Origin of the sequence: Kribbella sp. NBC_00889, assembly GCF_045207705.1 — a bacterium.
In the GTDB taxonomy this organism is placed as follows: domain Bacteria; phylum Actinomycetota; class Actinomycetes; order Propionibacteriales; family Kribbellaceae; genus Kribbella.
The window spans coordinates 1,135,880-1,365,937 of the sequence record NZ_CP108783.1 but is presented as its reverse complement, the minus strand read 5'-3'; the positions used below and the strand labels follow the sequence as shown (position 1 = coordinate 1,365,937).

Below are 230,058 nucleotides of genomic sequence, written 5' to 3'. Positions count from 1 at the left end.
GCTGATCAGCCTCACCCGGCGGCCCTGGTTCAGCTACACCCCGGTGGTTTCCGACGATTCGTCGTACCCCGGGGAGCGTGGGCAGGTCGGCGCGGTCGCCGCTGCCCAGGGGCCGTGGACGGACCGCACCGCCCTGGTGTGCGGATCGCCCGCCATGGTCCGGCACACGGTCGCCGATCTCACCGAAGCCGGTGTGCCGACCACCGCCATCCACACCGAATCCTTGGGGATCACGACCTCGGCAGGGAGTCAGCAGTGACGCGCCAAGATCCGTTCGCCGGCCGACCGGCTCAATCGCCGTACACGATCCGGCACAAGACCTTCGGCACCCGCCGCAGGGGCCTGGACCAGAACGAAGTCACGGCGTACCTGAGCGACCTGGCGGACCAGATCGAGTACGCCGACGCGGACCGGGCGGAGCTGCGGGCAGAGGTCGAGCGGCTCCGCAGCAGTACGCCGGACTCGGACCAGCGCGCCCACATCACCGCCCACGCGGTCGGGCTGCTGAGCCAGGCGCAGCAGATCGCGGACAACCTGGTGGCCGAGGCGGAACAGTACGCGAAGGACCTGGTGGAGACGGCTCGCACCCAGCAGCGGGACGCACTGGCGCAGGCTCGCGACTCGGTGGAATCCGCTGTGAAGCACTTCCCGGCGAGCGATGCTCCGGTCGCCGACCTGGAGTACGTGCGGACGTTCACCCGGGTCGCACATGTGCAACTCCGGTCTGTCCTGGACGCGTTGGCCGAGCAGGTCGAGCGGCTGGGCCACCTACCGCAGGTGCCGGCTGACGCGACTCCCCCGGCCGGCGAGGTGTTGTGGTGGAACGACCTGTCCGCCGGTCCGGACGGAGGCAGTGTTCAGGAAACTCCGACGGTGGCCGGCCACCGTCGGCCTATCTGAGCGCGGCCGCCTTGGTCGTCAGGTAGTCGCGTTCGGGAAGGCTGGTCGTACCGAGGGCCGCCGCGCGGAAATGGTGCGCGGCGGTCTCGTGGTCACCCTTCATCTCGTACAGATGCCCGCGTACGGCGTCCAGCCGGTAGTGGCCAGGTAGTTCCTCGTCGAGTGGCTCGAGGAGCTTCAGACCTGCGTCAGGGCCATCCACCATCGCGGCGGCGATGGCCCGGTTGAGCTTCACCATCGGATTGCCGGACAGGTCCTCCAGCAGTCCGTACAGCGCGAGGATCTGCGGCCAGTCGGTGTCCTCCGCCCGGTCCACTTCGTCGTGCAGTGCTGCGATCGCGGCTTGTAGCTGGTACTCCCCGAGTGGCGGCGTGTCGAAGGCCTGCACGGCCAGTGCGACGCCTTCGGTGATGTGGTCCTTGTTCCAGAGCGTGCGGTCCTGGTCCGCGAGCGGGATGAGCTCTCCGGCACCGCCGGTGCGGGCGGGGCGGCGAGCGTCGCTGAGGAGCATCAGCGCGAGCAGTCCGGTGACCTGACCGTTCTCCGGCAGTAGCGCGTGCACGCTCCGCGTCAGACGGATCGCTTCCGCCGACAGATCGCTGCGCTGCAACTCCGGACCGCTGGTGCTGGTGTAGCCCTCGTTGAACATCAGGTACAGCACGTGCAGCACATTGCGGAGTCGCTCCTCACCGGTGTCCAACTCGAAGGCGACGCCCTTGAGCCGCTGCTTCGCCCGGCTGATCCGCTGTGCCATCGTTGCCTCAGGCACCAAGTAGGCGTGCGCGATCTCGGCGGTGGTGAGGCCGCCGACCGCCCGCAGCGTCAGCGCGATGGCCGACGCCGGCGTCAGCTTCGGGTGGCAGCACAGGAACAGCAGCCGCAGTGTGTCGTCCTGCTCCTCGACGTCCTCCGGCGGTACGTCGCGCAGCGCGGCACGCTCCTCCCGGCGTCGCCGGGCCTGCTCCTGCCGGACCTCGTCGATCAGCCGCCGCGACGCCGCCTGGATCAGCCACGCCTTCGGGTTGTCCGGCGTACCGTCGCGCGGCCAGGTCGTGGCAGCGGCCAGCAGCGCCTCTTGGACGGCGTCCTCCGCCGCCGCGAAGTCGCCGGACCACCGCACGACCGCACCGACGACCTGCGGCGTCAGCTCACGCAGCAGGTTCTCGAGGTGGTGGTCATTCGTAGAGGTCGGCATCCGACTCCATCAGACGGCGGACCTCGATCGGCTGCTCGACCGGGACACCGCCCGGGCCGGGTGCGGCGGACTGCTCGGCCGCGATCTCCAGTGCGCGTTCCTCCGACTCCACGTCGACCATCGTGTAACCGGCCAGCACCTCCTTGGACTCGGCGTACGGACCGTCCGTCAGCACCGGCGCACTCACGCTGGCAGCCCGGACGACCTTGGCGTGCTGGGGCCAGGTCAGGGCCTGCGCCTCCACCAGCTCACCGCTCTCCCGCAGCCGCTCCAGGTGGTCGGTCAGGTACTGCAGGTGCGCCTTCATGTCGGGCTCGTCCCACTCCAGCATCGGGGTGTCGACGTTGCCGCCGTCGTAGTGCATCAGCAGCAGGAACTTGGTCATCTCGTCTCCTCCTTCGGCCCACTTCGATGTGGGCGGACCCGCTCCGGACTCGCAGTCTCCAGCGGTACGTCGGCCGCGGGGATGACACCGAGCTGCGTGGTCTGCCGGTGCAGTGTCGCATCGAACAGCCATTCGGTCGCCGTACGGACGCGGTTCCCCGGCATGGACATCAGATGGTAGCCACGGGTCACCGCCTTCGCGGGGAGACCGGCCAGCGGGATCTGCAGCGGGTTGGCCGCCGCCTGCTTGCCGCCCAGGTCCACCACGAAGCCGAGGTCCTTGTGGATGTACGGCTTCCGCTCACCGGTGCCAAAGCTGGCGGCTACGTTCTTGGCAGCTCGCCGGCCTTGCCTCTCGGCATGTTGCGCAGTCATCGGTGTGACCTCGCCAGGCCGCGTCAGGTCCGGTACGGCGGCCGCGTCACCGCAGGCGAACACCTCGGGGTGGTCGGGCACGTTCAGGTACTCGTCGACCAGCAGACGCCCCTTCTGCGTCTTCAGACCGAGTGCCTCGACCACAGGGTCCGGACGGACGCCGACACACCAGATCAGTGAGTGGGTCGGTACGTCGGACTGGTCGGTGAGTCGGACACCGTCGTGCATGGCCTCTTCGACCGACGTACCCATCATGACCTCGACACCACGCTCGCGTAGCACTCTGTCCGCCGTACGCGACAGCCGCTCGTCCAGCTCGGGCAGGACGCGGTCGGCGATGTCCAGCAGCATCCAGCGCATCCGCTGGTGGCGCAGGCGCGGTCTGCGTTTCTTGAGCAGTTCGGTGTACAGGACGCCGTGCGCTGCCACCTCTGTGCCCGTGTAGCCCGCTCCGACGACAACGAACGTGCAGAGTGCGTCCCGCGCGGCCGCATCGTCGGTGGCGTTGGCGAGCTCGATCTGCTGCGTCAGGTGGTCACGCAGGAAGACCGCTTCGGGGATGCCACGGAAGCCGTGCGCGTACTCCGTCACGCCGGGGATGGGCAGCAGCTTGTTCACACTGCCGGCGGCGATGATGAGCCGGTCGTACTCGATCTCGTCGCGCCGGTCGAGCGGATCGGCGTACTGCACCGTCCGCCGGTCCAGGTCGAGTCCCTCGGCTTCTCCGAGCACCAGGCGGACGTCGGGCAGCGCGTCCGCGATGGACACTGTCAGCCGCCGGGGCTCGAGGATGCCGGTCGCGACCTCGGGCAGCAGCGGGGCGTACAGGAAGTAGTCGGTCGGATTGACCATGACGATGTCGGCCCGGCCCTTGGCCAGCCGGCACAGCGTCCTGGCCGCGTGGAACCCGGCGAACCCGGCACCGATGATCACGACTCTTGGCAGCGTCATGGCACCTGAGTACCAGATCCACCCGCCCGGCAGACAGCCTCGGTCCAGCGGCGCGTCCGCCCAGCGGCGTGTCCGTCCCGCAGGGCGTGTCAGTCCAGCAGGGCGTCCACGAACTGCTCGGCGTCGAACGGCGCCATGTCGTCGGCGCCCTCGCCCAGGCCGACCAGTTTGACCGGTACGCCGAGCTCACGCTGGACCGCGATCACGATGCCGCCCTTCGCCGTCCCGTCGAGCTTGGTCAGGACCAGTCCGGTGACGTCGATGACCTCGGCGAAGACGCGGGCCTGGGTGAGGCCGTTCTGGCCGGTGGTGGCGTCGATGACGAGCAGCACCTCGTCGACCTCGGCGGTCTTCTCGATCACCCGCTTCACCTTGCCCAGCTCGTCCATCAGGCCGGTCTTGGTGTGCAGCCGTCCGGCCGTGTCGACCAGGACGGCGTCCGCCTCCTCCTCGATGCCCTGCTTGACCGAGTCGAACGCGACGCTGGCCGGGTCGCCGCCCTCGGGGCCGCGCACGGTCCGGACCCCGACCCGGTCACCCCAGGTCTGCAGTTGGTCCGCGGCCGCGGCCCGGAACGTGTCGGCGGCGCCGAGCACGACGTGCTTGTCCTCGGCGACCAGGACCCGCGCCAGCTTGCCGACCGTGGTGGTCTTGCCGGTGCCGTTCACGCCGACGACCATCACGACCGCCGGCTGCGTCTCCTTGCGGCTCACCTTCAGCGTCCGGTCCAGCGACGGGTCGACCAGCGCGATCAGCTCCTCGCGCAGGATGTCGCGGGCCTGCGCGCCACCGACGCCCTCCACTCGCATCCGGGTCCGCAGCTTCTCGACCAGCTCCTGTGTCGGCGCGACACCGACGTCCGCAGTGATCAGCGTGGTCTCGATGTCCTCCCAAGCCTCCTCGTCCAGCTTGTCCCGCGACAGCAGTGCGAGCAGGCCCTTGCCCAGCGACCCCTGCGACCGCGCCAGCCGCGCGCGCAGCCGGACCAGCCGTCCCTGCGCGGACTCCGGCTTCTCGATCGTCGCGGCCGGGGCCTCCGCCGGCAGCTCGGTGTCCTCCAGCGTCCGGGTCGGCGTGTCCCTCGGCTCCTCGGCGTCCTCACCGACCGTCGGCTCAGCGGTGTCGAGCGGCGCCGGCTGAGTGGCCTGCGGCAGCTGGGACGACCGCCGCCGGGACACGACGAGTCCGGCGGTACCGGCGACCAGGACAGCCGCGACCACGACGATGATCGCAATCAGGGCCTGGTCCGAGAGCAGAGTGACAAGCTGTGGAGTCAACACGGTTCCCCATCTTGACAGACACCCGGCCCGCCCTCCGCATCCATCACGTCAGGCGCACCAGCTGTCGCGGTATGTGAGGCGGTACCAGCTCGGGCCGGTGCGTGAGCAACACCACGGTCCGGTGCCCGGCCGCGGCGAACAGGTCCTCCAGCAGCGCCCGTCCAGTCTCCTCGTCCAGGTGCTCGGTCGGCTCGTCCAGCACGAGTACGTCGCGGTCGGCCAGCAGCAGCCGGGCGAACGCGAGCCGCTGCCTCTCCCCACCCGACAGCCGGGCGCCGTGCTCGCCCACCATCGTGTCGAGTCCGTCCGGCAGCGTCTCGACGAAGACCCCGAGGCGAGCGCGGTAGAGCGCCTTCCAGAGCTCCAGGTCACTGACGCCAGGCTTGGCGAGCAGGAGGTTCTCCCGGATGCTCGTGTCGAACACGTGGCTCTCTTGGGTCAGCAGGCCGACCACGGACCGGACCTGGTCGCCCTCGAGCTTGGCCAGATCGACACCGTCCAGCAGCACCTCGCCGGCGCGCGGCTCCAGGAACCGCAGCAGGACCGCTGCGAGGGTGCTCTTTCCCGAGCCGCTCGGGCCGGTGATCACCACTCGGCTGCCGGCCGGCATGTCCAGGCTCAACCCGTTCAGTATGTCGGCGTGGTCGGCGTACCCGACTCGGAGGAGCTTCACCTGGAGGTCGCGTCCGTGCGGCAGGGGTAGCGGGGTCTCGGGTTCGGTGACTGGCTCTTGGGTGTCCAGGAGCTCTTGGACCCGGTCCAGCGATGCCCGGACGCGGATCGCTAGTTGTGCGGCGGCCGGGATCCCACCGAGGACGTCGGCGAGCGCGAGTGGGGTCAGGACTAGTACGGCGAACACTGCGGCGGTGATGTTCGCCGTACTGCCGAGCACCAGACCGGCCACGCTCGCACCGCCGACGCACAGCACGAGGAGCGCTGCCCCGAGTCCGGCGCTCCAGGCTGAGCGGCGCTCGGCTGCGGCGAGGCGGGAGTCGCTCGCACTGAAGGAGTCCAGCACGTTGTCGATCGCGTTGAACGCGACGATGTCGCCTGCCGTGAGCAGCGTCTCGGTGGCGGCGGCTGCTACCTCGCCGCGTGCACCTGAGAGCTTCCGCTCGGCCCGTCCAGCGGTCTTCGCGGTCAGCCACGGTACGACGGTGCACGCGATCAGGACCGCCAACGCGACGGCTACACCCGCAGCCGGCAGCAGCAGAGCTATGAGGACCACCGTGGCGGTGGCTGTCACCGCTGCGACCGCTACCGGCAGCAGCACGCGCAGCCACAGGTCCAGCACCGCGTCCACGTCCAGCACCAGCCTCGCCAGCAGGTCACCCTTCCGCTGCGAGCTCAGCCCACCCGGCGCCAGCTTCTCCAACCGCCCAGTGATCCGCGCCCGAGTCTCCCCCAGCACCCGGTACGCCGCGTCATGCCCGACCAACCGCTCGACGTACCGGAACACCCCGCGTCCCACCCCGAACGCCCGCACCGCCACGATCGCCACCATCAAGATCAACACCGGCGGCTGAGCCGCAGCAGTGGTAATCAACCAAGCCGAAGTAGCCAGCAACCCCACCGCAGACCCCGCAGCCGCCACCCCAGCCGCGAGCGCCACCCCCAACCGCCACCGCACGCCCCGCTCAGGCACCACCAGCCCAACCGGAAACCACCCCCGCCCCAACTCCGTCTCTCCCCACGCCCCCGTCTCTCCCCGCGGCCCCGTCCCTATCGCCGACCCCGTCGTCCCTCCCCGCGGCGTCGTCTCTCCCCCCGACCCCGTGTCTCCCGCGGTTCCCGCTTCCATCGGGATCCCGAGGGCTGGCTGGCTCGCTTCGGTGAGGTGCGCTCCGCCCCGCTCCGTCAGACGTCGCCGAGGACTGCTCGTGGCGGTCATGCGTTCACCAGCTCTCTCGCGCCGACGGTGACTGTTCGGTCTGCGGCAGCAATCAGGGCGGGCCTGTGAGCGACCATCAGGACTGTGCGGCCGCTGGCACGGAGGCCGGCGATGACTGTCGCCTCCGCGTCGGGGTCCAGGCCTGCTGTCGGCTCGTCCAGGAGGAGCACCGGGGCGTCGGTGATCAGCGCTCGGGCCAGTGCCACTCGGCGTTGCTGCCCACCGGACAGCAGCTGTCCTTGCTCACCGACTGCCTTGTCGAGCTCCAGTTCACCGGCGCCGGCCGCGATCAGCGCCAGCCGGACCTCGTCGTCGGAGGCATCCGGCCGGCCCAGCCGCACGTTGTCCGCGACCGTTCCCATCCGCAGCCCTGGCCGCTGTGGCACCCAGGCGAACTGCCGCCTCCACACCGTCGGCTCGAACTCGTCCGCCGCACTCCCGCCGGCAACGACCACACCCCGCTCCAGCTCCACAAACCCGAGCAACGCAGCCAGCACAGTCGACTTCCCGATCCCGCTCGGCCCGGTCAGCGCAACCACCTCCCCCGGACGCACGTCCAGGTCGAACCCGTCGAGCGCCGCGTCGTCGCGCCCCGGGTACCGCACCGTCACGTCGTACAGCTGCAGCGGGCTCACCCGCAGGTCCGGTACGTCGGTCCGATCGCCGCGCTCAGGCAATGGCGTCTCCAGGATCCGGAACACCTCTTCGCTCGCGGCGACCCCGTCCGCACTGGCGTGGAACTGCATGCCGACCTGACGCAACGGCAGGTACGCCTCAGGCGCCAGGATCAACACCATCAACGCTGTCTCGAGCCCTAGCTTGCCGTCGACCAGCCGCAGACCGACACCGACGGCGACCAGCGCCACCGAGATGCTCGCCAGCAGTTCCAGCGCGAACGATGACAGGAACGCCAACCGCAGACTGCTCATCGACGCCACCCGATGCTTGTCGGTCACCCGTCGTACGGCGGACTCCTGGGCCTTGGCGCGGCCGAACAGCTTCAGGGTGGGCAGACCGGAGACGACATCGGCGAAGTGGTGCGCGAGGACGGACAGTGCGTGCTGGCGGCGCCGGCTGTGGGCTTGGGTCGCCCAGCCGATCAGGGCCATGAAGATCGGGATCAGCGGGAGCGTGATCAGCACGGTCCCCGCCGCGATCAGGTCACCCGTCGCCATCCATCCGATCACGCCGGCCGGGACGGTCGCGGCTAGTACGAGCTGGGGCAGGTACCGAGCGAAGTACGGATCCAGGTCGTCCAGCCCCTTGGTCAGCAGGGTCGTCAGTGCGCTGCTGCGTTCACCACTCAGCCACACCGGCCCGAGCTTCAGTGAGCGCTCCAGCACCTGCCGACGCAGCGTCGACTTCACCGCAGCCGCCGCCCGCTGTGCCACCACCTCCTGCATCCACACCAAGAGCCCGCGCCCTACCACAACAACCCCCAGCCCGAGAGCCACAGCCGCCACCCCGCCGCCCCGCAAGCCATCGCCGAGCGAGCCGCCGAGCAACCCGCCGCCCAGCCCCCCGCCCAGCACGCCGCCACTGGCCCCGCCGCCGCCCGCGTCTCCCCGGAGCACCCCGGTGCCTCCGTCGGCGGTCGGCACCATGCCCGCGATGCCGCGCGCCAGCAACACAGCCTGGATCACGATCAGCAATCCGCTGGCGATCCCGATCAGCACCGACGCCGCGAGAAAGACCCGCGCACCCCGCGCTCTGCGCAGCAGCCGCGGGTCGACGGGCTTCATGACGCGGAGCCCGAGACAGCGACCGGCTCGACAGTGATGCGCTTGCGGAACACCCAGTACGTCCACCCCTGGTACAGCAGCACCAACGGCAGGAAGATCCCGGCAATGATCGTCAAGATCTTCAACGTGTACGGCGTTGACGCGGCATCAACTGTTGTCAATGTTGATTGCGGATCAAGTGTTGACGGCATCACGGCCGGGAACATCGCGGCGAACAACGACGCCACGGCCAGCCCGACGGCGAGCGCCGTACCGAGGAATGCCCAGCCCTCACGCCGGACCCGGTTCGCAACCAGACCACCGGCGAACGCGACCACCGCCAACGCCGCGACGATCACCGAGCCGGTGTCACCGCGGATCGCCTGAGCCCACGCGAGAAAGGCGATCACCAGCACCGCCGCCACCACCCCGGCACGCGAGGCCAACCGATTGGCCCGCGCCCGCAGATCATCCGTCGTCCGCAAGGCAAGGAAGATCGCGCCATGGGCAACGAACACCGCGGTGAACGCAACCGCGCCGAGCAGAGCGAACGGACTCAACAGGTCACCGAGATTGCCGACGTACTCGAACGAAGCATCAAGCGGCACCCCACGCACCAGGTTGGCGAACGTGAGACCCCACAGCAGCGCAGGCAGCACCGACCCGATCGTGATCATCGTGTCCATCCGGCCGCGCCAGACCAGGTCGTCGCGCTTACCGCGGTACTCCAACGCCACCCCGCGCACGATCAGCGACACCAGGATCGCGAACAGCGGTAGGTAGAACCCACTGAACAACGTCGCGTACCACTCCGGAAAGGCAGCGAACGTCGCGCCGCCGGCCACGATCAGCCACACCTCGTTGCCGTCCCAGACCGGCCCGATCGTGGTGATCACCGCCCGTCGCTCCGGCTCGTTCCGCCCGAGCACCCGCAGCAGCGTGCCGACGCCGAAGTCGAATCCCTCCAGGACGAAGTACCCGATCCACAACCCCGCGATGGCGAGGAACCAAACGGTGGTGAGTTCCATGGCCAGCCCCTCAGTAGGCGAACGACAACGGTTTGGCGGCGTCGTCCGGTGCGTCGTCCGGCGAATCGGGCGCCGGCCCGTCCGTCCCGGCCAGCCCACCGCGGATGGTGCGCACCATCAGCTTGACCTCGACCACAGCGAGTACGCCGTACAGGACGGTGAAGCCGGCCAGCGACGTGATCACCTCGCCGCTGGTAGTGCCCGGCGACACACCCGATGCCGTCGGCAACAATCCGAACACCAGCCAGGGCTGCCGCCCGGTCTCGGTGAAGATCCAGCCGTAGGTGTTCGCCAGCAGAGGAAGCAACGGCAGCGGAGCCGCGAGCCAGATCAGCCACCGGGCAGGCGCCCGGCCCCGCCGGGTCGTCCACAGCAACCACACCGCCAGCACTGCGGACGCCATCCCGACTCCGATCATCAACCGGAAGGTCCAGTAGGTCAGCGGGATGTTCGGCTTGTACGACCCCGGCCCGTACAACTGCTCGTACGCGGCCTGCAGCGAGTTGATCCCCTTCACCTCGCCGTTGAAGTTCCCGGTGGCCAGGAACGACAGCAGATGCGGCAGCTTGACGGAGAAGATCTCCCGCGACCCGTCCAGCGTCCCCACGGTGAAGACCGAGAACGACGCCGGCTTCTCCGTCTCGTACAGCGCCTCGGCCGCGGCCATCTTCATCGGCTGTACCTCGGTCATCACCTTGCCCTGCTGGTCACCGCTGATCGCGACCCCGGCACCGGCCGCGATCACGATCACGGCCCCGATTTTGAGCGCCGTACGGAACACCTCGCGGTCCACCGACGGCCGCCGGATCAGGTGCCAGAGCGCCACCCCGGCGACGAACGCACCGCCGACCATGAACGCGGCGAAGATCGTGTGCGGGTAGGTGACCAGGACGACCTTGTTCGTCAGCACCGCCCAGATATCGGTCAGCTCCGCGCGACCACGGGAAGCGTTGTAGCGGAAGCCGACCGGGTTCTGCATCCACGAGTTGGCCGCCAGGATGAAGTACGCCGACAACTGCGTCCCCAGCACCACCATCCAGATGCACCCGAGGTGGACCAGCCGGGGCAACCGCTCCCAGCCGAAGATCCACAGCCCGATGAACGTCGACTCCAGGAAGAACGCGAGCAGCCCCTCCAACGCCAGCGGTGCGCCGAACACGTCGCCGACGAACCGCGAGTAGTCGCTCCAGTTCATCCCGAACTGGAATTCCTGCACCAGTCCGGTGACCACGCCCATCGCGATGTTGATCAGGAACAGCTTCCCGTAGAACTTGGTCAGGCGCAGGTACTTCTCTTTGCCGGTCCGGTACCACGCGGTCTGCAGCCCGGCGGTGATCGCGACCAGCGAGATCGTCACCGGGACGAAGAAGAAGTGGTACACGGTGGTGATGGCGAACTGCCATCGAGCCAGATCCAGGGTGTCCACGCGCCGGCCTCCCCAGCCATCTACGACGTTACGTAGTAGATGCTAGCGCGGATCTACTACAACGCGTAGTTATACTGGTCACGTGGCGAGTGAGGAGAAGGCACCGCGCCCCCTGGGCGACCTGGAGCGGCTGGTCATGGAGCGGCTGTGGGCTGCGCCGGCGGCGCTGACGGTTCGCGAGGTGCACGAGCAGCTGGCGGACACCCGTGAGCTCGCCTACACGACCGTGATGACCGTGCTGGACCGGCTGGCCAAGAAGAAGCTGACCGAGCGGGAGCGCGACGGCAAGGCCTGGCGCTACCGGGCCGCCTCGCCACGCGAGGAGCTCGCGGCGGACCTGATGCGGGATGCCCTCGACCGTGCCGGTGATCGCCGCGAGGCTTTGGTCCGCTTCGTCGGACAGGTCAGCGACGAGGAAGCCGCACTGCTCCGCGAAGCCCTCGGCCGACTTGACGGCCACGCGGAGAGCGAGGAGCGAGCGGGGTGATCACCCCCGTCCTGCTCGCCGCACTCGCCCTGGTGCTGACGGGGCCGGCACCGGCGCTGCTGGCACGTTCCAGCTGGCCCTACCGGATCCCCCGCGCTGCCGTCGCACTCTGGCAGGCGATATCGCTCGCCGCCGTACTGGCCGCGCTAGGTGCCGGCATCGCGCTCTCCTACTCCACAGCGGGCGAACCCGGACGGCCACGCTTCGACCCGTCGTCCGCCCGAGACCTGCTGGCGGCAGTCATCCTCGCCATGACCGCACTGGTTCTGGTGAGACTTCTCTGGGCAGCCAGTCGAGTCGCAGTAGGCACCAGGGCCCGCCGCAAGCGGCACCGCGACCTGGTCGACGTACTGGCCACACCGGACGGCTTGATCCCGGGACTGCGTGTGCTCGCCGAGGAAACACCGCTGGCCTACTGCCTCCCAGCTCTCCGCGGCGCCCGCGTAGTCGTGTCGGTCGGAGCTCTGGACAGGCTCGACGGCAACGAGCTGCGCGCCGTGCTCGCCCACGAGCAAGCGCACCTGCGCGCCCGGCACGATCTTGTCCTCGAGGCGTTCACAGCACTGCACATGGCATTCCCGCGCTGGGTCCGCAGCGACGTAGCACTGGAGCAGGCACGCACGCTGGTCGAACTGCTGGCGGACGACGACGCCCGCCGCCGCAACGGCCCACGCCCACTCGCCCGAGCCCTGGTAGCGCTCACCGGCGCACCAGCTCCCGAAGCAGGACTGGCCGCTGCCAAGTCGGCGACCGTACTGCGGGTCCAGCGCCTCGCCGACCCCGAGCCGAGCAACGCCTGGCTCGCCGCCGGCACCTACGCCGTGGCGGCCGCCCTCCTGATCCTCCCGACGATCACCGTCGCCGCCCCACTCGTCAAAGCGATCGTCAGCGCGGTGAGTTAGCCGGCTGGTAGCGGACCAGTACGCCGCCCTTGGCCCACGGCCTGGCCTCGATCAGGTCGAGGTCGACCGGCTGGCCCCCGACCGGGAACGCGCTCTTGCCCGCGCCCAGCAGGATCGGGCAGATGCGTAACTGCACCTCGTCGACCAGACCGGCGTGCAGCAGCGAGTGGAACAGCGTGATGCTGCCCCACAGGATCAGGTCCTTGCCGTCCTGCTCGGCCTTGATCGCCCGCACCGCGTCGAGGTCGCGGACCACGATGCCGGGCTCGTACTGCCCCCACGGTGCGCTCTCGAGCGTCGTCGAGACGACCACCAGGCGCAACGCGTTGAGCTTCTCCGCGATCACCTCACCGGCAGAGGCGGCCGTCGGCCAGAACGCGGCGAACAACCGGTACGTCTCGGCGCCGAGCACCATCGTGTCGACGTTCTCGAGCAAGGCGAGATTGTCGGTGTCGGACTGCCCGGCGATCGTGTCGAAGAACTCCAGCCCACCGTCCGGTCCGGCGGCGTACCCGTCGAGGGTGACGTACTCCTGAAAGATCAGTCGCCTCATCCAGCGAGGCTACCCGAAATGCTTCCCCTCACCCCGGGCCACGGCCAGCAGCACGAGCCCCGACAGAACCAGCAGAACGACCATGGTGACGACGAATGTCAGCACTTCTCTCCCCGTATCCCCAACCCAACAATCACACTGACGACCTCAGTGCCGCAAAAGTTCCCCGAACGCCTTGGCGACTTCGTCGACCTGCCACTCCAGCGTGTCCGGACCAACCACCAACTCGATCCACGACCATCCCGGTACGTCGGCGGGCTGCCATCGGCCGCAGATCGCCTCGCGCGTCGTCTCCATCCGCTTGACCGCAGCGGTCTCGATCGTGTCGGCCGCCTGCGGCGCGTAGACCCGGAACGAGTTGGTGTGCGGCGGCTCCGGGAACACCCGGAAACCCTCGCCCTGCAAGGCCATCGAGAGCTCGACCGCCCGCTGGTACAGGTCTCCCATGAGCGGCAGGACGGTCCGCAGTCCCTCCCGCGCGGACACGGCGTATGGGAACAGCGTGTAGAGGTTGCCGCCCAGCCGACGCTGCCAGCGCCGTACCTCGGCGATCACGTCCTCCGGCCCGGCCAGCGCCGCGCCGCTCAAGCCACCAAGCACCTTGTAGAACGACACGTACACCGTCGAGGCCAGCGCCGCGATCTCCGCCAGGCTGTGGCCCAGGTACGGCGTGCTCTCCCACAAGCGAGCGCCATCCAGATGCAGCGGTACGCCGCGCTCCCGACAGGACTCGGCGAACACGACCAGCTCGTCCCACGTCGGCAGGACGAACCCGCCATCGCGCAGCGGCAGCTCCACCGTGACCGCGGCCAGCTTCCCCGGGATCGCGGCCAGCTCGTCCGGCCGGGGCTGCCGCGGCTCCGACGTCATCCGCTCGATCCGGAGCCGGTGCACCTCTTCCAGTGCGTTCAGCTCGTGCACTAGCAGGTGGGACAGCCCGTGCACCGCGACCCGATCGGTCCCGGCGCGGTCGGCGTACACGCGCAGGACGCTCTGCTGGGCCATGATCCCGGTCGGCATGAAGACCGCCGCCGGCTTCCCGAGGAGGTCGGCTACCTCCTGCTCGAGCGCGGCGACGTCTCCATCGTTGCCGTAGACGTCGGCCGAGTCCTCGCACGCGACCTCGGTGAGCTGCCGCAATCTGTCCGGCACAGGGACCCGTGGGTGTGACAGCCAGCGTTCACAGTTCTCGGCCGCGGTCTTCCAGCGGGCCCTGAGGTCGTCAGAGGTAGTAGCCACGCCCCTATCCTCTCGTGCCCCGCAATCGGTTTGGGCTCAGATCTTGGCAGTGACCACGTGCTCGCCCTCGAGCGTCCTGATCTCGACCGACCGCACCTGATTCAGCGGCACCAGCACACCGCCGCCGAACTTGCTGCCCTCCTGAGCGGCCTTCGCCGACACCACCCAACTGCCCGCGATCCAGGTCTTGCCCGACTTGTCGGTCACGACCATCTGGCACTCGGCACCGGCCTTCAGGCCGTTGATCTGCACCGTGACCCAGCTCCAGCCGGCCCGTGGCTCCACCGTCGTGGCCATCGTCGTGCCAGTCGCGACGTCCGCGGAGTTGACGTGCTTGGACCCGGCGACAGGAACCTCGGCCGGCTCGGCGGCCTGCCGTCCGATGGCCACGCCGCCACCGAGTGCACCGGCCACCACCAGCACTGCCGCGGCTGCCAGCAACCATGTGCGGGACCGCTTCCTGGCGGGCGGGGCCTGCACCGGCGCCGGCTCGGCGGCCGTCTGCCGCACCTCCCGCAGCGTGCGCTGCAGCAAGAGCTCGCCACCTTCGGGCGGACCGTCCAGGAACGCCTCCGGCGGCACCTCGCCCAGGAAGTACTTCATCTCCTCCAACTCGGCCACCTCGGTGCGGCACTCGGCACAGGTGGCCAGGTGCTCGTCGACCTCGCGGACCTCGTCGGGCTCGAGCGCGCCGAGGGCGTAGGCACCCAGCTGCGAGCGATCGTGCTCAGTCATCGGGCCACCTCCGCTTCTGTTCCGGCCATCACCGCGCGCAGAGCTCGGAGGGCGTAATACGATCTCGATTTCACGGTACCGGGCGGGACACCGAGTTCCTTGGCGGCCTCGGCGACCGACCGGCCCCGGTAGTACAACTGCACCAGCACCTCGCGATGTTCCGGCGACACCTGGTCGAGTGCGTCCATCACGATCATGGTGTTCACCACGGACTCGGAATGGTCACCCTCGACCGGGGGCCGGATCTCCACGTCGGCGACCTCGGCCGGTCGCGCCGCTCGGGCCCTGGCCCGGTCGGTGACGATGTTGCGTGCCACCGTCAGCAACCACCCGCGGACGGAACCCTTGCCCGAGGTCAGGTCGCCGGCGTGTTTCCACGCCCGCACCAGAGTCTCCTGTACGACGTCCTCCGCGGCCGCACGGTCGCCGGTCAGCCGGGTCGCATAAGCCAGCAGGCTGCGGCCGTGTTCGGCGTACAGCGATCGGATCAGCGTCTCGGCAGCCTCCGGCCCCGGGTAGTCACCCACCGTCCGTACGATAGGGGATTCACCGGCCACCGCAATGGCTGGGCTCGACCGCGGCCGGAACTCAGTAACCTGAGTTGCCATTACTTGACGGCTGAGTCGTGACCTTCTTACCGTCCGCGCCGACGACCCACCAGACTCCTTCGACCGCCTGGCCTTTGGCGTCGCCCGCCTTGGTGTCACTCGCGAACAGGTAGATCGGCAACCCGCCGACCGCCAGCTGCTTGCTGCCGTCGGACCGGGTCACTGTGCTGACCAGCGAGGCGTCGATGCCGTCGAGCTGCGGCGTACCGTCACCGGCGGCGACGACCGGCCACTTGGCCAGGCAGTCGCCCTCACAGTTCGACTTGCCGGACACGTCCTTGTCGAACACGTACACCGTTCGCCCGTTGCCGTCGACAATGACCTTGCCGAAGCTGCCGACGTCGGCGGTGGCGAGTTTCGAGCCGGCGGCGGCCGGTGCGCTCGAGCTGCTGCTGGATGTCCCACCGCTGGCGGAGTCGCCGTCGTCACCGCAGGCGGTCAAGCCGGCGAGACCGAGCGCGAACACACCGATCACGATTCCCATCCGCTTCATCAGGTCCTCCTCGGGTCACCGTTGAACACCTGCCATACGTCCGGAATCCGTGACCGGTTCAAACCGGAGAGATATCGTTTCGGGCATGGTTTCAGGCATGGAACAGATCCCCGCCGCGATCCAGCGTGCACTCACCGCGATCGACGCGCAGGACAACGACGCGTTCGTGGCGGCCTTCGCCGCCGACGGCTTCGTCGACGACTGGGGCCGCCAGTTCCGCGGACACGACCGGATCCGGTCCTGGAGCGACAACGAGCTGATCGGCAAGCGGGCGACCTTCACCGGCACCACGGTGTCCACCCCGGGCAACCCGCTGACGATCGTCACCCAGGTCGGCGGCGACGGCTTCAACGGACCGTCCCACTTCACCTTCGACGTCCAGGGCGATCAGCTCGCATCTATGACCATCACCGCCTGACCCCGCTTAGTTGCCGGGGGCAAGCACGCCGCAGCGGTCAAACGCTCGTCTGCCCCATCGGCCTCCTACAGTCCGGTCATGAGCGACCTCGGAGATTCCGCCGCCTCCGGCAACAACTGGTAGCCCAATGCCCTCAGACCGCGCGGACGGTCAGCACGTTGTCGAGTCCCTTGAAGTCCAAGGCGTTGCGTGTGTACAGCGGCAGGCCCCGGCTCGAGGCGATGGCCGCGATCATCAGGTCCATTCGCCGGGGCCGGGGATCACGGCCGGCCGAAATCACCAGCGCCACCAGCGTGCCGTAGCGGGCCGCCGCATCGCCGTCGAACGGCAGCGGATCGAAGTCGGACACGGCAGCTCCGAGCACCTCAGTCCGCGCGGCTCTCGTCGCCGCATCCTTCGCCATCGCTACACCCTGATGCAGTTCGGCGAGGGTGACGGCCGTGAGTTCGGGATACTCCGGCAGCGCATCTGCCTCGATCAGACCGAGATCGACGTACGTACAGGTGTCCAGAACGCCGGAAGCCGACGGATCACTCACCGCCGCGCTCCCAGGGGTCGTCCTCGCCGACCCTGTCCTCGGCGCCGAAGAACTCGTCCGCCTCCTGTCGCATCAGCGCGGCGTCCACGCGGGGCAACCGGCGGTGCCGTTGGACCAGCTCCTGCGCGCTCAGGCGTCGCCGCTTGTTCAGCGGGCGCAACTCGGCGACCTCGGTGCCGTTCCGGGTGATGTGGTAGGTCTCCCCAGCCTCGACGGCATCCATCACAGCCGCGGAGTGATTGCGGAACTCCCGCTGGGTGATGATCTTCATACCCCCAGCGTAGCTCCATGAGACACAGCTCGCTACACCTGCGAAAACTACACCGCTTCGGGCTCGCGGATTCGTTGGGAGATGACCGAGGAGACGCCGTCGCCGCGCATGGTGACGCCGTACAGGGCGTCGGCGACCTCCATGGTGCGCTTCTGGTGGGTGATGACGAGGAGCTGGCTGTTCTCGCGCAGCTCTTCGTAGAGTTCCAGCAGGCGGCCGAGGTTCGTGTCGTCCAGCGCCGCCTCGACCTCGTCGAGGATGTAGAACGGCGACGGCCGGGCCTTGAACAGCGCGACCAGGAACGCGACCGCGACGAGCGACCGCTCGCCACCGGACAGCAGCGACAGCCGCTTCACCTTCTTGCCCGGCGGGCGCGCCTCGACGTCGATCCCAGTGGACAGCATGTCGTCGGGGTCGGTCAGCACCAGCCGGCCCTCACCTCCCGGGAACAGCCGGGCGAACACGTGCTCGAAGGCGACCTCGACGTCGCGATAGGCCTGGGTGAAGACCTGCTCGACCCGCTCGTCGACCTCCTTGACGATGTCCATCAGGTCCCGGCGGGACTTCTTCAGGTCGTCGAGCTGCTCGGACAGGAACCGGTGCCGCTCCTCCATCGCATCGAACTCCTCCAGCGCGAGCGGATTGATCCGCCCCAGCTGGTTGAGCGCGCGCTCGGCCTGCTTCAGCCGCTTCCCGACCTTCACCCGGTCGAACGGTTCACCCTGGAGCTCGAGCGTGTTGTCGTCGCCGTCCTTGGGCAGCGGCGGCACCAGCTGGTCCGGCCCGTACTCCGAGACGAGCGCCTCGACCTCGACGCCGAGCTCGCCGAGCGACTTCTCGTACAGCTGCTCCAGCCGCATCTTCTGCTCGGCCCGGGCCAGCGCGTCGCGGTGCACAGTGTTGGTCAGCTGCTCCAGCTCGGAGCTCAGGCCCCGCGTCGCGGACCGCGACTGGGCCAGCGCCTGCTCGCGATCTGCGCGCTGCGCCTGGATCGCCGCCCGCTCGGACGCCGCCAGCTGCAACGAGGTCTCCAGCCGGGCCAACACGTGACCAGCAGCCAGATGCACCGCCTGCGCGGCCTCCGCCTGCCGGGCTCGGCGTGCCGCCCGAGCGATCGCCCGCGCCCGCGCCTCGCGCTCCTGCCGCGCCGCGCGCTCCAGCGAGTCCGCCCGGCCGGACAGCGCCCTGGCCCGCTCCTCGGTGGTGCGCAGCGCCAGCCGCGCCTCCATCTCGGCCGCCCGACCGCCCTTGGCCGCCTCGGCGAGCCGGTCGCGCTCGGCGGTATCCGGCTCGTCACCGTCGTCGTCGAATTGCTCGGCGTCGGTGAGGCGCTCCTCCAGCTCGGCCAGGCCGGACAGGTTCTTGTCGCGCTCTTCCTCGGCCGCAGCGATGGCCTCGGCCATCCGCTGCGCCTCGCCACGGGACGCCTTCGCGAGCGACCCGAAGTGCGCCAACTGCTCGGCCACGGCCGCCATCGCCGCGTCCGACTCGTGCAGCCGGGCCAGCGTGATCTCGACGGATTCCTTCTGCCGCGATCGCTCGTCCTCCAGCGCCGCCAACTCGAACCGCAGCCGCTCGCTCCGCGCCGTAGCCTCGGTCAGCTTCTCCGCCGCCTCGTCGACCGCGGACTGCACCTCGATCAGGCTAGGCGCCGCGTCCGAACCGCCGTACGCGAAATGCGCCCCGAGTACGTCGCCACCGCGCGTGGTGCACGTGACGTCGGGCAGATTCCGCACCAGCACCCGGGCAGCCGCCACGTCGTCCACCACGACGACCTTGCGCAGCAGCCGCCGCAGAGCGGGCCGCAGGGTCTCCGGGCATTCCACGACATCAACGGCGTACGACGCTCCGTACGGCAGCGACGGCCACGTGGCGTAGTCATCCGACGGTGCATCGCCCAGCAGCAGGCCGGCCCGACCCAGATCGTGCTGCTTGAGGTGGCCGACGGCGTGCAGAGCAGCGTCGGTGTGGGTGACCGCGACGGCGTCGGCAGCCTCGCCGAGGGCCGCTGCGATCGCAGTCTCGTACCCGGTCCGCACGCTCAGCAGGGCAGCCACGGAACCCATCAGGCCGTTCACCTGCTCGGAGGCGGCCAGCAGGGCTCCGGCACCGTCCTTGCGGTTCAGGCCGAGCTCCAGCGCCTCCTTGCGAGCCGACAGGCCGGTGCGCTCGCGCTCGGCGTCGCGCTCCTCGGCCCGGACCTTCGCCAGGCGCTCGTCCATCTCGTCGAGGACCGCCTGAGCTGCCTCGAACTGGTCGTCGAGACCCTTCTCACCGGCATCCAGCCCGGCGACCTGGGTCTCCAGCGCGGTGAAGTCGTGCTGCGCCTTGGCCGCACGTGCCTCGGCCTCGCGCATGTTGCTGGCGAGACGGCCGATCTCGGACTCGGCGGCGGAGGCGCGGCTCTTCAGCGCGTTCACCTGACCGGTCAGCCGGGCCAGGCCCTCGCGGCGGTCGGCGGCGGCCCGGATCAGCGCCGAGATCCGGCGCTCCTCCTCGGCCTCCTGGGACTCGAGCTGCTGGCGGCGTTCGACGGCTTCGGCGAGCAGCTCCGAGTGCGCCTCGACCTCGGCCTCGATCTGCGCCTCGGTCTCGCGGACCCGCGCGGCCTCCAGCTCCAGCTCGTCCGGGTCCCGCCCGGCTCGCGGCTCCTCGGCCTCGTCGTTCAGCGACCGGATCCGGTCCGCCGCGATCCGCGCCGTGCCCTTGATCTTCTCGCCGAAGCCGGACAGCTGGTACCACGTGTCCTGGGCGGCCTGCAGGGCGGGCGCATCCTCGCGCAGCGCGTCCTCGAGCTCGGCCTCCAGCTCACGGGCCTCGCGCAGCTTGGCCTCGGTCTCGGTCCGCCGCTGGGTCAGCGCGGCCTCGTCCCGCAGCTCCGCCTCGAGCGCGGACTGGGCCTGGACGATGTCGTCGGCGAGCAGCCGGGCGCGACCGTCCCGGACCTCCGCCTGGATCGTCACCGCCCGGCGCGCCACCTCCGCCTGGCGCCCGAGCGGCTTCAGCTGGCGGCGGATCTCGGTGATCAGGTCCCCGAGCCGGTTCAGGTTGCCCTCGGTGGCCTCCAGCTTCCGGATCGCCTTTTCCTTGCGCTTGCGGTGCTTCAGGACGCCGGCCGCCTCCTCGACGAACCCGCGCCGGCCTTCCGGTGTGGCGCGCAGGATCGAGTCGAGCTGGCCCTGGCCGACGATGACGTGCATCTCGCGGCCGATGCCGGAGTCGCTGAGCAGTTCCTGGACGTCCAGCAGCCGGCAGTTCTGCCCGTTGATCTGGTAGTCCGACCCACCGTTGCGGAACATCGTCCGGGAGATCGTCACCTCGGCGTACTCGATCGGCAGCGCGCCGTCGGTGTTGTCGATGGTGAGCACCACCTCGGCGCGGCCCAGCGGGGCGCGGCCGGAGGTGCCGGCGAAGATGACGTCCTCCATCTTGCCGCCACGCAGCGACTTGGCGCCCTGCTCGCCCATCACCCAGGCGAGAGCGTCGACCACATTGGACTTGCCGGAGCCGTTCGGGCCGACGATGCAGGTGATGCCCGGTTCGAAGTTCATCGTCGTGGCCGACGCGAACGACTTGAAGCCTCGGAGCGTCATGCTCTTCAGGTACAAAGCGATGCTCTCCAACCCGTGAAAGGACAGACGATACCGAAGGAACCGTCATAACTGCACGTAACGCTGCCGCTACCCGGGGGAAGTAGTTCCGCTTCGCAGTCTACAAACAGCTGCCGATGTTCCTGCGGAGGCCAGCCGATCAGAATGGCGGGCAAAGGATCTGGGAGCACAACATTCGATGAACAGACAACCGGCGGGGGCCCGGACGGGGGCCACCGCCGTGGGTAGTGCGGACGGTAGAGATGGAACTCTCGTTGTCGCGGCTCGGGTCCTCAGACCGAAGCGGGGGCGCGCAGAGCCTCGTCGACGGTAAGCAGTCGGCCCTCGTGGACCTGTGCGACGAGGTGGTCGTTCTCTGCCTGCAGGCGCATCACGTGCGCCTCCAGATCGGCGACACGCCGGTTGAGCAGACGAACCTGCTCGAGCATGCGCGGGTCAGTGCCTCCAAGGTGCCCTAGAAGAGCCTTGGCCATTGTGCTGTCCTCCGGAAGGGTTCTCGCCGGGTGCGCTCCTGGGATCACGACGTGGAGCGCTGAAAATGTGTGCCGTCTTTCAGGGTGACACCGGCGGGGCCGACGGTCAACCTGGGCCACGTTTATTAACGATACCTCGCTCACCAGCGGACATGGCGAGGGATCGGCTGACATTTCGGGCACCGATACGACGAACGGTTCATGAACGGCTCCCGACGGATCGGCCGCCCGTCGCGCGGACACGGCGAACCCTCTTGTCCGTAGACGTTCAGGCCACGCTCGAAGTAGCCGGATTCCCCGTTCACGTTGACATACAGGGCATCGAAGCTGGTCCCGCCGACGGTCAGTGCCTCCGCCATCACCTCATGGGCGTGGCGCAGGATCTCCCTTATTTGTAAGGGTTTCAGCGTTTCCGTCGCCCGGGCGTAGTGCATTTTTGACCGCCACAACGCTTCATCTGCGTAGATATTGCCCACTCCGCTGATGACGGTCTGGTCCAGCAAGGCCCGTTTGAGGCCGGTCTTGCGGCGCCGGACCGCGGCCACGAAGACGTCCGGATCGAACAGAGGATCGAACGGGTCGCGGGCGATGTGCGCGATTTCCGGCGGCAGGTCCGCACCACCCTCGGAATAGGACAGACCACCGAACATCCGCTGGTCCACAAATCGGACCTCTCCGCCGTCGTCGGCGAACCGGAACCGGACCCGCAGATGGGACTCGTCCGGCGCGCCGACCGGCTGCACCCGGAACTGCCCGCTCATCCCGAGATGGGTCAGCACCGCGTCCCCGGACTCCAGCGGCAGCCACAGGTACTTCCCGCGCCGGGCCGGCTCGGCGAACACCTGCCCCTTCAGCCGGGCGACGAAATCGTCCGGCCCGGCGGCGTGACGCCGTACCGGACGCGGATGCAGGACCTCGACCGCGTCGATGGTCCGGCCGGTGGTGAACTCCGCCAGACCCCGGCGTACGACCTCTACCTCAGGAAGCTCAGGCACAGGACACTAGGGCCGCTGGGAGGGGTCTGTGCTGTCGGGGTGGGCGGCCCGGAGCGCCTTCCACGCGGTCTCCGCGGCCTGCTGCTCGGCTTCCTTCTTGCTCCGGCCGATGCCGTGACCGTACGTGTCGGAACCGATCCGGACCCGAGCCTCGAACGTCTTGGCGTGGTCCGGGCCGGACTCGGCGATCACGTACTCCGGCACGCCGACGCCCAGCTGCGCGACCAGTTCCTGCAGCGAGGTCTTCCAGTCCAGGCCGGCGCCGAGCCGGGCCGAGGACTCCATCAGGTCGTCGAACAGCCTGTGCACGACGTGTCCGGCGGTCTCGAAGCCGCGGTCCAGGTAGACGGCACCGATCAGCGCCTCGACACAGTCGGCCAGGATCGACGACTTGTCCCGGCCGCCGGTGGCTTCCTCACCGCGACCGAGCCTCAGGTACTTGCCCAGCTTGAGATCGCGGGCGACCCCGGCGAGCGCGCGCATGTTCACCACCGCGGCGCGCAGCTTGGCCAGCCTGCCCTCGGACAGGTCCGGGTGATTGCGGAACAGCGACTCCGTGACGATGACGCCGAGCACGGAGTCCCCGAGGAACTCCAGCCGCTCGTTCGTCGGCAGCCCGCCGTTCTCGTACGCGTACGAGCGGTGGGTGAAGGCGTGCTCCAGTAGTTCGTCAGCCAGCGATACGCCGAGCCGCTGGTTCAGCTCGGCGTAGAGCCCCGTCTCGTTGACCGAATTCACTGGGTGAGGTGTCGCTTAGCTCTCGACGACCTGGCGGCGCTCGCCCTTGGCGCCGTACTGACCGCAGGTGGGGCAAACGGTGTGCTGCAGGTGCTTCGCGCGGCAGGCGGGGTTCACGCAGGTGACCAGCGACGGGGCAGTGGTCTTCCACTGGGCCCGGCGGTTGCGGGTGTTGCTGCGCGACATCTTCCGCTTCGGAACGGCCACGGTTATGACTCCTCGGTTCGGCCGGGGGCTTGTGGACCCGGCCGGCTGGCTGACGTGTATTCGGTATCTAGTTGTCGTGCTGGTCGTTCTGGAGCAATCCGCCGAGGGCTGCCCAGCGTGGGTCGGTACCGTCCTCGTGCTTGTGGCCGGGCTCGTCCGCCAGGCGTACCCCACACTCGGGGCACAGGCCCGGACAGTCGTCCGTACACAAGGGCTGGAACGGCAGTGCGAGCACCACCTGGTCCCTCAGCACCGGCTCGAGGTCGATCAGATCGCCCTCCATCCGGCTGGCCTCGTCCGGTCCGGCTTCGCTTTCCGGGTAGACGTACAGCTCCTGGACGTCAGCGAGGAACTCGTCCTCGATATCGACCAGGCACCGCGCGCACTCCCCGACCAGTCGGCCGCGGGCCGTCCCGGTGACGAGGACCCCTTCGACGACCGATTCCAGCCGTAGATCGAACTGGATCGGGTCGCCCTCGGGGACGCCGATCACGTCGATTCCGAGATCCGCCGGAGCCGGTGCCGTGAAGGTGACCTCGCGCTGGGACCCGGCGCGGCGTGTCAGCTCGTGCGTGTCGATCACGAGTGGGGACCGCGGGTCCAAGACGCTCAGGACATTCCTCTCAGGCGTGGGCAAGGCAAAATCTCGGTCTCGTCGAGACCGGTTGTCTAGGTTACCAACTCCGCGGCCAGTCGCCCAATTCGGGGTACATCTAGAACTTCGCCAGTAACCGGGAGTGAACAGCCGGGGTCACGAAGGAGCTCACGTCCCCGCCGAGGCGGGCGATCTCCTTGACCCAGCTGGAGGAGATGAAACCGTTCTCCGCCCGGGTCGGCATGAACAGCGTGTCGACCCCGGTCATCGCGCGGTTGAGCTGGGCCATCTGCAGTTCGTAGTCGTAGTCGGCCGCCGACCGCAGGCCCTTCACGATCACGCCGGCGCCCTCGGCCCGGCAGTAGTCGACCAGCAGCCCCTCGAAGGTCCCGATCCGCACGTTGCCGAACGGCGCGGCGAGCTCGGTCAGCATCTCAACCCGCTCGTCGGGGCTGAACAGCCGGTTCTTGGACTGGTTCACGCCGGCCGCGACGATCACCTCGTCGAAGGCGGCGGCCGCCCGGGTGACGATGTCCAGATGCCCGACCGTCGGCGGGTCGAAGGTGCCGGGGAAGACCGCCCTACTCATGGCGGTGACCGTACCAAAGCCGGGCCTCGCCGTACTTGCGGTCCCGCAGCGCGGCGAAACCTTCCGGCCACTCCCACGGCTCCCGCTTGCCGCGCTCGACCACGACGACCGCGTCGTCGGCCAGCCACCCGTTCGCGGCCAGGCCGGTCAGCACGTCCTGCAACTCCTCCGTCTCCAGCTTGTACGGCGGATCCGCGAACACCAGGTCGAAGACCGCGGGGCTCTCCCCCGCCGTCACCTTCTCCACCGGACGTGTCAGCACGGTCGCGCCGGGCAGGCCCACCGCCTGGATGTTGGCCGCGATCACCTCGGCCGCCCTCCGGTCCGACTCCACCAGGACCGCGCGCACCGCTCCCCGGGACAGCGCCTCGAGTCCGATCGCGCCCGATCCGGCGTACAGATCGAGCACAGCGAGCCCGTGGAGGCTGCCGAACTCGGACTCCAGCGATGAGAACAGCGCCTCCCGGACCCGATCCGCGGTCGGCCGCGTCCCGCTCCCCGGAGGTACGGCGATCCGCCGCCCGCCGGCCGCTCCCCCGACGATCCGGCTCACGTCTTCTCCAGGTACTCGGTCGTCTCCGACTCCAGAGCGCTCCGCACGAACGACCGGAGCGCCGGGTACTCGGCCAGTTCGGCGTCGACCGAGACGATCGAGTTCGCCACATGCCGGGCGGCGAAGATGATGTCCTCGTCCCGCAGCACGCTCAGCAGCTTCAGACTGCTCCGCCGACCTGACTGTGCGACTCCCAGCACGTCACCCTCACGCCGGGTCTCGAGGTCGATCCGCGACAGCTCGAACCCGTCCGTCGTCGATGCGACCGCGTCCAGGCGCCCGTACGACTTCGAGCCCGCCCACAGGTCCGTCACCAGCAGGCACAGCCCCGGCACCTTGCCCCGACCTACCCGGCCGCGGAGCTGGTGCAGCTGGGAGATGCCGAACCGGTCTGCGTCCATGATCACCATCGTCGACGCGTTCGGTACGTCGACGCCGACCTCGATCACCGTGGTCGCGATCAGTACGTCGACCTCACCAGCCGCGAACCGCGACATCACCGCGTCCTTCTCCTCGGCCGGCAGCCGGCCGTGCAGGATCTCGACCCGCAGGTCGTGCAGGATCTCGGCCAGAGCCTCGGCCACCTGCAGGACCGAGATCGGCGGCCGCGCCTGCTGCTTCTTCCCGCCGCCCTTGTCCTCCTCGCCGGCGACGAACTCACCTTCCTCGTCGGCCGCGTTCTTCACGTCGTCACCGATCCGCGGGCACACGACGTACGCCTGATGGCCCTTGCCGACCTCCTCGCGGACCCGGGCCCAGGCCCGCTGCAGCCAGTCGGGCTTCTCCTTCGCCGGGACCACGGACGACTGGATCGGCGAGCGTCCGGCCGGGAGCTCGGTCAGCGTCGACACGGACAGGTCGCCGAACACCGTCATCGCCACGGTCCGCGGGATGGGTGTCGCCGTCATCACCAGCACGTGCGGGGTGTTCTCGCCGGACTTCTGACTCAGCGCCGCCCGTTGCTCGACCCCGAACCGGTGCTGCTCGTCGACCACCACGAGCCCGAGATCCGCGAACTGCACCTTGTCCTCGAGCAGCGCGTGCGTCCCGACCACGATCCCCGCGGCCCCGCTGGCCGCGTCGAGCATCGCCGTACGACGGGCCGCCGCGCCCAGGGAGCCAGTCAGCAGCCCCACCCGGGTGGCCCGCTCCGCGCCGCCGAGCATGCCCTCCTCGGCCAGATCGCCGAGCATCTTGGTCAGCGTCTTGTGGTGCTGGGTGGCGAGCACCTCGGTCGGGGCCAGCAGCACCGCCTGACCGCCGGAGTCGACCACGGACAGCATCGCCCGCAGCGCGACCACGGTCTTGCCGGAGCCGACCTCGCCCTGCAACAGGCGGTGCATCGGGTGCGGCCGGGCCAGGTCGGCGAAGATCTCCTCGCCCACCTCAGCCTGTCCGGCGGTGAGCTCGAACGGCAGCCGCTGGTCGAACTCGTCCAGCATCCCGCCCTCGGTCCGCGGCCGCGGGATCGCGTTCAGCGCGTCGGTGACGGCCCGGCGCTGGGCCAGGATCGTCTGCATCACCAGGGCTTCCTCGAACCGGAACCGGTGCTGCGCGTCGCGGATGTCCTTCTCGGTGTCCGGCAGATGCACCTTCTGCAGGGCCTCGCGCAGGCTGAGCAGCTTCTCCTTGCGCAGGATCAGCTCCGGGATCGGGTCGTCGAGACCCTCGTCCAGGCTGTCCAGGACGATCTTCACGCTCCGCTCGATCGTTGCGGTCGGCAACTTCGCGGTGGCCGGGTAGAGCGGCCGGAACGGCCGGGCCCGGCGTTCGATCTCGGCCTCGGACAAGTCCTCCTCGTCGAGGATCTCGGTGCCCGGGCTCTTCAGCTGCATGATGTCGCGGAACATCGTCACCTCGCCCCAGAACAGGGCGGCCGTCCCCGGCGTCAGCTTGGTCGCCAGCCAGGGCTGGTTGAAGAAGGCCAGCTCCAGGTCGCGCCGGCCGTCGGTGACGACGACCTTGGTCAGAGTCTTGCGCCGGGCCCACTTCTGTACGTCGGTGAGCGGGATCTCGGCCTTGGTGTCCAGCGACCGCACGGTGACCTTCTTGACCCGGCCGTTGACGGTCGCCTGGTCGCCCACCTCAAGCTCGTCGAAGGGGGTCAGCTCACCCTTCTTCAGGTACCGGCGCGGGTAGTGCCGCAGCAGGTCGCCGACGGTCTCGATGGCGAGCACGTCCGCGAAGATCTTCGCCGTCCTGGCACCGAGGAAGTCGCGGACCTTCCTGTCCATATCCGTTGTCATTCCACCCCGATCAGCAGCGGGTACCTGTCCTGTCCTCCGTCGTACACCACGACGTCGACATCTTTGCGGTTCCGCCGCACGTGCCGCTCCAGAGCCGCGGCCAGGGCGGGGTCCGCGTCCCGGCCGGTGACGATGGTGAGCAACTCGCCTCCGCCGCCGAGCAGCCGGTCGACCACGCCGAACGCCGCCTCCTCAAGATCTTCGGTGATCAGCGTGAAATCGCCGTCGACCACGCCCAGCGCGTCGCCGACCCGGCACATGCCGGCCATCGTCCAGGCGTCCTTCACCGCGATCGTGACGGCGCCGTGGCGGGTTTGCCCGGCCGCCGCCGAGAGGTGTACGACGTCGTCGTCGAAGTTGCGCTCGGGGTCGTGGACAGCGATCGCCGCCAGACCCTGGACCTGGGCCCTGGTCGGGATCACGGCCACCCGGATCCCGTCCTGGCGGGCCGCGGTCGCGGCGGCCTCGGCGACCGCGAGCGAGTCGCTGTCGTTGGGCAGCAGCACGATCTCGGACGCCTTCGACTTCTCCATCGCGCGCAGCAGTTCCCCGGTCGAGCACCGCCGCCCCGGTCCGCCGATGATGACCTGCGCCCCGGCCTCGGTGAACAGGTCCGCCAGCCCGTCACCGGCGACGACCGCGATCACCGCGCGACCCGGCGGCGGCTCGTGCTGGGCCTGGTCGGCGAAGTGGGTGACCCGGATCCGGTGCGGCCGACCGATGTCGATGCCGTGCTCGATCGCGGCACCCACGTCGTCGGTGTGGACGTGGACGTTCCACAACCCGTCCCCGCCGACCACGACGACCGAGTCGCCGAGACCGGCCAGGATCTGCCGGAAGTCGGCGACCTTGTCGTCCGGTGCGTCCAACAGGTACATCACCTCGTACGCCGGCCCGTCCTGGCTCTCGGCGTTCTCACCCTGAGGCTCGACCCGGGCCGGCACCTCGACCCGCACGATCTGCCCGGTGAGCACGGACTCCATCGCGCCGAGGATCACCACGAGGCCCGCTCCCCCGGCATCCACGACGCCCGCGCGCCGCAGTACGTCGAGCTGCTCGGTCGTCCTGGTGAGCGCCTGCCGGGCGGATGCGACGGCGGCCAGGCACACGTCCGCCAGGCTCTTCCCGTCGTTCGCGGCCGTGATCGCGCCGGTCGCCGCAGCCCGGGCCACGGTCAGCATGGTCCCCTCGACCGGTTGCGCGACCGCACCGTAGGCGGCATCGGCGGCGTACTTCAGGGCATCCGCGAACGCGGCCGACTCGCTCATCCGAGGGTCGGCCAGTACGGCGTTGTCATCGGCAGCCTGGTCACGCGGGAGGTTCTCCGCGAGGCGGAGGCCACAGGCGCGGATCAGCTGGGAGGTGATGACGCCGGAGTTGCCGCGGGCGCCGAGCAACGCGCCGCGGCCGAACGCCTGGATGGCCTCGCTGAAGGTCAGCTCGCCCGCGGGCAAGGCGTCGCAGGCGGCTTCCCAGGTCAGGTAGAGGTTCGTGCCTGTATCACCGTCCGGCACCGGGTACACGTTCAGCTCGTCGATGTCGGTCCGCGCCCGCCCCAACTCGACCAGCGCCGTCCGAGCCCAGGCCCGCAACACCTCGACCGTCAATTCCTCCACGCCCAAACCCTAGCGACACAGCCCGCTGCGTACCGAAGGACAGGAGGTAGTCCCCCAAGCAAGGCTTCCGGCGCACCTCGTCAGGCGTGCGCGGGCATCTACGTACACGACTACGTCCTGTCGTTCGGTACGCAGAGAGCCGGGTCGCTAGGGTTCGGGGGTGAGCGTGTTGTTCTCGGTTGCTGCCGACAGTTACGAGTGGGCGGTGCGGGAGATCCGGAGCGAGTTCGGCCGCGGGCTGCGGATCGAGCGGGTCAGCGGTGACCTGGGGCGCATCGTCGACGGCCCGGCCGTGGGTGAGCTCGCGGCGGCATGCGACGCGGGGCGGATCGTGTTCGTCCGGCACCTGACTACCGAGATCGCCAGCTTCGACGAGCTGCCCCCGGACTACGAGCTGGCCGAGCTGGTGCTCAGTGCCCTGCCCGACTACCCGAAAGCGCTCGCGGTGCAGGCCTGGACCGACGGCGCAGGCACCGGCGGGTCGTACTACCGCCGGCTCGAGGGCGCCCTCACCGAGCGTGGGGTGAGTGTGACCCGCTCCGGGCAGGAGGTCGTCGTCTCGTGCTTCGTCGGCCGGCGAGCGGTCCTGCTCGGGCTGAACCGCCGCTCCGACAGCTTGTCGGACTGGCCGGGTGGGCGGATGCGGTTGGCTCGGGGTGAGGAGCGGGTGTCGCGGTCGGAGTTCAAGTTGGAGGAGGCGATCGCGACCTTCGGGCTGGAGCTTGCGCCGGGTGGGAAGGCGGTCGACCTGGGTGCGTCGCCGGGCGGGTGGACGCGGATCCTGCGGCAGCACGGGCAGGAGGTGTGGTCGGTGGACCCCGGCTCGCTGGACCAGCGGCTGAAGCGTGACCGTGGAATCCATCACGCGGCGACGACGGCCGGGAGGTTCTTCGCGGAGAACCGGGTGCGGTTCGACGTGGTGGTGAACGACATGCGGATGGATCAGGTGATGAGCGCCCGGATGATGGTCGACGCGGCGGCGCACGTGCGCCGCGGCGGACTCGCGATCGTCACGCTGAAGGGCGGCGGGAAGAACCCGCTCGACGGCGCCCGGCGCGGTATCGACGTGCTGCGCCGGCAGTACGACGTACTCCACGCCCGGCAACTGCACCACAACCGGAACGAGATCACCGTCGTGGCCCACAAGGTCTGAGAAGACGCGAAAGAGGCGCCCGGGTGATCCCGGGCGCCTGTTTCAGGCCCTACAACGGAGAGAGCTGGGGTCAGCCGACGACGCGCTGGACCTTGCCGGCCTTGATGCAGGACGTGCAGACCTTCAGGCGGGTCGGGGTGCCCTTGATGAGCGCCCGGACCGGCTGGATGTTGGGGTTGAACCGCCGCGGCGTACGAGCCTTGACCCGACGGATCATCGCGCCCTTACCCAGGCGGGCAACGTTGTTGCCGAACGTCGGCTGCTTGCCGCAGACATCGCACTTCTTAGACATGATTCTCCGTGTTCAGGGTCGTGACACCGACAGACCATGCTACATGCGGCCTGACGCACGACCAATTCGGTCCACACTCGCCGATCAGGCAGTGAGGTAGGCCACTTCCTCGTCCGTGAGAGTGACCGACAGCCCCGGTGTCGAGGTCCGGGTCTCGCTGACGTGCCGCGGCCCGATCAGCGGGAACACCGGGTACGGCTGGTGCAACAGCCAGGCCAACGCGATCGCCGTCGGCTCGACTCCCTTGGCGGCCGCCAGCTCCCGCGCCCGGTCAAGCCTACGGAAGTTCTCGTCGGAGTAGAAACAGCGCACCAGTTCCTCGTCCGACCGGTCCTCCGGTTTCGCCCGCCCGGTGAAGAACCCGCGCGCCTGGCTCGACCACGGGAACAGCGCGACCTGCCGCTCCCGCAGCCACGCCTGCGACTCGTCGTCGGAGACGTGCCGGCAGCCCTTCCACGGTACGTCGTACGCCCGCGCGAGGCTGAGGTGGTTGCTGAGCAGCGTGAACGGCTGCTTGCCGTTGGCCTCGGCGTACGCGTTGGCCTCGTCGAACCGCGACAGCGACCAGTTGGAGCCGCCGTACGCCTTGATCCGGCCGGCTTTGAAGTGTTCGTCGAGGACATCGACGAACTCCGCGACCGGGATCTCCTCGTTGTCGCGGTGCATCATGTAGAGGTCGACGTGATCGGTCTGCAGCCGCTCGAGGCTCTCGTGCAGCTGCCGCGTGATCGACTCCGGATCGCAGTGCGGCGTGTGCGCACCCTTGCCGATGACAACGATCTCGTCGCGGTTGCCGCGCGACGTGATCCACTGGCCGAGCAGCTTCTCGCCCCGGCCGCCGCCGTAGATGTAGGCGGTGTCGAACGTCGTTCCGCCGCGCTCGACGAAGTCGTCGAAGACCACCGCGGCGTGGGTGAGCGTCTGCTGGTTGTCGACGCCCATCACGAGCCGGGAGACGGGCTTGTCGAGCCCGGGCACCTTGCCGTAGATCATCGGGGCGTCGGCGCGCTTGGCCAGCGGGCGGCCGGTGGCGGTCGGGATCTTGGCGTCGTCCCGCTCGCTCGCGTACTGCTGCCCGATCGCGGCCCGCCACGCGTCCTGGACGGTCAGGTTGCCGAGGGTGTCGGCCCAGCTCATCTCCGGTGCCTGCCGTTGCTCGATCGCCCGCGCGACCGCCTCGGCCTCGGCCGCGTAGATGAGCGCCGGGTCCGCGGAGATGTCCCGCGGCTCCTCCCCCACCTTGTGCAGGGTGACGTGGGTCGGTCTGCCGTCGCCACCGAACCACGGGTCCTCGACCACCAGATAGCCCTTGCTGCCGAAGATGCGGACCTGGTTCTGGTCCCCGAGCCGCACGCCGGTGCTCACCTGTGCGGTCACGCCGCCCTCGAAGAACAGCGTCGCCACGGTCCATTCGTCGGCGCCGGTTTCGCCGACCGTGCCGACCGCGGTCACCGCGGCCGGGTCGGCGAACGGCTGCCCGGTCGCCGCGCCGGCAATCAGCCGGGCCATCGAGACCGGGTAGCCGCCGACGTCGAGAATGCCGCCACCGGCCAGCTCGTCGGCGAAGATCCGCGACTCCGGCCGGAACGACGACGCGAACGCGAACGTGGCCTGGATCTGGTGGACGGTGCCGAGCTCGCCGTCGCGGACCAGCTGGGCGATCAGCTTGGTCTGCGGCAGGCAGCGGTACATGTACGCCTCCATCAGGAAGACGTCGTTGCGGACCGCGGCCTCGATCATCGCCTCGGCCCAGGCCTTGTTGATCGCGAGCGGCTTCTCGCACAGCACGTGCTTGCCGGCCTCGGCGGCCTTGATCGCCCACTCGACGTGCATCGGGTGCGGCGTCGCGATGTAGACCGCATCCACGGTCTCGTCGGCGAGCAGGTCGTCGTACGACGCGTGCCGGTTGGCGATGTCCCACTTGTCGGCGAAGGCGTTGGCGGAGTCGATCGACCGGCTGCCGACGGCGACGACCGAGTTCGTCGGCGAGGTCGGCACCTGGCTGGCGAACCGGGACGCGATGTTCCCGGTGCCGAGGATGCCCCAGCGGAGCTTGGTGTCAGTCAAGAGGTGTCCCGTTTTCGTTGTCGGTGTGGATCAGAATTTCATGGCGCCGGCGGCCAGATCGGAGATGAAGTGCCGGCCGCCGATCAGGAAGACCCCGATCAACGGTATGACGCTCATCAGGGCGCCGGCCATGACCATGGAGTAGTCGGTGCCGTAGATGCCGTTGAGCTGGTCCAGGGCGACCTGCAGGGTGAGCCGGTTCGGGTCGGTCATCACGATCAGCGGCCAGAGGTAGTCGTTCCAGACGTTGATGAAGGTGAAGATACCGAGGAACGCGAGGCCGGGCCGCAGGACCGGCAGGCCGACGGTCAGGTACTGCCGGAAGAAGCCGGCCCCGTCGACCTTGGCGGCCGAGATCAGCTCGTCCGGGATCGCGCCGGCGGCGTACTGGCGCATCCAGAAGATGCCGAACGCGTTCGCCGCGCCCGGGATGATGAGTGCCTTCAGCGACCCGATCCAGCCGAACTCCGCGAGCGTGACGAACTGCGGCACCAGCGACAGCTGGGTCGGGATCATGAAGGTGGCCAGCAGCAACCCGAAGAGAAAGTTGCGGCCGGGGAACTCGTACTTCGCGAACGCGAACGCGGCCAGCGAGTCGAAGAACAGGATCAGGACGGTGACGCCGAGGGAGGCGATCAGGGTGAGCAGCATCGCTCCGAAGAAGTCGATGTTGTCGAGCACCTTGCCCATGTTCTCGAACAGGTGGGAGCCGATCACCAGCTTCGGCGGGTAGCTGAAGATGTCCGGTGTGGTGTTCGAGGCCATCACCAGCATCCAGTAGAACGGGAAGATCGAGACCACGACGCCGAGCATCAAGACGATGTGCCCGACCGTGGTGCGGATGCGCTCAATGGACATCGGCGGCCTCCTTCGTGGTCTCCTGCGCGTCCTCCTGCTGTGCTGTCTCCTGTGCGGCCTTCTGGGCGGCGATGTTGCGCTCGGCCCTGCGGGCGGCGCGACGGGCGATCCGCTCGTTGTCCCGGCCGCCGATCAACCGCCAGTTGATGATCGAGAACAGCACGATGAGGATGAACAGCGCCCAGCCGATCGCGGCGCCGTACCCGAACTGGTTGTTGATGAACGCGCTCTGGTAGAGGTACGACACGATCGTCATACCGGCGTTGCCGGGGCCGCCGATGTTGTTGGTGTCACCGAACAGAACCCGGGATTCGGTGAAGATCTGCAGTCCGCCGATGGTCGAGGTGACCGCGGTGAACAGGATCACCGGCCGCAGCATCGGCACTGTGATCCGCCAGAACACCTGCCGCGAACTGGCGCCGTCGACCTTGGCCGCCTCGTACACGTCGGCCGAGATCGCCTGCAGGCCGGCCAGGAAGATGATCGCGTTGTAGCCGACCCACCGCCAGGTGACGATGGTGGCGATCGCGATCTTGATCCCCCACGGCTGGGTCAGCCATTCGACCTTGCCCAGGCCGACCGACTGCAGGAACGCGTTCAGCAGGCCGAAGTTGTTGCTGAAGATCGATCCGAACACCAGGGTGACCGCGACCACCGAGGTGACGTTGGGGATGAAGTAGGCGATCCGGTAGAAGCTGCGGAACCGGGTGGCGTTGTGCAACGCGTTGGCGATCACGAGCGCGAGCAGCAACATCGGCACGGTCGACAGCACCCAGATGATCAGCGTGTTGCCGATCGCCTGCCAGAACTTCGGATCGCCGAGCAGGTAGCTGTACTGCTGCAGGCCGACCCAGGTCATCGACCCGATGCCGTCCCAGTCGTGGAACGAGATCCAGATCGAGAACAGCACCGGGAAGGCGCCGAAGATGGCGAACAGGATGAAGAACGGCGCGACGGCGGCGTACTGCGGGAACGCCTGGCGGTACTTGCCCGGCGGCTTCGCGGTAGTGGTGTCGGTGCTGCGGACGGTCGCGGGAAGTGTTTTGGTGGCAGTCATCTCAGATCGCCCCCGCCCGGGTGAGTTCACGTTCGACCTGGTGCTGTGCGTCGTTCCAGGCCTGGTCCGGTGACTTGCCGGCCACTTCGACGTTCACGAGTTCGGCGCTGATCGGCGCACCGATGATCGAGTCGTACGGCGAGAAGTAGGCGCCCGGGTACTTCGTCGCCGACTCCGCGAACACCTCGACGATCTTCTGACCGCCGAAGAACGGATCCGGCGCGGCGAGCCGGGAATCGGTGTAGCTGGCCGGCGTTGACGGGAACAGCACCGGGTCGAGGAACGCCTGGGCCTGGTTCTTCGCCGACTCCAGCCAGCTGATGAACGCGAAGGCCGCCTCGGGGTTCTTGCAGTACTTCGTGATGCCCAGGAAGGACCCGCCGCGGTTGCCGGCGCCACCAGGAGCCGCCGTCACCCGCCAGAGTCCCTTCGTCTTGGGCGCCGCGTTCTTCGGGCCGAGCTGGGCCCACCAGACCGCGGCGTTGAAGGCGACCAGCTTGCCGTTCGTCACGACCGCGTCCGCGTCGGTCGAACCGTCCTGCGCGTTGGCGGACAGCCCTTCCTTGACCACGCGGATGGCCAGGTCGAACGCCTCCCGGACGTGGTCCTGGTCGCCGATGTACTGCCCGTCCACGGTCATGTACCGCTTCGGCTGCTGCGCCATCCGGTAGGAGAAGATGCTGTTGATGTTGTCGGTGATCGACGCGCCGGGGACGGCCTGCTTCACTTTCTTTCCGAGCGCGATGTAGGTGTCCCAGTCCGGCGCGAGCCCGGCGACCGCGGCGGGGTCGATGTCGATGCCGGCCTTGCTGAAGACGTCGGTGCGGTAGAACAGCGCGGTCGGACCGGTGTCCATCGGGTAGGCCATCATCTTGTTGTCCGGCGTGACGCCGAGCTTCCATTTCCAGGGCAGGAACTCGCTCTCGCGCTCCTTGGCGCCGAGTTCGAACAGGTCGTGGAACTGGTCGGCGTTCGGGAAGTACGTCGCCACGTCGTCGTTGATCGCGACGATGTCGGGAACCAGCGACTTGCCGGCCAGCGAGGTCAGCACCTTGGTCTTGTAGTTGCTGCCGATCCGGGTCATCGACAGCCGCAGCCCGTCGTGCCCCGGGATCGCCTTCTCCGCTTGGCCGATCAGGTCGTCGTTCACCGATCCGACCCAGGTCCACATGCTCAGCTCGTCGGATCCGCCGAGCGAACTTCGGGAGCCACATCCGCTCAGACCGGTGCTCGCGGCCGTGGCGCCGGCACCGAACGCGAGGAACTTCCTTCTGCTCAGACTCATACGCCTCACCTGGCGCTTTCTGTTGTTTTTCGCCGGAAGGTGTCCAGATATGTTTACGTAGCCACAAGGTAAGCGCATACCGGCTGAACCGGTCAAGGCCCCGGGCTGACAGGATGGATTCATGCCGACGACCTCTGTCACCGCCGTCCTGTTCGACGCCGACGGCGTGTTCCAGCGCCCCACCCAGGACTGGTTCGCCCGCCTGAACTCCCTCGTCCCCGCCGACAGTGAGACCTTTCTGGCCGAACTGATGGCCGCGGAGAAGCCCAGCCTGGTCGGCAAGGTCGACTTCCGGGACGCACTCGCCGAGGTCCTGCAGCGCTGGAACTCCACCGCGACGGTGGAGGAGGCGCTCGAGCCGTGGCACTGGTTCGAGGCGGAGCCGGCCGTGGTGTCGTTGATCCAGGAGCTGCGCGCCGCCGGGATCGGCTGTCATCTCGCGACCAACCAGCAGGCGTACCGGCGGTCGCTCATGCACGACGAGCGCGGGTACGGCGAGTGGTTCGACCAGAGCTTCTACTCGTGCGATCTCGGGCTGGCCAAGCCTGATCCGGCGTACTTCCGGGCGATCCTGGCAGCGATCGACGTACCGGCGTCGTCGGTACTGTTCATCGACGACAACGAAGCCAATGTGGCGGGCGCTGCGAGCGTCGGGCTGCACGCTGAGGTGTACGACCTGTCGACCGGGGTGGACACGTTGGTAGGGCTGCTGCGCCGTTACGGGTTGCCGATTCCGGGCTGACCTCTTGTGAGGCGGTGACGGCTTGTGGCATGGTCTCGGGGCAGATGACAACGTAGGACAGTCCACCAGCCGCTCCCTGGAGGCACCGCATGTCCGATCGACGACGTCTCACCCGCCGGCACGCCCTCGGCCTGACCGCGGGGTTGGGCCTGGCGTCCCTTGCTCCGTCAATCGCTGTGCCTTCCCTCGCTTCCGCCTCCACTGCTGCGGCCTACCCCAAGGGGCAGCGGCCGCGGTTGCTGAACGTGCTGACCGAGGACTCGCTGAGCCCCGCTGAGCGGACGCTCGCGACCACGCTGCAAGGGCTGCTGGCCCGCCGCGGTGGCGAGTCGCTCTACCTGAACATCCCGTCGCTCGGCTACCAGATCTGGCTGGACGACCTCGCCTCCCGGTACGGCGTTCGCACGCGTCCCAGTGACCTGTGGACAACTGTCACCCGGTCCGGCATCGACGGATATGTTCTCTTCCGAACGGGCACCCCGTCGGTCAACGTCGCGACCACGCTCTCCGGACTGACCGGGGCGGTGGCCGTCGACGAGAGCCTGGAGGCGCTCGCCGTCCAGCACGGACTGCGCAAGGTGCTGGACGTGCGGGACAAGGACGACCGCTGGGTGCTGGACAACTACTGGCCACGGTTGCGGCACGACGTCGCGATCGAGCAGAAGGGAGACTGGCCGGAGCGACTGCGGGACTACGTGACGATGGCGGGGACGCTCGCCTTCTTCGACGGCAACTCGGACTTCCGCGCCGAGGTGGTCGACGCGCTCGACGACGACGCGACCGTGATCGGCTGGGGCGACGCATCGAACGGCGAGGACGCCTTCATCGGCGTGAACTCGGCAGCCGGCGTCAAAGCCCTGCCCGCCGACCACGCCCGCAACCTGTCGGTGCTGTCGGGCATCCGGGAAGACCGCTTGACGCAGAGCGGAGGGGGTGGGGGGAGGGCCCCCGAACCGGACCCGAATGCCCACTACGTCACCTTCCTGATCACCGATGGGGACAACATTCAGTGGATGCTCGGGGACTTCCCGACCGACCCGCGGTGGTTCGGGAGTCCTCGGCGCGGAGAGGTCGACCTGGGTTGGGGCATCTCGCCGTCGCTGATCGATCTCGCTCCCTCGGTGATGCGCTGGTACTACGACCAGTCGCACAAGGACCGCTGGGTCGTCGGACCGTCGGGCGGCGGCTACATGTACCCGAGCCGCTACCCCGCTGCCGCGCTGGACAAGCACACCGCGTCACTGGCCACGGCGATGGGCCGTGCAGACCTCTCCGTCGCACAGATCATCGACTTCGACGCGTTCGAGAACACCAGCCTGTGGTCGTCGTACCTCAAGCGCCGTGAGATCGACGGACTCATCTATCTCGAGTACTCCCGCTACGACGGCCTGAAGGGCAAGGTCGTCTGGTCCGAGGGCAAGCCGGTCATCTCCGCCCGCACGATGCTCTGGGACGGGCTCGACGGCGCCGACGAGGCCTCAGTGACAGCCGAACTCAACGCAGCCACGCGAAACCCGCACTCCACGGCCGGCTACTCGGTGGTCGTCTGGCACGCGTGGAGCAAGTCCGTCGACAACGTGCTGGCTGTTGTCGACGGACTCGACCCCCACGTGAAGGTCGTCCCGCCGGACACCTTGGTAAAGATGGTCGGGCAGTACGCGCGACCGTGAACACCTTCTGGTGACCGTGCACACGTCGTGCCATGTCCACGGTCCCCACATCCTCTCCGCAGCCCCGGCCCACCCTGGAGGCCCGGGACCTCGGAAGCGGGTGGGGCGCTGGCGCGACGTTGTGCACGGGTCGACCACGTGTCCGCGTGTCTGGTGGGTGATGGGTGCTCAGAGTCGTGGGAGCTACGGCGAGCGGGCCGCGCGGAGCAGTCAGCTGTCAGCAACGGCCCGGCCGGGTGCCCCTAGAGGGTGCGGTAGTAGACGGCGACCGGGAGTTTGATGCAGCCGAGGCTTTCGTAGAGGGCACGGGCTGGGGCGTGGAAGTCGTCTCCGCCCGTGCCGATCTCGACGACTTCCGCGCCCAGGCTTCGCATCCCGTCGAACGCGTGCTCACACAGCGCGGTGCCGAGGTTCTCCCGGCGGTGCTGAGCTGCGACGGCGAGGATGGTCACCTCGCCATGCCGCCGGTCGGGCTCGACGGCCCAGGCCACGTAGCCGGCGAGTACGCCGCTCTCCTCGGCGATCACGACGTACTTGTGCTGGTCCGGATCATGCAGCCCGGCGACCTGCTTGTGATAGTCGTCGCGCCAGTTGCCGTGCTGGATGCCGAAGATCGTCTCGCCGACCAGCGGACGGAACGAGCCCTCGTAGAACGGGCCGAACGTCTCGATGGTGAACTCGATCAGCCGGGGCAGGTCAGAGTGAACGTACGAACGAATGAACATGAAGTGTGCCTCTCGCACTGAAGGGAATCGGGCGCGCGTGACCCACCTCGCAGCTCGCGCTGCGACGGGTCGACCTTCAGCGGCGAGTACGTCCCGCGGCGAAACACTCCATGCACGTCATGCTACGTGACCCGACCGCAGCGTCGTCGCTGCGCGCTGGTGCCGAGAGCGCCTCGGCCCGCGGCTCAGGACGAAGAGGGTTGCGAGGAGCGGGAGGGTGACGAGGTACGCCGTACGAAGGTCGAGGACGCGAGCCAGTACGGCGAGGAGAGCCGGGGCGATCAGGATGGCGATGCCGGAGGCGAGGGCTCCGACGGCCGCGAGGCGGGCGGGGCTGAGGCCTGGTGTCGCGACCAGGGCGGCGAGGGTGACCGGGTAGAGCGGCGCTATGCCGAAGCCGGCCACTCCCAGTCCGAGCGCCACTGCCGCGGGCGAGTCGAGCAGACTGACGAGCAACGTGCCGGCGATCGCCAGGAGTCCACTGGGTACGACGGGGGACCATGCGCGCCAGTGGATTGGACCGATTGCCCGGCCGACCGCCATGCCGATCGGGAAGGCACTCCCCAGCAGGGCAGCTGTTGCCGTCGGCAACCCGGTGGAGACCAGGCGGGCCACCGCCCAGACCACGAAGCAGAACTCGACCGCGACGGCCAGCACGATCCGCAGCCAGCCGCGACCGACCTCCAGAACCACCGCCCTCCCCAGCCTGCGAGGCACGAGGCCCTTGAGACCACGTCCGGTCCGCCGCTCGAACCACCGCTTGCCGAGACCCACTGCCGGAGCCGAGTCGATGAGTACGGGTACGGGCGCCTCCCTGACCGGAGGCGATGGTGAGGCCGTGCGCCAGGTGAGAACGGCCAGGAGGAGCAGGGGTGGGACGGCGGCCAGGATGGCGAGGCGGCCAGTGGGGCCTAGTGAGTCGAGGGCGCCAATGGCGAGCGGGGCGAGGATGCCGGCGCCGCTGGCGACCGCATTGACCCGGCTGAGACGGGCAGCCGCTGTGGGACCGTTCAGCATCAGTGGGGCGACCAGGACGAGCAGTGCGCCGCCCAGCCCGATACACAGTCCGCCGGCGACCGCCACGGCGTACACCGGGGCCAGTGCGAGGAGCACTATGCCGGCGGAGCAGACAACCGACCCCAGCGCGAGGACGGTGCTGATCGGCCAGGTGCGGAGCAGTCGTGGACCGACCAGCGCGACGATCAGGAGGCCGATCGCGAAACCCGACGACAGCAGAGCCAACCGACTGGTTGGTTCGTCCAGATCGCGCGCCAGGATCGCGATGCAGGCTCCCAGTCCGGCCAGCACGAACCCCATCGACGAGAGCCCGATTCCGATCTGGACCTCATCACGGCGGATCCGCACTCCGGACATCTCGGGGATCTCGGCACTCATTCGACGTGTGCGGTGAACAAGGCGACGAGGCGGTGCAGGTCGGGCAGTTCGATGTCGGCGGTCGTCCCCTTCAGGCCGGCCGTGACCGCACCGGCCGCGTGGCCGGCGGCCAGCCCGACCTCGGTGTCCTCGACCACCAGACACTGCTCAGCAGGTACGCCGACCAGCTCGGCGGCCCGCAGATACCCCTCCGGATCCGGCTTGCCGCGGCTGACGTCGTCGACGGTGACCAGGATCGACGGAGAGATCCCGGTAGCTCCGAGGCGGACCTTCGCCAGCCGGGTGGACGCACTCGTGAAGACGGCCCACGGCAGACCGAGCCGCTCCAGCACCTCGATCAACTCATGCGCACCAGGTGCAGGCACGACGTCGGTAAGGTCCTCGCACTCGAGATCCAGCAGCCGCGCCGCGGCCGCGGACACCTCCGCCGGCGCGAGATCGGGCCGCAGCCGCGCGATCGTCGCCTCGGACGGACTGCCGTGAGCGATCGCCAGCGCGTCGGCCGGCCGTACGCCGTACTCCTCCGCCCAGAGCGTCCAGGTCCGGTCGACGGCACCGTCGGAGTCGACCAGGGTGCCGTCCATGTCGAACAGCACCGCGCGGATGTCGGGAAGCCCCATCACCCCTCCAATTAAACTCGTCCCACGAGCATAAGGTAGAAGGATGCTATGACTCCAGTGCGCCGGGGACAGTGGCAGACGGCTTCCGACGTACTGGTGCGGATGAGCCGTCAGCCTGGGATCACGCGTGCCGCGGTGGCGCGCGAGCTGCGGCTGAGCACGAGTTCGGCGACTGAGGTGACCGCTCGGCTACGCGACGTACGGCTGCTGACCGAGGCGCCGGCGCCCAGTCAGGGGCGGGGACGGCCGACGACAGTACTGCGGGCGCACCCTCAAGGGCCTGTGGCGCTCGCACTGGACCTGAGGCAGGGCAGTTGGCGCAGTGCTGTGGTCTCGCTCGACGGGTCGTTCCTGGAGCAGCAGTCCAGGCGGCACCGAAGCCGACGTTCCCAGGTCGTGCTCAGCAACCTGCAGAAGGAGGTAGAGCGGGCACACCGGCAGTACGGCGCTCGGTTGCGGGTCGTCAGCCTGGCGGCGCCGGGCACGATCCGGGACAACCGTTTGATGCAGGCGCCGACGCTGGACTGGGCCGAGCTTGACCTCGAGACCGTCACAGCTCGGACCGGCATACCTCTACTCGCCGGCAACGACGCGACCCTGAGCGGTGTGGCCGAAGCGCGCACGGGTGCTGCCGCGGGAGCCGGTACGGCGTTGCACCTCATCGTCGAGGTGGGTCTCGGCGGCACTCTGATCATCGACGGCGTACCAGCGCAGGGAGCGTCGGGCGCCGGCGGTGAGTACGGGCATGTCCCGTTCGGGGATCGCACTCGGTCGTGCCCATGCGGTGCGCGCGGCTGCTGGGACCTGGACATCGACGGGCGCGCACTGGCCAGGCATCTCAAGGAGACCGCACCGGACGATCCGTACGCCTATGCCGAGGCTGTGCTCCGCCGCACGGACCGTGCAGCGGCCCGGGCAGTCGCCAAGGTGGTTACGGCATTGGGCACCGGCATCGCCGGTCTGGTCAACGCACACGACCCCGACGTGGTCACGCTGGGCGGTCTGGCCATCCCACTCCGCACTGCCGCCGAGACGTCGTTCGAGCAGGCCTACCTAGCCGGTCTGATGACCTTCCACCGCAGCTCTCCCCCACCGGTCCTTTCTGCCACACACCAACCAGACGGCCCGCTCCGCGGTGCGGCAGCTCTGGCACTCGACCACCTCACCAGCGAGCCCTCCATAGCGACTTGGGCCGCTAGTCAGTAGTGGTCTCCTCCACTGCGGGAGGTGGCTCGGGCTTGGCCTTGGAGACGATCGGGGGTTCCACCTCCGCGAGGATGGTGATGAGGTCGAGCCGGTGGTGCTGGATCTCGTGGGCGGTGTGGCGGATGATCCAGCCGAGCGTGCGCGGCGCACGCACCGGGTAGTTGTAGAGGCCGAGCTTGCCGAGCTGCGGCGGGGTCAGCACCCGTGCGGCGGCACCGAACTCGCGGGCGAACCGCACCAGCGCGGCCGCCACCTCCATCGGGTCCTGGAGCTCGTACTTGAGCTGCTTCACCCGACCGGTCCGGTCCATCGGCGCGTACACCGGCCGGTCCTCCGCCAGGCATTGCGCGATCCGGTGCCGCTGCGTCTCGAGTACGTCGCGCACGTGGCAGGCGTACTCGATCGCCGACCACACGTCAGGCTCCGGCCGCAGCCGTACGACGTTCGGATCCGGACCGGCCGCGGCCTTGGTCAGAGCCATGCTGCAGTCCGCCGCCTGCCGGATGAGCAGGGTCACCGTGCCCTGCAGGTCACCCGTGTCGTAGTTGAAGCCGCACTGCTCGCAGTACCCGTCCACCGGGGGCTGCTGCTTCGTCAACTGCCACTCCCTCGAAATCTCCACGCGTGATCGACCGGACCGATTCCACCACCGAGCGCGAACCCGGCCGAGATCGCCCCGGTCACGTACTCCTTCGCAGCACCGACCGCACTCGGTACGTCGTACCCGCGCGCCAGGTACGACGCGATGGCGCTGGCCAAGGTGCATCCGGTGCCGTGGGTGTGCCGGTTGTCCGCCCGGACCGCGCTGTAGGACCGTCGTACCCCTGGACCGTGCAGCACGTCCACTGCCGCAGTACCGACGTCGTGGCCGCCCTTCACCAGGACCCACGTGGCTCCGGCGTCCATGAGCAGCTTCGCGGCGAGCTCACGGTCCTCGATGGTCTCCAACTCAATTCCGGCGACCGGTCCGAGCTCGGTCAGGTTCGGCGTCAGGACGGTTGCCAGCGGCACGATCTCGGTCCGTACGGCGTCCATCGCGTCGGCGGCCAGCAGCGCATCACCGTGCTTGGACACCGAGACCGGGTCGACCACCACCGGCACGGACGGCGGCAGCGTCCGTAGCAGGGACGCCACCACGCCGGCCATCCGCGCAGACGCCAGCATGCCGGTCTTCACCGCATCCACACCGATGTCGTCCACGACACTGTGGAACTGGGCGCGGACCTGCTCCTCCGGCAGCTCCCACGCACCCTGCACGCCGAGACTGTTCTGCGCCGTGATCGCGGTCAGCACGCTCATGCCATGAACCCCGTTGGCCAGCATGGACTTGAGGTCGGCCTGGATTCCCGCTCCGCCGCCGGAGTCCGAACCGGCGATCGTGAGCACCCTGGGCAATCGACTCATCTCAGCTCCTGAAGTGGGCGTGACCGGACTCCTCGGCGTACGCCGCGCCGTCGACGGTGACCGTCCCGGCCGGACGTTCCTCGTTGCCCTCAGCAACCGAACCGATGACGGTCCAGCCCTCGGGTACGTCCGCGGGCTCGAAGGTGCCGACCAGTGCGTGGTCCTCACCACCGGTCAGCACGAACTTCAGCGCGTCGACACCTGTCGCGGCCGCCACCGCCTGCAGCGGCTCCGGCACGGCCAGCGCGTGCGAGTGTACGTCGATGACCACCTGACTCCGGGTCGCGATGTGGCCGAGATCCGCGAGCAGTCCGTCGCTGACGTCACACAGGGACGACGCACCGGCCAGCGCGGCCCGCGGACCTTCGACGTACGGCGGCTGCGGGCGGCGGTGCGCTTCCACGACAGACCGGGGCGAGCGGAAGCCGCGGGTCAGGACCGTGTAGCCGGCCTCGGCCCAGCCCAGCCGGCCGATGTACGCGACCTCGTCACCTGGGCGCGCACCGGAGCGCAGCACCGGTGCGCGGCCGTCGAGCGACCCGAAGGCCGTCACCGAAACGACGATCTTGTCCGACTGCACGGTGTCGCCGCCGACGATGTGCACATCGACCAGTTCGCACTCGTCCGCCAGGCCCTGGTTGAGCTCCAGCGCCCAAGCCGTCGCCAGGTCGGCCGGTGCGCCGAAGCCGACCACCATGGAGGTCGGCCGCGCGCCCATCGCCACCACATCGGCCAGGTTCTGCGCGGCGGCCTTGCGGCCCACGTCGTACGCCGACGACCAGTCCCGGCGGAAGTGGCGGCCCTCCACCAGCAGGTCCGTCGTGATCACCATCCGCCCGTCCGGCACCGCCACCACGGCCGCGTCGTCACCAGGCCCGACCAGGACGTCCTCACTTGTGGACAGCCCCTTGGTGACGGCCTCGATCAGGCCGAACTCACCCGTGCTCCCCAACGTCTCTGTCACGTCAACAGACCTCCCATATCGCCAGTGGGAGTCTAGGCGGTACCGTGACCGGGCAACGAAGAGTACGCCCGGCCGCCGCCCAGTACCGCGGCCGGAGCCAGCTGAGGACGACTGAGTGGAGAACGACGTGGTGGTCCAGGCCTACATCCTGATCCAGACCGAGGTCGGCCGGGCGGCCGACGTCGCCGCACAGATCGCCGAGGTCCAGGGTGTCACCCTGGCCGAGGACGTCACCGGTCCGTACGACGTGATCGTCCGCGCGGAAGCCCGCAACGTCGACGAACTGGGCAAGCTGGTCGTTGCCCGGGTCCAGAACGTGCCCGGCATCACCCGCACCCTGACCTGTCCCGTCGTTCACATCTGAGCTGGTTGCCCGAGGTCCCGCCGTCCTTCAGCATGCCCAAAGTCCTGTTCGCCGCACTCGGTCTGGCCGGTCTGGTCGTTCTGGCCGCGTGCAGTCCGGGAGCCGTGCCCGTCGCCGTACCGTCTCCCGCGCCCGAGGTCGCTGCGGTCTGTGAGCCGCTGGTGGCGGCGCTGCCCGACCAGGTGCTGGACGCCGACCGCCGCAAGACCGAGCCGCCCAGCCCGCTGACCACCGCGTACGGCGATCCGCCGATCGAGATCACCTGCGGAGTCGCACCGCCGGCGGGGATGGCCGAGGCGCAGTCGCAGTGCTTCGAGGTGAACGGCGTCGGCTGGTTCGCCAAGGAGGCCGGCAACGGGGTCATCTTCACGACCATCGGCCGCGAGGTCTATGTCGAGGTCGCGGTCCCGGCGAAGTACGACCCCGAGGCGAACGCGCTGACCGACGTCGCCGACGCTGTCCACAGGTTCGACAAAGTCATCACTCCCTGTACCTGACGACGGCATACTCCCTGTCGAGAAGGAAATTCGTCCGCACTCGGTGTCCGGTTCGGTCCGGCGGGGGCGACGTATCGGCTGAGAGGCACCCGCGGTGGGTGCCCGGACGACGGGAGACTCCGATGAAGTACATGATCCTGACCTACGCGTCGCAGGAGGACTACGACGGGATGTCCGGCAAGGACACGGGCAAGCCGGCCTGGACGGGCGAGGACTTCGCCGCGATGGGGGCGTTCATGGAGAAGTTCAACGCGGACCTGGCCGAGTCCGGTGAGCTGGTCGAGACCCGCGCGCTGGCCGCGCCTGTGCTCACCCGGCGGCTCGGCTCGAAGGACGGAGCCTCGGTGGTGACGGACGGTCCGTACGCCGAGACCCAGGAGGTGCTCGCCGGGTACTGGATCGTCGAGTGCGAGTCCTTCGACCGCGCGACCGAGATCGCCTCCAGGCTCGCCGACACACCGGCGCCCGAGTTCGTTCGCGCGACCGCGTACGCCGACATCCGGCCCGTGGTCGAGGGCCGAGACGAAATGCTGGACTGATCGTCATGTCCGCAGCTCTCGAGGACCTGCTGCGCGAGCTGGCGCCGCAGGTGCTCGGGGCGCTCGTCCGGCGGTACGGGCACTTCGACACCGCGGAGGACGCGGTGCAGGAGGCACTGCTCGCGGCGGCGCAGCAGTGGCCGGAGGACGGCGTACCGGACAGTCCGCGCGGGTGGCTGATCACGGTGGCCTCGCGCCGGCTGACGGATCTGCTCCGCCGGGAGCAGGCTCGGCAGCGGCGCGAGGACCGGATGGCGCAGTGGGCGGCCAGTCCGAGCGAACCGATCGCGGACACCGACGACACGCTGATCCTGTTGTTCATGTGCTGCCACCCGTCGCTGTCGCCGGCGTCGCAGATCGCGTTGACGTTGCGGGCGGTCGGCGGTCTGACCACCGCGGAGATCGCCCGGGCGTTCCTGGTGCCGGAGGCAACGATGACGCGGCGGATCAGCCGGGCGAAGGCGAGCGTGAGCGACAGCGGTGCGCGGTTCGCCCTGCCGGCGGATCGGGACGAGCGGCTCGGCGCGGTGCTGAAGGTCGTGTACCTGATCTTCAACGAGGGCTACGCGAGTACGACGGGGCCGAGTCTGCAGCGGGTCGAGTTGTCGGCGGAGGGGATCCGGCTGGGACGGATGCTGCACCGGTTGCTGCCGGACGACAGCGAGGTGACGGGGTTGCTCGCGCTGATGCTGCTGACGGATGCGCGTCGGCCGGCGCGGACCGGTCCGCTGGGTGAGTTGGTCCCGATGGACGAGCAGGATCGGTCGCTGTGGATCCGGGAGTTGATCGAGGAAGGAGTGGGGTTGATCACCGTGGCGCTGCCGCGAGGTCCGGTGGGTCCGTATCAGCTGCAGGCGGCGATCGCCGCCGTACATGACGAGGCCGCATCGGCGGACGAGACCGACTGGCAGCAGATCCTTGCGCTGTACGAGGTCTTGCTCCAGCTGACCGACAACCCGATGGTCGCGCTCAACCACGTCGTCGCGGTCGCGATGGCGCGCGGACCGGACGAAGGTCTCAAGCAACTGAGCACCATCGAAGACGACGACCGCATCGCCAACGACCATCGCCTGGCAGCCGTCCGCGCGCATCTACTGGAAATGTCCGGCGACACCACAGCGGCCCGAGCCGCCTACGAGGATGCAGCAAGCAAAACCACCAGCGTCCCCCAACAGCGCTACCTCCACACCCGAGCCAACCGCCTGTGACAGCGGTGTGCGCCGACTGCCACCCGCCTACGACCGCGGCGCCGACCGACCGCCAACCGGCTGTGGGGCCGACCGCCACCGACTATGACTCCGGTGAGGAATCGACCGCCACGCTATGGCTGCGGTGTGGGGGTGATCACCTGGTAGCGGATGTGGGTTGCTAGTGGGGTGTCTACTACCCGGATGATCTGCAGCTCGATCTCGGTTGGGAGGATGTCGAACAGGCGGTGGCCTCGGCCGAGCAGGACCGGGACCTGGTGGACCTGGATCTCGTCCAGGACGCCGGCCTCCAGCGCGCTCTGACCCGCGTACCCACCACGGACCTGGACATCGCGCTCGCCGGCGGCTGCCTTGGCCTGCTTCATCGCGCTCACGATGCCGTCCGGCACGTACGTCACCAGCGGATACCCCCACCGCGCGGCGGGGCCGGGCGGCCGGTGACTCGGCACGAAAATCGGCCTTCCGTTGTGATCGCCACCCCAGTGATCCATCAGCTCGGCCGTACGACGCCCCGCGAGGACCGCCCCACAGCCGCTCCACTCGTCGAAGAACTCCGACTCGGGCCCAGGCGGCCGCTTCGCTTCGGCGTCCTCGGCGAACCAGTTGTGCAGCCGATGCCCGTCGGCTCCACCGAGGTAGTCGTCGAGATCCGCGATGTACCCGTCAACGGACACCGACATGTCGAGCACCGACTTGGACATGACCTGCTCCCCCCTGGCCCGGCGTGGGGTCGACCCACTTCCGCGACCGTAGGCCGACCGCCTTTCAGACCACTTTCAGCGTCTGAAAGGCGGGAAAGGCCGTCAGCGGAGGCCGGTGGGGCGGGTCAGGGCCAGGGTGAGGAGGCGGTTGACCAGGGTCGGGTAGTCGATGCCGGATTCGGCCCACAAGCGGGGGAACATGCTCGTAGGGGTGAAGCCGGGCATCGTGTTGATCTCGTTGATGACCACCCGGCCGTCAGCATCGAGGAAGAAGTCGACACGGGCCAGGCCCTCGGCCTCGATCGCGTCGAACGCCGTCAGAGCCTTCGCGCGGATGTCCGCGGCGACGTCGGCCGGGAGGTCGGCCGGCACCGAGAGCGCGAGGTACTCCTCACCCTCCGGCAGGTACTTCGTCTCGAAGTCGTAGAAGTCGTGGCCGCCACCGGAGACCGCGACCTCGCCGCACACGCTGACCTCGGCGGGCGCACCGTCCAGGCCGCCCAGGACGCCGACCTCGATCTCGCGCGGGTCGTTCGCCGACGCCTCGACGATCACCTTCGGGTCGTGGGCCCGGGCCTCGACGATCGCGTCGTCGAGCTCACCGCGGCTGTTCACCTTGCTGATGCCCAGGCTCGACCCGCCGCGGGCCGGCTTGACGAACACCGGGTAGCCGAGCTCGTCCACCGCCTTGCGGCAGGCCTCCGCGTCGCGCCTCCAGTCACGGTCGCGGATCACGACGTACGGCCCGACCTCGAGGCCGGCCGCCTGGAAGACGACCTTCATGTAGTGCTTGTCCATGCCGACCGCGCTGGACAGGACGCCGGAGCCGACGTACCGGATGTCGGACATCTCGAGGAGGCCCTGGATGGTGCCGTCCTCGCCCCACGGTCCGTGCAGGAGTGGGAACACCACGTCGACCTCGCCGAGCGTGCTCGGTACCGTCCCCGGTTCGCTCACCACGAGCTCGCGGTTCGCGCCGAACAGCACCGGCATCGCGGTGACGTCGACCTCCGGGAGCTTGCCGTCGGTGATCGACAGCCGCTCCGGATCACCGCTTTCCAGCACCCAGTGACCGCTGGTACTGATGCCGACCGGGACCACGTCGTAGACGTCGCGGTCGATCGCCTGCAGGACGTTGGCCGCGGTCACACAGGAGATGGCGTGCTCGCTCGACCGTCCGCCGAAGACCACGGCGACGCGGGGCTTGCGTTGTTCCCTCGAGTACTCACTCACCGGCTCGACTGTAGCGGCCCGGCGATCAGGTTCCGATCTGGGTTCGGTTAAGAGCTGTTCAGATTTCGGACGGTAGCGGAGTGTCCCAGGTGACCGGGAGCGCGGTCACGCCGTACACCAAGGTGTTGTCCTTGAACTCGAGTTCCTCGAACGGTACGGCGAGTCGCAGCGTCGGGATCCGCCGGTACAGACGGGTGAACACCTCCTGCAGTTCCACCCTGGCCAACTGTTGCCCAAGACACTGGTGTGGACCGAAACCGAACGCCACGTGACCGGATGCCTTGCGGTCAGATCGAGCCGATCGGGGTCCGGGAAGGCGCGCTCGTCGCGGTTGGCCGACGACAGCGCCGCGATCAGGAACCCACCCGCCTCGATCGTCTGCGGGCCGGCCGGAAGGTCGTCAACCTCCGGCCGAAGCGTGGCGGCTCGCCCAGGGTGCCTCGCTCGCGGGGTCGAACGGGCATCCGGACGGGCGGTTGACGGGGAACGTGTCGGTCATCGGCACCCTTTCGGCGGATTCTGGTAGTGACTACCATATGACTGAGACAGCCGACCGCGAACCATTACTGGCGAGTCGGCCAACCGGTACTCTGCCCGCGGAGGTGGAGATGGGACTGCGCGAACTCAAGCGGGAGCGGACCCGCCGGCTGATCGCGGACAAGGCGTTCGAGCTGTTCACCGACCACGGCTTCGGCCGGACCACGGTCGAACAGATCGCCGCCGCCGCGGAGGTTGGTCCGAGCACGCTGTACCGGTACTTCCCGACCAAGGAGACGCTCGTCCTCGAGTTCGTCGAGGACTGCCTGATGGACGCCGTCGGCTGGTTCCGCGGGCAGCCGGTGGTCATCGCCCTGCCCGACGGCCTGCAGTCGGTGATCGAGCGGGTGCTGGAGCGGCTGGAGAGCAACCCGGACCGGGTGCGTGCGGTGTTCGACCTGGCCGGTCAGACCGCGTCGGTCAGCGCCCACCTGAACGAGTTGATCTGGCGGTTCCGCAACGACCTCACCGACGAACTGGTCCGCCGACTCTCCGGTCCGGCCCGCCAACGGGTCGAGTCCGGCCAGGAGGCTCCGAACCCGCAGCAGGTCGAGTTCACGGCCGCGTTGTCGGCCGGGATCGCGATGAACATTATCGAGACGGTGGTACGGATCTGGGTCGAGAACCCGGACGACACCGAGGTCAAGGTGCTGGCCCGCCGCGCGATGAGTCTGCTCCGCGGCGGCGGCATCCCCCTGCCGGCGGCCGGTCCGCGACTGCCCGGCCCTCTCCCGTCATCCCCCGCCCGGAGCGCGGCGGACCGTGGACGGAACAATTCCCCGTATGGCCTCTGATCTCGATCCCTCCACCGTCGTCGTCCACGCCGGCCGCCCCGAGCGGGTACCGAACGCGCCGGTCGGCGACTCGCCGGTGTTCAGCTCGACGTACGTCGCGGGCGGCGACCGCGGCTACGGACGATTCGGCAACGACGCGTGGACCGCACTCGAGGAGACCCTCGGCGCGCTCGAAGGCGGTCGTGGACTGACCTTCGCCTCCGGGATGGCAGCGGTCGCCGCGGTCTGCGATCTCGTCCCCGTCGGTGGCCGGATCGTCGCACCACAGCACGCGTACTCCGGTGTGCTCGCGCTCCTCGACCAGCACGCGGCATCCGGCCGCCTGCGCGTGGACAAGGTGAACATCGCGGACACCGACGCCGTGATCCAAGCGGTCGCAGGCGCCGACATGCTGTGGATCGAGTCACCGACCAACCCGGCCATGGAGGTCGCGGACATCCCCGCGCTCGCAGCCGCTGGTCACGACGCCGGCGCAACCGTTGTCGTCGACAACACGTTTGCGACCCCGCTGCTGCAGCAGCCGCTCAAGCTCGGTGCTGACGTCGTGATGCACTCGGCAACCAAGTTCATCGCCGGCCACTCCGACGTCATCCTCGGCGCCGTCATCACCGCCGACGAGGAGCTGTGGGCCGCGATCGAGCTCCGCCGCCGCGGCAGCGGCGCGATCCCTGGCCCGATGGAGGCCTGGCTGGGCCTACGCGGCCTGCGGACCCTTGCACTGCGGCTCGAGCGTGCCCAGTCCAATGCCGCGTTCCTGGCCGAGCGTCTCCTTCAGCACCCACGCGTGAGCCGCGTGCGGTACCCGGGCCTACCGGATGACCCCGGCCACGCCCGCGCCGCCGCGCAGATGTCCGGCTTCGGCGCGATCCTGTCCATCGAACTCGGCGGCGATGGTGAGTACGCCCAGCGGGTCTGTGAGAGCACCGAACTGTGGGTTCACGCGACCAGCCTCGGCGGTGTCGAGTCGATGCTCGAGCGCCGTCGCCGCTGGGCGATGGAGGTCGAGACGATCCCGGTGGACCTGATCCGGCTGGCCGTCGGGATCGAGCATCGCGACGACCTCTGGGCCGACCTGGAGCACGCGCTCAAGACCGCGATTTGAGCACCGGCCCGCCGAGGAACGTCAGCACGCAGAGCACCAGCGGCAGGATGAACGCGATGTTCAGCGGCATCCAGTGCGCGAGCCCACCGATCAGCGCCGGGCCCGCGAGCAGACCGACGTACCCGAGTCCGACGACACGTGCCATCAGGGCGCCGGCGGCGCGGGGGTCGAGGTTGCCGGCGGCGGTGAAGAGTTGCGGTACGCCGCCGGCCAGGCCGAGGCCGAACAACGCCCAGCCGACGAGCGCGACGGGCACCCACGGTACGACGATCACGATGGTCAGGCCGACCGCGGCCATCGCGGCACCCCACCTCACGATCGCCGCCGGTCCGACCACCGCGGCGACCCGGTCGGTGAGGAACCGGCCGACGGTCATCGCCACCGCGAAGGCGCCGTACGCGTAGGCCGCCGTACTGACCGACGTACCGAGGATGTCGCGGAAGTGCAGCGCGGCCCAGTCGTTGGCCACACCCTCCGCGAGCATGAGGCCGAACGCGAGCCCGCCGAGCGCCCAGACCAGCTTGCCGGGCGGTTTTGCGCGCTCCTGCGCCGGCTCGTCGGCCTCGTCAGTGGTTGCCTCGATCAAGAACCGGCTGGCGGCGAGGGCGATGACGATGCACAGCGCGCCCGCCAGGCCGAGGGTGACCTCGGTCGGTACGCCGGCACGCAGCGTGGCGGCACCGATCAGCGCTGCGATGGCGCCGCCGATCGACCACATCGCGTGGAAGGCGGCCATGATCGGGCGCGGGTAGCCGCGTTCCACCACGACCGCCTGGGCGTTCATCCCGACGTCGATCGAGCCGTTGCCGAAGCCGATGAGAATCAGCGTCAGGCCCAGCGTCCACCAGTTCGTCGCCAGGCCGGGACCGGCGAGGGCGATGCCGAGCAGTACGCCGGCCGCGGGCACCAGCCGTCGCTGGCCGAGGCGGTCCACCAGCGGACCGGCCACCTGCATGCCGGTGAAGGCCGCGCCGCCGAGGACCAGCAGCAGAAGCCCGAGCGTGCTGTGCGAGATGCCGGTGGCGTGCTCGATGTTGGGGATGTGCACGACCCACATACCGACGGCGAACCCGTTCAGGCCGAAGTACAGCCAGGTGGCGACGCGGGCGGCTCTTGGCGGTGCGGTCTGCGAACGCAGAGCGGTGGCGGTCAAGAAGCGTCCTCCAAAGCGGCAACCTCGACCAGTACGCCGCGTTGGGCCAGCAGCGTGCGCTGGTCCTCGGGCGCGGTCGGGTCGGTGATGATCAGGTCTGGGTAGTCGGCCGGACAGACGTAGGCCAAGGCGGCGCGATCCCACTTCGCACCGTCGGCCAGCACCATCGACCGAGCGGCGACGGCCATCGCCTCCTGCTTGACCTCGGCGTCGCCCAGATCGAACGCAGTCAGTCCGGCGTCGAGGCTGAACGCGCAGGGGCTCAACACGGCCAGGTCGAAGCGCAACGCCCGCAGCGACGCGAGCGTCAGCGGACCAACCAGAGCAAGCTCGCCTCGACGCGCCTCTCCCCCGGGCATCAGCAGCCTGATCCGTGGCGCGTCCGCCAACTGGTGCGCGACGTGGAGCGAGAGCGGCATGACGGTCACCGCGCGATCGTGCAGAAGCTTGGCCACCTCGAGCGCCGTCGTACCGCTGTCGAGCACGATCGTCTCGCCATCGTGGATGTGCTCGACCGCGACGCGCGCGATCGCACGCTTGGCGGCGACGGCGGCCTGCGCCCGCAGCGAGTACGGCGGCTCGACACCCGAGCCCATGGCCGGGACGGCACCACCGTGGACGCGCTTGAGAACGCCCTGGGCGGCCAGGAAGTCGAGGTCGCGGCGGATCGTCATGTCCGACGACTCGGTGGCCTCGACCAGTTCCTGGACGGACACTCGGTCAACGCCCCGAAGTCGTTCTACGATCACTTGATGCCGTTCTGCACTCCTCACGCGCAGAAATCTACCATCCGTCTGATCGTTCAAACAGATAGTCTGTTCGCTTGTGACTGACGACACCAAGCTGGTCAGGCGGTCGCGGTACGCCGTGGCCGCGGTCTTCTGCGTGCACGGCTCGGTGACGGGCTCGTTCGCGACCCGCGTGCCCTGGATCCAGGAACACTCCGGCTTGTCTGCCGGACAGCTCGGCATCGCGCTCGCGTTCCCCGCACTGGGTGCGGCATTGATGATGCCGCTCGCAGCCCGGGTCACCCACCGCTTCGGGACACGGAGCGCCCTGCGCGGTCTGCTGGCGTTGTGGACGCTCTCGCTGATCCTGCCGTCGTTCGCTCCGAACCTGCTGATGCTGTGCGCCGCGCTCTTCGTGTACGGCGGGACGTCGGGCATGGCCGATGTGGCGATGAACGCCCTCGGGGTCGAGGTGGAGCATCGGCTGAACAAATCGATCATGTCCGGCCTGCACGGGATGTGGAGTCTCGGCGCGCTGTTCGGGGCCGCGGTCGGCACTGTCGCGGCGCATACGGAGCTCAGTGCCCAGGTCCATCATGTGGCTGCGGCCATCTTCCTGACGGTGGTCGGGGCTGTGGCGTGTCAGTTCGTGCTGAACATTCATCCGGACGAGGACGAGGAGCCGCCGGCGCGGTTCGCGCTGCCGCCGCGGTCGGCGTTGCTGATCGGTGCGGTCGGGTTCTGCGCGGTGTTCGCGGAGGGCGCGAGCCTGGACTGGTCGGCGGTCTACCTGCGCGACGTCCTCGACAGCACGGCCGGAGTCGCCGCGGGCGCGACGACGGGCTTCGCATTGACGATGGCGATCGCCCGGTTGACCGGTGACGCGGTGGTCGACCGTTTCGGCGCCGTACGGACGGTTCGCTGGAGTGGCGTGATCGCGACGGCGGGCGGCGTACTGGTCGTGGTCGCACCTCACGCGGCCGTCGCGATGCTGGGGTTCGGGCTGATCGGGATCGGGATCGCGGTCGTCGTACCGCTCGCATTCGCCGCGGCCGGCCGGACCGACGCCAACGCGAGTCAGGCGATCGCCGGGGTCGCCACCATCACGTATGCGTCCGGGCTCGTCGCGCCGTCGATCATCGGCGGCATCGCCCAGGCCAGCAACCTGACCGTCTCCTTCATGGTCGTCACCCTCCTGACCGTCGCCCTGGCCGTCTTCGCCCCGGTCCTCCGCACCAAACCCCGCGTCCGCGCCTAGCCTCGCGGACGCGCCTAGCTGAGCAACCGGTCGAGGACCTCCCCCGCTTCCTCATAGCCGGCGTCGCTGATCCGCTGCAGCTCCAGCAGATCCTTGGCGGCAGCCGCACGCCGCGTGAGGTGCTCTCCCGCCCGCTCGTTCCCCTCGTCCAGCAACCCGTTCAGAGCGTCCAGATCAGACCGCTCATCGGCCAGATCGGCGAGCCGGTCCATCGCCTTCTCGTTCCCCTCGTCGGCGAGCGCGCGCAGGGTGTCCCAGTCAGTCATGCGTCGATGATGCGACCTTGCCCCAAGGGCAAGGTCAACAATGGCCCTGTGCTCACGATCGGACAGCTGGCCAAGTACGTCGGGGTGTCGACCAAGACCGTCCGCGTCTACCACGCCAAGGGCCTGCTGCCCGAGCCCGAACGCGACGCCTCCGGCTACCGGCGGTACGGCGCGGAGGCGGTGGTCGACCTGATCCGGATCCGGACCCTCGCCGAGGCAGGTGTTCCGCTGGCAAGGATCCGCAACCTCGGTTCGGGGCAGGAGTTCGCCGCGGCTCTGCAACAGATCGACGACGATCTGACCGACCGGATTCGTGGCCTGCAAGCCACTCAGCAGCGCTTGCGCGAGCTTGCCTCGGGCGACGTACAGCTGCTCCCGGCCGAGGTCGACGTACATCTGCGGGGTCTGGCCGAGCTGGGCTTCAGTGAGCAGTGGGTGGCGATGGAGCGCGATCTGTGGATCATCGTGTTCGCCACCTACCCGGAGACCGGGAACGAGCTCTTCAGGGACCAGGCCGGCGCTCTGGCGGAGCCGGCGCTGCGAGAGCTCTACCTCGACTACGACCGCGCCCGCGAGCTGCAACCCGACGATCCGGTCCTGGTCGAGCTCGCCGGCCGGATCGCGGCGGCCAGCATCGAGCGCTACGGCACGGACCTGCCCGGCCAGGCGATCGACCCCAACCTCCCCCAGCTCCTCCAGAACACGGTCAACGCCTCGTCGCCCGCCTGGCAACGCCTCGACCAGCTGATCCGCCGCCGCCTGGGTTGAGACGCCCGGCCAGAAGCTTGGTACGGCCGATCAACCGGCTGTCACCAAGCTCCTGACCCTGTCTGTCCGAGCGGCTACTTGTCGGTGGCGAAAGCGGCGTCGAAGGCGGCCTCGGGCTTGTCGAAGGCGAGTTTGCGGATGACGTTGACCGCCTCGGCGGCGCCGACCTTGCGCTCCATGCCGGCGTCCTCCCACTCGACCGAGATCGGGCCGTCGTAGCCGATCGCGTTCAGGACCCGGAAGCAGTCCTCCCACTGCACGTCGCCGTGGCCGGTGGAGTAGAAGTCCCAGCCGCGGCGCGGGTCGCCCCACGGCAGGTGCGAACCGAGCCGGCCGTTGCGGCCGCCGCCGACCCGCATCCGGGTGTCCTTGCAGTCGACGTGGTAGATCCGGTCCTTGAAGTCCCACAGGAACGCGACCGGGTCGATGTCCTGCCACACCATGTGCGACGGATCCCAGTTCAGGCCGAACGCCTCACGGTGCCCGATCGCCTCGAGCGTCAGCGTGGTGGTCCAGTAGTCGTACGCGATCTCCGACGGGTGCACCTCGTGCGCGAACCGCACGCCCTCCTCGTCGAAGACGTCGAGGATCGGGTTCCACCGGTCCGCGAAGTCCTTGTAGCCGGCCTCGATCCGCTCGGCCGGCACCGGCGGGAACATCGCGACGTACTGCCAGATCGACGACCCGGTGAAGCCGATGACCGTCTTCACGCCGAGCTTGGCCGCCGCCCGCGCGGTGTTCTTCAGGTCCTCGGCGGCGCGCTGCCGGACGCCTTCGGCATCGCCGTCGCCCCAGATCCGCGACGGCACGATCGCCTGGTGCCGGAAGTCGATCGGGTTGTCGCAGACGGCCTGGCCGACCAGGTGGTTCGAGATCGCGAACACCTGCAGGTTGTACTTGGCCAGGATGTCCTTGCGGCCCTGGACGTACGAGTCGTCGTCGACGGCCTGCTGGACGTCGAAGTGGTCACCCGAGCAGGCGATCTCGACGCCGTCGTACCCGGCCTCGGAGGCGAACTGACAGACCTCCTCGAACGGCAGGTCGGCCCACTGACCGGTGAACAAGGTGATCGGACGTGGCATCTGACTGACTCCTCAGCGATTAAGAGTTCTCGACGGTGGTCCAGGCGCTGTCGTCCGCGGCCGACCTCAGTACGGCGTCGACCAGCCGGGCGGACCGCGCTCCGGCGGCGAAATCGGGCAGACCGTCCGGGCGATCACCCAGTACGGCGGCATAGCTGTCGGCAACGAACGAGTCGAACGCGTCCTGGTACCCCTGCGCATGCCCGGCCGGCAGCCGGTTCACGCGCACCGCGGGCGGACTGAGCGTCTCCGGATCCCGGGTCAGCAGCTGCGACGCTGCACGACGGCCGACCCAGAGGCGATCCGGGTCCTCCTGGTCGAAGCCGAAGCTCGACTCGGTCCCCGAGACCTCCAGGTACAGGCGGTTCTTCCGGCCGGCGGCGACCTGGCTGACGACGATGGTGCCGACCACTCCGGCCTCGGTGCGGAACTGCGCGGTCGCCAGATCCTCCGTGCGCACCTGCACGCCGCCACGCTCGCCGCGGACGGTCCGTAGCTGCGCGCTGATGGCCGCGATCCGGTCACCGGTGACGAACTCGGTCAGGTCACACCAGTGCGACCCGATGTCGGCGAACGTCCGCGACGGACCGCCGGTCTGCTCGTCCACCCGCCAGTTCTGGTCGTCCACACCGGCCAGCCAGTCCTGCAGGTACGACCCGTGCAGGCTGGTGATCACTCCGGCCTCGCCGGCAGCGATCCGGGTCCGGAGCTCGCGGACCATCGGGTGGTAGCGGTAGACGAACGGCACGGCTCCGACACGCTCGGCGTCGACCGCGGCGGCGTGCAGACCGGCCGCGTCCTGCGCCGAGGTCGCCAGCGGCTTCTCGCAGATCACGTGCTTACCGGCCTCGAGCGCCTGCAGCGTCACCGGGAGGTGGGTGTTGTTCGGCGTACAGACGTGGACGACATCGATATCGGCGGCAAGCAGTTCGTCCAGGGTCGCGAAGCCGCGCTCGGCGCCGGTCGCCTCGGCCGCCGCGTCCGCCCGATCGGGGCTGGAACCGATCGCACCGACCACCTGGGCTCCGGCCACCAGGGCCGACCTGCCGTGAACGCGGCCCATGAAGCCACCGCCGACGATCCCGACCCGGAGCTTGCGCGCACTGGTGGACACGTCGAAGGACGCTATGTGACACTTTTGAACCCTGTCAAGCAAAAGTCCATCGGTCCGACGACGGAAGTGCTGCGATGAGCGATCTGGGTACGGCGGGCACCGGTGCCGTGCTGCGGTTGCTCCTGGACGGGCAGCCCCGGACCCGCGCCGAACTCATCGACCTCAGCGGCCTGGCCCGGTCCACGGTGACCGGCCGGATCGAGGAGTTGCTCGCGGCCGGACTCGTCGTACCGTCCGGTGAGGCAGCGTCGACCGGTGGCCGGCCGCCGGCGCGCTTCCGGTTCAACCCGGCCGCGCGGCTGATCCTGGCCGCGGACGTCGGCGCGATGCATCTGTCCGTCGCCCTGACCGACCTCACCGGCGAGATCCTCGATCGGTCGACCACACCGCTCAATATCGCCGAAGGCCCTGAGGTGGTCCTGACCGCGATCGCGCAGACCGGGCGTTCGCTGCTGAAGGCCGCGCGGCGTTCGGTCAAGGACCTTGCCGGCACCGGAGTCGGACTGCCCGGCCCGGTCGAGCACAGCACCGGTCGTCCGAACCATCCGCCGATCATGCCGGGCTGGGACTCCTACGACGTGGTCGGCCGACTCGAACACGAGCTGAAGGCGCCGGTTCTGGTCGACAACGACGTGAACATCATGGCCCTCGGCGAACACGCGACCGAGTACGCCGACGTGGAGCACCTCCTGTTCGTCAAGGTCGCCACCGGCATCGGCGCCGGCGTGATCAGCGGCGGCCGCTTGCATCGTGGCGCACAGGGCGCGGCCGGCGACATCGGCCACGTCCGGGCACCAGGTCGCTCCGAGCTGTGCCGCTGTGGCAACACCGGCTGCCTGGAGGCGGTCGCGTCGGCCGCGGCCATCGCCGCCCAACTGAAGGTCGGTGGCAGTCACGACATCGTCGACCTCGTCCGCGCCGGCAACACCGCCGCAACCGCAGCGGTCCGCCAGGCGGGCCGTGAGATCGGCTCCGTCCTCGCCGCGGCCGTCAGCCTGCTCAACCCGTCGGTGATCGTCATCGGCGGCTCACTGTCCCAGGCCGGCGACAGTCTGCTGGCCGGCATCCGCGAAGCGATCTACGCCAGATCGTTGCCCCTGGCCACCACCGACCTGCACGTGGTCACCAGCCGGTCAGGTCAAGATGCCGCGCTGCGCGGCGCCGCGACCCTCGTCCTTCAGCACCAGCTGACGGCCCAGTGATCCACCACGGCGAGGATCCGGTCGAGGAGCGGTCCGCCCCGCGCCCGCCCGAACCCGTGGCGCCTGCCGTGGAAGGCGGCCTGCACGACCTGCAGGTGTGCCCATCTCCGGACGCGCTCGCGATCGAGTTCTGCCGATTCGGCGAAGACGTCGAGCTCGTGCAGCAGCGCCTTCATCAGGTCGTCGGACTCCATCAGGGCCAAGGCACGCGGCTTGAGCAAGGTCGCGCCGTCGTACGCCGGATCTCCGACGTACCCCTTGGGATCGACGGCCAGCCACGGTTCGCGATTCCCACGCAGGATGTTGCGGCCGTGGAAATCGCCGTGCACGACGAGCTCCGGCTGTTGCCGGCCCAGTTCGTCGATGACCGCCAGCGCGGAGTCCACGACTGCGACGGGCAGTGCACCCGGGAAGTCCGCGGCATCCTGGCGCAGCTCGGCGGCCCAGCCGTCGGCCTGATCGGCAAGCCGCGGTAGCCCGGAGGGCGCCGGGATGGACAGGCGGCGACTGAGCTGTCCCGACACGGACGCAATCTCGTCGCCGTCGGCGAGCTGGCCCAGGGTCGAGGACTTCGCACGCTCGAGCAGCATCGCGAAGGAAGCGTCATCGCGCTCGTACAGCAGGACCGCGCCACGGCCGCCCCACGCCGCGTACGCGTCCGGTTCGTGCACGTTGCCCGGGTGCGGGAACGACACCTTGAGCACGGCAGGTCCAGACGCGTGAAGGACCGGAACGATCACGCCGACCTGGCCGTGCGTCACCTCGCCGTCCCGAACGCAGTCCCACCGCGCCATCAGGTCGTCCACGAGTGCGGGGAGTTCGGCCAGCCAGGCTGCCCCCGCCTCACCCTCGCGGTCGACCGTGGCCTGGGCGAAGGCGGAAGGGATCATCCCCACCGCTCCGACTTGGCCGAGCGGGACACGAGGCTGAACAGCATGTCCTTGGGCGTCATCTCGCCGGCGACGACCTTGGTGACGTGTTCGGCGATCGGCATCTCGACGTCGTGGTGGTGAGCCAGGTCGCTGATCGACGAACAGGACTTCACACCCTCGGCGACCTGGCGAGTGGCGCCGGCGATCTCGGCCACGGTCATGCCCTTGCCGAGCTTCTCGCCGAAGGTCCGGTTCCGCGACAGCGGCGACGAGCAGGTCGCGACCAGGTCACCCAGGCCGGCCAGCCCGGAGAACGTGTGCTCCTGCGCGCCGAGCGCCGTACCCAGGCGGGCTGTCTCGACCAGGCCGCGGGTGATGACCGAGGCCCTGGCGTTGTCGCCGAAGCCGAGGCCGACCGCCATTCCGACGGCCAGGGCGATCACGTTCTTGGTCGCGCCACCGAGCTCGCAGCCGATCACGTCGTTGTTCGTGTACGGGCGGAACGTCGGCGAATGGCACAGCTTCTGCAGCCGTGTCGCGGTTCCCTCGTCCGCGCACGCGACCACCGACGCGGCCGGTTGTCCTTCGGCGATCTCCCGCGCCAGGTTGGGCCCCGACACCACAGCGATCCGCTCCGGTCCGGCGCCGGTGATCTCCGCGATCACCTCGCTCATCCGCTTGGTCGTACCGACCTCGACGCCCTTCATCAGGCTGACCAGGGGTACGGCGTTCGGCAGGACGTCGGCCCACTCCTTCAGGTTCTCACGCAACGACTGACTCGGGACCGCCAGTACGACGGCCTCCGCACCGTCGGCAGCCGCGGCCGGATCGTGGGTCGCGGTGATCGTGTCCGGGAGTCGCAACCCGGGCAGGTAGTCGGTGTTCTCGTGCTGGGTGTTGATCACTTCGCACAGGGACTCACGCCGGCCCCAGATGGACACCTGGTTCCCCGCGTTCGCCAGCACCGTGGCGAACGCCGTACCCCAGGATCCGGCTCCGAACACCGCCACTTTCGTCATGCCGTCTCCTCACCATCGTCGGCTGCACGGGCCTTGCGCAGGTCGTAGAGCTCCTTCGGCGGGGTCTCGCCGCGCAACTCGCCCAGCGTGGCGGCGACCTCGGCCATGATCACCTCGGTTGCCTCGTGCAACAGCGAGTTGGTGATCGGCTTGCCCTGGAACGCGCTCAGGTCGACCGGCTTGCCGGCCCGCACTCGCAGCGTCTTGCGCGGCAGCAGCCGGATCCGCACGGTGCGGCCGGTGTAGGACTTGATGACCTCCTGGGCGCCCCAGTTGGCGATCGGGACCACCGGGCAGCCGGTCATCAAGGCGATCCGGGCAGCGCCGGTCTTGCCGGTCATCGGCCACATCTCGGGGTCGCGGGTGATCGTGCCCTCCGGGTAGACGCCGACGCACTCGCCCCGCTCGACCGCGGCGACCGCATCCCGGAACGCGTCCGCGGCCTGGGTGGAGTCCCGGTAGACCGGGATCTGGCCGGCACTGGTGATGATCCGGCCGAGCACCGGCAGCTTGAACAGAGACGCCTTGCCCAGGAACCGCGGGATCCGGCGGCACTCCCAGATGAAGTACCCGAGCACGACCGGGTCGAAATGCGAGATGTGATTCGGCACGTAGACCACACCGCCGGAGCGGGGCATGTTCTCCCGCCCGGTGAACGTGCACTTGGTGAACACCAGCATGAACGGCTTCACGATCACGACGATCAGGCCGAACCAGAAGCCCCGGGGTGGCCGGGGATCTTTCCGCTGCCCGTCCACTGCTGCCTCCTGCTGCTCGTGCCTGCCATCCGTCATGGGAGAATCCTGCCTGATGGCAGACCTACAGGTCGCTCCCTGGACCCTGGTGATCCCGGTGAAGCGTACGGCGATCGCAAAGAGCCGGCTCGCTGCCGCCTACCCGCAGCACCGTCCGGAGCTCGCGCGCGCCTTCGCTGTCGACACTACTGCGGCCATCTTGTCCTCTGCCCTGGTCCGTGCCGCCCTGGTCGTCACCGACGACCCGGTGGTGGCCAGGGACGTCACCGCCGTCGGCGCGCGGGTCGTGCCGGATCTCCCGGCCGCGGGGCTGAACGAGGCGCTCCTGCACGGCGCCGGTGTTGCCGCCGCGGAATTCCCGGGGCACGGGGTCGTTGCCCTCTCCGCGGATCTGCCCGCGTTGCGACCCGCCGAGCTGACCGCCGTACTGGCTGCCTGTGTGGCACCGCGATCATTCGTCATCGACCTTCCCGGCACCGGTACGACGCTCCTCGCGGCACAGCCCGGGGTCGCGCTGGATCCGCGGTTCGGTGTGGGTTCCGCACTAGCCCACCAAGCATCCGGGGCGATTCCGATCGAGTTGACCGGCATCGAGTCGGTACGCCGCGACGTCGACACGGCAGCCGATCTGGCCCACGCCGTACAACTGGGAGTCGGTGAAGCGACCGCGGACGTGATGTCACTCGTACTCGGCGCCGCCACCGGGACCGAGGGTCTAGCCTGCTGAAATGCAAGCAACAGTGAGCCGCTACGACACCGAGACGTTCTCCGGCGCGGTGCTGACCGACACCGGGATCGAGCTGCCCTTCACCGTGCACGCCGTCGCGGACACTCCGGTCCGCCACCTCCGCGTCGGTCAGCGGGTCCGGATCGAGACCACCGGCTCCGGGGCGGATCTCAGCGTGACCAGGGTCGATTTCGGCACCGTGCTGTAAAAGGTTGCCGCAGGCACCCGCACACGGCACTGCGCACACGGCACCGTGCACACGGCACTGTGCACACGGCACTGTGCACACGGCGAAGGCCGGTCGCCCCTGGAGTGGGGTGACCGGCCTTCGCTGTAGTGCGTACTGCGGTGCTGCAGTGCTGAAGGTCAGCGAGACGATGCGCGCTTCGCCGGAGCCTTCTTGGCGGGGGCCTTCTTGGCCGGCGCCTTCTTGGCAACGGTCGCCTTCTTCGCCGGAGCCTTCTTGGCGACGGCCTTGGCCGGGGCCTTCTTGGCAACGGTCTTGGCCGGCGCCTTCTTGGCAACCGTCTTGGTGGCCGTCGCCCTCTTGGCGGCGGTCTTGGTCGCCGCGGCCTTGGCCGGAGCGGCCTTCTTCGCCGGGGCGGCCGCCTTGGTGGCGGTCGCGGCCGGCTTCGGCACGACGAGCTTCGGCAGCTTCTTCGCACCGGAGACAACGGCCTTCAGCTCCGCACCCGCGCGGAACTTCGGAACCACGGTCTTCTTGGCACGCTTGGTCTCGCCGGTCCGCGGGTTGCGCACGATGCGCGCGCCACGCTCGATGGCCTCGAAGGCACCGAACCCGGTGATGGCGACCTTGCCACCCTTCTTGGTCAGCTCGCGCTCCACGGTGTCGATCACCGATTCCAGTGCGTGCTGGGCTTGGCGGCGGTTTCCGTCGAAGTGCACTGCGAGCGCTTCGACCAACTGGCTCTTGTTCACTGCTTCCCTCCGTGAACACTAGGCGTCGAGCACAGCGCTCGATCTCACGTGAACGTTATGGACTCCAGTGCCAGTTCACAAACACCAACGCGGCAATTCGGCTTGTTTTGGGCGATTCGTGCCACAATTTGGCCCGATCCGGCCCTTCAGGGCCTTCAGAATCCCTGCTGAGCAACGATCCGATGCCCTGCGTGACCGGGTGGAAGCCGGGCTCACAACCAGCCGCGGCGCTTGAAGATCTGGTGCAGACCCCCACAGACCAACGCCATCAGGCCGATCGCGAACGGGTATCCGAACTGCCAGTGCAGCTCGGGCATGCTGTCGAAGTTCATCCCGTAGACAGTGCCGATCAGGGTCGGTGCGAACAGGATCGCCGCCCACGCGGAGATCCGCTTCACCTCTTCGTTCTGCTCGCTGCTGGCGATCGCGAGGCTCTTCATCTCCTCGTTCTGCTGCTGGGCCACCAGGGTCGCGTTCACCGTCAGGATGTCGCGCAGCAGTTCGCGGAAGCCGTCGACCTTCTCCACCACCTCGGTGACGTGGTCGGCCACATCGCGCAGCGAACGCTGCAGTTCCTCGTCGATGCCGTACTTCTCGAATCCGCCGCGCAACGCCTCGAGAATCGCGACCAACGGCCGGGTCGCGCGCTGGAACTCGATCACCTCACGGGACAGTTCGTAGATGCGCCGCGACACCTTCGGGTCGCCGCGGAACACCTCGGTCTCGATCTCGTCGATGTCGTTCTCCAGGCCGGCGACCACCGGCGCGTACCCGTCGACGACCTTGTCCATGATCGCGTAGAGCACCGCCTCGGTGCCGCGGTCCAGCAACTCGGGGTCGCGTTCGACCCGGCGCCGTACCGCGGCCAGGTTGGGCGCCTCGGCATGCCGGACCGTCACCACGAAGTCCGGGCCGACGAACACGTGCACCTCGCCGAACTCGACCTCCTCGGTCGCGTCCCGGTAGCGGGCGGCCTTCAGTACGACGAACAACGTGTCGCCGTAGCGCTCCAGCTTCGGCCGCTGATGGGCCTGGATGGCGTCCTCGATGGCCAACTCGTGCAGGTCGAACTCCTGGGCCAGCGACGCGAGTTCGCGCCGGTCCGGCCGGTACAGGCCGATCCAGGCCAGGCTCTTGGGCGCCTTGTGCAGCACGCGATAGGTCTCGGCCAGCGAACCCGGCGACGCGACCCGGCGGCCGTCGCAGTAGATCGCACTGTCGACGACGCTGTGTCCCTTGGGCTTCGGCAGCTCGCGCGGCCTCTCGGCCGGCTCGACGACAGGAGCAGCGGCATGCTTGCGGGCGGTAGTGCGAAGTGACGGGGTGCGGCCGAAGGCGCGCAGCGTGCGCAGGCGCAGGTCGGACATGAGTCCTCCAGGTGCGGTGAGGCAAGTGAGTGATGGGCACGCGTCTGCCCGACCCCCACGGCACTCAAGCCGCAACTACCAGAGGATTCCGCCTCTCAAGGTCGAGCGAGACCCATATGTCTGGAGGGGTCGCTACTCATGAGCGCCTCACCTCCTCGGTCTCGCAAGCCTTGTTCTGACAACCACGCCAGGGTAACACCAGAGTTATCGCCGCCAGACGTCCGGACGTTACGGCGGCGAGAACTCTGCACTACGTCAGGCCTTCGCCGGCAACGTGGCCGGCTTGAAGGCGGGCCGGGTCGCCTCGTACGCGGCGATGTCGGCCTCGTGGGACAAGGTGATGCCGACGTCGTCGAGACCGTTCAGCAACCGGTAGCGGGTGTAGTCGTCGATCTCGAACGGCGCCGAGACGTCACCGGCGGAGATCGTCTTGTGCTCCAGGTCGACGGTCACCTTGGTGCCCGGGTCGGATTCGATCGTGGTCCACAGCCGCTCCACGACGTCCTGCTCGACAAGGGCCGCGAGCAGCCCGGCCTTGCCCGAGTTGCCACGGAAGATGTCGCCGAACCGCGACGACACGACGACGCGGAACCCGTAGTCGAGCAGGGCCCAGACCGCGTGCTCCCGCGACGATCCGGTGCCGAAGTCCGGTCCGGCCACGAGCACCGAGACACCGCCGTACTCGGGCTGGTTCAGGACGAACTCGGGATCGTTGCGCCAGGCCGCGAACAGCCCGTCCTCGAAGCCGGTCCGGGTGACCCGCTTCAGGTAGACGGCCGGGATGATCTGATCGGTGTCGACGTTGCTGCGGCGCAGTGGGGCCGCCGTACCGATGTGCTGGGTGAAGGCTTCCATGATTCTGCTGCTCCTCAGACGTTCTCGGGTACGGCGACGTCGACCGGCGGCAGGTCCACCGGGGCCGCGAGGGTCCCGGTGACGGCGGTCGCGGCGGCAACCAGCGGGGACACCAGGTGCGTCCGGCCGCCCTTGCCCTGACGGCCTTCGAAGTTCCGGTTCGAGGTGGAGGCGCTGCGCTCTCCCGGGGCCAACTGGTCCGGGTTCATGCCCAGGCACATCGAGCATCCGGCCCCACGCCATTCGGCGCCGGCGTCCTTGAAGATCGCGTCCAGGCCCTCGGCCTCGGCCTGCAACCGGACCCGGCCCGATCCCGGGACCACGAGCATCCGGGTGCCCTCGGCAACCTTCCGGCCGGCCAGCACCCCGGCCGCGGCGCGCAGGTCCTCGATCCGGCCGTTGGTGCAGGAGCCCAGGAACACTGTGTCCACGTGGATCTCGCGCATCGGCGTACCGGCTGTGAGGCCCATGTACTCCAGCGCCCGCTCGGCGGCGCGCTTGTCGTTCTCGTTGCCGAAGTCGTCCGGCGACGGGACGGACTCCGACAGCGGGATGCCCTGACCGGGGTTGGTGCCCCAGGTGACGAACGGCGTGATGTCCTCGGCGCGCAGGACCACCTCGCGGTCGAAGGTCGCGTCCGCGTCGGTGGCCAGGCTCTTCCAGTACTCGACCGCAGCTTCCCAGTCGACGCCCTGCGGCGCGTGCGGCTTGTCCTGCAGGTACGCGAACGTGGTCTCGTCCGGCGCGATCATGCCGGCCTTCGCGCCCCACTCGATCGACATGTTGCAGATCGTCATCCGGGCTTCCATGCTCAGCGCGCGGATCGCCTCGCCGCGGTACTCGACGATGTAGCCCTGGCCGCCGCCGGTGCCGACCTCCGCGATCAGCGCCAGCACCAGGTCCTTGGCCGAGACGCCGTCGGGCAGTACGCCGTCGACCGTCACGGCCATCGTCTTCGGCCGCGCCTGCATCAGCGTCTGGGTGGCCAGCACGTGCTCGACCTCGCTGGTGCCGATGCCGAAGGCAATCGCCCCGAACGCGCCGTGCGTGCTCGTGTGGCTGTCACCGCAGACCACGGTCATGCCGGGCTGGGTCAGTCCGAGCTGCGGGCCGATCACGTGGACGACGCCTTGGTCCGGGTCGCCGAGGGTGTGGATCCGGATGCCGAACTCCTCGGCGTTCTTGCGCAGGGTGTCGACCTGGGTGCGCGACACCGGGTCGGCGATCGGCTTGTCCACGTCGAACGTCGGGACGTTGTGGTCCTCGGTGGCGATGGTCAGGTCCGGGCGCCGGACCTGACGGCCACCCAGCCGGAGGCCGTCGAACGCCTGCGGACTGGTCACCTCGTGCACCAGGTGGAGGTCGATGTAGAGGAGGTCGGGTTCCCCGTCGGCATGGCGCACGACGTGCGCATCCCACACCTTTTCCGACAACGTCCTACCCATCAGACTTCTCCTCCTTGGATACTTTTCCCAACCCCACCGGCCCCTGTCGAGGTGTCTGGTGAGGTGCTGTCTGGCTCACAGTGCTCTCGATTGGGTCACGGAAGCGACTTGCGTTCCACGATTCGAGACGGCAATATCGTCTCATGGACAACTCTAGCGGAGTCGGCGTTCTCGACAAAGCAGCCCTCGTTCTGTCCGCCCTCGAGTCCGGGCCGGCGACCCTGGCCGGCCTGGTGGCGGCCACGGGGCTGGCCCGTCCGACGGCACACCGGCTGGCGGTGGCGCTGGAGCACCACCGGCTGGTCGGGCGCGACATGCAGGGCCGGTTCGTGCTCGGCCCGCGGCTCAGCGAGTTGGCCTCGGCCGCCGGTGAAGACCGGCTGCTGGCGACCGCCGGCCCGGTGCTGGCGCGGCTGCGGGACATCACGGGTGAGTCGGCGCAGTTGTTCCGCCGCCAGGGTGAGTACCGGGTATGCGTCGCGGCCGCCGAGCGTCCGTCCGGCCTGCGGGACACTGTGCCGGTTGGCAGTCAGCTGACCATGGCGGCCGGCTCCGCGGCCCAGATCCTGCTCGCCTGGGAGGACCCGGAGCGGATGCACCGCGGTCTGCACAACGCCACCTTCAATGCGGCCGCGTTGGCCGGTGTACGGCGCCGCGGCTGGGCCCACTCGGTCGGCGAACGCGAGCAGGGTGTCGCCTCGGTCTCCGCTCCGGTGCGTTCCCCGTCCGGCAAGGTGATCGCGGCCGTGTCCGTCTCCGGCCCGATCGAGCGGTTGTCCCGCCAGCCCGGACGGATGCACGCCCCGGCCGTGATGGCAGCCGCCGAGCGTTTGTCGGAGGCTCTCCGCCGCGCCTCGGAGTAATCAGGCGACGTTCAGCCGCCGTACGGCACCGTGAGGATCTCGAGGTTGTGCCCGTCGGGATCGTCCCAGTAGAGGCCACGTCCGCCGTCGTTGGTGTTGATCTCACCGTCGCGCCGGTGGAACGGGTCGGCCCAGTAGGTCAGTCCGCGCTCGACGATCCGTGCATGGATCTGGTCGAACTCCTCCTCGCTGACGAGGAAGGCATAGTGCTGGCGATGCGGCTGCCCATGGCTGTCCGCGAAGTCGAGCGACGTGCCGTTCCCGAGCTGCACAACAGCGAACGGCCCGTAGCCGGCCGGATCGCCGAGTCCGAGGATCTCGGCCAGGAAGCGCGCCGACGCCCCCTTGTCGGTGCAGTTCACGATGGTGTGGTTGAACTCGACGGCCATCAGCCCAGCGTAGACCGAACCGCGCTCGGATGGTTGCCCGCAGCTGCGAGTGATGACGTGTACCCGTTGTGTATTCGGGTGAGTCGGGTGACCATGAAGCTTGAGTGGCCTGGGAGCTCAAGGAGGTCTGCCATGGATCGGGACTGGCTCACACTCGGCTGGAAGATGCTGCTCGTCCGCGGGGCGATCGGCATCGTCTTCGGGATTCTCGCGATCGTCTGGCCGATCGAAACGGCCATCGCGCTCGCAGTGCTGTGGGGTATCTGGGCCCTTGCGGACGGCATCGGGTCGATCGTGCAGGCCTTCCAGCCGGAGTCGAAGGGCAACCGCATCTGGCTGGTGGTGCTCGGCGTCATCGCACTGCTCGCGGCGTTCTTCGCGATCGTCCACCCGGGGATGGCCGCGAAGACACTGACGTGGATCCTCGGCATCTGGCTGATCGTCCGCGGTCTCTTCGAACTGTTCGGTGCCTTCACCAACAACCACGTCATGCCCCGCTGGCTGCTCGTCGTGAGCGGTGCCCTGTCGATCCTGATCGGTGTCCTGTTCGTCGCCAACCCGGGTGCGTCCGCGGTCGGCATCGCCGTACTCCTCGGGGTGACCGCTCTGGTCTGGGGCGTCGTCCTGATCGCCGTCGGCCTCAGCGTCCGCCGCGACCTGAGCCATCCACCGCAGACCACCACGCCGTCCCCGGCGTGATCGGCTGACATTCGTCCAAGACCGGCCCTCGGCAGCCACGTAGCGTCCCGTGCATGGTTCATCGCGACGTTGAGCTCGTGCACGGGATGCACGTGGTCCACGACGGCCCGCGGACAGCGTCGCCGTTGGTGCTCATTCATGGATCGGGCGCCTCGGGCGCATCCTGGGGCCCGGTGGTCGAGGCACTCGCCGCCTGTCATCACGTCATCCGGGTAGACCTTCCCGGATGCGGCCGGTCTCCGACAGCTCCGACGTACGACGTGCCTCGTCAGGCGAGCCGCGTTGCCGAGCTGCTCGACGACCTTGGACTGCGGGACGTCCCTGTGGTCGGGCACTCCAGCGGCGGCTGGGTGGCCATCTCGCTCGCCGAACAGCGCCACGACCTGGTGGGTTCGCTCGTGCTGATCAGCACGGCTACCAGCCTCGATGCGCTGCAGCCGCAACCGTTCATCCTGCGAGCCCTGCTGGCCCCGCCGTTCGGCCCGTTGCTGTGGCCCAGGCGGTCGGACGCGATGATCCGCAAGGGAATCGGGGCAACGATGGCTCGCCCGGTGGAGATTCCGGACGACGCGGTCGCCGACCTGAAGAACATCACGTACCGCACCTTCCGGAAGGTCCTGCGGTGCAACGGCGCGTACGTCGCCGAGCGCAGTACCCCGGATCGTCTCACTGGCCTCGACGTACCGGTGCTCGTGATCTTCGGTGCCGCCGACCCCCGCTACTACCCGGCAACAGCGCGCCAGTACGACGCGGTGCCGAACACACGGCTCGAGATGCTGCCTGATGTCGGGCACATGCCCATGCTCGAGGCCCCCGAGCTGACCAGCGAACTCCTGCTGGGCTTCACGGCTGCTGCCGCGAACACTCCGTAGACTGATCACGTGCTGTCGACTGGCACATCACCCAGCTGGACATGGTCGGACGTGGACGTCGCCGTACCGCGCCCGTCAGCTCGGCTGCCGGGGATCAGCATGGCCGGGTTCGGCGTCCGTACCTCCACGTTCGTGGACATCGCCATGGTCGCCCACCCGTCGGTCACTGTGCTGTTCGACCTGAGCCAGGCAGGTGGCATCGTCTACCAGGCCGATGGGGGGCAGCGCCAGTGCGGCAGCTTCGTCGCCGGGCTCCTCCCTGGCCGGCTTCGGGCCGGCGGCTGGAACGGCGAGTGTCTCCAGATCCGCTTGTCGCCGGTTGTCGCGGCCTCGGTGTTCGGCGCGTCGACCGAGCTCTCCGGGACAGTCGCGTCCCTGGAAGATGTCTGGGGCCGCGATGCCGGACAGCTCGAGGAGAAACTGCGCGCCACGGGCTCCTGGGACAAGCGGTTCACGATCGCGGCGGACGTCCTCGCCCGGCGCCTGGACGGCCGGCCATCGATCGATCCGGAGGTCGCTTTTTCCTGGCGGCGGACGGTCGCCGGCCGCGGGCGGATCCGGGTCGACGGGCTGGCGGACGAGGTCGGCTGGAGCCGGCAGCGCCTGTGGTCCCGCTTCCGCTCCCAGATCGGCCTCACGCCCAAGCGCGCCGCACAACTCGTGCGCTTCGACCACGCCGCTCACCTTCTCGCGGCGGGCCATGCCCCCGCGAGCACTGCCGCCCAGAGCGGGTACGTCGACCAGTCCCATCTCCACCGCGATGTCAAAGCCATCACCGGAATCACCCCTTCCGCCGTGGCCACCGCACCATGGCTCGCAATCGACCACATCGCCTGGCCCGCGCATCACAGGTGATCTCAGTCCTCGATAGCGGTCAGCGTTTCGATGAGCCGATCGATGTGACTGGAGAGTGCTCGACCGGCCGGCACGAGCTGCGGCGTCGAATGCGCCAGTTGGGCGTGGCCGAGGAAGGCGGCGTACGCCAGTAGGCCGCGGTCGCGGGCCCGGGCCTGGGAGAGACCGAGTTCGGTGAACAGTGAGGTGAGGTAGGCGAGCCGGCGCTCGGTCACCCGTGCCAGCGTGGGCGCGACCAGCGGATGCATCGCGGTGGCCTGTAGGGCGAGCTCGACGGAACCGGCACCCGCCCCGGGATCGCCCACCACCGCGGTGAACACCAGGCGGAGGAGTTTGCGAAGACGCGTCGCGACGTCCGGCGTCTGATCGACCGCCGCGATCACCCGATCGGTGTCGCGCTGCTCCCAGCGCTCCAGCGCGGCCGCGATGAGTGCGTTCCGATCGGTGAAGTGCCAGTAGAAGCTGCCCTTCGTGGTCCCGAGGGACTTGGCCAGCGGCTCGACCGCGACCGCTCCGAGGCCGCCCCGGGCGAGTGCGTCGAGCGCTGCCGCCGTCCAGTCGTTCGCCGTCAATGATTCGCGCTTCCCGATGGCCATGTCCATACGCTACCGTATGGTCAATCCTCCATACGGAGGCGTATGGAGAGGGGGATGTCATGAACGCACAGACCATCGAGGTAGAGCCCGCAGCCCGACGCATCGCCGAGCAGCACAAGACCCGAGGCCCGATCGGCGTCATCCGGCGCTACCCGATCATCAGCTTCGTCGTGCTGGCCTGCTTCTTCGGCTGGCTGCGCTACATCACGGCCTTCCTCGGGCTCGGATCGAATCCGGAGAACCTTCCGCTCGGGCCACTCGCGGCCGCACTGGTCGTCACCGCCTGCCAGGGCCGTGAGGAGCTGCGCGCCTGGGGCCGGAGGCTGCGCAGCTGGAGAGCCGCCCCGAAGTGGTACCTGCTCGCCATCCTGGCCCCAGTGGTGCTGCACACCGTCAACGTGCTGGTGAACCATCTGCTCGGGGCGCCGTTGCCCACCTCGGAGCAACTCGCGGCCTGGCCCGGCGTACTGGTGTCGATGGTGGTGCTGGTGGTGCTGATCGGTATCGGCGAGGAAGCGGGCTGGATGGCGTTCGCGGCGCCGATCCTGCTGCGCCGGCACGGCTTCCTGGCCGCCTGGGCGCTCGCCGCTGGGATGCGGATCCTTTGGCACCTGCCGCTGATGATCACCGGCGAGCTGCCGTGGGTGGTTGGCATCGTGGGAAACGCGGCCTTCACGATGGTGATGCTGCGGATCTTCGTCGCCAGCGGCGGACGCTGGACTCTGACGGCGGTCTGGCACGCGAGCCTCAACGCCTTCGGCAGCGGCTTCTTCTTCCTGATGGTGACCGGCGAGGACAACGCCAGGCTCGGGTACCTGCTCACCGCCGCCTACACCGTTGTCGCCATCGTCGTGTACTTCGCAGGACGGCCGGCCCGCAGTTCGGTGACCTGATCCGTCCTGAACCAGAAAGGCCTCCCACCAGCTGGTGGGAGGCTTTCTCTGGTAGCCCCGACGGGATTCGAACCCGCGCTACCGCCTTGAGAGGGCGGCGTGCTAGGCCGCTACACAACGGGGCCAGAGGGTTGTCGTCCGGTCCTCACGGGCCGGGCAACGAGGTTGAACCTTACCGATTTCCATCGGCGCGGTCCAATCCGCTGGGGTACTAGGACTCGAACCTAGACTAACTGAACCAGAATCAGACGGGCTGCCAATTACCCCATACCCCAAAGGCATTTCACTGCCGTTGTGAGACCGTCTCCGCCCTCACAACCTGGCTCGAAGAGAGTACCCGAGCAAGGGCTCGGACACCAAAACGGGGGTGCCGGTCGCGGGTTGTCACTCCCGTCACACCAGCCTCGTGCCCGGGTGCGGAGCCGGGGTCAACGGCAGGTTGCACACTGTCGCCAGCTTCATCCTCCGCGCCAGCCACAGCGCGACCGCTCCGAACAGTGCGAACTTCACCACGTCCACCGTCACCAGCGACCAGGGCGCGTCCTTCGCACCCAGGCTGGCACCCACGCTGTTCGTCAGCGCCGCGAACACGAAGGTCACCACGTTGTTCGCCGCGTGCGCCGCAATCGACGCCTCCAGCCCACCGGTCCGTACGACGAGGAAGCCCGCGACCAACCCGAACGCGAACCGATCCAGGAACAACGCCGGGCTCTCCCACGGCCACACCCCGTGCGCCATGGTGAACAGCACGGTCGTGACGAGAACCGCGATCACCGAGCTCCGCACCAGGGCACCGACGGCCTGCAACAGGTAGCCGCGGAAGAAGTACTCCTCCCCCGCCGCCTGGAACGTCGACGTGAGCAGCGTGACTGCAATCACGCCAGCCGCATCCGGCGCGATCCCGCTGCCGCCATCACCGCCGATGAGCTCGACGCTGCCGAGCTGGATCACACCGAGCATGACCAACTCGGTCACAACCGCGGCCACCGCGAACCACGCCAGCGGCCGCCAGCGCAGCCGGCCGATGACCGAGGACAACAGCCCCGGCGCCTGCCGGTTGAGCGCCCGCGCGACCAGCATGCTCAGCGGGATCAGCGCGATCAGCGACAGGTTCGTCGCCAGCAGCCCGAGCCATGAGACCGTGCCCTCGGGATCCTTCCGGATGCCTTGCTGGATCCCGAGCACGACCACGCTCGTGATCATCCAGCCGACCAGGATCGCCAGGGCGCCGAGAACGACGTACCCGCGCGGTGCCTCCGGGTTCACCAGCAGCCGCTGGTACGGCGGAGGCCCCGCATCGGACCTGTCCGTCGCCGGCGTCACGTCGTGCGGCATCTAGCCCGCCAGGAGGGAAGCACGCGCCTGTTCGAGCCGGTGCAGGGACTTCTCCCGGCCGAGCAGCTCGAGCGACTCGAACAGCGGCGGCGAGATCCGGCGTCCGGAGATCGCCACCCGGACCGGGCCGAACGCGTTCTTCGGCTTCAGCCCGAGCCCCTCGATCAGCGAGGTCCGCAGCGACGCCTCGATCGCCTCAGTGGTCCAGTCCACGTCGGCCAGCGCCTTCACCGACGCCTCGAGGACCGCGCCTGCGTCACCGGTCAGCACCTTCGCGGCGGCGTCCGGGTCGACGCTGAACGCCGCATCGTCGACGAACAGGAAGCCGAGCATGTCGACCGACTCCGACAGCGTGTTCATGCGCTCCTGCACCAGCGGTACGGCGGCCTGCAGGACAGCACGCTGGTCCGCCGACGGCTCGGCCGGCAGCACGCCCGCCTTGGCCAGGAACGGAACCATCCGGGACCCGAACTCCTCCGGCGCCAGCATCCGCATGTGCGCGGCGTTGATCGCCTCGCACTTCTTCGGGTCGAAGCGGGCCGCGTTCGAGTTCACCTTGCGGATGTCGAAGGCCTCGATCATCTCCGCCGTCGTGAACACGTCGCGGTCGTCGGCGATCGACCAGCCGAGCAGGGCCAGGTAGTTCAGCAGGCCTTCGGGCAGGAAGCCGCGCTGCATGTACTCGCCGAGGCCGGAGCCCGGGTCGCGCTTGGACAGCTTCTTGTTGCCCTCACCCATCACGAACGGCAGGTGCCCGAACCGCGGCGTCCGGCCGCTGCCGACGCCGATCTCGGCGAGCGCCTCGTAGAGCGCGACCTGCCGCGGTGTGGACGGCAGCAGGTCCTCGCCACGGAGCACGTGGGTGATCTCCATCAGCGCGTCGTCGACCGGGTTCACCAGCGGGTAGAGCGGGTAGCCGTTCGCCCGGACCAGGACGTAGTCGCTCAGGTTCTCGGGCAGGAAGGTGATCTCCCCGCGGACCAGGTCGTCGAACACGATCGGCCGGTCCGGCATCCGCAGCCGGACCACGGGCCGGCGGCCCTCGTCGACGTACGCCTTGACCTGCTCCTCGGTGAGCGTGCGGCAGTGACCGTCGTACCCGCTGTGCTGGCCGGCGGTGCGCGCGGCCTCACGACGCTGCTCGAGCTCCTCCTGCGAGCAGTAGCAGTGGTACGCCCGGCCGGCCGCCAGCAGCTTGGCGACGACATCGGAGTAGATGTCCATCCGCTCGGTCTGCTGGTACGGACCGAAGTCGCCGCCCTTCTCCGGGCCCTCGTCCCAGTCGATGCCCAGCCAGCGCAGCGACTCCAGGGTGAAGCTCAGCCCGTCCGGGGTGTTCCGGGCAATATCGGTGTCCTCGATCCGCAGGACCAGCTTGCCGCCGTAGTGGCGGGCGAAGGCCCAGGCGAAGAGCGCGGTCCGGATGTTGCCGACGTGCAGGTAGCCCGTCGGGGAGGGCGCGAAGCGCAGCCGCACCTGGTTCGGTTCGAGGCCACCCAGGACATCGTCGTCGGTGGGGGCTGGCCGGTCAGTCACGCACGATCACCTTGTTCGTCAGAGTTCCGATTCCTTCGACGCTGATCGCGACCTCGTCGCCGGGCAGCATCGGGCCGACACCCGCGGGGGTGCCGGTGAGCACCACGTCGCCGGGCAGCAGCGTGGTGAAGGAGGTGATGTAGGCCAGCACCTCCGGGATGCCGAAGATGAACTGCGACGTCCGCCCGTCCTGCTTCGGCTCGCCGTTCACCTGCGTGCTGACCCGCAGGTCCGACGCGTCGAGCTCGGTGCTGATCCACGGGCCGAGCGGACAGAACGTGTCGTAGCCCTTGGCCCGGGCCCACTGCCCGTCGCTCTTCTGCAGGTCGCGCGCGGTGACGTCGTTGGCGATCGTGTACCCGAAGATCACTTCGTTCACCCGCTCCTTGGGCAGGTCGCGGCAGATCCGGCCGATCACGATCGCCAGTTCGCCCTCGAAGTGCAGGTTGTTGGTCTGCTCGGGGTAGACGATGCCGTCCCGCGGCCCGATCACCGAGGTGTTCGGCTTCAGGAAGATCAACGGCTCGGCCGGTACGTCGTTGCCGAGCTCCTCGGCGTGCGCGGCGTAGTTGCGGCCGACGCAGACCACCTTGCTGCGCGGGATCACCGGAGCGAGCAGCCGGACGTCGGCCAGTTGCAGCTTCTCCCCGGTGAACTGGACCGGCCGGTAGAGCGGGTCCGAGTCGAGCACGGATACGGTGCCGGTGAGCCCCTCGGGGTCGTCGGTCTCGACGACGCCGTACCTCGGCTCGTCGTCCACGGAGAATCTGGCGATACGCACGGCCCGAGCCTACCGTCGGGACGGAGTGAGAGAGTTATGTGGTGACGATCGAGATCCGGCAGGCCCTTCCGTCCGAGTACGACGCTGTCGGCGAGCTGACGGTGGAGGCCTACTCGCACGACGGTTATGTCCGGGGCGACTACGCGAGGACGCTGCGAGCGGCCGCTGATCGGGCGGCCAAGGCGGAGCTGTGGGTCGCGGCGGACGAGAGCGGACTGCTCGGCTCTGTCACCTACTGTCCGGCAGGTTCTGTGTACCGAGAGATCGGGCTCGACGACGAGGGCGAGTTCCGGATGCTCGGAGTGGTCGGCCGGGCGCGCGGACTGGGCGTTGGGACCGCGCTGACCGAGCGCTGCATCGAGCGCACCCGCGAGCTCGGCTTCGGCCGGATCGTGATGTGCAGTGCGACGTACATGACGACCGCGCACCGCATCTACCAGCGCCTCGGCTTCGTCCGCATCCCCGACCGCGACTGGTCCCCGATCGCCGGCGTCGATCTGTGGGCCTTCGCCCTGGACCTGTGACCGTCACCCTCAGCCCCGCCGAATGGACGTCGTACGAGACAGCCCATCGAAACCGCGTCGAAGCCTTGGTCTCCGGGCATCTGGAGCGGCGACGTCGTAGAGAGGCGCATCCGGTCGAGGACTTCCTCTTCACCTACTACCCCACTCGCCCGAACCAGCTCCGCGTCTGGCATCCAGGACCGGGCGTCCGGCTGCTCGGAGCCACGCAGTACGACGGACGCCGCGGCTACAAGTACGTCGATGGCGCGGCGAGTGTGGATCCGGCGGAGGCAGAGCGGCGGGCGGACAGCATTCGGTGGATCCGTCGGCTGCTGGGTGCGACGCTGGATCGCCAGCCGCAGTTCGGATGTTTCGGGTTGCACGAGTGGGCGATGGTCTACCGGACGTCCGACGTACGGCATGAGTCGTGGCCGTTGCGGCTGGGATCCGAGCGGACGGACCAGGTGGTCGAGTCGCACAAGATCGCGTGCTCGCACTTCGACGCCTTCCGGTTCTTCACGGATTCCGCGCGGCCGCGCAACGTGCTGCAACCGACCCGGGAGTCCCAGCCGCAACTGGAGCAAGGTGGCTGCCTGCACGCCAACATGGACCTCTACAAGTGGGCGTCGAAGCTGATGCCGTTCACTCCGAGTGCATTGGTGCTGGACTGCTTCGAGCTCGCCCGCGACATCCGCACGCTCGACATGCGCGCCTCGCCGTACGACCTCTCGGCTCTCGGCTACTCCCCTGTACCGATCGAAACCACAGCAGGCAAAGCCGAGTACGCCGCCGCCCAACGCATCTTCGCCGAACGCGCCCGGCCACTCCGCCAGCGACTCGTCGACCTCTGCGACGAGTTGCTCAGTTAGGCTCGGCGGCATGGGGAAGATCGTCGCCATCGCGCTGGGTGCACTGCTGCTTGCCATCGGCGCGGTCTGGACGCTCCAGGGACTCGGCTACCTCAAGGGCAGCTCGATGACCGGCAGCTCGTTCTGGGCGATCGTCGGCCCGATCGTCGCGGCCGCCGGCGTCTCACTCATCTACGTTGCGTTCCGCGGTCCGCAGAAACGGTGACCACCGCCCACTGATAGTGCATCGATCGGCCGTCGTCCCAGGTCTCCCATTCGTCGACGGTGCCGTAGCGCTGCAAGGTCTCCCGCAGTCCGTCGTCCGTGCGGATGCTGAAGAAGCGCCCCGGACCGAAGCCGCTCTCGTCCTGCCAGACCTGCTCGCCGCCGGTGGCACTACCCCACAGCCCGATCGCCAGCGGTGCGCCAGGACGCAGCACTCGCACGATCTCGCTCAGCGCCTGGTCGACATCCTCGTCCGCGACATGCAGGAGCGTGCTCATCGTCCAGCCCGCGTCGAAGCTCCCGTCCTCGAACGGCAACTCCAGGACCGAGGCAACCTGCGCTTCCAGACCAAGTGAACGGCAGGTCTCGACGCTGGCGGGCGCGAGATCCACGCCCACATAGGCGAACCCGGCATCCGCGATCGCCTGCCCGTCACGCCCAGGCCCACAGCCGATCTCGAGCACGGACCGCCGCCCCTCACTACCCAGCCGCTCGAGGTACGCCGTACGCCGGGCAACCCTGGCATCAGGCAGCTCACGCCCGACCCGAGCACCAACCTCGTTGGTGTAGTAGGCAATCAAGTCACTCTCGCGCTGCGCGCGGCCGTCGTTCGTCATCTTCCGATCTTAGAGACGAGCGACTGGCCCACGGTCTTCAACGCTGATTGGCCCAATCCGCTGGGCATTTCAGGCCCTACCGTGGCAGTCGTGAAGGTCATGATTGCCGGCGCGACCGGAGCGATCGGACGACGTTTGGTCCCGCGCCTGATCGAGGGTGGGCATCAGGTGATCGGGACGACCCGCTCCGATGCGGGGCTCGAACAACTGCGGACGGCCGGGGCGCACGGCGTACAACTCGATGTGTACGACGCGGATGCGGTGAAGGCCGCGGTCGCGGGTGCTGCGCCCGACGTGATCATGCATCAACTGACCGACCTCAGCAGCGGCGCCCCAGGCGGCAATGGCCGGATCCGGCGCATCGGCACCCGCAACCTCGTCGACGCCGCCCGCCAGGCTGCAGTACCCAAGATGGTCGCGCAGTCGATTGCCTGGGCCTACGAAGCCGGCGCTGGACCGGCTGTGGAGACCACCCCGCTGGACGAGTCGGCACCGGACCCGCGCGGTACGACGGTGTCCGCGATCCGCGCGCTGGAGGACGGCGCGGCCGAGCTCCCGGAGTACGTCGTCCTGCGGTACGGACTGCTCTACGGCCCGGGCACGTGGCTGCGCCGCGGTGGGTTGGCGGACGACGTACTGCGGAGCGAGCGGCCGGCCGCTCACCCGGGTGCCGCGTTCTTCGGCGGCCTCACCGAGGGCGATGGCGTCTTCTCGTTCCTCCATGTCGACGACGCGGCACGGGCTGCCGTCGACGCCCTGAACTGGCCGAGCGGCGCCGTCAACGTGGTCGACGACGAACCGGCACCAACGCTCGAGTGGCTCCCCGTCTTCGCAGCGTCTGTGGGAGCCCCGACTCCGGCTCTGGCGTCGGGTCGCAGACCGTGGGAGCGCGGCGCCGTCAACGCCCTGGCCCGCTCGCGCGGTTGGACGCCGCTTCACGCCAGTTGGCGCACCGGCTTCAGCGCGGAGTGACTGCCTTCAGCGCGAAGAGGAGGGGGATGCGTGGGGCGTCGTCGGGGAGGCGCCACCAACCCTCGGCGGTCTGTTTCATGCTGGGCCAGCGGGGCCACTGCAGGACCTCTGATTCACGCAGGCTCGTGACGTGGAAGCCGGTGGACGCGAGGGTGGTGACCACCTCACCCAGGCCGTGCATCCACTCGTAGCTGGTTTGACGGCCGGGCACCGCATCGCCGGTGTAGGTCACGGTCGAGTCGTGGGCGATCGATCCGCGGCCTTCGAGGTAGTCGGCGCGGATGATCAGGTCGTCGGACTCGCCAGGCAGCGACACCGGCCGCATCGCGTTCAGCAGTGGGTGGAACTCCACGACGTACAAGGCGCCGCCAGGCTTGAGGAGGTCACGGACCACGCGCGCCCAGTGCTCGAGATCGGGCAGGTAGCACAGCGCACCCTTGCCCGTGTAGACGACATCGAACCTGCGACCTTGCACCGCCTCCACAGCGTCGTACACATTCGCGTGGACGTAGTCGACCTCGACCCCGGCGTCGGCAGCGATCTGCCGCGCCTCCTCGAGCGACTTGGCCGACAGGTCCAACCCGGTCGTCCGCGCCCCGCGCCGAGCGAAAGCGATGGTCTCTGTCCCCAGATGACACTGCAGATGCAGTACGTCGCGACCCTCGAGCGGACCGAGGTCGTCCCACTCGTAGTCGGCGAACCAGAACTCCGCCGGCTGACTGTAGAAACGGCTCGCCGCGTGCAGCGGCGCCCGCGCATCCCAGTCCGCCTCGTTGGCGGCCACCATCTGCAGTGTCTGCGCGTCCAGTCGCATAAGCGTCCTCAGGCGTCGGGGTCGGCTGGCAGTCGACCGTAGGACAGATCCTTGGTGCGGTCGAACGTATTGCCGTCCGGGTGGTGCGGGTGCGGCAGCGCCGAGTCGGTGTCGAGGTCGAAGCCGACCGCCTCCTCCGACTCGGTGACGTCGTCGGTCTCTCGATGGTGCTGGTGGTGCGGCAGGTGTTTGCCGAGAGAGTGCAGCAGACCGGAATGCTCGTCCTGCGGCTCGGTCTCCGTCATCGCCGGGCTCCTTCGGTAGTCGCCCTGCGACGCCGGGCGGGGGACTGATTGTGACGCGTCCTGGTGGCGAGCGGGTGAACACCGCCTGCTTGATCACAGCATCCCCTTGTTCAAGGTTGTGAAATAAGCTTGAATAAGGGGTATGGCACGGGTGGAGTTGCATCGGTGGCCTGGGCATCCGGACGGGTTCACCCGGGCCGAGCGGTTGGGCGGGTCGTACGAGCTGTACTTCCCGGACCCGTTGGTCGGGCGCGTGTTCGACCTGAGCGACGACGTCCTCGCGGCATTGGAGGACGCCGCCGGCGATCTGGCCCGCCTGGACGCGACGGCCGCCGTACTGACGAACAGCGAAGCCCTGGCCCGCCTGCTGCTGCGGGCGGAGGCTGTCGGGTCGTCGCAGATCGAAGGACTGGTGGTCGGCGCGCGTCGCCTGCTCAAGGCCGACGTACTGCGGGACCGGCAGCGCGACGTCACCGCCGAGGAGGTGCTCGGCGCGGTCGACGCGATGACCTGGGCGACCGAATCCGTCCAGGCCGGCGACAAGCTCGAGGTCGACCACCTGCTCGAGGCGCACCGGCGCTTGATGGCCCAGTCCCCCACACCAGAGTTCGGCGGCGAGGTCCGCTTCCTGCAGAACTGGATCGGCGGCCGCTCCCCCGCTGAGGCGTACTACGTTCCGCCGCCGGCGCATCTGGTGCCCGACCTGCTGGCGGATCTGATGACCTTCGTCCGGGAGTCCCGGCTGCCGGTGCTGGCGAAGGCCGCGATCGCGCACGCACAGTTCGAGACCATCCATCCATTTGCCGATGGCAACGGCCGGACCGGCCGGGCGCTGATCCACCTGATCCTGCGGGCCGATGGACTGGTCACGCGAACCGTGCCGCCGGTGTCGCTGTCGCTCGCCACGCACGCGATGCAGTACGTCGAAGCTCTGACGGCGTTCCGGCATGTCGGTCGCGCGACCACTGCGAAGGCTCGGTCGGCGGCGAATCCGTGGCTGCGGATGTTCGCGATGGCTTGTAGCCACGCGACGGCGGAGGCCGCTCGCTTCGAGCAGACGGCGGCCGAACTGAAGTCCGCATGGCGCGAGCGAGCCGCGCCTGTCCGCGGCGGCTCGGCAGCCGACCTGCTCATCGAGGCGCTGCCTGCCGCGCCGGTGCTCACGCTCGCAGCGGCCGCGCAACTTGTCGACCGCTCCCAGCAGGCGACCAACCAGGGTCTGGCGAGGCTCGTCGAGGCCGGCATCCTGCGTGAGATCACCGACGGCCGACGCAACCGCGTCTACGAGGCGCCCGAACTGATCGACGCGTTCACCCTGCTCGAACGCCGCTTCGCCAGCCCGGCCGCGGACACCCGGATCGAGCCGCCTAGCAGACCGGTTCCATCGAGGCCAGCACCAACACGCAACGCACATTGACTTTCGTCTCCCGAGCGAGCAAGAATTCGAACATATGTTCGATCATACAGGGAGAGATGATGCCAGAGCCGTTCGACTGGGACATCCTGCACCGGCCATCGGCGATGGCCATGGTCCGGGGCCAGCTCGGCTTCAGCTGGATGGTGCTGTCCGGCCGGCTCGCGCAGTTGACCGACGACCAGTACTTCTGGCGACCGAGCAGCGAGGCGCTGACCGTCGTACGCCGGCACTACACCGGGCGGTTCCGATCACTCGGGTCCGGCGAGTGGGTCGCGCAGTGGCCCGACGAGCCGGACCATCGCGGACCACGCACGATCGCCTGGCTGATCGCCCATCTGACCGAGACGTTCTTCGAGCGCTGGGAGTGGACCTTCGGCGCGAGCCAACAGGGACGTGCCGACATCACCCTGCACGGCAACGCGCGCGATGCGGTGGCGTGGCTGACCCACTGGGTCGAGGCCTGGCAGGACGCGATCGCCGCTCTCGACGAGGAGCAGGTGATGACGATCGGCCTCAGCCAGGCGACCGAGCTGGACGCGGGCGAGCCGTTCGGTCACGTCGTACTGCGGCTGAATCGCGAGCTGATCCACCATGGCTCGGAGATCATGACGCTGCAGGACCTCTACGCGGTCGCGGCGTGAGGACCACAACATGTGCGACACGCGGCGTGGCGCTACCACAAGATGTAGGGGCTGCCGCTTAGCATCACTACTGCTGGTGGTTCGGAGTGGCTCTGCATATTTGGACAGCTCATCGCGTCCTGGCACCACAAGATGTGGGGCCACGCCGAGGCAACAGGGGAATCCGGTGCGAGTCCGGAACTGCCCCGCAACGGTGAGCGGAAGCCTTCCGCGAGTCCGGATACCTGCCACCAGCGCGTGCACCGCCGGTGCACGTGGTCCGAGACCTCGCGGGTGGGTCGCAGGGCGTGGCGGCAGTGTTCCCGGCCGGTGCTGCCGGCCCCGTCGTGCGCCCCTCCGCGTGGCTCCGGTCCTCCGAACTCTTTTGGAGACAACACCTGTGACGATTGCTTCCTCATCCCGGTCGGCGACAGCCGACCGGTCGGTCCAGCTGACCGTCGTACGCCGCGACGGCGGCCACACCGGTTTCGACCAGACCAAGATCTCGGTCGCCATGACCAAGGCGTTCCTCGCCGTCGAGGGTGCCGAGGCGGGCACCACCCACCGGGTCCGTGACCTGGTGACGGACCTGACCGGCCGGGTCGTCGAGGCCCTGACGAGCCGCGGTGACGCCCGCCGCAGCCTGCAGGTCGAGGACATCCAGGACCAGGTCGAGCTGGCGCTGATGCGCGCCGGCGAGCACCAGGTCGCCCGTGCGTACGTCCTCTACCGCGAGGAGCGCACCAAGGCCCGCACCCCGGCCGACCCTTCCGGTATCACCGACAAGCCCACGCTCAGCGTCCGCGCGGCCGACGGCAGCATCGCGCCGCTCGATGTCGACAGGTTGCGCGTGATCGTCGCGGAGGCGGCCACGGGTCTGGACGCGGTCGACCCCGAGCTGATCCTCGACGAGACCCTTGGCTCCTGCTACGACGGCATCGCACAACACGAGGTCGAGCTCGCTCTGGTGATGGCCGCCCGGTCGTACGTCGAGACCGAGCCGCAGTACAGCTTCGCCGCGTCCCGGCTGCTGCTCGACCAGATCCGTCGCGAGGCGCTCGGCCGGGTCCACGGCGAGCCGCGGCAGGCGAGCCAGGCGGAGATGGCCCAGGCGTACGTGGACTACTTCCCGCGCTACGTCGAACTCGGGGTCGAAGCCGGGCATCTCGATCCCGAGCTGGCCACCTTCGACCTCCCGCGCCTCGCCGCCGCGATCCGGCCCGAGCGCGACCTGGACTTCACCTTCCTCAGCCTGCAGACCTTGTACGACCGCTACCTGCTGCACATCGACAAGGTGCGCTTCGAGCTGCCGCAGGCGCTTTTCCTGCGCGTCGCGATGGGGATAGCGCTGCGCGAGGACGACCGTGACGCCAAGGCCATCGAGTTCTACGAAATGCTCAGCTCGTTCCGGTTCATGACGTCGACGCCGATCCTGTTCAACTCCGGCACGACCCGACCGCAGCTGTCTGCCTGCTTCCTGACCACAGTCCAGGACGACCTGGCCGAGATCTTCGCAGGCATCCGCAACAACGCGCTGCTCGCCAAGTACTCCGGCGGCCTCGGCAACGACTGGACCCCGGTGCGCGGCATCGGCGCCAGGATCCGCGGGACCAACGGTGAGTCGCAGGGCGTCGTACCGTTCCTGAAGATCGCCAACGACACCGCGGTCGCGGTGAACCAGGGTGGCAAGCGCAAGGGTGCGGTCTGCGCGTACCTCGAGACCTGGCACATCGATATCGAGGAGTTCCTCGATCTGCGCAAGAACACCGGAGACGAGCGGCGCCGTACCCACGACATGAACACCGCGAACTGGGTCCCCGACCTGTTCATGCAACGGGTCGAGGCCGGCGGCGACTGGACACTCTTCTCCCCCGACGACGTGCCCGAGCTGCACGACCTGTACGGCACTGCGTTCGCGGAGGCTTACCGCGGTTACGAGCAGGCCGCGGACCGTGGCGAGATCCGGGTGTTCAAGCGGGTCAAGGCGGTCGATCTGTGGCGGCGGATGCTCACGGTGCTCTTCGAGACCGGGCACCCGTGGATCACGTTCAAGGACCCGTGCAACCTGCGCTCGCCGCAGCAGCACGACGGTGTCGTCCACTCCTCGAACCTGTGCACCGAGATCACCCTGAACACCAGCGCCGACGAGATCGCCGTCTGCAACCTCGGCTCGGTGAACCTGGCTGCCCACGTCACACCTGACGGGCTGGACGCCGAGCTGCTCCGCGACACCGTCATGGCGGCGGTCCGGATGCTCGACAACACCATCGACACGAACTTCTACACCACGCCCGAGTCGGAGCGGTCGAACCTGCGGCACCGGCCGATCAGTCTCGGCCTGATGGGGTTCTCCGACGCACTCTTCCGGCTACGGATACCGTATGCCTCAGAGGCGGCGGTCGCCTTCGCCGACAGCTCGATGGAGCAGATCAGCTACCACGCGATCGAGGCGTCCAGCGATCTCGCCGCCGAGCGCGGCCGCTACTCGTCGTACGACGGATCGCTGTGGAGCCAGGGCATCCTGCCGATCGACTCGCTCGAGCTGCTCAAGACGGCGCGGGACGGCGACCTGATCGTTGACCAGAGCAAGCAGCTCGACTGGGACGCGCTCCGGCAGAAGGTCCGGCGCGACGGCATGCGCAACTCCAACGTGATGGCGATCGCGCCGACCGCGACGATCTCCAACATCTGCGGGGTGAGCCAGTCGATCGAGCCGACGTACAGCAACCTGTTCGTGAAGTCGAACATGTCGGGTGAGTTCACCGTGGCGAACCCGTACCTCGTGGCCGACCTGAAGGCGCGCGGGCTGTGGGACCAGGTGATGGTGTCCGACCTCAAGTACCACGACGGCATCCTGGCGGGGATCGAGCGGATCCCGGCCGACCTGCGCGAGCTGTACGCGACGGCCTTCGAGATCGACCCGATGTGGCTGGTCAAGGCGGCGTCGCGGCGGCAGAAATGGATCGACCAGTCGCAGTCGCTGAACCTCTACATGGCCGCGCCGTCGGGCCGGGCGCTGGACGAGCTCTACAGGTCGACTTGGCGGTATGGACTCAAGACGACCTATTACCTGCGTTCCCAGTCAGCCACCCATGTGGAGAAGTCCACGCTCCAAGGGACGGACGGCCGGCTGAACGCCGTACAAGTTGCGCTTCCCGAGCCCAGCGGAGCCGTTTGCGCCATCGACGACCCGGACTGCGAGGCCTGCCAGTGACGACCGGATTGGGAGAGATCGCCGTCGGGGCGTCCCGGGTCGAGGTCGCCGACAAGGCGATGATCAACGCGCGGGCGGACGTGAACCAGTTGCTGCCTTTGAAGTACCGGTGGGCCTGGGAGAAGTACCTTGCCGCCTGCAACAACCACTGGATGCCGACGGAGGTGTCCATGCAAGCTGACATCTCGTTATGGAAGTCGCGGGACGGCCTCACCGAGGACGAGCGGATGATGCTGAAGCGCAACCTCGGCTTCTTCGCTACGGCGGAGTCCCTGGTCGCGAACAACATCGTCCTGGCCGTCTACCGGCAGCTGACCAACCCCGAGTGCCGGCAGTACCTGCTGCGCCAGGCGTTCGAGGAGGCCGTGCACACGCACACCTTCCAATACATCTGTACGTCGCTCGGCCTGGACGAGGGCGAGCTGTTCAACATGTACCGCGAGGTGCCGTCGATCTCGGACAAGGACGCCTGGGCGCTGAAGTACACCCAGCACCTGGAGGACCCGGACTTCCGGACCGGGACGCCGGAGAGCGACACCGCGTTCCTGCGCGACCTGATCGCGTTCTACGTGGTGTTCGAGGGGATGTGGTTCTACACCGGGTTCGCGCAGATCCTGTCGCTGGGCCGGCGGAACAAGATGGTCGGCATCGCCGAGCAGTACCAGTACATCCTGCGCGACGAGTCGATCCACCTGAACTTCGGCATCGACTGCATCAACCAGATCAAGCAGGAGAACCCGCACCTGTGGACAGCTCGGTTCCAGGCCGAGGTGCGGCAGATGCTCACCGAAGCGTGTGAGCTGGAGGTCGCCTACGGCCGCGCGACGATGCCGAACGGCATGCTCGGCCTGACCGCGGAGCTCTGCGAGCAGTACATGCACTTCATCACCGACCGCCGCGCCGAGCAGATCGGCCTCGCCCCCATCTTCGGCGAGACCCGCAACCCGTTCGGTTGGATGTCAGAAGTCATGGACCTGAAGAAGGAAAAGAACTTCTTCGAGACCCGCGTGATCGAGTACCAGTCGTCGAGCGGACTGAGCTGGGACTGAGTGCGACGCGAGCCGGGCAGCGCAGCAGCTGCCCGGCTCGCGTGTCCTGGCCGTGGTTTACGCAGGGAGCTTGGCCAGGATGTCGGCCGTGGTGCCGGTCTCGCGGAGGCGGGGGAAGATGTAGGTGGTGGCGTGGATGTGGGACTCGGGGCTGAGGTCCGTCATCGCGTCGGTGGCGAGGGTGACGTTGTAGCCGTGCTCGTGGGCGGCGCGGGCGGTCGACTCGACGCCGAAGCTGGTGGCTACACCGGTGAGGACGATCTGGGTGACGCCGCGGCGGCGGAGGTGGACATCGAGGTCGGTGCCGTGGAAGGCACCCCAGTTCCGCTTGGTCACCACGGTGTCCTCGGGGTGACCGGCAAGCTCCGGGACGATCTGGTCGGCGTCGGCGGGCGGCGTACCGGTCGCGCGGGTCGGCTGCTCGGTCCGGCCTGGCATCCGGTCCGCACCGTCCGCGCGGAAACTGGCCCGGACCAGGAACACCGGGAGGCCGCGCTTGCGGAAGGCGTCGGCGAGCTCCGCGGTCCGGGTGATGACGTCGGCGGTCGGGTACGGCGCACCGGGGATGGCGGTGATGCCGTTCTGCAGGTCGATGACGACGAGGGCGGTGTTCGGATCAAGAGCGGTGACGGGCACGACGGACCTCTCAGTTGGGTTGTGGGCGGCCGATCTGGGCGAGGGACCGGTCGAGGAGGGTCACCAGCACGAGGAGGCCGGCGACGACGAGCAGGAACAGCGCCAGCTCGTGCAGACCGGTGGTGGTCGCGCCGTGCTGGAAGAAGTGGGCGTTGGCCGCGGCGGCGATCAGCGCACCGAGGTACATGAAGGTGCGCAGCAGACCAGCGGAGGACCCCATCCGGGCCCGATCCGCCTGGTGGTAGAGCGCGTTCTGATTGGCCAGACCGTTCAGGCCCTGCGGGATCCCCGCGATGACGCCGACCAAGGCCAGCAGCCAGATCGCAGTCTCTCCCCCGACGAACTGCGGTACGACGCAGGCCACGGCCAAGAGGATGCTCCCGGCAACGAGTTTGCCGCGGACCTGAGCGCGCCGGCCGGTGATCACCGTGATCGCCACGGCCGACAGGGACAGCGGCAGCAACAGCAGCCCGGCCGACGAGGCACCCAGCCCGCGACCTTCCTCGAGCCACTGCGTGAAGCCGTAGAGGAACGAGTAGCTGATGGTGAACGCGAGCACCTGGCGCAGGTACGTCGCAATCAGCGGACGGTTGCCGCCGAGGACCCGCAGGTCGATGAACGGTTCCACCGAGCGAAGTTGCACGACGACGAACACCACGCCGAGCAGGGCACCGAGCATCAGCAGGTACAAGTTCGATGCCTTCGGCGCCATCAGGAACACCATCAACGACACCAGCGTGCCGGCGAACAGCGCGATGCCCGCGTAGTCGAGCCTGACCGTGACACGGGACCGCGGACTCCGCGGCAGCCAGAGGGATCCGAGGACCAGGCAGAGGATCGACAACGGCACGTTGATGGTGAAGATCATGTGCCAGCCACCGAGCCCGATCAGCAGCCCGCCGAGCGTCGGGCCGATCACCGAGATCACCTGGTTGGCGATCGACAGCGAGCTGAGGATGGCCGCCGGGGTGTCCATGCCGGTCCGGTCGGCTTCGCTCCGGATCAGCGACATCGAGGCCGGGTACGCCGCCGACGTACCGAAACCGAGGAGGACGCGGGAAAGGATCAGCACCCCGAGCGTCGGCGCCAGCGCACCGAGCAGACCGGCGATGCCGACGACCGCCGTACCGATCAGATAGAGCGGACGCGGGCCGTAGAGGTCGACCAGCCGGCCGATGACCGGCTGCCCGACGGCGGTCGCGAGGTACAGCCCGGTGATCAGCCAGGCGGTGTCGGAGGGCGGTACTCCGAAGGCGGCCCCGATCGGGATCAGCGCCACCGCGAGCATCGAGGAGTTGATCGGGTTGAGGATCGACCCCACCACCATCGGCGCGATCAACCGCCGATCGAACCGCTGGGGGCGACTGGCGGCCGGATCCGGCTCGGGGGTCACCGGGAGGTCGCCGCCCGGGGTGCCGCGGTGGTGTCGAGGGCGTGGTCGAGCAGAGCGAGTGCCTTGATGATGGTCTGCCGCTCGGTCTCGGTGCAGCCGTCCTGCAGGGCACGGGCCAGCCACTCCTGGCGGACTTTGCGATCACCCTGGAGCCGATGCCGTCCGGCGGTGGTGAGCGACACGACCTGCCGGCGACCGTCCTCAGGGTCCGGGTGGCGCTCGATCAGGTCCGACTCCCGCAGTCCGGCCAGGATCGCAGCCATCGACTGCGGGCGCACCCGCTCCACGGCCGCCAACTCACTGGCCGACGCCGGCCCGTCCTTGTCGAGCCGGCTCAGCACCGAGCTCTGCGACGGCGTCAGGTCGTCGTGCTCCGCCAGCTCCTTCAGCCTGCGCTTCACCCGGCCGAACATGACGCGCACGTCACTGGCCGCCTGCACCGCCGAAGGGGAGATCCGCTGGCTCACAAAGCCAGCATAACTGATCAGTCCAAACTGAACAGTTGGGACTGCTGAATCAGGAGTACGTGACCTCGAGGACGCCGATCACCTTGTTCAGGCGGGCGGCGACGCGGCCGGCGTCGAAGCCGTCGCCTTCGACGGTGATGTTCAGCGTGCCTTCGTCGAGGGAGAGCGCGAGTTCGCGTACGTCGTACGGGTTCAGCATGACGGCGATCCGGGCCAGCATGCCTTCGGTCTCGACGACGCGCGCGGTGAAGACGGTGACCGTTCGTTCGACGGCGAGCAGGGTCATCGCACGACCTCCTTGTGACGCAGCAGACCGAACGTGACGCCGTCGACGAGCGCCTCCCAGGACGCCTCGACGATGTTGTGGCCGACCCCGACCGTCACCCATGAGCCCTCGCCGTCCGCGGTTTCGATCAGGACTCTGATGACCGCGTCCGTCCCATGCCCCTGATCGAGGATGCGGACCTTGTAGTCGACCAGCTCGAACTTGTTCACCACCGGGTACGCGCGTTCGATCGCAGTACGAAGCGCGTGGTCGAGGGCGTTGACCGGGCCGTTCCCCTCCCCCGTGACGATCTCCCGCTCGCCGCCCGCGACCAGCTTCACGGTCGACTCCGACACCGCCTCGCCGTCGGCGCGCGACTCGGTGATCACCCGCCAGGACTCGACGTCGAAAAAGGATGCCCGTTTCCCGGTGACCTCTTCGGTCAGCAGCAGTTCGAACGACGCGTCCGCCGCCTCGAACGTGTACCCGCGGGCCTCCATCTCCTTCACTCGCTCGGTCACGCGGCCGACCAGTTCGCGGTCGTTGCCGAGGTCGAACCCGAGCTCGCGGCCCTTCAGTTCGACACTCGCCCGCCCGGCCATCTCGGACACGAGCATCCGCATGTCGTTGCCCACCCGGGCCGGATCCGTGTGCTGGTAGAGATCGGGATCCACCTTGATGGCACTGGCGTGCAGCCCCGCCTTGTGGGCGAAGGCGGACACACCGACGTACGGCTGCCGGGTCGACGGCGGCACGTTAGTCACTTCGGCGATCGCGTGGGCGATCCGGAACGACTCGGCCAGCTTGCCGGCCGGGAGGAGGTCCAGGCCCCGCTTCAGCTCGAGGTTGGCGACGATCGCGAGCAGGTCGGCGTTGCCGGTGCGTTCGCCGTACCCGTTGATGGTGCCCTGGACGTGCGTGACGCCGGCCTCGACGGCGGCGATCGTGTTCGCCACCGCGCAGCCGGCGTCGTTGTGACAGTGGATGCCGAGGCGCGCGCCGGTGGAGTCGAGGACGTCGCGGACGATGTCCTGCAACTCCCGCGGCAGCGTGCCGCCGTTCGTGTCGCACAGGGCCACCACGTCGGCGCCGGCCTCGACGGCTACTCGTACGACTTCCAGCGCGTAGGCCCGGTTGGCGCGGTAGCCGTCGAAGAAGTGCTCGGTGTCGAGGAAGACCCGCTGCCCGTTCTCGCGCAGATGGCGGACCGTGTCCGCGACCATCCGGAGGTTCTCGTCCAGCGTCGTCCGCAGCGCCCGCTCGACGTGCGCATCGTGGCTCTTGGCAACGAGTGTGACGACGCCGGCGCCGGAGTCGCGCAGGGCCGCCACCTGCTGGTCGTCGGCCACCGCGGTCTCGGGTTTGCGGGTCGCGCCGAAGGCCGCGAACGTCGCGTTCCGCAGGTGCAACTCGGTCCGGGCTTGCTCGAAGAACTCGGTGTCCTTGGGCACCGCGCCCGGCCAGCCGCCCTCGATGAATCCCACGCCCAGGTCGTCCAGGTGCCGCGCAATGGCGATCTTGTCGGCCACGGACAGCGCCAGCCCCTCCTGCTGCGCACCGTCGCGCAGCGTGGTGTCGTAGACGTGGAACTCGTCCGAGATACTCATGATCGGCCTTCCGGTGGGGGCTGGCGGGCAAACAAAAAACCTCCCGCAAGGTGCGAGAGGTCTGCGCGCTCAGGTACTGCTGGCTGAGCGCGCCTAGATAATGATGGCCCGGTAGTTCTTCATGACATTTCGCAGTCTGCCACACAATGTCCACACCGTGGCGGACCCGTCTCGAATCACGAACATTCAGTACGCCAACCAGTACTACGGCGCCCGCCACAGTCCACCCCGCCAAAGCCCGCTCCCCCACCACCCCGCCGGAACCCGCTCCCCCACCACCACCCGCCGGAGCCCGCTCCCAAACGAACGGATGTCCCCTCCCCGTGTGGGTTCTCCGTTCTCATACGACCGGATATCCGGCTCTCGTGCCTGATGTGTGGGCGATGCGTGCGGCGCCGCGGGGCTGGCGTGGGTTGTGTCTTGTCGGGGTCAAGTCAGCGGCAGGTGGTCGTCGAGTCGTGGATGCGGGCGCGGTTCAGCGTCGGTGGCGAACCGTGATCCACGAACCGATCCCCGACACCGCGCTCGCCACGGCAGCGCAGAAGCCACGACAGGGAGCGAGCCCCGGGCGGGGTTCGGCGTACAGCTCGACAGGAGGTGTCGGTCCAGGGACCACGTCTGCTGGGGGAATTACGCCTGAGACCGGCCGGATCGCGTCGACACGTCCTGTCGAACTGCACGACCGCATCCCCTCAACCCCCACCACACCGACGATCACCCAGCCACCGAGCACGACGCCGGACAACCCGTCGACTTGCCGGTTGTTCGCTCGAGTTCCGGCCGGACAACCAGCAATTCCAGGGGTTGTCCGTTCATATCGCAGGGTGCCGTGCGCCGGGCTCGCCCTCGGACGGCTTTGCGGTGGGGGCGCGGACAGGAACCGGGGACCTCGGACAAGGTATTTCCTGTCCGCGATCCCCAGATGGTGTCCGCGGCCGCCGCGACCAGCGCAGTACGACGCGCTGTCCCGGAACGAGACCGGCCGAAACCGACCCACACATCAGACAGAGGAGCCGGATATCTCCCCGAGACCGGGGGGCCGGTGCGGGTGGCGTGGGCGGGGTGCGGGTGGGGTGGGGGGGTGCGGGGGTCAGGCGGTCAGGGTGGTTAGGGACCAGCCGGGGTCGTCCCAGGCGGTGTAGAAGTCCTCGCGGCTGAGTGGGCGCAGGCCCCACTCGTCGCGGTCCAGGGCCTGGTCGGTGAGCATGCCCTCGTCGTCCTCGACCCGCTGCCACCAGTACCTGGTGATGGTGCCGTCCTCGGCCGCGCCGATCTGGCGGACCACGACCCACTCCCCCTCGTGCCAGACCGCCTCGTACAGCCAGTCGGTGCCTTCCTCGTCGGCCACCGCGCCGTACGTGCGAGGCGCGGTACCGCGGTCGAGGTCGCGGATCAGCTCGACGGTCGACCGGATCGCGGCGACGGTCTCGGGCGACCAGTCACGCCGCCCGGCGAGCTCCGCGTAATAGGCCTCGACTTCGTCGGGGAAGCTGCTCATGCCGCCCGACCCTACCGAACCCCGGACCCTGAGAGCTGAAAGGATCCTGTGAAAACGACCCGCTCGAGGAAACGACCCGGGGGTGACATGACGAACGGCCCGGTGGAAGCTCCACCGGGCCGTCGTACGGGCGACTGATCAGCAGACTCTGGTCATCCAGTTGTGGGTGTCGGGGGTGCGGCCGTACTGGACGTCGAGGAGGGCGCTGCGGACCGCGGCGGTGACCGGGCCACCGTTGCCGTCGGCCACCTGCACCTCGCCGTCCTTCCACTTCAGCGACGCGACCGGGGTGATCACCGCGGCCGTGCCGCAGGCGAACACCTCGCGGATCTTGCCCGACGCCGCACCGTCGCGCCACTCGTCGATCGAGATCTTCCGCTCGGTGACGGTGTGGCCGAGGTCGGTGACCAGCTTGAGGATCGAGTCCCGGGTGACGCCCTCGAGGATGGTGCCGGACAGCTCCGGGGTGACGACCGAATTGTCGTCGAGGACGAAGTACAGGTTCATCCCGCCGAGCTCCTCGATCCACTTCTTCTCGACCGCGTCGAGGAAGGCGACCTGGTCGCAGCCCTGCTCGATGGCTTCGGCCTGCGCGATCAGCGACGAGGCGTAGTTGCCGCCCGTCTTGGCCGCGCCGGTGCCACCGGGGGCCGCCCGGGTGTACTCCTCGCTCAGCCAGATCCGCACCGGCTTGACGCCGTTCGCGAAGTACGAGCCGGCCGGGGACGTGATCACGCAGTACGTGACCTCCGCGGACGGCCGGACGCCGAGGAACGGGTCCGATCCGAACATGAACGGCCGCAGGTAGAGCGACGTCTCGCCGCCACCGGGGACCCAGGCCTTGTCCAGCTCGACCAGCTTGCGCAGCGAGTCCAGGAAGGCGTCCTCGGGCAGCTCAGGCAGCGCGAGCCGGCGCGCCGACTTCGCGAACCGGGCGGCATTGGCCTCGGGACGGAACATGTGGATCGAGTCGTCGGGATGACGGTAGGCCTTCATCCCCTCGAAAATGGTCTGGGCGTAGTGGAACACCGCGGTGGCCGGAGACAGCTCCAGCGGTCCGAAGGCGGTGATCCTCGCGTCGTGCCAGCCGTTCTCCTTGGTCCAGGTGGCGATCGCCATGTGGTCGGAGAAGTACTGCCCGAATCCCGGGTTCGCCAGGATCGTGGCGCGCTGGTCGTCGCTGGCCGCATGGGTGGTTGGCTCAACGGTGAATCGCAGATCGGCGCTCATAGCCGCACCGTACCTCTTGGCCGACTGGTCATGCGAGCGTCAGCCGATCGCGCGCTTGGTGATGGCGTCACCGATCTCCGCGGTGCTCCGGACGGCGCCGGTACGCTCCGCGATATCGGCCGTGACAGCCTCCTCGATCGCCGCCGCGGCCTCGGTCAGACCGAGGTGGTCGCACAACAGCGACGCGGACAGGATCGCCGCGGTCGGATCGGCCTTCTGCTGACCGGCGATGTCCGGCGCGGAGCCGTGCACCGGCTCGAACATGCTCGGCGCCGTCCGGTCCGGGTTGATGTTGCCGCTCGCGGCCAGCCCGATACCACCGCTGATCGCGGCCGCCAGGTCGGTGATGATGTCGCCGAACAGGTTGTCGGTGACGATCACGTCGAACCGGGCCGGGTCGGTGACCAGGAAGATGGTCGCCGCGTCCACGTGCAGGTAGTCGACCGCGATCTCCGGGAAGTCCGCGGCGACCTTGTCGACGGTCCGCTTCCACAGGTGGCCGGCGTACACGAGCACGTTGTTCTTGTGCACCAGCGTGAGCTTCTTGCGCGGCCGCGCCTGCGCCCGGGCGAACGCGTCCCGGACCACGCGCTCCACGCCGTACGCCGTGTTGACGGAGACCTCGGTGGCGATCTCGGCCGGCGTACCGACTCGCAGGGCGCCACCGTTGCCGACGTACGGGCCCTCGGTGCCCTCGCGGACGACGACGAAGTCGACGTCGCCCGGGTCCGCCAGCGGGGAGCCGACGGAGGGGTAGATCTTCGACGGGCGCAGGTTCACGTAGTGGTCGAGGGTGAACCGGAGCTTCAGCAGCAGGCCGCGCTCGAGCACCCCGGACGGGACCGACGGGTCGCCGACCGCACCGAGCAGGATCGCGTCGTGCTTGCGGATCTCCTCGAGCTCGGCGTCCGGCAGCGTCTCGCCGGTCGCGTGCCAGCGCCTCGCGCCGAGGTCGTACTCGGTCCGCTCGAACGTCACGCCGTGCTGCGCGGCTACCGCGTCCAGCACCTTCAGCGCCTCGGTGGTCACCTCCGGACCGATACCGTCACCGGGGACCACGGCCAGCGTGAAGTTCTTCTTGTCGCTCACTTCTTGGGTTCTCCCCCATTGTCGCGGCGGTTCATAGCCTCTTGGACGGCCCCGGCCTCGGACGCGGTCACGCTCCCCCGGCGCGCCGGACGGCGACGGCGGGTCGCCTTCCGTTCCCGGGCGTCGATCGCGGGCCAATTGGCCGGATACATGTCGTACATGCTGCTCCTCCCCAGACAGGATGCGGGCGGCAGGATGCCGACGAATTTACTCTGACGTCCGACTATTTCACCACTATGCGGGCACGATGTCCCGGAATGTGAGATGCCAGTGCAGGCGCTGGGCCAGAGCTGTGCAACTCTCAACCGGTGAGTGCTCCTCCAGAACTGCCGCCGCTGGTTTCAGCGGCCCTCAGCCTGTCCGGCCGGCGTGGATTCGTCAGCTCCACCAGGAACGAGACCGGCCGGCTGCTGGCGACTCTCGCCGCGTCGAGGACCGGTCTGCTCGGTGAGCTCGGGACCGGCTGTGGCGTGGGCTCCGCGTGGTTGCGCAGCGGCGCCGCGGAGAGCACCCGCATCGTCACCGCGGAGAGCGACCCGCAGCTGGCGCAGGCGGTGGCGGAGCTGTTCGCCGCCGACGAGCGGATCGAGGTCGTTTCGGCCGACTGGACCGCCCTGATCGAGCGCGGCCCGTTCGCGCTGCTGTTCGTGGACGCCCGCGAGGCGAAGCTGTCGGCCCGCGACATCATCGCGGACGTCGTCGAGCCGGGCGGCTTCGTCGTCCTGGACGACTTCACGCCATCGGCGGTCTGGCCGCCCATGTACGAAGGCCGGGTCGACACGCTCCGGCAGGAATGGCTGATGGACAAGCGGTTCACCACCGTCGAGGTGATGGTCGCGCCGGACGCCGCCGTACTGCTGGCCACCCGGCACTGACACTGGCCCTGAAACACAGGCACTGAAACAGCCGAGAACGAAGGCGGGCCCGAGCCATAGGTGGCTCGGGCCCTTGCCGGCCGCCATGCGCCTGCGGGCGGCCGACCGCCTCCAGTAAATCAGTCGTTCGTCTGAATTACGCCTCCAGGTCCACAGTGCGAGCCGTATCGGCCTGCACCGCACCGGCGATGTCGTCCAGTACGCCGGTCGCGATCGCCGAGTCGACAGCCAGCGCGACCAGCGCCTTGCCGCCCTTGCGGTCCCGGCTGACCTGCATGCCGGCGATGTTCACTTCCGCGTCGCCGAGGATGCGGCCGATCTGGCCGACGATGCCCGGCCGGTCCTCGTAGGTGAGGAAGGCCAGGTGCGCGGACAGCTCGATCTCGACGTCGAACCCGTCGATCTCGACCAGCCGCTCCGACTGCCGGACGCCGATCAGCGTGCCGGACACCGACACCTGGATGCCGTCGGCAAGGGTCCCGCGCAGGGTGATCAGGTTGCGGTGCTCGGGGCTGTCGTGGTCGGTGACGAGCCGGACCTCGAGGCCCCGCTCGGCCGCCAGCAGCGGCGCGTTCACGTACGACACGTTGTCCTCGACCACATCGGCGAAGACGCCCTTCAGCGCGGCCAGCTCGAGCACCTTCACGTCGTACTGCGTGATCTCGCCGCGGACCTCGACGTCGAGCTGCTGCGCGACGCCGCCGGCCAGCGCGGTGAAGATCCGGCCCAGCTTCTCGGTCAGGCCGATGCCCGGCCGGACGTCCTCGGCGATCACACCGCCCTGGACGTTGACCGCGTCCGGCACCAGCTCGCCCGACAGCGCCAGCCGGACCGACTTGGCCACGGCGATGCCGGCCTTCTCCTGCGCCTCGTCGGTGGACGCGCCCAGGTGCGGGGTGGCGATCACGTTCTCGAACTCGAACAGCGGCGAGTCGGTGCACGGCTCGGACGCGAACACGTCCAGGCCGGCGCCGGCCACCCGGCCTTCCTTGAGCGCGGAGTAGAGCGCCTGCTCGTCGACGATGCCGCCGCGGGCCGCGTTCACGACGATGACCTCGGGCTTGACCTTGTGCAGCTCCTCGTCGCCGATCAGGCCGATCGTCTCCGGGGTCTTCGGCAGGTGCACCGAGATGAAGTCGCTGGCGGCGAGGAGCTCGTCGAGAGACGCCAGCCGCACACCCATCTGAGCGGCCCGGCCGGCCTGCACGTACGGGTCGTAGGCGATCACGTTCATGCCGAAGGCGGCCAGCCGCTGCGCGACCAGGACACCGATCTTGCCGAGGCCGACGATGCCGACGGTCTTCTCGAACAGCTCGACACCGGAGTACTTGCTGCGCTTCCACTCGCCGTTCTTCAGCGACTGGTCGGCGGCCGGCACCCGGCGCGCGGTGGCCAGCAGCAGCGCGACCGCGAGCTCGGCGGCGCTGACGATGTTGGAGGTCGGCGCGTTGACCACCATCACGCCGGCCTGGGTGGCGGCCTTCACGTCCACGTTGTCCAGGCCGACGCCGGCCCGGGCAACAACCTTCAGGCGCTTGGCCGCGGCCAGCGCCTCGGCGTCCACCTTGGTGGCGCTGCGGATCAGGATGGCGTCGACGTCGGCGATGGCCGGGAGCAGCTGGGCGCGATCGGCGCCGTTGGTGTGCCGGATCTCGAAATCGGGGCCGAGGGCCTCGACGGTGGCCGGGCTCAGCTCTTCGGCGATCAGGACGACGGGCCGGGTTACGTCAGTCATGGGAGAAGTCTCCTGCAGAAGCGGTAGGGGCTCGAAAGTTCAGAGCACCGCGCTGTGCCCGCTGATGAGATAGTACCTGGTCACCGGTCAGACCCGCCGGGCGACCCGAATGACGGTCAGTCGGTGTCGCAGCTCTGCGGGAGGTTCACCGAACTGCCCTGGTCGACCTTGAGCCGGTTGCCCTCCCGGACCAGACGATAGCGGACGTCCAGCCGGTTGCAGGTCTGACCCTTCGCACCGCTCGAGTTCGGCGAGAACAGCACGGTGAACATCATCCGGACGTTCACGCCCAGCGCGTTGGTGGTCACCTCGGTGATCCTGGCGCCGAAGAAGTACGTCGTCTGGTGGCTGTCCCGGTCCCGTTTCTCCGACAGCGCGCCGAGCAGCCGCTTGGAGTAGTAGGCCGTCCGCAGCCCGCCGAAGTCGTGCTGGTTCATCAGCGTCAGGTAGGTGCCGAGCAGTCCCTGCGCCTCGATCGCCAGCTTGGTCTTCGAGACCAGCAGTTCCGGGACGATCGGGGTCTGCGGTCCGCGCGACCGGTCACAGGTGCCGCCCGGTTCAGGCGTGAGCGCCGGCGCGTTCGGTACGACGTACTCGCGCAACCGGGCGACCGGGACGATGCTCGCGGTCGCGGCGGTGTCACCGACGACCAGGCCGACGACCTGGCCGGACTTGTCGACGACCGGCCCACCGAGCTTGGCCGTGTTCATGATCTCGGTCAGCGCCCGCGGGCGATCCGTCGTACCGACCTTCTGGATCGCCTGCCTCCCCGCGGCGGTGTAGCCGATGTGGGCGCGCTCGGCCTTCCGGTCCGGGTCCGTCGGCGCCAGCGGCACCGGGTCGTCGTCGAGTCGCCCGATCATGCGCAGTACGGCGACTCCGTCCGCACTGGTCCCGAGCAGGTTGGCCCGGCGGATCCGGCCGTCCGGGGTCACGATCGCCATCGAGAGCGATTGCTTCATCGCGGATGCGGCGGTGAGGACCAGCCCGTCACCGATCACGACCCCGCTCGCTTCACCGTTCCCCGCGCACGTCGTCGCCAGGACCCGGACGACCCCCGGGCCGGCCAGGTCCAGGACCTTCGCGGTGTCGATCTTGAGGCTCTGCGCGCGGATCAGCCAGCCGGCCGAAGCGCCGGCGCCGAGGATCAGCAGTACGACGAGGAGTCCGGCCAGGAACCGGCCGAACTTCCACGGCGGCCGTCGTCCACGGCGTGGGGCCCGCGGGGCCGGGGTCTGCAGTTGGGTGAGGACGCCGGCGCCCACCGGCACGCGCCGGGGCGGCCGCGGCAGCGCATGCCTGCCGTCCTCCACCGAGGCTCACCTCCCCCACCATCACCAGTCCAGACCACAATCGTCACCGATTGTGCCAAAGAACAGGGCGGGTCTCACAGTGCCGCGCAGTAGGCGGGGAACTGTGAGACACGCCCTGAGCCCGGACCACCCACCTGGATGGTCCGGGCCTATCACATGGTGGTGTCAGCGGGCTGCCGTGCCCTCCACGTAGTCCTCGTCGTGGGACTTGACCCAGGCCATCAGGCCGCGCAGTTCCTTGCCGACCGCCTCGATCGGGTGCGACTCGCTCTGCTTGCGGAACTCGGCGAACTCCGGCGCGCCGGCGTCCTGGTCGGCGATGAAGCGGGCCGCGAAGGTGCCGTCGGTGATGTCGCCGAGGACCTCCTTCATCCGCTGCTTGACCGACGCGTCGATGATGCGGGGCCCGGACACGTAGTCGCCGTACTCGGCGGTGTCGGAGACCGACCAGCGCTGCTTGGCGATGCCGCCTTCGTAGATCAGGTCGACGATGAGCTTGAGCTCGTGCAGGCACTCGAAGTACGCGACCTCGGGCTGGTAGCCAGCCTCGGTCAGTACCTCGAAGCCGTTCTGGATCAGCGCGGACACGCCACCGCAGAGGACGGCCTGCTCACCGAACAGGTCGGTCTCGGTCTCCTCGGTGAAGGTGGTCTTGATGCCGCCGGCCCGGAGGCCGCCGATGCCCTTGGCGTACGACAGCGCGAGGTCCCACGCCTTGCCGGTGGCGTCCTGCTCGACCGCTACCAGCACGGGTACGCCGCGACCCTCGGTGTACTCACGGCGGACCAGGTGGCCCGGGCCCTTCGGGGCGACCATGAACACGTCCACGCCGGCCGGCGGCTTGATGTAGCCGAACCGGATGTTGAAGCCGTGACCGAAGACGAGCGCGTCACCGTCGACCAGGTTCGGCTCGATGGCCTCCTTGTAGAGCTTGCGCTGGGCCGGGTCCGGCGCGAGGACGACGATCACGTCGGCCTCCTCCACCGCCTCGGCCGGGCTGAGTACGCGCAGGCCCTGGGCCTCGGCCTTGGCCCGGCTCTTGGAGCCCTCGGGCAGGCCCACCCGGACGTCGACGCCGGAGTCGCGCAGGGACAGCGCGTGCGCGTGGCCCTGGGAGCCGTAGCCGAGAACGGCCACGTGGCGGCCCTGGATCACCGACAGGTCGGCGTTGTCGTCGTAGAACATTTCAGCAGCCACTTTGGCGCTCTTCTCCTCTGTAGATATTCGGTACGGCGCTTGTTGTCGGCTCAGCCCTGGCGGGCCGGGGCCACGGGTCGGCCCGGCGGCGGCGCCGGCACCGGGTGATGGGGGCGCTCGGCGGGTTGCGCCTGCAGGTTCGGGGGACCCGACGCGACGTGCGGCGGTGGCACCGGGACCGGCCGTAGCGTGCGGTCGGAAATGGAGCGACTGCCCCGGCCGATCGCCACCATGCCGGACTGCACCAGCTCGCGGACGCCGAACGGTTCCAGCACCCGCAGCATGGCCTCGAGCTTCTCGGGATTGCCGGTCGCCTCGATCGTGATCGCGTCCGGAGCCACGTCCACCACCTTCGCACGGAACAGCTGGACGGTCTCCAGCACCTGTCCCCTGGTCAGGGTGTCCGCCTTGACCTTCACCAGCAGCAGTTCACGCTGCACGGTCTGGCTGGGTTCGAGTTCGACGATCTTGATCACGTTCACCAGCTTGTTCAGCTGCTTGGTGATCTGCTCCAGAGGCTGCTCGTCCACGCTGACCGCGATGGTCATCCGGGACACCTCCGGGTGCTCGGTCGGACCGACCGCGAGGGAGTCGATGTTGAACCCGCGGCGCGAGATCAGCGCGGCCACCCGGGCCAGCACACCGTGCTTGTTCTCGACCAGGATGCTCAGAGTGTGTTTCGACATTTAGAGCTCCTCGGTGTCCCAGGCCGGCGCCATGTCGCGGGCGATCTGGATGTCGTCGTTGCTGGTGCCGGCCGCGACCATCGGCCAGACCATCGCGTCGCGGTGCACGACGAAGTCGACCACCACCGGCGCGTCGGTGACCGCCATCGCCTTCTCGATCGTGGCGTCGACCGAGTCGCGGTCGGAGCAGCGCAGCCCGACGCCGCCCATCGCCTCGGCCAGCTTGGCGAAGTCCGGGATCTGGGCCGAGTGCAGATCGGTGTTGGAGTAACGCTTGTCGTAGAACAGGGTCTGCCACTGCCGGACCATGCCCAGCGACTGGTTGTTGATCACGGCAACCTTGATCGGGATGCCCTCCAGCGCACAGGTGACCAGCTCCTGGTTGGTCATCTGGAAGCAGCCGTCACCGTCGATCGCCCACACGGTCTTGTCCGGCCGGGCGACCTTGGCTCCCATCGCGGCCGGAACGGCGTACCCCATCGTGCCGAGGCCGCCGGAGTTCAGCCAGTGACGCGGCTTCTCGAACGGGAGATAGTGCGCGGCCCACATCTGGTGCTGCCCGACGCCCGCGGTGTAGATGGCGTCCGGGCCGGCGATCTGGCCGATCCGCTCGATCACGTACTGCGGGGACAGGCTGCCGTCCTCGGGCTCGTCGTACGCGACCGGGTACTTGGCCCGCACGGCCTCGAGCTGGTGCCGCCAGGTGTCGTACGACGGGGTCCGGCCGGCGTTCGCGATCTCGGTCTGGAGCGCGGCGATGAGGTCGGTGATGACCTCCTTGCAGTCACCCACGATCGGCACGTCGGCGGCCCGGTTCTTGCCGATCTCGGCCGGGTCGATGTCGGCGTGGATGACCTTCGCCTCCGGGGCGAACGAGTCGAGCTTGCCGGTCACCCGGTCGTCGAAGCGGGCACCCAGGCAGATGAGCAGATCGGAGCGCTGGAGCGCGCCGACCGCGGAGACCGAGCCGTGCATGCCCGGCATACCGAAGTGCAGGTCGTGGGTGTCCGGCAGCGCGCCGCGGGCCATCAGCGTGGTCACCACCGGGATGCCGAGGAGCTCCGCGAGTTCCTTCAGCTCGGCGTGGGCCTGAGCCCGGATCACACCGCCGCCGACGTACAGGACCGGCTTCTCGGCCGCAGCGATCAGGCGGGCCGCCTCACGCACCTGCTTGGGGTGCGGCCGCGTCACCGGCCGGTAGCCGGGCAGCGACAGTTCGGTCGGCCACTGGAAGTCGACCCGCGCCTGCATCGCGTCCTTGGTCACGTCGACGAGCACCGGACCGGGCCGGCCGGTCGAGGCGATGTAGAACGCCTCGGCCACCGTGGTGGCGATGTCGTTCGGGTCGTTGACCAGGAAGTTGTGCTTGGTGATCGGCATCGTGATGCCGCGGATGTCGGCCTCCTGGAAGGCGTCCGTCCCGATCGCGGCGCTGGCCACCTGGCCGGTGATCGCGACCAACGGGACCGAGTCCATGTACGCGTCCGCGATCGGCGTCACCAGGTTGGTCGCGCCGGGCCCGGAGGTCGCCATGCACACGCCGGTCTTGCCGGACGCCGAGGCGTACCCCTGGGCGGCGTGGCCGGCGCCCTGCTCGTGACGTACCAGGATGTGGCGGATCTGGGTCGAGTCGAGCATCGGGTCGTACGCCGGGAGGATCGCGCCACCCGGGATGCCGAAGACGGTGTCCACTCCGGCATGTTCCAGTGCGCGGATCAGAGCCTGTGCCCCGGTCAGCTGCTCACTCATGAGTGCCTTCCCTCAGTCCTGTCACGATATGGCCTTGACGATCTGGCTTGTCGCGACCGATCCATCCTCGCTTGTGGCTGCTGCTTCGCGATATCTGGGTCGCAGATAGTCGCATTGGCAACAAAAAACCCCTTCCGCCGGTTGGCTGAAGGGGCGCGCTCGACTCAGTGGTCGCGTCAGTCGGCGCGCCGCACAAGTACGAGGAGAATCGATCGCATGTAGGCAACAGTCGCCGACGGAATGCGATCGGGTCAAGTTCGGCTCGGCGTTGTCTCATATCGTGAGATGACTGTCTTAGATGCAGACAGCCCCTTCGGATGCGGAGCGGACCAGGCGGGTGTACTTGCCGAGCACGCCCTTGGTGATCGCCGGGGTCTTCGGGGTCCAGCCAACCTTGCGGCGTTCGAGTTCCTCCGGGCTGATGTGCAGGTCGAGCGTGCGGTTCTTGACGTCGAGGGTGATCCGGTCGCCGTCACGGACGAACGCGATCGGGCCGCCGTCGACGGCCTCCGGCGCGACATGGCCCACGCAGAGTCCCGTCGTACCGCCGGAGAAACGGCCGTCGGTGAGCAGCAGGACCTCTTTGCCGAGGCCCGCGCCCTTGATCGCGCCGGTGACCGCGAGCATCTCGCGCATCCCGGGGCCACCCTTCGGGCCTTCGTAGCGGATCACCACGACGTCGCCGGGGTTGAGTCCGGCGACCGCGTCCATGGCCGGGCGCTCCCCGTCGAAGACTCGCGCCGTACCTTCGAAGACGTCGGAGTCGAAGCCGGCGCTCTTCACCACCGCGCCCTCGGGCGCCAGCGAGCCGTGCAGGATCGTGATGCCGCCGGTGCCGTGGATCGGCTTGTCCAGCGCGCGGATGATCGTGCCGTCGACATCCGGCGGGGCGATGTCGGCGAGGTTCTCAGCCATCGTCTTGCCGGTGACCGTGAGGCAGTCGCCATGCAACAGACCGGCGTCGAGCAGCGATCGCATGACGACGGGGATGCCGCCGACGCGGTCCACGTCGGTCATCACGTAGCGCCCGAACGGCTTGAGGTCGCCGAGATGCGGGACCCGGTCGCCGATCCGGTTGAAGTCCGCCAGGGTCAGGTCGACGTCGGCCTCGCGCGCGATCGCGAGCAGATGCAGTACGGCGTTCGTCGAGCCGCCGAGCGCCATCACGACGGCGATCGCGTTCTCGAAGGCTTCCTTGGTGAGGATCTGGCGGGCCGTGATCCCCTTCTGCAGAAGGCCGACCGCGGCTTCGCCGGACTTGCGCGCGTAGCCGTCGCGACGACGGTCGACCGCGGGCGGTGCGGCCGAGCCGGGGAGCGACATACCGAGCGCTTCGGCGGAGGCGGCCATGGTGTTCGCGGTGTACATGCCGCCACAGGCGCCTTCGCCCGGGCAGATAGCGCGCTCGACCGCGTCCACCTCGTCCTGCGTGATCAGGCCACGCAGGCAGGCACCGACCGCCTCGAACGCGTCGATGATCGTGACGTCCTTGTCGCCGAGCCTGCCGGGCATGATCGAACCGGCGTACAGGAAGACCGAGGCCAGGTCGAGCCGGGCCGCGGCCATCAGCATGCCGGGCAGCGACTTGTCGCAGCCGGCCAGCAGGACCGAGCCGTCCAGCCGCTCGGCCTCCATCACGGTCTCGACCGAGTCGGCGATGATCTCGCGGCTGACGAGCGAGTAGTGCATGCCGACGTGGCCCATCGAGATGCCGTCGGACACGCTGATCGTGCCGAACTCCAGCGGATAACCGCCGGCCGCGTGCACGCCTTCCTTGACCGCCTTCGCGAGCCGGTCCAGGGACAGGTTGCACGGGGTGATCTCGTTCCAGCTCGACGCGACTCCGACCTGTGGCTTGGCCCAGTCGTCGTCACCCATCCCGACCGCGCGAAGCATCCCGCGCGATGCGGTCGCCTCCAGCCCGTCGGTCACCGTCCGGCTCCGTGGCTTCACATCGACCATGCCGGTCACTCTATTCCTCGTAAATCAACAACGCTGCCCTCGTCCGGCCGCGCCGGGTCTCAGGACATCTGGTGTGCCACCGCGGTGGCGAAGGCGGTGAGGGGGTCGGGGGCGTTGGTGTAGCCCCAGGGCAGGCTCTCGATCCGGCCTGTGGTCAGGGCGGCGTGCTCCATTGCCGCTGCCTTCGCGCCGACCGCCTTCAACGCGAACGCCATCGCCCCGTGGGCGGAGATGTCCTCCGGCTGTTGCTCGCGTCCGGGGGTCCACCATTTGTCCCGGGCGGCCAGCAGTTCCTCCCGCCGGTTCGAGACCTCGTGCGTCAGGCGGGCGCCGCGCTGCAGCCGGGAGAGCTCGCTGTCGCCGAGTACGTCGACCCACACCTCGTTGATTACCTGTGCGGCGACGGCACACAGGGCGCTACCCGGCTGTGCGTTCGCCACCACCTGATGACCGAAGTGCACGAGCTCGGCCAGCTCCAGGCCCGACCACTTCGGGGCCAGCACCTGCACCCGTCCGCTGTGCGCGGCGTAGCTGTCGGGATGCCGGTCCACCGCGGACCGAAAGACCTTGTCCTTCACCTCCATCGACGACTGCGGTCCAACCGTCACCCACTGCAGCACCTCCCACGGGGCCGCATCGTCGGGCGCTGCATCGATTGCATGATTCAGTACTGCGCCCGCGGTCCCGAGGACGTCGTGGAAGGACGCGAACTGCTGCTCGGAGACGTACTTCGCGAGACTCCCGCTCCGCACTTCCCAGGCCTCGAACACCAACGTCTGCCCAAGCCACAGCAGCAGATCCGCATCCCCGGGCAATGCCTCCAGCCGCAACTCCAACTGCTCACTGTGCCCGACCGCTGCCTGCCCCAGCCCCACCACCCGCACCGACCGCAGCCCGGTATTCACCGGCGTCGCCTTCAGCAACGCCATCCCCGTCGACAGATCCCCCGCACGCACAGCGGCGTACGCCCGATCGAGCTCGGGATCGGCCCACGCCTGATCAAGCCGAAGCCTGGAGACATCCACGGCCTTGCGAGAGAAGATCCCCATGCTCGGATCGTACGTGTGCGGGTTGCTCGAATAGACTGCCGAACGATCGCGACTGGCGAGGGTGGAGTACCACCGGGGAGCGGTCGGCCGGTAAGCAAGGCGTCGTCCGCCTGGGCGCCTCCGATGTGTTTCGATCTCGGAGGTCGCTGGATGCGTTATGGAATGAACCCACACCAGTCCGCCACGATGACCCCGGTGTCCGGTCGGGCGCCGTTCACAGTCGTCAGCGGGAGTCCGTCGTACATCAATGTCTTGGATGCGCTCACCGGTTGGCAGCTCGTGCGGGAGGCAGCTGGGGCGTTCGGGGTGGTCGCGGCGGCGTCGTACAAGCACGTCTCCCCTGCCGGTGCCGCGCTGGCGGACTCGGTGAGTGCCGCATATGTGCGCGCCCGTGATGCCGATCCGAAGTCGTCGTACGGCGATTTCGTTGCGGTGTCGCATCCGATTGATGCCGAGCTTGCGCGCGTGCTCAAGCGGGTCGTGAGCGACGGGATCATTGCGCCCGGGTACGACGAGGGCGTCCTCGGAGTGTTGGCCGGGAAGAAGCGTGGGACCTTTCTCGTCCTCGAAGCCGATGCGTCCTTCGAGCCTCCGGAGCACGAGGTGCGCGAGGTGTACGGGCTACGGCTGACGCAGCAGCGGGACGACCTGCCGTTGACTCGTGAGCTGCTGGATCCGGGCGTGCCGGATGCAGCAGCCCGAGACTTGTTGCTCGGGATGATCGTGGCGCGGAACACGCAGTCGAACACGGTCGCGATGGTGAAGGACGGTACGACGATCGGCATCGGCGCCGGCCAGCAGTCACGAGTCGACTGCGTCCGACTGGCCGGCGAGAAGGCAGACGAGTGGTGGTCCCGCCGCTCGTCCGAGCCGCCGACCGGCGTCGCGATGGTCTCCGACGGCGCCATCCCCTTCGTCGACAACATCGACGAAGCCCACCGCCACGGCGTAGCCCACATCGCCGAACCCGGCGGCTCGATCCGCTCCGACGAGGTCGCCGAGGCGTGCGCTGCCCGCGGAATCACCCTGTCACGAACCGGCGTACGCCTCTTCCGCCACTGAGCAGGTCAGGAGACGGGTTCGACCTTGGGGGTTTCTTGGGGGGTTGGTGGGGGTGGGGCGGGCGGGCCGCCTTCCAGTTGGATGTCGGGGACGATGCGGTCGAGCCATCGGGGTAGCCACCAGGCGCGGTCGCCGAGGAGTGTCATGACGGACGGGACCAAGACCATCCGGACGATGCTGGCGTCGATCAGTACGGCGACTGCCATGCCGACCGCGAGCATCTTGACCGTCGGGTCGTCGTCGAGGACGAAGCTGAGGAAGACCACGATCATGATCGCGGCCGCCGTGGTGATGACCCGGGCCGTCGCGCCGATCCCGATCGCCACGGCACGGTGGCTGTCCTTGGTCGCGATCCACGCCTCGTGCACCCGGGACAGCAGGAAGACTTCGTAGTCCATCGACAACCCGAACACGATCGCGAACATCAACATCGGTACGAACGACGGGATCGGCACCTTCTCGTCGATCCCGACCAACGAGGATCCCCAGCCCCATTGGAACACCGCGACGATCACGCCGTACGCGGCTCCGACCGACAGCAGGTTGAGGATCGCGGCCTTGATCCCGATCAGGAGCGATCGGAACGCGACTGTGAGCAGCAGGAACGCCAGCAGCACCACAGCCCCGATCAGCCACAGCATCCGCCCGGACACCTTCTCGGTGAAGTCAACGTACCCGGCAGTGGTGCCGACGACGAAGGTGGGCTCTTTCTGCCCGGCGAGTACGTCGTCCCGGATCCGGTTGACCAGGTCCTCGGTCTCCGCCGCGGACGGCGACGTGGTCGGGATGACGTTGATGATCGCCGTCGTACCGGAGCTGTTCAGGCTCGGCGGCTGTACGGCGGCCACGCCGGACGTCTTCTGCAGCGTCGACGCGAGACCGTTCAGCAAGGTCTGCTTGTCGGTGGAGCTCTCGGACGGGAGCTGTACGACGACCGTCAGCGGACCGTTGGCACCCGGGCCGAAGCCTTGGGCCACCAGGTCGTACGCCTTCCGGCTCGAGTCCTGCGCCGGATCCGTGCCGGCGTCGAGCTGGCCGAGGTTCATCGACAGCAGCGGGATCGCCAGGACGAGTAGCACCAGCGTGGCGACGATGCCGTACGGCCACGGCCGGTCGCTGACCTTGCGTCCCCAGCGCGCGAAGGCGCTCTGCTCGTGTTTGAGGTCGCGCCGCTCGCGCTCCTCGGCACGGTGTTCGGCCACGGCCACCTCGTCCTCGAGGCCGGCCTCGAGCTCCTGTTCCTCGACCAGGTGGTGCCGGTCCTTGCGGTTCAGTACCAGGAACTTCGCCAGACCGAGCATGGCCGGGATGAGTGTCAGGGCAGCCAGCACAGTGACCGCGACCACGATGGCCGACGACAGACCGAGTGCGCCGACGAACGGCACGCCGGACACGTACAGGCCGAGAATCGCGATGACGACCGTCCCACCGGCGACCAGGATGGCCGCACCGGAGGTCGACTCGGTCCGGCCGACGGACTCCTCGACGCCTTGGCCGTCGTCGAGTTGTTCGCGATGGCGGGACACCATGAAGAGCCCGTAGTCGATCGCGACACCGAGTCCGAGCAGGGTGGCGACCGTCGGCGCCGAGACCGGGAAGTCCTTCACGGCCGCGAGCAGACCGAGTATGGCCAGGCCGCCGCCGACGCTGAAGATCGCGGCCACCAACGGCAGCGCGGACGCGACGATGGACCGGAACATCAGGAACAGCAACAGCAACGCCAGCGCGAGACCGATCGCCTCCGAGAGCGCATCGTCGGCCTGCTTGCCGATCTGCCCGGCGCCTCCGCCGTACTCGACCTCGAGTCCGGCGGCGCGGGCCGGCTGGACGGCCGCGTCCAGCTTGTCGAGGTAGCTGCTGTCGAGCGAGGCCGGCACCACCGAGAACGACACCGGAGCGTTGACGACGCTCCCGTCCTTCGAGATGTACGCCGTCGATGACGTCGCCAGCGGATCGACGGCCGAGACGACGTCAGGCAGCTTGCCGACCGCCGCCATCGACGTCTTGACCGCATCGGACTGCTCGGAGACCGTCCCGGACTTGGCGTGGAAGACGATCGATCCGGAGTACCCGCCGGCCGTGGAGAAGTCCTTGTTCAGGATCGTCAGTCCAGCCGACGACTCACTGCCGGGGACCGTGTAGTTGTTGACGTACGTACCGCCGAACGCCGCCCGCAGGACGAACAGCCCGACCACGGCAACCAGCCAGCCGGCGATCACGAACCAGTGAAATCGTGCGGCCCCTCGACCGAGCCGATCCAGAATCACATGCACAGGGCGCCCCCTCCCCCAGGCGCCCCCAGGCCCGGCTACGCCGCGCGCCCCTTCGGCGACAGTAGGCCGGGGGCGACCCCGCGACAACCCCTTGGTCACTGTCCGTATCTCTACGCCACCGCAGGATCGCTCTTCGTCGTCAGCCGACCAAGCGGAAGCGCTGGGAGGAGACCGCACGCCGTACTTCGTCGGCTGTCCGCTGCACGTCGAGGCCGCTGGTGTCGATCGCATGCGACTCCAGCTCGCCCAGGTCGGCGAACAACTGGTGCAGCCCGGTGATCGCCTCGGCATCCTTCAGTGAGTCGCCGCCCCGGTCCCAGGCCCGGCCAGCGTGGTCTCGAGATCCGGCCGGAGTACGACGTACGACAGCACCAGGCCGGCCCGCTCCGCGGCGGCGCGGAACGGTGGCACGTAATGGAGGCCGACGACCCCGTCCACCACGACGTCGTATCCGCCTCGTGCGTACGTCGTCGCCGCCGCGACGATCACGTCGACGACCACGTCGTTCTGGTCCGCCGACCCAGGCAGGTACGGCGGCACGAAGCCGGTGCGGATGGCCGTGTAGAACTGATCGGTCAGGAGGTGCACGGTCAGACGTTCCGCATCCGTGGCAACCAACTCGGCCACTGTCGATTTGCCTGCGCCAGGTGGTCCGGTCAGCACGATGAGCTCGCCGTTCATGCTGCGAGACGCTAGCCAATCCGCCCCGGAAACTGCAGTCATTTAGCCGCCGGCGACGCTGGGGAGGATGAGGAGCTCGGCTTCGGCGGGCAGCTTGGTGTCCAGACCGTCCAGGTCGCGGATGTTGTCGTTGCCCAGATACACGTTCACGTGCCGACGGATCGCACCCTGCTCGTCGGTCAGGCGCCGGCGGAGCGCCGGGTGCTGAGCCTCGAGGGCTGCGAAGACCGAGGCAACGGTCGGCTCGACGCCGGACTCGATCTCGACCCGCTCGGCTCCGCCCGCGAACGGTCTGAGCACCGTCGGCAGCCTGACCGCGACCATCGTCAGCCCAGCACCGCGGCGCGCACGGTGAGCACGTCCGGCAGGTGACTCGCCACCTCGACCCACGTGTCACCGGCGTCCGCACTCGCGTACACGCACCCGTCGCGCGTGCCGACGTACACCCCGGCCGGGTCGGCCGTGTCGGTCGTCATCGCGTCGCGCAGGACAGGTACGAACGAAACGTCGGGCAGCCCGCTGGACAACGGCTCCCAGGTCGCCCCGGCGTCGCGAGACCGGTAGACGCGGCAGTTGGCCTCGGTGGGGATCCGGTTCGCGTCCGCGACCAGCGGGAAGACGTAGACGGTGTCGGGGTCGTGCGGATGCACCACGATCGGGAACCCGAAGTCCGAGGGCAGTCCGTCCGCGATCGACTTCCAGATCGCGCCACCGTCGTCGGACCGGTAGACGCCGTGGTGGTTCTGCGCGAACATCCGCTCCGGTACGTCGGGATGCCCGGCCAACTTGTGCACGCACTGACCGAACTCCGGATCCGGGTCGGGCATGAACTTCGCCTTGATCCCGTGGTTCGCCGGCGACCACGACGCACCGCCGTCGGTGGTCTGGTACACGCCACCGGTCGACATCGCGACACTCACCTGCCCGGGGTCGGTCGGGTGCGGGAGCACGGTGTGCACCGCCTGACCGCCGAAGCCGGCGCCCCACTCCTTGCGGTGCGGGTGGTCCCACAGGCCCCGGACCAGCTCGAACGTCACTCCCCCGTCGGTCGACTTCCACAGCGCCGACGGCTGCGTCCCGGCGTACACGACTCCGGGCTGCGATTCGGGCGCCGGCTGGATCTGCCAGACCCGCTCGAGCGACGCCTCGGAGCCTTCAGGGAAGCCGATCGAGCCCTGGGGCGGTTCGGCCCACGTCTTGCCGAGGTCGTCGGAGTGGAACACCGCCGGGCCCCAGTGCTCGCTCGTCCCACCGACGAACAGCCGGGGCTGGTCGCCGCGCGGGTCGATACCGACCGCGTACACACCCTGCATCTCGAACTCCGGCACCGGGCCGTCCAGGCTCCACTTCCGGCGCGCGGCGTCACTCCGCCCGATCCAGAGCCCCTTCTTGGTCCCGATCAGCAGTACGGCCTCGGACATCGTTGTCCTCCTTTAGCGTGGCGGCCCCGCCACCACATTGACGAGTGCTTCCCCTTGCGCATACCGCTCCAGCTGCGCACGCACCAGCCGGGCGACTCGCGGCTCGAACGCCGTCGACGCGCCGCCACGGTGCGGGTTGATCAGAACGTTCGGAGCCGACCACAGCGGATGTCCGGCGGGCAACGGCTCGGGATGGGTCACGTCGAGCGCGGCGCTGATCCGCTCCGAGCTGAGCTCCGCCAGCAACGCGTCCGTGTCCACGACGACACCGCGTGCGACGTTGACCAGCAGCGCGCCGTCCTTCAGCTGGGCCAGGAACTTCGCGTCCACCATCCCCCGCGTGTCGGCGGTCGCCGGCGTCAGAACGACGACGACATCCGCGCGCGGGAGCAGCTCAGGCAGGTCGGTGATCGGGTGCACACCCTCCCGAGGCCGCCGGGCGACCCGGATGATCTCGCACTCGAACCCGGTCAGCCGCCGCTCCAGCGCCTCGCCGATCGACCCGTATCCGAGGATCATCACTGTCCGGTCCGCGAGCGAGTCGTCCAGCTCGGTGTACGACGACGGCCAGACCTCCCGCTCCTGGTTGCGGACGGCTCGCGGCAGGCGCCGGTACGACGCCAGGATCAGGCCGACCGCCAGCTCCGCGGTGGACGCGTCATGGACGCCGCGGGCGTTGCACAAGGTGACTCCGTCGGCCAGGTGCGGCACAACATGCTCGAACCCGGCCGTCTGGGTCTGCACGACCTTGAGATTCGGCATCTCCCGGACGACCTGGATCACCCGGTCACCGCCCATGTACCCCGGAACGTAGAACTCGACCTCCGCGAGCGACGCCGGCCGCTCGCCACCATCGAAGAAGTCCACGTCGAAACCCGCGGGCAGCCCGCCGAGGAAGGTGTCGGGATCCTCCCAGGGCAGCCATGCCTTCACCACATCAGCCATGCCCACGAACCTACTCGGCCACTCCGACAGTGTGAACTCCCGTGCCAGGCACGAAGCGTCGTCGTACTCTGGATCGGTGCCTTCGACATCGGATCCGGTTCGGACTCTCGATCACGACCAGGCGGTAGGGCAGCTGCGGGCGTCGTACGAACGGATCCCCGCAGGCAGGCCCGTCCGGCTGGCGAAGCGCAGTTCCAACTTGTTCCGGCCGAGAACCGAGATCGACCAGGCTGGCCTCGATGTATCCGGACTGACCGGCGTGATCGCTGTCGATCCGGTGGCGCGGACGGCCGACGTCCAGGGCATGTGCACGTACGAGGACCTGGTCGCGGCGACGCTGCCGCACGGCCTCACCCCGATGGTCGTCCCGCAGTTGAAGACCATCACCCTCGGCGGCGCGGTCACCGGACTCGGCATCGAGTCGTCGTCGTTCCGCGCCGGGCTGCCGCACGAGTCGGTGCTCGAACTCGACATCCTCACCGGGGCCGGCCAGCTCGTCACGGCCCGGCCCGACGGTGAGCACGCGGAGCTGTTCCGCACCTTCCCGAACTCCTACGGCACGCTCGGCTACGCGACCCGGCTGCGGATCGAGCTCGACCGGATCTCGCCGTACGTCGCGCTGCGGCATGTGCGGGTCGACCTGGACCGGCTCGGGCAGGCGATCGAGGAGATCGTTGCCTCCGGCATGTACGAGGGCGAGCCGGTGCACTTCGTCGACGGGGTGGCGTTCACGCCGTCGGAGGCGTATCTGACGCTTGGCCGCAACAGCGACGCGGCGGTGCGGACCAGCGACTACACCGGCCAGCAGATCTACTACCGCTCGATCCAGCAGCGGCCGACCGACTTCCTCACCGCACACGACTATCTGTGGCGCTGGGACACCGACTGGTTCTGGTGCTCGGCCGCGTTCGGCGCGCAGAACCCCTGGGTACGGCGGGTGTGGCCGCGACGCTGGCGGCGCAGCGACGTGTTCCACAAGATCGTCGGCTTCGAGAACCGGCATCACGTCGCCGCGCGGCTCAATCGCCGGCGCGGCCACGCCGACCGCGAACGCGTGGTCCAGGACGTCGAGATTCCGGCGTCGCAGCTGGCCGGGTTCCTGCGCTGGTTCGACGCCGAGGTGGGGATGCGGCCGGTGTGGCTGTGCCCGCTGCGGCTGCGCGGGTCCATCGACTGGCCGCTGTATCCGCTGAAGCCCGGCGAGACGTACGTGAACGTTGGCTTCTGGGGCACCGTGGCCATGGCCGACGGTGCCGCCGACGGTGACGTGAACCGGGCGATCGAGGACGCCGTCGCGCGTTTCAACGGCCACAAGTCGCTGTACTCCGATGCCTACTACGACCGCGACACGTTCGACCGCCTCTACAACGTTCCGGCCTTGAACGCGGTGAAGAAACGGTACGACCCCGACGCCCGGCTCACCGGGCTCTACGAGAAGGCGGTGACGCGCCGATGACGACGCTTGCGACCCAGGTTTCGATTGCCGATGCACTTACGACAGTGACCCCGGACGGTCTCCCGTTCCGGTTCACGGCGTACGACGGCAGCGCGACCGGCCCGGAGGATTCGCCGATCCACATGCACCTCGCGTCCGAGCGTGGACTGTCCTACGTACTCACGGCGCCCGGCGACCTCGGCCTGGTCCGCGCCTACGTGATGGGCGACCTGGAGATCACCGGCGTGCACCCGGCCAATCCGTACGGGCTGATGCGGATGATGCTCAACCAGCTGCACTTCGAGCGGCCGACGACGGCGGAGGCGCTGCGCATCGTCCGCGGGCTCGGCTGGAGCCATCTGAAACCACCGCCGCCCCCGCCGCAGGAGCACCTGCCGAAGTGGCGCCGTACGTTCGAGGGACTGCGCCACTCGCGGACCCGGGACAAGTCCGCGATCCACCACCACTACGACGTGTCGAACACTTTCTACGAGTGGATCCTCGGGCCGTCGATGACGTACACCTGCGCGGTGTACCCGTCCGCGGACGCGACCCTGGAGCAGGCGCAGTACGAGAAGTACGACCTGGTTGCGCGGAAGCTCGACCTGAAGGCGGGTCAGCGGCTGCTCGACGTCGGGTGCGGGTGGGGCGGCATGGTCCGGCACGCGGCCCGCGAGTACGGCGTTCGCGCGCTGGGCGTCACGTTGTCGTCGGCGCAGGCCGAGTGGGCGTCGGAGGCGATCAAGGCCGAAGGGCTGGAGGATCTGGCCGAGGTACGGTTCCTCGACTACCGCGACGTGCCGGAGCGCGACTTCGACGCGATCAGCTCGATCGGCCTGACCGAGCACATCGGCGTACGCAACTATCCGTCGTACTTCGGTTTCCTGCTGGACCGGCTCAAGCCAGGCGGCCGGCTGCTGAACCACTGCATCACCCGGCCGGACAACCGCTTCCGCTCCACCGGCGCCTTCATCGACCGCTACATCTTCCCCGACGGCGAACTGATCGGCTCCGGCCGCATCATGGCCGAAGCCCAGGACGCCGGCTTCGAGGTCCGCCACTCGGAGAACCTCCGCGAGCACTACGCCCTCACCCTCGCCGCCTGGTCCGACAACCTCCAGACCCACTGGGACGAGGCCGTCGCCGAAGTAGGCCACCCCATCGCCAAGATCTGGGGCCTCTACCTAGCCGCCTGCCGAGTCGGCTTCGAACGCAACAACACCCAACTCCACCAGTTCCTGGCCGTAAAACTGGACAACCAGTCCAACGCCCACTTCCCCCTCCGCCCCACCTGGCTCAGCTGAGACCCGACGAAGCTCCGGCGCAGTGTGCGCCGGAGCTTCTGGTCTACTCGACGGGGTCGATGATGCGAACGTCTCTGGAGGCGGGCAGCGACTTCAGGAGCTCCGCGTCCGAGCCCCGGAGGGCGCATCCGATCAAACGGAGTTCACGCAGTCTCGGTAAAGACCTGAGTGCGTCGAAGTCGAGCAGGTTGCGGGCGTTCGAGATCCAGATCTTGGTCAGCTCGGGACCGGCGAGGTCGGCGAAGCTCACGCGGCTGTGGGAAGGAGTCGGCGACGCCGCCATCAACCTGACCTCTCGCAGGTTGTGCAGCCCGGACAGCGGCGCGGTGTCCTCGACGGCGTAATTGATGCTGATGAGCTCCGTGAGCGCCGTACACGTCTCGAGCCCGCGCAGCGTGCCCCGCTGCCTCTTGGCCTCCAGGTAGACGCGGTTGAGCCGCTGCGCACCCGCCACCTGACCCAGGTCCGCGCCGCGCCAGCCACCGATCCGGATCCGCTCGAGATTCGGCCATCGCTGAGCGACCTCCACGCCCGGCCGGTCCGTCACGCACAGAGCCTTGAGCCGCGGCCGCACCACCTCCGGGACCCTTCGCCGCGACCCCGTGGCCAACGTCAACTCCTCCAGCTCGACGTGGCGAAAGGCCGCAAGATCGTCTGCCACCTTCCCCCGCACCTCGAGAAACCGCAGCCCTTCCAGCTCCTCCAGGAACCCCAGATTCGCAGGCGCCCACGCCCCGCCTGGGGTCAGATCCAGCCCGTCGAATCCCTCCCGCCGATACCTCTCCAGTCCCCCGTCCGCCCAGGCCCCATCAAAGTCCCCACTCCACTGCAGGATCTTGAACGCGTCACCGCCCACCGCCATCGCTCCTATCCAGCACCCGGAGAGTTGATCCTGTTGGCCAGGCTACCGATGCCACCTTCGTGCTTGATCCATTGGTTCTCCATCTGGAACAGCTCACGATCAGTGGCTCCCGGCATCTCCATCCAGTCGAGTGAGCTGACGTCCTCCGGACGGTAGCCGGCCTCGTGCAGCGCTCCGCCCGGCCTGAAGGCACCATGGATGCGGCCGTGGATGTCCGACGCCTTTCCGACATAGGTGGTGCCGTCGTGCGTTCCGATGCGGTACACGCCCGCCTCGTTGGGCAGATCCATCCGTCCGCTCGGCGACAGATGTCCGAACGTCCTGCAGCTCGTGTTGTGCACCAGCACCGGCGTGGTGCCTGCCTGGATGTAGTAGGTGTGGATCGAGCCGATGGTGAGGTTGTACACGCGGGCGGGCTTGGAGTAGGCCCTGGTCGCCGCGACCGTCACCGTCTGATCGGCAGTGCGGCCGGACAGGCGGGTGCCCACTGTCAACTTGCCGGCATCGGTCCACTCGCCGCTCGACGGGACGTAGAACGGGTGTCCTGCGGTTGCGGTGACGGTCGCGGAGCGCGTGGTTCCCTTGCGGACGACCGTGCTGATGGTCAGGTCGACGAGGTCTTTCTGGCCCTGGCCGATGATGGTTCGGACCACTGGTTCTGACGAGGTCTTGCCGGTGGATGGATCGGTGGCTTGGACCTGGTCGTGCAGGGTCAGCCGTTCGATGGGCTTGGTGGTGCCGTCGGCCAGCAGGACGGGAGTGCCTGGTTTGAACGAGTTGACGGCGCAGCTGGCGGCCTTGAGGTCGTCTTCGGCTTTGCGGAGGCCCTTGATGCCGTCGATGGCTTCGCCGACGAGGTCTTTGATCCGGCCTATGAGTTTCCAGGCCTTCTTCATCTTGAAGAGGTATTTGCTGATGAGTTTGCCGGCTATGCCGCCGACGAAGGAGGCCAGGACGGTGACGCCGGTGGCGACGCAGGCGCCCAGGTCGCCGTTGGTGAAGCAGTTGAGGGCGTCGGTGATGCCGAGTTCGTCGGCGACGATCTTGACCAGGTCCTTGATGACCTTCTTGATGCGTTTCTTGGTTTCCTTGACCTTCTGGGTGTGCTGGGAGATCTCGGACTCTTCCCAGCTGTTGACCTGCTTGCCGTCGTCGTCCTTGTAGGAGATGAAGCCGCCGCGGCCCTCCTTCTTGGACTTCTGGTACTGCTCGACGTTGTCCGAGCCGCCGTTGCGGGCCTCGAACCCGTCGGCGCCCTTGCCACCGACGAACATCATCCCGTCGGGGTCGCTGAACGTTGCCGGGCTGTTGTTCGAGTAGGCGTAGGCGTTCAACGTCTGCGGGTCACCGATGTCGACCAGCGGGTCGACGCTGATGAAGCGGCCGAGCTTGGCGTCGTACTCGCGGGCCCCGAGGTGCGTCAGCCCGGTCGACGAATCGTCGACACCGTTGACGAAGCCGCGGGAGTTCGGTTCCCACGTCGGCGACGTCGTACCGCGGGTGTTGCCGAACGGGTCCATGAAGCGGCGGGACACGCCCGCCGTCAGGCCGTCGACCGAGACCGACGCCGTACCATGCGGGTCGGACATCAGGTACTCGACCGAGGAGCTGTTGTTGCGCATGGCGATCGTCGCGCCGTTGAAGTCGTAGTACCGGGTCGAGCTGACCGAGTCCGCGGCCTTGTCCCAGCGAACCTCGGCCGAGGCGAGGTAGAGCGTCGCCCCCTTCGGATCGTGGCGGATCAGCCGGCTGCCGTCCGCGTCGTACACGAAGCTGGTGTCTCCGTCCGGCCCGCTGACCGACTCCAGGTGGCCCTCGGGATCCCAGTTGAACGTGTCGGTGTCACCGGCAACGGTTCGCGTCGACATGTTGCCCGCCGCGTCGTATCCGTAGGTGTCAGCCGACGTGCCCGACGGCCCTGCGGCAGCCACGCCGGTGACAGCGTGCGGCCGAACGGCTGTCGGCGCCGGGTAGGCGTAGGTGGACGTGGTGTCCCCCGCCACCTTGTGGTCGACCAGAGAGGTGCGGTTGCCCGACCCGTCGTACGCATACGACTGCCAGTACGGCGCGGGTCCGCCCACGGTGGACGCCGAACGGGCATCCGAACACGCACCAGCCGGAGTCCACGCCTCCGTTGTCCGCTGCAGGTAGTCCGTCGCAAAGCACTGCAGATCGACCGACGTGCCGTACTGATGCGAGATCGACTTGACGTTGGACGCGTCGTCGTACCCGTAGACGAAGGTGTCGTCGGTCTGCAGCACGCCCTCACGGTCGACCTTCATCTTGGCCAGCCGCCGCGTGCCCTGCTCGTACTCGAAGGACTGGTAGACACCCTTCCCGGTCTGCTGACCGGCGTGGTACTGCAGCGGGTCGCCGTACTCGCCGTACGTCGTCTCGCTGACGTACGCCTGCCACCCACCCATCGCGTTCAGGTTTCCGGACGCGTCGTAGTACAGGTCGACGGTCTCGTCCGGCAGGCCCGGCGTGCTGGGCAGCTTGGCCTTCTTGACAGTGCCGTCCGGGTTGTACTGCGTGGTGCTGGTGTACGTGCCGGCGAGCTTGCCCTCGGACGCCGGGATGACGACCTGAGTGCCGACGGGCCGGTCCATCGAGTCGTACCCGGTCACGGCCGACACGTAGTTGTTGCCGTTGACGGTGCGGGTGGACGAGGTCAGGAGCCCCTTGCCCAGGGTGTCGTAAACCCAACTGGCCAACACCGGCCCGGTCGCCGATCCGTTGCGTACGGCGGTCTTCCGGTCCAGCTCGTCGTAGGAGAAGAACAGCTCCTGCCCGCGCGCGTCCTTGGTGGACACCACCCGGTCCCCCGCGTCGTACGCGGTGGTTGTGGTCCCCTTGTCGGGGTCCTCCGCCTGGATCTGGCGGCCGCGCAGGTCGTAGCCGTACCGCCAGACACTGCCCGCGGCATTGGTGACCGTCTCGAGCTGGTCGTCCGGCGTGTAGGTGTACTTCGTCGAGTCGTAGTCACCACCCGCGGCACGCCCGTGGAACTGCCGCAGCTCCGAGACCTTGCCCCGGGCATCGAGCATCTTGATGGTGGTGGTCGCACCCTCGGGCGGGATGGTCGCCACCGCGTTGCCGCCGTAGATCGTCTCGGTCCGCCACTGCTCGGCGTTCTGGACGACGAACTGCGACAGCACATTGCGGCCGGCCCCGTCGTAGGTGTTCAGAGTCCTGGCCGGCAGGTTCGGCTCGTTGGCGTCGAAGAGGACGTTGGAGGGTGCGGACGTGTTGTCGTAGTACGGCCCGTCCTGGCTCGCGACATTGCCGCGCTCGTCGTACCTGGTGTCGATCAGCACCCGGCCGAGACCGGTCGCCGCAGGCGTCTGCACCTGCCGTTGCCGCAACAGACCGTCGAACAGCGTCCGGCTCGTCTTGTACGTGCCGTCGGGCTTGAGCTCCTGAGTGGCGACGACGTTGGGCGCCGTCTTCGACAGCAGGTAGCTGAAGATCATCGAGGCGGTCGCACCGCCGGCCTTCGACCGGTTCGGCAGCCAGACCGCGGTCAGCCGACCGAACGCGTCGTACGTCAGGTCCGTCCGGCGTCCGTTGGGATCGACCTCGGACAGCGTGGCTCCCCACGCCGGCGAGATCGTGGTGACGTTGGCGTAGCCCTTCGCGTCGGTCGTCGTCACACCGGTGACCGGGCCGCCGGTGGCCGGGGTGAAGGCGACGGTGCTGGTCTGCCGGTTGAGGCCGTCCCAGGTCCCGGTGATGCGGCCGAGTGAGTCGTACGCGGTCCGCGAGCGCTGCTCGTAGACGGGGCCGGAGGCCCAGCCACTCATGCTCTCGACCTTGGTGACCAGACCGCGCACCGGTGCGTCCGCGAGGCCGGTCTTGCCGTCGTAGTAGCTGCGCTCGTCGGAGATCACCTGCGCGGGACGGCTCGGCGTCGCGCCGCACGCGACCGACACCTTCTCCTCGCGGCTCACCGGGCTCAGCAGCCATAGGGCCTGGTTGCGGTTGTAGGTGTACCGGGTACACCGGTCGTCCGACGTGATCGCAAGATCGCCGAGATCGTCGACCTGGGTGGGCAGACCCACCGTGTCGAACGTGGTCACCGACCCCGCGGTCCGGTAGCTGCCGCTGCTCAGCCGGGTCCGGGTGACCGACGACTTCGTCCGCAGGATCATCGCCGTGTCGCCGCCGGCGGTGCCGGTCGCGGTGACCCACGGCGTGGAGATGGTGCCCTCGACCTCGGCACCACCCGCGCCGTTGTAGGTGATCTCTTCGCGGACGAAGCCGTTGTAGCGATTCGCGTCCTCGACCGTGCCGCCCTGGCTGTCGGTCACGATGACCGTCTTCTTCGTCGTGCCCGCCGCATCGAGGTAGTCGTCGTGCATGCCTCGGAAGAACAGGTACTGCGTCTGGGTCTGGTTGCCGACCGGTCCGGTCTTCACGTTGACCTTGGAGTACCCGCGCCAGTCACCCCAGCTGCGGTACTTCAGCAGCGTCAACTCGTTGTCGTCGAAGTGCCAGGCCGGCGTGCCCAGATACTCGTACGACGTCAACTGGTCCGGAGCGTCGGTGGAGTTGTCGTCGACCGCGATCGACGTGACCACGTACTTGTTGAACCAATGCATCGTCGGCGCGGCGCCGCCGTCGATCGTCCAGTAGACCGGGAAACACAGTCTGGTGTTGGTCGCGGCACTGGCCGGCTTGGAGGTCGGTGTGCAGTCCGCGTCGCTGTAGTTGACGTTGGTGATCTGGCCGGACTCCGACTGGATCGACGACACCCGGTACTTGACCATGGCCGGAGCACCGTCGCCGATCGCGTCGACCCGGTTCGGCTTGTCGATTCCCGTGAACGTGACACTCGGGTTCGTCAGGGCTGTGCCGACCCGGCCCTGGTGGGTGATCGAGCGCAGGAACAACGACGGCGCGACGTCCGTGGCCGGATAGTCCTGGGTCAGGGTCCAGGTGTCGACCGGGTTGTAGGTGTTGTTGCTGCCGAGGACCTCGGTGTTGATCGTGGTCAGCCGCTTGCGGGTGAAGAACGACGGCGAGGTCCGGTTCGGGCAGGTGGTCGACGACGTACAGAGCTGGTCGAACGGCGTGTCCGGCCAGCGCGAGGCGTTCGCCGCGGTCAGCTGGGCCGGGTCACAGGTCACCGTTCCACCGGGGAGGCACCGCTCGGAGACGCCGAACCAGACCCGGGTCGGCGCGGCCGTGGTCGTCTCGGTGCTGCCGGCGACCTTTCCGTAGTCGATGATCCACGGGTAGCTGGCGCGCTGGTAGATCGAGACGCCGGTGTTGTTGTTGCGGCCGTAGTAGTTGCTCTCCTGGATGTACCGGTAGCTCATCAGGTTGTTGCTGAGGTCAACCACCCGGTCGACGTTCCAGCGCCAGGCCTGGGTGCAGTACGACGCGGCGAACGTCGCCTGGTAGCACGGCTCACCGACCTGGTTGCCGAAGACCGGGACCGTGCTGACCGAGTCGGAACGGGCGTTGCCGGGCACGCTCGGGTTGAGACCGAAGGAGTACTTCGTTCCGTCCGTGGTCGTGACCTGCCAGTACTCGCCGTCCTTGGCGCCGTTCGTCGCGCCGTAGCGGCGCTGGATCAGCGAACCGTCGTCGTTCTTCAACCGGAACGTGTCGATCTTCGCGACCGGGTCGCTGCTGATCTTCAGGAGTTCACCGGAGTGGCTGCCCAGCGAGAGGACCGCGTTGTCGGACTTCCAGCACAGGTCGCCGGTCTTCACGGTCGTGTTGCTGTTGGTCATGTCATCGGCGCAGGACACGTACTTGCGCTCGATGAAGCCAGGCTCCATCGAGTGTCCCTGACCGATCCACGACGTCTGGTTGTTGGTCGACGCGACCTGCCCGTCGACCGAGCCCGAGCTGTAGCTGATCGACAGTTCCGGTTTCGGCCCGGCCGTCCCCGGCGGGACGCGGAGCGGGTAGCTCCAGGTGAAGTCACCGGTCTGGGCACCCACGTTCCACGTCGCCGAGGGCGAAAGAGACGTCGCGGCGTACGAACCTGCCGGACCGGACACGCCGGCCGTCAGCGCCAGTGTGGTGAACTGGGCGGCCGCGGCCGGCGCGAGGTCGACCTCACCGGAGACGACCTTGGTGTCCACGTTGTTGTTCGTCGTGGCGAGAGGCTGTTGCTGAGTGCAAGCGTTCCCGCTGGTGCAGGTCAGCTGGACCAACTGGAGCCGGGACGACCAATCGCCGCCGTACGCGGTGGCGAACTTCGAGTAGTCGAACTGGACCTTCACCTTCGCGGGCACCGCCTGCGCATCGGTCCGGGCGACACGCATCGCGACACCGGTGACACCGAGCCGTTGGCTGCCGGCCTGATCGAGCACCTCCAGCCGCGCCGACGGAGACGCCGTTCCGCGTGCCGACGAGGTGACGACGGCGGTGACCGGCGAGCTGGCGACCTTGCTCTGCACCGAGGCGCCCAAGGTCGACACCGACGCCGCCGGCCAGACCGGCGCCGCAGGTGCCTTCGAAGCCTCGGCAGCCTGGTTGGACTGCTTCGCGGGCGCGGGGACGAAATCCTTCCCCGGCGTGGACTTCTCCTTCTTCACCTCCGGCGCCGGCCGGCTCGTCGTCGTGGCCGCAGCCTCCGGGACGTACGACGCCACCCCGGCAACCAGGCTGACGCCGAGCAAGGTGACCAGCGCGGCCAGTGCCGGCCGCTTGCGGTGAAGTGATCGCACTCGAGTTCCTCGTATCAACTGGTCGGGGCGGAGTCGTACAGGTCGGTGAAGACCGCGGCGTTGTCGATCGGACCGGGGTAGATGCGAACGTCGTCGACCTGGCCGTCGATCGGACGGGCCACACTCGCGACAGTGCCGGTACCGACTCGCAGCAGCCCGGGTGCGTCCGTCGTCGGAGGGATGTTCGCGGTCGTCGCCACCGCGTCCTCGCCGACGAACAGGGTCAGCGTGTGTTCCCCGGAGTCGTAAATGCCGGTGAGGTAGACCCAGTCACCGGCCAGGTACGGCGTGGGTTGCGACAGGACCGACAACTCGCCGGATCCGTTCGGGTTCGGGATCGAGAAGGACCACACGGCCTTGGGATCGCCAGGATCGGACAAGTCCTGGCTCTGGACTCCCAGCATGAATCCACTGGTGCCGGCGCGGTCCTCGCTCAACGCGATCTGACGCCCGGGTGTGTTTCCCAGCTTCACTCTCACGCTGGCGCTGAAGCTCCGGCTGGTGTCGACGATGTCGCTCGCCGGCGAACCCAGCGTGGCACCGCCGGTCAGCGCGACCGACCAGTCCTGTTTCGTCGCCGACGGATCCCACCGGTCCCCGGGCGCCCAGGTCGCCGTCGTGGCCAGGTTGAGTCGACGCCCGAACGCACTCGAGTCCGCTGTCGTGATTCCCGAGCCCTCGTCCATCGTCCAGATGCCGGCTGCGGCGCCCGTCTGGACCTTTGCGACCGCCTCGCCGTACAAGGCACTGCGGTTGTTCGAGCGGTCGTAAGCCCAGGCCCTGATCACCGTCGGGCCGGTCTTCGTGGCGGTGAAGGTGAAGGTGCCGGGATTGACCGGGATGTTCGCGCTCGTCGGCTCCTCGCTGTCGATGGTGTAGCGGAAGTAGTTCTGGTCGACGGCGGTCGCGACGATCTTGACGCTGACCGTCTCACCGAGGGAGTAGATCTTGTCGTCCCCCGACGTGATCGTGACGTCCGGAGCCACCGGTTTGGAGGTGTCGATGATGAACCAGCAGAACGGCGACCAGGCCGAGTAGTCGACACCGTCCCAGGCACGGACCCGCCAGCCGATCAACCGGTTCGTCTCCAGCGGTGCGACATCGGCTTGTGGCGTGAAGTCAATCGTGCTGCCACTGACCTTGGTGACGCTGGGCAGCCGCTGGGCCGCCGCCCCGCCGCCGTTGTACCAGAACTCGAAGCCTGCCGACGACGGCTGCAGGTCGCTGTCGAGGATCTTGACGTGCGGGACCGGGCTGGTCTGGTTGAGCCGGGCCGGGTTCTGGTAGTCGGTCGCGCAACCCGACGTGGGATCCGTCGTCCGCATGCCGGAGACCTGCGGGATCCAGTTGTAGGTGATCGTCAACTTGACCGCCTTGTGGAATCTCTTCCAGGCCAGCGAGTCGGCTTCGTTGGTCGCGCGCACACCCAGGTGGACCCAGCCGCTCCGCGCGGCGGCCTGCTCGGCGACCGCGGTCAGCACGTTGAACTCGAGCCACTTGCCGTTCGGCAGGCACTCGTCCCGGCCGGCCGCGTCGGTCGCGGAAGCGAGCTTCTTCAGCCAGACGTTCGAGCCCGACCCGTTGCTCCAGTTCACCTCGGTGTTGATCGCGGCGACCTTCCAGACCTCCACCGCTTTCGGCGTACAACTGGCGGCCCACGTCTCGTAGGCACTGAAGATGGCCGAGGTGATGTGGGCGCCGGCGAGACCGGAGATCCCCATCTTGTAGATCAGGCGCTTGCGGCTCCACGGCTCGAACGACTGGTACCCGACGCCTTCCGGGCCTTCCCAGTTCCACGACGGGGTGGTCGGGTAGTGCTCGTTCATCATCGCGCGACCGGACTGCGCCGAGTTGAACGTCGGGTCGATGTGCAGCGGGTACCGCGTCGCGGCATCGTTCAGCAGCGCGAGCGCCGGGCTGATCGTCAGCGCGTTCTTCGAGACCGCGGCCGGAAGCTGGACGACCTTGTCGCCTTCGAGCGGAGCCTCGGTCCGGTCGTCGTCCGTCGGTGCGGTCGCCGTACCGCGGGAGTCCCACATGATCGGCTGCGATCCGCTGAAGACCAGCTTGCCGAGGTGGTCCTTCGCCTCGATCACGCCACCCCTGGACTTCGCTACGGTCAGGCCGGGCGCCTTCATCCCGAGGTCGAGGTTCTGCAGCTGCGGCAGCCGGGCCGCGGCCGGGGTCTTGACGATCAGGACCTCGCTGTAGGAGTCGGCGAAGGCGGTGATCTTGAGGTCGACGTCGGGGAACACGTTCGGGTAGGTGACGTTGTCGGCGTCGACGACCGGCTGGGGCAGCGTCCCGGGCCAGCTGAGCGCGAGCTCGTGGCCGTCGGACGTCATCACGATGAGCGGACCGGTGCCGCCGCCGGAGAACGTCATGTCGAGCGCGGTCGCCTTCGGCCGCACCCGGCCGTCAGCGCTCTTCTCGAGTGTCGTGTCGATGTCGGCCCACTGGTCACCGCGCTTCACGCGGACCGGGATGTTGGTCTGCTCCAGCGTGAACGTGCCGTCCGGGTTGGCGAACGTCTGCTCGGTCTCGGTGCGCTTCTCCGGCACCTCGACCCGTTTCCCGGTCGCCTTCGCCCGCTCGGCCGGAGAGTCGTCGGCGGCCGTGCTGCTCACCGCCGCCGGTTGAGCCTCGGCCGGCGCCACGACCACCGATCCGAACAGTCCCACTGCCAGCGCGCAGAAACCCGCCATCGCACGCCGCGCCAAAGTCTTCCGCCCCTGGGGCAGACCCCACCCGTACATCGCGCCCACCGCTCTCGACTCCCCCGAGCCATAGATGCGGTACGGATCCTAAGGAGCGCGCACGGTGACCAACAGGTACAACCCATACAGTTCACCCATACAAACCGGAACGCCGCAGTACCCCATGTGTGGGGTGCATGGACTACGGGCGTGGTTGGCATTGGACGGGGGCCGGCGGGGCGGGAGACGGTGGTTGGGTGGCTGTCGAGTTCGGGGTTCTGGTGGACGTTCGGGAGGCGGGGGCGGGGTACTCGGGGGAACGGGTGGAGGAGGTGGTGGTTGCCGACCAGCTCGGGTTCGCGGGCGCCTGGTTGTCGGAGCACCATCTGACCGCAGATGGCGCGTTGCCTTCGCCGTTGGTGATGGCCGGGGTCCTTGCGGGACGGACGGCGCGCATCCGGATCGGGACGAATGTGCTGGTGTTGCCGCTGCATCATCCGTTGCGGGTGGCGGAGGACGCGGCCGTGCTGGACCTGGTGTCGGGTGGGCGGTTCGTGCTGGGGGTCGGTCAGGGGTACGCCGAGCGCGAGTTCGCCGCGTTCGGAGCCGATCGACGACGGCGCGGGGCTCTGCTCGAAGAACGTGTCGAGGCAATCCGGCGGGCGTGGGCGGGCGACCTGTCGGTGACACCGCGGCCCGGCCATCGGATCCCGATCTACGCCGCTGGAGTGACGGCGGCGGGGCTGCGGCGGGCGGCACGGGTGGGCGACGGGGTGATCATCTATTGCGCGACCCCGGCGGATCTGATCGCCCGGCGGAGGCTGCTGGACGAGGTCGTCGACGAGCCGCCGCCGCTGATCTGCACCGGGATCATGCAGGTGGACGAGGACGCGGATCGTGCCTGGGCCGACGCGGCGCCCGGGATCGCTTATCTGGAAGGGGAAATCGCGTCGTACGGCGGGACCGAGCCACCGGCGTTGCGGCGGGAGGACTATCTGATCGGTACGCCGGATGACGTCGCCAACCGGCTGATCGAGTTGCACGCGGCGACCCGGTTCGTGCAGTTCGCCCACTGGTTGCGGCTTCCAACCGTGTCGCACGAGGCGGCGCTGCGGTCTCTCGAATTCGTTTCAGCTCGGGTGATTCCCGCCGTACGGGCTGGTGCTGGACGCTAGCTTGGGAGGCAGGACGAGCTGAGGAGACGGCGTGGGCGGGACCAGGGTCAGGCAGCGCGGACGGGCTGCGGTGGTTTTGACCGCGCTGGCATTGGCGGCGGGGTGCTCCGATGACGGTGGCGCGACGACAGCGAATCCCGGCACGTCCGCACCCAGTACGACGCCCGCACCGAGCAGCACCGGTACGACGTCCAGCGCCGCGCCGAGCACGAGTCAGCAAGGGCCGGTCAAGCTGACTGTGGCGTCGACGGTGGCGACGGGGATCGACATACCGTGGGGGCTCGCGTTCCTGCCGGACAAGAGTGCGCTCGTCGCGGAGCGGGATTCGGCCAAGATCAAGCGGGTCGCCGGCGGACAGGTGAGCGAGGTCGGCGAGGTGGACGACGTCGACCCGTCGTCCGAGGGCGGACTGCTCGGGCTGGCGGTGGATCCTGGGTACCCGGGCAAGCCGTACATCTACGCCTACTACTCCACCGGCGACGACAACCGCATCGCCCGGATCACGTACCAGAACAACAAACTGTCCGACCAGCAGGTGATCCTCGACGGGATCCCGCAGTCGGCGGTCCACAACGGCGGGCGACTGCGATTCGGCCCCGACGGGTACCTGTACGCCGGGACGGGTGACGGGTCCGAGCGGCCGAACTCCCAGGACGACGGGTCGCTGGGCGGGAAGATCCTGCGCATCACCACCGACGGCAAGGCAGCGCCCGGCAACCCGGACGGTCGGCTCTGGTTCTCCAAAGGTCACCGGAACGTGCAGGGCCTCGCCTTCGACGGCAAGCAGTTGTACGCCGCCGAGTTCGGCCAGAACACGTGGGACGAGCTCAACGCGATCACCGCCGGCACGAACTACGGATGGCCGGCCGCTGAGGGCGTGAGCGGACTCGACGGCATGGCGGACCCGATCGCGCAGTGGCAGACCAGCGACGCGTCGCCGAGCGGGATCGCGTTCGCGCAGGGGCACATCTTCATGGCGTCGCTCCGCGGCGAGCGGTTGTGGGCCATACCAGTTGCCAACGGCAAGCGAACCGGCGAGCCGCAGGCGTTCTTCACCAACCAGTTCGGCCGGCTGCGCACGGTCGAGGCCGCGCCGGACGGCTCGCTCTGGCTGACCACTTCCAACACCGATGGCCGCGGCGGCACGCGCGACGGCGACGACAGAATTCTCCGCATCACCATCAGCCGTTGACCGCCAACCGTTTCAAGGCTTTGCGCGTCTGGTACTAGTGGGGGGGAAGCCTTACAGAACAACCGGTTGAGGGAGGAGTTGGTGATGCGGCCCGATCAGGTGTCCGTTGTCCCTAGCAGTGTGGTCGCTTCGGTGAGCACCTTCGAGGATGCTCAGCAGACGGTCAGCTATCTGCGCAGTTACGGGATGGAACCGGGCAGCCTGGAGGTGGTCGGATCCGACCTGAGACAGGCCCGCAGGAAACGGGTCGTCCCGGTCGCCAAGCTGACCGGTGCCGGCGCCTTGCAGGGCGCGCTGCTCGGCATCCTCGCCGCCGTGTTCGTCACCCTCGTCGCCGAGACGACCTTGACCGGCCTTGCCGTCGTCGTCTGGGGCTTCGTGTACGGCGTACTGATCGGTGCGCTGTGGGGACTGTTCCGGGGACTGGTGCGGAACCGGCCCGACGCGGTGACGACCGAGGTCGTGCCGACGCGCTTCGAGGTGCGCTGCCCGTCCGAAGAACTGTCCGTCGCGCGAACGCTGCTCGCGGACGCCACGGACGTCGACGACGACGGCCGCGTCGAACGCGAGGTCATCGCGAACGCACCCCACAAGGACAAGAAAGCAGCGTGAAACCGCGTCGGACCCCCGCAGGCGATACCCGCGGGGGTCCGGCGACCAGGCTCAGATGCCCAGTTTGGCGTTCAGCAGCTCGCGGACCTTGGCAGCATCCGCCTGCCCGCGCATGTCCTTCATGACCGCGCCGATCAGCGCACCGGCCGCGGCCGGCTTGCCCGAGTTGACCTTCTCGACCACGTCCGGGTTGGCCGCGATCGCGCGGTCGATCGCCTCGATCAGAGCCGAGTCGTCAGACACCAGAGCAAGGCCCCGGGCGGCGATGATCTCGTCGATGGTGCCTTCACCCTTGAGCAGACCATCGAAGACCTGACGAGCCAGCTTGTCGTTCAGCTCGCCCTTGTCGACCCGTGCCTGCACGTTGGAGACATCAGTGGGACTGATACCCAGCTCGGCCAGGTCCTTGCCGCTCTCGTTCGCGGCCCGGGCGAGCTCACCCAGCCACCACTTCTTGGCGGCCGCGGGGCTCACCCCGAGGTCGACCGTCGTGACGATCAGCTCGAGCGCGTTGCCGTTGACGACGTCGCGCATCTCGAGGTCGGTGAAGCCCCACTCCTCCTGCAGCCGGACCCGTCGCAGTGAAGGTGCCTCCGGCAACGAAGCGCGGATCTCCTCGACCCATTCGCGCGACGGTGCCACCGGGACGAGGTCGGGCTCCGGGAAGTACCGGTAGTCCTCGGCGTCGGACTTCTCCCGGCCGGAGGTGGTGATGCCGGTGTCCTCGTGCCAGTGCCGGGTCTCCTGGACGACCTTGCCGCCGCTCGACAGCACCGCCGCCTGCCGGGTGATCTCGTACGTCACCGCACGCTCGACGGAGCGGAACGAGTTCACGTTCTTGGTCTCGGTGCGCGTGCCCAGCATCGACGAGCCGCGCGGCTTGAGCGACACGTTGGCGTCGCAGCGCAGCGAGCCCTGGTCCATCCGGACGTCGGAGACACCGAGCGCGAACAGCAGGTCGCGCAGCATGCTCACGTACGCCCGCGCCACCGCCGCCGCCTTCGCCGGCGGCACCTCGATCGTCTTGGTCACGATCTCGATCAGCGGGATGCCGGCCCGGTTGTAGTCGACCAGCGAGTGCGAGGCGCCGTGGATCCGGCCGGTCGCGCCGCCCACGTGGGTGGACTTGCCGGTGTCCTCCTCCATGTGGGCGCGCTCGATCTCGATCCGGTACGTCTCGGAGTCGACGACCACTTCGGTCCACCCGTTGTACGCGATCGGCTCGTCGTACTGGGAAGTCTGGAAGTTCTTCGGCATGTCCGGGTAGAAGTAGTTCTTCCGGGCGAACCGGCACCACTCGGCGATCTCGCAGTTCAGCGCCAGGCCGATCTTGATCGCGGACTCGACGCCGCGGCGGTTCACCACCGGCAGCGCGCCCGGCAGGCCGAGGCAGACCGGACAGGTCTGCGTGTTCGGCGGCGCGCCGAACTCGGTCGGGCAGCCGCAGAACATCTTCGACTTCGTGTTCAGCTCGACGTGGACCTCGAGGCCCATCACCGGGTCGTACTGCGCCAGCGCGTCGTCGATCTCGAGGACGTCTGCGGTCATCGGGTCACCTCCAGCTCCGGAGCCTTGGTCATCAGCACGCCGCCCCACTGCTCGGCCAGCGCGGACTCCAGCGCGGCGCCGACGGTGTAGCACAGGTCGTCGCGCAGCACCGGCGCCATCACGTGGAAGCCGACCGGCATGTTGTCCTCGTCGGCCAGACCACACGGGAACGACGCGGCCGCGTTGCCGGCCAGGTTGGACGGGATCGTGCAGAGGTCGTTCTTGTACATCGCGATCGGGTCGTCGATCCGGTCACCGATCGCGAACGCCGTCGTCGGCGTCGCCGGCGAGACCAGCACGTCGACCTGCTCGTAGGCGTTGACGAAGTCGCGGGCGATCAGCGTCCGCACCTTCTGCGCCTGGCCGTAGTACGCGTCGTAGTACCCACTCGACAGCGCGTGCGTGCCGAGCATGATCCGGCGCTTCACCTCGGCGCCGAAGCCGGCCTCCCGGGTCAGGTTCATCACCTTCTCCGCGCTGTTCGTGCCGTCGTCGCCGACCCGCAGCCCGTACCGCATCGCGTCGAACTTGGCCAGGTTGGACGAGGCCTCGCTCGGCAGGATCAGGTAGTAGGCCGGCAGCGCGTACTGGAAGTGCGGACAGGACACCTCGACCACCTCGGCGCCGAGCTTGGTGAGCAACTCGACCGCCTCGTGGAAGCGCGCCTCGACACCAGGCTGGTACCCCTCGCCGCCGAGCTCCTTGACCACGCCGACGCGCAGGCCGGTCACGTCACCGTTGCGGGCCGCCGCGACGACGGCCGGGACCGGCTGGTTGATCGAGGTCGAGTCCATCGGGTCGTAGCCGGCGATCGCCTCGTGCAGCAACGCCGCGTCCAGCGTCGTCCGCGCACACGGACCAGGCGTGTCGAGCGAAGACGCCAGCGCGATCAGTCCGTACCGCGAGGTCCCGCCGTACGTCGGCTTGACCCCGACGGTCCCGGTGAACGCGCCGGGCTGCCGGATCGAGCCACCGGTGTCGGTGCCGATCGCGAGCGGTGCCTCGTACGCCGCCAGCGCGGCCGAGGACCCACCGCCGGAGCCACCCGGGATCCGGCCGAGGTCCCACGGGTTGTGGGTCGTGCCGTACGCCGAGTTCTCCGTCGAGGAGCCCATCGCGAACTCGTCCATGTTGGTCTTGCCGAGGATGACGATGCCGGCCGCCTTCAGCCGCTTCACCATGGTCGAGTCGTACGGCGGCTTCCAGCCCTCGAGAATCTTCGAGCCGGCCGTGGTCGGAACGCCCTCTTGGGTGAGCACGTCCTTCAGCGCCAGCGGGACACCGGCCAGCGGAGCGAGCTCCTCGCCCGCCGCGCGGCGAGTGTCGACGGCGGCGGCCTGCGCCAGCGCGCCCTCGGTGTCGACGTGCAGGAACGCGTGCACGTCGCCGTCGACGGCGGCGATCCGGTCCAGGTGCGCCTGGGTGATCTCCACCGAGCTGGCCTGGCCGGACGTCATCAGCTCCGCGAGCTCAGCCGCGGTCTTGCGGATCAGGTCACTCATCTCAATCCTCCTCCAGGATCCGCGGCACCCGGAATCGCTGCTCCTCGGCGGCCGGCGCACCGGACAGCGCCTGCTCGGGTGTGAGGCACGGCACGTTCTCGTCCGCGCGCATCACATTGGTGAGCGGGAGGGCATGCGAGGTCGGCGGGATGTCGTCCGCGGCCACCTGGCTGACCTGCCCGACCAAGGTGATGATCTGGTCGAGCTGCGGGGCGAGGTGGTCGAGCTCGTCGTCGGTGAGCTCGATCCGCGCCAGTCGCGCCAGGTGCGCGACCTCTTCGCGGGTAATCGATGGCATGAACTGATCCAATGGCTTCTTGAGGATTGACCGGGGTGAAATCGGCCCGGACCCGGCCATCCTAGTGGGCTCGTGTATCGGTCGCGTTTCCCTGTCCCCCGGGCTGTGGACAACGCTGCGAGGAGCGTTGGCCAAGAGGGCCGGGCGTGTCTTCGGGTTCCGCTCTGTAACATGGGCCGCGACAGGGCGTTACGCGCAAGGTGATCGGCTGGGAGATGATCGTTCGGTGTTCCTGCTGCGCTTGATCATCCCGGACCGGCCCGGTTCGCTCGGCACCGTGGCCACCGCCCTCGGTGAGGTGAACGCCGACATCCACGCGATCGAGATCGTCGAGCACCGCCGTGAGAACGGCACCGCCGTCGACGACATCGTCGTCGACGTGCCGACCGGCGTACTGCCGGACCGACTGGTCTCCGCGTGCAACAGCGTCGCGGACGTCGAGGTCATCTGGTTCTCCCGGTACGGCGCCGGCGGCGGACTGCACATGGACCTCGAGGCCGTGGAGCAGATGACGTCTGCCCCCGCGGACGCGATCGACATCCTGGTCGAGCAGTCCCCGGCCGTGCTGCACGCCGACTGGGCCGCGTTGCTCGACGGCACGGGCGGTGAGGTGAAGGTCGCCCTCGAGACCAGCGCCACCCCGGAGTTCGGTGACGTGGCGGCGACCTGGCTGCCACTGCAGAAGGCCACCACGATGGCATCCCCACTGGAGCACAAGGGTCTGGCGGAGTCGGTCCTGGTGGCCGCGCCGCTGGAGTCCGACCGCCGGATGCTGGTCATCGGGCGTCGTGGCGGGCCGGAGTTCCTGGCCTCCGAGGTGGCCCGGCTCAGCTACCTGGCGTCGCTGGCAGTCACCATCCGCGCGACCGCCTGAGCAGTCCTGACCGCTCGTCTACGTGACCGACCGCTCGCCTACGTGAACTTGAAGTAGGCGAGCGTCCACAGCCCTGCGATCACCAGCAGGACGACGACCCCGACCAGGGCCACGATCAGGATCGCCTGGCTGTTGCTGCCGGAGCGCTCCGGGAGGTCGAACTGGGTGGGCCCCCAGGGCCCACCACCGTCGACCCGCTGGGATGCCTCCGGCGGCGGCTTGACCACCGTCCGGGGATCCCGCTTCTCGCGGGGGAACTTCATCCGGCCTCCGTTGTGCGCTTGCTCAGACGTAGAAGGTCTCGTAGCTGACCGAGATCCGCTGCGAGGCGTAGTCGTCCTCGCTGTTGCCGGTGATCTCGACCCGCCATCCGGCCACATAAGCAGCGTACGACTTGCCGTCACTGTGCTTGTCGACGTACTCCTTCACCGCGGCCACGTCCTCGCCCTTCAGCGCGCCGAACGCGTCGTTCACCGCGGCCGGGAACGCCGTCTTCACGTCCGCCGGGTCACCGGACGCGCTCACCTCGAGCGACCGGATGCCCTCGCCCTTGCCGGCGTAGGAGTAGACCCGCTGCGAACCGTACTTGCCGACCTGCTTGCTGCAGGAGCTCGTGCAGACGTACTTCTTCGTCTTGAGCGCGGCGACCAGCTGCGGCTCGGTCGTGTCGAACGCCTTCCGCGGCAGGTCGAGCGAGTCGGCGCCGGACTTGCCGCCGGACAGCTGCACGTCGTCGCCGTCGTTACGCAGCTCGAACTCGCCCCAGCTGCTGCCGACCTTCTGCGACTTCTGGCCGGTCTTGACCGCGTCCTGGATCTTCTTGACCTCGCTGCCGCCGAACGTGTCGTTGCCGATCGCCTGCAGCTCGGCGTCGAAGGTGACGCCGGCGTTGTTGACGTTGTCCTCGTTCTGCGACCGCAGCAGGACGCCGAGGATGGTGCCGTCCTTCTGGAACTGGAAGACCGCCTCGGCCTCGGTCGCGCCGTCGTACTTGAAGCAGCCGCGGTGCGCACCCTGCTCGGTGTTGAACAGGTCGCTGCACCGGAACCCGATGCCCTGCAGCTTCTCGGTCGCGGTCTTCGCCTGACCGGTCGACTCGCCGAGCGAACCGTCGTCCTCGCCGTTGCTCTGGTTGCCGCTCGGCTGCGACTGCCCGTTGCTCGGGCCGGCCACGGGCTTGTCGTCACCGCCGAGGGCGCGGACACCGAGGAAGATCAGCAGACCGATCAGCACGATGCCGACGACACCGCCACCGATGACCAGCGGCATCTTCTCCTTGCTGATGCCACCGGGACCTTTGCCGGAACCGCCCTGCTGCCACTGCTGCTGGCGGGACTGACCGCCTTGCTGCTGGTGCCAACCGCCCTGCTGCTGGCCCTGCTGACTCCACGGCTGCTGCTGGTAGGAGCCGCCGCCTTGCTGCTGCTGCGGGGAGCGCTGACCCCAACCGCCTTGGCCCTGGCCGGGTTGCCCCTGACCGGGCTGGCCTGGCTGGCCGTGCTGAGGCGGCTGCTGTCCCCAACCGCCACCACCCTGCTGCGGGGGCCGGCCTTGCTGCGGAGGCTGCCCTTGCGGCGGCTGACCCTGCTGCGGCGGCTGGCCTTGCTGCGGGGGCCCCTGGCGTGGGGGCTGACCCTGTTGCGGCGGCTGCTGCGGGCGCTGACCCCAACCGCCACCACCCTGGCCCGGAGGCTGTTGTCCCCAGCCGCCCTGACCTCCCTGTCCCCCTTGCTGCCCGCCTGGCTGGCCCCCCGGCTGCCCAGGACCCCACGGTCCCTGCGGCGGCGTCGTCATATTCGCTCCTTCTGAACCCACGTGTAGACGTGCAAAGTTAACAGTCCGACGGCTCAATCCGGCCGCCGGATCCGTGGAATCCGGTGCGCTACTCGTCTCCGGGTTCGGGGGTGGTCGCAACCTCGGCGGCAGCGTCCGCGCCGTCGTCCAGCAGGACACGGAAACCGGGGGCATCGAGGATCGGTACGCCGAGTTGGACGGCCTTGTCGTACTTCGACCCCGGCGAGTCACCGACCACCACGAACGAGGTCTTCTTCGAGACCGAACTGGCCACCTTGCCACCCCGGGACACGATCGCCTCGGTCGCCTCGTCACGGCTGAACCCCTCGACCGTCCCGGTGACCACGATCGACAGACCGGTCAGCGTCTGCTCGACGGTCGGACCGGTCCGCTCCTGCCGCAGCTCGACGCCGGCCGCCTTCCACTTGTCCACGATCGCCTGGTGCCAGTCCACCGCGAACCACTCGATCACCGCGTGCGCGATGGTCGGTCCGACGCCCTCGATCTCGGACAGTTCTTCCTCGCTCGCCGCCCGCACCGCGTTGATGTCGTCGTACACGGCGGCCAGGGCCTGCGCCGCGGTCGGGCCGACGTGGCGGATCGACAGCGCGACCAGGCCGCGGGACAGCGGCTGGGTTTTGGCCTGCTCCAGATTCGCGATCAGGCGCTGGGCATTCGCCGACAGCGCCCCGGCCTTGGTGGTGAAGAACGAACTCCGGGCCAGGTCCTCCTCGGTCAGCGCGAACAGGTCCCCCTCGTCCGTGATCAGGCCGCCACTGATCAGCGCGTCCGCGCCCTTGAACCCGAGCACCTCGATGTCGAAGGCGGATCGGCCGGCCAGGTGGAACAGCCGCTCCCGCAGCTGCGCCGGGCAGGACTTGTTGTTCGGGCAGCGGATGTCGACGTCGCCTTCCTTCATCGGGCGCAGCGTCGTACCGCAGGAGGGGCACTCGGTCGGCATGACGAACTCGTGGGCGTCGTCGGGCCGCAGGTCGATCACCGGGCCGAGGATCTCCGGGATCACGTCGCCGGCCTTGCGCAGTACGACGGTGTCACCGATCCACACGCCCTTGCGCTTGACCTCCTGCGCGTTGTGCAGGGTCGCGAACTCGACCGTCGAGCCGGCCACCCGGACCGGCTCCATCTTCCCGTACGGCGTGACGCGGCCGGTCCGGCCGACGTTCACCTCGATGTCGAGGAGCTTGGTGGTGACCTCCTCGGGCGGGTACTTGTACGCGATCGCCCAGCGCGGCGCGCTCGAGGTGGAGCCGAGCGCGCGCTGCAGATCGACCTCGTCCACCTTCACCACGACGCCGTCGATCTCGTGGTCGACCGAGTGCCGGTTCTCGCCGTAGTACGCGATGAACTCGTTCACCTGGTCGAGCGTCTCGACCTTGCGGGCCCGGTCGCTGACCGGCAGGCCCCAGGCCTTCAGCTGGTCGTACGCCGACGACAGCCGCGCGACGTGGTACCCGTCGACGCGGCCGAGGCCGTGGACGACGAAGCGCAGCGGCCGGCTCGCGGACACCCGCGGGTCCTTCTGCCGTAGCGAACCGGCGGCGCTGTTGCGCGGGTTCGAGAACGGGTCCTTGCCGGCCTCGACGAGCTGGGCGTTCAGCTCCTCGAAGTCCTCGACCCGGAAGTAGACCTCGCCGCGGACCTCCAGGAAGGCCGGGTGGTCCTTGCCCTCCAACTCGTTCGGGATGCTCTTGATCGTGTGGACGTTCGGCGTCACGTCCTCACCGGTGCGGCCGTCGCCGCGAGTGGCGCCGGTGACCAGGCGGCCGTTCTCGTAGACCAGGTCGAGGGCGAGGCCGTCCACCTTCAGCTCACACAGGAAGCCGCTGTGCTGGATCTGCTTGACGGTCACCTCCCGCTCCAGCCGCTTCGCCCAGGCCTCCATCTGCTCGGCGGAGAACGCGTTGCCCAGGCTCTCCATCCGGGTCGGGTGCTGCACCGGGGTGAACAGGGTGGAGATCGGTACGCCGACCTTCTGCGTCGGCGAGTCCGGCGTGCGGAGCTCGGGGTACTGCTCCTCGATCGCCTGCAACTCGTGCATCAGCGCGTCGAAGTCCGCGTCCGAGATCGTCGAGGTGGCCAGGTAGTACCGCACCCGGTGATCCTCGATCTCCTTGCTCAAATCGGCATGCCGCTCCCGCACCTCAGCCGGCGCAGCAGGAATCTCCGTGCTCATGTGGAAAACCTACAGCCCACCACCGACGTTCCCGGGAAAGAAGAACGGCCGCCTTCGGCGGCGGGGTGTGGGGCGGGACCTGCCGACGTTTCAGCTGTTCTCCGCGGCTTCGGCGACGGCATCCGCGGTACGCCGGAGGAGTTCGAGGCGGGACCGCGCATCGGCCGGAGACGGGGAGGCGGCCAGTCCACACGCGGGTGTGATCACGGCCTGCTTGAGGATCTCGGGGTCGAGGCCCAGTTCACGCCAGCGCCGGACCAGTGGGTCGGCGGCCTGCTCCTCGTTCGGCAGCGCGCCGGTCGTCGGGATCAAGCCTGCGTAGAGGGTGGTACCGTCCTCGGCCGCGATGGCGATCTGATCCCAGGCAGCGTTGTTGAGCAGCGAGATGTCCACGGCGACCCCGGCGGCGCCGGCCTTGGTGAAGACCTCGATCGGCGGTCGTGCGGCGCAGCAGTGGATCACTGTCGGTGCTTGCGTGGTCACGAGACTGAGCAACTCGACCGCACCCGGACCGTCCACAGACCGGTGCTTGCTCCAGCCACTGGCGGTCGGGACGGCTCCAGCCAGCACAGCAGGCAGCCCCGGCTCGTCGATCTGTACGACGACCTCCGCACCAGGCACACGGCGTCGCACCTCGGCCACGTGGTCGCTCAGGCCCAACGCCAGCGTCTGAGCGAGGTCCCGCCGGGCACCGTGGTCCGCCAGCACCTTGTCACCGCGCGGCAACTCCACAGTGGACGCCAGGGTCCACGGTCCGGTGAGCTGCAGCTTCAGTGGCCCCGTGTAACCGTCCGCCAACTCTTCGAGCACATCCAGGTCCTCAGCCAGCAGCGACCGTGCCCGCCGCTGGTCCAGGCTCGCCCGCGGATCGCCACCCCCGGTGAGCCGCCAGCCCGCCGGCTGCAGGTCCGCGGCAAGCTCGTTCAGTACGGCGACCGCCCGGCTGAGCATGTCGCCGTACGGACGGCCCGGCAGCTCAGCGAGGAACGGGATGTCGACAGCCTCGAGCAGCACCTTCGTCCACTCACGGATATCGTCACCTGGGAGCGAACCCAGGCCGGTTGTGCTCATCCACGTCCTCGCTTCGCTCCGGGCGCGGATGAGACACGAGATCGGCTGTGCTTGATGATGAACTCACTGCGTTCGTTCATGCGTGCTGCGCCGCCACCCGCGAGACCGTGTCGATCGTGGCCGAGCCGATCACTCGCGTCCCGTCGTACAGCACGACTGCCTGACCGGGCGCCACGGCCGACGTCGGCTCGTCGAAGGAGACCTGCACCTGGTCACCCTCGAGGCGAGCGGTGACGGCCACCTCCTCGCCGTGCGCGCGCAGCTGAGCCTTGACGTGCAGCTCCGAGGCCGGCGCGGGTCCGCACCACCGCGGCTTCGAGGCGGTCAGGTGCGAGACCGCCAGCTCCTCGCGCGAGCCGACGGTGACAGTGCGATCCACCGGGCTGATGTCCAGCACGAACCGCGGCTTGCCGTCAGCGGCCGGCGTACCGATCCGCAGGCCCTTGCGCTGGCCGACCGTGAAGCCGTGCGTGCCCTTGTGCTCGCCGAGCTTGTTGCCCTGCGCATCGACGATGTCGCCGGGCGCCTGGCCCAGGTGCTGATCGAGGAAGCCGGGAGTGTTGCCGTCGGCAATGAAGCAGATGTCGTGACTGTCCGGCTTGGCCGCCACCGACAGCCCGAGACGCTCGGCCTCGGCCCGCACGTCGGTCTTGACCGTGTCACCGAGCGGGAAGAACGCATGCGCGAGCTGCTGCTGGGTGAGCACGCCGAGCACGTAGGACTGGTCCTTCGCCGGATCAACCGCCCGATGCAGTTCGCGAGCGCCGTCCGGGGTGTCCACGATCCGCGCGTAGTGCCCGGTCGCGACCGCGTCGAAGTCGAGCGCCAGCGCCCGCTCGAGTACGGCGCTGAACTTCACCTTCTCGTTGCAGCGCAGGCACGGGTTCGGCGTCCGGCCGGCGGCGTACTCGCTGACGAAATCCTCGACCACGTCGGCGTGGAACCGCTCGGCCAGGTCCCAGATGTAGAACGGGATGCCGATCACGTCCGCGGCCCGGCGGGCGTCGCGTGAGTCCTCGATGGTGCAGCAGCCGCGCGCGCCACTGCGGTACGACTGCGGGTTGCGGCTCAGCGCCAGGTGCACTCCGACCACGTCGTGCCCGGCCTCGGCCATCCGCGCTGCCGCGACGGCGGAGTCGACCCCGCCGCTCATGGCTGCGAGTACCCGCATCAGGTGTTCCTTCCCACGTTCTGCAGTCCGGCGGACTTCGCCCGCTCCACCACCGGTCCGATGTTGTCCAGTACGGCGTCGATGTCGGCGCGGGTGCTGGTGTGGCCGAGGGTGAACCGCAGCGATCCGCGCGCCCGCTGGTCGTCGTACCCCATGGCCAGCAGGACATGGCTCGGCTCGGCGACCCCGGCGTTGCACGCGGAGCCGGTGGAGACCTCGATCCCGCGTGCGTCGAGCAGCAGCAGGAGCGAGTCGCCCTCGCAGCCGCTGAAGGACAAGTGTGCGTTACCGGGCAAACGGTTCGCCGGGTCCCCCGACAACTTGGCGCCCTCGACCGTGTTCAGCACGCCGCTGATCAGCGCGTCCCGCAGCTCGGTCAGCCGCCGCGCCTCGTCCGCCTGGTGCTTGACCGAGTGCTCGACCGCGACCGCGAAACCGGCCGTCGCGGGAGCGTCCAGGGTGCCGGAGCGTACGTCACGCTCCTGGCCGCCGCCGTGCAGGACCGGCGTCAGCTTCGTCTCCTTGTGGACGACCAGCGCACCGATCCCGTACGGACCACCGAGCTTGTGAGCCGACACGGTCATCGCGTCGACGCCCAGCTCGGCGAAGTCGACCGGCACCTGCCCGACCGCCTGAACCGCGTCGGTGTGCACGGGGATGCCGTACTCCTTCGCGAGCTCCGCGATCTCACGCACCGGCTGCAGCGTGCCGACCTCGTTGTTCGCCATCATCAACGTGACGAACGACACGGACTCCGGGTCCTGCTCGATCGCCCTCCGTACGTCGTCCGGCCGCACCCGGCCGAGCTCGTCGACCGGCAGCCACTCGATCTCGGCCTGCTCGTGCTCGGACAGCCAGACGGCCGGATCGAGTACGGCGTGGTGCTCGATCCCGCTCAGCAGGATCCGGCGCCGGCGCGGATCCTCGGCCAGCCGCGCCCACCACAGCCCCTTCAGGGCCAGGTTGTCCGACTCGGTCCCGCCGGAAGTGAACACGACCTCGCTCGGCTGGGCCCCGAGCGCCGCGGCGATCGTCTCGCGCGACTCCTCGACGGTCCGCCGGGCGCAGCGGCCGGAGCCGTGCAGGGACGACGCGTTGCCGGTGCGCGCGAGGTGGAAGGTCATCGCCTCGATCGCTGCCGGCAACATCGGGGTCGTCGCCGCGTGGTCCAGGTACACCGGGCGGCGGTCGGAAGCAGTCATATCGGTTTCAAGGGTATGTCCGCCACCGTTGTTCCCGCTCATCCGGGCCGATTCACAGCTCCAGCGTGACCTTCTGCTCGAACCTGGCCCCGATCCGCTCGAACGCGGCCGCCGCCTCGGCGATGGCCGCCGGGTCGCCGGTCCGGCGGGCCCTGATCCGGAGTACAACGGCGTCCGACCACAGGTTCTCGGCAGCCGAGGCCGTCTTGACATAGCGGTCGGCGTCGGCCAGGCCCGCGACCACAGCCAACTCGGCGCCGGCGGCGTGGGCGTACGGGACCCACCAGGGCTCTGGGAAGTCCGCGAAGGCTCCCCGGACCACCGCCCCGGCTGCGCGGGTGTCGTTGTGGTGGAGAGCCAGACGCGCGGCGACGAACGCGGACGCGGCCCGCAGATTGGGGCCCGCAGCCGGGGTGCGGACGCGGGCCATCTCCAGTGCACGGGCGTGCCAGACCGGTTCGCGTCCCGTGCCGAGCAGACCGTGCGCGAGCGCAGCGAGGGCCGCGGCCGACGACATCCAGGCGTGCGGCGGGCGGCCAGCGGCCAGCCAACTGCTGTACATCTCGTCCGCGGCCCCAACCGCTTCGTCGAGCAGACCGCCCAGAGCGAACGCACGAACCTGGCGCGGGCCGGTGATGAACGGATGCCCGTGCATCGGGTCGTCGGTGAGCCGCGCCAGCCGGACCGCCTCGGCCAGGTCGCCGACCGCGACCGCGGTCGTGGAGGCGACGTGGTACGCGTCCACGATCTCGGCGACCGCTCGCGGATCATGCTCCGGAAGGGTCGCGGCCAGCTCTAGCCTCTCCTCAGCCAGCCGGCGGGCGTCACGGAGGCGGCCGGCGCCGCCGAGCGCTGTGCCACACACGTCGAGCGCATTCATCACGGCCAGCGGGTCCGTCGACCGCCGAGCCGCGGCGACGGCGGCCTCGGCGGGCTCGAGCTCGAAGCGCGCCACCCAGGCCCGCGCGATGCGGACCTGAACCGTGTCCGCATCGGCCGCGAGCAGTCCGGCGCCGCGGTCGGCCGGGACGGGCGGCTGGACCTCGTAGCGGTTCATCATCATGACGACGTACGCGAGGGCTTCCTGCTGAAGCTCATGGTTGCCTTCGGAGGCTGCGCGGTCCGCCGCGCGCAGCATCAGGTGGTAGGCCTCCGTCCCATCGGCGACGGTCAGCGTCGCATCGGCCGCGTCCCGAAGGTCGTCGTACAGCTCCGCGGAATCGGTGGCGTGGGCGGCGGCAGTGAGGTAGTGGTCGTGCGCCTCGACGAACCGCTTGCGGGCGAAGGTCAGGTGAGCCAGTCGCCGAGCCAACCGCCGTACGTCGGCCTCCGGGTGGCTGACCGCTGCCCGGAGATCAGCGGTGACCTGATCGAACTCGGCCTGCCACTCCTCCCCCGCTTCGAGGCGCGCCTCCAGGTCCGCCGCAACGGCGCCGGCCCAAGCCAGATGCAGTACGGCGACCTCGTCGTACTCACCGGATCGGCCGAGCTCCTCCAGCGCGTAGACGCGGACAGTCTCGAGCATGCGCCACCTGCTCGTGCCGGCGTGCTGGCTGCGATGCAGGAGGCTCTTGTCGGTCAGACGACCCAGCAGGTCGCTCAGCTCGGCGCGGGAGCTCCCGGACGCCACTCCGCTCAGGGCGGCGAGGTCGAACCCGCCGACGAACACTCCGAGCCGCCGGAACAGTGCACGCTCGTCGTCGTCGAGCAGGTCGTAGCTCCAGCCGATGACCTGAGCCAGCGAGTGGTGCCGCTCGTTCGGCCCGCGTCCGCCGGCCAGAAGCCGCAGGCGGTCGTCGAGCGCGGCCAGCAGCCCGTCCGGCCCCAGCGAGCCCGCACGGGCTGCGGCCAACTCGATCGCCAGCGGTACACCGTCGACTCCTGCACACACTTGCGCCGCGATGTCGGTCTGCTCAGTTCCAGAGAACTCTGGTGCGACCAGGGCGGCCCGGTCCCGGAACAGTTGCTCGGCCTCGGACCCCTCCAGCGGTCCCAGCCGCAGCGGCCGCTCGCCCGCCACCCCGATCCGCTCCCGACTGGTCGCCAGTACGGCGGTCTCCGGTGCCTCGGTGAGGATGCGGGCTACCAGGTCGCCCACGTCCGCCACCACGTGTTCGCAGTTGTCGAGCACGAGCAGGGTTCGCCCCTGAGTGAGGCGTCCCACCACCGCGTCGGTGAGCGTCTGCGGTGGTTGTTCTCGCACCTGGAGCGCCTCCGCTACAGCTGCGACGACAAACCCGGGTCGCACCGGGACCAGGTCGACGACCGCTCCGCCGTACGGATAGTTCTCGCCGACCTCGGCGGCGACGCGCAGGGCCAACCGGGTCTTGCCGACGCCGCCGGGACCCACGAGGCTCACCAGTCGGTTGCTGTCGAGGGCAGCCACGAGCTCGGCGCGGTCCTGCTCGCGGCCGACGAAGCTTGTGCCCGGACCGGTCAGTGCGGTGAATCCGTGGGCCCGTGCCGGGTCCACGCCTTCCAGCTCGGCGAGTCTGGCCAGTTCACGGCGGTCCGAGACGCCGTACTTGCGCAGCAGTGACGAGACGTGGCTCTCGACCGTGCGGACGCTGATGTGCAGCTGCCGCGCGATCTGGGCGTTCGAGCAATCGCGGGCCAGCGCGGACAGGACCTCGGCCTCCCGCGCGGACACGTCTCTCGGACCAGCCACCGCCCCATCATGCCCTGGCCATGGTGCGTTCGGTGGCGGTTCCGTGGCCGCTACTGAGGACAGTGCGTGGTGTCCGATGCGACGGTGAACCCATGACTCAGGACATCCTCGACCGGCGCGCGGCGGCGGTCATCGAAGCGAACAAGTACATGACGCTGGGGACGGTCGACCCCGACGGCCGGCCGTGGGTGACCCCGGTCTACTTCACCCCGGACGGTCACGGCACGTTCTACTGGGCCTCGTCGACCGCGGCCGCGCACTCGGTGAACATCGCGGCCAACCCGGACGTGAGCATCGCGATCTTCGACTCCAGCGTCCCGATCGGCGGCGCCTCGGCCGTCTACTTCCGCGCCCGGGCCGAACGCGTTCCCGACGACGAACTCGAACGCAGCGCGGCCTTCTACGCATCCCGCTACCCCGAGCTGCGCGCGTTCTCCGTCGACGAACTCCGCGAGCCCGAGGAGCTCCGCCTCTACCGGGCTCACGCGACCGACCACTGGATCCTGGTCCGCGGCGGCGACCCGGACTACGGCACCGGCATCGACTCCCGCCGCCCGGTGTGGTCGTGAGCCGAGATCCCCAGCGACCTGATCGCGTCAGCCTCTGACGGTCTCGATCCAGGCGTGCCCGGGATGCAGATGCCCGATCATGTCGGCCAGCCAGGTACGACGCTCGTCGGTCAACAACGGGAGCGTCGCGGCCAGATCCTGCTCGTCCTTCGGGCGTGACTGCTTCGCCTTGTAGGCGAGCGCGATCTCGGGGTTCAGGTAGCGGATGCCGTCGGGCGCGACCCAGCTGATGTCGTGCAGGACGTAGTCGAGCTCCGGGTCGCGGCGGAACACCCACCGGCCATCGCGGTCCGGGTTCACCACCAGGTCGAACTCCCACGGCGCCAACGCGTGCTTCCGTAGCCAGATCTGGTCGGCGTCGGCGGGTTGCTCCGGTCGCTCGTCGGTGAGCGGCTTGAGCCGTCCACCCGCGTTCGCCCAGAGGTCGTACTTGCCCCTCAGGTGCAGTCGCAGCTTCTCGATGTCCCGCCGCCACAGCGACACGTCGACGTCTTCGTGATCCCGCCGTACGCCGGTGAAGGCCTCGACCGCCCATCCGCCGGCGATCCACCACTCCCCGTCGTACCCGTCGAGCATCTCTCGCGCCTCCGCGGGAGTCGACGGCTTCCACGGCCCGTACAGCCGCTGGAACGCGAGTTCTTCCGCGTCCAGTCCGTCCGGATACCACGTGCGCTCCGTGGTCAACGGTCCCTCCAACGGCTCTGATGGGTCCAGCCGATGATCTCGGCGGCACGGCGGCAGTCGTACGGCGATGTGGTGCCGGGGAGGTCTCCGCGGATCGCGGTGTCCGTTGAGTAGCGGGCGAGCAGTTCGGCGGTCGACTCCTCCATGCCGGTGTCCTCAGCGGCGATCACCAGGGTCTCGAACCGTTGAGCGGTTGGCCTGGGCCGCAGGGAGAGTACGCACGCCCGGGCTGCCTCGACGAGGTCGACGTACCCCCAGAGGTTGCGCCGATTCTCCTCGGGCGGTGCTTCGGCGATGTAGCGGCGTACTTCGGTGGGCGTGAGGATCCAGTGGAAGCGTAGAGCGGTGACCTGCATGCCGCGGCGCGCGTACATCTGACCGGTGCGTTCGAGCAGGTCCTTGGACAACGCGTACGGGTCGACGTACCGCAGCTCGGTCTCCTCGTCGATCGGGACCTCGGCGAGGGTGAGCTCCTCCGGAGACCAGGCCGTGCCGTAGATCGATCCGCTCGAGGCAAGGACCGCGGTGCGGACGCCCTGAGTCCAGGCCTCCTCGAGGGCGTTGAACGTGGTGAGGGCGTTGATCTCCACCAAGCGCACCGGCGTGATGTTCTCCGGGCTGGGGATCGCCGCGCAGTGCACGATCGCGTCCGCCCCACGCAGCGAACGGGCGACCGCTTCACGATCGCTCAGGTCGACAGGCGCCGGCCCGGTCAGATCGGCCTCGACCACCTCGTGCCCGTCGGCCACCAGTTGCCGGCAGACCTCACTCCCCAGCTTCCCCCTCGCCCCACTCACCCAGATCCGCACCCGGCGCATCGTAGCCACCGCAGCGGTCAGCGTCAGCGGTCAGGGCAGGGGGCCGGCCGATTGGTCGGTGCAGCGGGTCAGCGTCACCGGGCGGACGTGGTGCGGCCCGGCTCGGGAGGGGAACCGAGCCGGACCGCGGGTGGCTGGGGGCAGAGGGGGTCGGCCCCCAGCCGGGTGTTCACGCCTTGCGCTTGGTGACCTCTTCGGTCGCGGCGGGCAGGACCTTGTGCAGGTCGCCGACGACGCCGAAGTCGACCAGCTCGAAGATCGGCGCCTCCTCGTCTTTGTTGACCGCGACGATCGTCTTCGAGGTCTGCATCCCGGCCCGGTGCTGGATCGCCCCCGAGATCCCGGCCGCGACGTACAGCTGGGGCGACACGGTCTTGCCGGTCTGGCCGACCTGGTAGGCGTGCGGGTACCACCCCGAGTCGACGGCCGCACGGGACGCACCGACGGCCGCACCCAGGGAGTCGGCGAACGCCTCGATCGGACCGAAGTCACCACCGGTGCCGCGACCGCCGGACACGATGATCGCCGCCTCGGTCAGCTCCGGACGACCGGTCGCCTCCCGCGGCTTGGAGTCGGTGATCCGCGCGGTCTTCGCGGCGTCGGAGATCGTCACGTCGAACTCCTCCACCTCCGGCGAGGTCTCCGCGGCTTCCGGGGTCGCCGCGTTCGGCTTGACCGTGATGATCGGCGTGCCGTGGGTGACCTTGGCCTGCACCGTGTAGTTGCCGGCGAACACCGACTGCGTGGTGACCAGGCCACCGTCACCAGCGGTGACATCGACCGCGTCGGTGATCAGGCCCGAGTCCAGCTTGACCGCCAGCCGGGCCGCGACCTCCTTGCCCTCCGTGCTCGACGAGATCAGGATCGCGGCCGGCTCGACCTTCGCCGCGACCTGCTGCAACGCCTCGGCCTTCGGCGCCACCAGGTACTGCGTGAGGTCGGCATTCGTCAGCGCGATCACCTTCGTCGCGCCGTACTGACCCAGCGCGGGCAGGGCGTCCTGTACGCCGTCGCCGATGAAGACCGCGACCGGCTCGCCCAGGCGCCGCGCGATGGTGAGGAGCTCCGCGGTGGTCTTGCGGACCTTGCCCCCGGTGTGGTCAACGAGAACCAGAACGTTCGACATGAACTGATCGCCCCTCAGAGGAACTTGTTGGTGGACAGGAACTCGACGAGCTCGGCAGCACCACTGCCGTTGTCGTCGGTGACGATCGTGCCGGCGCTGCGCGGCGGACGGGCGGTCACCTCGACCACCTCGGTCCACGCGCTCGCGCCACCCACCTGGTCCGGCGCGATCTCCAGGTCGGCCAGCGACCAGGTCTCCACCGGCTTCTTCTTCGCCGCCATGATGCCCTTGAAGGACGGGTACCGCGGCTCGTTCGCCTGGTCCGACACCGACAGCACCAGCGGCAGCGTGCCCTCGATCGTGTCGCTGGCGGTGTCGCCGTCGCGGCGGATCCGCACGGTCTGCCCGTCGACGGTGACCTCGGAGCCCAGCGTCACGGCCGGCAGGCCAAGCCGCTCCGAGACCATCGCCGGGACGACACCCATGCCACCGTCGGTCGAACCCATCCCGAACACGACCAGGTCGGCCTCGAGCTTGGCCAGCGCCTTCGACAGGATCAGCGAGGTCGCGACCGCGTCCGAGCCGTGGATCGCGTCGTCGAGCACGTGGACACCCGCGTCGGCGCCCATCTGCAGACCCTTCTTCACCGCGTCGGCCGCCTGCTCGGGTCCGACCGTGAGGATGGTCACCTCTGCGTCGCCGGCCTCTTTCACGGTCAACGCGGTCTCGACGGCATACTCGTCCAGCTCGGACAACAGCCCGTCGACACCGGCCCGGTCCACCGTGCTGTCCTCCGGGCGGAACCGGCGGTCCGCCGTGGCATCCGGCACGAACTTCGCGCAGACGACGATCTTCATAGCGTGTGGGACCCCTTCTGGTTAACGGTCTCTCCCAAGCCTGCCACGGATGTTACTCGCGAGAAACATGAGTCCCGTGCGAGTCCCATCACAGTCCGGCGCACCCGTAGGGTGACTCGGGTGACCGAGACGTTACCGCTGACCGGCGAGAGAACTGCGCCCGGGATCTGGCACGAGAACTACTGGTTCGCGCGCCACGACGCCGCCTACCGCTGGATCACGGCCAATCTGGACCTCGGAACCGGCCGGGTCCTCGACGCCGGCTGCGGCGAAGGCTACGGCGCGGAGTTGCTCCGCCTGGCCGGCGCGGCCTCCGTGACCGGTCTCGACTATGAACATACGACGTTGCGCCACGTCCGCCGGGTTTATCCACAGGTCAATGTGGTGCGCGGCAATCTCGTCCAGACCGGGTTCGCCGACGGCAGCTTCGATCTCGTCACGTCACTACAGACGATCGAGCACCTGTGGGAGCAGCCGCGGTTCGTCACCGAGTGCGCGCGCATCCTCGCCCCGGCAGGCACCCTCGTGCTGAGCACGCCGAACCGCCGGACCTTCCCGAGCGGCAACTGGTACCACACCCGCGAGCTGACCCCTGCCGAGTTCACCGAGCTCGTCGAGAGCGACTTCGAGATCACGCACGCACTGGGACTCCACCACGGCGAACGCCTCCGCGTCTGGGAGACGCAGTACGGCTCCTGCGTGGACGCCCAGCTGGCCACGGCGTACGACGACTGGGACGCCGAACTCACCGCACTCGTGAAGAGCACGCACCACGAGGACTTCGAGATTCGCCCAGGAGCCCTGGACGAATCTCTCGACCTCATCCTCGTGGCGCGACCACGGCCCTAGGGCCGGACGAAGCGTTCGACGATCTTGCCGACGATCAGGTAGACCAGCGCCGCGATCCCCCAGTTCACCAGCAGGGTGTTCTTCGCCGTCTCCAGCCGGAACAGATCCTTGAACGGACCGACCAGGTCCTGCCCGCGCTCCAGCACCCAGCGCACGATCTCATTGCTCTGGTTGGTCTGGTCGAGCGCGGTGAACAGAGCGCCGAGCGCAAGCACCGCCGCTGCCAGCACCGCGACCAGCCAGATCAGCGACGCGAGCAGGTTGCGCAGCCGCTTGACTCCGGAACCGACCGTGCCCAGCGCCTGCTTGCCCTTGCCGGACGAGCCGACCGCGGTCCGGCGGGTCGGTGGTTTGTTGCCCGAGGCACCAGCACTGGTGGCCGGCACCTTGCTCACCGGCGTCGTCACCGAGGTGCCGGCCGGATCCTTGCCCGCGGCATCCTTACCGGTCCCCGTTGCGGCGTCCTCCGAGCCGGCCGCACCAGTACCGGCCGCCGCGGCCGGAGCCTCGGCAGCTGCCCTCTCCCGGGCCCGCTGCTCCGCGACGATCTCCGCCGCGGTCTTCGGCCGGGCCGGCTTGGTCGCCGTCGCGGTCGTGGCACGGCCGCTGTCGCCCTGCGGCGAATCCGTGTCCTTCGAGGCTGTCACCGCCTTGTCGGCTTCGGCGGCCGCCGCCTTCTCGTCGTGCGTACCCACGTCGTCCATCTCCTCAGCCGGGGTCGGTTCCTCATCCGTCGCCGTTGCCGGTGCTGTGGCCGGCGGTCTCCTCCGCCGGCTGACCGGGACCGGGCGCGGCGACAGCCTGCGCCGGGCGCCCGCGAGCGGGGCCGGTGGGGCTGTCCTGCCGTCCACTGTCTGCACTTCTGGGTCCAACCTTCGGTTCACGCCCACTTCCGTTCCCGCCGCCGGCCGCGAGCCAGCGCTCGTTTCAAGCACTGATTCCAACGTAGCGCCCCCGGGTTCCGTCACGATCGAAACCGGGTCGACCGCGCGCGTCCGCGCCTGCGTGATGGAGTCGTCGGCCGCGGCCTGGTCGAGCAGCGACCGGTCGGTCGCGGACTCGGCCCCGGTCTGGTCAGCCACGCTGCGTCTCCTCTCCGACGATCGACCGATCGGGTGGGACATCCAACCGTTCGTGCGGGACATAGTGCCGGACTGGTGAGTAACTTGAGAACCCCTCAGCGCCGGCCTCGTCCTCACCAGGTGCTCTTACCCCGTCACCCGCGGTTTCTCCCGGAACGGTTTCGGGCCGCGGAGGTGCCCCGGTGTGGAGCCGGGCCGTCGTACGGGCGTTTGCCTCGGCCAGACCGGCCAGGTAGGCGCGGCGGGCGGCGTCGGCGGCATAGCGGGTGGTGCGGTCGGCCACCACCACGGCCGGAACCCCGACCGCGACGGCGTACGACGGAATGTTGCCACGGGCAACGCTGTTCGCGCCGACCACCACGCCGCGGCCGATGTCGGTTCCGCGGGTGACGGTCACCTTGGTGGCCAGCCAGCAGTCCGGACCGATCCGGACCGGCGACTTCACCAGGCCCTGGTCCTTGATCGGCAGGTCCAGGTCGTCGGTCTTGTGGTCGAAGTCGCAGATATAGGTCCAGTCCGCGATCAACGTGGATGCGCCGATCTCGATGTCCAGGTAGCAGTTGACCGTGACGTCGCGGGCGAACACCACCTTGTCACCGATCCGCAGCGTGCCCTCGTGCGCGCGCAGCCGGGTCTCGTCACCCAGGTGGACCCATTTGCCGAGGATGATCCGGCCGTGCCCGGGCCGCGCCACGATCTCGAGATGCTTGCCCAGGAAGACGAATCCCTCGGTGATCACCTGCCGGTGGCGCAGCTTGAACCAGGCGAACCGCCAATAGCGCTTCAGGTAGTACGGCGTCCAGGCCCGATGGCGCACCACCCAGCTCAGATTCGCCGCGGTCAGCAACCGCATCCGCACACCCTACTGCGCGACACCTGTGATGGAGACGTTGTAGTAGAGCTCGTCAGGGACGACAGCCGACAAGACCTTGTCCACCTTGGACAACTGCAGCCACGACTTGTACGCGAACATCCGCCAGCCGAAGCCCAGCTTCTGCTCCGGTACGGCGGCCTCGAACGTCCGGATCGGCCATCCGACCCACGCCGCCAGCAGCTCTTCCGTCACCGTCGTCACGTTCGTCGCACCGGCACGCGAAGCCATCCGGGCCAGCGTGTCGGGGTCGAACGTGTGCAGGTCGACGACGGCCTCCAGCGCGGCCGCCCGCGACGACTCGTCCAACTCGGCCTGCGGTCGGCGCCACTCGCTGAGCGCGGGCAGCTTGGTCAGGTTGGTGGTCGTCCACCAGGTGAACCGGGACAGTCGCCGGGCGACGTAATCGCCGTACCGGGTGGGTTCGCCGCAGATGACGAAACGGCCGCCCGGCTTGAGCACACGCAGCATCTCGCGGAACGCGAGCTCGACGTCGGGGATGTGATGGATGACCGCGTGCCCGATGACGAGGTCGAACGTGTCGTCGTCGTACGGCAGCTTCTCGGCATCGGCGACTCGGCCCTCGACCGCGAAGCCGAGGGTCTTCGCGTTCTTCTCGGCCGCCTCCACCATGCCTGGCGAGAGATCGGTGACATGTGCCTCGGCGAGAACCCCGGCCAGCTTGAGGTTCAGGGTGAAGAATCCGGTACCCGCGCCGATCTCCAACGACTTGCCGTAGGGCCAGCCGTTCGAACCGGCGATCGCGTCGAAGCGGTCCCGGGCGTAGGTGACGCAGCGTTCGTCGTACGAGATCGACCACTTCTCGTCGTACGTCGACGCCTCCCAGTCGTGGTACAGCACCTGGGCGAGCTTGTTGTCGTTCCACGCCGCCTCGACCTCTTCGGCGGTCGCGGCCGGCTTCGCGGTTGCAGACATCAGATTCCCTTGAACTCGGCCTTGCCCGGGCCGTTCTCGACGAAAGACTTCATCCCGATCGCCCGGTCCTCGGTGGCGAACAAGGCGGCGAACTGCTGCCGCTCGATCTCCAGCCCGGTGGACAGATCCACACCGAGCCCGGAGTCGATCGCCTCCTTGGCGGCCCGCAACGCCAGCGCGGCGCCGCCCGCGAACTGCCCGGCCCACGCCACCGCGGCGTCGTACACCTCGGCCGCGGGGACGACCTTGTCGACCAGACCGATGGCCAGCGACTCGGCTGCGTCGACGAAGCGACCGGTGTAGATCAGGTCCTTGGCCTTGGACGGGCCGATCAGCCGGGACAGCCGCTGTGTGCCGCCGGCACCGGGGATGATCCCGAGCAGGATCTCCGGCTGGCCGAGCTTGGCGTCCTCCGCAGCGATCCGGTAGTCGGCGCACAGGGCCAGCTCGCAGCCACCACCGAGTGCGTACCCGGTGATGGCTGCGACGGTCGGCTTCGGAATGGCCGCGACCGCGGACAGCGAGGACTGCAGCGGGCCGGAGCGCTTGACCATGTCGGCGTACGACATGTCGGCCATCTCCTTGATGTCCGCGCCGGCCGCGAACACCCTCTCGCCGCCGTAGACCACGACCGCGCGCACGTCGTCGTTCGCGGTCGCCTCCAGCGCGGCGGCCCGGATCTCCTCCTGGACCTGGACGTTCAGCGCGTTCATCTTCGGCCGATCCAGCCGGATCGTGCCGATCCCCTCACTGACGGTGAGATTGACGAACTCGCCCATCGCGGTGCTCCTTACGGTCCCGGGGTCCTACCCGTCGGTCACATCCCCGGCACCGTACCGGACCAGTCCGAGCAGTCGCACTGCGGCCTGTACCGCGGCCTGGCCTAGGCCCGCTAAACCTCCACGGGCTGCCCGGACACTGCGGACCTGCGGGCCGCGTCGACGATGCGCAGGGTGCGCAGACCGACTGCACCGTCCGGCTGCGGTACGGCGGCCGGCGTCTGGCCCGCCACTGCCGGACCAGACTCGCGGACCGCCCGGAGGAACGTGGCGAGCATCGAAGCGTCGAAGTTCTCGCCGATCCCCAGGTACACCTCCCCATCGGGGTCAGTACCACTGATACGCGGCAGGAACGGCTCGATCTCCACCGATCCGTTGGTACCGGTCACCTGCAGCGTGACGCCGCCCCAGGTCGGACCGTTGTCCGGAACGCTCCACGAGCAGTCGATGGTTGCCAGCAGCCCGTTGTCGTAGTTGACCGTCACCAGGCCACCGGTCTCGACCTCGACGCCCTTGTCCTGGTGCAGGACGCGGTTGGCCGCGGCGTACACCCGCTGCGGCGACGCACCGCCGGTCAGGCCGTCGATCAGGTCGGCGCAGTGCACGGTGTGGTCGACGAGTGCGCCACCGCCGGCAAGCTTGGGGTCGGTGAACCATTGGCGCCCACCGATCGGGATCTTGCCGTTGTTGGTGCCGAGGACCGCGAACACGTCACCGAGCAGCCCGGCCTCGACCGAGGCCCGGAGTCGCAGGTACTGCGGCGAGAACCGGACCGGGTAGGCGACCATCAGGATCGCACCGGCCGACGCGCAGGCCGCCAGCATGGCCTCGCCGTCCTCGACCTCGGTGGCCAGCGGTTTCTCACAGAGCACATGCGCACCGACTGCCGCGGCCCGCTCGACCAGACCGCGGTGCAGCGCGTTCTCACTCGTCACGACGACCGCGTCCGGGCCCCACGCGAACAGTTCGTCGTAGCTGTCGACGTACGGGACGCCGAGCTGTTCGGCGAGCTCGGCGCCACGCGGGCCCGGGTCCGGCGCACTCGCGCCGTCGGGGTCTGCGGACAGCACCTCGACATCGGACATCTGGTTGAGCAGGTACGCGTACGACATCGCGTGCCCGTGCGCGAACGACGCGATCGCCACCTTGAGGGTCATGCCGCCGCTCCCGTCGGGTCGAAGGTCACCATGTCGATCACACCGCCGGTCTCCATCGAGGCGCGCGCCGCCTCGGCCAGATAGACCGCGGCCGCGCCGTCCGGCGCCAGAACCCGCGGCTCCGGGCCACCGCGCAGTGCGACAGCGAACTCGCGCAGCTGTGTGAGGTAGGGGCTCTCGCCCAGAGTGTTGGCCGGGATGAGCAGGTCAGCGGCCCCGCCGCCGTCCGGCAGTTCCTCGGCATAGCCGGTGTCCGCGGCGGACGTGTACTTCAGTACGCCGGTCGAGCCGGCGATGTGGTAGCCGGACTGGAACGCGGACCCGGCCGCGGCCCAGGTCGCGCGGCAGTGGCTGATCGCACCGGAGGCGTGGGTGAGCGTCACGTGCGCGGCCACCGTCAGTGGGCTGATCCCGTCCACGGTCGGCGGGTTCTGGACGGCGTACACCTTGGTGACGTCTCCACACATCCAGCGGGCCTGGTCGAGGTCGTGCACCATCAGGTCCATGATCACGCCGCCGGAGTGGGCCACGTCGCCGTACCAGCCGCCGGCCGGGGACGACGCCTGGCGGAAGAACCGCGCCACCGCGACATCGCCGATGCGCCCGGCCTGGATGGCGGAGTGCGCGGCGACGTACGCCGGGAAGAATCGGACCACGTGCGCCGGGTAGATCCGGACGCCGGCGGCCGTGGCGGCCGCGATCACCTCGTGCGAGTCTGCGGCGGTCAGGGTCAGCGGCTTTTCGCAGATCACGTTCCGGCCGGCCTTGATCGCGGCCAGCGTGACCTCCTTGTGCGTCGCCGACGGCGTAACCACGTCGACGAACTCCGCCTCGGCCAGGCAGCCGTCCAGCGACGCCGCGACCTCGAGGCCGTACTGTTCGGCCATCGTCTCGGCACCCTCGAGCGAATGCACCAGGATGCGCGCGCCGAGCGCCTTCCACGCGGCGACATGCAAGTGGGCGATGTTGCCCGCGCCGATCAGACCAACGGTCAGACCGGCCAACTCTTCCGACATGTGATCCCCTACTCCGCCCAGTTGGGAGCCCGGTAAATTAGTAACGGTCCTTGCGTATCATTGCGCACAGGCGTCCGCAACTACCGTCTCATGAACACAACCACCTTTCGTTATCGATAACCAAGAGGGGAGTGTGCAGAATGTGCCGGTGACCGAAGCGACCGCCGCCCCGAGTGCTCTCGGCCCGACCGCCGATACCGGGCCGCGGCTCGGAGCAGTGGTCCAGACCGATGGGACGACCTTCACTCTGTGGGCCCCGGCCGCGGAGCGGGTCGAGCTGGCGCTGATCGCCGCCGACGGCAGCCAGCGCAACCTGGACCTCGCCCACGCCGGTGAGTTCTGGACCGGGTTCGTCCCGGGTGTGGGCCACGGGCAACGGTACGGCTACCGCGTGCACGGTCCGTTCGACCCGTCGCACGGTCTCCGCTTCAACCCGTCCAAGCTGGTGCTCGACCCGTACGCCCGAGCCATCGACGGCTCGCTGGACTTCTCCAGCCCTGTGATCTACGACTCGTCCGACGGCGACTCGGCCGGGCATGTGCCGGTCGGTGTCGTGGTGGCCCAGTCGGAGCCACCACCGCCGATCAGCCGGCCGGTGCACTGGGGCGAGACGGTCATCTACGAGTTGCACACCAAGGGCTTCACCAAGCTGCATCCCGACGTACCCGAGCATCAACGCGGGACGTACGCCGGGCTGACGCATCCGTCGGTGATCGACTATCTGACCGAGCTGGGCGTGACGTCGGTGGAGTTGTTGCCGATCCACCACTTCCTCACCGAGCCCTCGATCGCCGCCCGCGGCCTGCCGAACTACTGGGGTTACAACACCCTCGGGTACTTCGCCCCGCACGCGCCGTACTCGTCGTCGGGTTCGGACGGTCAGCAGGTGGCCGAGTTCAAGGCGATGGTCGCCGCGTTCCATGCCGCCGGCATCGAAGTGATCCTCGACGTGGTCTACAACCACACCGCCGAGGGCGGGTTCGACGGGCCGACGCTGAGCTTCCGCGGCATCGACAACCGCGCGTACTACCGGCTGTCGCACGGCGGCACGATGTACGACGTGACCGGCACCGGCAACTCGGTCGACACCTCCCACCCGCAGGTCCGCCGGCTGCTGATGGACTCGCTGCGGTACTGGGTCGAGGAGATGGGTGTCGACGGGTTCCGGTTCGACCTGGCCGTGACGCTGATCCGCAACGAGCGGCACGAGGTCGACACGGTCGATCACCCGTTCCTCGCCGAGGTCGCGGCCGATCCGGTTCTCGGCCGGGTCAAGCTGATCGCCGAACCGTGGGATGTCGGCCCGTTCGGCTACCAGGTCGGCAACTTCGGCCCGCCGTGGTCGGAGTGGAACGGCAAGTTCCGCGACAGCGTCCGCGACGTCTGGCGGAACACCTCCGACGGTGTGAAGGACCTCGCCTACCGGCTGTCCGGATCCAGCGACCTGTACGGCGACGACGGGCGCTACCCGTACGCGTCGATCAACTTTCTCACCGCGCACGACGGGTTCACCCTGCGCGACCTGGTCAGCTATGACCACAAGCACAACGAGGCGAACCACGAGGACAACCGCGACGGCACCGACGACAACCGGTCGTGGAACTGCGGCGTCGAGGGCGAGACCGACGACCGGCGCGTGATCGCGTTGCGCAAACGCCAGATGGCGAACCTGATGTCCACACTGATCCTGTCCACCGGCGTACCGATGATCACCGCCGGGGACGAGTGCGGACGGACGCAGCACGGCAACAACAACGCCTACTGCCAGGACAACGAACTGTCCTGGTTCGACTGGTCACTGCCGGGCGCGTGGTCCGATCACCTGGCATTGACGAAGAAGCTGATCGCGTTGCGGGCCGCGCATCCTGTCCTGCGTCAGTGGCACTACTTCTCCGGGGAGCCGGTCGTCGCGGGCGGGCGCAAGGACCTGTCCTGGATCGCACCGCACGGCGGCGAGATGACCGACGCCGAATGGTACGACGGCAACCTCCGAACCATCGGCATGTTCCTGGCCGGTGACGCCCTCCGCGCAACCGATGCCCAAGGCAACGCCCTGACCGACAGCTCCTTCCTGATGGCCCTCAACGCCACCCCCGAGACCCGCCAGGTCCGCGTCCCCGACCCCTCCTGGGCCCCCGCCTACGAGGTAGTCCTCGACACCAGCAACAGCATGGTCACCGAAGTAGAAGCAGGCGCCACCGTCCCCCTGGCCCCCCGCTGCCTGGTCCTCCTCCGCGCGCTCTAACAAGTCTTCCGATACGGCCGATCCCCAAAGTTCTCCCGCCACTCCTGCGCGGTCAGATCCCGCCCCGCCATCCGGCAGGCAGTCTCAACCGCATGCTCCAGCCGCGTGTCCCACAGATACAACCCGTCGCTGTTCGTCGCGACCACCACGCTGTGGCCATCCGCCAGGAAGTCGGCAGCGGACAAGGTCTGCTCAGGGGTGACGATCGAACCGAGCAGTTCCGCTGTCGCGCCGTCGAACAGACTCACGCTACCGTCGGCGCCGGCCGAGACCAGCAGGGAACTGTCCGCCGAGTAGGCGAGCGAATTCGTCCATCCGTCGTGCACCGAAGCCGGCGGCCCGACCGCGAGGCCCGTGGTCGTGTCCAGCACGATCAAGTCTCCCGTGCCGCTGCCGATCGCGACATGGCGTCCGTCCGGAGCGAAGACCACCACCTGGGCGTTCTTGAACGGAGCTTGCCCGCGCTGCATCACCTTGCCCGCCTGCAGGTCGACCAGCACCCAGCCTGAGGAGGGAACATCGAGCCTGTCCGAGATGTGCCTTCCTCCCGTGAGCACGAGCGCGGTCCGGTTGTCCGGACTCGCCGACAGCCAGGCGACGGAACCGCCGACCGGCACCGAGCGTGCCACTGGCAGCAGGGTCTGCGAGTCCAAGAGCGTTACCAGGCCTGACTCGTCGCCGATCACCAGTCGGCTCCCATCCCGCCCGCTGTAGTCGAGATCCAGGACGCTCGACCTTGCCGCCTTCCGCTGGGCGACGACCGCACCCGTGCGACTGTTCAGGACGTAGACGACACCACTCTGGACGACCGCGAACCGATCGCCGTCAGGAGTCCAGCTCCCACAACTGTTCGTCCATTCACCTGGGCCTGTTCGGACGCGATGGGTCGACGTACCGCTGGGGGCGTCGATGAACCTGTAGTCCTCGAGGGTGCTGCGATAGATGGACCTCCCCCCAGGAGCGACGAGGGTGCAGCCGTAGACGAAAGCGGGCGGCTTCACCAGCTGTTTCACGTACTTGCGGGGTCCGGCGAGGTCCCAGCTGCGAATGGCTCCGTCGCCCGCGGCCGTGTACAGCGTCGCGTCATCGGGACTGAATCCGTAGCTCAGCCATTCCCCCTCGGCCACGGGGATGACGTCGAGCGCTTCACCCGTCGCCACGTTCCAGAGCGCAACCTGCAGGTCCGTACCGGACGAGGCGAGGACGGTCCCGTCATGGGAGAAACGCAGGTTCTGGACCTGCTTGGTCGGCGCGGTGAGGCGCTGCCGCGTCGACCCGTTCGCGGTGTCGACCAGGAAGAGGCTCCGGGCGTTCGGACCGGCGTCGGATGCGGCCTCGTCCCCCAAGCCGATGAGCTTGCCGTCGCGGCTGAGGTCGATGTCATCGAAGGACAGATCGGACCGCGTATAGAGCTGCCGCCCGGTGGCCACGTCGTAAGCCGCCAGCGGCTTGCTGGTGTAAACGCGGTCACCGGCCGGGCTGAGAGTCACGTCCGCAACCTGGGCAGCGGGTAAGGGCAGCGTCCGGCGCAACGACGGCCGAACGCCGGGACGGACGTCCCAGACGAAGATCGCACCGGAACTGAAGTCGTTCGAGGTGCCGTTCTCGTAGTACTGCACCATGGCGACCAGTGAGGTCCCGTCCGCGCTGTAGCCGACATGAGTCGCCCGCGCCGGCTTGGTAGCGAACCCGGGCAGTTGTTGTGCGGCGGCGTCCATGGTGTTCGGATCGAGCAGCCGCACAGGCTGTGCGGTGGGTGGCGGCATGCCGATGGCCAACTGCCGACCGCTCGGATGGAAGGCGACAGGTGCCACGAAGTCCAGGTGGACCGCACCGTCCGGGCGGTTCTTCGGCCGATGCGCGGCACGAATCCGCCCGGACGTCGCGTCGTACAGCAACGCCGTGCCGTTCGCGTCGAACAACACGATGGTCTTCCCGTCGGGGCTGACCTCGAGTCCGTAGACATTCAGCTTCTCGGTCTCGATGGAGCGGATCAGCTGGGGGTGCTTGGCCAGCACCGCGAGCAGATTGGCTCTGGATTCCGATGAGGCATCGAGCCTGCTGCCGGCCACCGCGAGCAGCAAGGAAGTGTCGATGTCGCTGTTGACTACTGCCTTTGCTCCGGCGCGACCGGAGTCTGCGACTACGGCTGCTTGTTCTGCGGCTAGGGCTTGGCGGTCGGCTTCCTGGGTTTGGCCGACGGCGAGGAAGCCGGCTATCAGAGCGCCCACCAGCAGGAATGCAGCTGTGCCCAGCGCGGAACGCAGGCGGCGGTTGACTCGGGTTTGGTGGCGGGCTCGGTCCTCGGCGGCGCGGAGTTCGGCGACTGAGAGGCGTTCGCTGGCGGCCAGGAACTCGCGTTCTGTGTCGTTGAGGACAGGGGCTGCGGTCTGCTGCCATTCGAGCGCTTTGGCTAGGCGGACTCCTCGGTAGAGCTCGCTTTCGGGTCGGCCCAGGGACTCCCACGAGTCGGCTACCTGGGTGAGGTGGTGGAGGATCTGCTGGCCTTCCAGGTCGTCTTCGAGCCAGCCGCGCAGGCGTGGCCAGGCTCGGGCGAGGGCTTCATGGGCCAGTTCGACGACGCCGTCGTCGCTGGTGACGAGGCGGGAGCTGATCAACAGGTCGATGAGTGCTTCCGACTCCGGGCCGGTGATGACTGTTCGCCTCGGCAGTCTGCTGCGGACTGGTTGCCCGTCCGGGCCAGGAGTGACGAGGCGCAACAGCAAGGCACGTAGGTGCGGCCGCTGATCCGGCGTGACTTGCGCGTAGACCTGTTCGGCCGACTGGGCGACCGCACCCTGAATACCGCCGGACGCGCGGTAGCCCGCGACGGTCAGCGTGCGGCCCTCGCGACGTTGCCAGGTCTCGGCCAGGACGTGGGACATCAGCGGCAAGGCGCCCGGCTGACCCGCCACTTCACCGACGAGCAGGTCGACCAGTCCTGGTTCGACGACCAGGGAGGCCAGCCGTGCGGGCTCAGTGATCGCTGCCCGGAGCTCGTCTTCGGTCATGCCGGTGAGCAGGTGCAGGCCGTCCTCCATGGCCCGGGCGAAGCCCGGATGGGAGGCGATGTCCGCGAGCCGGTCGGCGCGGAACGACAAGATGAGGGGCGCTTGGGCGGCGTGATCGGTCAACCGAGCCAGGAACACCTTGCGCTCGGGCACGTCCCGGCAGACCGAGAAGACCTCCTCGCACTGATCGACGACCACCGTGGGCAAGGGTCCGGTGCCGGGCAGTGCGTCAGTCAGCGCCTTCATCGGATGGAGTCCGGGCGTGATGGTGACAACGCGGCCGCCGTCCTGTCGCAGGGTCGCGGCCACGCCGGCCCGGATCAGCGAGGACTTGCCGCACCCCGACGGCCCGACGACAGCGAGGATCGAGTGGTCAGACAGCCTCCTCAGACCCGCGGCGACCTCGGCGTCGCGGCCGAAGAACAGTTCGGCGTCGTCGACGTCGTACGGTTTCAGGCCTTGGTACGGACAGACCGCACTCGGTTCCGGCAACGTGCTGGCTTCGAGCAAGGCCGGATCCTGACGGAGGATCGCCTGCTCCAGCGCATCGATCTCCGGACTGGGATCGAGTCCGAGTTCGCGATCAAGCACGACCCGCAATCTCCGCAGGGTCTCCAGCGCCTCCCCCTGGCGACCGGCCTGGTACTGCGCCGTGGCCAGTAGCGCCCACCGCCGCTCGCGCAGTGGCGCTTCGGCGGTGAGAGCCTCGGCCTTGCCCAGCACTCCCACGTGACCTCCGGACCGCAGCGCCGACTCGACGTACAGCTCCTGCGCGAGTTGCCGGAGTTCGGTCAGCCGAGCCAACTCGATCCGCGCAGGATCCCAGTCCGCGACCTCGTCGAACGGTCGCCCGCGCCACAGCGTCAGTACGTCGGCCAGCACCACCGACGCTCGTTCCGCCTCACCTGCCTCGAGCAGTACGCCGGCCCGGCCGACAGCTCGCTCGAAGCGCTGACTGTCGATCTGATCGTGCGGAATCGTCAGCCGATACCCGTCCGGCGAGGTCTCGATCGCGTGGCTGCCGAGCAGCTTCCGCAGCCGGACGACGCAGCCTTGGACCACCTTGCCCGCAGAGGCCGGCGGCCGTTCTCCCCACAGCACGTCAGCGAGCACCCCAGCGCTGACAACCTCCCCCGGATGCACCGCGAGTGCGACCAGGACGACGCGGTCACGTCGTGCGAGGTTCTTCCACTCCCCCTCGATGGTTAGTGGGCCGAGTACGGCGATACCCACGTTTTGACTGTCGACCCCCTAACGACTCGCGTCAAGTTCATTGATACCGAGCTGATACCGGCGTCCGCCGGGTCGATACCACCAGCGGCGAGAACGGTTCCTAGACCTCGAGGCGCAACCGGACAACCGATCAACGGAAGTCCCGCCGGAAGAGGAGAGGAAGCCATGAACAACGCCGTACACACGAAGCAGTCCATGACCACCCGGCTCTACCGGCTGGCCGCGGGTGCCGCAGTCAGCGTCGCCCTGATGACAGTCGCCGCCCCTGCAATGGCCCAGGAGTTCCCCGAACCGATCGGCGGAACCATCGAACGACCTCCGGTTCCACCTCCAGAACCGGCGTCCGTTCGGGCTCCCGGCGAAGTGGACCGGAGCTCCGTCGCTCTCGGCGCCCTGTGCGGTATCGCACTGGGCGGCGTGGGGGCGGGGATCGTGCTGGACATCCAGCGACGACGGGACCGTTCCGCCGAGGATCCAGCCTGAGCCGCAGCATCGAACCGTCCCCCGGAGAGCCCGGTCTGGATCGCTCTCCGGGGGACGCTACGCGTTCCACGAATTCGTTAACCTTCCTGCAGTACATTCGGCAGTTACCTTCTGTTCAGGTGTGGGGGAACCGATGTTCTTGGTGCGGCGTGGGGCCCGCGAACGTACGACGCCGATCGGTGCGTTGCACCGGGCGGTGATGCGTTGGGGCGAGGCGGAGCGGACGAACTCACGCGTGGCGTTCCGGCGCTGGGTCGACGGCGTGGCGTACGTCGACGTCCAGGCGAAGACGTACGCCGACTTCTGGACCCGGCAGAACGAGAAGGCCCTCACCGCCGACGGGCCGCTGTGGGTGGTGCTCGGCGACTCGACCGCGCAAGGACTCGGCGCATCGTCGCCGCTGCATGGGTACGTCGGCCAGGTGCTCAACGCGCTCCGCAGGACCGGCAACCCGTGGCGGGTGCTCAACCTGTCCCGCTCCGGCGCACAGACCCGGCACGTGCTCGCGGACCAACTGCCACTCGTCGAGGGTCTGCAGCCCGCACTGGTGACGTGCGGGATCGGCAACAACGACATCCTCGGTACGCCGCCCAAGCGGTTCCGCGACCACCTCCGTCAGGTGATCGAGCGGCTGCCGTCCTCGTCGGTGGTGATGGACCTGACCGTCCCCGACGGCCTCTGGCGTATCGGCGGCGTGGCGAGCCCGTACGTCGCCGGCATCAACCAGCTCATCAGTACGACGGCGACGGCCCGCGGCCTCACGGTGGCGGAGGTGTCCCGGCATGCACGACCGCCCTGGCGCGGGATGCTCGCGCCGGACAGCTTCCACCCGAACAACCTCGGCTACCGCCGGCACGCCGATGCGCTCCTCGCCGCACTGCCTGCCGGCGTACTCAGGCCCTGAGCATCTGTTCCAGCCGGTCCAGCGTCTTGGTGCTCTCCAGACGGACCCGCAGTGGAACGATCGCGGCCCGGCCTGGCACCCGGATGCCGCCGGTGAGTGCGACCCGGGTGCCGCCACCGGGCTCGGCCGACACCGCCATACCGATGATCAGGAAACGGCTCTGCAACCAGCACCAGCCACTCCGGAACTGACCTTCCAGGCGCGCCCGCTGGCCCCGCCGACCGCGCGCGAGGACGACGACGTGATCGCCGTCCTGCTCGAGCAGCGTGGCCGAGACCAGGTCCGCATGGATCGTCGCGAATGCGTCCAGGTCAGTCAGCAACTCCTTCACCCGGTCGGGAGGTGCCGCCAGGACGCGTTCGGTGACCGCGGCGCCTGGGACGCCGGCAGCCAGTGCGCGGAACCGCTCGACATCGGTCAGTTCGACCTGTGGCCAGTCACCCGTCATGATCTCCACGCCTTCCGAAAGCTTGCCCGGGCTCGGTGCAGCCGGGACTTCGCCGTACCGGCCGGCACCTCGAGCACCGCGGCGGCGGCCAGTTCGTCCATTCCTTCCAGGTCGCGCAGGACCAGCACCGCGCGGTGTTCCGGCGACAATCGCGCGAGTACGTCCTGCACGTGGACGGCGAGCTGCGGATCGTCGGGCGACGGCAGCTCGGACAGATCGGCCGGCTGTTGGCGTTGCTGACGGCGCGCTACCCGGACCGCTTCGCGGACCGCGATCGCGCGGACCCATCCGAACAACGCCGCCGGGTTCTGCAGACCGCGCAGACCACGGAACACCGCGATCAGCGCCTCCTGCGTCGCGTCAGGTCCGTCGGCCAGAGCGATCGGCCCACAGATCCGGCCGACGTACGGCGCCAGTCCGTCGAGCAACGCGTTCATCGCCAGGGTGTCGCCGCCCTGCGCGGCGCGAACGAGCCGTTCCACGTCGATGATCGGAGGGTCGATCATCGGAGGAATGCCGCCATCAGGGGTGTCACCTGGTCCGCGCAGTCGACGGTGAGGGCGTGGCCGCAGCCGGGCAGCACGTGCACGGTTGCGTTGGGCAACAACTGCCCGAACCGGTCTGCCTGCGCCACCGGGAGGACTGCGTCGTGGTCGCCCCAGATCACCAGCGTGGGCTGCCGCGTGGACGGCAGAGCCTTCTCGGTGACTCCCCAGTCGAGGCCCCGCTCCAGCGCGTACATGGATCGCACGTTGTCACGATAGGTGCCCGGCGCCCACATCGTGTCCACGAGCTTCGGCGTGATCAGCTGCTTGTGGACGAACATGCCGCCCAGCGCGGACTCGACCATGCTGCGGCTCGCGGCCAGCTTGGCCAGTGCCTCGCCGACCAAGGGCTGCTTGAGGATCTCCCAGCTCCACGTGTCTGGCTCATCCAGACCGCTCGGCGCCAGCAGGAGCAACTTGCTGACCCGGTCCGGGTTGCGCTGCGCGTAGGCGAGACCCCAACCGCCACTCCACGAGTTGCCACCGATGACGACCTGAGAAAGCTTCATTGCGTCCAGGAACTGGCCGAGCGATGTAGTCATGCCGTCGAGATCGAACGCGAACCGCTCGTCGTGCAGCCGGGTCTCCCCTTGGCCTGGGAGGTCAACGACGTACACGGTGTGGTTCGTGGAGAGTACGTCGAGCTCCGACGACCACGCCGTTGTCGGGGAGGCGCCGGGTGACAGCAGGACCACCGGGGAGCCGCTGCCCCGTTCCTGGTAGTGGATCCGGGCGAGCGGCGTATCGACGTACCGCGAGTCCGGTGAAGGTGCGGCGCTTGGCTGCTCGGTTGGCTGATACGCGTAGGCGAGGAGTGAGAGCAGTACGACGCCTGCCACCGGCGCTGCGACTGCTGTTGCTTTGATCCAGCGTGTCCGCAGGAGTTTGAGGTCCGCCACGCACAGGGCGATGCACAGTGGGGTGTAGAAGAACAGGTTGAGCCAGTAGAACGCCGTACTCGTGTCGGTGCCGACGCCGAGGGCCCACACAACACCTGCGGACGCCCGCGCAGCCAGTCCGGCCGCCACTCCCCCGACTACGAACCTGCTCAGCTTGAACCGGTCGCTCGTGAGCACGGCTGTTCCCAGCAGCACATGCAGAGCCGCTAGCGGCAACACGATGCCCGGACTGAAGGACACCGGACCGCCCAGCACCGCCATCGACAACGCCCGCTCACCGGACGCCGGCCATGTCGCACCGGTCGCCCAGTACACATGCACCACCGCGAGACCCCAGTGCACCCCCGCCACCACTCGCCGTACCACCAACATCTCCGAACGCCTCCCTCTAGTGACCGACGCCCAGAAAGAGGAGGCGTCCAGGCCGGACGTTCCACCGGGTGAGGCAGCTCACAAGTCGAGGGGTCTGGGGCTGAGGCTTTACTCTGCCCCTGGGGCAGGGGGTTTGATGTTCGCGTGTTGACGATCAGCGAGTTCGGGCGGCGTACTGGGCTCTCGCACAAGGCGCTACGCCTGTACGACGTGTCCGGGCTGCTCCCGCCCGCACAGGTGGACCCGGCCAATGGGTACCGGCTGTACGACGAGGAGCAGCTCGAGCGGGCCCGGCGGATCAGCGTGTTGCGGCAGCTCGACATGCCGCTGACCACCATCGCCGAGGTCCTCGCGGGCTCCGACGAAGAGGGGCTGATCCGGCTGGATCGGTGGTGGGCGGCCCAGGAGGCGACCACCGCGGCCCGTCGGGCGACCCTGCAGTACCTGCGGGACCGGCTCTCGCGGTCCGGATCGACGGGGCTGGCGCCGCGGCCGGTGCTGACGCGCGACGTACCGGAGACGAAGATCGCGTCGATCCGGTCCGACACCGATCAGCAGAATCTGATCGGGATCATCGTGACCGCGACCGACGAGATCCGCACGTACCTCAAGGCCGCCGGCGCGACCCTGCCCGGCGAATCGTGGGTGATCTACCACGGCCCGGTGACACCGGAGGCCGAGGCGACTGTCGAGGTGTGCGTGCCGTTCCAGGGGCTGGTGGATCCGTCCGGACCGATCGCGATCCGGGTCGAGCCGGCCCACCACGAGGCGTACTGCACGATCACGATGGACGAGTGCGCGTACCCGCGCATCATGCTCGCCTACGACCTGGTCGACGACTTCGTCCGTACGGCGGGCAGCACGATCACCGGGCCGCCGCGCGAGGTCTATCGGGCGAACTGCCACCTGATGCCGCGTGACCAGCCGGCCGTCGACATCGCCCAGCCCATTCTCGCTCAGCCATTCTAGAAGGGAAGCTCTGATGGACTACGCGGTGCAGACCGAGTACAGCGACCCGGGTGCGTACGCCGGGTTGTACGACGCCTTGCCGAACGACATCCCCGGTGTCGGGGCGGTGGTTCGCAACCTGCTGATCCACTACCGCGGCGGCGGGATCGAGTTCACCGGCGACCGCCTCGCCGAGATCGACCATCGGTGGGTCTCGTCGATGCTGGCCACCGACCAGCGGCGCAACGGTACGCCGCTCGCCGTGCCGAGGGAGCCGGTCGACCGGATCGCCGGATGCTGCCGGGACTACACACTGATGTTCGTCTCGATGCTTCGCCACCAGGGCATTCCGGTCCGCAGCCGGATCGGCTTCGCGGCGTACTTCGCCAGCGGGTTCAATCACGATCACGTGGTCGCGGAGTACTGGAACGGCGACCGGTGGGTGATGATCGACGCCCAGCTCGACCCGGCCGGCGACCATCCGTTCAACTCGCTCGACATGCCGGCCGGCCCGTTCCTGTCCGCGGCCGAGGTCTGGCTGGACGTCCGCGCCGGCACGCGCGACCCGGAGCTGTTCGGCATCGACCCGGGTTCGCCGATCGGCGGGAGCTGGTTCATCCGCAACTACGTCTACCTGCAACTCGCCCACCTGCACGGCGACGAACTCCTCCTCTGGGACAACTGGGGCGAGATGTCCGCATCCCTCGACGGCGCCGACCTCAGCCTGACCGACCGCGTCGCCGGCCTGTTGGTTGCCTCCGACAACGGAGACGACACGGCAACCAAGGAGCTCGCAGACCTCTACCCGTCGCTGAAGCCGGCCGGTCGCTCCTACCTCACCTCCCCCGCGGGCGGAGGCCAGTTCGTCTGGGTGGACCTGGTACGCCCGTCGGCCTAGGAGTACCTCCGTTGGTGTAGGTGGAGTGTCTCCGTCCAGACGACGCGCGGTGTGGGTGTCGTCGCTGAGGATCGTAGCTACGTGATCCGAGTGGACGGAGAGGGCAATGAGTGGCGCGGCACTGGACGTGGCGGCGGTGAAGCCGTGGCGGTTGGGGGCCAGGACCCGGAAGGCCGTTCTGGTGCTGCACCTGGCGTCGGTGGGTTCGTGGCTGGGGATCGACGTGGTGATGGCGGTGCTGACGTTCACCGCGATCGGTACGGACGACCAGAGCACCAAGGCGCTGTGCTTCCGCGTGCTCGAACTGGTGACGATCTGGCCGATGACGGTCTCCGGGCTGACCTGTCTGCTCACCGGTGTCCTGCTCGGCCTGGGCAGCAAGTACGGCCTGACGAAGTACTGGTGGGTGGTCGTGAAACTGGTCATCAACCTGCTGCTGAGCACGCTGGTCCTGGTCGCCCTCCGGCCCGGTGTCGCCGAACTCGCCGACCGGGGTGAGTCCAACGACCTCGCGGTTCCGTTGAACGAGATGATGTTCCCGCCGATCGTCTCGCCGACGCTGCTGATGGTCGCGGTGGTCCTGTCGGTCTTCAAACCGTGGGGCCTGCTCCGCAAGCAGAAGCCGGCTAGTCGAGCTTGAGGCACATGTCGTAGTTGGGCGCACGACAACACTCACGGAGCACGATAGAACACCCGACCCCGCCGACTGACGCGGGCGGGGTCGGGTTCAGGGCGAAGGGCTCAGAACTCTGAGCCTGCTGGGAGGTCGGGGGCGGATGGGTCGTCGGGGTCGGACGGTCCAGCAGCCAGGCCGAGTTCGGCCGGGCTGGCGAGGCCGTCGTGGCTTGGGACGACTCGGACGGTGTAGCCGAAGGGGCCGGTTCGGTCGAGCTTCAGTTCGCCTTCGTAGCGGTGCCGGTTGCCCTCGTAGGTTTCCGCCATCGCCAGCGTCGCGCGGACCGGGTCCGTGATCTCGTCGTTGGTGTCGACCCGCCCGTGCAGCACCTCGACACAGATGTCGGCAGGCTCGAGATCCCCGAGCGCGGCGAAGGCGCGGATCCCAACCGTGGTCCCGAGCTGCGGTACGTCGCCCAGGCCCTGCAGCTCCACGTGGTCGACCCGGATCTGCGGCCAGGCCGTCCGGACCTTCTTCTTCCACGCGGCCAGCTCACGCGCACCGTCGTACGTCGCGTTCAGAGAGCGCGACGACTTGGCGGCCGGGACGTACAGCTGCTCGACGTAGTCGCGGACCATCCGGGTGGCGAGCACCTTCGGGCCGAGCTCCTTGATCGTGTGCCGGAGCATCTCGATCCAGCGGCCCGGCACCTCGCCGTCGTAGAAGCGCGGCGCGACCTGCTTCTCGATCAGGTCGTACAGCGCGTGCGCCTCGAGGTCGTCACGCCGGTCGGTGTCCTCGATCCCTTCCGCGGACGGGATCGCCCAGCCGAACTCGTCGTCGTACCACTCGTCCCACCAGCCGTCGCGGATCGACAGGTTCAAGGCACCGTTGAGAGCAGCCTTCATGCCGGACGTGCCGCACGCCTCGTAGGGACGCAGCGGGTTGTTCAGCCACACATCGCACCCCGGGTACATCGGCTGCGCCAGCGCGATGTCGTAGTCGGGCACGAACACGATCCGGTGCCGTACCTCGGGGTCGTCGGCGAAGCGGACCATCTCCTGGATGAGCTTCTTGCCGCCCTCGTCGTGCGGGTGCGCCTTGCCGGCGATGACGATCTGGACCGGCCGCTGCGGGTGCAGCAGCAGCGCCTTCAGCCGGGCCGGGTCGCGCAGCATCAGGGTGAGCCGCTTGTACGACGGGACGCGGCGGGCGAAGCCCATGGTCAGGACGTCCGGGTCGAGGATGGAATCGACCCAGCCGAGCTCGGCGTCGCTGGCGCCGCGGTTGATCCAGGACTGCCGGACCCGGGCCCGGGTGTCGTCGATGAACCGCTGCCGCAGGGTCCGCTTGGTCTCCCAGATCTGCGCGTCGGAGGTCTTGTCGAGGCCGTCGAACAGGCCGTCGCTCTCGGCCGTGTCGGTGGCCGCGTACGTGAGCCCGTGGATCTCCCGCGCCACCCAGGTCGGCGCGTGCACGCCGTTGGTGATCGAGGTGATCGGTACGTCGACCGGGTCGAAACTCGGCCACAGCCCGGCGAACATGCCGCGGCTGACCACACCGTGCAGCTTGGACACGCCGTTGGCCCGCTGCGCCAGCCGCAGGCCCATGATCGCCATGTTGAAGACGCCCGGGTCGCCGCCCTCGAAGTCCTCGGCGCCGAGCTCGAGGATCCGGTCGATGGGCACGCCCTCGCCGTACGCGTCGGGCGAGAAGTGCTGCTGGATCAACTCGACCGGGAACCGGTCGATACCGGCCGGGACCGGCGTGTGGGTGGTGAACACGGTGCCGCCGCGGGCGACCTCGAGCGCGGTGTCGAAGTCCAGCGACTGGTCGGTGGCGAGCTCACGGATCCGCTCGATGCCGAGGAAGCCGGCGTGGCCCTCGTTGGTGTGGAACACCTCGGGGGCCGAGTGGCCGGTGATGCGGCAGAAGGTGCGGACCGCGCGGACACCACCGACGCCGAGCAGCAGTTCCTGGAGCAGCCGGTGCTCGGTGGAACCGCCGTACAGCCGGTCGGTCACCTCGCGCTCGGCCGGGTCGTTCTCCTCCATGTCGGAGTCGAGCATCAGCAGCGGCACCCGGCCGACCTGGGCGACCCAGATCTGCGCGTGCAGCTGCCGGTTGCCGGGCAGCGTCAGGGTCACGGTGGCGGGCGCGTCGCCGTCGCGGAGCAGGCTGATCGGCAGCCCGTCCGGATCCACCAGGGGGTAGCGCTCCTGCTGCCAGCCTTCGGCGTTCAGCGACTGCGCGAAGTAGCCGTGCCGGTACAGCAGGCCAACGCCGATCAGCGGTACGCCGAGGTCGCTGGCCGCCTTCAGGTGGTCACCGGCCAGGATGCCCAGACCACCCGAGTACTGCGGGAGGACGTAGGTGATGCCGAACTCCGGGGAGAAGTACGCCACCGAGCTCACCGGGGAGCCGGCGTCGGTCTGGAACCACCGGTCGCCGGACACGTAGGCGTTCAGGTCGGTGACGGCCAGTTCAAGCCGGCGCAGGAAGACATCGTCGTGGGCCAGCTCGTCGAGCCGGGCCGCCGGGACCTCGCCGAGGAGCTTGACCGGGTCACCGCCGGTGCTCCGCCACAGCTGCGGGTCGACCGCTTCGAAGACGTCCTGCGTCTCCGGGTGCCAGGACCAGCGGAGGTTGTTCACCAGGGTGCCCAGGCCGGTCAGCGGCTCGGGCAGGACAGGGCGGACGGAGAATCGTCGTATCGCTCGCACCGGGACACCGTACCGGCCTCCGGTTCACGAGACACCTTCGGCATGCATCGATCTTGCAACGCGGGCAAGATTTTGCAGACACATTCGCGGGGTCCGTCACTGATGTTCCATCCTGTGGACCGAAACGTGACCACCGCATGTCATGGTCTGCCGCTGGGAACCGATAACGTCAGACCTGAACTACCCCTCGGCCGGATCCGCAATCGGAAAGCGAAGGTTCGTCTACGCCATGACTGGGCGCATCCCGATCACCGACGTCACCCCGACCGTCGACGCCGGAGCGTATCCGGCCAAGGCCTCGGTGGGCGAGACCTTCACCATCGCGGCCACGGTGTTCCGTGAGGGCCACGACGCGGTGAACGCGAACGTCGTACTGACCTCGCCGACCGGGCAGACCAGACGGATGCTGATGGCACCGGTCGGGCAGGGCAGCGACCGGTGGACGGTCGACGTGACGCTGCAGGAGCAGGGCGCGTGGACGTTCGCGGTCGAGGGCTGGAGCGACCCGTACGGCACGTGGCGGCACAACGCCGAGATCAAGATCCCGGCCGGCCTCGACGTGGACCTGATGTTCGCCGAGGGCGCGGCGTTCTTCGACCGCGCCGCCGCCGGCGTACCCCCCGCCGTCCGCGCCGACCGGGCCACGCTGAGCGACGCCGCTCACGCGCTGGCGAACGGCGCACTGCCGCCGGAGGCGCGGCTGGCCGCGGGCATCTCGCCGCAGGTCCGAGCCGCACTCGGGCGCTACCCGGTGCGGGAGCTGATCACGTCGTCTGAGACCTATCCGGTGTGGGTCGACCGGAGCCTCGCGCTGTACGGCAGTTGGTACGAGTTCTTCCCGCGGTCCGAGGGAGCGACGTACGACGAGGAGTCCGGGCAGTGGAAGTCGGGGACGTTCCGGACTGCGGCCAAGCGCTTGGACGCGGTGGCGGGGATGGGCTTCGACATCCTCTACTTGCCGCCGATCCACCCGATCGGTCACGCGTTCCGCAAAGGCCCGAACAACACCCTCGACCCGAAGCCCGGTGACCCCGGGTCGCCGTGGGCGATCGGCTCGGACGAGGGTGGGCACGACGCGATCCACCCCGAGCTCGGCACCTTCGAGGACTTCGAGGACTTCGTCGGCCGGGCCCGCGAACTAGGTCTCGAGGTTGCCATCGACCTGGCCCTGCAGGCGTCGCCGGACCACCCGTGGGTCAAGGAGCACCCGAAGTGGTTCTCGATCCGTGCCGACGGCTCGATCGCGTACGCGGAGAACCCGCCGAAGAAGTACCAGGACATCTACCCGATCAACTTCGACAACGATCCCGAGGGGATCTACGCCGAGGTCCTGCGGATCGTCCGGCTGTGGATCTCGCACGGCGTGACCGTGTTCCGGGTCGACAACCCGCACACGAAGCCGGTGAACTTCTGGGAGTACCTGCTCGGCGAGATCCGCAAGACCGATCCGGACGTGGTGTTCCTGTCCGAGGCGTTCACCCGGCGGCCGATGATGCGTGAGCTGGCCAAGGTCGGCTTCCACCAGTCGTACACCTACTTCACCTGGCGCAACGAGAAGTGGGAGCTGGAGGAGTACCTGCAGGAGCTGACCAAGGAGACCGGCCACTTCCTGCGGCCGAACTTCTTCGTCAACACGCCGGACATCCTGACCGCGTACCTGCAGTACGGCGGTCCGGGCGCGTTCAAGATCCGCGCCGCGATCGCGTCCACCGCGTCGCCGGCCTGGGGCGTGTACGCCGGGTTCGAGCTGTTCGAACACGTGGCACTCCGGCCGGGCTCCGAGGAGTACCTGGACACCGAGAAGTTCCAGTTGCGTCCGCGTGACTGGGAGGCCGCGGCCGCCGAGGGTCGCACGCTCGCGCCGTACCTGACACTGCTGAACAACATCCGTCGCCGGCACCCCGCCCTGCAGCAGCTGCGCAACCTGTCGCTGCACTCGGTCGAGGACGAGGCGATCATGTGCTACTCCAAGCGCACGACCGCCCCCGACGGCCACAGCGACACCGTCATCGTCGTGGTGAACACCGACCCGCACTCGGTGCGCGAAACCATGGTCCACCTGGACATGGCCGCGCTCGGCATGCGCCCCGAGGACACCTTCACCGTGTACGACGAGATCACCGGCGCCACCTGGCGCTGGGGCCAGCAGAACTACGTCAAACTCGACCCGAACGGCGAACCGGCCCACATCCTCGCCGTCCGCCGCGGCCAGGCGTAATCAGAGCGGAACTGTCTCCGGGTACTTGAGGCCTGCGCCGGTGTTCAGGGCGACGACCTGGTCGTCGGCGCGGATCCAGCCGGATTCGCGCAACTGCCGGACGGCCGCGAAGTTGGCCGCGCCTTCCGGGCAGATGAACGATCCTTCCAGCTGAGCGACCTCGTGCTGCTCGGCCAGCAGATCTTCGTCGTCGACGGCAACGGCACACCCGTCGGTCTCCGCGATCGCCTGCAGGACGAGGAAATCGCCGAGCGCCTTGGGCACCGTGATGCCAAAGGCAACGGTCTGCGCGTCCGGCCAGGGCTCGCTCTCCGGCAGACCCTTCTCCCAGGCCCGGACGATCGGCGCACAGCCACTCGACTGTACGGCGACCAGCCGCGGCAGCGGACCGTCGATCCAGCCGAGCTCGCGGAGTTCGACCAGCGCCTTCCAGATCCCGATGATGCCGACGCCGCCACCGGTCGGGTACAGGATGACGTCGGGCAGCTGCCAACCGAGCTGCTCCGCGATCTCGAGGCCCATCGTCTTCTTGCCCTCGATCCGGTACGGCTCCTTCAGCGTCGACACATCCAGGTAGCCGTCCCGCTTCGCCAGCTCCGCGCGGATGAATGCGCCGGCGTCACCGATCAGCCCGTCGATCAGGTGCAGTTCGGCGCCGACCACCTTCACCTCGCGGCGGCAGATCTCGGGCGCCGCGATCGGCATCGCGATCAACGCTTGCATGCCCGCACGAGCGGCGTACGCCGCCCAGGCCGAGCCGGCGTTCCCATTGGTCGGCATCGCGATCTTGCGGACGCCGACCTCGTACGCCCGGGACACGCCGACCGCCGCACCGCGTGCCTTGAAGGTGCCGGTCGGGATCAGCCCCTCGTCCTTCATCAGCAGCCGTTCGACGCCGAGCTCACGCCCGTACCGCGGCAATGGCAGCAGCGGGGTCATCCCCTCCCCCAGCGTCACCACGTTCTCCGGCGACCGCACCGGCAGCAGCTCGTGATACCGCCACAGATCCGGCGGCCGGGTCGCCAGCTCGTCCTTGGTCAGCGTGATCGCCTGTACGTCGTACCGGGCCAGCAGAGGCGACCCGCACGAACACAGTCCGATCACTTGGTCCGGCGAGTAGGTGAGGCCGCACTTGGGACAGTCGAGATGGCTCAAAGCGGAGAAAGGCACGAACGCTGACGGTACTCCTGCGCCGATCAGGCGACCTCGAGGGGGAGCTCGACGTGCAGCGACGTACCCTCGCCGACCGGACTCGTGATCGAGATCCGCCCGCCGAGCGCCTCGACCCGGTCGGTGAGTCCGATCAGACCGGAGCCCCGGGCCGGATCGGCTCCGCCGATGCCGTCGTCGCGAATGCTCAGCTCGAGGACGTCGTCGTGGAGCGCGACCTGGATCTCGACCAGCGTGGCCTCGGCGTACTTCGCCGTGTTCGTGAGCGCCTCCGAGACGACGTAGTACGCCGCCACCTCGACCCGTTCCGCGAGCCGTTCGCCGACGTTCACGTCCAGCTTGACCGCAACGGCCGAACGCCGTCCGAGCGCCCGCAGCGCGGGGTCGAGACCACCCTCCGAGAGGATCGCCGGATGGATGCCCCGGGAGAGTTCGCGCAGGTCGTTGAACACACCGTCCAGTCCGCTGCTGATCTGGGCGAGCCCGGCCCGCAGGTCGGGTGCTGCGGCCGCCTCGACCCCACGCAGTTCGAGGCCCAGCGAGACAAGCCGCTGCTGGACTCCGTCGTGCAGATCACGCTCGAACCGGCGGCGGGCCAGGTCGGTGGTCTGGACGATCCGGGCGCGGGACGCCTCGAGGTCGGCGTGCGCCTTCAGGTTCGAGATCGCCGTCGCCAGGAGCTCGGTGAACTCGCCGATCTGGGACTCGGTGTCCGGAGGGAACGGCGCATCGCCCGTCGACGACGCCGCGATCACACCCCACAGGCGGCCCTGGACGACGACCGGACAGCCGACCGAGGACCGGATCCCGAGCCCCTGCGCCTCCTGTGCGATCGGGCCCGAGGCGCCGGCGAAGCTGTCCACCCGCATCGGGCGGCCGGTCTCTCGCACCAGCGCCGCGATGCTCGGTCCCTGGAGTACGAAGCGGGTACCGCTGGACAGTTGATGATCGGTGTTCCGGCTCCACACGCCGACCCCGGTCACCGTTCCGTCCGTCTCGTAGCGCTCCAGCCTGGCCAGGTCGGCGCCACAGAGCACCCCGACCTCACGGATGACCGTCTCGACGACCTCTGCCGAACGCCCACCACGAGCGACCAGCGTCGCGACCCGCCGCAGCGCGGCCTGTTCGTCCAGGAGACGTTCGACCTGCCGTCGTGCCTCCAGGTTGGCGATCGCCGTGGCCGCGAGCTCGGTGAAGTCGGTCAGGCGCGATTCCGTGGCGGCCGGGAGTGGCTCGGCCATGGACCAGACGACCATCACTCCCCACAGGTCGCCGCCGACGACGATCGGTGCTCCGGCCACGGACTTGATGCGCAGCCCGCGGGTGAGCGGCAGCCGGTCCTCGATGTCGTCGTAGTCGTCGATGCGGGCGACGCGGCCGGTACGGCGTACGTCGCCGGCCACGCTCCTGCCCTCGAGCCTGACGCGATCATAGGGTCGGGGATCGTAGCCGGGCCTGCTCCAGGCGGTCACATGCGCGAGGTCGTCGTCCTCGTAGCGGACGATCCGGGTCGCGTCCACGTCGAGCAGCGTCCCGGCCTCCTCGGCCACCGCTGCGAGCAACTCCTGTGCGGGCACCCCCTCCGCGACGCCGGTCGCCACCCGTCGCAGCGCCGCCTGCTCGTCGGCGAGCTCGGCTCGTGCCACCTCGGCGGTCTGGGCCTGACGAGTCGCATGCGCCGCCAGCTCGCCGATCAGGACCGACACCGCCAGATAGACGAGCAGATCCACCAGGTTCGACCAGCCCGGGAACCCGAGCGGATGGGTCGGGGTCAGGTGGTACCAGTCGTAGGCGAGCATGCCTGCCATCGCGATCGGTACGGCGTACGCGATGCCGATCAACTTGGTCACCAGGACGACGGTGGTGACCAGCGGAACGGCCAGGATCACGATCAGCGCATCCGAGGTGATCCAGGCGGCGAGTACTGCCACCACGACGAACGTCCCGGCACCGGCGAGGAAGGCCAGGACGATCTCCGCGACTCGAGGGACCCGTCGCGGGTGCGGCAGGGAACTCACCCGATGAGGCTAGCGACGACGAACCCCCGGCGAACAGAGACCAGCCCCGGGAAAGACGACGGGACGCTCAGCCGGCCCGCAACCCCATGATCGCGGGACGCTGGTGATCGGTGAGCCGGAAGCCGGTGCCGCGGACCGCGTCGATGGTGACCGTGGTGCCGAGTTCGTCGAGCTTGCGGCGCAGCCGCTTCACCACCGAGTGCACGTCGGCGGTCCCCCTCAGGTCCCGGTTGCGCCAGACCGTATGGTGCAAGGCGTCGTACGTCCAGACCCGCAGCGGTGCCGTCATCAGCCGGGTGAGCAGGTCGTTCTCGAGCTCGGTGAGCTGGACGTCGCGGCCGCGCCACCGGGCGACCGAGTGGATCCGGTCGATCGTCAGTACGTCGGCATCGGGATCCTCGGCCGTCGTCGCAACGACCGCCTCGACCGCTTCGGGCTCGGGTGGTTCGGGGTGCTCGGGCGGGGCCGGCGGGGACTGCAGGGCAGGCGCCAGCAGTTTGCGCAGCTCCTCGAGGCTGGACACGAGGAGCAGCGGAGCGACGTCGTCGACGAGCTCGGCGAGCCGGACACGATCCTCCGGGGAGGCCGCGACCGCGATCAGCAGCGGAAACGATTCCCGGTCGGTCGTGGTCAGGTCGACGTCCTCTGGGGCGGGGACACGGGCGGTGACCATCTGATCACGATGTCAACCTCTGCCTTGGATCGTCAACGGACTGCCAATCTTTGACCACGTTGCTTCGATTCAGGGCGACGGCTAGTTACATCTTGCTCACCATGTGTGCTTGTTCCTCCTGTGATCTGACACATAGGGTCCTCGTCAGGCTCGCGGCGTCACATGTCGCGACCTGGGGGGCACGGAGCGTTCGCGCACGGGACTCGAATCCGCCCACGCGAGGACCCCTGCACCTCTGCACCAAATGACTCGGGGGAGTCGACTCGGGGTCGTTTCAAGTGAGGGGCTGCAGAGATGTCAGACATGAGACGAAGGGGGCTCGCCAGAACTCTGGTGGGCGCCCTGGCGACGGTGGCCGTCGTCGCGACCGGGCTGGCAGGTGCCGGCCAGGCGCAGGCGTCACCGCCCACCAAGCCCGAGGCCACTCCGGCGAGCAAGATCAAGCCGGAGCTGATGGCCCAACTGGACGGCAAGGACGCCAAGGCGGCGTCCGACTACTGGGTCCGGTTCGCCGCCAAGGCCGACCTGACCGCCGCCGGCAAGATCACCAACTGGAACGAGCGCGGCACCGCCGTCGCCGCGGCACTGCGCAAGACCGCCGCGGAGAGCCAGGCGACAATCCGCGCCGAGCTGGACGCGCAGCACGTCAAGTACCAGGCCTTCTGGGGCACGAACGCGATCCGGATCAACAGCGGATCGCTCACGCTGGCCCAGAACCTGGCCACCCACGCCGAGGTCGAGGGCCTGTACGCCCCGATGAAGATCGAGGTGCCCAAGATCTCCCAGGGCACGACCGAGCACGAGATCAACGCGGTCGAGTGGGGCATCGCCAACATCAACGCCGACGACGTCTGGTCGCAGTTCGGCGACAAGGGCGAAGGCATCACCATCGCCAGCATCGACACCGGGGTGCAGTACGACCACCCGGCGCTGGTCAAGCAGTACCGCGGCAACAACGGCGACGGCACGTTCGACCACAACTACAACTGGTTCGACGCGGCCGGCACCTGCGGCAACGCACCGTGCGACGGCAACGGTCACGGCACCCACACGATGGGCACCATGGCCGGTGACGACGGCGCCGGCAACCAGATCGGCGTCGCGCCGGGGGTCAAGTGGATCGCCGCGAACGGCTGCTGCCCGACCGACGCGGCCCTGATCGCCTCCGGTCAGTGGATGCTCGAGCCGACCGACCTGGCCGGGAACAACCCCGACGCCAGCAAGCGGCCGAACATCATCAACAACTCCTGGGGTTCGCAGCTGCCGTCGAACGACCCGTTCATGGAGGACATCACCAACAACTGGAAGGACTCCGGCATCTTCGGGGCCTTCGCCAACGGCAACAGTGGTGATCTCGGCTGCAACAGCAGCGGGTCGCCGGGCAGCCTGACCAGCAACTACTCGGCGGGCGCCTACGACATCAACAACAACATCGCGTCGTTCTCCGGCCGTGGTGTCGGTCAGAACGGCACGATCAAGCCGAACATCTCGGCCCCCGGCGTCAACGTCCGGTCCAGCCTCCCCGGCAACACCTACGGCGCCTTCAACGGTACGTCGATGGCCACCCCGCACCTCGCGGGCACCGTCGCACTGCTGTGGGCCGCGTCGCCGGCTCTCAAGGGTGACGTGGACGCCACCCGGGCGCTGCTGAACCAGACCGCGATCGACACGCCGAACAGCCAGTGCGGCGGAACCGACGCCAACAACAACGTGTTCGGCCAGGGCCGTCTGGACGCACTCGCCCTGCTGAACGCCGCGCCGATCGGCGACACCGGCACCCTGTCCGGTACCGTCACCGCCGCCACCGGTGGTGCTCCGCTCGCCGGCGCGTCCGTGACGGTGAAGCAGGCCGGCCAGCCGGACCGCGTGCTGACCACGACCAGCACCGGCGCGTTCTCGTCCGTCCTTCCGGCCGGGAGCTACGACCTGACCGCGGCATCGTTCGGGTACCAGACCCAGACCGCCACGGTCGCCATCACCACCGGGAACACCACCACCCAGAACTTCGCCCTGGCGAGCTCGCCGCAGGTGAACGTCGGCGGCAGCATCACCGACGGCTCCGGCCACGGCTGGCCGCTGTACGCGAAGGTCAGCGTCGAGGGTCCGGGTGGCGTGTTCGACTACACCACCCCGAGCAACGGCCGCTTCAGCCTGATGGTTCCGGCCGGCGCGGCGTACTCGCTCAAGGTGGAGTCGAAGTTCCCGGGCTACCAGACGGTCAGCGAGCCGATCACGGTCGGCTCCGGCAACCTGACCAAGAACATCGCCGTCCCGGTCCGCACCGACGCCTGCACCACGGCGCCGGGCTACCGGTACGGCTCCGACGGCACCTACCAGACGTTCGACTCCGGCAGCACGCCGAGCGGCTGGTCCGTCGTCGACAACAAGGGCAACGGACAGGTCTGGCAGTTCAACGACCCGGGTGCCCGTGGCAACCTGGCCGGCGGTACCGGCGGTACCGCGATCATCGACAGCGACAAGTACGGTCCGGGCGGTTCGCAGGACACCTCGCTGGTCAGCCCGGTCGTGGACCTGACCGCGGTCACCGCTCCGGTGATCCGGTTCAACCAGGACCTCAACTGGCTCGGCGGCGAGAAGGCCGACGTGGACCTGTCGATCGACGGCGGTGCCACCTGGGCCAACGTGCTGAGGCAGGCGGTCGACGTCCGTGGGCTCAAGGAGATCGCGATCCCGCAGGCGGCCGGCAAGTCCGCTGTGCAGGTCCGGTTCCACTACTACGACGCGCAGTACGAGTGGTGGTGGCAGCTCGACAACGTGCTGATCGGCAGCCAGGTCACCTGTGAGCCTGCTGGTGGCGGCATCGTCGTCGGCAACGTCAAGGACGCCAACACGAACGGTTTCGTGAACGGTGCGGTCGTCACCCGTGACGGCAACCCGGCCGAGACCGCGACCACCGTGGCGACGCCCGAGGACACCGGTCTCAACGACGGCTTCTACTGGCTGTACTCCTCGGCCTCCGGCGACCAGGGCTTCACCGCCAAGGCCGGCAACTACGTCACCGCGCAGCAGACCGTGGGCGTCGAGGCCGACTGGGTCACCACAGCCGACTACTCACTGGCCGCGGGCCGGCTGAGCGTCACCCCGGGGAGCGTCTCGGGCAACCTGAAGCTGCCGTCGGGCAAGGTGACCAAGTCGTTCACCGTCACCAACACCGGCGGTGCCGGCGTCGACGTCAAGTTCGGCGAGCGGGACAACGGCTTCGTGCTGCAGAACGCGAACAGCTCCACCACCAGCAAGACGCAGGTGCTGACCGGCGCCGGCGCCCCGCTGCAGAGGCTGCAGGTGCCGACCTCGTTCGGCCAGGTGATGTCGGGCAAGACGGCCGTCAAGACCGCGGCCGCCAACCCGTTGGCCGCGCCGTGGGCCGACATCGCCGACTACCCGGCGACCGTGATGGACAACCGGGTGGTCAACCTCGACGGCAAGATCTACTCGATTGCCGGTGGCAACGGTAGCGTCTCGTCCGCGAACAGCTATGTGTACGACCCGGCGACGCTGGCGTGGACCGCCATCGCTCCGCTGCCGGCTGCTCGCAACGCCATCACCGTCGGCGTCGTGGGTGGCAAGATCATTGCCAGCTCCGGCTGGGGCGCCGCTGGTCCGGACCCGGCGACCTGGGCGTACGACCCGGCCGCCAACGCCTGGAGCGCGCTCGCCGCGAACCCGGCGCCCCGGGCCGCGGCAGGTCAGGCGGTCCTCGACGGCAAGCTGTACGCCGTTGGCGGCTGCACGACCTCGGCCTGTCTCCCGATGAGCAACACGGTGGTCCGCTACGACGCGGCCGCCAACAGCTGGGAGACGCTGGCGAACTACCCGAAGTCGGTCGCGTTCGCATCCTGTGGCGCCATCGACGGCATGCTGTACTGCGCCGGCGGTAACGACGGCGTGAACTCGCTGAAGTCGGCCTACGTCTACGACCCGGGTGCGAACTCGTGGACCGCGATCGCGGACGCTCCGGCCGACCACTGGGCGGCGTCGTACGCCGTCGCCAGCGGAAAGCTGCTGGTCGTCGGCGGTGTCCAGGCCGGTGCCGTCACCAACGCCGGGTTCGCCTATGACCCGGCGGCCGACAGCTGGTCCGCCCTGCCGAACTCCAACCTGCCGCGGTACCGCGGTGGCGCGGCTTGCGGCTTCTACAAGATCGGTGGCTCGTCCGGTGGCTTCACCGCCACGGTGGACAGCGAGGCCCTGCCGGGTCTCGAGGGCTGCTCGGAGTCGTCGGCGGACGTGAGCTGGATGTCCATCGACAAGACCGAGGCGACGCTGGCTCCCGGCCAGTCGACCACCGTCAAGGTCACGCTCGACGCGAACGTCGACCAGCCCGGCACGTACAGCGGGCAGGTCACGATCGGCGAGAACACCCCCTACTCCGTTCCCGCGGTGGACGTGACGATGAACGTCACCCCGCCGACGACCTGGAGCAAGCTGCAGGGCACCGTCACGGGCGTCAGCTCGTCCGGGGCCAGCGCGCCGCTCCCGGGGGCGATCGTGGAGGTGGACTCGTGGGCGCAGTCCTACACCTTCATCACCGACAAGGACGGCAACTACGCCTACTGGCTGGACCGTCGCAACAACCCGCTCACGCTGATCGCCGCGAAGGACGGCTACAAGCCCCAGACCCGAACCGCCCGGCTCCTCGCCGGTGAACCGATCACCGAGGACTTCGCCCTGAAGTCCATCAAGTAGCAGTGACGTAGTCGGAGCCGGCCCCACTCGGATCTTCCGGGTGGGGCCGGTCCCTTTTCACAACCGCGAGAAGACCTCCCCGAAGAACTCCCGGTCGCCCGCGAAGATCGGCTGCAACGCGAGGAACTGTGCGGGAGTGACCCAGCGGGTCTCGCCCACCTCTCGCGGATCCGCCGTCACCTCGCCGGGTGATGCCGCCGCGGTCCACCAGTGGAGCAGGTAGTCGCCTCCGGCGGTGGTCGACTCCCAGACCTTGGCGAGTGGGGTGACCGCCAGGCCGACCTCCTCCCGGACCTCGCGGACGAGGGCTTGCTGCTGGCTCTCGCCGGGTTCGAGGGTCCCGCTGAGAGGCGCCCAGTATCCGGGCATGCGCGCCTCCGGGCCCCGGCGGATGACGAGTACTCGGTCGGCTTGTCGCAGTACGGCGACTATCGCTTCGTGCTGAGGCATTCGGCGCCATTCGTCAGAGTGGTGTGGACGATGAGTGCGGTGGAGAGGGCGGCCGGGTCGTGGGTGCGGATGTAGTCCGCGCCCTGGGTGGTGGCGTGGAGCTCGGCGGCGAGGGTGGCGGGGCCGACGTCGGACAGGGCCGTGTTCGTGAGCGTGCGCAGGAAGGACTTGCGGGACGGGGAGACGAGGACGGGGAGGTTGTAGCGGCTCTTGAGGCGGCTGAGGTTGGCCAGGACGGTGAGCGACGGTTCCGGAGTACTGCCCAGGAAGTAGCCGAGGCCGGGGTCCAGGATCAGGCGGTCGCGGGTGATGCCGGCCGACTCGAGGGCGGTGACGCGGGCGTCGAAGAATCGCTCGATGGCCGGCCAGATCGTCTGTGGCTCGGTACGAACCCTGGTGGCCGGACCGAGGTGCTGGACCGAGTGCATCACCACCAGCCGGCAGGTCAGGGCGGCCAGTTCGTCGTACCGACGTGGGTCCGGGAAGCCTTGGATGTCGTTCAGGTACGTCGCTCCGTGCTCGGCGGCGTACCGCTGCGTCGCCGGATGGTAGGAGTCGACGGCCAGCGGTAGATCGCCCAGAGCATCCAGCACTGGAGCCAGCCGGGCGATCTCCTGCTCGGGCGTCACCTTGGCGGCATCCGGGTGGCTGGACGCCGGGCCGAGTTCGATGATGTCGGCGCCGCCGGCGTGCAACCGGCGCGCATGGGCGATCGCGTTGTCCGCCGCAAGGTAGCGACCGCCGTCGGAGAACGAGTCCTCGGTGATGTTGACGATGCCGACCAGCAACGGTCGATCCATGACCCGATTCATGACCCGATTCATGACATGGCCTCCCGGTCGATCCAGAAGCCCAGGCGCTCGGCGTTCGTCATCCAGACGAGATCGCTCCCCGGTGGTTCGCCCACCTCATGCGCCAGTCACGACCCGGCGCAAACGCTACCTCAGTTACGCCGTCGGGAGCAGGTGGAAGCCGACGCCGCGGACCGCGTGGATGGTGACGGTGGCGCCGAGGTTGGCGAGCTTCTGGCGGAGCCGCTTCACCACGGAGTGGATGTGCGACCCGTGGCCGAGGTGCTCGTTGCCCCAGACGGCGTGGTGCAGGTGCTGGTACGTCCAGACCCGGCCGGGCTCCTCCACCAGGCAGTGCAGGAAGTCGTGCTCGAGCCGGGTCAGGGGGACCTCGCGGTCCTTCCACCGCACCACCCGGCGATCGACGTCCAGGTACAGCTCCTCCTCCAGCACCGGCTCGGGTTCAGGGGTGGGCACTGCCATGATCTGGGCATGCTGCTCGGCGATGGGCAGCACGGTCGGGGTCAGCACGACCGGTCCGGCCGACGACGTCACCCCGGTCAGCGCGAGGAACGTACGAGCCTGCTCGGCACTCGATACCAGCAACAACGCGTCCGCCCCACCCAGCAACCGTGCGAGCTGCACCCGCTCGGCCGTGGACGTGGCCACACCGATGATCAACGACGAATCCGACGGCCTCTCCATGCGCGCCCCTCCCCTGTCGACCCCGACCCGCACTAAGTACGGTTTACGGCGGGAAGTAAGTCAAGGGATTCCCTGCGCGGGGGCCTGGCACAAATGCGAACTGTCCAAGACAGGACAGGACCACTGAACCGAAGAACCGCCGGCCGGCCCAGGACGGTGGGCGCGGCCGGCGGTCGGGTCGGCGGTTCAGGTGGTGTCAGCCGATCGACTTCACCGCGGTGATCAGCGTCCCGTCGGAGGTGTCACCGGACAGCTCCCAGAAGAAGGCACCGCCCAGTCCCTGGGTGTTCGCGTACGACATCTTGCCGCGGATCGTGTCGGGGGTGTCGTACCCCCACCACTGCCCGTTGCAGAACGCGTACGCCGTTCCGCCGACGGTCCCGGTCGACGGGCACCGGGTCGAGATCAGCTTGTAGTCCTCGATCCCGGCCTCGTACTTGCCCGGCGCCGCACCGGTAGCGGCGCCACCCGGAGCAGCCTGCGTGACGCCGGTCCATCCGCGGCCGTAGAACCCGACGCCGAGCAGCAGCTTCGACGCAGGGATGCCCTTCGCCTTCAGCTTCTGGATCGCCGCGTCGCTGTAGAAGCCGGGGGGCGGAATCCCGGAGTACGACGTGAGCGGCGCGCGGTGGCGACCAGCAATCGGATTCGCATGTCGTTACCTCCTCAGGGGGCGGTGAGGGAACTGTCCGCACCCTACCGAGTACTCCAGGTTAAGAAAAGAAGACATTCGAATAAAAATGGTCTCGTGATCATCGCGACGCTCCCGTCGGTGCTGTGCAGTCGGGGCGCCAAGCGGAGTAATGTCCACGCGCACGGTCACTCTTGACCGCACCCGACGGAGGAACAGTGCCCGGATTCGTTCGGCGGCCGGTCGTCGTCTGGCTGCTGGCAGCACTCGCCGTACCTGTGCTGCTGACCGCTGTGCTGATTCCGTCGATCGCGGACACCGAGGATGACCAATCCGCACCAGCGGCACAGACCTCCAGCAGTACGCCCTCCCCCACCGAGGCACGCACCGAATCGTCGATGCCGCCGTTCGAGGTGGGCCGGACGGACAGCTCGATCCGGGTCCGCACCGTGGTCAAGGACCAGGCGGTCAAGGACGCGATCGCCACCGACGTCGACCAGGTGCTCGGCCCGGACCGCGCCTTCGACAACCGGATCACGGTCGACGCCGCGACCGGCCTGGCCGACGCCGCCGTACTCTCCTCGCTCCTGCACGCACTCGCGATCGGGACCGGCGACGCGTCGGTCCGGTACGACGGGACCACGGTGACGCTGACGGGTGAGGTGCCGGAGCAGGCGACCAAGGCCACCGTGGCCCGCGCCGCGGCGAAGGCGGTCCCGGGCGCGGTGATCGCGGACCAGATGCAGGTCCCGGCGCAGAAGCCGGAAGTCAGTGAGCCGTGCCGGACCTTCCAGAGCCGGCTGTCGGAGTTCACCCGGCAGCACACGATCATCTTCCTGTCCGGGACGTCGATCGTGAACAACGCCTCGAAGTCCTCGGTCGTGCGGGCCGCGACGCTACTCAAGTCGTGTCCGACGGTGCGCGTCGAGTTGGCCGGTCACACCGACAACCTCGGCTCCGCGGCCTCCAGCCTGCCGCTGTCCGAACAGCGGGCCGACGCCGTGAAGCGCGAACTTGTCCGGCTGGGCGTCGCCGCCGACCGGATGCTCGCCAACGGATACGGCGAATCCTTCCCGGTCGCGAGCAACGGCACCGCCGCCGGCCGGATCGCGAACCGCCGCGTACAGATCCGCGTGCTCTAGCGATCGGCCGCTGGTGCTGTCCGCGGGCTGTATCCGCTACCGTCGTCGGGATCCGTGGTCCGTAGATTCTCTAGGGGACTCCATGAGTTGGCTGATCGCACAGGTCTGGATCTTGCTGCTGGTCTCGTTCGTGCTCGGCAGCGCAGCGGCCTGGCTGGTGTACCGCCTCCGACCGTCGAAAGGCGCGCACTGATGAGCTCGCTGCTGCGGAACAACTGGCTGTGGTCACTGCTGGCGTTCGTGCTCGGCGCGGCGATCACCTGGGTCCTGCTCGACCGGCGCGTACCCGCCGGTCTCCCTGGGCCGGCGCCCGTCGCGGAAGAACCGGTCGAGGAGAAGGAAGCGGTCCTGGTCGGGGCCCGTGTCGCCGAGGCCGAGCGCCCGGCCACGCCCGAGCCGGTGTTCTCCCGGTTGATGGCACCAGGCCGGCCCGAAGAGCTGACGCTCTTCGACGCAGATCCCGACACAGACGCGACCGAGGCGCAGGTGCACGACGACGTACCGCCGGGACGGTACGGTGTGGGCTCGGCCGATGCGGTACCGCACCAGGGTCCGCCGGACGGGTTCACCATCAAGGGCAAAGCCCAGTCGATGCTGTTCCACACCCCTGAGTCGCCGTACTACGGCCGGACCAAACCCGAGGTCTGGTTCCGCAGCGAGGCCGACGCCGAACGCGCCGGTTTCACCAAGTACTCCCGCCGCCCGCGCAAGTCGGCGAACCCCGGGGAACACTGACGGTTCTCAGACGCCCTGTTAGGGCGTCGAGGCCCCTATTTGCCTGTACTGGCAAAAGACCGTCAGACTGACCTGCAACGCCTGGCCGGAACCGTCCATCCGACAGCGTCACCACATCACCGGTCTCCTCCGGATCCATCGCGCTGCCCCTCTCCGGACCCGTCCGCCGGAGTACGAACCCCGCAACGGGGGTACGGGAACCAGTGCATGTCCGGGCGAGCCCACCCATACACCGCCACCTGCCGTGGCGGCAGGCCGCTGTACCGCTAGGTTTGGAGACACCCGATGGAGGTGAGCGTGACCGACATGCTGCCGGAGCAGCACCACGGACTGACGAAGAGTGACCCGCTGTGGTTCAAGCGGGCCGTCTTCTACGAGGTGCTCGTGCGGTCGTTCAAAGACTCGAACGCCGACGGCATCGGCGATCTGCAAGGCCTGACCGAGAAACTCGACTACCTCGAGTGGCTCGGCGTGGATTGCCTCTGGTTACCCCCGTTCTACCCGTCGCCGCTGCGCGACGGCGGCTACGACATCTCCGACTACACCGGAGTGATGCCGGAAGTCGGCACGATCGCCGACTTCGCCGCGTTCATGGAGGCCGCGCACGCGCGCGGGATCAGGATCATCGTCGACTTCGTGATGAACCACACCTCCGACCAGCACCCCTGGTTCCAGGCCTCGCGGGAGGACCCCGACGGCCCGTACGGCGACTTCTACGTCTGGTCCGACACCGACGACAAGTACTCCGACGCGCGGATCATCTTCGTCGACACCGAACAGTCGAACTGGACCTGGGACCCGGTCCGCGGCCAGTACTTCTGGCACCGGTTCTATTCCAACCAGCCGGACCTGAACTTCGAGAACCCGGCCGTCGGCGACGCGATGATCGAGGCGCTGAAGTTCTGGCTCGACCTCGGCGTGGACGGCTTCCGGCTCGACGCGGTGCCGTACCTGTTCGAGACCGAGGGCACCAACTGCGAGAACCTGCCGCGCACCCACGAGTTCCTCAAGCGGGTCCGCAAGGAGGTGGACGCGAACTACACCGACCGCGTCCTGCTCTGCGAGGCGAACCAGTGGCCGGCCGACGTGGTCGAGTACTTCGGCGACCGCGACTCCGGTGGCGACGAGTGCCAGATGGCGTTCCACTTCCCGGTGATGCCGCGCATCTTCATGAGCGTACGGCGCGAATCGCGGTTCCCGATCTCGGAGATCCTCGCGCAGACCCCGGAGATCCCGGACACCTGCCAGTGGGGCATCTTCCTGCGCAACCACGACGAGTTGACGCTCGAGATGGTCAGCGACGAGGACCGCGACTACATGTGGGGCGAGTACGCCCAGGACCCCCGGATGAAGGCCAACATCGGCATCCGCCGCCGGCTGGCGCCGCTGCTGGACAACGACGTGAACAAGATGGAGTTGTTCACCGCACTGCTGCTCAGCCTGCCCGGCTCCCCGATCCTGTACTACGGCGACGAGATCGGCATGGGCGACAACATCTGGCTCGGCGACCGCGACGGCGTCCGGACCCCGATGCAGTGGTCGCCGGACCGCAACGCCTCGTTCTCCACCGCCACACCGGGCAAGCTCAGCCTCCCGGTGATCATGGACCCGGTCTACGGCTTCCAGGCGGTCAACGTCGAGGCCGAGATGGAGAACGCCTCGTCGCTGCTGCACTGGACCCGGCGGATGATCCAGATCCGCAAGCAGCACCCGTGTTTCGGCATGGGTAGCTTCACCGACCTGGGGGGTTCGAACCCGAGCGTGCTGTCGTACGTACGCCAGTTCGGTGACGACGTGGTGCTGTGCGTGAACAACCTGTCGCGCTTCCCGCAGCCGATCGAGCTGGACCTGCGGCAGTGGCAAGGGGTGGAGCCGATCGAACTGCTCGGCGGGGTGCACTTCCCGACCATCGGGGAGCTGCCCTACCTCCTGACGCTCGGCTCCCACGGTTTCTACTGGTTCCGGCTTCCGGTCGCGAAGCCGGCTGACCATGAGGAGAGCATTTCGTGACTTCCCTTCTGGACCAGGTCCAGTCCTTCTGCGCGAGCCAGAGGTGGTTCGGCGAGAAGGGACACGACGTCCATGTCGACGCGATGGCCACCTCGGTGTGGCTGTCCGAGGCCGGCGTCTGGCCCGCGGTCCGGATCGGGTTCGTCTACTGCGCCGGTCCGCCCGGGTCGGAAACCCCGATCCGGGTGTACCAGCTGCCGCTCAGCTACCACCGGGCGCCGGTCGAGAACCTCGGCCATGCCCTGGTCGGTGAGTGGGAGGAGCCGGACCTGGGCGGCGCCCGGGTCTGGGTGTACGACGCGTTGCACGACAAGGAAGCGACGCCGTACTGGCTGGAGGGCCTGACCCACGGACGACAGCTGGACGGGGTGGAGTTCCACCCGGTCCACTCACCCGACCGGAGCACCGTCGTACCGGAGGGCGCGCAGTCGCTGGTGCTCACGGTGGAGCAGAGCAACACGTCGCTGGTGTTCTCGGACGTGGCACTGCTGAAGGTGTTCCGCCGGCTCGAGCCCGGGAGCAACCCCGGCGTCGAGATCGAGTCGGCGCTCACCGAGGCCGGGTCCGAGCTGGTTCCGGAGGTGCTCGGATCGGCGCGCGGCTCGTGGCCGCGGGCCGGCGGCGGCACCGACAGCGGTGAGCTGGCGATGATGACGGCGTTCCAGAAGAACGCCACCGACGGCTGGTCGTTCGCGACCTCGTCGGTGCGGGACCTGTACGCCGAGGCCGACCTGCACGCCGAGGAGGTCGGCGGGGACTTCGCAGCCGAGTCGCACCGGCTCGGCGCGAGCACCGCGCAGGTCCACTCCGAGCTGGCCAAGGCGCTCGGCACGGACATCTGGGAGCCGTCGAAGCTGGTCGAGCACGCAGCGGCGATGCGCCGCCGCCTCGACCTGGCCGCCACGGCTATCCCTGAACTGAGGCCGTACGCCGACGGTCTGGCCCGCGCGTTCGACGCGCTGGCGGCGCTCGACCAGCCGGTGACGGTGCAGCGGATCCATGGCGACTTCCATCTCGGTCAGGTCCTGCGGACCATCGACGGCTGGAAGCTGATCGACTTCGAGGGTGAGCCGGCCAAGTCGCTGATCGAGCGGCGGGCGCTGGACACTCCGGTGAAGGACATCGCCGGGATGCTGCGATCGTTCGACTACGCGGCCCGGTCGCTGCTGGCCGACCACGAGGGCGACCAGCAGATCGCCTACCGCGCGGCCGAGTGGGCGAGCCGGAACCAGCGGGCCTTCTGCGACGGGTACGCCGAGGTCGCGGGCACCGATCCGCGCGAGCAGGACGTGTTGCTGAGCGCGTTCCTGGCCGACAAGGTGATCTACGAGGTGCTCTACGAGGCCCGGAACCGGCCGACCTGGCTGCAGATCCCGCTCTCCGCGGCGGCCCACTTGGCCGAAAAGTAAGACCCACACAGGCTTCGCCTGGGTGCGGTGAATGCAGACTCGATCGGGCAGGATGGGGTTCATGGGAGCGAGCGAGCACGACGCCATGGAGGTGCCGGCCGTACCGGCGGAGAAGCCTGTCGTGACAGCGGTTCCGGTGGACCGGACAGTGCTGGAGCGGCTGGTCGGCGGGACGTACCACGACCCGCATCAGGTCCTCGGACCGCATCTCGGCGAGCACGGCGTCACGGTCCGCGTGCTGCGCCCGTTCGCCCAGATGGTGACCGTCCTGTACGACGGCCAGCGGCTCGACCTGCGGCACGAGTTCGAGGGTGTCTGGGTCGGCGTACTGGTCGACATCGACAAGGTGCCCGACTACCGCCTCGAGATCACCTACACCGACGGCCCGGCGATCGAGCTGGACGACCCGTACCGCTACCTCCCGTCGCTCGGTGAGGTCGACCTGCACCTGATCGGCGAGGGCCGGCACGAGCAGCTGTGGACTGTCCTCGGCGCCCACGTGCGCCGGTACGACGGTCCGGCCGGGGCAGTCACCGGTACGTCGTTCGCGGTCTGGGCCCCGGGCGCGCGGGGCATCCGGCTGACCGCGGACTTCAACTTCTGGGACGGCCGCGCGCACCCGCTGCGCTCGCTGGGATCGTCCGGTGTCTGGGAGCTGTTCGTCCCCGGCGTCGGCCCGGGCACGCGGTATAAGTTCGACATCTGCGGCCGCGACGGCGTCTGGCGGCAGAAGGCCGACCCGATGGCCAACCTGGCCGAGACTCCCCCGGCGAACGCTTCCGTCGTGCACGAGTCGTCGTACGAGTGGAACGACGCGGCCTGGCTGGAGCGGCGGGCGGCGGCGCAGCCCTACGCCGAGCCGATGAGCGTGTACGAGGTGCACCTCGGCTCCTGGCGGAAGGGGAAGTCGTACCGCGAGCTGGCCGACGAGCTTGTTGCCTATGTCAACGAGATGGGTTTCACCCACGTCGAGTTGATGCCGGTGATGGAGCACCCGTTCGGCGGCTCCTGGGGCTACCAGGTGACGTCGTACTTCGCGCCAACCTCGCGCTTCGGCGAACCGGACGACTTCCGGCACCTCGTCGACGCGCTGCACCAGGCCGGCATCGGCGTGATCGTCGACTGGGTGCCGGCGCACTTCCCGAAGGACGCCTGGGCGCTGGCTCGATTCGACGGGACGCCGCTGTACGAGCACCCGGATCCGCGCCGCGGCGAGCAGCCGGACTGGGGCACGCTGGTCTTCGACTTCGGCCGGCCGCAGGTCCGCAACTTCCTGGTCGCGAACGCGATCTACTGGGCCGAGGAGTACCACATCGACGGGCTGCGGGTGGACGCGGTCGCCTCGATGCTCTACCTGGACTACTCCCGCGCCGAGGGCCAGTGGGTGCCGAACCAGTACGGCGGCCGCGAGAACCTGGAGGCCGTCTCGTTCCTGCAGGAGATGAACGCCACGCTCTACAAGCGCGTCCCCGGCGTCATCACCGTCGCCGAGGAGTCGACCTCGTGGCCGGGCGTCACCCGGGCCACGCATCTGGGCGGGCTCGGGTTCGGCTTCAAGTGGAACATGGGCTGGATGAACGACTCGCTCCGCTACCTGGAGCACGAGCCGATCCACCGGCAGTACCACCACCACGAGCTGACGTTCTCGATGATGTACGCCTACTCGGAGAACTTCGTGCTGCCGCTGTCCCACGACGAGGTTGTGCACGGCAAGGGTTCGTTGCTGCGCAAGATGCCGGGCGACCGGTGGCAGCAGCTGGCGACGCTCCGCGCGTACCTGGCGATGATGTGGGCGCACCCGGGCAAGCAGCTGCTGTTCATGGGCTCGGAGTTCGGCCAGGAGTCGGAGTGGTCCGAGAAGGGCGAGCTCGACTGGTGGCTGCTGGACCACTCGGACCACCGAGGTCTGCAGCAGCTGGTCCGCGACCTGAACGGCGTCTACCGCGACACCGCCGCCCTGTGGCGGACCGACCACGCGCCGGAGAAGTTCAGCTGGATCGACGCGAACGATGCGAGCAACAACATCTTCTCCTTCGTCCGGTACGGCGACGACGGCGAACCGACGATCGCCTGCGTGGCGAACTTCTCCGCCGTACCGCACCACGGCTACCGGCTCGGCCTCCCGTACGGCGGCGAGTGGGCGGAGGCGGTCAACACCGACGCCGACACGTACGGCGGTACGGGCGTCGGCAACTTCGGCTCGGTCCAGGCTGACGGACCGGAGTGGCACGGGATGTCGACCAGCGCCGAGCTGTCCGTCCCACCCCTGGCGACGCTGTACCTGCGGTACACCGGGTAGCGTTCACGGGGTGACCGCCGAACCTCCGCTGACCGATGGTGAGCTGACGCTGCGACTGTCGCAGCAGGATGGCCAGGTGATGACCTTCGACGTCTCGCTGGCCGGCCCTCTGGGCACTGTCGAGGTACGGCGGACCGCTCCCGGCGCCGGTCTGGTCTCGTGGGCTCTGGAGGGTGGACCCGAGGTCGCGCAGCGTGCTGTCCGGCTCGTGACCGAGTACGCCTTCGGTGAGCTCGGCCTGGAGCGGTTGCAGGTCCAGGTGGATCCGGAGCTGCGTGCGTCTGCCCGGGTGGCGATCCGGTCCGGTTATCGGCGCGAGGGCGTACTACGTGGCGGCGCGTTGGTTGATGGTGAGCGCCGGGACGTGGCGGTGTACGGGATGCGCAGCGACGACCCGCGCCCGGACACAGTGCTGGGCTGGACCTCGTTGATGGACTCGACACTGCCGAAGAAGCGCGTCATCGCGCATGTGGTGGTGCGGGACACGTCCGGCCGAGTGCTGCTGTGCCAGGTCAGCTACAAGAAGGATCTCGAGCTACCGGGTGGCGTGGTCGAGCCGGACGAGGATCCGGCGACCGGTGCGTCCCGTGAGATGGAAGAGGAACTCGGGGTCGCCCTGCCGCTGCTCGGCGTACTCGCGATCGACTGGCTGCCGCGGTGGGAGGGCTGGGGCGACGCGATCGAGATCCTGTACGACGGCGGCGTCCACGATCCGTCGCTGCTCGACTCGCTGAGCCCGGACGGCTTCGAGATCCTCGGCCTGTCCTGGCACGCCCCGGACGCGCTGGAGGGGCTGGTGTCGCCGCTGAACGCACGCCGGTTGCCGCAGGTCTTGAAGGAGCCGTCCATGCTGCACAACCTGCGCGACGGTGCGCCGATCAGACCGGCAGGCGATTGAGGTCGGCCACACACCAGGCGTAGTGGCCGTCCTGGGCGTTCGCGTCGTAGATGGTCGCCGTGGTGATCGCGTACGCCGCGCGGTACAGGTGCATGCGCTCGCGGTCGTGGCCTAGCTTCTCGAAGCGATCGAGCAGCAGGGCGTCGAGGCGTCGAGCCTCCGGTCCGTACATGTCGAAGAACCCGGCGGCGAGCGCGGCGTCGAAGGTGTCGTCGCCGGCTGTGGAGTAGAAGCCCCAGTCCAGCACTGCCGCCGTCCGTGAGCCGTCCATCAGCAGGTTGGGCGGGCAGATGTCGCCGTGGACCACACTCAGGTTGTCCAACTCGATCTGCTCGAGCGCTGCGGTGAGTCTCGCCAGCAGACTGGTGAAGTCGGCGACGTCGCGTTCGAGGTGCTGCGCCGACTCCGCGGCGCGGCGTCGTACGAGGGCTGCGAGCGCCTCGCCCCAGGACAGTCCGTCACGCCAGAATGGCTGGTTGAGCACCAGCAGTTGCTGACTCGCGGGACCGGCTGTGGTCGTGCCGAGCGCCTCGACGACGGCGACGAACGCATCGAGGGCGTCGTCCTCGGGGAGGTTCGCCTCGTGCATCGGCGTACCGGTCAGCTTGTCCTCGACGGTGACGGCCAACCCGTTGCCGTCCGCATGGATCTCACGGATCCGCGGCGTACGGAACGGAAGGATCGGCAACTCGTCCAGGAACGCCTGCATCGGACGTACGTCGTCCGGCCGCCGATCGAACCAGATCTTGCGCACGCGGCCGTCACCGAGGTCGTAGACGGCGCCTTCCATGCCCTGCCCGATCAGCTCCACCAGCGGAAGTCTGCCTGGATCGGGGCGGCCGGTCCAAGTGGATTACTTCACGAAGCGGATGGTCAGTGGGTAGCGGTACTCGGTGCCGCCCGCGGCCGCGACGGTCGCCAGGATGATGACGATCAGCGCCGCCACCGCGCCGATCAGGATCAGCGGGACGATGATCAGTACGCCGAGGCCGAACGTGATCAGGATCAGGATCACCGCGACGGCGGTGTAGATGAGCAGCGAGAGCTGGAAGTTCAGCGACTCCAGCGCGTGCTGCCGGACGAAGTCCGACCGGTACCGGTAGATCAGCCAGATTACCAACGGGCACAGGAATCCCATCGCGAACCAGGCCGCGACCAGAACCCCGATGTGGGCCACCATCGCCCACGTCCGCTCCTCCGAGGCCGACAACGGCGGCCCGACGTTCGGCGCACTCATACTCCAGTCAAGCACGGCCCGCACGCTCCGTCACCGATTCCTTTTCGCGCCGCCCTGGTCTGTACCTGTGCAGCGATTGTCGAGAGAGGACACCAGTTATGGCGAGCAAGCAGTCGGAGGCGGTCAAGGCGCACTGGGCGGCGGCCCGGGCCGGGAGTCCGGAGGCGGCCGATCAGGAGGCCGCTGACCACGGGTGGGCCGTGCTGACCACCGAGCCACGGGGAGTCGACTACCTGTCGGTCGAGGAGCTTCCCGCGGTGTGGATCGTGCCTCATGGCGCTGCATCGGATCGGGTGTTGTTGTGTCTGCACGGTGGCGGGTTCATCAGCGGGTCGATGTACTCGCACCGGAAGATGTTCGGTCACCTCGCGAAGGCGGCCGGCGTGCGGGCGCTGGTCGTGGACTACCGCTTGGCGCCGGCGCACACGCATCCGGCACCGGTCGACGACACGACAGCGGCGTATAAGTGGCTGCTCGATCAGGGATTCGCTGCTCAGCGGATCGCGATCACCGGGGACTCGGTCGGCGGCGGGCTCGCGATCACGACGCAGTTGCGCGCCCGGGAGCGCGGCCTGCCACTGCCTGCCGCGGCCATGCCGTTCTCACCGGCGGTGGACTTCGAGGCGACCGGGACGTCGTACGACACCAATCGGGACCGGGACGCCTTCTTCCATCGGGACCTCGTGCGCGGGCTCGCCGGGATGTTCCTCGGGCCGGACGATGATCCGCGGGACCCGCTGGTGAACCCGCTGTACGGCGACCTGACCGGGCTCGGGCCGATCTACATCCAGGTTGGCGGGGACGAAGTACTGCTGGACGACGCACACCTGCTCGCCGCGGCGGCCGAGAAGGCCGGGGTCGAGGTGCGGCTCGACGTCTTCCCGGACATGCAGCACACCTTCCAGATGGCCGCCGGCCGCGCACCCGAGGCGGACGACGCGATCGAGCGCATGGCGGCCTGGGTCCGCCCGCACCTGGGGCTGACAGACTGATGCACGATGTCGACGTCCAAGGAGCCGCGATGACGGGCGAGTCCGAATTTGCTCGTCGTACCGAACCGTTCCGGAAGGAACTGCTGGCGCACTGCTATCGCCTGATGGCGTCGGTCGACGAGGCCGAGGATCTCGTCCAGGAGACCTACCTGCGGGCGTGGCGATCCTTCTCGACGTTCGAAGGCCGCTCGTCTCTGCGGGTGTGGCTGTATCGGATCGCCACCAACGCATGTCTGACCGCGCTCGAGCAGCGTGGCCGGCGAGCCCTGCCCTCCGGTCTTGGCGCTCCCAGTCAAGACCTGTCCGGTACTGCGCCTTCGCTGCCTGACGGGGTCACCTGGGTGGAACCGATCCCGGATGCGTTGGTGATCTCCTCCGATCCGGCCACGATCGTCACGACCCGCGAGAGCCTGCGGTTGGCGCTGATCGCTGCGCTGCAACACCTTCCGCCGAAGCAGCGCGCCGTACTGATCCTCCGCGAAGTGCTCGCGTTCCCGGCTGCTGAGGTGGCGACGATGCTCGACACCTCAGTGGCCGCGGTCAAGAGCACCTTGCAACGGGCGCGCGCCCGTCTGGACGAGACCGCACCCGCGCGTGGCGAGGTGATCGAACCGAGCGATCCGCAGGCACAGGCGCTGCTCGCCGAGTACATCGCCGGCTTCGAGAACGCCGACACGGCCGCCCTCGAACGCGCCCTGCGCACCGACGCCGCGCTCGAATTGGTCGGGAGCCCGGCCTGGTTCAACGGCCGGGTCATGTGCCTCCGCGTCCTCGACGACGCGGTCGGCAAGGCAGGCGACTGGCACATGGTGCCCACGCTCGCCAACGGCCAGCCTGCCGCCGTCGCCTATCTCCGCTCGTCCGACGGCGGCCCACACGAGGCCCTCGGTGTCGCTCTGCTGACCCCGACTGCCTCCGGGCTGACCCACATCCACGTCTTCAGCGATCCTGAGCTCGCTCGCCGGTTCGGCTTCCCGCTCACGTATCCGCAGAGTTGATCAGCGTGGACTCGGCCCAGCGGCTGGTGCTGATCAGCGCGAGCGCCAGAATGCCGAGACCCAGCCCGAGGACCGGCCACCACAGGATGTGTTCGGCGCGCGTGAACGCTTCAGGGTTGAGGGCTGTCGTCGATCCGACGATCGTGCCGGCGATGGCCACCCCCAGCGTGGTGCCGGTCTGGCGGGCCGCCGAGGCCACGGAGGCTGCCAGGCCGGCCATCGAGGTGGGCATGCCGGAGACGGCTGTGTTCGTGATCGGCGGGTTGACCATGCCGAGGAAGAGGCCGAACAGCAGGTAGATCGCGAGTACGACGGGCAGCGGCGTGTCCACGCCGATCGCCTGCGACGCCGCCGCTCCCAGGGCCAGCGCGCTGCCGGCGATCACCAACGGCAGGCGCGGTCCCCGGGTCCCGACGATCCGGCCCGTGGACGGCGAGAGCACCAGGATCAAGCCGCCGACGGGCAGCAGCGACAGGCCGGCGGTGACGGCCGAGAGTCCGCGGATGTTCTGCAGGTACAGGGTTGTGACGAACAGGAAGGCGCCGAATCCGCAGAGCGCGAACAAGGCCATCAGGATCGCCGAACTGAAGGGCACGCTCCGGAACAGCCTCAGCTCCAGCAGCGGCTGCTGCCTGCGGCGCTCGTAGGTCAGGAGCCCGATCGCCGCCAGTACCGCCATCACGAGCAGTCCGAGGATCAGCGGTGAGGTCCAGCCGAGCTTCTCCGACTCGATGATCGCGTACACGAGTCCGCCGAGCATCAGGACGACCAGCACCTGTCCGATCGGGTCGAAGCGCCGTACCCTCGCCGCGCGGGACTCCGGAACGAACAGACCGGTGCAGATCACCGCGGCAACCACGATCGGCACATTCACCCAGAAGATCGACTGCCAGCCGAGACCGTCGACCAGTACTCCGCCCAGGATCGGGCCCAGGGCCAACGACAGACCGGACATCGAACCGAACACGCCGATCGCCCTGGCCCGCTCAGTCCGGTCCGGGAACGTGGTCGCGACGATCGCCATCGCCACCGGGTTGAGCATCGTCCCACCGACAGCCTGCACCGCCCGCGCACCGATCAACCAACCGACGCTCGGCGCCAGGCTGCACAGCAGCGAACCGATCCCGAACACCACGAGCCCGATCTGGAACACGCGCTTCCGCCCGACCCGATCGGCCGTCGAACCGGCCAGCAACAGGAAGCTCGCCAGCACCAGCGTGTACGCATCGACCGTCCACTGCAGGTCCGCCACCGAGGCGCCCAGGTCGGTCCGGATCGACGGCAGGGCGACGTTGACGATGGAAATGTCCATCACCACGACGATGATGCTCGCGCAACACACCGCCAGCACCGCCAGCCGCCGCCCGCGGCTCAGCTCGGTCGAGACGTCGTTCGCAACCGTTGAGACACTCATACCCTCGACGCTAGGATTTAGAGCGTGCTCGAAGTCAACAAGCAATCAGGCGAAGCGAAAACGCAGCCGGCCGAGGCCGGCGGGCCGACTGCCGAGGCCGGCGGGCCGACTGCCGAGGCCGGCGGGCCGACTGCCGAGGCCGGCGGGCCGACTGCCGAGGCCGGCGGGCCGACTGCCGAGGCCGGCGGGCCGACTGCCGAGGCCGGCGGGCCGACTGCCGAGGCCGGCGGGCCGACTGCCGAGGCCGGCGGGCCGACTGCCGAGGCCGGCGGGCCGACTGCCGAGGCCGGCGGGCCGACTGCCGAGGCCGGCGGGCCGACTGCCGAGGCCGGCGGGCCGACTGCCGAGGCCGGCGGGCCGACTGCCGAGGCCGGCGGGCCGACTGCCGAGGCCGGCGGGCCGACTGCCGAGGCCGGCGGGCCGACTGCCGAGGCCGGCGGGCCGACTGCCGAGGCCGGCGGGCCGACTGCCGAGGCCGGCGGGCCGACTGCCGAGGCCGGCGGGCCGACTGCCGAGGCCGGCGGGCCGACTGCCGAGGCCGGCGGGCCGACTGCCGAGGCCGGCGGGCCGACTGCCGAGGCGGGTGGGCCGACTGCTGAGGCGGGCATCAGCATTGCCGAGGCCGCCCGGCGTACCGGCGTGAGCGTCCACACCCTGCGCTACTACGAACGCGCCGGCCTGGTCGTCACCACCGTCGACCGCACCGCCGGCGGCCGCCGCCGCTACCACCAACTGGACCTGGACTGGATCAAGATCTGCACCCGCCTCCGCGCCACCGGCATGCCGATCCGAACCATCCGCCAGTACGCCGAACTGGTCACCGCCGGCCGCGGCAACGAGAAGGAACGCCTGGCCCTCCTGGAGTCCCACCGCGCCGAGGTACTCGCCAAACTGGCCGACCTCCAGGACAACCTGGAACTCATCGACCACAAGATCGACGTCTACCGCGGCCGCCTCGAAGCCGGCACCGCCGACCGCCTCTGGGCCCCGACGCCCGACAACTGACTGCGACGCACGATCAGCCTGCTCGACACAATCAACGGCCGCACAGCCGACCGGACTCAGTCGCACGGGCCACCCAGGCGACCCGAATCAGCCGCACAGGCGACCGGGCTCAGTCGCACAGACCGGCGCGCCGGTGTGCAAGGAAGCGGCGTTCGGTCTCGTTGGCGGTGAGGGTGATCGCTGAGTCGTAGGCGTCGGCCGCTTCGTCGACTCGCCCCAGGCGGGCAAGCACATCAGCTCGAGCAGCCGGCAGGTAGGCGTACGCCTTCAGGGCCGGTTCGTTGCTCAAGGCGTCGATTTCGGCGAGGACTGCTTCAAGGTCCGCCCCAGGCACCAGGCTGTGCGCGGCAGCCCGGTTGAGCGCCACGATCGGAGTCGGCCAGCTGACCATCATCGCGTCGTACATCCGGACCACCTGGGTCCAATTCGTCTTCTCCCACGACGGCGCGGTCACATGCAGCCCAGCAACCGCTGCCTGCAACACGAATCGTCCCTGACCACGATCCAGCGCAGCCGTCGCCCGCGACACTCCCTCCGCCAACATCCGCACATCCCACCGCGACCGGTCCTGGTCGGCCAGCAGGACCAACTCCCCGTCCTCGCTCAATCGCGCATCGCCTCGCGCCTCGGTCATCAGCAGCAGACCGAGCAACGCCTGTGGCTCCGTCTCCGTCGGCATCAACCGCACGAGCAGTCGCGCCAGCTCAACTGCCCGCCCGGTCAGATCCGCCCGAGTCAGGTCAGGCCCGGCTGCCACATGCCCAGCCGTGTAGACCAGGTGCACCACCGTCAGCACCGCATCCAGACGCCTGGACAACTCGTGGTCCGCCGGGATCCGGTACGGGATCCCGGCCGCCGCGATCTTCTTCTTCGCCCGGGTGATGCGCGCGGCCGCCGTCGCCTCGCTGATGAGCAGACCCGCCGCCACCTCCCGCGTCGTCAGTCCGCAGATCAGCCGCAACGTCAGTGCCACCTGCGAGTCCCGCGCCAAGGCCGGGTGGCAGCAGGTGAACACCAGCCGCAGCGGATCCGTCGGATGCTCGGCATCCCCCGGAGCGACCGGGTCCTCCACCAGCAGCGGGAGCTTCCGCCGCAGCGTGGTCTCCCGCCGCAGCCGGTCGAGCGCGAGCCGCCGAGCGACCGTGGTCAGCCAGCCACCCGGGTTCGACGGGATGCCGTCCGGCCACGTGCGCAGCGCCTGCACGAACGCATCCTGCGTGCAGTCCTCGGCCAGATCCAGATCCCGCGTCAGCCGCACGACCGAAGCCAGCACCGTGGACCAACTCTCCCGGTGCACTCGGTCCACCACCCGAGCGACCTCCACCGCCACGACCTCACTCACCCCATCTCACTCCCGCCACGCACGCGAGCAGACGGTCCAGCGGGCAGCCGAGCACCCCGAGCGCGCATGCACGACGGGCAGGCGGGTACGGCGGGTGGAGGAGTCCGCGTACCCGACTGCATGCCATGTCTCAGGCCCGGTCTCAGGCCGAGTCTCAGGCCGGCTCTGAGCCTGCCGAGGTGTCCATCACCGGGCGGACCTCGACGTTGCCCGACGGACAGAGCTTGGCCAGCTCGAGCGCCTGGTCGAGGTCGCGTGCCTCGATCACGTAGAAGCCCCCCAGGCCCTCCTTGGTCTCGATGAACGGGCCGTCGGTGACCAACGGCTCGGCACCCTCGCGGTTCTTGACCGTGCTCGCGGTACTGGAGCGCTCGAGCGCCTCGCCACCGAGAATCCGGGCGCCGGCCTTCTCGACCGCCTCGGCGAACGCGCCGTGCAGCTTCATCGCCTGCTGCCAATCCTCCGCGGTGACGTTGTCGTACCACTCTTCGCTGTCGAACAGCAGGAACATGTACTGCGCCATCTCTGGCTCCCTTGTCTCGGGCTTGTACTGGACATCTTGCTGACGAACGGCCCCGGGCGGAATCGACAGCGCCGACCACGAATCTCTCGGTCATGATTCGACCCACCTCACTGTGACGTGCCGGATACGTACAGCACCATCCTGGCGACCTCGCCTACCGTTGACCATGCACCGAACCTGCACTCAATAGGAACTGACCCGGCATTCTGGAGGAACTTGATGGAGCACCTCGACGTCCTGGTCGTCGGCGCGGGACTGTCCGGCATCGGTGCGGCCTATCGGCTCCAGACCCAGAGCCCCGACCGCTCGTACGCCATCCTCGAGGCGCGCGACAGCATGGGCGGCACCTGGGACCTGTTCCGCTACCCAGGGATCCGCTCCGACTCCGACATGTTCACGCTCGGCTTCCCGTTCCACCCCTGGAAGGCGGCGAAAGCGATCGCGGACGGCCCGGCGATCATGGAGTACCTCCGCGAGACCGCGAGCACCTACGGCATCGACCGCCGGATCCGCTACGGGCAGCGGGTCCTCAAGGCCTCCTGGTCGTCCGGCGAGGCGCAGTGGACCGTGGAGACGACCAAGGCGACGTACACCTGCTCGTTCCTGTATGTGTGCAGCGGCTACTACGACTACGACTCGGGGTATGTGGTCGACTTCCCGGGGCAGAGCGAGTTCCAGGGCCGGATCGTGCATCCACAGCAGTGGCCGGACGACCTCGACTACAGCGGTCAGCGAGTGGTGGTCATCGGCAGTGGCGCGACTGCAGTGACGCTGGTGCCGGCCATGGCGGGTACGGCGGAACACGTGACGATGCTGCAGCGGTCTCCGAGCTATGTGGCGTCCCGACCGGCCCACGACGCGTTCTCCGACCGGCTACGCGCCGTACTGCCCGAGAAGCTCGCACACCGGTTGATCCGGAGTAAGAACGTCGCACTGAGCACAGCGCTCTACAGCGCGTTCCGGAAGTGGCCGACGCATGCCGCGTGGCTCCTGAACAGTGCAGCGGCCAAGCAGCTGCCGGAGTCCATCCCAGCGGACCCGCACTTCACGCCCCGCTACAAGCCCTGGGACCAGCGGCTGTGTCTGGTACCGGATGCAGACCTGTTCAAGGCTCTGCGCAATGGTTCGGCCTCGGTGGTGACAGACGAGATCGAGACCTTCACCCAGACCGGGCTGCGCCTGCAGTCCGGACGGGAACTGCAGGCCGACCTGGTGATCGCCGCGACCGGACTCCGGATGGTTGCCCTGGGCAAAATCGAGCTCACGGTGGACGGGCGGTCGGTGGCGCCGCACGACACCTTCGTCTACAAGGGCATGATGCTGAGCGGTGTACCGAACCTGGCCTGGTGCATCGGCTACACCAACAACTCCTGGACGCTGCGCTCCGACCTGACGTCGCAGTACGTGTGCCGGCTGCTCAACCACCTCACCGAGACCGGCACCAGCATCTGCGTCCCTGAGATCGACCCGGCAGAGTACGACGCTCCGCCGCGTCCGGTAGTCGATCTGTCGTCGGGGTACATCAGGCGCGCCGCAGCGATCCTGCCACGCCAGGGCTCGACCGGCCCCTGGCGCCTCCGGCAGAACTACCCGCGCGACCTCCTGTCCCTCCGCTTCAAGCCGGTGGAGGACGGCACCATGCAGTTCAAGAGCCGGGCTACGGGATCGGTGCGGGCGGCTGAGGACCGACGTACGTCGCGATCGGGCGGATGATCTTCGGATCGGTGGCCTGCTCGAGGATGTTGGCGGACCAGCCGATCACGCGACTCACCGCGAACGTGGGCGTGAACATGGCACGCGGGATACCGCAGAGCTCCATCACCACACCGGCGTAGAACTCCACGTTGGCGTACAGGTTGCGACCGGGCTTGAGCTCGGCCAGTACGTCGACAATGCGCTGCTCCACCGTGGTCGCGAAGTCCACCAGGTCTCCCCCGATCCCCCGCGCGATGTCACGCAGCATCAGCGAACGCGGGTCCTCGGTCCGGTAGACCGCGTGGCCGAAGCCCATGATGCGGTCGCCGGCCGACACCTTCTCCCGCACCCACGAGTCGATGCGGTCCGGCGTGCCGATCTCGTCGAGACTGGCCAGTGCCCGGTCCGGTGCGCCACCGTGCAGCGGCCCGGAGAAGGCCCCGATCGCTCCAGCGATGGCGGAGACCACGTCCGCACCCGTCGACGCGATCACCCGCGCGGTGAATGTCGAGGCGTTGAACCCGTGATCGAGAGTGGACACCAGGTAGTGCTCGATCGCCGTTGCGTCGACCGCGCTGGGCTCGTTGCCAGTCACGAGGTACAGCCAGTTCGCCGCAGCGGTGAGATCGGCACGTGGCTCCAATGGCTCGAGTCCCTCGCGCAGCCGGTACAGCGCCGCCAGGATCGTCGGCGTCACCGCGCACACCAGCATCGCGTCGGCCTTCTGGCGCGCCGGATCGGCGTCCCACAACGGCGGAAGACGGCGTACGGCGGCCAGGAGTGACAAGGCTGTGCGCAGACCTGCGAGCGGGTTGAACACGGGACCCGCGGTCGCGATCGCGGGCAGGACGGCGCGAACCTCGTCGGGGAGCACCCGCAACGGCGCCACTTCGGCGATGAAGCGCTCCCGCTCGTCGGCGGTCGGGAGCTGCCCCTCGAACATCAGGAACCAGACGTCTTCGAGCGTCTTCGACTTGGCGAGATCGATCGCCGAGTACTGCCGATAGTGGTAGAAACCTTCCTCACCGCGCACGTCGCCGAGGGTCGTCTCGGTGACCACGACATTCCGAAGGCCCGGCGGAACATTGATCGTTGTTGACATACCTTCAGAGTTGACAGGCGATCAATGATTGTCAATATTGATCCAGTCAATGTAACCGCCCACGGGAGCGGGATCGACGCTCGGAGGAGCGGGGAATGACCCAGCAGAGTGACGAGAATTACCTGACCACGGCCGAGGTCGCGCGCCGGCTGAAGGTGAAGCCGGAGACGATCTACGCCTATGTGAGCCGCGGTCTGCTGACCAGCGTCCGGGCGCGCGGCCGCCGCGGGAGCTTGTTCGCGATCGCCGATGTCGAGCGCTTGGCCAGTCGGTCGGTCGAGCACTCGGGGGTGGTCGAGCAGATCGAGTCCGCGTTGACGCTGCTGGAGGACGACGAGCTGTACTACCGCGGTCATTCCGTGCGCGACCTCGCGATCAACTCGTCGGTCGAGTCGGTCGCGCACCTGCTGTGGACCGGCGAGCTGACCGCACAGCAACCCTTCCCCGCGCCGCGCGAATCCGTGCAGCTCGCGCGCGCTGCGATGAACGTGCTGCCGGGTTCCGCGCGCTTGACGGACAAGCTGCGCGTCGCCGTCGCTGCATTGGGTGCTGCGGACCCGATGCGATTCGATCTGGCGCCGCGGTCGGTGACCAGCGTGGCCGAGAAGCTGATCGGCACGCTGATCGCCGCCCTGCCTGGTCCGTCCGTGACGACGCGAGCGACGCTGGGCGCGCGGCTCTGGCCGAAGCTGTCGCCGCACCCCCCGCGCCCCGAGGTGCTGGAGGCCGCGATGATCCTGATGGCCGATCACGGCCTGGCTGTTTCGACGGTCGCCGCGCGAGTGGCGGCCAGTGCCCGGGCGAATCTGTATGCCGTGGTGTCTGCGGGGCTCGGAGCGCTGGACGGGCAGTATCACGGCGCTGCGCCCACACTGGCGTACGAGTTCCTGGAGCGGGCTCAGCAGGATCCGCTCGCCGCTCTCTCGGACAGGCTGCGGTCCGGTGAACCGGTGCCGGGCTTCGGACACCGGATCTATCAGGAACGCGATCCGCGCGCCGAGGTACTGGGCGAACTGCTCGGCGACCACCCGATCACGGAGACGGTGAGCGTGCTCGCGGCACGTCTACCGTCGTTCCCGAACAGCGATCTCGCCGTGGCTGCGATGATGCACGCCTTCGACTTCCGCCCCGACGCCGGCGACGCCCTCTTCGCGCTCTCCCGCATCATCGGCTGGACCGCCCACGCCCTGGAGGAGTACGCCGCCCCACCGCTGCGCTACCGAGCCCAAGGCATCTACACAGGACCCCCAAGCTAACCCACAGCGCACGCCGCCGGGCCTTGCCCGGCCGGGATCGCGGGGCCCGGCGGGGATCGCGAGGCTTGCCCCGCGGAGGTGGCGAAGCCCGGCCCGGCGGCGGGGTCGCGACGCCTGCCCGGCGGAGGGTGGCGAGGCCCCGCCCGGCGGGGGTCGCGAGGCTTGCTCGGCGCCGAGTCTGAGGGATGGTGCTCGGCGCCGGGCTTGGAGGTTGGGGCTCGGCGCCGAGCAGGTAGCTCTACTTGGCGGTGAGTTTGATCAGGGTTGCTGCGCCGGGTTCGAGGTCGACCGGCGTTGGGCCGACCGGCCGCGGAGTGTAGGAGTGGGTGGCTGGTTCGAAGGTTGCGACTGCGCCTACGGTCTGGGGGTTCGGGGTGATCACGGCGCGGGAGCGGGTGCTGTGGGAGCGGTTGGCGACCAGGAGCCAGCGATCGGTGGAGGCGGCGTCGCGAGACCGGAAAGTGCCGATGACTACTGGGTTCCCGGTGACTCCGGTGACCAAGTTTGTCGGGGTGAAGCCGACTGTGCCGTTGGGTAGTGGGGTTTCGTTGGCGTGGACAACGGTCTCGGAGACGAGTGGCTTGAGTTCGCGGCCGACTTGATGGAGCCAGGTGGTGTTGATCTTGCGCGCCGCGGCGTACCGAGGTGTACGACGTCCGTCAACAGTGATCAATGCGGGACCGAAGCCCTCGCCACGGGCGGCCTCGGGCGTCCAGTAGGTGAAGTACTGAATGCCTTTCGCGCCGTACGCGAGGCTGATGTTGACCTGCCAGAGCAGTTCGGCGGCGGTCGGCTCGCGGTGACCGTTGTACGCGAGGGTCTGGATGAAGACCCACGACGGGATGTCGCCGTGCAGGGCCGCGTCGCGGACGATCGTCCAGTTGTGGAAGTAGTTCGCGTCCTCGCGGCCCTCGGACAGTAGCGGATACCGATCGAAGGAGATCAGCGACGGCTTCACCACGTCGACGAAGCTGCGGTAGTACGCCGCGTCGTCGGACGGGAAGAGGTTGATGTACGGCAACAGTTGCGGTGCCAGTTCGCGTGAGATCGCGACGGCCTTGGCCAAGGTGGCAAACCAGCCGGCGCCCGGTTCGTCGTAAAGGTTGAAGCCGGCCAGGGACGAGAACGGGCCGTAGGCGTCGCGGGCCCGGGTGTAGAGGGCGCGGGCCTCGTCCGGGGTGACGCTGAGGAAGTCGGCCGTGTTGTCGGAGATCGAGAACCAGCGGGACATGTTGCGGATCTGGATGTCGTCGGAGATCAGCAGCTGCAGACCGGCGGTGCGGGCGAGGTCGAGCTGGTACTGGAAGATGTTCCCGTCGCCCGCGTAGTTGCCGGAGATGACGAAGTCGAACCCGGCGTCCTTGATCTCGGTGAACCGTTCGGCAGTGCTCGCATACGGGTGCGGCGGCCAGAACAAGCCGACCGGGAACTCCGGTCCACCCGTCAGCGGCAGGTCGTCGGGCGACGGGATCGCCGCGGAGGCGGAGGCCGAGACAGCGGCCGACCCGCCAGTCGCAGCGGACCCGGCAGTGGCGGAGCCAGACCCGGCAGAGCCAGACCCGGCAGAGTCGGAGGCGGAGGCGGTGGCGGAAGCAGGAAGGGCGGACGCGGCGGTGAGTGCCGTGGCGCCGGCTCCGAACAGAAGTGTGCGGCGGGAGGGGGCGAAAGCGCGGTGGGGGCTGTCCATGGTGCTCCTTCAAGGGCGGCTGACGGAGGGTGGAAATCAGGGGCGGCGGCGATGGGTGGAGACGGCTTCGCTGGTGGCGTCGAAGGCTTGTTCGGCCAGCGGGTAGTCGCGTTGAGCGACACCGAGGTACAGAGCGTCCAGCACGATCATCTGGGCGTGTCGGCCGGAGAGACCGCCGGTGCGGAAGGTGACGTCTCGGGCGGAGGTGACGAGGACGATGTCGGCGGTCCGGGCCAGGGGCGAGCGCGGATAGTTGGTGATGGCAACGGTCGTGGCGCCTTGGCGGCCGGCTCGTTCCAGTGGCTCGAGGACCTCGACCGTTTCGCCGCTGTGCGAGATGCCTACGGCAACATCCCCGGCTCCGAGCAGCGCCGCGCTGGTGAGTGCGTTGTGTACGTCGCTCCAGGTGTTGGCGCCGCGGCCGATCCGGTGCAAGCGCAGGCGGAGGTCCTCGGCGACGGACGCGGAGCCGGAGACGGCGTACATGTCGATTCGGCGGGCGTTGGAGATTGCTTCGACGGCGCGACCGAGGGCGTCGACGTCGAGCGACGCGACCGTGTCCTCGAGTGCGCGAGTGTCGGCTCGCAACAGCGTCCGCAGTACGTCGTCCAGCGAGTCATCCGGCCCGACCTCGGCGCCAGTCCCCCGCTCCCAGCTCAGACTGCTCCGCCCGCTCTCGGCCGCGAGCGCCAGCCGCAGCTCGGCGTACCCGGACAGGCCGAGCGCAAGGCAGAACCGGGTGACGCTCGGCAGCGACGTACCGCACCGGGCCGCCAACTGCCCGATCGTCGACGACGCCACCGCTGCCGGATCCCGCAGTACCTCGGTCGCGATCCGGGCCTGTACCGGACTGAGCGCCGGCAGCAGTCCATGGATCCGGGCCTCGAGGCTCGGCGGTGGCGTCGCGGCGACGGCGCTGGTCATGTGAATTATTCTCAGAGCATCCAACAACGAATTGCAAGAGTTCACACCGGGCAAAGACAAGACCCCCTCAGCCACGAGGGCCGAGGGGGTCTGTCGACAAGCAAAAGTCAGAACAACGCAGCCATCAACCGCCGCCGCGCCTTGATCACCCGGTCGTCGTCCGCGCCGACGACCTCGAAGAGCTCGAGCAGGTGCAGCCGGACCGCGTTCCGCTCGTCGCCCGAGGTCGCCTGGATGGTGCTGATCAGCCGGTTGAACGCGTCGTCGACGTGCCCGCCCATGAGATCGACATCGGCCACCAACTGCTGCGCCTCGATGTCCGTCGGGTTGTCGGCCGCGCGCGTCCGCAGGTCGGCGGGCACGTCCTGGGTGCGCTTGACCAGCTGCACCCGGGCCAGGCCCGACTTCGCCTCGGCGTCGGCCGGCGTCTCCTTCAGCAGCTCCTCGTACGCCGCGATCGCGCCGTCCAGGTCACCGGCACCGACCGCGTCCTCAGCCTTCTCGTACCGCGGATTCGGCGGCGGCTCCTCCTCGTCCTCCACCGAAGGTGCCGCGGGTCCGACGGGATCGGCCCGCCCGCTGATGCCGTTCGCGACCGCCACCGTGAGCAGCTGGTCGAGGTACCCACGCACCTCCGGGTCACCCAGAGGGCCCTGGAACAGCGGAACCACCTGACCCCGCAGTACGGCGATCACCAGCGGCACCGACTGTACGCCGACCGCCTGCGCCAGCTGTGGGTTCGCGTCGACGTCGATCCGGGCCAGCAGGAACTTGCCGGCGTACTCGGTCGACAGCTGGGCCAGCACTGGGCCGAGCGCGATCGACGCCTCCGACCGCGGCGACCAGAACTCGACCACCACCGGTGACTGGATGGACCGCTCGATCACATCGGACTGGAAGGTCGCCTCGCTGACGTTCAGCACATACGCCCCCGACGCTCCGCCACCGCCCGCCGGTGCGCCACCACCGGAGCCGGGCGGCGGGGCCGCGGGCTTGCGCAGGGACGACAGATCGATCGCCCCAGGACGGGAGAAGTTCGACTGACTCACCACTGCCCTCGCATTCCGGTCGCGCCAAGTTGGCGCTCACTGCGTACGTTCACAGGTCCATCCTCTACGACGCGGTGGAACCGTGTCGTGCCCGGGTCGCCAGCAGCAGTCTGGCGAGCCCACTCCGGGTGCCCGCCACGGCGAGCCGGTCACCGCCTCGGAGCAGTTTGCCGGACGCCGGTTTCCAGTCCCACGGGCCATCGTCCTGGCGCGCGAGCACCCGCAATCCGCCTTCCTCGTCCAGCTCGCTCAGTCGCAGGCCGACGGCGACCGAGCCCGGCTCGACGGTGACCTCGGTGAGCAGCAGAACCCGGCGACCGGCGGGGACCGTCACCTGGCTGCGCCGGTTCGCGGCGGCCGCGGCGATCGCCGGGGCGACCAGCATCGACACCGACCGGCTGTGGCCGAGCCCGAGCCGGCGCTCGACCCGCTGCGCCAGGTCGTGGTCGAACATCCGCATGGTGATCCGGGCGTCCGGGTTCAGGTCGCGGACGACCATCGCCGATTCCAGATTCGTGATGTCGCCGTCGGTGAGCGCGAGCACGGACAGACATCGCTGCACCCCGGCCGACCGCAGGGTCTCCTCGTTGCTGCTGTCGCCGATCACCACCGGGATCCGCAGCCGATGCGCGGTCTGTACGCCGGGCGCGTCCTCGTCATGCTCGACGCCGACCACCGCGACGCCCCGCTCGGCCAAGATCTCCAGCACTCGCGCGCCGACCGTCCCGAGGCCGCAGACGACCACATGGTTGCGCGGCCGGCCGCGGACCCCGCCGATCACCCGCGACAGTCGCGCACCGATCAGCGAGTCGACGATGACCGCGGTCAGCAGAGCCACCAGCACGATCCCGGTCAACTGAACCACGACGGCCGCGACCTTCGCCCACGGCGCCGCCTCGGAGAACGTGTCGTCCTCGATCCCCGCCGACGTCACCGCACCGGCGGCAAGATAGACAGCCCGCAGCCACTCGACCTTCGCGATGAAATGCGTCAGCACGGTCCCGGCCACCACGAGCAACGCCATCACCGCGGCGATCCGCCGTACTCGCCGATCGAAGATGTCGCCGGCCGCCATCAGCCAGCCGGCCCGCCGTACGTCCCTGGTCCGCCAGACGCTGCGAATGCCGGTGCCGAGCACGATGTCACCGCTCGGATCGGAGCTCGAGATCGGCAGCAGTTCCGGTGTCGCGGACGACGTTGTGTCGGCGAGCACGGTCAGATGCGGCTGCCGGATCAGGTCGGCCTGACCGGCGACCAGGCGCCGGCCACCGATCTCGAGCCAGGTGAGCTCGTCGTCCTCGAGTGCGTCGGAGACGAACGCGGGCGCGGCCAGCGACGGTCCGGAGATCACCACGCAGTCTCCGAGCAGGCTGTGCAACTGCTTGCCCAGTCGCGGGTTCACCATCTGCACGATGATGCGCAGATGGGGATCCATGTCGCGAGCGGTCAGCGCGGTGTGCACGTTGTGAACGTCATCGGTGTCCAGCAGCACCAGGGCCCGCGCAGTCGAGGCGTTGCCGTCCTGAGCGTCGACCCCGGCCCGGCGCAGCAGCGACTCGCTGATGACCCGGACACCCATCACCTGCGCGCCGAGCTCACTGATCCGGTCGTAGTGCCGCGACGCCGGGTTGACGACCGCGATCACCCGCTCGCCGGAGCTCACCAGCTCGGTGACGACCCGCAGCATGGTGCGGTCCGAGCCACACACGACCACACCACGCCCGTCCGCCGGGCCGATCGCCTCCCGGGCCTGCGATCCCAATCCGCCGGGATCCGCCAGGCCCGAGTCGGAGGAGGAACTCTCGTCAGAAGCGGGCGGGCTCTCGGTACTCGCCCCACTCGTCCCGAAGAACGTGACAGATTTCCCCCATCGTGGCCTCCGCACGCGCCGCCTCCAGCATGGGCTCGATCAGGTTGCCAGTACTCCTGGCCGCCTCCACCAGAGCCGTTAGCGTACGCCGGACGCGGTCCTCGTCACGGTGCGACTTGCGTTCCGCGAGCACCCGGCACTGCTCGACCTCGACCTCGTGGCTGACCCGGAGGATCTCCAGCTCGCCGGAGACGGTGTCCGTCAGCGTGTTCACGCCGACGATCTTCTTCTCGCCCTTCTCCAGCTTCTGCTGGTACTCGAAGGCGGCGTCGGCGATCTCGCCCATGAACCAGCCGTCCTCGATCCCGCGCAGGATGCCGCCGGTCATCGAGCCGTCCGGGCTCATCTCCTTGATCCGCTCGAAGATCTCCTCGGCCTCGGCCTCGATCTTGTCGGTGAGCGCCTCGACGAACCAGGATCCGCCGAGCGGGTCGGCGACGTTGGTGACGCCGACCTCCTCCATCAGCACCGACTGAGTGCGCAGCGCGATCTCGGCCGACTCCTCGCTCGGCAGCGCGAGCGTCTCGTCCAACGCGTTGGTGTGCAGCGAGTTCGTCCCGCCGAGGATGGCGGCCAGCGCCTCGACAGCCGTCCGTACGACGTTGTTGTACGGCTGCTGGGCCGTCAGCGACACCCCGGCGGTCTGGGTGTGGAACCGCAGCGACAGGGCCTTGTCGGTGCGAGCGCCGTACACATCGCGCAGCCAGCGCGCCCAGATCCGGCGGGCGGCGCGGAACTTCGCGATCTCCTCGAAGAAGTCCAGGTGGCTGTCGAAGAAGAACGACAGGCCCGGCGCGAACACGTCGATGTCGAGTCCGCGGGACAGCCCGAGCTCGACGTACCCGAACCCGTCGGCCAGCGTGTACGCCAGCTCCTGCCCGGCCGTCGAACCGGCCTCGCGGATGTGGTAGCCGGAGACGCTGAGTGGCTTGTACGCCGGGATGCGCTCGGCGCAGTACTCCATCAGGTCACCGATCAGGCGCAGGTGCGGTTCCGGTGGGAACAGCCACTCCTTCTGAGCGATGTACTCCTTGAAGATGTCGGTCTGCAGCGTCCCGTTGAGCTTGGTGATGTCCGCGCCCTGCCGCTCGGCGGAGACCAGGTACATCACGAACGCCGGTACGGCGGGGCCGGAGATCGTCATCGAGGTCGTGACGTCCTGCAGCGGGATGTCCTTGAACAGCCGGTCCATGTCGGCGGCCGAGTCGATCGCGACACCACAGTGCCCGACCTCGCCGAGCGCCTTCGCGTCGTCGGAGTCGCGGCCCATCAGCGTCGGCATGTCGAACGCGACGGACAGGCCGCCGCCACCGCCGTTCAGGATCATCTTGTACCGCTCGTTGGTCTGCTCGGCGTTGCCGAAGCCGGCGAACTGGCGGATCGTCCAGGTGCGGCCGCGGTAGCCGGTCGGGTACAGGCCACGGGTGAACGGGAACTCCCCCGGCCAGCCGATCCGCTCCATCCGCGGGTCGTCGACACCCTCGGGAGGTCCGTACACCGGCGCGACCTCGGTACCGGAGAGTGTGGTGAAATCCGCCTCCCGCTTGCGCGCCGCGTCGTACCGCTGCTGCCACCGGCTCCGGCCGGCCGCGATCTGCTCGGCATCCATCAGTCAGACCTCCTAGGGGACTGGTTCCAAAATACTAGGACGTCCAACTATTTCCAATTCCCCGACTGACCCCGATCCGGCGAGATGATGCGCGCCAGGACCTGGGGAGGGATTCCGTGCGGACGTTGACGACCGGACCGGTCGGGGTGCACTACGGCCAGCTGTACGTCCAGAGCCACGAGTTCGTGTCGGACCTGGGCGCGTCCTTCGCCGGCCAGCAGAACGGGCTGTGCGGTGCGGCGGTGCCCGGGGCGCTGTTCCTGATCACCGGCCTGCACACCGGCGACGTCGGCTTCTCGGTCGAGCTGCACGACTCCGAACCACCGGTCGACGACGCCTGGGAGGAGATCGTCGAGGCGTCGTACACGCCGGTCGGCGCGACCACCGCGCTCGTCGGCTGGGCCGGCGAGTGGCAGCAGCCGCTGGACCTGGCCGAGACCGACTACCGGGTGCGGTACTGCGGAACCGGTATGGACGCCGGCCACGACAGCAACCGCCTCCACCCACTGCGGAGGAACGTGCCGAAGCGGAGCGCCAGGCCGGACTCGAGCAGGAGCGCAGCCAGGCCTTCCCCGCGCTAGCCGGCGACGAGTAGGCCTCCGCCGGTGCTAGCCGGCCAGGCGTAGGGAGCGGCGGTTGGCCTGTTCGCGGGGATCCGGGACGGGCGCCGCTTCCAGCAGGCGGATCGTGTACGGGTCCTGGGGTGCGCGCAGGACAGCTTCGCGGGTGCCTTGTTCGACCAGCTTGCCGTGGCTCATCACGGCGACCCGGTCGCAGACCTGATCGACCACCGCGAGGTCGTGGCTGATGAACAAGCAGGCGAAATGCAGCCGGTCCTGCAGCGACCGGAGCAGCTCGAGCACCGTCGCCTGTACGGACACGTCGAGTGCCGACGTGGGTTCGTCCGCGATCAACAGCCCGGGATCGAGCGAGATCGCCCTCGCGATCGACACGCGCTGCCGCTGACCGCCGGACAGCTCGTGCGGATACCGCCCGGCCCATCCACGCGGCAGCTCGACGCTGTCCAGCAGTTCCTCGACCCGTCCACGCAGCTCAGCGCCCCGTACGCCGCGATGTACGGCGAGTGGTTCGCCGATGGACTGACCGATCGTGGCGCGCGGGTTCAGTGAGCCGGCCGGGTTCTGGAACACCACGCCGATCCGGGACCGGGTCTGACGCGCGACCGAGGAGGACGCGGTGGTGAGCGCCTGACCATCGACCCGGACCTCGCCCGAGGTGATCGGTGCGAGGCCGAGCACGGACTTCCCGATGGTCGACTTCCCCGACCCGGACTCGCCCACCAGACCGGTGATCTCGCCGGGGTTGAGCGCCAGGTTCACGTGATCCACCGCAAGGACCGTCTTGCCGCGCCGGCCGCGGTACTCGACCACGAGATCCTCGACCGACAGGGCCGGCGTACCGTCCGTCGGTCCGGACGGCTTGTCGTCGCGCAGACCACCGCGCGGCACCGCGTCGAGCAGCGCCCGCGTGTACGGCTGGGTCGGCCGGTCGAACAGCTCGTGTACGTCGGCCGTCTCGACCACCGACCCCTTGCGCATGACAACGACGCGGTCGGCCACGTCCGCGACCACGCCCATGTCGTGGGTGATGATCATGATCGCCCCGGAGATCTCCGACCGCATCGCGAGCAGTACGTCGAGCACCTCCTGCTGGACGGTCACATCCAGCGCGGTGGTCGGCTCGTCCGCGATCAGCAGCTCGGGGTCACAGGCGACCGCGATCGCGATCATCACCCGTTGGCACTGACCGCCGGACAGCTGGTGCGGGTAGTACTTCAACCGCGACTCGGGCTCGGGGATCTCGACCATCCGGAGCAGCTCGATCGCCCGCTCCCGGGCCCGCCCGCGAGACAGCGCCGGGTGGTGCGCCCGGATCATCTCGATCAGCTGCGACCCGATCGTGAACACCGGGTCCAGCGCGCCGACCGGATCCTGGAAGATCATCGCGATCCGCCGGCCGCGCAACGTCGTCAGCTCCGCCCGCGACATCGACAGCACGTCATCGCCGCCGAAGCTGATCCGACCGCCGACAGTCGCGTTGGACGGCAGCAGCCCGAGCGCCGCCAGCGAGGTGACGCTCTTGCCCGATCCGGACTCCCCCACGACCGCGAGTACCTCGCCCGGCCGGACTGCGAAACTCACCTGGTCCACCGCGCGGTGCGTCGTACCGCCGACGGTGAAGTCGACGGTCAGGTCCTCGAACCGCAGGACGTCGCCCGTCACTCACCCTCCCCTTGATCGGACCCAGCGTCGAGTTTGTCCTTGTACTCCTGCCAGTCCACCAGCATCTTGCGGTGGTACGTCGCCAGCCACTCGAAGTAGTTGCGCGCGTTCCGCAGCCGCTTTCGCGGACCGGTCATACCTTCGGGCAGATCGGCGAGCATGTCCTCGAAGACCTGCCGTTGCTTGCCGAGGGACTTGCGCTCGCCGGCCAGGAAGCTCCCCCAGACGTCGTCCTCGACCTTGAAGTAGTGACTGCGATCCCCCGGTACGGCGTGCCGCGCGATGAACCCGAGATCGATCAGCCGCCGCGTCGTACTCGAGATCGAGCCCGCGCTGGCCGACAGCGCCCGGGCCAACTCGGCCGACGAGACGAACGGCTTGTTGCTGATCATCAGGTAGCCGAGCACCCGGCCCTCCATCCGCGGCGAGCCGGCCAGCTCTCTGAGCAGGGCGAACTGCTCGACGAACTCCGCGCGGCGCGGGTCCTCCTCCCAGGCCTCGTCGTCGACCGGCTTGTCATCCGTCATGACGACCTCCTGGCCTCAACGTGCACCTCGGCGTCCGCGATCTGCGCCGACCGGCGCGCCCGGAACACCTCGACCGGCCACCGCGAGCTCCCGCCGTACCGGACGACCTCGGGCTGTCCGTCCGCGTCCCAGGTGAACTCCACCTTCTCGCCGATCGACCCGAACCCGGCCGCCGGTACGACGGCCAGCGTGTTCTCGTCGATGACCTGGAGCTCCTCGTAGCTGTCAACCGGATCCGGCGCGGCCGGGAAGAACGCGACCAGCCGGCCACCCAGCAGCGCGATGCTCATCACACCCATCAGGTTCGCGAAGTTGCCGCAGAACCGGCGCCCGTCGATATCGCTCGGCACCGCGGAGCCGGCGGGAGCATTGGCCGCCAGGTCGAGCAGCTTGACCACGCCGGTCGCGAGGATGCCGGCCGGGCCGCCGATGCAGTTGGTGAGCACCGATACGACGATCTGGTCGACCGGGTCGATGAAGGTCCGGGTGATGTGGCCCGGATACCCGCCGCTGTGGCCGACCAGTCGGCGGTCGCCGACCTTCACGATGTCCAGGCCCAGCCCGTACCGGCCGATCTCGCGGCCGTGCGCGTTGACCAGGCTCTCGTCGCGCTGCAGCAGCCGCTTGCTCGCGTCGGTCAGCAGCTGATCCGCTCCGAAGAAGTGCGCGGCGCCGTACGACGTGAGGTCCTCGGCGGTCGAGTAGAAGCCGGTGGCCGCGGCCATCGCCCGGGTGTCGACGTGCGGGATGGTCTCGCGTACGTCGGAGCCGTCCAGCAGCCCGGTGTGACCACCGGCGTACTCACTGGCTCGTTCCGGGTCCCACTCCGCGCCGGTGTTCGCCAGGCCGAGCCGACCGGTGATGCTGGCGGCGACGTAATCGCCGTACGAGAGCCCGCTCGCGGACTCGATCACCAGGCCGAGCAGCGAGTAGCCGATGTTCGTGTACTTGAAGTGCTCGTTCGGCTCGAACACCTGGCCGTGGCTCAGGCACAGTTCCACCAGCGCCTCGCGGTCCGGGAACGGATCCATCAGCTGCCAGTAGTCCTTGTCGACGCCGTCGCGGATCACGCCGCCCTGGTGGCCGAGCAGCTCGCGCACGGTGACCGGCGCCAGCGCACTACCGGCCAGCTCGGGCACGTGCGCGTCGATCGGGTCGTCGAGGCGGACCTTGCCCTGCTCGACCAACTGCAGGATCGAGGTCGCGGTGAAGGTCTTCGAGTGCGACGCGATCCGGAACAGATGGTCGGTCCGCAGCGGCGTCCCGGCCACCTCGTCACTGTTCCCCAGGGCGGTCGACAGGACGATCTCGTCACCGACCCGGATCGCCGCCTGGACTCCCGGCGTTCGCAGGTAGCGGCGCTGGTACTCCAGCCAGCTCTCGATCGCGGGAGCGGCTTCACGAGCGGTGGTGAGGTCATACGAGGACAAGGCGGCGTCCGTTCTGTCGTGGGTGGTCATTCAGGAGCGTCCCTTCGGGTTGACCGCGTCGCGGAGTACGTCGCCGAGGGTGATCAGGCTCAGTACAGTCGCGGCGAGGAAGATGCCCGGGTAGATCAAGGTGTGCGGTGCCTGCTGGAACCTGGACTGCGCGGTGGCGAGTTGCAGGCCCCACGAGATCGACGGCGCCCGCAGGCCGAGGCCGAGGAACGTCAGCGTCGACTCCGCGACGATCACGCCCCCGACGGTCAGGGTGGCGACCGCGAGCACCGGACCGATCGAGTTCGGCAACACATAGTGACTGAGAATGCGGCTGGTCGGGAACCCCATGGCCTTCGCTGCTTGCACGTACTCCGCGTCCCGGGTCGCGCGGACCGTCGTACGCACCATCCGGGCCAGCGCCGGCCAGGAGAACAACGCGAGCACCAGCGCGACCGACAGGACCGACCGCTTGCCGAGACTGTTCAGTACGACGATCGCCCCGAGCAGGAACGGGAAGCCGAGGAAGACATCGGTCAGCCGGGCCAGCACCGAGTCGGCCCAACCACCGACGTACCCGGCGATGGTGCCGACTCCGACGGCGATGACGAGCGCGACCAGCGTGCACATCAGGCCGACCGCCAGCGACGCGCGAGCGCCGTGGACGACGTTTGCGTACACGTCGCAGCCCTGCAGGTCCTGACCGAACGGATGCCCGTGCGACGACGGACGAGCACTCGCCGAGATGTCGCACGCACGCGGATCCGGGGTGCCGAACCACCCGCCGACCCAACCCGGGAACAGCGTGAGCAACAGGAGTACGGCGAGCACGGTCAACGGCAGCCAGAACAACACGCGGCGCCGGACGGTCGCCCAGACCCCGCGCCCGGCGAGGGTGTCCTCCTCGACCGTCTGCACCAGCACCTGGTCAGTCATGGCGGATCCTCGGGTCGAGCAGCGAGTTGAGCAGATCGACGACCACGCTGGTGAGCAGGAAGATCAGGATCAGCGCGGTCGCGATGCCGACCACGGTCGGACCCTCGTGCACCCGGATCGACTGGAACAGCAACTGACCGACGCCGGGCAGGTTGAAGATTCCCTCGGTCACCACAGCGCCGCCGAGCAACGCGCCCAGGTCGATCGCCAGATAGGTCAGCACCGGGATCGACGAGTTCCGCAGTACATGGATGCCGACCACCCGGCGCCGGGTCAGGCCCTTGGCCCACAGCGCCCGGACGAAGTCCGAACTCATCGTGTCGACCACGCTCCCCCGGGTCAGCCGGGCCACCGCAGCCAGCCCGTACAACGCCAGCACGGTCGCCGGTAGCAAGTACGACAACGGCCAGCCGTCGGTCACCCCGGCGATCGGCAGCAACGACAGCTTCACGCCGAACACCAGTTGCGCGGTCACCGCCATCACGAAGATCGGCACCGAGGTGATCAGGATCGTCAGGATCAGTACGCCGCGGTCGATCCAGGTGTTCTTCCGCAACCCGGCGATCAGGCCGAGGCCGACGCCGATCACGACCTGGATCACCCACGCGGTCAGCGCGAGCCGGATCGTCACCGGCCACCGCGTCGCCAGTCGCTCCGCCACCGACCGGCCGCGGAAGTCGACACCCAGGTCGCCGGTCAGCAGATGACCGAGATAGCGCAGGTACTGCGACCAGAGCGGATCGTTCAGGTGGTAGAGCTCGCGGATCCGCTCGACCACCGCCGGGGACAGCGGCTGATCGCCCCCCAGGCTGGAGATCGGGTCGCCGGGCAGCGCGAACACGGCCGCATAGATGGCGAACGTGACGCCGAAGAACACCAGCACGAGTTCGATCACCCGTCGGACGGTGAAGCGCAGCATCAGCCCGCCTCCCGCCGTACGGCGTTCAGCAGCGTGAGGGTGGCGGCGTACTGGACTCCGACGAGGTCCTTGATCGGGACGGTCCGCAGCTCCTGGTCGAGGGCGGCGGCCTCGGCCTGCCACTCCCGGTAGAGCTCACGCATCCGCCGGCTCAGTGGGTGCAGTACGGCGGCCGCACTCCCCCGCGCGATCTCGCCCTCGAGCGAGCGAAGCAGCATGCCGCCGAACCTCAGCCGGAACGACCGGTGCACATCGGTCAGCCCGAAGGCCTCCGCGACCGTCGCCATCCGCGCGGGGTCCTCCTTCTCCGCCCGGAGCCGGTCGCGTACCGGCCGCTTGGCCAGATACGGGAGGAAGGCGTCGGTCGCCCGGACCAGTTGCGAGTCGTCGGACAGGTACGGGCGGGCCGCGTCGAAGATCTCGATCATCGCGTCGAGATCCTTGCCGAGGGCATCGGCCATCCGGGCCAGCACGTCGCGGTACGACGCGTCGCTCGGCGTCTGGTCGTCGTTCGCGGGATGCGTCCAGTACGGCAGCTCGGCGACCAGGCTGACCGTCCCGTGCCGCTCGGCGTACTCCGCCGACGACCCACCCGACGACGAGTACGGCGTCAGCCCGAGGCTCTCGGTGTAGTCGTACGTCGCCTTGGCCGAGATCATCTCGTAGACCGCCGGACCGAGCGGCCGCGCAACCGGAGTCTCGGGCTCACCGAGATCGAGTGGCAGCCCGAACGAGGCGGTGATCGCGTGCAACTCGTCGACGAAACCGCCGAGCTCACGGGTGACGTAGTAGTACACGCCACCGACCTCGGTGTTGTGCAAGGAGACGGCGACCACCGGCTCGAGCTCGTCGATCACCCGCATCAGCGCGAACGCCTCGGGCATCACCTGGTCGAAGTACGCGTTCTTGTACTGGAACGGGAACGACCACTCGACCTGCTCGGCCGGGGCCGGGCGGTAGAAGTGCTCGAGGCAGTTCACCCGGTTGAACGGACCGTCGAACCAGCCCTCGTTCAGGCGGGTGCCATCGGGGTCGATGCAGCCGATGATGTTCCAGCGGCAGCCGCCGCGGAGATCCTCGTCGGCGCAGAGATCCTCGGCCAGCCGGATCGCGGTCCAGAAGCCGATCGGTTCGTTCGGGTGCACCCCGGCGTACACGAGCGCCTCGTCGGGGCCGGTGCCGATCGAGTACATCGTGATCGGGTCGCCGAGGCGCGACGTACCGATCCTGCGACTGGTGACCAGGTCCGGGTGACGGCCGGCCAACTCGTCGAGGCGCTCGGTGATCTCGTCGACGCCCGGGAAGTGGTCCAGGTCGGGCACGCGGTGGGCCCGCTCCAGGATCTCCCGGAGCGGGCTGGTTGCCGTCATCAACTATCCGCCAGGGTGGTGTTCTCGAGTTCCAGGCTGCCCGCGCCCTCGGCCAGCTTGGCGATCCGGTCCGAAGTGGCGTAGGTGTACTTCTCGAAGAACATCGGCAGGGCCGGGAAGTCCTTGATGATCGCCTTCTGGACGTCGACGTACCCCTCGATCGCCTTCTGCGGATCGACCTGCGCGTCCGCCTTGGCCAGCAACTGCTCGACCTGCGGGGTGTAGTAGGGGATGCAGTTCACGCAGCCGCCGGCCTTGGTGTAGAAGGACCGCAGCGTGTTCTGCTGGCTCGCGTAGAGAGCGCCCCAGCGGGAGAAGTACGGGCCGCTCAGCTTCTTCTCGTTACGCAGCTTCTGGAACTCCGGGAAGTCGGTGGTGGGCGTCGCGGTGACGTCCTTGATACCGAGGTTCTGCCGGAACTGGTTGGCGTAGGCGTTGTAGAGGTCGTCGAGCCCGGCACCACCCGGGTAGCGGATCTCCATCTTGCCGCTGAAGCCGCCCGCCTCGGCCAGCAACTGCTTGGCCTTGGTGGGGTTGAACGTGCACAGCTCACCGCAGAGGCCCTTCGGCGTACCCGGCTCGCCCGGCGGGGTCAGCGCGGTGGCGGGCGTCCAGATGCCGCCGTAGATCACATTGCTGACGGCCTGGCGGTCGATCGCCATCGAGATCGCTTCGCGCACCCGGACATCGGAATAGCGCCTGTCCCACAGCGGCAGTCCGAGGTAGTTCATACCGAGGCCCTCGAAGACGTACGCACGGTCGCCGAAGTCCTTCTTCACCTGCGCCATCCGGGCCGCCGGGACGAAGATGATGTCGGTGTTGCCGGCCTGGACGTCGGTGTAGGCCGTGGTCATGTCGGTGTACGGCTTGAACACGATCTCGTCGATGCTCGGCTTCGGGCCCTGGTAGTTGGCGAAGGCCTTGACCGTCATCGGCTCGTTCTCGGTGTAGCTGCCGTCCATCTCGAACGGCCCGTTGCCGATCGGCTTCTTGCCGTAGCCGTCGAGATCCTTGTACGCCGCCTCGGGCATCGGGAAGAACCCGGTCTGTGCCTGCGACAACTGGGTCGGGAACTGCCCGTCGGGGCTCTTCAGCGTGACCGTGAAGGTGAGCTCGTCGACCACCTTGAGGCCGGACAGCTCCTTGGTCTTCGGCGCGCCCTTGGCCGGGTTGAGGGCGTCGTACCCGGCGATGTTGACGAGTTGGCCGCTGTTCTCCCAGGCGTTCGGGCCGTAGGCGACCGTGTTCCACGCCTTCACGTAGCTCTCCGCGGTGACCTTCTCGCCGTTGTGGAAGGTCCAGCCCGGGCGCAGCTTGACGGTCCAGTGCACGGCGTCGGTCGACTTCACCGACTCGGCGTTCAGGTAGGTCAGGCTGCCGTCGCTCTTCATGTAGGTGAGCGCGGAGAACAGCACCTTGTCCTGTGCGAAGGCGATGGTCTGACGGCCCGGGTTCAGCGTGACCGGGTCGTCGACGGCGAACGAGACCGACCTGACTCCGTCGGCCGGGGAGGCGGAACCGCCGCCGGAACAGCCTGACAGCGTGAGGGCGCCGGCGAGCAGGACGGCGGTCACCCGGACAGTACGGCGCTTCATGGGTCCTCCAGCTACTTCCGCGGCCGCAGGGCGGGCCGACTGTGTTCCCCCGATCCTGGATGCCCTGAGCTTGTAGCGCAATAGGGAAACTTGGGAAGTTTCAGTATGAAATGAACTCTTAGCGCGGACGTAACACTGGGCAAGACCTGGTTGAGGCAGGGTTCAAGCGTCGATCAGCTGAAGTCGCCGGCGTTGTGGCGGAGCGGTTCGAGCACCGACCAGAGCATCTTGAGCTGCTCGTCGCTGAGTCCGCTGAGGGCGAAGTCGGCGGCGACGAGGTCGGCGGTGGCCCGCTCGACCAGGTCCCGTCCGTCCTGAGTGATCTCGCACAGCACCGCCCGGCCGTCGTCCGGGTGTGGGGTCCGGGTCACCAGCCCGGCGGCCTCCAGCCGGCGGACGATCGACGTGACCGACGTCGGGTGGACCTGCAGCCGCTCCCCCATCTTCCCCAGCGGCAGCGACCCGCGCCGCGAGAACGTGAGCAGCACCAGCGCCTCGAACCGCGCGAACGTCAGTCCGTGCTTGCGAAGGATGTCGTCCAGTTCCCCGATGACGATCTGCTGCGCCCGCATCAGCGACGTGACGGCCCGCATCTGCTCGACCGCACCCCAGCGCCGCCGCCACTGCCGCGACGCCTCGTCGATCGGATCGAACGGCAACGCCCTCTTCCTCGCCATGAGCCGAAGGTTAGCTGGACACTAGGCACACCATGGCCAGACTCAGAGATTCGGACTTCCCGGCGCTCGGCACCGACGCGCCCGCGGAGCAGTTGATCAGCCTCCGCTTCCGCTGGTATCACCACCAAGCCAACCAAGCCCGTGTCGCGTACCGAGGGCTGGGCACCGTCCAGCTCGTCGCGGCTCTGTTCGTCGCGATCTCGGTCGCGATCAGCGCGCCCATCTGGCTCGCCCCGTCGCTCGGCGCCCTGATCGCGCTGGCCGAGGGGGTCCGGACGCTGTTCGGGTTCAAGGACTCGTATCCGACCTACCGCCGTACCGCCGAGGACCTGCGGAACGAAGCCTGGTTGTACGTCCAGCGGGCCGGCCGGTACACGACCGCCGAGGATCCGGCCAAACTGCTGACCGAACGCGTGGTGGAGATCAGCCACACCGAGACAGCCGACTGGGAAGAAGCGCTCAAGCAACGGAGCGTCTGAAAGTGTCTGTGGGGTCTGGGAGGGTCCGGGTATGACGTTGTCGACGGAGCAGGCCGAGTTCTATCTGGGGCACGTGCGGAGTGAGGGTGCTCGGCTGGGGGAAGTCGGACGGATGGGGCTGGAAGCGCCGGTGCCCAGTTGTCCGGGGTGGACCGTGGAGTCCGTACTGCGGCACGTGGCGCTGGTGTATGTGCAAAAGGTGGAGGTGCTGCGGCTCGGCGCGCTGCCCGACCCGTGGCCGCCGGACTTCGACGCACGGGACACGTTCGAGTGGTACGACGAGGCACTCGCGGCGATCGTGGCCGCGTTGGAGAAGGCCGGTACGTCGCTGGAGACCTGGACGTTCAGGCCGGACGACGCCACCTCGGGGTTCTGGTACCGGCGAATGGCGCTGGAGAGTGTCGTGCACCGGATCGACGTCGAGCAGGCGCATGACGTGGTCACACCGATCGCCGCCGAACTGGCGCTCGACGGTATCGACGAATTGCTGTTCCCGAACCTCGGTGGACCGTGGTGGGAGGAGGGCGACACCGCTCACCCACTCGACGCGACCGTTCGGGTCACCGCCGAGGGCCGCACCTGGACGATCAGCGCGGACAGCACCAGCGTCACCGTGCAGCAGGGCGCCCAGGGCGACGCGGCCGCCGAGATCTTCGGTCCACCCGACGCGGTGTTCCTGTGGTTGTGGGGCCGAGCCGACGCTTCCGCGATCCAGACCGCCGGCGAGGCGAGCGTCGTACAGGAGTTCCGTGCGCGGGTCGCGGAGGCCACTCGCTGACGGATGTCCTGTTCGCGGGTTGCTGTTCGTTCACTTGCCGAGGGACCACAGTGGATCCTGAAGCACGGAAAGGAGTGGGCTGATGGCGCAGTACCTGGCGCTCGTTTACAGCGCGGACGTGGACTGGTTCGCACCTGAGCAGGCCGAGGAACTCGCGGAGTACCGGCGGTTCCAGGACGAGAACGCCGGCCTGATCACGGCCAGCGCGGTGCTCCATCCGACCAGTACGGCGACCGTCGTACGGGTGGAGGGCGCTCGCGGCGGGAAGGTCGTCACCACCGACGGGCCGTACGCCGAGACGAAGGAAGCACTGACCGGCTACTACCTGGTCGAGGCCGAGGACCTGGAGGCGGCGATCGCGATCGCCCAGCAGATCCCGTCGGCCTGGAACGGCGCGGTCGAGGTGCGCCCGGTGATCCGGGCCCGCTGAAGACTCCGGCGATGGAGCCAGGGCACGATGCGGTGGCCGAGACGGTCCGGGTCGAGGGGACACGCATCCTCGCGACGCTGATCCGGACCGTCGGCGACGTGCAACTCGCCGAGGACGCCGTCCAGGAGGCCACCCTGGCGGCCCTCGGCGCCTGGCCGGTGACCGGCGTACCGCCCGAGCCGCGCGCCTGGCTGACCGTCACCGCCCGGCGCAAGGCGATCGACATCATCCGGCGCGAACGGGCGCGCGCCGACAAAGAACGTGACAGCACCCAGCTGATCGAGCTCGGCCGCACCGACATCGTCCCGGCCGACGTCGTCCAGGACGACCTCCTGCGGCTGATCTTCACCTGCTGCCACCCTGCGCTCTCACCACCGACCCGGGTCGCGTTGGCCTTGCGCACCTTGTGCGGACTGTCGCCCACGCAGATCGCCGGCGTCATGCTCACCACCGAGGCCGCGACCGCGAAGCGCCTCACCCGGGCGCGGCAGAAGATCGCCGCCGCCCGCATCCCGTACCGGGTGCCGCCCGAGGCCGAACTCCCCGAGCGCCTGCCCGCAGTCTGTGGCGTCGTCCACAGCCTCTACACCTCCGGCCACGCTCCGGTCGAAGGCCAGACGGCGTACGACGTCGACGTCTGCGCGGAGGCGATCAGATTGGCAGAGCTCCTGCACGAGCTGCTACCCGAGCAGCCGATGCCGACCGCCGTACTCGCACTGCTGCTGCTCACCGAGGCGCGCCGGCCTGCCCGCCTGGACGCCGAGGGTGAGGTCGTCACGCTCGACCAGCAAGACCGCGGCCGCTGGGACAACGCCGCGATCGCCCGCGGGATCGACCTTCTCAACGACTCGCTCCTGCGCTCGAACCAGCAGGCGGACGCCTACCAACTCCAGGCCGCCATCGCGGCCGAGCACGCCCGCGCACCCAGCTACGACACCACCGACTGGACGGAGATCCTCCGCCTGTACGAGCTCCTCGTGTCGGTCGCGCCCAGCCCGGCAGCCGACCTGGGCCGCGCGGTCGCGGCCGCCGAAGCACAAGGCACCACAGCGGGACTCGCTGTGCTCAGCGAGCTCACGCCCAGCCCACGCCGGCACGCCGTCCGCGCCGAGCTATTGGCTCGCGACCACCGGTACGACGAAGCAGTCGAGGAACTCACCAAGGCGCTGGCAGGTCCGTCGACCGACGCCGAACGACGCCATCGCGAGCGTCGCCTCGAACTCTTCCGAGCCGCGGCGGACTGATCTCAGTCCTCGTCGGTCCAGTTGCCGCGCTCGCTGTTGAAGATCGACTTCGACGCCGAACCCGAGGAGGGTGGCGGACCACTGCGCCGCGCCGGCGCGGGTGCGGGCACCGTGGTGGTGATCTCCTGCGCGGAGTCCATCCCGATCGGACCGGTGCCGTCGTCGTCGGAGTCGTCGTCGCCCTCCACCACGTCGACGCTGGCCGACGCGCGCAGACCGGTGCGCTGGATGACGCGCTGGATGGTCAGGTCACGGTCGTCGGGACGGCTGACCCACCTGATCTCGCGGAAGCCCTGGTCCTGCGCCGCGGACTCGAACACGAAGTGGCCGTACCCGAGGATCCGGCCGATGCTCGGCTTCTTCAGGGTGATGTCGAGGACCCGCGCGATCGGAGTCGTCGCGACGGTCTGGGAGAAGACGCCACGGATCCGCATGACCCGCATGTTGGTGACCACGAACCGGTCCCGATGGTGGGTGAGGAACTGCCAGAAGGCATGCGAGAGCAGCACCAGCACGAGCGCCAGCACGATGGGCTGGCCGCCGATCGGCGTGGTCACCATCGCGATCAGCAGGGCGGTCGCCAGCGCGACCTCGAGCATCGGCACCGAATACACCACCCAGTGCTGCCGGACCTCGTCGATGACGACCTCGCCCTCGTCCGCGATCAGGTGCTTGCGGACCTTCGGGTCGAAGATCCGGAACAGGCCTATGCCGGCCATCCACTCACTCCCCTACCACCCTCTCTGGCCATCGCAGCCGGCCGCTCCGCGGCCCCTACAGCCAAGTGTCCCGCACGATTGCTCGTAACGGGACACTCGGAGTGCAGATCAGCTGAACAGCGCGGTCAAGAAGGTGATCACACTCGAGAACGCGTCGCCGATAGCGGAGAACGCGCCTCCCACCGCATCGGCGGCGTTCGCTGGCTGAGTGAACAGATAGAAGGCGGCAAAGGCGATGACCGACCAGATCAACAGCTTCTTCGGCATGTCACCACTCCTCGTTCGCAACCACTCGGTCGACTGTGTTTGAGTTTGTATCACGGACCGTCACCAATTGTCACTGACTGAACACAGCCCACCGCACAATGCTCACCAGCTACAAGGTCCATTCTGTAACGGATTCGGGGGCATGGCACCCACCGGCGCGCCGCCGTGAGACGTCCATCGCACCGTACTCCGGAAATCCTGCGGAGTTTGCCCGATTTCGGAACAACCATTGGATGAACGCCAGGGAAAGACACAATGTGACAGTCCGTGGTCGAATGTTGCACGTGGCGTTGATCAGAGCGCCGCGATCAACTCGTCCGCGGCCGTGTACGGGTCGGTGTTGCCCTCGGCGACCTTGGCGGCCAGTACGTCGAGCCGCGCGTCGCCGTGCAGGTGCGCGAACCGCGACCGCAGAGCGGTCATCGCGATCGCCTCGATCTCGTCCCGGGCCCGGCTCCGGCGCCGTTCGTCCAGGACGCCGTTGGACCTCATCCAGGCCAGCCGATCCTCGATCGCCGCCACCACCTCGTCGACCCCTTCGTTGCGCGAGGCAACGGTCTTCAGGATCGGCGGCGACCAGGCGCCTTCGGGCCGTTCGGCCAGCGCGAGCATGTGCCGCAGGTCGCGGGTGACGTTCTGCACGCCGTCCCGATCGGCCTTGTTCACCACGTAGATGTCGCCGACCTCGAGGATGCCGGCCTTCGCCGCCTGGATCCCGTCACCCATCCCCGGCGCCAGCAGGATGAGGGTCGTGTCCGCCATCCCGGCGATCTCCACCTCGGACTGGCCGACGCCGACGGTCTCCACCAGGACGACGTCGTACCCGGCCGCGTCGAGCACCCGCAACGCCTGCGGGGTCGACCAGGCCAGTCCACCGAGATGCCCACGCGAGGCCATCGACCGGATGAACACCCCGGAGTCGGTCGCGTGGTCCTGCATCCGCACCCGGTCCCCGAGCAGCGCACCACCGGAGAACGGTGACGACGGGTCGACCGCGAGCACACCGACCCGCTTCCCGGTCTCCCGGTACGCCGTGACGAGCGCCGACGTCGACGTGGACTTCCCGACGCCGGGTGAGCCCGTGATGCCGACGATGTGCGCATGACCGGCGTACGGCGACAGGGCCGCCATCACCTCACGCAGCAACGGCGATTCGTCCTCGACCAGTGAGATCAGCCGGGCGACGGCCCGGGAGTCACCCTCCCGGGCCCGCTCGACCAGCTCCGAGACCGGTGCGGTCCGGCGCGGCATCAGCTCTTCGGGACCCGGACGATGAGCGCGTCGCCCTGGCCACCGCCACCGCACAGTGCGGCCGCGCCGACGCCACCGCCGCGCCGGCCCAGCTCGAGCGCGAGGTGCAGGACCAGGCGGGCACCGGACATCCCGATCGGGTGTCCGACCGCGATCGCGCCGCCGTTCACGTTGACCTTGTCCGGATCGACCTTCAGCTCCCGCGTGGACGCGATCCCGACCGAGGCGAACGCCTCGTTGATCTCGATCAGGTCGAGCGCGGCCGGCTCGATGCCTTCCTTCTGGCAGGCCTTCGCGATCGCGTGCGCGGGCTGGCTCTGCAGCGTCGAGTCCGGCCCGGCCACCGAGCTGTGGGCGCCGATCTCGGCGATCCAGCTCAACCCGAGCTCCTCGGCCTTCGCCTTGCTCATCACCACCACGGCGCAGCCGCCGTCGGAGATCGGCGACGACGACCCGGCCGTGATCGTGCCGTCCTTGCCGAAGGCCGGACGCAACCTGGCCAGCGCCTCCACGGAGGTGTCACTGCGAACGCCTTCGTCGCTGTCGACCACGATCGGGTCGCCCTTGCGCTGCGGCACCTCGACCGGGATCACCTCGTCGGCGAACAGACCGTTCTTCCAGCCCTCGGCGGCCCGCTGGTGCGAGCGCACGGCGAACTCGTCCTGCTCCTCGCGGCTGAGCTTCAGGCCCTCGTTGTTGGCCTGGTCGGTGAGCGCCCCCATCGGCTGGTCGGTGAACGCGTCCCACAACCCGTCGTACGCCATCGAGTCGACCAGGGTGGTGTCGCCGTACTTGAACCCCTCGCGGGACTTCGGCAGCAGGTGTGGCGCGTTCGTCATCGACTCCATCCCGCCGGCGACGACGATGTCGTACTCACCGGCACGGATCAGCTGACTGGCGAGCGCGATCGCGTTCAGGCCGGACAGGCAGACCTTGTTGATGGTGATGGCCGGGACGTTCATAGCGATGCCGGCCTTGACCGCGGCCTGCCGGGCGGCGATCTGACCGGCGCCGGCCTGCAGCACCTGGCCCATGATCACGTACTCGACCTGGTCCGGCGCGACGCCGGCCTTCTCCAGTGCGCCCTTGATCGCGAACCCGCCGAGGTCGGCGCCGGTGAAGCCTTTGAGGCCACCCAGCAGCCGCCCGACCGGGGTCCGCGCGCCGGCGACTATGACAGTGGTGTTCGCTGAACTACGGGTGGCGTCAGACATGTTGTCACGATACCTGCGACCGCACTGGTACGCCGCTGTCGATCAAGTCACACGCGTCGTGTCAGCTCTGCCACTTTCCATGGATTCCGGCCGCCGGCTGCGCCACTCTGGCGCTATGGAGAGCACCGTCACCGGGACCTTGTTCGATGCGATCGACCACGTGGGTGTTGCCGTGGCCGACTTCGACGAGGCGGTCCGGTTCTACGCCGAGGTGTTCGGCATGACGGTCGCGCACGAGGAGATCAACGAGGAGCAGGGCGTGCGCGAGGCCATGCTGTCGGTCGGCGACTCGGGTTCGTCGATCCAGTTGCTCGCACCGCTGTCGGACTCGTCACCGATCGCGAAGTTCCTGGACCAGCGCGGGCCGGGCATCCAGCAACTCGCCTACCGGGTCAGCGACCTCGACGCGGTCTCGGCGACCCTGCGCGAGCGCGGCGCCGAACTCCTGTACGACGAGCCGCGCCGTGGCACCGCCGGTTCGCGGGTGAACTTCATCCATCCGCGCTCGGCCGGCGGCGTGCTGGTCGAGCTCGTCGAGCCGGCCTGAACCCGGCCTTCACGACCGGTCTGTTACGGGTCTCGAACACCGGGTGACGGCGCGCCTCGACGCGCTCCTCGGTTGCGATCGGCGGACTAGGCTGAGCGGGTGCTGAAGGACAGCGCCACCGACTCTCTGGGCGGTGCGCACGCGGGGTTCCGGCACGACGCCTTCGTCTATACCTCTGGCGAGGAGTTCGTGCTTTCCGCGGCGCCGTACGTCCGTGACGGCCTGGCTGCCGGTGAGAAGGTCGTGGTCGCACTGCCCCCGGAGCGGATCGCCGAGCTGCGCCAGGCGCTCGGCGAGGCGGCCGACCAGGTGCGTTTTATCGATATGACAGTCGCCGGCCACAATCCCGCGCGGATCATTCCGTTCTGGCGCGACATCCTCGACCAGCATCCTGGCCGAGCGGTCCGTGGGCTCGGTGAACCGGCGTGCGCGGGCCGGACGGCAGCGGAGTACGAGGAAGCCTTGCTGCACGAGGCTCTGCTGTCGGTGGCCTTCGCCGACGCCGTCGGCTTCCGGTTGCGCTGTCCGTACGATGCGGCCGTCGGGATCGATCCGACGGTGACCCACTCGGTGCCGGAAGGCCTTGCAGAGAAGACATTCCGCACCGCGCTGCCCGACGTACCGGATCGGGCCGAGCGGTGGGAGTTCGGACGCGGCGAGCTTGCGCAGATCCGGCAATGGGTCACTGCGCGGGCTTTGTCGCACGGGGTGTCGCGGGATCGGACGGACGACCTGGAGCTGGCGCTGCACGAGATCTGCACGAACAGCATCCTGTTCGGCGGCGGCAGCGGGACGTTGTCTGTCTGGATCGAGGACGGCTCCCTGGTCTGCGACGTCGCGGACCAGGGACGGATCGACGACCTGCTGGTCGGACGCGTGCTGCCGCCACTCGACGAACTCGGCGGCCGGGGCGTGTGGCTCGCGAACCAGCTGTGCGATCTGGTGCAGCTGCGGTCGGGCGACGACTTCACCCAGGTGCGGCTCTCCACGCGCCTGCGCTGAATAAGACCACTGACAACGGTGGACTGCAAAAGTGACGGTCGTCTCACCGGCCCGTGCCTGTGTTACAAGGCACAGCCAGACGTGCATACTCAGCGGTAAGTTCCGCTCACCCAGACCGCCGCTGCAGGAGGTACGACGTGAAGCAGATCCTCGAAGCGATTCTGTCCGGTGACACCACGGCCGTTGGCGAACTCGACGTACCGGACCACTACCGCGGCATCACCGTGCACGCCGACGAGGCGACGATGTTCGAGGGTCTGGACAGCAAGGAGAAGGATCCGCGCAAGAGCCTGCACCTGGACGACGTGCCGACGCCCGAGCTCGGGCCGGGTGAGGCGCTGGTCGCGGTGATGGCGAGCGCGATCAACTACAACACCGTGTGGACGTCGATCTTCGAGCCGGTGTCGACATTCGCGTTCCTGAAGCGGTACGGGAAGCTGTCCCCGCTGACGGCCCGCCACGACCTGCCGTACCACGTGGTCGGTTCGGACCTGGCCGGCGTCGTACTGCGGACCGGGCCCGGCGTGAACGCGTGGAAGCCGGGCGACGAGGTGGTCGCACACTGCCTGTCGGTCGAGCTCGAGTCGCCCGACGGGCACAACGACACGATGCTCGACTCCGAGCAGCGCATCTGGGGCTTCGAGACGAACTTCGGCGGTCTGGCCGAGCTCGCGCTGGTGAAGTCGAACCAGCTGATGCCGAAGCCGGAGCACCTCACCTGGGAGGAGGCCGCGTCGCCGGGTCTGGTGAACAGCACGGCGTACCGGCAGCTCGTGTCCGCGAACGGTGCCGACCTGAAGCAGGGCGACGTCGTACTGATCTGGGGTGCATCGGGCGGGCTGGGTTCCTACGCGACGCAGTTCGCGCTGAACGGTGGGGCCATCCCGGTGTGCGTGGTGTCGTCGCCGGAGAAGGCGGAGATCTGCCGGGCGATGGGGGCGTCGCTGATCATCGACCGGTCGGCCGAGGGGTACAAGTTCTGGGCCGACGAGACGACGCAGGACCAGAAGGAGTGGAAGCGGTTCGGGGCCCGGATCCGTGAGCTCACCGGTGGCGACGATCCCGACATCGTGTTCGAGCACCCGGGGCGGGAGACGTTCGGGGCATCGGTGTACGTCGCCCGGCGCGGCGGGACGATCGTGACGTGTGCGTCGACGTCCGGCTTCATGCACGAGTACGACAACCGGTACCTGTGGATGAACCTGAAGCGGATCATCGGCTCTCACTTCGCCAACTACCGGGAGGCCTGGGAGGCGAACCGGTTGATTGCCAAGGGCATGGTCCACCCGACGGTCAGCAAGGTCTATCCGCTCGAGGACACCGCCCAGGCGGCGTACGACGTCCATCGCAACCTGCACCAGGGCAAGGTCGGCGTACTTACCCTGGCCCCGAGCGAGGGCCTCGGCGTCCGTAATCCGTCGCTGCGGGCCGAGCATGAGGCCGCCATCAATCGCTTCCGTAACAGGTAACGGTTGGGCCGGGTCGTCCCAGGGGCCCGATTGGCTGGTTACGCCCGAGTTCTGACAGGCTTAAGGTGGGGGATTCAGTGAGCCGCCAGAAGGGAATCTCGGGAATGCCTGACGAGTCGAGCCTGCCATTTTTCGACCGTACGGCGACAGCGGCCGGGGGCTTCCCGGTCAGTCGACGTGGGTACGACAAGCAGGCCGTGGACGACTATGTCCGCGCGCTGGAGATGCAACTCGTCGAGGCCCGTAACAGAGCCGATGAGCTCCAGGGCAGTGTCGCGCCGATGCAGCGGCAACTGGAGGAGACCCGGCGTCAGCTCGACGCCAGCGCCAACCCGTCGTACGCCGGACTCGGCGACCGGGCCGCGCAGATCCTCCGGCTCGCCCAGGACCAGGCGTCCGAGGCGCTCGAGGAAGCCCGCCGCGAGGCCGAGGAGCTGCGCAGCACGGCAGCCAAGGAGGCCACGGCGGCCCGGGCGACCGGTGACCGCGAGGCCGAGGACATCCGCTCGGTCGCGCTGAACGAGGCCGACAGCCTGCGCCGGACCGCCGAGGGCGATGCCACCGAGCTGCGCCGTACCGCGGAGACCGAGGGCTCCGAGGTCCTGCAGGCCGCGCGCCGCAAGGCCGAGCAGCTGCAGCTGACCGCCGAGTCGCAGGCCAGCACGCTGAAGAACGGTGCCCTGCACGAGGCGGAGAAGATCCGGACGGCGATCCAGCGCGAGTCCGCCGCACTGCGGGCCCGGCTCGCCGACGAGCGTGAGCAGCAGGCCAAGGAGCTCGCCGACAAGCACCAGCAGATCGCGGCCGACACCGAGAACCTCACCACCCAGATGCGCGAGGCCGCCGAGGCCTCCGAGCGCCGCGTGGCGGAGGCGACCGAGCAGGCCCGCAAGATCCGCGCCGAGGCCGAGGAGTCGGCCGAGCGGACCATCACCCGGGCGCGGCGCGAGGCCGAGCAGTTGCTGACCACCGCCCGGACCCGCTCCGAGTCGGAGCTCGCGAACGCCGCGGACGAGGCGGAGCGGTCGCGCACGATCGTCGCCCGGGAGACCGAGCGGCTCGCGAAGCGCCGCGACGGCATCCTGACCCAGATCGCGGGTCTGAACGAGATCGCCAGCAACATCGCCCGCCAGGCTGCCGAACTCGACTCCGAGACCGCGGCCCCGACGTACGTCAGCCCCTTCAACCGCCAGCAGGCGGAGTCGCCGAACCCGCTGAGCGGGCCGTCCAGCAACCCGCCGGGCGGGTCGTCGAGCAACCCGCTGTCCGGGGCGCACAACGCCCCGGCGCCCAGCCCGTTCGCGGCACCGCCGGAGGCACCCGCCCCGAGCCCGTTCGACGCCCCGTCGACTGCCGGCCCGATCGCTGCGAAGGACGAGAGCCCCTTCGCTGCGAAGGACGACGCCCCGTTTGCGCCGAAGGACGACAGCCCGTTCGCGCCGAAGAGCGAGAGCCCGTTCGCGCCCAAGGGCGGCAGCCCGTTCGCGACGTCTGCGCCGGCGTCGGGTGAGGCGTCGTACGACGAGGGTGTAGAGGGACCGTTCACCGGGGCGAGCCCGTTCGTCGGGCTGGGTGCGGGTGACGCACGGGTCGACGAGACGCGCATCGACACCGCCCTGCGGGTCGACCCGAAGGACACCGACGACCTGGTGAGCAAGACCGCCGGCGGCCCGGCCGACGAGTCCGACTCCCCCACGTCGTCCACGTCCGCGTCAACCACTCCTGCCGCGTCCACCTCGGCTGCGTCGAACTCAGGGTCGTCGACCTCCGGCGCGTCGACCTCTCGCGCGTCCTCCCGGTCTGCGTCGTCCAAGGCGTCCACGGCGTCGGCCGACGACGACTCGAAGGCTGCCGACTCCAAGGCTGCCGATTCGAAGCCTGCTGGCTCGAAGGGGTCCGACTCAAAGGGTTCCGACTCGAAGGGTTCCGACTCGACAGACGCCGATTCCAAGGCGACCGATTCGAAGGCCGACGATTCGAAGGCGGACGACGACGAGCCGGCGGACTCGACGAAGATCGACGAGTTCAGGCTGGATGACCTGGTGTCGGAGGAGACTCAGACTCAGACTCAGACGCAGGCCCGGCCGAACGGCTCGGCCGACGAGAAGAAGACCGACGAGGCCAAGACGGGCTCGCGATCCCCGAAGGACAAGACGACGTGACGCCAGCCGGCGACGACACCTCCACCACAACCCCCGACCGGGACCTCGCCGAGGCAACCCGCGAAGCGCAGGAGGCCGCCGCCGAAGCAGAACAGGCCGCGGACAAAGCCGACCACTCCGCCGACGTGGCAGCAAAGTCCGCCGAGCAGGCGAACGGATCAGCCGACGCAGCAGGCGAGTCAGCTGACAAAGCCGATGAGTCTGCGGACAAGGCCGACGAGTCCGCCGACAAGGCGGGTGAGGCGGCTGGAGAGGCTGCGGAGTCGGCGGAGGATGCCAAGGCTCCGGCCGACAAGGCGGACGACGATCTCGCCAACGAACTGCTGATCGAAGAGCGGCACCCGGACGTCGGCATGGGCCTGCCCGGTCCGCCGTTGCGGCGCTCGAGCCCGTTCATGTTCGGGTTCTTCGCGGCACTCGGCGTACTGGTCGCCTGGGGTTTGTGGAACGCGGCCGGCCGGGCCAGCTCGGTCCTGATCCTGCTGCTGGTCTCGATGTTCAT

At 68.7% G+C, this 230,058-nt stretch carries 209 protein-coding genes, 2 tRNA genes, 2 pseudogenes and 3 riboswitches (2 of these 216 only partly in view); of the genes and pseudogenes, 74 read left to right on the top strand and 139 right to left on the bottom strand.

What is annotated here, in order from left to right; all coding sequences use genetic code 11:
- On the top strand, window positions 1–259 hold the 3' portion of the coding sequence (locus OG817_RS06675) for a globin domain-containing protein (RefSeq protein WP_396394064.1). Its footprint begins 878 nt before the window's first position; 259 of the gene's 1,137 nt are visible here — the last part of the coding sequence; its start codon lies beyond the left edge, outside the window; it ends in the stop codon at window positions 257–259.
- Window positions 256–900, top strand: a complete 645-nt coding sequence (locus tag OG817_RS06670) for a DivIVA domain-containing protein (protein WP_396394063.1) — start codon at window positions 256–258, stop codon at window positions 898–900. Before OG817_RS06675 ends, OG817_RS06670 begins: the two co-directional genes overlap by 4 nt.
- On the opposite strand, the gene OG817_RS06665 is transcribed toward OG817_RS06670, so the two are convergent.
- The 8 genes from OG817_RS06665 to OG817_RS06630 form a co-directional block, all read right to left on the bottom strand.
- Window positions 893–2,095 (bottom strand): RNA polymerase sigma factor, encoded by a 1,203-nt coding sequence (locus OG817_RS06665; protein WP_406052830.1) that lies wholly within the window; start codon window positions 2,093–2,095, stop codon window positions 893–895. The two genes, OG817_RS06670 and OG817_RS06665, sit on opposite strands and share 8 nt — an antisense overlap.
- A complete protein-coding gene (locus OG817_RS06660; protein WP_396394061.1) occupies window positions 2,076–2,480 on the bottom strand; it encodes a YciI family protein in 405 nt (134 codons plus the stop codon). Before OG817_RS06660 ends, OG817_RS06665 begins: the two co-directional genes overlap by 20 nt.
- A complete protein-coding gene (locus OG817_RS06655) occupies window positions 2,477–3,805 on the bottom strand; it encodes an NAD(P)/FAD-dependent oxidoreductase (RefSeq protein WP_406052829.1) in 1,329 nt (442 codons plus the stop codon). Before OG817_RS06655 ends, OG817_RS06660 begins: the two co-directional genes overlap by 4 nt.
- Before the next feature lie 89 nt (window positions 3,806–3,894).
- A complete protein-coding gene (gene ftsY, locus OG817_RS06650; RefSeq protein WP_406052827.1) occupies window positions 3,895–5,085 on the bottom strand; it encodes a signal recognition particle-docking protein FtsY in 1,191 nt (396 codons plus the stop codon).
- A gap of 43 nt (window positions 5,086–5,128) precedes the next feature.
- Window positions 5,129–6,730 carry a thiol reductant ABC exporter subunit CydC gene (gene cydC, locus OG817_RS06645; RefSeq protein WP_406057391.1) on the bottom strand — a complete coding sequence of 534 codons (1,602 nt, stop codon included), beginning with the start codon at window positions 6,728–6,730 and terminating at the stop codon, window positions 5,129–5,131.
- Window positions 6,731–6,972: 242 nt separating this feature from the next.
- Window positions 6,973–8,718, bottom strand: coding sequence for a thiol reductant ABC exporter subunit CydD (cydD, locus tag OG817_RS06640; protein WP_406052825.1), 1,746 nt, complete (start codon window positions 8,716–8,718; stop codon window positions 6,973–6,975).
- Window positions 8,715–9,725, bottom strand: coding sequence for a cytochrome d ubiquinol oxidase subunit II (gene cydB / locus OG817_RS06635; protein ID WP_406052824.1), 1,011 nt, complete (start codon window positions 9,723–9,725; stop codon window positions 8,715–8,717). Before cydB ends, cydD begins: the two co-directional genes overlap by 4 nt.
- 10 nt (window positions 9,726–9,735) lie before the next feature.
- Window positions 9,736–11,151, bottom strand: coding sequence for a cytochrome ubiquinol oxidase subunit I (locus OG817_RS06630; protein ID WP_406052823.1), 1,416 nt, complete (start codon window positions 11,149–11,151; stop codon window positions 9,736–9,738).
- A gap of 82 nt (window positions 11,152–11,233) precedes the next feature.
- On the opposite strand from OG817_RS06630, the gene OG817_RS06625 reads away from it, so the two are divergent.
- Window positions 11,234–11,638, top strand: coding sequence for a BlaI/MecI/CopY family transcriptional regulator (locus tag OG817_RS06625; RefSeq protein WP_406052822.1), 405 nt, complete (start codon window positions 11,234–11,236; stop codon window positions 11,636–11,638).
- Window positions 11,635–12,540 (top strand): M56 family metallopeptidase, encoded by a 906-nt coding sequence (locus OG817_RS06620; RefSeq protein ID WP_406052821.1) that lies wholly within the window; start codon window positions 11,635–11,637, stop codon window positions 12,538–12,540. The genes OG817_RS06625 and OG817_RS06620 overlap by 4 nt, the downstream gene beginning before the upstream one ends.
- On the opposite strand, the gene OG817_RS06615 is transcribed toward OG817_RS06620, so the two are convergent.
- The 5 genes from OG817_RS06615 to OG817_RS06595 all read right to left on the bottom strand — a co-directional run bounded on the left by OG817_RS06615 (window position 12,524) and on the right by OG817_RS06595 (window position 16,168).
- A complete protein-coding gene (locus tag OG817_RS06615) occupies window positions 12,524–13,093 on the bottom strand; it encodes a dihydrofolate reductase family protein (protein WP_360452020.1) in 570 nt (189 codons plus the stop codon). The two genes, OG817_RS06620 and OG817_RS06615, sit on opposite strands and share 17 nt — an antisense overlap.
- 147 nt (window positions 13,094–13,240) lie before the next feature.
- Window positions 13,241–14,332: a threonine aldolase family protein gene (locus tag OG817_RS06610; RefSeq protein WP_406052819.1), complete on the bottom strand. Its 1,092-nt coding sequence runs from the start codon at window positions 14,330–14,332 to the stop codon at window positions 13,241–13,243.
- A gap of 36 nt (window positions 14,333–14,368) precedes the next feature.
- Entirely contained in the window at window positions 14,369–15,067 is a 699-nt protein-coding gene (locus OG817_RS06605) for an anti-sigma factor family protein (protein ID WP_396394053.1), read from the bottom strand.
- Window positions 15,064–15,555, bottom strand: a complete 492-nt coding sequence (locus OG817_RS06600; RefSeq protein WP_396394171.1) for a sigma-70 family RNA polymerase sigma factor — start codon at window positions 15,553–15,555, stop codon at window positions 15,064–15,066. Before OG817_RS06600 ends, OG817_RS06605 begins: the two co-directional genes overlap by 4 nt.
- A 100-nt stretch (window positions 15,556–15,655) precedes the next feature.
- Window positions 15,656–16,168, bottom strand: a complete 513-nt coding sequence (locus OG817_RS06595) for a hypothetical protein (protein WP_406052818.1) — start codon at window positions 16,166–16,168, stop codon at window positions 15,656–15,658.
- Window positions 16,169–16,265: 97 nt separating this feature from the next.
- Here OG817_RS06595 and OG817_RS06590 point away from each other — a divergent pair, with 97 nt between their 5' ends.
- Window positions 16,266–16,586: a nuclear transport factor 2 family protein gene (locus OG817_RS06590; protein ID WP_406052816.1), complete on the top strand. Its 321-nt coding sequence runs from the start codon at window positions 16,266–16,268 to the stop codon at window positions 16,584–16,586.
- Between the two features lie 133 nt (window positions 16,587–16,719).
- On the opposite strand, the gene OG817_RS06585 is transcribed toward OG817_RS06590, so the two are convergent.
- From OG817_RS06585 to smc, 3 genes are read right to left on the bottom strand one after another with little or no spacing between them, the layout of a single operon-like run.
- The gene (locus OG817_RS06585) at window positions 16,720–17,124 is read right to left on the bottom strand and encodes a type II toxin-antitoxin system VapC family toxin (protein ID WP_406052815.1); all 405 of its coding nucleotides are present in this window, start codon (window positions 17,122–17,124) and stop codon (window positions 16,720–16,722) included.
- A complete protein-coding gene (locus tag OG817_RS06580; protein WP_396394049.1) occupies window positions 17,117–17,395 on the bottom strand; it encodes a type II toxin-antitoxin system Phd/YefM family antitoxin in 279 nt (92 codons plus the stop codon). Before OG817_RS06580 ends, OG817_RS06585 begins: the two co-directional genes overlap by 8 nt.
- 47 nt (window positions 17,396–17,442) lie before the next feature.
- Window positions 17,443–20,988 (bottom strand): chromosome segregation protein SMC, encoded by a 3,546-nt coding sequence (gene smc / locus OG817_RS06575; protein WP_406052814.1) that lies wholly within the window; start codon window positions 20,986–20,988, stop codon window positions 17,443–17,445.
- Window positions 20,989–21,248: 260 nt separating this feature from the next.
- On the opposite strand from smc, the gene OG817_RS06570 reads away from it, so the two are divergent.
- Window positions 21,249–21,464 (top strand): hypothetical protein, encoded by a 216-nt coding sequence (locus tag OG817_RS06570; RefSeq protein ID WP_396394047.1) that lies wholly within the window; start codon window positions 21,249–21,251, stop codon window positions 21,462–21,464.
- A 155-nt stretch (window positions 21,465–21,619) separates the two neighbouring features.
- Here OG817_RS06570 and mutM read toward each other — a convergent pair whose 3' ends face one another.
- From mutM to OG817_RS06530, 8 genes are all read right to left on the bottom strand, one after another.
- Entirely contained in the window at window positions 21,620–22,474 is an 855-nt protein-coding gene (gene mutM, locus OG817_RS06565; protein ID WP_396394046.1) for a bifunctional DNA-formamidopyrimidine glycosylase/DNA-(apurinic or apyrimidinic site) lyase, read from the bottom strand.
- Window positions 22,475–22,480: 6 nt separating this feature from the next.
- Window positions 22,481–23,212, bottom strand: coding sequence for a ribonuclease III (rnc, locus tag OG817_RS06560; RefSeq protein ID WP_406052813.1), 732 nt, complete (start codon window positions 23,210–23,212; stop codon window positions 22,481–22,483).
- Window positions 23,213–23,227: 15 nt separating this feature from the next.
- Complete coding sequence (gene rpmF, locus OG817_RS06555) at window positions 23,228–23,419, bottom strand: 50S ribosomal protein L32 (protein ID WP_131355175.1); 192 nt, start codon at window positions 23,417–23,419, stop codon at window positions 23,228–23,230.
- Window positions 23,420–23,486: 67 nt separating this feature from the next.
- Entirely contained in the window at window positions 23,487–24,002 is a 516-nt protein-coding gene (locus OG817_RS06550) for a YceD family protein (RefSeq protein ID WP_406052812.1), read from the bottom strand.
- Between the two features lie 130 nt (window positions 24,003–24,132).
- Window positions 24,133–24,603, bottom strand: coding sequence for a pantetheine-phosphate adenylyltransferase (gene coaD, locus OG817_RS06545; RefSeq protein ID WP_406052811.1), 471 nt, complete (start codon window positions 24,601–24,603; stop codon window positions 24,133–24,135).
- Window positions 24,596–25,156 carry a 16S rRNA (guanine(966)-N(2))-methyltransferase RsmD gene (rsmD, locus tag OG817_RS06540; RefSeq protein WP_406052810.1) on the bottom strand — a complete coding sequence of 187 codons (561 nt, stop codon included), beginning with the start codon at window positions 25,154–25,156 and terminating at the stop codon, window positions 24,596–24,598. Before rsmD ends, coaD begins: the two co-directional genes overlap by 8 nt.
- A complete protein-coding gene (gene recG, locus OG817_RS06535) occupies window positions 25,153–27,402 on the bottom strand; it encodes an ATP-dependent DNA helicase RecG (protein ID WP_406052809.1) in 2,250 nt (749 codons plus the stop codon). Before recG ends, rsmD begins: the two co-directional genes overlap by 4 nt.
- Window positions 27,399–29,018 carry a DAK2 domain-containing protein gene (locus tag OG817_RS06530; RefSeq protein ID WP_406052808.1) on the bottom strand — a complete coding sequence of 540 codons (1,620 nt, stop codon included), beginning with the start codon at window positions 29,016–29,018 and terminating at the stop codon, window positions 27,399–27,401. The genes recG and OG817_RS06530 overlap by 4 nt, the downstream gene beginning before the upstream one ends.
- Window positions 29,019–29,178: 160 nt before the next feature.
- Here OG817_RS06530 and OG817_RS06525 point away from each other — a divergent pair, with 160 nt between their 5' ends.
- Entirely contained in the window at window positions 29,179–30,171 is a 993-nt protein-coding gene (locus OG817_RS06525) for an SAM-dependent methyltransferase (RefSeq protein ID WP_406052807.1), read from the top strand.
- A 70-nt stretch (window positions 30,172–30,241) separates the two neighbouring features.
- Here OG817_RS06525 and rpmB read toward each other — a convergent pair whose 3' ends face one another.
- From rpmB to OG817_RS06500, 5 genes are all read right to left on the bottom strand, one after another.
- A complete protein-coding gene (gene rpmB, locus OG817_RS06520) occupies window positions 30,242–30,463 on the bottom strand; it encodes a 50S ribosomal protein L28 (protein ID WP_131355194.1) in 222 nt (73 codons plus the stop codon).
- 84 nt (window positions 30,464–30,547) lie between these two features.
- On the bottom strand, window positions 30,548–32,530 hold the full coding sequence (locus OG817_RS06515; protein ID WP_406052805.1) for an aldo/keto reductase: 1,983 nt from the start codon (window positions 32,528–32,530) through the stop codon (window positions 30,548–30,550).
- Window positions 32,531–32,560: 30 nt separating this feature from the next.
- Complete coding sequence (locus OG817_RS06510; RefSeq protein WP_131517772.1) at window positions 32,561–33,388, bottom strand: carbohydrate ABC transporter permease; 828 nt, start codon at window positions 33,386–33,388, stop codon at window positions 32,561–32,563.
- Window positions 33,378–34,445 (bottom strand): carbohydrate ABC transporter permease, encoded by a 1,068-nt coding sequence (locus OG817_RS06505; protein ID WP_406052803.1) that lies wholly within the window; start codon window positions 34,443–34,445, stop codon window positions 33,378–33,380. The genes OG817_RS06510 and OG817_RS06505 overlap by 11 nt, the downstream gene beginning before the upstream one ends.
- Before the next feature lies 1 nt (window position 34,446).
- Entirely contained in the window at window positions 34,447–35,730 is a 1,284-nt protein-coding gene (locus tag OG817_RS06500; protein WP_406052801.1) for an ABC transporter substrate-binding protein, read from the bottom strand.
- 121 nt (window positions 35,731–35,851) lie between these two features.
- Here OG817_RS06500 and OG817_RS06495 point away from each other — a divergent pair, with 121 nt between their 5' ends.
- On the top strand, window positions 35,852–36,472 hold the full coding sequence (locus OG817_RS06495; protein WP_406052800.1) for an HAD family hydrolase: 621 nt from the start codon (window positions 35,852–35,854) through the stop codon (window positions 36,470–36,472).
- 89 nt (window positions 36,473–36,561) lie between these two features.
- A complete protein-coding gene (locus tag OG817_RS06490) occupies window positions 36,562–38,142 on the top strand; it encodes a GxGYxYP domain-containing protein (protein WP_406052798.1) in 1,581 nt (526 codons plus the stop codon).
- A gap of 242 nt (window positions 38,143–38,384) precedes the next feature.
- Here the strand turns inward: OG817_RS06490 and OG817_RS06485 are convergent, their stop codons facing one another.
- The 3 genes from OG817_RS06485 to OG817_RS06475 form a co-directional block, all read right to left on the bottom strand.
- Complete coding sequence (locus tag OG817_RS06485; protein WP_396394035.1) at window positions 38,385–38,867, bottom strand: GNAT family N-acetyltransferase; 483 nt, start codon at window positions 38,865–38,867, stop codon at window positions 38,385–38,387.
- 117 nt (window positions 38,868–38,984) lie between these two features.
- Window positions 38,985–40,262, bottom strand: a complete 1,278-nt coding sequence (locus tag OG817_RS06480) for an MFS transporter (protein ID WP_406052796.1) — start codon at window positions 40,260–40,262, stop codon at window positions 38,985–38,987.
- Window positions 40,259–40,882, bottom strand: a complete 624-nt coding sequence (locus tag OG817_RS06475) for an HAD-IA family hydrolase (RefSeq protein WP_406052795.1) — start codon at window positions 40,880–40,882, stop codon at window positions 40,259–40,261. Before OG817_RS06475 ends, OG817_RS06480 begins: the two co-directional genes overlap by 4 nt.
- A 48-nt stretch (window positions 40,883–40,930) precedes the next feature.
- On the opposite strand from OG817_RS06475, the gene OG817_RS06470 reads away from it, so the two are divergent.
- On the top strand, window positions 40,931–42,088 hold the full coding sequence (locus OG817_RS06470) for an ROK family protein (RefSeq protein WP_406052794.1): 1,158 nt from the start codon (window positions 40,931–40,933) through the stop codon (window positions 42,086–42,088).
- On the opposite strand, the gene OG817_RS06465 is transcribed toward OG817_RS06470, so the two are convergent.
- The 3 genes from OG817_RS06465 to OG817_RS06455 are packed head-to-tail and all read right to left on the bottom strand — an operon-like array spanning window position 42,078 to window position 44,456.
- On the bottom strand, window positions 42,078–42,686 hold the full coding sequence (locus tag OG817_RS06465; protein WP_396394031.1) for a DinB family protein: 609 nt from the start codon (window positions 42,684–42,686) through the stop codon (window positions 42,078–42,080). The genes OG817_RS06470 and OG817_RS06465 overlap by 11 nt on opposite strands.
- Window positions 42,683–43,492, bottom strand: coding sequence for a bifunctional hydroxymethylpyrimidine kinase/phosphomethylpyrimidine kinase (thiD, locus tag OG817_RS06460; protein ID WP_406052793.1), 810 nt, complete (start codon window positions 43,490–43,492; stop codon window positions 42,683–42,685). The genes OG817_RS06465 and thiD overlap by 4 nt, the downstream gene beginning before the upstream one ends.
- Window position 43,493: 1 nt before the next feature.
- Window positions 43,494–44,456, bottom strand: coding sequence for a thiamine-phosphate kinase (locus tag OG817_RS06455; RefSeq protein WP_396394029.1), 963 nt, complete (start codon window positions 44,454–44,456; stop codon window positions 43,494–43,496).
- Between the two features lie 130 nt (window positions 44,457–44,586).
- Between OG817_RS06455 and OG817_RS06450 the strand changes: the two genes are divergently transcribed.
- From OG817_RS06450 to OG817_RS06435, 4 genes are all read left to right on the top strand, one after another.
- Window positions 44,587–44,820, top strand: coding sequence for an Lrp/AsnC family transcriptional regulator (locus OG817_RS06450; protein WP_198682133.1), 234 nt, complete (start codon window positions 44,587–44,589; stop codon window positions 44,818–44,820).
- Between the two features lie 32 nt (window positions 44,821–44,852).
- Window positions 44,853–45,317 (top strand): DUF3515 domain-containing protein, encoded by a 465-nt coding sequence (locus tag OG817_RS06445; protein WP_406052792.1) that lies wholly within the window; start codon window positions 44,853–44,855, stop codon window positions 45,315–45,317.
- A gap of 122 nt (window positions 45,318–45,439) precedes the next feature.
- Complete coding sequence (locus OG817_RS06440; protein WP_360451958.1) at window positions 45,440–45,856, top strand: YciI family protein; 417 nt, start codon at window positions 45,440–45,442, stop codon at window positions 45,854–45,856.
- A gap of 5 nt (window positions 45,857–45,861) precedes the next feature.
- Window positions 45,862–47,064, top strand: coding sequence for an RNA polymerase sigma factor (locus tag OG817_RS06435; protein WP_406052790.1), 1,203 nt, complete (start codon window positions 45,862–45,864; stop codon window positions 47,062–47,064).
- A 113-nt stretch (window positions 47,065–47,177) separates the two neighbouring features.
- On the opposite strand, the gene OG817_RS06430 is transcribed toward OG817_RS06435, so the two are convergent.
- The 3 genes from OG817_RS06430 to OG817_RS06420 form a co-directional block, all read right to left on the bottom strand.
- On the bottom strand, window positions 47,178–47,765 hold the full coding sequence (locus OG817_RS06430) for a dihydrofolate reductase family protein (protein WP_406052789.1): 588 nt from the start codon (window positions 47,763–47,765) through the stop codon (window positions 47,178–47,180).
- Window positions 47,766–47,867: 102 nt separating this feature from the next.
- Window positions 47,868–48,998 carry a D-alanine--D-alanine ligase family protein gene (locus tag OG817_RS06425; protein WP_406052787.1) on the bottom strand — a complete coding sequence of 377 codons (1,131 nt, stop codon included), beginning with the start codon at window positions 48,996–48,998 and terminating at the stop codon, window positions 47,868–47,870.
- 58 nt (window positions 48,999–49,056) lie between these two features.
- Window positions 49,057–49,215, bottom strand: a complete 159-nt coding sequence (locus OG817_RS06420) for a hypothetical protein (RefSeq protein WP_406057673.1) — start codon at window positions 49,213–49,215, stop codon at window positions 49,057–49,059.
- A 319-nt stretch (window positions 49,216–49,534) separates the two neighbouring features.
- Here OG817_RS06420 and OG817_RS06415 point away from each other — a divergent pair, with 319 nt between their 5' ends.
- Window positions 49,535–50,329, top strand: coding sequence for a TetR/AcrR family transcriptional regulator (locus OG817_RS06415; RefSeq protein WP_406052785.1), 795 nt, complete (start codon window positions 49,535–49,537; stop codon window positions 50,327–50,329).
- Window positions 50,319–51,431: a trans-sulfuration enzyme family protein gene (locus OG817_RS06410; protein WP_406052784.1), complete on the top strand. Its 1,113-nt coding sequence runs from the start codon at window positions 50,319–50,321 to the stop codon at window positions 51,429–51,431. Before OG817_RS06415 ends, OG817_RS06410 begins: the two co-directional genes overlap by 11 nt.
- On the opposite strand, the gene OG817_RS06405 is transcribed toward OG817_RS06410, so the two are convergent.
- Window positions 51,415–52,584, bottom strand: coding sequence for an MFS transporter (locus OG817_RS06405; protein ID WP_406052783.1), 1,170 nt, complete (start codon window positions 52,582–52,584; stop codon window positions 51,415–51,417). The genes OG817_RS06410 and OG817_RS06405 overlap by 17 nt on opposite strands.
- Window positions 52,581–53,333, bottom strand: a complete 753-nt coding sequence (locus tag OG817_RS06400; RefSeq protein WP_406052782.1) for a DeoR/GlpR family DNA-binding transcription regulator — start codon at window positions 53,331–53,333, stop codon at window positions 52,581–52,583. Before OG817_RS06400 ends, OG817_RS06405 begins: the two co-directional genes overlap by 4 nt.
- 76 nt (window positions 53,334–53,409) lie before the next feature.
- Between OG817_RS06400 and OG817_RS06395 the strand changes: the two genes are divergently transcribed.
- Window positions 53,410–54,570, top strand: a complete 1,161-nt coding sequence (locus OG817_RS06395) for an MFS transporter (protein WP_406052780.1) — start codon at window positions 53,410–53,412, stop codon at window positions 54,568–54,570.
- A gap of 14 nt (window positions 54,571–54,584) precedes the next feature.
- Here OG817_RS06395 and OG817_RS06390 read toward each other — a convergent pair whose 3' ends face one another.
- A complete protein-coding gene (locus tag OG817_RS06390; RefSeq protein ID WP_393396903.1) occupies window positions 54,585–54,836 on the bottom strand; it encodes a hypothetical protein in 252 nt (83 codons plus the stop codon).
- A 48-nt stretch (window positions 54,837–54,884) separates the two neighbouring features.
- On the opposite strand from OG817_RS06390, the gene OG817_RS06385 reads away from it, so the two are divergent.
- Window positions 54,885–55,604 carry a MerR family transcriptional regulator gene (locus OG817_RS06385; RefSeq protein ID WP_406052778.1) on the top strand — a complete coding sequence of 240 codons (720 nt, stop codon included), beginning with the start codon at window positions 54,885–54,887 and terminating at the stop codon, window positions 55,602–55,604.
- A 74-nt stretch (window positions 55,605–55,678) separates the two neighbouring features.
- Here the strand turns inward: OG817_RS06385 and OG817_RS06380 are convergent, their stop codons facing one another.
- Both OG817_RS06380 and OG817_RS06375 read right to left on the bottom strand, forming a co-directional pair.
- Window positions 55,679–56,686, bottom strand: a complete 1,008-nt coding sequence (locus OG817_RS06380; RefSeq protein ID WP_406052776.1) for a sugar phosphate isomerase/epimerase family protein — start codon at window positions 56,684–56,686, stop codon at window positions 55,679–55,681.
- 19 nt (window positions 56,687–56,705) lie between these two features.
- Window positions 56,706–57,800 carry a Gfo/Idh/MocA family protein gene (locus tag OG817_RS06375; protein ID WP_406052775.1) on the bottom strand — a complete coding sequence of 365 codons (1,095 nt, stop codon included), beginning with the start codon at window positions 57,798–57,800 and terminating at the stop codon, window positions 56,706–56,708.
- 74 nt (window positions 57,801–57,874) lie between these two features.
- Here OG817_RS06375 and OG817_RS06370 point away from each other — a divergent pair, with 74 nt between their 5' ends.
- A complete protein-coding gene (locus tag OG817_RS06370; RefSeq protein ID WP_406052774.1) occupies window positions 57,875–59,002 on the top strand; it encodes an ROK family protein in 1,128 nt (375 codons plus the stop codon).
- Here the strand turns inward: OG817_RS06370 and OG817_RS06365 are convergent.
- Genes OG817_RS06365 through OG817_RS06355 form a run of 3 tightly spaced genes read right to left on the bottom strand, consistent with a single transcriptional unit; the run spans window position 58,978 to window position 61,687 of the window.
- Window positions 58,978–59,892, bottom strand: coding sequence for an aminoglycoside phosphotransferase family protein (locus tag OG817_RS06365; RefSeq protein ID WP_406052772.1), 915 nt, complete (start codon window positions 59,890–59,892; stop codon window positions 58,978–58,980). The two genes, OG817_RS06370 and OG817_RS06365, sit on opposite strands and share 25 nt — an antisense overlap.
- Window positions 59,889–60,893: an NAD(P)H-dependent glycerol-3-phosphate dehydrogenase gene (locus OG817_RS06360; RefSeq protein WP_406052771.1), complete on the bottom strand. Its 1,005-nt coding sequence runs from the start codon at window positions 60,891–60,893 to the stop codon at window positions 59,889–59,891. Before OG817_RS06360 ends, OG817_RS06365 begins: the two co-directional genes overlap by 4 nt.
- Window positions 60,890–61,687 carry a lysophospholipid acyltransferase family protein gene (locus tag OG817_RS06355; protein ID WP_396394012.1) on the bottom strand — a complete coding sequence of 266 codons (798 nt, stop codon included), beginning with the start codon at window positions 61,685–61,687 and terminating at the stop codon, window positions 60,890–60,892. The genes OG817_RS06360 and OG817_RS06355 overlap by 4 nt, the downstream gene beginning before the upstream one ends.
- Before the next feature lie 16 nt (window positions 61,688–61,703).
- Between OG817_RS06355 and cofC the strand changes: the two genes are divergently transcribed.
- Both cofC and OG817_RS06345 read left to right on the top strand, forming a co-directional pair.
- Window positions 61,704–62,375, top strand: coding sequence for a 2-phospho-L-lactate guanylyltransferase (cofC, locus tag OG817_RS06350; protein ID WP_406052769.1), 672 nt, complete (start codon window positions 61,704–61,706; stop codon window positions 62,373–62,375).
- A 1-nt stretch (window position 62,376) separates the two neighbouring features.
- A complete protein-coding gene (locus tag OG817_RS06345) occupies window positions 62,377–62,583 on the top strand; it encodes a hypothetical protein (RefSeq protein ID WP_131355325.1) in 207 nt (68 codons plus the stop codon).
- A gap of 158 nt (window positions 62,584–62,741) precedes the next feature.
- On the opposite strand, the gene OG817_RS06340 is transcribed toward OG817_RS06345, so the two are convergent.
- The 4 genes from OG817_RS06340 to leuC all read right to left on the bottom strand — a co-directional run bounded on the left by OG817_RS06340 (window position 62,742) and on the right by leuC (window position 66,981).
- A complete protein-coding gene (locus OG817_RS06340; RefSeq protein ID WP_396394009.1) occupies window positions 62,742–63,314 on the bottom strand; it encodes an HU family DNA-binding protein in 573 nt (190 codons plus the stop codon).
- Window positions 63,315–63,526: 212 nt separating this feature from the next.
- Window positions 63,527–64,681, bottom strand: coding sequence for a magnesium/cobalt transporter CorA (gene corA / locus OG817_RS06335; RefSeq protein WP_360451918.1), 1,155 nt, complete (start codon window positions 64,679–64,681; stop codon window positions 63,527–63,529).
- Window positions 64,682–64,936: 255 nt separating this feature from the next.
- Window positions 64,937–65,536: a 3-isopropylmalate dehydratase small subunit gene (leuD, locus tag OG817_RS06330; RefSeq protein ID WP_360451916.1), complete on the bottom strand. Its 600-nt coding sequence runs from the start codon at window positions 65,534–65,536 to the stop codon at window positions 64,937–64,939.
- 14 nt (window positions 65,537–65,550) lie between these two features.
- Complete coding sequence (leuC, locus tag OG817_RS06325) at window positions 65,551–66,981, bottom strand: 3-isopropylmalate dehydratase large subunit (protein WP_406052766.1); 1,431 nt, start codon at window positions 66,979–66,981, stop codon at window positions 65,551–65,553.
- 143 nt (window positions 66,982–67,124) lie between these two features.
- Between leuC and OG817_RS06320 the strand changes: the two genes are divergently transcribed.
- On the top strand, window positions 67,125–67,844 hold the full coding sequence (locus OG817_RS06320) for an IclR family transcriptional regulator (RefSeq protein ID WP_012922430.1): 720 nt from the start codon (window positions 67,125–67,127) through the stop codon (window positions 67,842–67,844).
- A gap of 11 nt (window positions 67,845–67,855) precedes the next feature.
- Here OG817_RS06320 and OG817_RS06315 read toward each other — a convergent pair whose 3' ends face one another.
- Window positions 67,856–68,233 (bottom strand): VOC family protein, encoded by a 378-nt coding sequence (locus tag OG817_RS06315; protein WP_396394007.1) that lies wholly within the window; start codon window positions 68,231–68,233, stop codon window positions 67,856–67,858.
- 132 nt (window positions 68,234–68,365) lie between these two features.
- Between OG817_RS06315 and OG817_RS06310 the strand changes: the two genes are divergently transcribed.
- From OG817_RS06310 to OG817_RS06300, 3 genes are read left to right on the top strand one after another with little or no spacing between them, the layout of a single operon-like run.
- Window positions 68,366–68,932: an HdeD family acid-resistance protein gene (locus tag OG817_RS06310; protein ID WP_396394006.1), complete on the top strand. Its 567-nt coding sequence runs from the start codon at window positions 68,366–68,368 to the stop codon at window positions 68,930–68,932.
- 53 nt (window positions 68,933–68,985) lie between these two features.
- A complete protein-coding gene (locus tag OG817_RS06305; protein ID WP_406052765.1) occupies window positions 68,986–69,804 on the top strand; it encodes an alpha/beta fold hydrolase in 819 nt (272 codons plus the stop codon).
- A gap of 9 nt (window positions 69,805–69,813) precedes the next feature.
- Entirely contained in the window at window positions 69,814–70,659 is an 846-nt protein-coding gene (locus tag OG817_RS06300) for a helix-turn-helix domain-containing protein (RefSeq protein WP_406052764.1), read from the top strand.
- A gap of 2 nt (window positions 70,660–70,661) precedes the next feature.
- Here OG817_RS06300 and OG817_RS06295 read toward each other — a convergent pair whose 3' ends face one another.
- A complete protein-coding gene (locus tag OG817_RS06295; protein WP_406052762.1) occupies window positions 70,662–71,255 on the bottom strand; it encodes a TetR/AcrR family transcriptional regulator in 594 nt (197 codons plus the stop codon).
- 59 nt (window positions 71,256–71,314) lie between these two features.
- On the opposite strand from OG817_RS06295, the gene OG817_RS06290 reads away from it, so the two are divergent.
- Window positions 71,315–72,148, top strand: a complete 834-nt coding sequence (locus tag OG817_RS06290; protein ID WP_406052760.1) for a hypothetical protein — start codon at window positions 71,315–71,317, stop codon at window positions 72,146–72,148.
- A 49-nt stretch (window positions 72,149–72,197) separates the two neighbouring features.
- Here OG817_RS06290 and OG817_RS06285 read toward each other — a convergent pair.
- The 5 genes from OG817_RS06285 to OG817_RS06265 form a co-directional block, all read right to left on the bottom strand.
- A tRNA-Glu gene (locus tag OG817_RS06285) sits at window positions 72,198–72,273 on the bottom strand.
- Window positions 72,274–72,351: 78 nt separating this feature from the next.
- Window positions 72,352–72,423 (bottom strand) — tRNA-Gln (locus tag OG817_RS06280).
- A 118-nt stretch (window positions 72,424–72,541) separates the two neighbouring features.
- Window positions 72,542–73,483, bottom strand: coding sequence for a CPBP family intramembrane glutamic endopeptidase (locus tag OG817_RS06275; RefSeq protein ID WP_406052759.1), 942 nt, complete (start codon window positions 73,481–73,483; stop codon window positions 72,542–72,544).
- On the bottom strand, window positions 73,484–75,019 hold the full coding sequence (gene gltX, locus OG817_RS06270) for a glutamate--tRNA ligase (protein WP_406052757.1): 1,536 nt from the start codon (window positions 75,017–75,019) through the stop codon (window positions 73,484–73,486). It lies immediately after the preceding gene.
- Window positions 75,012–75,800 (bottom strand): fumarylacetoacetate hydrolase family protein, encoded by a 789-nt coding sequence (locus OG817_RS06265; RefSeq protein ID WP_360451897.1) that lies wholly within the window; start codon window positions 75,798–75,800, stop codon window positions 75,012–75,014. The genes gltX and OG817_RS06265 overlap by 8 nt, the downstream gene beginning before the upstream one ends.
- A 41-nt stretch (window positions 75,801–75,841) precedes the next feature.
- Between OG817_RS06265 and OG817_RS06260 the strand changes: the two genes are divergently transcribed.
- Genes OG817_RS06260 through OG817_RS06250 form a run of 3 tightly spaced genes read left to right on the top strand, consistent with a single transcriptional unit; the run spans window position 75,842 to window position 77,377 of the window.
- Window positions 75,842–76,324 carry a GNAT family N-acetyltransferase gene (locus OG817_RS06260; RefSeq protein ID WP_406052756.1) on the top strand — a complete coding sequence of 161 codons (483 nt, stop codon included), beginning with the start codon at window positions 75,842–75,844 and terminating at the stop codon, window positions 76,322–76,324.
- A complete protein-coding gene (locus OG817_RS06255) occupies window positions 76,321–77,172 on the top strand; it encodes a 3-methyladenine DNA glycosylase (protein ID WP_406052754.1) in 852 nt (283 codons plus the stop codon). Before OG817_RS06260 ends, OG817_RS06255 begins: the two co-directional genes overlap by 4 nt.
- Before the next feature lie 10 nt (window positions 77,173–77,182).
- Complete coding sequence (locus tag OG817_RS06250) at window positions 77,183–77,377, top strand: hypothetical protein (protein WP_131355352.1); 195 nt, start codon at window positions 77,183–77,185, stop codon at window positions 77,375–77,377.
- On the opposite strand, the gene OG817_RS06245 is transcribed toward OG817_RS06250, so the two are convergent.
- The gene (locus OG817_RS06245) at window positions 77,340–77,993 is read right to left on the bottom strand and encodes a class I SAM-dependent methyltransferase (RefSeq protein ID WP_396393997.1); all 654 of its coding nucleotides are present in this window, start codon (window positions 77,991–77,993) and stop codon (window positions 77,340–77,342) included. The two genes, OG817_RS06250 and OG817_RS06245, sit on opposite strands and share 38 nt — an antisense overlap.
- A gap of 99 nt (window positions 77,994–78,092) precedes the next feature.
- On the opposite strand from OG817_RS06245, the gene OG817_RS06240 reads away from it, so the two are divergent.
- On the top strand, window positions 78,093–78,965 hold the full coding sequence (locus OG817_RS06240) for an NAD-dependent epimerase/dehydratase family protein (RefSeq protein ID WP_406057388.1): 873 nt from the start codon (window positions 78,093–78,095) through the stop codon (window positions 78,963–78,965).
- Here the strand turns inward: OG817_RS06240 and OG817_RS06235 are convergent.
- A complete protein-coding gene (locus OG817_RS06235; RefSeq protein ID WP_406052752.1) occupies window positions 78,952–79,779 on the bottom strand; it encodes a class I SAM-dependent methyltransferase in 828 nt (275 codons plus the stop codon). The two genes, OG817_RS06240 and OG817_RS06235, sit on opposite strands and share 14 nt — an antisense overlap.
- Before the next feature lie 8 nt (window positions 79,780–79,787).
- Window positions 79,788–80,024, bottom strand: coding sequence for a hypothetical protein (locus OG817_RS06230; protein ID WP_406052751.1), 237 nt, complete (start codon window positions 80,022–80,024; stop codon window positions 79,788–79,790).
- A gap of 142 nt (window positions 80,025–80,166) precedes the next feature.
- Between OG817_RS06230 and OG817_RS06225 the strand changes: the two genes are divergently transcribed.
- The 4 genes from OG817_RS06225 to OG817_RS06210 all read left to right on the top strand — a co-directional run bounded on the left by OG817_RS06225 (window position 80,167) and on the right by OG817_RS06210 (window position 86,324).
- The gene (locus tag OG817_RS06225) at window positions 80,167–81,441 is read left to right on the top strand and encodes a Fic family protein (protein WP_406052750.1); all 1,275 of its coding nucleotides are present in this window, start codon (window positions 80,167–80,169) and stop codon (window positions 81,439–81,441) included.
- Between the two features lie 59 nt (window positions 81,442–81,500).
- Window positions 81,501–82,082: a DinB family protein gene (locus OG817_RS06220; protein ID WP_360451883.1), complete on the top strand. Its 582-nt coding sequence runs from the start codon at window positions 81,501–81,503 to the stop codon at window positions 82,080–82,082.
- A 103-nt stretch (window positions 82,083–82,185) separates the two neighbouring features.
- A riboswitch (cobalamin riboswitch) is annotated at window positions 82,186–82,329 on the top strand.
- 132 nt (window positions 82,330–82,461) lie between these two features.
- A complete protein-coding gene (locus tag OG817_RS06215) occupies window positions 82,462–85,275 on the top strand; it encodes a ribonucleoside-diphosphate reductase subunit alpha (protein WP_406052749.1) in 2,814 nt (937 codons plus the stop codon).
- A complete protein-coding gene (locus tag OG817_RS06210; RefSeq protein ID WP_406052748.1) occupies window positions 85,236–86,324 on the top strand; it encodes a ribonucleotide-diphosphate reductase subunit beta in 1,089 nt (362 codons plus the stop codon). The genes OG817_RS06215 and OG817_RS06210 overlap by 40 nt, the downstream gene beginning before the upstream one ends.
- A 57-nt stretch (window positions 86,325–86,381) precedes the next feature.
- On the opposite strand, the gene OG817_RS06205 is transcribed toward OG817_RS06210, so the two are convergent.
- The 8 genes from OG817_RS06205 to OG817_RS06170 form a co-directional block, all read right to left on the bottom strand.
- Window positions 86,382–86,960: an isochorismatase family protein gene (locus tag OG817_RS06205; protein ID WP_406052747.1), complete on the bottom strand. Its 579-nt coding sequence runs from the start codon at window positions 86,958–86,960 to the stop codon at window positions 86,382–86,384.
- Between the two features lie 10 nt (window positions 86,961–86,970).
- A complete protein-coding gene (locus OG817_RS06200) occupies window positions 86,971–88,353 on the bottom strand; it encodes an MFS transporter (RefSeq protein WP_406052746.1) in 1,383 nt (460 codons plus the stop codon).
- Window positions 88,350–88,820: a MarR family winged helix-turn-helix transcriptional regulator gene (locus OG817_RS06195; RefSeq protein ID WP_396393989.1), complete on the bottom strand. Its 471-nt coding sequence runs from the start codon at window positions 88,818–88,820 to the stop codon at window positions 88,350–88,352. Before OG817_RS06195 ends, OG817_RS06200 begins: the two co-directional genes overlap by 4 nt.
- Before the next feature lie 49 nt (window positions 88,821–88,869).
- Complete coding sequence (locus OG817_RS06190; protein WP_360451871.1) at window positions 88,870–89,106, bottom strand: hypothetical protein; 237 nt, start codon at window positions 89,104–89,106, stop codon at window positions 88,870–88,872.
- Complete coding sequence (gene cimA / locus OG817_RS06185; protein ID WP_406052745.1) at window positions 89,103–90,692, bottom strand: citramalate synthase; 1,590 nt, start codon at window positions 90,690–90,692, stop codon at window positions 89,103–89,105. Before cimA ends, OG817_RS06190 begins: the two co-directional genes overlap by 4 nt.
- 1,090 nt (window positions 90,693–91,782) lie before the next feature.
- On the bottom strand, window positions 91,783–92,190 hold the full coding sequence (locus tag OG817_RS06180; RefSeq protein ID WP_406052743.1) for a hypothetical protein: 408 nt from the start codon (window positions 92,188–92,190) through the stop codon (window positions 91,783–91,785).
- Between the two features lie 138 nt (window positions 92,191–92,328).
- Window positions 92,329–93,420 carry a branched-chain amino acid aminotransferase gene (locus OG817_RS06175; RefSeq protein WP_406052742.1) on the bottom strand — a complete coding sequence of 364 codons (1,092 nt, stop codon included), beginning with the start codon at window positions 93,418–93,420 and terminating at the stop codon, window positions 92,329–92,331.
- 39 nt (window positions 93,421–93,459) lie between these two features.
- The gene (locus OG817_RS06170; protein ID WP_406052740.1) at window positions 93,460–94,509 is read right to left on the bottom strand and encodes a 3-isopropylmalate dehydrogenase; all 1,050 of its coding nucleotides are present in this window, start codon (window positions 94,507–94,509) and stop codon (window positions 93,460–93,462) included.
- A 308-nt stretch (window positions 94,510–94,817) separates the two neighbouring features.
- On the opposite strand from OG817_RS06170, the gene OG817_RS06165 reads away from it, so the two are divergent.
- Window positions 94,818–95,384 carry an O-methyltransferase gene (locus OG817_RS06165; protein WP_396393984.1) on the top strand — a complete coding sequence of 189 codons (567 nt, stop codon included), beginning with the start codon at window positions 94,818–94,820 and terminating at the stop codon, window positions 95,382–95,384.
- 136 nt (window positions 95,385–95,520) lie between these two features.
- Here the strand turns inward: OG817_RS06165 and serA are convergent, their stop codons facing one another.
- The 7 genes and pseudogenes from serA to OG817_RS06130 form a co-directional block, all read right to left on the bottom strand.
- Entirely contained in the window at window positions 95,521–97,119 is a 1,599-nt protein-coding gene (serA, locus tag OG817_RS06160; protein ID WP_360440792.1) for a phosphoglycerate dehydrogenase, read from the bottom strand.
- A gap of 116 nt (window positions 97,120–97,235) precedes the next feature.
- Window positions 97,236–98,432, bottom strand: coding sequence for a serine protease (locus tag OG817_RS06155; protein ID WP_406052738.1), 1,197 nt, complete (start codon window positions 98,430–98,432; stop codon window positions 97,236–97,238).
- A 165-nt stretch (window positions 98,433–98,597) separates the two neighbouring features.
- Window positions 98,598–99,617 carry a ketol-acid reductoisomerase gene (gene ilvC / locus OG817_RS06150; RefSeq protein ID WP_131356552.1) on the bottom strand — a complete coding sequence of 340 codons (1,020 nt, stop codon included), beginning with the start codon at window positions 99,615–99,617 and terminating at the stop codon, window positions 98,598–98,600.
- A 194-nt stretch (window positions 99,618–99,811) separates the two neighbouring features.
- Window positions 99,812–100,315: pseudogene (gene ilvN, locus OG817_RS06145) on the bottom strand (acetolactate synthase small subunit); the annotation flags it as partial.
- Window positions 100,316–102,064 carry an acetolactate synthase large subunit gene (locus OG817_RS06140; protein WP_406052736.1) on the bottom strand — a complete coding sequence of 583 codons (1,749 nt, stop codon included), beginning with the start codon at window positions 102,062–102,064 and terminating at the stop codon, window positions 100,316–100,318.
- 294 nt (window positions 102,065–102,358) lie between these two features.
- On the bottom strand, window positions 102,359–104,026 hold the full coding sequence (gene ilvD, locus OG817_RS06135) for a dihydroxy-acid dehydratase (protein WP_406052735.1): 1,668 nt from the start codon (window positions 104,024–104,026) through the stop codon (window positions 102,359–102,361).
- 59 nt (window positions 104,027–104,085) lie between these two features.
- Window positions 104,086–105,075: a hypothetical protein gene (locus OG817_RS06130; RefSeq protein WP_406052734.1), complete on the bottom strand. Its 990-nt coding sequence runs from the start codon at window positions 105,073–105,075 to the stop codon at window positions 104,086–104,088.
- A 38-nt stretch (window positions 105,076–105,113) separates the two neighbouring features.
- Window positions 105,114–105,198: riboswitch (ZMP/ZTP riboswitch) on the top strand.
- Window positions 105,199–105,225: 27 nt separating this feature from the next.
- Here OG817_RS06130 and OG817_RS06125 point away from each other — a divergent pair.
- The gene (locus OG817_RS06125; protein ID WP_406052732.1) at window positions 105,226–106,137 is read left to right on the top strand and encodes a 5-aminoimidazole-4-carboxamide ribonucleotide transformylase; all 912 of its coding nucleotides are present in this window, start codon (window positions 105,226–105,228) and stop codon (window positions 106,135–106,137) included.
- 5 nt (window positions 106,138–106,142) lie between these two features.
- On the opposite strand, the gene OG817_RS06120 is transcribed toward OG817_RS06125, so the two are convergent.
- From OG817_RS06120 to OG817_RS06095, 6 genes are all read right to left on the bottom strand, one after another.
- Window positions 106,143–108,410 (bottom strand): MMPL family transporter, encoded by a 2,268-nt coding sequence (locus tag OG817_RS06120; RefSeq protein WP_406052730.1) that lies wholly within the window; start codon window positions 108,408–108,410, stop codon window positions 106,143–106,145.
- Window positions 108,411–108,549: 139 nt separating this feature from the next.
- Window positions 108,550–108,672, bottom strand: a complete 123-nt coding sequence (locus OG817_RS06115; RefSeq protein WP_406052729.1) for a hypothetical protein — start codon at window positions 108,670–108,672, stop codon at window positions 108,550–108,552.
- 32 nt (window positions 108,673–108,704) lie between these two features.
- Window positions 108,705–109,091, bottom strand: coding sequence for an AAA family ATPase (locus OG817_RS06110; RefSeq protein ID WP_406052727.1), 387 nt, complete (start codon window positions 109,089–109,091; stop codon window positions 108,705–108,707).
- Between the two features lie 42 nt (window positions 109,092–109,133).
- Window positions 109,134–109,415 carry a ubiquitin-like small modifier protein 1 gene (locus OG817_RS06105; RefSeq protein WP_406052726.1) on the bottom strand — a complete coding sequence of 94 codons (282 nt, stop codon included), beginning with the start codon at window positions 109,413–109,415 and terminating at the stop codon, window positions 109,134–109,136.
- A gap of 2 nt (window positions 109,416–109,417) precedes the next feature.
- Window positions 109,418–110,512, bottom strand: a complete 1,095-nt coding sequence (locus tag OG817_RS06100) for a WD40/YVTN/BNR-like repeat-containing protein (protein ID WP_406052725.1) — start codon at window positions 110,510–110,512, stop codon at window positions 109,418–109,420.
- Window positions 110,513–110,524: 12 nt separating this feature from the next.
- Window positions 110,525–111,457 (bottom strand): 2-hydroxyacid dehydrogenase, encoded by a 933-nt coding sequence (locus OG817_RS06095; RefSeq protein ID WP_406052724.1) that lies wholly within the window; start codon window positions 111,455–111,457, stop codon window positions 110,525–110,527.
- 76 nt (window positions 111,458–111,533) lie between these two features.
- Here OG817_RS06095 and OG817_RS06090 point away from each other — a divergent pair, with 76 nt between their 5' ends.
- Both OG817_RS06090 and OG817_RS06085 read left to right on the top strand, forming a co-directional pair.
- Window positions 111,534–112,913 carry an FAD-binding oxidoreductase gene (locus tag OG817_RS06090; protein ID WP_406052723.1) on the top strand — a complete coding sequence of 460 codons (1,380 nt, stop codon included), beginning with the start codon at window positions 111,534–111,536 and terminating at the stop codon, window positions 112,911–112,913.
- Complete coding sequence (locus OG817_RS06085) at window positions 112,910–114,196, top strand: class I SAM-dependent methyltransferase (RefSeq protein WP_406052721.1); 1,287 nt, start codon at window positions 112,910–112,912, stop codon at window positions 114,194–114,196. Before OG817_RS06090 ends, OG817_RS06085 begins: the two co-directional genes overlap by 4 nt.
- A gap of 43 nt (window positions 114,197–114,239) precedes the next feature.
- Here the strand turns inward: OG817_RS06085 and OG817_RS06080 are convergent, their stop codons facing one another.
- Genes OG817_RS06080 through OG817_RS06070 form a run of 3 tightly spaced genes read right to left on the bottom strand, consistent with a single transcriptional unit; the run spans window position 114,240 to window position 124,500 of the window.
- Window positions 114,240–115,058, bottom strand: coding sequence for a hypothetical protein (locus OG817_RS06080; protein ID WP_406052720.1), 819 nt, complete (start codon window positions 115,056–115,058; stop codon window positions 114,240–114,242).
- 5 nt (window positions 115,059–115,063) lie between these two features.
- On the bottom strand, window positions 115,064–121,744 hold the full coding sequence (locus OG817_RS06075) for a polymorphic toxin-type HINT domain-containing protein (protein ID WP_406052718.1): 6,681 nt from the start codon (window positions 121,742–121,744) through the stop codon (window positions 115,064–115,066).
- A 14-nt stretch (window positions 121,745–121,758) separates the two neighbouring features.
- Complete coding sequence (locus OG817_RS06070) at window positions 121,759–124,500, bottom strand: LamG-like jellyroll fold domain-containing protein (RefSeq protein WP_406052717.1); 2,742 nt, start codon at window positions 124,498–124,500, stop codon at window positions 121,759–121,761.
- 197 nt (window positions 124,501–124,697) lie between these two features.
- Here OG817_RS06070 and OG817_RS06065 point away from each other — a divergent pair, with 197 nt between their 5' ends.
- The 3 genes from OG817_RS06065 to OG817_RS06055 all read left to right on the top strand — a co-directional run bounded on the left by OG817_RS06065 (window position 124,698) and on the right by OG817_RS06055 (window position 127,419).
- Complete coding sequence (locus tag OG817_RS06065; protein ID WP_406052716.1) at window positions 124,698–125,615, top strand: LLM class flavin-dependent oxidoreductase; 918 nt, start codon at window positions 124,698–124,700, stop codon at window positions 125,613–125,615.
- 31 nt (window positions 125,616–125,646) lie between these two features.
- A complete protein-coding gene (locus tag OG817_RS06060) occupies window positions 125,647–126,807 on the top strand; it encodes a PQQ-dependent sugar dehydrogenase (protein WP_406052714.1) in 1,161 nt (386 codons plus the stop codon).
- A 132-nt stretch (window positions 126,808–126,939) separates the two neighbouring features.
- The gene (locus tag OG817_RS06055; protein WP_396393966.1) at window positions 126,940–127,419 is read left to right on the top strand and encodes a hypothetical protein; all 480 of its coding nucleotides are present in this window, start codon (window positions 126,940–126,942) and stop codon (window positions 127,417–127,419) included.
- Window positions 127,420–127,470: 51 nt separating this feature from the next.
- Here OG817_RS06055 and gatB read toward each other — a convergent pair whose 3' ends face one another.
- The 3 genes from gatB to gatC are packed head-to-tail and all read right to left on the bottom strand — an operon-like array spanning window position 127,471 to window position 130,767.
- Window positions 127,471–128,967 (bottom strand): Asp-tRNA(Asn)/Glu-tRNA(Gln) amidotransferase subunit GatB, encoded by a 1,497-nt coding sequence (gene gatB, locus OG817_RS06050; RefSeq protein ID WP_406052713.1) that lies wholly within the window; start codon window positions 128,965–128,967, stop codon window positions 127,471–127,473.
- Entirely contained in the window at window positions 128,964–130,469 is a 1,506-nt protein-coding gene (gatA, locus tag OG817_RS06045) for an Asp-tRNA(Asn)/Glu-tRNA(Gln) amidotransferase subunit GatA (RefSeq protein WP_406052712.1), read from the bottom strand. Before gatA ends, gatB begins: the two co-directional genes overlap by 4 nt.
- Before the next feature lies 1 nt (window position 130,470).
- The gene (gene gatC / locus OG817_RS06040) at window positions 130,471–130,767 is read right to left on the bottom strand and encodes an Asp-tRNA(Asn)/Glu-tRNA(Gln) amidotransferase subunit GatC (RefSeq protein ID WP_131355449.1); all 297 of its coding nucleotides are present in this window, start codon (window positions 130,765–130,767) and stop codon (window positions 130,471–130,473) included.
- A 226-nt stretch (window positions 130,768–130,993) separates the two neighbouring features.
- Between gatC and OG817_RS06035 the strand changes: the two genes are divergently transcribed.
- Window positions 130,994–131,641: an ACT domain-containing protein gene (locus OG817_RS06035; protein WP_360440732.1), complete on the top strand. Its 648-nt coding sequence runs from the start codon at window positions 130,994–130,996 to the stop codon at window positions 131,639–131,641.
- 38 nt (window positions 131,642–131,679) lie between these two features.
- Here the strand turns inward: OG817_RS06035 and OG817_RS06030 are convergent, their stop codons facing one another.
- On the bottom strand, window positions 131,680–131,904 hold the full coding sequence (locus tag OG817_RS06030) for a hypothetical protein (protein WP_396393963.1): 225 nt from the start codon (window positions 131,902–131,904) through the stop codon (window positions 131,680–131,682).
- Between the two features lie 22 nt (window positions 131,905–131,926).
- Window positions 131,927–132,910, bottom strand: coding sequence for a hypothetical protein (locus OG817_RS06025; protein WP_406052711.1), 984 nt, complete (start codon window positions 132,908–132,910; stop codon window positions 131,927–131,929).
- A gap of 75 nt (window positions 132,911–132,985) precedes the next feature.
- On the opposite strand from OG817_RS06025, the gene OG817_RS06020 reads away from it, so the two are divergent.
- Window positions 132,986–133,450 (top strand): hypothetical protein, encoded by a 465-nt coding sequence (locus OG817_RS06020; RefSeq protein WP_406052709.1) that lies wholly within the window; start codon window positions 132,986–132,988, stop codon window positions 133,448–133,450.
- A gap of 73 nt (window positions 133,451–133,523) precedes the next feature.
- On the opposite strand, the gene ligA is transcribed toward OG817_RS06020, so the two are convergent.
- The 5 genes from ligA to OG817_RS05995 form a co-directional block, all read right to left on the bottom strand.
- Complete coding sequence (ligA, locus tag OG817_RS06015; protein ID WP_406052707.1) at window positions 133,524–135,629, bottom strand: NAD-dependent DNA ligase LigA; 2,106 nt, start codon at window positions 135,627–135,629, stop codon at window positions 133,524–133,526.
- A 90-nt stretch (window positions 135,630–135,719) separates the two neighbouring features.
- Window positions 135,720–136,700 carry a methionine synthase vitamin-B12 independent gene (locus tag OG817_RS06010; RefSeq protein ID WP_406052705.1) on the bottom strand — a complete coding sequence of 327 codons (981 nt, stop codon included), beginning with the start codon at window positions 136,698–136,700 and terminating at the stop codon, window positions 135,720–135,722.
- A gap of 76 nt (window positions 136,701–136,776) precedes the next feature.
- Window positions 136,777–137,871, bottom strand: coding sequence for a tRNA 2-thiouridine(34) synthase MnmA (gene mnmA / locus OG817_RS06005; protein WP_406052704.1), 1,095 nt, complete (start codon window positions 137,869–137,871; stop codon window positions 136,777–136,779).
- On the bottom strand, window positions 137,871–139,073 hold the full coding sequence (locus tag OG817_RS06000) for a cysteine desulfurase family protein (RefSeq protein WP_406052703.1): 1,203 nt from the start codon (window positions 139,071–139,073) through the stop codon (window positions 137,871–137,873). The genes mnmA and OG817_RS06000 overlap by 1 nt, the downstream gene beginning before the upstream one ends.
- A 52-nt stretch (window positions 139,074–139,125) precedes the next feature.
- Window positions 139,126–141,741, bottom strand: coding sequence for an ATP-binding protein (locus OG817_RS05995; RefSeq protein ID WP_406052702.1), 2,616 nt, complete (start codon window positions 141,739–141,741; stop codon window positions 139,126–139,128).
- A gap of 92 nt (window positions 141,742–141,833) precedes the next feature.
- On the opposite strand from OG817_RS05995, the gene OG817_RS05990 reads away from it, so the two are divergent.
- The gene (locus tag OG817_RS05990) at window positions 141,834–142,310 is read left to right on the top strand and encodes a pyridoxamine 5'-phosphate oxidase family protein (protein WP_396393955.1); all 477 of its coding nucleotides are present in this window, start codon (window positions 141,834–141,836) and stop codon (window positions 142,308–142,310) included.
- Between the two features lie 27 nt (window positions 142,311–142,337).
- Here the strand turns inward: OG817_RS05990 and OG817_RS05985 are convergent, their stop codons facing one another.
- The 4 genes from OG817_RS05985 to OG817_RS05970 form a co-directional block, all read right to left on the bottom strand.
- Window positions 142,338–142,994 carry a nucleotidyltransferase domain-containing protein gene (locus OG817_RS05985; RefSeq protein WP_406052700.1) on the bottom strand — a complete coding sequence of 219 codons (657 nt, stop codon included), beginning with the start codon at window positions 142,992–142,994 and terminating at the stop codon, window positions 142,338–142,340.
- A complete protein-coding gene (locus OG817_RS05980; RefSeq protein WP_406052698.1) occupies window positions 142,991–143,803 on the bottom strand; it encodes an NAD-dependent epimerase/dehydratase family protein in 813 nt (270 codons plus the stop codon). Before OG817_RS05980 ends, OG817_RS05985 begins: the two co-directional genes overlap by 4 nt.
- 178 nt (window positions 143,804–143,981) lie before the next feature.
- Entirely contained in the window at window positions 143,982–144,938 is a 957-nt protein-coding gene (locus tag OG817_RS05975; RefSeq protein WP_406052696.1) for an electron transfer flavoprotein subunit alpha/FixB family protein, read from the bottom strand.
- A gap of 14 nt (window positions 144,939–144,952) precedes the next feature.
- On the bottom strand, window positions 144,953–145,735 hold the full coding sequence (locus OG817_RS05970) for an electron transfer flavoprotein subunit beta/FixA family protein (protein ID WP_360440693.1): 783 nt from the start codon (window positions 145,733–145,735) through the stop codon (window positions 144,953–144,955).
- 120 nt (window positions 145,736–145,855) lie between these two features.
- On the opposite strand from OG817_RS05970, the gene OG817_RS05965 reads away from it, so the two are divergent.
- Complete coding sequence (locus OG817_RS05965; RefSeq protein ID WP_406052694.1) at window positions 145,856–146,584, top strand: methyltransferase domain-containing protein; 729 nt, start codon at window positions 145,856–145,858, stop codon at window positions 146,582–146,584.
- Here OG817_RS05965 and OG817_RS05960 read toward each other — a convergent pair.
- The 6 genes from OG817_RS05960 to OG817_RS05935 form a co-directional block, all read right to left on the bottom strand.
- Complete coding sequence (locus OG817_RS05960) at window positions 146,581–147,288, bottom strand: hypothetical protein (RefSeq protein WP_406052693.1); 708 nt, start codon at window positions 147,286–147,288, stop codon at window positions 146,581–146,583. The genes OG817_RS05965 and OG817_RS05960 overlap by 4 nt on opposite strands.
- A 370-nt stretch (window positions 147,289–147,658) precedes the next feature.
- A complete protein-coding gene (locus OG817_RS05955; RefSeq protein ID WP_396393949.1) occupies window positions 147,659–148,519 on the bottom strand; it encodes an acyltransferase in 861 nt (286 codons plus the stop codon).
- A gap of 9 nt (window positions 148,520–148,528) precedes the next feature.
- Window positions 148,529–149,473 (bottom strand): class I SAM-dependent methyltransferase, encoded by a 945-nt coding sequence (locus tag OG817_RS05950; protein WP_406052691.1) that lies wholly within the window; start codon window positions 149,471–149,473, stop codon window positions 148,529–148,531.
- Entirely contained in the window at window positions 149,473–150,252 is a 780-nt protein-coding gene (locus OG817_RS05945) for an enoyl-CoA hydratase/isomerase family protein (RefSeq protein WP_406052690.1), read from the bottom strand. The genes OG817_RS05950 and OG817_RS05945 overlap by 1 nt, the downstream gene beginning before the upstream one ends.
- A gap of 113 nt (window positions 150,253–150,365) precedes the next feature.
- Window positions 150,366–151,409: a Gfo/Idh/MocA family protein gene (locus OG817_RS05940; RefSeq protein WP_406052688.1), complete on the bottom strand. Its 1,044-nt coding sequence runs from the start codon at window positions 151,407–151,409 to the stop codon at window positions 150,366–150,368.
- Entirely contained in the window at window positions 151,406–152,425 is a 1,020-nt protein-coding gene (locus OG817_RS05935) for a Gfo/Idh/MocA family protein (RefSeq protein WP_406052687.1), read from the bottom strand. Before OG817_RS05935 ends, OG817_RS05940 begins: the two co-directional genes overlap by 4 nt.
- A 148-nt stretch (window positions 152,426–152,573) precedes the next feature.
- Between OG817_RS05935 and glgX the strand changes: the two genes are divergently transcribed.
- The gene (gene glgX, locus OG817_RS05930; protein ID WP_406052686.1) at window positions 152,574–154,670 is read left to right on the top strand and encodes a glycogen debranching protein GlgX; all 2,097 of its coding nucleotides are present in this window, start codon (window positions 152,574–152,576) and stop codon (window positions 154,668–154,670) included.
- Here glgX and OG817_RS05925 read toward each other — a convergent pair.
- The gene (locus tag OG817_RS05925; RefSeq protein WP_406052685.1) at window positions 154,667–158,914 is read right to left on the bottom strand and encodes a BTAD domain-containing putative transcriptional regulator; all 4,248 of its coding nucleotides are present in this window, start codon (window positions 158,912–158,914) and stop codon (window positions 154,667–154,669) included. The two genes, glgX and OG817_RS05925, sit on opposite strands and share 4 nt — an antisense overlap.
- Window positions 158,915–159,079: 165 nt before the next feature.
- On the opposite strand from OG817_RS05925, the gene OG817_RS05920 reads away from it, so the two are divergent.
- The gene (locus tag OG817_RS05920) at window positions 159,080–159,397 is read left to right on the top strand and encodes a hypothetical protein (protein ID WP_406052683.1); all 318 of its coding nucleotides are present in this window, start codon (window positions 159,080–159,082) and stop codon (window positions 159,395–159,397) included.
- 133 nt (window positions 159,398–159,530) lie between these two features.
- Window positions 159,531–160,301 (top strand): SGNH/GDSL hydrolase family protein, encoded by a 771-nt coding sequence (locus tag OG817_RS05915; protein ID WP_406052681.1) that lies wholly within the window; start codon window positions 159,531–159,533, stop codon window positions 160,299–160,301.
- Here OG817_RS05915 and OG817_RS05910 read toward each other — a convergent pair.
- From OG817_RS05910 to OG817_RS05900, 3 genes are read right to left on the bottom strand one after another with little or no spacing between them, the layout of a single operon-like run.
- Entirely contained in the window at window positions 160,291–160,749 is a 459-nt protein-coding gene (locus OG817_RS05910) for a hypothetical protein (protein ID WP_406052680.1), read from the bottom strand. The two genes, OG817_RS05915 and OG817_RS05910, sit on opposite strands and share 11 nt — an antisense overlap.
- Window positions 160,746–161,255 (bottom strand): RNA polymerase sigma factor, encoded by a 510-nt coding sequence (locus OG817_RS05905; protein ID WP_406052678.1) that lies wholly within the window; start codon window positions 161,253–161,255, stop codon window positions 160,746–160,748. Before OG817_RS05905 ends, OG817_RS05910 begins: the two co-directional genes overlap by 4 nt.
- Complete coding sequence (locus tag OG817_RS05900) at window positions 161,252–162,565, bottom strand: alpha/beta fold hydrolase (RefSeq protein WP_406052677.1); 1,314 nt, start codon at window positions 162,563–162,565, stop codon at window positions 161,252–161,254. Before OG817_RS05900 ends, OG817_RS05905 begins: the two co-directional genes overlap by 4 nt.
- A gap of 144 nt (window positions 162,566–162,709) precedes the next feature.
- Between OG817_RS05900 and OG817_RS05895 the strand changes: the two genes are divergently transcribed.
- The 3 genes from OG817_RS05895 (at window position 162,710) to OG817_RS05885 (ending at window position 165,051) form a co-directional block, all read left to right on the top strand.
- Window positions 162,710–163,534: a MerR family transcriptional regulator gene (locus OG817_RS05895; protein ID WP_396393939.1), complete on the top strand. Its 825-nt coding sequence runs from the start codon at window positions 162,710–162,712 to the stop codon at window positions 163,532–163,534.
- Between the two features lie 13 nt (window positions 163,535–163,547).
- Window positions 163,548–164,411, top strand: coding sequence for a transglutaminase-like domain-containing protein (locus OG817_RS05890; protein WP_406052675.1), 864 nt, complete (start codon window positions 163,548–163,550; stop codon window positions 164,409–164,411).
- A gap of 106 nt (window positions 164,412–164,517) precedes the next feature.
- Entirely contained in the window at window positions 164,518–165,051 is a 534-nt protein-coding gene (locus OG817_RS05885; RefSeq protein ID WP_406052673.1) for a hypothetical protein, read from the top strand.
- Window positions 165,052–165,152: 101 nt separating this feature from the next.
- On the opposite strand, the gene glgP is transcribed toward OG817_RS05885, so the two are convergent.
- A complete protein-coding gene (gene glgP, locus OG817_RS05880; RefSeq protein ID WP_396393935.1) occupies window positions 165,153–167,750 on the bottom strand; it encodes an alpha-glucan family phosphorylase in 2,598 nt (865 codons plus the stop codon).
- Window positions 167,751–167,979: 229 nt separating this feature from the next.
- Between glgP and OG817_RS05875 the strand changes: the two genes are divergently transcribed.
- Window positions 167,980–169,968, top strand: coding sequence for an alpha-1,4-glucan--maltose-1-phosphate maltosyltransferase (locus OG817_RS05875; RefSeq protein WP_406052671.1), 1,989 nt, complete (start codon window positions 167,980–167,982; stop codon window positions 169,966–169,968).
- Here the strand turns inward: OG817_RS05875 and OG817_RS05870 are convergent, their stop codons facing one another.
- From OG817_RS05870 to OG817_RS05860, 3 genes are all read right to left on the bottom strand, one after another.
- Entirely contained in the window at window positions 169,969–171,138 is a 1,170-nt protein-coding gene (locus OG817_RS05870) for a threonine synthase (RefSeq protein WP_406052669.1), read from the bottom strand. It abuts the gene before it with no gap.
- 26 nt (window positions 171,139–171,164) lie between these two features.
- The gene (locus OG817_RS05865; protein ID WP_406052668.1) at window positions 171,165–173,156 is read right to left on the bottom strand and encodes a GAF domain-containing protein; all 1,992 of its coding nucleotides are present in this window, start codon (window positions 173,154–173,156) and stop codon (window positions 171,165–171,167) included.
- A gap of 67 nt (window positions 173,157–173,223) precedes the next feature.
- Window positions 173,224–173,829: a winged helix-turn-helix domain-containing protein gene (locus tag OG817_RS05860; RefSeq protein ID WP_406052667.1), complete on the bottom strand. Its 606-nt coding sequence runs from the start codon at window positions 173,827–173,829 to the stop codon at window positions 173,224–173,226.
- A 303-nt stretch (window positions 173,830–174,132) separates the two neighbouring features.
- Here OG817_RS05860 and OG817_RS05855 point away from each other — a divergent pair, with 303 nt between their 5' ends.
- Window positions 174,133–178,536, top strand: a complete 4,404-nt coding sequence (locus OG817_RS05855; protein ID WP_406052666.1) for a S8 family serine peptidase — start codon at window positions 174,133–174,135, stop codon at window positions 178,534–178,536.
- Between the two features lie 57 nt (window positions 178,537–178,593).
- Here the strand turns inward: OG817_RS05855 and OG817_RS05850 are convergent, their stop codons facing one another.
- The 4 genes and pseudogenes from OG817_RS05850 to OG817_RS05835 all read right to left on the bottom strand — a co-directional run.
- A complete protein-coding gene (locus tag OG817_RS05850; protein ID WP_406052664.1) occupies window positions 178,594–178,986 on the bottom strand; it encodes an NUDIX hydrolase in 393 nt (130 codons plus the stop codon).
- The gene (gene folP, locus OG817_RS05845) at window positions 178,965–179,786 is read right to left on the bottom strand and encodes a dihydropteroate synthase (RefSeq protein WP_406052662.1); all 822 of its coding nucleotides are present in this window, start codon (window positions 179,784–179,786) and stop codon (window positions 178,965–178,967) included. Before folP ends, OG817_RS05850 begins: the two co-directional genes overlap by 22 nt.
- A gap of 43 nt (window positions 179,787–179,829) precedes the next feature.
- A riboswitch (ZMP/ZTP riboswitch) is annotated at window positions 179,830–179,919 on the bottom strand.
- A 14-nt stretch (window positions 179,920–179,933) separates the two neighbouring features.
- Window positions 179,934–180,482 (bottom strand): winged helix-turn-helix domain-containing protein, encoded by a 549-nt coding sequence (locus OG817_RS05840; protein ID WP_396393927.1) that lies wholly within the window; start codon window positions 180,480–180,482, stop codon window positions 179,934–179,936.
- A gap of 301 nt (window positions 180,483–180,783) precedes the next feature.
- Window positions 180,784–181,083: pseudogene (locus OG817_RS05835) on the bottom strand (glycosyl hydrolase family 18 protein); the annotation flags it as partial.
- A 248-nt stretch (window positions 181,084–181,331) separates the two neighbouring features.
- On the opposite strand from OG817_RS05835, the gene OG817_RS05830 reads away from it, so the two are divergent.
- From OG817_RS05830 to OG817_RS05805, 6 genes are all read left to right on the top strand, one after another.
- The gene (locus OG817_RS05830; RefSeq protein ID WP_406052660.1) at window positions 181,332–182,255 is read left to right on the top strand and encodes an OmpA family protein; all 924 of its coding nucleotides are present in this window, start codon (window positions 181,332–181,334) and stop codon (window positions 182,253–182,255) included.
- Between the two features lie 192 nt (window positions 182,256–182,447).
- The gene (locus OG817_RS05825) at window positions 182,448–182,990 is read left to right on the top strand and encodes a hypothetical protein (protein WP_406052659.1); all 543 of its coding nucleotides are present in this window, start codon (window positions 182,448–182,450) and stop codon (window positions 182,988–182,990) included.
- 285 nt (window positions 182,991–183,275) lie between these two features.
- Window positions 183,276–185,000 (top strand): maltose alpha-D-glucosyltransferase, encoded by a 1,725-nt coding sequence (gene treS / locus OG817_RS05820; protein WP_406052658.1) that lies wholly within the window; start codon window positions 183,276–183,278, stop codon window positions 184,998–185,000.
- Window positions 184,997–186,409, top strand: coding sequence for a maltokinase N-terminal cap-like domain-containing protein (locus OG817_RS05815; RefSeq protein WP_396393923.1), 1,413 nt, complete (start codon window positions 184,997–184,999; stop codon window positions 186,407–186,409). The genes treS and OG817_RS05815 overlap by 4 nt, the downstream gene beginning before the upstream one ends.
- Before the next feature lie 61 nt (window positions 186,410–186,470).
- Window positions 186,471–188,708, top strand: coding sequence for a 1,4-alpha-glucan branching protein GlgB (gene glgB, locus OG817_RS05810; RefSeq protein WP_406052656.1), 2,238 nt, complete (start codon window positions 186,471–186,473; stop codon window positions 188,706–188,708).
- 10 nt (window positions 188,709–188,718) lie between these two features.
- A complete protein-coding gene (locus OG817_RS05805; protein WP_406052654.1) occupies window positions 188,719–189,606 on the top strand; it encodes an NUDIX hydrolase in 888 nt (295 codons plus the stop codon).
- Here OG817_RS05805 and OG817_RS05800 read toward each other — a convergent pair.
- Window positions 189,587–190,417, bottom strand: coding sequence for a phosphotransferase family protein (locus OG817_RS05800; RefSeq protein ID WP_406052653.1), 831 nt, complete (start codon window positions 190,415–190,417; stop codon window positions 189,587–189,589). The genes OG817_RS05805 and OG817_RS05800 overlap by 20 nt on opposite strands.
- Before the next feature lie 42 nt (window positions 190,418–190,459).
- Window positions 190,460–190,858: a DUF4870 domain-containing protein gene (locus OG817_RS05795; protein WP_360440524.1), complete on the bottom strand. Its 399-nt coding sequence runs from the start codon at window positions 190,856–190,858 to the stop codon at window positions 190,460–190,462.
- 83 nt (window positions 190,859–190,941) lie between these two features.
- Between OG817_RS05795 and OG817_RS05790 the strand changes: the two genes are divergently transcribed.
- Window positions 190,942–191,835 (top strand): alpha/beta hydrolase, encoded by an 894-nt coding sequence (locus OG817_RS05790; protein ID WP_406052650.1) that lies wholly within the window; start codon window positions 190,942–190,944, stop codon window positions 191,833–191,835.
- Window positions 191,836–191,864: 29 nt separating this feature from the next.
- Window positions 191,865–192,833, top strand: a complete 969-nt coding sequence (locus tag OG817_RS05785) for a sigma-70 family RNA polymerase sigma factor (protein ID WP_406052648.1) — start codon at window positions 191,865–191,867, stop codon at window positions 192,831–192,833.
- Here OG817_RS05785 and OG817_RS05780 read toward each other — a convergent pair.
- Window positions 192,814–194,247, bottom strand: coding sequence for an MFS transporter (locus OG817_RS05780; protein ID WP_406052646.1), 1,434 nt, complete (start codon window positions 194,245–194,247; stop codon window positions 192,814–192,816). The genes OG817_RS05785 and OG817_RS05780 overlap by 20 nt on opposite strands.
- Before the next feature lie 24 nt (window positions 194,248–194,271).
- On the opposite strand from OG817_RS05780, the gene OG817_RS05775 reads away from it, so the two are divergent.
- Complete coding sequence (locus OG817_RS05775) at window positions 194,272–195,252, top strand: MerR family transcriptional regulator (RefSeq protein WP_406052644.1); 981 nt, start codon at window positions 194,272–194,274, stop codon at window positions 195,250–195,252.
- 109 nt (window positions 195,253–195,361) lie between these two features.
- Here OG817_RS05775 and OG817_RS05770 read toward each other — a convergent pair whose 3' ends face one another.
- The gene (locus OG817_RS05770) at window positions 195,362–196,594 is read right to left on the bottom strand and encodes a sigma-70 family RNA polymerase sigma factor (protein ID WP_360440509.1); all 1,233 of its coding nucleotides are present in this window, start codon (window positions 196,592–196,594) and stop codon (window positions 195,362–195,364) included.
- A gap of 154 nt (window positions 196,595–196,748) precedes the next feature.
- Window positions 196,749–197,117 carry a YciI family protein gene (locus OG817_RS05765; protein WP_396393915.1) on the bottom strand — a complete coding sequence of 123 codons (369 nt, stop codon included), beginning with the start codon at window positions 197,115–197,117 and terminating at the stop codon, window positions 196,749–196,751.
- 219 nt (window positions 197,118–197,336) lie between these two features.
- Here OG817_RS05765 and OG817_RS05760 point away from each other — a divergent pair, with 219 nt between their 5' ends.
- Window positions 197,337–198,830 (top strand): flavin-containing monooxygenase, encoded by a 1,494-nt coding sequence (locus OG817_RS05760; protein WP_406052642.1) that lies wholly within the window; start codon window positions 197,337–197,339, stop codon window positions 198,828–198,830.
- Here OG817_RS05760 and OG817_RS05755 read toward each other — a convergent pair.
- The gene (locus tag OG817_RS05755; RefSeq protein ID WP_406052640.1) at window positions 198,775–199,914 is read right to left on the bottom strand and encodes a citrate/2-methylcitrate synthase; all 1,140 of its coding nucleotides are present in this window, start codon (window positions 199,912–199,914) and stop codon (window positions 198,775–198,777) included. The genes OG817_RS05760 and OG817_RS05755 overlap by 56 nt on opposite strands.
- A 95-nt stretch (window positions 199,915–200,009) precedes the next feature.
- Between OG817_RS05755 and OG817_RS05750 the strand changes: the two genes are divergently transcribed.
- On the top strand, window positions 200,010–201,170 hold the full coding sequence (locus OG817_RS05750; protein ID WP_406052638.1) for a citrate/2-methylcitrate synthase: 1,161 nt from the start codon (window positions 200,010–200,012) through the stop codon (window positions 201,168–201,170).
- Between the two features lie 238 nt (window positions 201,171–201,408).
- On the opposite strand, the gene OG817_RS05745 is transcribed toward OG817_RS05750, so the two are convergent.
- From OG817_RS05745 to OG817_RS05725, 5 genes are all read right to left on the bottom strand, one after another.
- Complete coding sequence (locus OG817_RS05745; protein ID WP_406052636.1) at window positions 201,409–202,857, bottom strand: hypothetical protein; 1,449 nt, start codon at window positions 202,855–202,857, stop codon at window positions 201,409–201,411.
- A 36-nt stretch (window positions 202,858–202,893) separates the two neighbouring features.
- A complete protein-coding gene (locus OG817_RS05740) occupies window positions 202,894–203,781 on the bottom strand; it encodes a MurR/RpiR family transcriptional regulator (protein WP_396393911.1) in 888 nt (295 codons plus the stop codon).
- 107 nt (window positions 203,782–203,888) lie between these two features.
- Complete coding sequence (locus tag OG817_RS05735) at window positions 203,889–204,830, bottom strand: co-chaperone YbbN (protein WP_396393910.1); 942 nt, start codon at window positions 204,828–204,830, stop codon at window positions 203,889–203,891.
- Between the two features lie 64 nt (window positions 204,831–204,894).
- Window positions 204,895–206,592, bottom strand: a complete 1,698-nt coding sequence (locus OG817_RS05730) for an NAD-binding protein (protein ID WP_406052634.1) — start codon at window positions 206,590–206,592, stop codon at window positions 204,895–204,897.
- Window positions 206,593–206,635: 43 nt separating this feature from the next.
- The gene (locus tag OG817_RS05725; protein ID WP_406052632.1) at window positions 206,636–208,309 is read right to left on the bottom strand and encodes a methylmalonyl-CoA mutase; all 1,674 of its coding nucleotides are present in this window, start codon (window positions 208,307–208,309) and stop codon (window positions 206,636–206,638) included.
- 116 nt (window positions 208,310–208,425) lie between these two features.
- On the opposite strand from OG817_RS05725, the gene OG817_RS05720 reads away from it, so the two are divergent.
- Window positions 208,426–208,890, top strand: a complete 465-nt coding sequence (locus OG817_RS05720; protein WP_406052630.1) for a hypothetical protein — start codon at window positions 208,426–208,428, stop codon at window positions 208,888–208,890.
- A gap of 27 nt (window positions 208,891–208,917) precedes the next feature.
- Here OG817_RS05720 and OG817_RS05715 read toward each other — a convergent pair whose 3' ends face one another.
- From OG817_RS05715 to OG817_RS05680, 8 genes are all read right to left on the bottom strand, one after another.
- On the bottom strand, window positions 208,918–210,552 hold the full coding sequence (locus OG817_RS05715; protein ID WP_406052628.1) for a dipeptide ABC transporter ATP-binding protein: 1,635 nt from the start codon (window positions 210,550–210,552) through the stop codon (window positions 208,918–208,920).
- Window positions 210,549–211,079 carry a GbsR/MarR family transcriptional regulator gene (locus OG817_RS05710; protein ID WP_406052627.1) on the bottom strand — a complete coding sequence of 177 codons (531 nt, stop codon included), beginning with the start codon at window positions 211,077–211,079 and terminating at the stop codon, window positions 210,549–210,551. The genes OG817_RS05715 and OG817_RS05710 overlap by 4 nt, the downstream gene beginning before the upstream one ends.
- Window positions 211,076–212,539, bottom strand: coding sequence for a serine hydrolase domain-containing protein (locus tag OG817_RS05705; protein ID WP_406052625.1), 1,464 nt, complete (start codon window positions 212,537–212,539; stop codon window positions 211,076–211,078). Before OG817_RS05705 ends, OG817_RS05710 begins: the two co-directional genes overlap by 4 nt.
- Window positions 212,540–213,433, bottom strand: a complete 894-nt coding sequence (locus tag OG817_RS05700) for an ABC transporter permease (RefSeq protein ID WP_406052624.1) — start codon at window positions 213,431–213,433, stop codon at window positions 212,540–212,542. It lies immediately after the preceding gene.
- Window positions 213,426–214,352 carry an ABC transporter permease gene (locus OG817_RS05695; protein ID WP_406052622.1) on the bottom strand — a complete coding sequence of 309 codons (927 nt, stop codon included), beginning with the start codon at window positions 214,350–214,352 and terminating at the stop codon, window positions 213,426–213,428. Before OG817_RS05695 ends, OG817_RS05700 begins: the two co-directional genes overlap by 8 nt.
- A complete protein-coding gene (locus OG817_RS05690; RefSeq protein ID WP_406052620.1) occupies window positions 214,352–215,722 on the bottom strand; it encodes a M14 family zinc carboxypeptidase in 1,371 nt (456 codons plus the stop codon). The genes OG817_RS05695 and OG817_RS05690 overlap by 1 nt, the downstream gene beginning before the upstream one ends.
- Window positions 215,722–217,317: an ABC transporter substrate-binding protein gene (locus OG817_RS05685; RefSeq protein ID WP_406052618.1), complete on the bottom strand. Its 1,596-nt coding sequence runs from the start codon at window positions 217,315–217,317 to the stop codon at window positions 215,722–215,724. The genes OG817_RS05690 and OG817_RS05685 overlap by 1 nt, the downstream gene beginning before the upstream one ends.
- Window positions 217,318–217,490: 173 nt before the next feature.
- Entirely contained in the window at window positions 217,491–217,994 is a 504-nt protein-coding gene (locus OG817_RS05680; protein ID WP_396393900.1) for a MarR family winged helix-turn-helix transcriptional regulator, read from the bottom strand.
- A gap of 32 nt (window positions 217,995–218,026) precedes the next feature.
- Here OG817_RS05680 and OG817_RS05675 point away from each other — a divergent pair, with 32 nt between their 5' ends.
- The 4 genes from OG817_RS05675 to OG817_RS05660 all read left to right on the top strand — a co-directional run bounded on the left by OG817_RS05675 (window position 218,027) and on the right by OG817_RS05660 (window position 220,925).
- Window positions 218,027–218,473, top strand: a complete 447-nt coding sequence (locus OG817_RS05675; RefSeq protein WP_396393899.1) for a DUF4231 domain-containing protein — start codon at window positions 218,027–218,029, stop codon at window positions 218,471–218,473.
- Between the two features lie 31 nt (window positions 218,474–218,504).
- Window positions 218,505–219,251 carry a maleylpyruvate isomerase family mycothiol-dependent enzyme gene (locus tag OG817_RS05670; RefSeq protein WP_406052616.1) on the top strand — a complete coding sequence of 249 codons (747 nt, stop codon included), beginning with the start codon at window positions 218,505–218,507 and terminating at the stop codon, window positions 219,249–219,251.
- Window positions 219,252–219,333: 82 nt separating this feature from the next.
- Complete coding sequence (locus OG817_RS05665; protein WP_131355674.1) at window positions 219,334–219,681, top strand: YciI family protein; 348 nt, start codon at window positions 219,334–219,336, stop codon at window positions 219,679–219,681.
- An 11-nt stretch (window positions 219,682–219,692) separates the two neighbouring features.
- A complete protein-coding gene (locus OG817_RS05660; RefSeq protein WP_406052614.1) occupies window positions 219,693–220,925 on the top strand; it encodes an RNA polymerase sigma factor in 1,233 nt (410 codons plus the stop codon).
- 2 nt (window positions 220,926–220,927) lie between these two features.
- Here the strand turns inward: OG817_RS05660 and OG817_RS05655 are convergent, their stop codons facing one another.
- The 4 genes from OG817_RS05655 to OG817_RS05640 form a co-directional block, all read right to left on the bottom strand.
- On the bottom strand, window positions 220,928–221,644 hold the full coding sequence (locus OG817_RS05655; protein ID WP_406052613.1) for a PH domain-containing protein: 717 nt from the start codon (window positions 221,642–221,644) through the stop codon (window positions 220,928–220,930).
- Window positions 221,645–221,752: 108 nt separating this feature from the next.
- Complete coding sequence (locus tag OG817_RS05650; protein ID WP_360440442.1) at window positions 221,753–221,911, bottom strand: hypothetical protein; 159 nt, start codon at window positions 221,909–221,911, stop codon at window positions 221,753–221,755.
- A gap of 294 nt (window positions 221,912–222,205) precedes the next feature.
- Window positions 222,206–223,162, bottom strand: coding sequence for a methylmalonyl Co-A mutase-associated GTPase MeaB (gene meaB / locus OG817_RS05645; protein WP_360440439.1), 957 nt, complete (start codon window positions 223,160–223,162; stop codon window positions 222,206–222,208).
- Window positions 223,162–224,376, bottom strand: coding sequence for an acetyl-CoA C-acetyltransferase (locus OG817_RS05640; RefSeq protein ID WP_406052610.1), 1,215 nt, complete (start codon window positions 224,374–224,376; stop codon window positions 223,162–223,164). Before OG817_RS05640 ends, meaB begins: the two co-directional genes overlap by 1 nt.
- A 115-nt stretch (window positions 224,377–224,491) precedes the next feature.
- On the opposite strand from OG817_RS05640, the gene mce reads away from it, so the two are divergent.
- The 5 genes from mce to OG817_RS05615 all read left to right on the top strand — a co-directional run.
- Window positions 224,492–224,923 carry a methylmalonyl-CoA epimerase gene (gene mce / locus OG817_RS05635; RefSeq protein WP_406052609.1) on the top strand — a complete coding sequence of 144 codons (432 nt, stop codon included), beginning with the start codon at window positions 224,492–224,494 and terminating at the stop codon, window positions 224,921–224,923.
- Between the two features lie 99 nt (window positions 224,924–225,022).
- Window positions 225,023–225,925: an anti-sigma factor RsbA family regulatory protein gene (locus OG817_RS05630; RefSeq protein ID WP_406052607.1), complete on the top strand. Its 903-nt coding sequence runs from the start codon at window positions 225,023–225,025 to the stop codon at window positions 225,923–225,925.
- A 137-nt stretch (window positions 225,926–226,062) separates the two neighbouring features.
- Window positions 226,063–227,394 (top strand): crotonyl-CoA carboxylase/reductase, encoded by a 1,332-nt coding sequence (gene ccrA, locus OG817_RS05625; RefSeq protein WP_406052605.1) that lies wholly within the window; start codon window positions 226,063–226,065, stop codon window positions 227,392–227,394.
- A gap of 77 nt (window positions 227,395–227,471) precedes the next feature.
- Window positions 227,472–229,556: a transposase gene (locus tag OG817_RS05620; protein WP_406052604.1), complete on the top strand. Its 2,085-nt coding sequence runs from the start codon at window positions 227,472–227,474 to the stop codon at window positions 229,554–229,556.
- Window positions 229,553–230,058: the start of an AI-2E family transporter gene (locus tag OG817_RS05615; RefSeq protein ID WP_406052602.1), read on the top strand. It continues 901 nt past the right edge of the window; only the first 506 of its 1,407 coding nucleotides appear in the window; the start codon lies at window positions 229,553–229,555; its stop codon lies off the right edge, out of view. The genes OG817_RS05620 and OG817_RS05615 overlap by 4 nt, the downstream gene beginning before the upstream one ends.

Excerpts from the sequence above, each read along its gene's own strand:
- OG817_RS06665 (WP_406052830.1), bottom strand. The coding sequence starts at position 2,095 with ATGCCGACCTCTACGAATGACCACCACCTCGAGAACCTGCTGCGTGAG.
- OG817_RS06660 (WP_396394061.1), bottom strand. The coding sequence starts at position 2,480 with ATGACCAAGTTCCTGCTGCTGATGCACTACGACGGCGGCAACGTCGAC.
- OG817_RS06655 (WP_406052829.1), bottom strand. The coding sequence starts at position 3,805 with ATGACGCTGCCAAGAGTCGTGATCATCGGTGCCGGGTTCGCCGGGTTC.
- cydD (WP_406052825.1), bottom strand. The coding sequence starts at position 8,718 with ATGAAGCCCGTCGACCCGCGGCTGCTGCGCAGAGCGCGGGGTGCGCGG.
- cydB (WP_406052824.1), bottom strand. The coding sequence starts at position 9,725 with ATGGAACTCACCACCGTTTGGTTCCTCGCCATCGCGGGGTTGTGGATC.
- OG817_RS06615 (WP_360452020.1), bottom strand. The coding sequence starts at position 13,093 with ATGAGGCGACTGATCTTTCAGGAGTACGTCACCCTCGACGGGTACGCC.
- OG817_RS06605 (WP_396394053.1), bottom strand. The coding sequence starts at position 15,067 with ATGACTGAGCACGATCGCTCGCAGCTGGGTGCCTACGCCCTCGGCGCG.
- OG817_RS06595 (WP_406052818.1), bottom strand. The coding sequence starts at position 16,168 with ATGAAGCGGATGGGAATCGTGATCGGTGTGTTCGCGCTCGGTCTCGCC.
- OG817_RS06590 (WP_406052816.1), top strand. The coding sequence starts at position 16,266 with ATGGAACAGATCCCCGCCGCGATCCAGCGTGCACTCACCGCGATCGAC.
- OG817_RS06580 (WP_396394049.1), bottom strand. The coding sequence starts at position 17,395 with ATGAAGATCATCACCCAGCGGGAGTTCCGCAATCACTCCGCGGCTGTG.
- smc (WP_406052814.1), bottom strand. The coding sequence starts at position 20,988 with ATGACGCTCCGAGGCTTCAAGTCGTTCGCGTCGGCCACGACGATGAAC.
- OG817_RS06570 (WP_396394047.1), top strand. The coding sequence starts at position 21,249 with ATGGAACTCTCGTTGTCGCGGCTCGGGTCCTCAGACCGAAGCGGGGGC.
- coaD (WP_406052811.1), bottom strand. The coding sequence starts at position 24,603 with ATGAGTAGGGCGGTCTTCCCCGGCACCTTCGACCCGCCGACGGTCGGG.
- recG (WP_406052809.1), bottom strand. The coding sequence starts at position 27,402 with ATGACAACGGATATGGACAGGAAGGTCCGCGACTTCCTCGGTGCCAGG.
- rpmB (WP_131355194.1), bottom strand. The coding sequence starts at position 30,463 with ATGTCTAAGAAGTGCGATGTCTGCGGCAAGCAGCCGACGTTCGGCAAC.
- OG817_RS06510 (WP_131517772.1), bottom strand. The coding sequence starts at position 33,388 with ATGTCCATTGAGCGCATCCGCACCACGGTCGGGCACATCGTCTTGATG.
- OG817_RS06505 (WP_406052803.1), bottom strand. The coding sequence starts at position 34,445 with ATGACTGCCACCAAAACACTTCCCGCGACCGTCCGCAGCACCGACACC.
- OG817_RS06500 (WP_406052801.1), bottom strand. The coding sequence starts at position 35,730 with ATGAGTCTGAGCAGAAGGAAGTTCCTCGCGTTCGGTGCCGGCGCCACG.
- OG817_RS06495 (WP_406052800.1), top strand. The coding sequence starts at position 35,852 with ATGCCGACGACCTCTGTCACCGCCGTCCTGTTCGACGCCGACGGCGTG.
- OG817_RS06490 (WP_406052798.1), top strand. The coding sequence starts at position 36,562 with ATGTCCGATCGACGACGTCTCACCCGCCGGCACGCCCTCGGCCTGACC.
- OG817_RS06485 (WP_396394035.1), bottom strand. The coding sequence starts at position 38,867 with ATGTTCATTCGTTCGTACGTTCACTCTGACCTGCCCCGGCTGATCGAG.
- OG817_RS06480 (WP_406052796.1), bottom strand. The coding sequence starts at position 40,262 with ATGAGTGCCGAGATCCCCGAGATGTCCGGAGTGCGGATCCGCCGTGAT.
- OG817_RS06475 (WP_406052795.1), bottom strand. The coding sequence starts at position 40,882 with ATGGGGCTTCCCGACATCCGCGCGGTGCTGTTCGACATGGACGGCACC.
- OG817_RS06470 (WP_406052794.1), top strand. The coding sequence starts at position 40,931 with ATGACTCCAGTGCGCCGGGGACAGTGGCAGACGGCTTCCGACGTACTG.
- thiD (WP_406052793.1), bottom strand. The coding sequence starts at position 43,492 with ATGAGTCGATTGCCCAGGGTGCTCACGATCGCCGGTTCGGACTCCGGC.
- OG817_RS06445 (WP_406052792.1), top strand. The coding sequence starts at position 44,853 with ATGCCCAAAGTCCTGTTCGCCGCACTCGGTCTGGCCGGTCTGGTCGTT.
- OG817_RS06440 (WP_360451958.1), top strand. The coding sequence starts at position 45,440 with ATGAAGTACATGATCCTGACCTACGCGTCGCAGGAGGACTACGACGGG.
- OG817_RS06435 (WP_406052790.1), top strand. The coding sequence starts at position 45,862 with ATGTCCGCAGCTCTCGAGGACCTGCTGCGCGAGCTGGCGCCGCAGGTG.
- OG817_RS06430 (WP_406052789.1), bottom strand. The coding sequence starts at position 47,765 with ATGTCCAAGTCGGTGCTCGACATGTCGGTGTCCGTTGACGGGTACATC.
- OG817_RS06415 (WP_406052785.1), top strand. The coding sequence starts at position 49,535 with ATGACTGAGACAGCCGACCGCGAACCATTACTGGCGAGTCGGCCAACC.
- OG817_RS06410 (WP_406052784.1), top strand. The coding sequence starts at position 50,319 with ATGGCCTCTGATCTCGATCCCTCCACCGTCGTCGTCCACGCCGGCCGC.
- OG817_RS06390 (WP_393396903.1), bottom strand. The coding sequence starts at position 54,836 with ATGACTGACTGGGACACCCTGCGCGCGCTCGCCGACGAGGGGAACGAG.
- OG817_RS06380 (WP_406052776.1), bottom strand. The coding sequence starts at position 56,686 with ATGCCACGTCCGATCACCTTGTTCACCGGTCAGTGGGCCGACCTGCCG.
- OG817_RS06370 (WP_406052774.1), top strand. The coding sequence starts at position 57,875 with ATGAGCGATCTGGGTACGGCGGGCACCGGTGCCGTGCTGCGGTTGCTC.
- OG817_RS06365 (WP_406052772.1), bottom strand. The coding sequence starts at position 59,892 with ATGATCCCTTCCGCCTTCGCCCAGGCCACGGTCGACCGCGAGGGTGAG.
- OG817_RS06360 (WP_406052771.1), bottom strand. The coding sequence starts at position 60,893 with ATGACGAAAGTGGCGGTGTTCGGAGCCGGATCCTGGGGTACGGCGTTC.
- OG817_RS06355 (WP_396394012.1), bottom strand. The coding sequence starts at position 61,687 with ATGACGGATGGCAGGCACGAGCAGCAGGAGGCAGCAGTGGACGGGCAG.
- cofC (WP_406052769.1), top strand. The coding sequence starts at position 61,704 with ATGGCAGACCTACAGGTCGCTCCCTGGACCCTGGTGATCCCGGTGAAG.
- OG817_RS06345 (WP_131355325.1), top strand. The coding sequence starts at position 62,377 with ATGCAAGCAACAGTGAGCCGCTACGACACCGAGACGTTCTCCGGCGCG.
- corA (WP_360451918.1), bottom strand. The coding sequence starts at position 64,681 with ATGTCCGACCTGCGCCTGCGCACGCTGCGCGCCTTCGGCCGCACCCCG.
- leuD (WP_360451916.1), bottom strand. The coding sequence starts at position 65,536 with ATGGAAGCCTTCACCCAGCACATCGGTACGGCGGCCCCACTGCGCCGC.
- leuC (WP_406052766.1), bottom strand. The coding sequence starts at position 66,981 with ATGGGTAGGACGTTGTCGGAAAAGGTGTGGGATGCGCACGTCGTGCGC.
- OG817_RS06320 (WP_012922430.1), top strand. The coding sequence starts at position 67,125 with ATGGACAACTCTAGCGGAGTCGGCGTTCTCGACAAAGCAGCCCTCGTT.
- OG817_RS06315 (WP_396394007.1), bottom strand. The coding sequence starts at position 68,233 with ATGGCCGTCGAGTTCAACCACACCATCGTGAACTGCACCGACAAGGGG.
- OG817_RS06310 (WP_396394006.1), top strand. The coding sequence starts at position 68,366 with ATGGATCGGGACTGGCTCACACTCGGCTGGAAGATGCTGCTCGTCCGC.
- OG817_RS06305 (WP_406052765.1), top strand. The coding sequence starts at position 68,986 with ATGGTTCATCGCGACGTTGAGCTCGTGCACGGGATGCACGTGGTCCAC.
- OG817_RS06295 (WP_406052762.1), bottom strand. The coding sequence starts at position 71,255 with ATGGCCATCGGGAAGCGCGAATCATTGACGGCGAACGACTGGACGGCG.
- OG817_RS06290 (WP_406052760.1), top strand. The coding sequence starts at position 71,315 with ATGAACGCACAGACCATCGAGGTAGAGCCCGCAGCCCGACGCATCGCC.
- OG817_RS06275 (WP_406052759.1), bottom strand. The coding sequence starts at position 73,483 with ATGCCGCACGACGTGACGCCGGCGACGGACAGGTCCGATGCGGGGCCT.
- OG817_RS06250 (WP_131355352.1), top strand. The coding sequence starts at position 77,183 with ATGGGGAAGATCGTCGCCATCGCGCTGGGTGCACTGCTGCTTGCCATC.
- OG817_RS06245 (WP_396393997.1), bottom strand. The coding sequence starts at position 77,993 with ATGACGAACGACGGCCGCGCGCAGCGCGAGAGTGACTTGATTGCCTAC.
- OG817_RS06240 (WP_406057388.1), top strand. The coding sequence starts at position 78,093 with ATGATTGCCGGCGCGACCGGAGCGATCGGACGACGTTTGGTCCCGCGC.
- OG817_RS06235 (WP_406052752.1), bottom strand. The coding sequence starts at position 79,779 with ATGCGACTGGACGCGCAGACACTGCAGATGGTGGCCGCCAACGAGGCG.
- OG817_RS06230 (WP_406052751.1), bottom strand. The coding sequence starts at position 80,024 with ATGACGGAGACCGAGCCGCAGGACGAGCATTCCGGTCTGCTGCACTCT.
- OG817_RS06225 (WP_406052750.1), top strand. The coding sequence starts at position 80,167 with ATGGCACGGGTGGAGTTGCATCGGTGGCCTGGGCATCCGGACGGGTTC.
- OG817_RS06220 (WP_360451883.1), top strand. The coding sequence starts at position 81,501 with ATGCCAGAGCCGTTCGACTGGGACATCCTGCACCGGCCATCGGCGATG.
- OG817_RS06190 (WP_360451871.1), bottom strand. The coding sequence starts at position 89,106 with ATGACCCTGCTCGCCGTCGAACGAACGGTCACCGTCTTCACCGCGCGC.
- cimA (WP_406052745.1), bottom strand. The coding sequence starts at position 90,692 with ATGAGTATCTCGGACGAGTTCCACGTCTACGACACCACGCTGCGCGAC.
- OG817_RS06180 (WP_406052743.1), bottom strand. The coding sequence starts at position 92,190 with ATGAGCAGCTTCCCCGACGAAGTCGAGGCCTATTACGCGGAGCTCGCC.
- OG817_RS06175 (WP_406052742.1), bottom strand. The coding sequence starts at position 93,420 with ATGAGCGCCGATCTGCGATTCACCGTTGAGCCAACCACCCATGCGGCC.
- serA (WP_360440792.1), bottom strand. The coding sequence starts at position 97,119 with ATGACTGACGTAACCCGGCCCGTCGTCCTGATCGCCGAAGAGCTGAGC.
- ilvC (WP_131356552.1), bottom strand. The coding sequence starts at position 99,617 with ATGTTCTACGACGACAACGCCGACCTGTCGGTGATCCAGGGCCGCCAC.
- OG817_RS06140 (WP_406052736.1), bottom strand. The coding sequence starts at position 102,064 with ATGAGTGAGCAGCTGACCGGGGCACAGGCTCTGATCCGCGCACTGGAA.
- ilvD (WP_406052735.1), bottom strand. The coding sequence starts at position 104,026 with ATGGTCGATGTGAAGCCACGGAGCCGGACGGTGACCGACGGGCTGGAG.
- OG817_RS06130 (WP_406052734.1), bottom strand. The coding sequence starts at position 105,075 with ATGGGGATCTTCTCTCGCAAGGCCGTGGATGTCTCCAGGCTTCGGCTT.
- OG817_RS06125 (WP_406052732.1), top strand. The coding sequence starts at position 105,226 with ATGCGTTATGGAATGAACCCACACCAGTCCGCCACGATGACCCCGGTG.
- OG817_RS06110 (WP_406052727.1), bottom strand. The coding sequence starts at position 109,091 with ATGAACGGCGAGCTCATCGTGCTGACCGGACCACCTGGCGCAGGCAAA.
- OG817_RS06105 (WP_406052726.1), bottom strand. The coding sequence starts at position 109,415 with ATGGTCGCGGTCAGGCTGCCGACGGTGCTCAGACCGTTCGCGGGCGGA.
- OG817_RS06100 (WP_406052725.1), bottom strand. The coding sequence starts at position 110,512 with ATGTCCGAGGCCGTACTGCTGATCGGGACCAAGAAGGGGCTCTGGATC.
- OG817_RS06095 (WP_406052724.1), bottom strand. The coding sequence starts at position 111,457 with ATGGCTGATGTGGTGAAGGCATGGCTGCCCTGGGAGGATCCCGACACC.
- OG817_RS06085 (WP_406052721.1), top strand. The coding sequence starts at position 112,910 with ATGACGACGCTTGCGACCCAGGTTTCGATTGCCGATGCACTTACGACA.
- OG817_RS06080 (WP_406052720.1), bottom strand. The coding sequence starts at position 115,058 with ATGGCGGTGGGCGGTGACGCGTTCAAGATCCTGCAGTGGAGTGGGGAC.
- OG817_RS06070 (WP_406052717.1), bottom strand. The coding sequence starts at position 124,500 with ATGTACGGGTGGGGTCTGCCCCAGGGGCGGAAGACTTTGGCGCGGCGT.
- gatB (WP_406052713.1), bottom strand. The coding sequence starts at position 128,967 with ATGACCGCAGACGTCCTCGAGATCGACGACGCGCTGGCGCAGTACGAC.
- gatA (WP_406052712.1), bottom strand. The coding sequence starts at position 130,469 with ATGAGTGACCTGATCCGCAAGACCGCGGCTGAGCTCGCGGAGCTGATG.
- gatC (WP_131355449.1), bottom strand. The coding sequence starts at position 130,767 with ATGCCATCGATTACCCGCGAAGAGGTCGCGCACCTGGCGCGACTGGCG.
- OG817_RS06030 (WP_396393963.1), bottom strand. The coding sequence starts at position 131,904 with ATGAAGTTCCCCCGCGAGAAGCGGGATCCCCGGACGGTGGTCAAGCCG.
- OG817_RS06025 (WP_406052711.1), bottom strand. The coding sequence starts at position 132,910 with ATGCCGCTGGTCATCGGTGGCGGTGTCGTCGGCATCGTGCTGATCGGT.
- ligA (WP_406052707.1), bottom strand. The coding sequence starts at position 135,629 with ATGAGCACGGAGATTCCTGCTGCGCCGGCTGAGGTGCGGGAGCGGCAT.
- OG817_RS06010 (WP_406052705.1), bottom strand. The coding sequence starts at position 136,700 with ATGAGCACAACCGGCCTGGGTTCGCTCCCAGGTGACGATATCCGTGAG.
- mnmA (WP_406052704.1), bottom strand. The coding sequence starts at position 137,871 with ATGCGGGTACTCGCAGCCATGAGCGGCGGGGTCGACTCCGCCGTCGCG.
- OG817_RS06000 (WP_406052703.1), bottom strand. The coding sequence starts at position 139,073 with ATGACTGCTTCCGACCGCCGCCCGGTGTACCTGGACCACGCGGCGACG.
- OG817_RS05990 (WP_396393955.1), top strand. The coding sequence starts at position 141,834 with ATGACTCAGGACATCCTCGACCGGCGCGCGGCGGCGGTCATCGAAGCG.
- OG817_RS05975 (WP_406052696.1), bottom strand. The coding sequence starts at position 144,938 with ATGTCGAACGTTCTGGTTCTCGTTGACCACACCGGGGGCAAGGTCCGC.
- OG817_RS05970 (WP_360440693.1), bottom strand. The coding sequence starts at position 145,735 with ATGAAGATCGTCGTCTGCGCGAAGTTCGTGCCGGATGCCACGGCGGAC.
- OG817_RS05960 (WP_406052693.1), bottom strand. The coding sequence starts at position 147,288 with ATGGACGACGTGGGTACGCACGACGAGAAGGCGGCGGCCGCCGAAGCC.
- OG817_RS05955 (WP_396393949.1), bottom strand. The coding sequence starts at position 148,519 with ATGCGGTTGCTGACCGCGGCGAATCTGAGCTGGGTGGTGCGCCATCGG.
- OG817_RS05950 (WP_406052691.1), bottom strand. The coding sequence starts at position 149,473 with ATGTCTGCAACCGCGAAGCCGGCCGCGACCGCCGAAGAGGTCGAGGCG.
- OG817_RS05945 (WP_406052690.1), bottom strand. The coding sequence starts at position 150,252 with ATGGGCGAGTTCGTCAATCTCACCGTCAGTGAGGGGATCGGCACGATC.
- OG817_RS05940 (WP_406052688.1), bottom strand. The coding sequence starts at position 151,409 with ATGACCCTCAAGGTGGCGATCGCGTCGTTCGCGCACGGGCACGCGATG.
- OG817_RS05935 (WP_406052687.1), bottom strand. The coding sequence starts at position 152,425 with ATGTCGGAAGAGTTGGCCGGTCTGACCGTTGGTCTGATCGGCGCGGGC.
- OG817_RS05920 (WP_406052683.1), top strand. The coding sequence starts at position 159,080 with ATGAACAACGCCGTACACACGAAGCAGTCCATGACCACCCGGCTCTAC.
- OG817_RS05915 (WP_406052681.1), top strand. The coding sequence starts at position 159,531 with ATGTTCTTGGTGCGGCGTGGGGCCCGCGAACGTACGACGCCGATCGGT.
- OG817_RS05910 (WP_406052680.1), bottom strand. The coding sequence starts at position 160,749 with ATGACGGGTGACTGGCCACAGGTCGAACTGACCGATGTCGAGCGGTTC.
- OG817_RS05905 (WP_406052678.1), bottom strand. The coding sequence starts at position 161,255 with ATGATCGACCCTCCGATCATCGACGTGGAACGGCTCGTTCGCGCCGCG.
- OG817_RS05900 (WP_406052677.1), bottom strand. The coding sequence starts at position 162,565 with ATGTTGGTGGTACGGCGAGTGGTGGCGGGGGTGCACTGGGGTCTCGCG.
- OG817_RS05890 (WP_406052675.1), top strand. The coding sequence starts at position 163,548 with ATGGACTACGCGGTGCAGACCGAGTACAGCGACCCGGGTGCGTACGCC.
- OG817_RS05885 (WP_406052673.1), top strand. The coding sequence starts at position 164,518 with ATGAGTGGCGCGGCACTGGACGTGGCGGCGGTGAAGCCGTGGCGGTTG.
- OG817_RS05875 (WP_406052671.1), top strand. The coding sequence starts at position 167,980 with ATGACTGGGCGCATCCCGATCACCGACGTCACCCCGACCGTCGACGCC.
- OG817_RS05860 (WP_406052667.1), bottom strand. The coding sequence starts at position 173,829 with ATGGTCACCGCCCGTGTCCCCGCCCCAGAGGACGTCGACCTGACCACG.
- OG817_RS05855 (WP_406052666.1), top strand. The coding sequence starts at position 174,133 with ATGAGACGAAGGGGGCTCGCCAGAACTCTGGTGGGCGCCCTGGCGACG.
- OG817_RS05850 (WP_406052664.1), bottom strand. The coding sequence starts at position 178,986 with ATGCCTCAGCACGAAGCGATAGTCGCCGTACTGCGACAAGCCGACCGA.
- folP (WP_406052662.1), bottom strand. The coding sequence starts at position 179,786 with ATGGATCGACCGTTGCTGGTCGGCATCGTCAACATCACCGAGGACTCG.
- OG817_RS05840 (WP_396393927.1), bottom strand. The coding sequence starts at position 180,482 with ATGGAGAGGCCGTCGGATTCGTCGTTGATCATCGGTGTGGCCACGTCC.
- OG817_RS05825 (WP_406052659.1), top strand. The coding sequence starts at position 182,448 with ATGAGCTCGCTGCTGCGGAACAACTGGCTGTGGTCACTGCTGGCGTTC.
- treS (WP_406052658.1), top strand. The coding sequence starts at position 183,276 with ATGGAGGTGAGCGTGACCGACATGCTGCCGGAGCAGCACCACGGACTG.
- glgB (WP_406052656.1), top strand. The coding sequence starts at position 186,471 with ATGGGAGCGAGCGAGCACGACGCCATGGAGGTGCCGGCCGTACCGGCG.
- OG817_RS05790 (WP_406052650.1), top strand. The coding sequence starts at position 190,942 with ATGGCGAGCAAGCAGTCGGAGGCGGTCAAGGCGCACTGGGCGGCGGCC.
- OG817_RS05785 (WP_406052648.1), top strand. The coding sequence starts at position 191,865 with ATGACGGGCGAGTCCGAATTTGCTCGTCGTACCGAACCGTTCCGGAAG.
- OG817_RS05780 (WP_406052646.1), bottom strand. The coding sequence starts at position 194,247 with ATGAGTGTCTCAACGGTTGCGAACGACGTCTCGACCGAGCTGAGCCGC.
- OG817_RS05765 (WP_396393915.1), bottom strand. The coding sequence starts at position 197,117 with ATGGCGCAGTACATGTTCCTGCTGTTCGACAGCGAAGAGTGGTACGAC.
- OG817_RS05760 (WP_406052642.1), top strand. The coding sequence starts at position 197,337 with ATGGAGCACCTCGACGTCCTGGTCGTCGGCGCGGGACTGTCCGGCATC.
- OG817_RS05755 (WP_406052640.1), bottom strand. The coding sequence starts at position 199,914 with ATGTCAACAACGATCAATGTTCCGCCGGGCCTTCGGAATGTCGTGGTC.
- OG817_RS05750 (WP_406052638.1), top strand. The coding sequence starts at position 200,010 with ATGACCCAGCAGAGTGACGAGAATTACCTGACCACGGCCGAGGTCGCG.
- OG817_RS05745 (WP_406052636.1), bottom strand. The coding sequence starts at position 202,857 with ATGGACAGCCCCCACCGCGCTTTCGCCCCCTCCCGCCGCACACTTCTG.
- OG817_RS05740 (WP_396393911.1), bottom strand. The coding sequence starts at position 203,781 with ATGACCAGCGCCGTCGCCGCGACGCCACCGCCGAGCCTCGAGGCCCGG.
- OG817_RS05725 (WP_406052632.1), bottom strand. The coding sequence starts at position 208,309 with ATGGATGCCGAGCAGATCGCGGCCGGCCGGAGCCGGTGGCAGCAGCGG.
- OG817_RS05710 (WP_406052627.1), bottom strand. The coding sequence starts at position 211,079 with ATGACGGATGACAAGCCGGTCGACGACGAGGCCTGGGAGGAGGACCCG.
- OG817_RS05705 (WP_406052625.1), bottom strand. The coding sequence starts at position 212,539 with ATGACCACCCACGACAGAACGGACGCCGCCTTGTCCTCGTATGACCTC.
- OG817_RS05700 (WP_406052624.1), bottom strand. The coding sequence starts at position 213,433 with ATGACTGACCAGGTGCTGGTGCAGACGGTCGAGGAGGACACCCTCGCC.
- OG817_RS05695 (WP_406052622.1), bottom strand. The coding sequence starts at position 214,352 with ATGCTGCGCTTCACCGTCCGACGGGTGATCGAACTCGTGCTGGTGTTC.
- OG817_RS05690 (WP_406052620.1), bottom strand. The coding sequence starts at position 215,722 with ATGACGGCAACCAGCCCGCTCCGGGAGATCCTGGAGCGGGCCCACCGC.
- OG817_RS05685 (WP_406052618.1), bottom strand. The coding sequence starts at position 217,317 with ATGAAGCGCCGTACTGTCCGGGTGACCGCCGTCCTGCTCGCCGGCGCC.
- OG817_RS05680 (WP_396393900.1), bottom strand. The coding sequence starts at position 217,994 with ATGGCGAGGAAGAGGGCGTTGCCGTTCGATCCGATCGACGAGGCGTCG.
- OG817_RS05675 (WP_396393899.1), top strand. The coding sequence starts at position 218,027 with ATGGCCAGACTCAGAGATTCGGACTTCCCGGCGCTCGGCACCGACGCG.
- OG817_RS05670 (WP_406052616.1), top strand. The coding sequence starts at position 218,505 with ATGACGTTGTCGACGGAGCAGGCCGAGTTCTATCTGGGGCACGTGCGG.
- OG817_RS05665 (WP_131355674.1), top strand. The coding sequence starts at position 219,334 with ATGGCGCAGTACCTGGCGCTCGTTTACAGCGCGGACGTGGACTGGTTC.
- OG817_RS05660 (WP_406052614.1), top strand. The coding sequence starts at position 219,693 with ATGGAGCCAGGGCACGATGCGGTGGCCGAGACGGTCCGGGTCGAGGGG.
- OG817_RS05655 (WP_406052613.1), bottom strand. The coding sequence starts at position 221,644 with ATGGCCGGCATAGGCCTGTTCCGGATCTTCGACCCGAAGGTCCGCAAG.
- OG817_RS05650 (WP_360440442.1), bottom strand. The coding sequence starts at position 221,911 with ATGCCGAAGAAGCTGTTGATCTGGTCGGTCATCGCCTTTGCCGCCTTC.
- meaB (WP_360440439.1), bottom strand. The coding sequence starts at position 223,162 with ATGCCGCGCCGGACCGCACCGGTCTCGGAGCTGGTCGAGCGGGCCCGG.
- OG817_RS05640 (WP_406052610.1), bottom strand. The coding sequence starts at position 224,376 with ATGTCTGACGCCACCCGTAGTTCAGCGAACACCACTGTCATAGTCGCC.
- mce (WP_406052609.1), top strand. The coding sequence starts at position 224,492 with ATGGAGAGCACCGTCACCGGGACCTTGTTCGATGCGATCGACCACGTG.